The sequence below is a fragment of the Lacrimispora sp. YZC11 genome, assembly GCF_057543815.1.
In genome coordinates, this window is sequence record NZ_BAAJYQ010000016.1 from 346,030 (window position 1) to 576,715 (window position 230,686).

At 43.2% G+C, this 230,686-nt stretch carries 211 protein-coding genes, 1 tRNA gene and 3 pseudogenes (1 of these 215 cut by a window edge); 49 read left to right on the forward strand and 166 right to left on the reverse strand.

Annotation, left to right across the window (positions count from 1 at the left end; genetic code table 11):
- From AC27IJ_RS16910 to AC27IJ_RS16950, 9 genes are all read left to right on the forward strand, one after another.
- Positions 1–1,206: the 3' portion of a helix-turn-helix domain-containing protein gene (locus AC27IJ_RS16910; RefSeq protein ID WP_487149855.1), read on the forward strand. It extends 1,026 nt beyond the left edge of the window; the window shows 1,206 of its 2,232 coding nt (coding positions 1,027–2,232); its start codon lies beyond the left edge, outside the window; the stop codon is at positions 1,204–1,206.
- 172 nt (positions 1,207–1,378) lie between these two features.
- Entirely contained in the window at positions 1,379–3,043 is a 1,665-nt protein-coding gene (locus tag AC27IJ_RS16915; RefSeq protein ID WP_312443441.1) for an extracellular solute-binding protein, read from the forward strand.
- Positions 3,044–3,111: 68 nt separating this feature from the next.
- Positions 3,112–4,023, forward strand: coding sequence for an ABC transporter permease (locus AC27IJ_RS16920; RefSeq protein WP_312443440.1), 912 nt, complete (start codon positions 3,112–3,114; stop codon positions 4,021–4,023).
- A 16-nt stretch (positions 4,024–4,039) separates the two neighbouring features.
- Positions 4,040–4,921, forward strand: coding sequence for a carbohydrate ABC transporter permease (locus AC27IJ_RS16925; RefSeq protein ID WP_487149858.1), 882 nt, complete (start codon positions 4,040–4,042; stop codon positions 4,919–4,921).
- 20 nt (positions 4,922–4,941) lie between these two features.
- Positions 4,942–6,054 carry a glycoside hydrolase family 88 protein gene (locus AC27IJ_RS16930; protein WP_487149860.1) on the forward strand — a complete coding sequence of 371 codons (1,113 nt, stop codon included), beginning with the start codon at positions 4,942–4,944 and terminating at the stop codon, positions 6,052–6,054.
- 28 nt (positions 6,055–6,082) lie between these two features.
- Positions 6,083–8,371 carry a DUF4962 domain-containing protein gene (locus AC27IJ_RS16935; protein ID WP_487149862.1) on the forward strand — a complete coding sequence of 763 codons (2,289 nt, stop codon included), beginning with the start codon at positions 6,083–6,085 and terminating at the stop codon, positions 8,369–8,371.
- A gap of 29 nt (positions 8,372–8,400) precedes the next feature.
- Positions 8,401–10,200: a DUF2264 domain-containing protein gene (locus AC27IJ_RS16940; RefSeq protein ID WP_487149864.1), complete on the forward strand. Its 1,800-nt coding sequence runs from the start codon at positions 8,401–8,403 to the stop codon at positions 10,198–10,200.
- Positions 10,201–10,679: 479 nt separating this feature from the next.
- A complete protein-coding gene (gene fmt, locus AC27IJ_RS16945; RefSeq protein WP_313258964.1) occupies positions 10,680–11,564 on the forward strand; it encodes a methionyl-tRNA formyltransferase in 885 nt (294 codons plus the stop codon).
- A gap of 776 nt (positions 11,565–12,340) precedes the next feature.
- On the forward strand, positions 12,341–13,873 hold the full coding sequence (locus AC27IJ_RS16950; protein WP_313258962.1) for an ABC-F family ATP-binding cassette domain-containing protein: 1,533 nt from the start codon (positions 12,341–12,343) through the stop codon (positions 13,871–13,873).
- A gap of 342 nt (positions 13,874–14,215) precedes the next feature.
- Here AC27IJ_RS16950 and AC27IJ_RS16955 read toward each other — a convergent pair whose 3' ends face one another.
- A complete protein-coding gene (locus AC27IJ_RS16955) occupies positions 14,216–15,556 on the reverse strand; it encodes an MATE family efflux transporter (RefSeq protein ID WP_487149867.1) in 1,341 nt (446 codons plus the stop codon).
- Between the two features lie 1,093 nt (positions 15,557–16,649).
- Between AC27IJ_RS16955 and AC27IJ_RS16960 the strand changes: the two genes are divergently transcribed.
- The 18 genes and pseudogenes from AC27IJ_RS16960 (at position 16,650) to AC27IJ_RS17045 (ending at position 35,066) form a co-directional block, all read left to right on the forward strand.
- Entirely contained in the window at positions 16,650–17,321 is a 672-nt protein-coding gene (locus AC27IJ_RS16960; protein ID WP_312501684.1) for a response regulator transcription factor, read from the forward strand.
- A complete protein-coding gene (locus tag AC27IJ_RS16965) occupies positions 17,318–18,397 on the forward strand; it encodes a sensor histidine kinase (RefSeq protein ID WP_487149869.1) in 1,080 nt (359 codons plus the stop codon). The genes AC27IJ_RS16960 and AC27IJ_RS16965 overlap by 4 nt, the downstream gene beginning before the upstream one ends.
- A 52-nt stretch (positions 18,398–18,449) precedes the next feature.
- A complete protein-coding gene (locus AC27IJ_RS16970) occupies positions 18,450–18,983 on the forward strand; it encodes a hypothetical protein (protein ID WP_312501688.1) in 534 nt (177 codons plus the stop codon).
- Between the two features lie 14 nt (positions 18,984–18,997).
- A complete protein-coding gene (locus AC27IJ_RS16975; protein ID WP_487149871.1) occupies positions 18,998–19,918 on the forward strand; it encodes a hypothetical protein in 921 nt (306 codons plus the stop codon).
- Between the two features lie 208 nt (positions 19,919–20,126).
- Positions 20,127–20,303, forward strand: coding sequence for a hypothetical protein (locus AC27IJ_RS16980; protein ID WP_487149873.1), 177 nt, complete (start codon positions 20,127–20,129; stop codon positions 20,301–20,303).
- Positions 20,304–20,374: 71 nt separating this feature from the next.
- On the forward strand, positions 20,375–20,872 hold the full coding sequence (locus AC27IJ_RS16985; RefSeq protein WP_312443420.1) for a hypothetical protein: 498 nt from the start codon (positions 20,375–20,377) through the stop codon (positions 20,870–20,872).
- 112 nt (positions 20,873–20,984) lie between these two features.
- Entirely contained in the window at positions 20,985–21,353 is a 369-nt protein-coding gene (locus AC27IJ_RS16990) for a hypothetical protein (protein WP_312443418.1), read from the forward strand.
- 205 nt (positions 21,354–21,558) lie between these two features.
- Positions 21,559–21,825, forward strand: a complete 267-nt coding sequence (locus AC27IJ_RS16995; RefSeq protein ID WP_487149876.1) for a hypothetical protein — start codon at positions 21,559–21,561, stop codon at positions 21,823–21,825.
- Between the two features lie 323 nt (positions 21,826–22,148).
- Positions 22,149–23,165: an NAD-dependent epimerase/dehydratase family protein gene (locus AC27IJ_RS17000; protein ID WP_312443414.1), complete on the forward strand. Its 1,017-nt coding sequence runs from the start codon at positions 22,149–22,151 to the stop codon at positions 23,163–23,165.
- A gap of 14 nt (positions 23,166–23,179) precedes the next feature.
- On the forward strand, positions 23,180–24,004 hold the full coding sequence (locus tag AC27IJ_RS17005; RefSeq protein ID WP_487149878.1) for an SDR family oxidoreductase: 825 nt from the start codon (positions 23,180–23,182) through the stop codon (positions 24,002–24,004).
- 353 nt (positions 24,005–24,357) lie between these two features.
- A pseudogene (locus AC27IJ_RS17010) lies at positions 24,358–24,474 on the forward strand (ATP-binding cassette domain-containing protein); the annotation flags it as partial.
- An 88-nt stretch (positions 24,475–24,562) separates the two neighbouring features.
- The gene (locus tag AC27IJ_RS17015) at positions 24,563–25,642 is read left to right on the forward strand and encodes an efflux RND transporter periplasmic adaptor subunit (protein ID WP_312443412.1); all 1,080 of its coding nucleotides are present in this window, start codon (positions 24,563–24,565) and stop codon (positions 25,640–25,642) included.
- Positions 25,639–28,683, forward strand: a complete 3,045-nt coding sequence (locus AC27IJ_RS17020; protein WP_487149881.1) for an efflux RND transporter permease subunit — start codon at positions 25,639–25,641, stop codon at positions 28,681–28,683. Before AC27IJ_RS17015 ends, AC27IJ_RS17020 begins: the two co-directional genes overlap by 4 nt.
- Positions 28,684–28,715: 32 nt before the next feature.
- Complete coding sequence (locus AC27IJ_RS17025) at positions 28,716–29,864, forward strand: TolC family protein (protein WP_312501698.1); 1,149 nt, start codon at positions 28,716–28,718, stop codon at positions 29,862–29,864.
- A 4-nt stretch (positions 29,865–29,868) separates the two neighbouring features.
- The gene (locus tag AC27IJ_RS17030; RefSeq protein ID WP_312443409.1) at positions 29,869–31,074 is read left to right on the forward strand and encodes a TolC family protein; all 1,206 of its coding nucleotides are present in this window, start codon (positions 29,869–29,871) and stop codon (positions 31,072–31,074) included.
- Between the two features lie 81 nt (positions 31,075–31,155).
- The gene (locus AC27IJ_RS17035) at positions 31,156–32,373 is read left to right on the forward strand and encodes an AAA family ATPase (RefSeq protein WP_487149884.1); all 1,218 of its coding nucleotides are present in this window, start codon (positions 31,156–31,158) and stop codon (positions 32,371–32,373) included.
- A 439-nt stretch (positions 32,374–32,812) separates the two neighbouring features.
- The gene (locus tag AC27IJ_RS17040; protein WP_312443403.1) at positions 32,813–33,286 is read left to right on the forward strand and encodes a hypothetical protein; all 474 of its coding nucleotides are present in this window, start codon (positions 32,813–32,815) and stop codon (positions 33,284–33,286) included.
- Between the two features lie 721 nt (positions 33,287–34,007).
- A complete protein-coding gene (locus tag AC27IJ_RS17045; RefSeq protein WP_487149886.1) occupies positions 34,008–35,066 on the forward strand; it encodes a tyrosine-type recombinase/integrase in 1,059 nt (352 codons plus the stop codon).
- A gap of 940 nt (positions 35,067–36,006) precedes the next feature.
- On the opposite strand, the gene AC27IJ_RS17050 is transcribed toward AC27IJ_RS17045, so the two are convergent.
- The 3 genes from AC27IJ_RS17050 to AC27IJ_RS17060 all read right to left on the reverse strand — a co-directional run bounded on the left by AC27IJ_RS17050 (position 36,007) and on the right by AC27IJ_RS17060 (position 38,967).
- The gene (locus AC27IJ_RS17050) at positions 36,007–36,603 is read right to left on the reverse strand and encodes a 50S ribosomal protein L25 (RefSeq protein WP_312443400.1); all 597 of its coding nucleotides are present in this window, start codon (positions 36,601–36,603) and stop codon (positions 36,007–36,009) included.
- 735 nt (positions 36,604–37,338) lie between these two features.
- On the reverse strand, positions 37,339–37,530 hold the full coding sequence (locus tag AC27IJ_RS17055) for a YwbE family protein (protein WP_313152911.1): 192 nt from the start codon (positions 37,528–37,530) through the stop codon (positions 37,339–37,341).
- A gap of 141 nt (positions 37,531–37,671) precedes the next feature.
- The gene (locus tag AC27IJ_RS17060) at positions 37,672–38,967 is read right to left on the reverse strand and encodes a hypothetical protein (protein WP_487149889.1); all 1,296 of its coding nucleotides are present in this window, start codon (positions 38,965–38,967) and stop codon (positions 37,672–37,674) included.
- 191 nt (positions 38,968–39,158) lie between these two features.
- On the opposite strand from AC27IJ_RS17060, the gene AC27IJ_RS17065 reads away from it, so the two are divergent.
- Positions 39,159–40,115: an alpha/beta hydrolase family protein gene (locus AC27IJ_RS17065; RefSeq protein WP_487149891.1), complete on the forward strand. Its 957-nt coding sequence runs from the start codon at positions 39,159–39,161 to the stop codon at positions 40,113–40,115.
- Positions 40,116–40,300: 185 nt separating this feature from the next.
- Here the strand turns inward: AC27IJ_RS17065 and AC27IJ_RS17070 are convergent, their stop codons facing one another.
- Both AC27IJ_RS17070 and AC27IJ_RS17075 read right to left on the reverse strand, forming a co-directional pair.
- Positions 40,301–42,250: a GTP-binding protein gene (locus AC27IJ_RS17070; RefSeq protein ID WP_487149893.1), complete on the reverse strand. Its 1,950-nt coding sequence runs from the start codon at positions 42,248–42,250 to the stop codon at positions 40,301–40,303.
- Between the two features lie 136 nt (positions 42,251–42,386).
- Positions 42,387–42,701 carry a LysM peptidoglycan-binding domain-containing protein gene (locus AC27IJ_RS17075; protein ID WP_313154105.1) on the reverse strand — a complete coding sequence of 105 codons (315 nt, stop codon included), beginning with the start codon at positions 42,699–42,701 and terminating at the stop codon, positions 42,387–42,389.
- 177 nt (positions 42,702–42,878) lie between these two features.
- Between AC27IJ_RS17075 and lexA the strand changes: the two genes are divergently transcribed.
- On the forward strand, positions 42,879–43,499 hold the full coding sequence (gene lexA, locus AC27IJ_RS17080) for a transcriptional repressor LexA (protein ID WP_312443389.1): 621 nt from the start codon (positions 42,879–42,881) through the stop codon (positions 43,497–43,499).
- Between the two features lie 204 nt (positions 43,500–43,703).
- Here lexA and rsfS read toward each other — a convergent pair whose 3' ends face one another.
- The 8 genes from rsfS to rplU all read right to left on the reverse strand — a co-directional run bounded on the left by rsfS (position 43,704) and on the right by rplU (position 48,038).
- Positions 43,704–44,066 carry a ribosome silencing factor gene (gene rsfS / locus AC27IJ_RS17085; protein ID WP_312443387.1) on the reverse strand — a complete coding sequence of 121 codons (363 nt, stop codon included), beginning with the start codon at positions 44,064–44,066 and terminating at the stop codon, positions 43,704–43,706.
- Positions 44,063–44,659: a bis(5'-nucleosyl)-tetraphosphatase (symmetrical) YqeK gene (gene yqeK / locus AC27IJ_RS17090; protein WP_312443385.1), complete on the reverse strand. Its 597-nt coding sequence runs from the start codon at positions 44,657–44,659 to the stop codon at positions 44,063–44,065. Before yqeK ends, rsfS begins: the two co-directional genes overlap by 4 nt.
- Entirely contained in the window at positions 44,656–45,273 is a 618-nt protein-coding gene (nadD, locus tag AC27IJ_RS17095; protein ID WP_312501715.1) for a nicotinate-nucleotide adenylyltransferase, read from the reverse strand. The genes yqeK and nadD overlap by 4 nt, the downstream gene beginning before the upstream one ends.
- Before the next feature lie 36 nt (positions 45,274–45,309).
- Positions 45,310–45,606: a ribosome assembly RNA-binding protein YhbY gene (gene yhbY / locus AC27IJ_RS17100; RefSeq protein ID WP_312443382.1), complete on the reverse strand. Its 297-nt coding sequence runs from the start codon at positions 45,604–45,606 to the stop codon at positions 45,310–45,312.
- Between the two features lie 13 nt (positions 45,607–45,619).
- A complete protein-coding gene (gene obgE / locus AC27IJ_RS17105) occupies positions 45,620–46,903 on the reverse strand; it encodes a GTPase ObgE (protein ID WP_312501717.1) in 1,284 nt (427 codons plus the stop codon).
- Positions 46,904–47,094: 191 nt separating this feature from the next.
- The gene (rpmA, locus tag AC27IJ_RS17110) at positions 47,095–47,385 is read right to left on the reverse strand and encodes a 50S ribosomal protein L27 (RefSeq protein ID WP_013272669.1); all 291 of its coding nucleotides are present in this window, start codon (positions 47,383–47,385) and stop codon (positions 47,095–47,097) included.
- A gap of 3 nt (positions 47,386–47,388) precedes the next feature.
- The gene (locus tag AC27IJ_RS17115) at positions 47,389–47,727 is read right to left on the reverse strand and encodes a ribosomal-processing cysteine protease Prp (protein ID WP_487149898.1); all 339 of its coding nucleotides are present in this window, start codon (positions 47,725–47,727) and stop codon (positions 47,389–47,391) included.
- 2 nt (positions 47,728–47,729) lie between these two features.
- Positions 47,730–48,038 (reverse strand): 50S ribosomal protein L21, encoded by a 309-nt coding sequence (gene rplU / locus AC27IJ_RS17120; protein ID WP_025233053.1) that lies wholly within the window; start codon positions 48,036–48,038, stop codon positions 47,730–47,732.
- A gap of 439 nt (positions 48,039–48,477) precedes the next feature.
- Here rplU and AC27IJ_RS17125 point away from each other — a divergent pair, with 439 nt between their 5' ends.
- Positions 48,478–48,657: a hypothetical protein gene (locus AC27IJ_RS17125; protein WP_312443375.1), complete on the forward strand. Its 180-nt coding sequence runs from the start codon at positions 48,478–48,480 to the stop codon at positions 48,655–48,657.
- 64 nt (positions 48,658–48,721) lie between these two features.
- Here AC27IJ_RS17125 and AC27IJ_RS17130 read toward each other — a convergent pair whose 3' ends face one another.
- The 27 genes and pseudogenes from AC27IJ_RS17130 to AC27IJ_RS17260 all read right to left on the reverse strand — a co-directional run bounded on the left by AC27IJ_RS17130 (position 48,722) and on the right by AC27IJ_RS17260 (position 78,416).
- The gene (locus AC27IJ_RS17130; RefSeq protein WP_312443373.1) at positions 48,722–50,164 is read right to left on the reverse strand and encodes a TrkH family potassium uptake protein; all 1,443 of its coding nucleotides are present in this window, start codon (positions 50,162–50,164) and stop codon (positions 48,722–48,724) included.
- 17 nt (positions 50,165–50,181) lie between these two features.
- Positions 50,182–51,537, reverse strand: a complete 1,356-nt coding sequence (trkA, locus tag AC27IJ_RS17135) for a Trk system potassium transporter TrkA (protein ID WP_312443372.1) — start codon at positions 51,535–51,537, stop codon at positions 50,182–50,184.
- Positions 51,534–52,736, reverse strand: coding sequence for a ribonuclease E/G (locus tag AC27IJ_RS17140; protein WP_312443371.1), 1,203 nt, complete (start codon positions 52,734–52,736; stop codon positions 51,534–51,536). The genes trkA and AC27IJ_RS17140 overlap by 4 nt, the downstream gene beginning before the upstream one ends.
- Positions 52,729–53,439, reverse strand: a complete 711-nt coding sequence (locus AC27IJ_RS17145) for a TIGR03936 family radical SAM-associated protein (protein WP_312501721.1) — start codon at positions 53,437–53,439, stop codon at positions 52,729–52,731. The genes AC27IJ_RS17140 and AC27IJ_RS17145 overlap by 8 nt, the downstream gene beginning before the upstream one ends.
- Positions 53,429–55,288 (reverse strand): TIGR03960 family B12-binding radical SAM protein, encoded by a 1,860-nt coding sequence (locus tag AC27IJ_RS17150; RefSeq protein WP_313154096.1) that lies wholly within the window; start codon positions 55,286–55,288, stop codon positions 53,429–53,431. The genes AC27IJ_RS17145 and AC27IJ_RS17150 overlap by 11 nt, the downstream gene beginning before the upstream one ends.
- 387 nt (positions 55,289–55,675) lie before the next feature.
- A pseudogene (locus AC27IJ_RS17155) lies at positions 55,676–56,062 on the reverse strand (ATP-binding cassette domain-containing protein); the annotation flags it as partial.
- Between the two features lie 368 nt (positions 56,063–56,430).
- Positions 56,431–57,945, reverse strand: a complete 1,515-nt coding sequence (locus tag AC27IJ_RS17160; RefSeq protein ID WP_487149903.1) for a permease prefix domain 1-containing protein — start codon at positions 57,943–57,945, stop codon at positions 56,431–56,433.
- Positions 57,932–58,273: a PadR family transcriptional regulator gene (locus AC27IJ_RS17165; RefSeq protein ID WP_312443362.1), complete on the reverse strand. Its 342-nt coding sequence runs from the start codon at positions 58,271–58,273 to the stop codon at positions 57,932–57,934. Before AC27IJ_RS17165 ends, AC27IJ_RS17160 begins: the two co-directional genes overlap by 14 nt.
- Positions 58,274–58,426: 153 nt before the next feature.
- Entirely contained in the window at positions 58,427–59,125 is a 699-nt protein-coding gene (locus tag AC27IJ_RS17170; RefSeq protein ID WP_312443360.1) for a YoaK family protein, read from the reverse strand.
- Between the two features lie 163 nt (positions 59,126–59,288).
- Complete coding sequence (locus AC27IJ_RS17175; protein ID WP_487149906.1) at positions 59,289–59,912, reverse strand: dihydroxyacetone kinase subunit L; 624 nt, start codon at positions 59,910–59,912, stop codon at positions 59,289–59,291.
- A 12-nt stretch (positions 59,913–59,924) separates the two neighbouring features.
- Positions 59,925–60,932 carry a dihydroxyacetone kinase subunit DhaK gene (locus tag AC27IJ_RS17180; protein WP_312443356.1) on the reverse strand — a complete coding sequence of 336 codons (1,008 nt, stop codon included), beginning with the start codon at positions 60,930–60,932 and terminating at the stop codon, positions 59,925–59,927.
- A 39-nt stretch (positions 60,933–60,971) separates the two neighbouring features.
- Positions 60,972–61,157, reverse strand: a pseudogene (locus AC27IJ_RS17185) (histidine phosphatase family protein); the annotation flags it as partial.
- Between the two features lie 14 nt (positions 61,158–61,171).
- Positions 61,172–61,843 (reverse strand): class II aldolase/adducin family protein, encoded by a 672-nt coding sequence (locus tag AC27IJ_RS17190; protein WP_312443355.1) that lies wholly within the window; start codon positions 61,841–61,843, stop codon positions 61,172–61,174.
- A gap of 41 nt (positions 61,844–61,884) precedes the next feature.
- Entirely contained in the window at positions 61,885–63,927 is a 2,043-nt protein-coding gene (locus AC27IJ_RS17195; RefSeq protein WP_487149908.1) for a BglG family transcription antiterminator, read from the reverse strand.
- Positions 63,928–64,012: 85 nt separating this feature from the next.
- A complete protein-coding gene (locus AC27IJ_RS17200) occupies positions 64,013–65,374 on the reverse strand; it encodes a PTS galactitol transporter subunit IIC (RefSeq protein ID WP_312443353.1) in 1,362 nt (453 codons plus the stop codon).
- A gap of 35 nt (positions 65,375–65,409) precedes the next feature.
- A complete protein-coding gene (locus AC27IJ_RS17205; RefSeq protein ID WP_312443351.1) occupies positions 65,410–65,709 on the reverse strand; it encodes a PTS sugar transporter subunit IIB in 300 nt (99 codons plus the stop codon).
- Between the two features lie 34 nt (positions 65,710–65,743).
- Entirely contained in the window at positions 65,744–66,214 is a 471-nt protein-coding gene (locus AC27IJ_RS17210; RefSeq protein ID WP_312443350.1) for a PTS sugar transporter subunit IIA, read from the reverse strand.
- A 310-nt stretch (positions 66,215–66,524) separates the two neighbouring features.
- Positions 66,525–67,274, reverse strand: a complete 750-nt coding sequence (locus tag AC27IJ_RS17215; protein WP_487149911.1) for an ABC transporter ATP-binding protein — start codon at positions 67,272–67,274, stop codon at positions 66,525–66,527.
- A gap of 11 nt (positions 67,275–67,285) precedes the next feature.
- Positions 67,286–68,065, reverse strand: a complete 780-nt coding sequence (locus tag AC27IJ_RS17220; RefSeq protein WP_312443346.1) for an ABC transporter ATP-binding protein — start codon at positions 68,063–68,065, stop codon at positions 67,286–67,288.
- Positions 68,041–68,829: an ABC transporter permease gene (locus AC27IJ_RS17225; protein WP_312443344.1), complete on the reverse strand. Its 789-nt coding sequence runs from the start codon at positions 68,827–68,829 to the stop codon at positions 68,041–68,043. Before AC27IJ_RS17225 ends, AC27IJ_RS17220 begins: the two co-directional genes overlap by 25 nt.
- 2 nt (positions 68,830–68,831) lie before the next feature.
- Entirely contained in the window at positions 68,832–69,617 is a 786-nt protein-coding gene (locus AC27IJ_RS17230) for an ABC transporter permease (protein ID WP_312443342.1), read from the reverse strand.
- Between the two features lie 11 nt (positions 69,618–69,628).
- Entirely contained in the window at positions 69,629–70,711 is a 1,083-nt protein-coding gene (locus AC27IJ_RS17235; protein WP_312501733.1) for an ABC transporter substrate-binding protein, read from the reverse strand.
- 384 nt (positions 70,712–71,095) lie between these two features.
- Positions 71,096–72,589 (reverse strand): sulfatase, encoded by a 1,494-nt coding sequence (locus AC27IJ_RS17240; RefSeq protein WP_487149915.1) that lies wholly within the window; start codon positions 72,587–72,589, stop codon positions 71,096–71,098.
- 6 nt (positions 72,590–72,595) lie between these two features.
- Entirely contained in the window at positions 72,596–74,110 is a 1,515-nt protein-coding gene (locus AC27IJ_RS17245; RefSeq protein ID WP_487149917.1) for a response regulator transcription factor, read from the reverse strand.
- Positions 74,107–75,903, reverse strand: a complete 1,797-nt coding sequence (locus AC27IJ_RS17250; RefSeq protein ID WP_312443337.1) for a sensor histidine kinase — start codon at positions 75,901–75,903, stop codon at positions 74,107–74,109. The genes AC27IJ_RS17245 and AC27IJ_RS17250 overlap by 4 nt, the downstream gene beginning before the upstream one ends.
- 1 nt (position 75,904) lies before the next feature.
- Complete coding sequence (locus AC27IJ_RS17255; protein ID WP_487149920.1) at positions 75,905–77,359, reverse strand: sulfatase family protein; 1,455 nt, start codon at positions 77,357–77,359, stop codon at positions 75,905–75,907.
- Positions 77,360–77,660: 301 nt separating this feature from the next.
- On the reverse strand, positions 77,661–78,416 hold the full coding sequence (locus AC27IJ_RS17260; RefSeq protein ID WP_312443333.1) for a MerR family transcriptional regulator: 756 nt from the start codon (positions 78,414–78,416) through the stop codon (positions 77,661–77,663).
- Positions 78,417–78,571: 155 nt separating this feature from the next.
- Here AC27IJ_RS17260 and AC27IJ_RS17265 point away from each other — a divergent pair, with 155 nt between their 5' ends.
- Together AC27IJ_RS17265 and AC27IJ_RS17270 are read left to right on the forward strand one after the other, a co-directional pair.
- Positions 78,572–80,014, forward strand: coding sequence for an MDR family MFS transporter (locus tag AC27IJ_RS17265; protein WP_487149922.1), 1,443 nt, complete (start codon positions 78,572–78,574; stop codon positions 80,012–80,014).
- Complete coding sequence (locus tag AC27IJ_RS17270; RefSeq protein WP_487149924.1) at positions 80,001–80,444, forward strand: ATP-binding cassette domain-containing protein; 444 nt, start codon at positions 80,001–80,003, stop codon at positions 80,442–80,444. Before AC27IJ_RS17265 ends, AC27IJ_RS17270 begins: the two co-directional genes overlap by 14 nt.
- A 148-nt stretch (positions 80,445–80,592) precedes the next feature.
- On the opposite strand, the gene AC27IJ_RS17275 is transcribed toward AC27IJ_RS17270, so the two are convergent.
- From AC27IJ_RS17275 to AC27IJ_RS17285, 3 genes are read right to left on the reverse strand one after another with little or no spacing between them, the layout of a single operon-like run.
- Positions 80,593–81,390 carry a DUF5131 family protein gene (locus AC27IJ_RS17275; RefSeq protein WP_331655682.1) on the reverse strand — a complete coding sequence of 266 codons (798 nt, stop codon included), beginning with the start codon at positions 81,388–81,390 and terminating at the stop codon, positions 80,593–80,595.
- Positions 81,387–81,857 carry a VOC family protein gene (locus tag AC27IJ_RS17280; protein WP_312501744.1) on the reverse strand — a complete coding sequence of 157 codons (471 nt, stop codon included), beginning with the start codon at positions 81,855–81,857 and terminating at the stop codon, positions 81,387–81,389. The genes AC27IJ_RS17275 and AC27IJ_RS17280 overlap by 4 nt, the downstream gene beginning before the upstream one ends.
- 3 nt (positions 81,858–81,860) lie before the next feature.
- Entirely contained in the window at positions 81,861–82,682 is an 822-nt protein-coding gene (locus AC27IJ_RS17285) for a helix-turn-helix domain-containing protein (protein WP_487149927.1), read from the reverse strand.
- Positions 82,683–83,221: 539 nt separating this feature from the next.
- Between AC27IJ_RS17285 and AC27IJ_RS17290 the strand changes: the two genes are divergently transcribed.
- The 3 genes from AC27IJ_RS17290 (at position 83,222) to AC27IJ_RS17300 (ending at position 86,278) form a co-directional block, all read left to right on the forward strand.
- Positions 83,222–83,428 carry a helix-turn-helix transcriptional regulator gene (locus AC27IJ_RS17290; protein WP_312443323.1) on the forward strand — a complete coding sequence of 69 codons (207 nt, stop codon included), beginning with the start codon at positions 83,222–83,224 and terminating at the stop codon, positions 83,426–83,428.
- Entirely contained in the window at positions 83,428–83,892 is a 465-nt protein-coding gene (locus AC27IJ_RS17295) for a hypothetical protein (protein ID WP_487149929.1), read from the forward strand. Before AC27IJ_RS17290 ends, AC27IJ_RS17295 begins: the two co-directional genes overlap by 1 nt.
- 307 nt (positions 83,893–84,199) lie before the next feature.
- Complete coding sequence (locus AC27IJ_RS17300) at positions 84,200–86,278, forward strand: hypothetical protein (protein ID WP_487149931.1); 2,079 nt, start codon at positions 84,200–84,202, stop codon at positions 86,276–86,278.
- A 166-nt stretch (positions 86,279–86,444) separates the two neighbouring features.
- Here AC27IJ_RS17300 and pepT read toward each other — a convergent pair whose 3' ends face one another.
- From pepT to AC27IJ_RS17385, 17 genes are all read right to left on the reverse strand, one after another.
- Positions 86,445–87,674, reverse strand: a complete 1,230-nt coding sequence (pepT, locus tag AC27IJ_RS17305; RefSeq protein ID WP_312443320.1) for a peptidase T — start codon at positions 87,672–87,674, stop codon at positions 86,445–86,447.
- Between the two features lie 19 nt (positions 87,675–87,693).
- Entirely contained in the window at positions 87,694–89,202 is a 1,509-nt protein-coding gene (locus AC27IJ_RS17310; protein ID WP_487149933.1) for a hypothetical protein, read from the reverse strand.
- A 121-nt stretch (positions 89,203–89,323) separates the two neighbouring features.
- Positions 89,324–90,613, reverse strand: a complete 1,290-nt coding sequence (gene hisIE, locus AC27IJ_RS17315; RefSeq protein WP_312443317.1) for a bifunctional phosphoribosyl-AMP cyclohydrolase/phosphoribosyl-ATP diphosphatase HisIE — start codon at positions 90,611–90,613, stop codon at positions 89,324–89,326.
- Positions 90,600–91,352, reverse strand: a complete 753-nt coding sequence (hisA, locus tag AC27IJ_RS17320; protein WP_487149936.1) for a 1-(5-phosphoribosyl)-5-[(5-phosphoribosylamino)methylideneamino]imidazole-4-carboxamide isomerase — start codon at positions 91,350–91,352, stop codon at positions 90,600–90,602. Before hisA ends, hisIE begins: the two co-directional genes overlap by 14 nt.
- A gap of 12 nt (positions 91,353–91,364) precedes the next feature.
- The gene (hisB, locus tag AC27IJ_RS17325) at positions 91,365–91,952 is read right to left on the reverse strand and encodes an imidazoleglycerol-phosphate dehydratase HisB (RefSeq protein ID WP_312443312.1); all 588 of its coding nucleotides are present in this window, start codon (positions 91,950–91,952) and stop codon (positions 91,365–91,367) included.
- Between the two features lie 165 nt (positions 91,953–92,117).
- On the reverse strand, positions 92,118–93,416 hold the full coding sequence (gene hisD / locus AC27IJ_RS17330; RefSeq protein ID WP_487149938.1) for a histidinol dehydrogenase: 1,299 nt from the start codon (positions 93,414–93,416) through the stop codon (positions 92,118–92,120).
- Positions 93,413–94,063 (reverse strand): ATP phosphoribosyltransferase, encoded by a 651-nt coding sequence (gene hisG, locus AC27IJ_RS17335; protein WP_312501754.1) that lies wholly within the window; start codon positions 94,061–94,063, stop codon positions 93,413–93,415. Before hisG ends, hisD begins: the two co-directional genes overlap by 4 nt.
- Positions 94,064–94,075: 12 nt before the next feature.
- Positions 94,076–95,338: an ATP phosphoribosyltransferase regulatory subunit gene (gene hisZ, locus AC27IJ_RS17340; protein WP_487149940.1), complete on the reverse strand. Its 1,263-nt coding sequence runs from the start codon at positions 95,336–95,338 to the stop codon at positions 94,076–94,078.
- Between the two features lie 156 nt (positions 95,339–95,494).
- A complete protein-coding gene (locus tag AC27IJ_RS17345) occupies positions 95,495–96,028 on the reverse strand; it encodes a Holliday junction resolvase RecU (RefSeq protein WP_312443304.1) in 534 nt (177 codons plus the stop codon).
- 9 nt (positions 96,029–96,037) lie between these two features.
- Entirely contained in the window at positions 96,038–97,000 is a 963-nt protein-coding gene (locus tag AC27IJ_RS17350; protein WP_487149943.1) for an RluA family pseudouridine synthase, read from the reverse strand.
- A 73-nt stretch (positions 97,001–97,073) separates the two neighbouring features.
- On the reverse strand, positions 97,074–97,643 hold the full coding sequence (locus tag AC27IJ_RS17355) for an O-linked GlcNAc transferase-like protein (RefSeq protein WP_312501758.1): 570 nt from the start codon (positions 97,641–97,643) through the stop codon (positions 97,074–97,076).
- A 30-nt stretch (positions 97,644–97,673) separates the two neighbouring features.
- Positions 97,674–98,444 (reverse strand): SDR family NAD(P)-dependent oxidoreductase, encoded by a 771-nt coding sequence (locus AC27IJ_RS17360; RefSeq protein WP_312501759.1) that lies wholly within the window; start codon positions 98,442–98,444, stop codon positions 97,674–97,676.
- A gap of 46 nt (positions 98,445–98,490) precedes the next feature.
- The gene (locus AC27IJ_RS17365; protein ID WP_312501761.1) at positions 98,491–100,431 is read right to left on the reverse strand and encodes a YgiQ family radical SAM protein; all 1,941 of its coding nucleotides are present in this window, start codon (positions 100,429–100,431) and stop codon (positions 98,491–98,493) included.
- Positions 100,428–101,093, reverse strand: coding sequence for an HAD family hydrolase (locus AC27IJ_RS17370; RefSeq protein ID WP_312443296.1), 666 nt, complete (start codon positions 101,091–101,093; stop codon positions 100,428–100,430). Before AC27IJ_RS17370 ends, AC27IJ_RS17365 begins: the two co-directional genes overlap by 4 nt.
- A 48-nt stretch (positions 101,094–101,141) precedes the next feature.
- Complete coding sequence (locus AC27IJ_RS17375; protein ID WP_312443294.1) at positions 101,142–101,894, reverse strand: pseudouridine synthase; 753 nt, start codon at positions 101,892–101,894, stop codon at positions 101,142–101,144.
- Positions 101,891–103,255 (reverse strand): RsmB/NOP family class I SAM-dependent RNA methyltransferase, encoded by a 1,365-nt coding sequence (locus AC27IJ_RS17380; RefSeq protein ID WP_312443292.1) that lies wholly within the window; start codon positions 103,253–103,255, stop codon positions 101,891–101,893. The genes AC27IJ_RS17375 and AC27IJ_RS17380 overlap by 4 nt, the downstream gene beginning before the upstream one ends.
- A gap of 204 nt (positions 103,256–103,459) precedes the next feature.
- Complete coding sequence (locus AC27IJ_RS17385; RefSeq protein WP_312443642.1) at positions 103,460–104,269, reverse strand: M23 family metallopeptidase; 810 nt, start codon at positions 104,267–104,269, stop codon at positions 103,460–103,462.
- Between the two features lie 51 nt (positions 104,270–104,320).
- Between AC27IJ_RS17385 and AC27IJ_RS17390 the strand changes: the two genes are divergently transcribed.
- Positions 104,321–105,247: a nucleoside recognition protein gene (locus AC27IJ_RS17390; RefSeq protein ID WP_312501762.1), complete on the forward strand. Its 927-nt coding sequence runs from the start codon at positions 104,321–104,323 to the stop codon at positions 105,245–105,247.
- On the opposite strand, the gene AC27IJ_RS17395 is transcribed toward AC27IJ_RS17390, so the two are convergent.
- The 9 genes from AC27IJ_RS17395 to AC27IJ_RS17435 all read right to left on the reverse strand — a co-directional run bounded on the left by AC27IJ_RS17395 (position 105,204) and on the right by AC27IJ_RS17435 (position 113,199).
- The gene (locus AC27IJ_RS17395) at positions 105,204–105,785 is read right to left on the reverse strand and encodes a vacuolar family H+-ATPase subunit H (protein WP_312444006.1); all 582 of its coding nucleotides are present in this window, start codon (positions 105,783–105,785) and stop codon (positions 105,204–105,206) included. The two genes, AC27IJ_RS17390 and AC27IJ_RS17395, sit on opposite strands and share 44 nt — an antisense overlap.
- Positions 105,786–105,805: 20 nt before the next feature.
- Positions 105,806–106,294: a pantetheine-phosphate adenylyltransferase gene (coaD, locus tag AC27IJ_RS17400; protein WP_312444007.1), complete on the reverse strand. Its 489-nt coding sequence runs from the start codon at positions 106,292–106,294 to the stop codon at positions 105,806–105,808.
- 53 nt (positions 106,295–106,347) lie between these two features.
- Positions 106,348–106,902 (reverse strand): 16S rRNA (guanine(966)-N(2))-methyltransferase RsmD, encoded by a 555-nt coding sequence (gene rsmD / locus AC27IJ_RS17405; RefSeq protein ID WP_312444009.1) that lies wholly within the window; start codon positions 106,900–106,902, stop codon positions 106,348–106,350.
- A 197-nt stretch (positions 106,903–107,099) separates the two neighbouring features.
- Complete coding sequence (locus AC27IJ_RS17410; protein ID WP_013272630.1) at positions 107,100–107,303, reverse strand: alpha/beta-type small acid-soluble spore protein; 204 nt, start codon at positions 107,301–107,303, stop codon at positions 107,100–107,102.
- Between the two features lie 183 nt (positions 107,304–107,486).
- On the reverse strand, positions 107,487–108,110 hold the full coding sequence (gene udk / locus AC27IJ_RS17415) for a uridine kinase (RefSeq protein WP_312444011.1): 624 nt from the start codon (positions 108,108–108,110) through the stop codon (positions 107,487–107,489).
- A 96-nt stretch (positions 108,111–108,206) separates the two neighbouring features.
- Positions 108,207–108,902 carry a DUF975 family protein gene (locus tag AC27IJ_RS17420; protein WP_312444014.1) on the reverse strand — a complete coding sequence of 232 codons (696 nt, stop codon included), beginning with the start codon at positions 108,900–108,902 and terminating at the stop codon, positions 108,207–108,209.
- A 109-nt stretch (positions 108,903–109,011) separates the two neighbouring features.
- Positions 109,012–111,096, reverse strand: a complete 2,085-nt coding sequence (gene recG / locus AC27IJ_RS17425) for an ATP-dependent DNA helicase RecG (RefSeq protein ID WP_312501766.1) — start codon at positions 111,094–111,096, stop codon at positions 109,012–109,014.
- A gap of 58 nt (positions 111,097–111,154) precedes the next feature.
- Entirely contained in the window at positions 111,155–112,828 is a 1,674-nt protein-coding gene (locus tag AC27IJ_RS17430; protein WP_312444016.1) for a DAK2 domain-containing protein, read from the reverse strand.
- A 14-nt stretch (positions 112,829–112,842) separates the two neighbouring features.
- The gene (locus AC27IJ_RS17435; RefSeq protein ID WP_024295513.1) at positions 112,843–113,199 is read right to left on the reverse strand and encodes an Asp23/Gls24 family envelope stress response protein; all 357 of its coding nucleotides are present in this window, start codon (positions 113,197–113,199) and stop codon (positions 112,843–112,845) included.
- A 168-nt stretch (positions 113,200–113,367) separates the two neighbouring features.
- Between AC27IJ_RS17435 and rpmB the strand changes: the two genes are divergently transcribed.
- Positions 113,368–113,556 carry a 50S ribosomal protein L28 gene (gene rpmB, locus AC27IJ_RS17440; RefSeq protein ID WP_025233002.1) on the forward strand — a complete coding sequence of 63 codons (189 nt, stop codon included), beginning with the start codon at positions 113,368–113,370 and terminating at the stop codon, positions 113,554–113,556.
- Between the two features lie 108 nt (positions 113,557–113,664).
- On the opposite strand, the gene AC27IJ_RS17445 is transcribed toward rpmB, so the two are convergent.
- The 11 genes from AC27IJ_RS17445 to AC27IJ_RS17495 form a co-directional block, all read right to left on the reverse strand.
- On the reverse strand, positions 113,665–113,802 hold the full coding sequence (locus tag AC27IJ_RS17445) for a hypothetical protein (protein ID WP_013272624.1): 138 nt from the start codon (positions 113,800–113,802) through the stop codon (positions 113,665–113,667).
- 54 nt (positions 113,803–113,856) lie between these two features.
- Complete coding sequence (locus AC27IJ_RS17450; protein WP_312444018.1) at positions 113,857–114,267, reverse strand: GerW family sporulation protein; 411 nt, start codon at positions 114,265–114,267, stop codon at positions 113,857–113,859.
- Position 114,268: 1 nt separating this feature from the next.
- A complete protein-coding gene (locus AC27IJ_RS17455) occupies positions 114,269–115,207 on the reverse strand; it encodes a DUF2953 domain-containing protein (RefSeq protein WP_312444020.1) in 939 nt (312 codons plus the stop codon).
- 7 nt (positions 115,208–115,214) lie between these two features.
- Complete coding sequence (locus tag AC27IJ_RS17460) at positions 115,215–115,547, reverse strand: hypothetical protein (RefSeq protein WP_312444021.1); 333 nt, start codon at positions 115,545–115,547, stop codon at positions 115,215–115,217.
- Positions 115,525–116,865 carry a hypothetical protein gene (locus tag AC27IJ_RS17465; RefSeq protein ID WP_487149955.1) on the reverse strand — a complete coding sequence of 447 codons (1,341 nt, stop codon included), beginning with the start codon at positions 116,863–116,865 and terminating at the stop codon, positions 115,525–115,527. The genes AC27IJ_RS17460 and AC27IJ_RS17465 overlap by 23 nt, the downstream gene beginning before the upstream one ends.
- Positions 116,866–116,886: 21 nt before the next feature.
- Positions 116,887–118,134 (reverse strand): competence/damage-inducible protein A, encoded by a 1,248-nt coding sequence (locus AC27IJ_RS17470; protein ID WP_312444023.1) that lies wholly within the window; start codon positions 118,132–118,134, stop codon positions 116,887–116,889.
- A gap of 2 nt (positions 118,135–118,136) precedes the next feature.
- Positions 118,137–118,679, reverse strand: a complete 543-nt coding sequence (gene pgsA / locus AC27IJ_RS17475) for a CDP-diacylglycerol--glycerol-3-phosphate 3-phosphatidyltransferase (RefSeq protein WP_313153095.1) — start codon at positions 118,677–118,679, stop codon at positions 118,137–118,139.
- On the reverse strand, positions 118,663–120,003 hold the full coding sequence (rimO, locus tag AC27IJ_RS17480; RefSeq protein WP_312444026.1) for a 30S ribosomal protein S12 methylthiotransferase RimO: 1,341 nt from the start codon (positions 120,001–120,003) through the stop codon (positions 118,663–118,665). Before rimO ends, pgsA begins: the two co-directional genes overlap by 17 nt.
- Before the next feature lie 146 nt (positions 120,004–120,149).
- Positions 120,150–120,404: a DNA-directed RNA polymerase subunit omega gene (rpoZ, locus tag AC27IJ_RS17485; protein ID WP_312444028.1), complete on the reverse strand. Its 255-nt coding sequence runs from the start codon at positions 120,402–120,404 to the stop codon at positions 120,150–120,152.
- Between the two features lie 26 nt (positions 120,405–120,430).
- On the reverse strand, positions 120,431–121,051 hold the full coding sequence (gmk, locus tag AC27IJ_RS17490; protein ID WP_312444030.1) for a guanylate kinase: 621 nt from the start codon (positions 121,049–121,051) through the stop codon (positions 120,431–120,433).
- Between the two features lie 15 nt (positions 121,052–121,066).
- Complete coding sequence (locus AC27IJ_RS17495; protein ID WP_312444032.1) at positions 121,067–121,945, reverse strand: YicC/YloC family endoribonuclease; 879 nt, start codon at positions 121,943–121,945, stop codon at positions 121,067–121,069.
- A gap of 195 nt (positions 121,946–122,140) precedes the next feature.
- Here AC27IJ_RS17495 and AC27IJ_RS17500 point away from each other — a divergent pair, with 195 nt between their 5' ends.
- A complete protein-coding gene (locus AC27IJ_RS17500; RefSeq protein WP_312444034.1) occupies positions 122,141–123,883 on the forward strand; it encodes an Rqc2 family fibronectin-binding protein in 1,743 nt (580 codons plus the stop codon).
- Positions 123,884–123,946: 63 nt separating this feature from the next.
- Here AC27IJ_RS17500 and AC27IJ_RS17505 read toward each other — a convergent pair whose 3' ends face one another.
- The 6 genes from AC27IJ_RS17505 to AC27IJ_RS17530 form a co-directional block, all read right to left on the reverse strand.
- A complete protein-coding gene (locus tag AC27IJ_RS17505; protein ID WP_312444035.1) occupies positions 123,947–125,080 on the reverse strand; it encodes a toxic anion resistance protein in 1,134 nt (377 codons plus the stop codon).
- Positions 125,081–125,105: 25 nt separating this feature from the next.
- Positions 125,106–126,215: a hypothetical protein gene (locus AC27IJ_RS17510; RefSeq protein ID WP_312501769.1), complete on the reverse strand. Its 1,110-nt coding sequence runs from the start codon at positions 126,213–126,215 to the stop codon at positions 125,106–125,108.
- The gene (locus tag AC27IJ_RS17515) at positions 126,212–126,802 is read right to left on the reverse strand and encodes a hypothetical protein (protein ID WP_312444037.1); all 591 of its coding nucleotides are present in this window, start codon (positions 126,800–126,802) and stop codon (positions 126,212–126,214) included. Before AC27IJ_RS17515 ends, AC27IJ_RS17510 begins: the two co-directional genes overlap by 4 nt.
- Complete coding sequence (locus AC27IJ_RS17520) at positions 126,802–127,830, reverse strand: vWA domain-containing protein (RefSeq protein ID WP_331655703.1); 1,029 nt, start codon at positions 127,828–127,830, stop codon at positions 126,802–126,804. The genes AC27IJ_RS17515 and AC27IJ_RS17520 overlap by 1 nt, the downstream gene beginning before the upstream one ends.
- 796 nt (positions 127,831–128,626) lie before the next feature.
- Positions 128,627–128,812, reverse strand: a complete 186-nt coding sequence (locus tag AC27IJ_RS17525) for a hypothetical protein (protein ID WP_312444040.1) — start codon at positions 128,810–128,812, stop codon at positions 128,627–128,629.
- A gap of 511 nt (positions 128,813–129,323) precedes the next feature.
- Positions 129,324–129,947 carry an accessory gene regulator B family protein gene (locus tag AC27IJ_RS17530; protein ID WP_312444042.1) on the reverse strand — a complete coding sequence of 208 codons (624 nt, stop codon included), beginning with the start codon at positions 129,945–129,947 and terminating at the stop codon, positions 129,324–129,326.
- 176 nt (positions 129,948–130,123) lie between these two features.
- On the opposite strand from AC27IJ_RS17530, the gene AC27IJ_RS17535 reads away from it, so the two are divergent.
- Both AC27IJ_RS17535 and AC27IJ_RS17540 read left to right on the forward strand, forming a co-directional pair.
- A complete protein-coding gene (locus AC27IJ_RS17535) occupies positions 130,124–131,446 on the forward strand; it encodes a sensor histidine kinase (protein ID WP_487149962.1) in 1,323 nt (440 codons plus the stop codon).
- Between the two features lies 1 nt (position 131,447).
- Positions 131,448–132,206 carry a LytR/AlgR family response regulator transcription factor gene (locus AC27IJ_RS17540; RefSeq protein ID WP_312501773.1) on the forward strand — a complete coding sequence of 253 codons (759 nt, stop codon included), beginning with the start codon at positions 131,448–131,450 and terminating at the stop codon, positions 132,204–132,206.
- A 297-nt stretch (positions 132,207–132,503) separates the two neighbouring features.
- Here AC27IJ_RS17540 and AC27IJ_RS17545 read toward each other — a convergent pair whose 3' ends face one another.
- The 6 genes from AC27IJ_RS17545 to AC27IJ_RS17570 all read right to left on the reverse strand — a co-directional run bounded on the left by AC27IJ_RS17545 (position 132,504) and on the right by AC27IJ_RS17570 (position 138,884).
- Complete coding sequence (locus AC27IJ_RS17545; RefSeq protein ID WP_312444048.1) at positions 132,504–132,872, reverse strand: YkvA family protein; 369 nt, start codon at positions 132,870–132,872, stop codon at positions 132,504–132,506.
- A 184-nt stretch (positions 132,873–133,056) separates the two neighbouring features.
- Positions 133,057–134,445, reverse strand: coding sequence for a sulfatase family protein (locus AC27IJ_RS17550; RefSeq protein ID WP_312444050.1), 1,389 nt, complete (start codon positions 134,443–134,445; stop codon positions 133,057–133,059).
- 29 nt (positions 134,446–134,474) lie between these two features.
- A complete protein-coding gene (locus AC27IJ_RS17555; protein ID WP_487149965.1) occupies positions 134,475–135,653 on the reverse strand; it encodes a glycoside hydrolase family 88 protein in 1,179 nt (392 codons plus the stop codon).
- A gap of 23 nt (positions 135,654–135,676) precedes the next feature.
- The gene (locus tag AC27IJ_RS17560; RefSeq protein WP_312444053.1) at positions 135,677–136,504 is read right to left on the reverse strand and encodes a carbohydrate ABC transporter permease; all 828 of its coding nucleotides are present in this window, start codon (positions 136,502–136,504) and stop codon (positions 135,677–135,679) included.
- 12 nt (positions 136,505–136,516) lie between these two features.
- The gene (locus AC27IJ_RS17565) at positions 136,517–137,413 is read right to left on the reverse strand and encodes a carbohydrate ABC transporter permease (protein WP_442913632.1); all 897 of its coding nucleotides are present in this window, start codon (positions 137,411–137,413) and stop codon (positions 136,517–136,519) included.
- A gap of 115 nt (positions 137,414–137,528) precedes the next feature.
- The gene (locus AC27IJ_RS17570; RefSeq protein WP_312501777.1) at positions 137,529–138,884 is read right to left on the reverse strand and encodes an ABC transporter substrate-binding protein; all 1,356 of its coding nucleotides are present in this window, start codon (positions 138,882–138,884) and stop codon (positions 137,529–137,531) included.
- Between the two features lie 268 nt (positions 138,885–139,152).
- On the opposite strand from AC27IJ_RS17570, the gene AC27IJ_RS17575 reads away from it, so the two are divergent.
- From AC27IJ_RS17575 to AC27IJ_RS17585, 3 genes are read left to right on the forward strand one after another with little or no spacing between them, the layout of a single operon-like run.
- On the forward strand, positions 139,153–140,913 hold the full coding sequence (locus tag AC27IJ_RS17575) for a sensor histidine kinase (RefSeq protein ID WP_487149968.1): 1,761 nt from the start codon (positions 139,153–139,155) through the stop codon (positions 140,911–140,913).
- Between the two features lie 29 nt (positions 140,914–140,942).
- The gene (locus tag AC27IJ_RS17580; protein WP_487149970.1) at positions 140,943–142,565 is read left to right on the forward strand and encodes a response regulator transcription factor; all 1,623 of its coding nucleotides are present in this window, start codon (positions 140,943–140,945) and stop codon (positions 142,563–142,565) included.
- A 4-nt stretch (positions 142,566–142,569) separates the two neighbouring features.
- On the forward strand, positions 142,570–143,688 hold the full coding sequence (locus tag AC27IJ_RS17585; RefSeq protein ID WP_487149972.1) for an anaerobic sulfatase maturase: 1,119 nt from the start codon (positions 142,570–142,572) through the stop codon (positions 143,686–143,688).
- A 138-nt stretch (positions 143,689–143,826) separates the two neighbouring features.
- Here the strand turns inward: AC27IJ_RS17585 and AC27IJ_RS17590 are convergent, their stop codons facing one another.
- The 41 genes from AC27IJ_RS17590 to AC27IJ_RS17790 all read right to left on the reverse strand — a co-directional run bounded on the left by AC27IJ_RS17590 (position 143,827) and on the right by AC27IJ_RS17790 (position 189,772).
- Entirely contained in the window at positions 143,827–144,036 is a 210-nt protein-coding gene (locus AC27IJ_RS17590) for a (2Fe-2S)-binding protein (RefSeq protein WP_487149973.1), read from the reverse strand.
- A gap of 141 nt (positions 144,037–144,177) precedes the next feature.
- Positions 144,178–144,471 (reverse strand): N-acetyltransferase, encoded by a 294-nt coding sequence (locus AC27IJ_RS17595; protein WP_312444067.1) that lies wholly within the window; start codon positions 144,469–144,471, stop codon positions 144,178–144,180.
- A 5-nt stretch (positions 144,472–144,476) separates the two neighbouring features.
- Positions 144,477–145,700, reverse strand: coding sequence for a threonine ammonia-lyase (ilvA, locus tag AC27IJ_RS17600; RefSeq protein ID WP_312501783.1), 1,224 nt, complete (start codon positions 145,698–145,700; stop codon positions 144,477–144,479).
- A gap of 3 nt (positions 145,701–145,703) precedes the next feature.
- A complete protein-coding gene (gene ftsY, locus AC27IJ_RS17605) occupies positions 145,704–146,645 on the reverse strand; it encodes a signal recognition particle-docking protein FtsY (RefSeq protein ID WP_312444071.1) in 942 nt (313 codons plus the stop codon).
- Positions 146,646–146,656: 11 nt separating this feature from the next.
- Positions 146,657–150,217 (reverse strand): chromosome segregation protein SMC, encoded by a 3,561-nt coding sequence (smc, locus tag AC27IJ_RS17610; protein WP_312444073.1) that lies wholly within the window; start codon positions 150,215–150,217, stop codon positions 146,657–146,659.
- Positions 150,218–150,367: 150 nt separating this feature from the next.
- Positions 150,368–151,099 (reverse strand): ribonuclease III, encoded by a 732-nt coding sequence (gene rnc / locus AC27IJ_RS17615; RefSeq protein WP_312444075.1) that lies wholly within the window; start codon positions 151,097–151,099, stop codon positions 150,368–150,370.
- A gap of 72 nt (positions 151,100–151,171) precedes the next feature.
- Complete coding sequence (gene acpP, locus AC27IJ_RS17620) at positions 151,172–151,402, reverse strand: acyl carrier protein (protein ID WP_025232960.1); 231 nt, start codon at positions 151,400–151,402, stop codon at positions 151,172–151,174.
- Between the two features lie 19 nt (positions 151,403–151,421).
- A complete protein-coding gene (plsX, locus tag AC27IJ_RS17625; RefSeq protein ID WP_312444372.1) occupies positions 151,422–152,435 on the reverse strand; it encodes a phosphate acyltransferase PlsX in 1,014 nt (337 codons plus the stop codon).
- A gap of 89 nt (positions 152,436–152,524) precedes the next feature.
- Positions 152,525–153,880, reverse strand: a complete 1,356-nt coding sequence (locus tag AC27IJ_RS17630) for an MATE family efflux transporter (RefSeq protein WP_312501786.1) — start codon at positions 153,878–153,880, stop codon at positions 152,525–152,527.
- 120 nt (positions 153,881–154,000) lie between these two features.
- Positions 154,001–154,954 carry an ROK family protein gene (locus AC27IJ_RS17635; protein ID WP_487149978.1) on the reverse strand — a complete coding sequence of 318 codons (954 nt, stop codon included), beginning with the start codon at positions 154,952–154,954 and terminating at the stop codon, positions 154,001–154,003.
- Between the two features lie 166 nt (positions 154,955–155,120).
- Positions 155,121–156,128, reverse strand: a complete 1,008-nt coding sequence (locus AC27IJ_RS17640) for an ABC transporter substrate-binding protein (RefSeq protein ID WP_312444081.1) — start codon at positions 156,126–156,128, stop codon at positions 155,121–155,123.
- A 72-nt stretch (positions 156,129–156,200) separates the two neighbouring features.
- Positions 156,201–157,208: an ABC transporter permease gene (locus tag AC27IJ_RS17645; protein ID WP_312444083.1), complete on the reverse strand. Its 1,008-nt coding sequence runs from the start codon at positions 157,206–157,208 to the stop codon at positions 156,201–156,203.
- Positions 157,209–157,230: 22 nt separating this feature from the next.
- Positions 157,231–158,733 (reverse strand): sugar ABC transporter ATP-binding protein, encoded by a 1,503-nt coding sequence (locus AC27IJ_RS17650; protein ID WP_312444084.1) that lies wholly within the window; start codon positions 158,731–158,733, stop codon positions 157,231–157,233.
- 169 nt (positions 158,734–158,902) lie between these two features.
- Positions 158,903–160,348, reverse strand: a complete 1,446-nt coding sequence (locus AC27IJ_RS17655; protein ID WP_312444086.1) for an ATP-binding cassette domain-containing protein — start codon at positions 160,346–160,348, stop codon at positions 158,903–158,905.
- Between the two features lie 20 nt (positions 160,349–160,368).
- The gene (locus AC27IJ_RS17660; protein ID WP_312501789.1) at positions 160,369–161,388 is read right to left on the reverse strand and encodes a sensor histidine kinase; all 1,020 of its coding nucleotides are present in this window, start codon (positions 161,386–161,388) and stop codon (positions 160,369–160,371) included.
- A 13-nt stretch (positions 161,389–161,401) separates the two neighbouring features.
- Entirely contained in the window at positions 161,402–163,009 is a 1,608-nt protein-coding gene (locus AC27IJ_RS17665; RefSeq protein WP_312501790.1) for a response regulator transcription factor, read from the reverse strand.
- A gap of 135 nt (positions 163,010–163,144) precedes the next feature.
- Positions 163,145–163,888 carry an ABC transporter permease gene (locus tag AC27IJ_RS17670; RefSeq protein WP_487149982.1) on the reverse strand — a complete coding sequence of 248 codons (744 nt, stop codon included), beginning with the start codon at positions 163,886–163,888 and terminating at the stop codon, positions 163,145–163,147.
- Positions 163,875–164,606, reverse strand: coding sequence for an ABC transporter ATP-binding protein (locus AC27IJ_RS17675; protein ID WP_487149984.1), 732 nt, complete (start codon positions 164,604–164,606; stop codon positions 163,875–163,877). The genes AC27IJ_RS17670 and AC27IJ_RS17675 overlap by 14 nt, the downstream gene beginning before the upstream one ends.
- A 61-nt stretch (positions 164,607–164,667) precedes the next feature.
- A complete protein-coding gene (locus AC27IJ_RS17680; protein ID WP_487149986.1) occupies positions 164,668–165,435 on the reverse strand; it encodes a MerR family transcriptional regulator in 768 nt (255 codons plus the stop codon).
- Positions 165,436–165,651: 216 nt separating this feature from the next.
- On the reverse strand, positions 165,652–166,539 hold the full coding sequence (locus AC27IJ_RS17685; protein WP_487149988.1) for an RsiV family protein: 888 nt from the start codon (positions 166,537–166,539) through the stop codon (positions 165,652–165,654).
- A complete protein-coding gene (locus AC27IJ_RS17690) occupies positions 166,536–167,027 on the reverse strand; it encodes a sigma-70 family RNA polymerase sigma factor (RefSeq protein ID WP_312444096.1) in 492 nt (163 codons plus the stop codon). The genes AC27IJ_RS17685 and AC27IJ_RS17690 overlap by 4 nt, the downstream gene beginning before the upstream one ends.
- A 452-nt stretch (positions 167,028–167,479) precedes the next feature.
- Complete coding sequence (locus AC27IJ_RS17695) at positions 167,480–168,355, reverse strand: AraC family transcriptional regulator (protein WP_487149990.1); 876 nt, start codon at positions 168,353–168,355, stop codon at positions 167,480–167,482.
- 248 nt (positions 168,356–168,603) lie between these two features.
- A complete protein-coding gene (locus AC27IJ_RS17700) occupies positions 168,604–169,569 on the reverse strand; it encodes an ABC transporter permease (RefSeq protein WP_092249395.1) in 966 nt (321 codons plus the stop codon).
- Positions 169,566–171,086, reverse strand: coding sequence for a sugar ABC transporter ATP-binding protein (locus tag AC27IJ_RS17705; protein WP_487149993.1), 1,521 nt, complete (start codon positions 171,084–171,086; stop codon positions 169,566–169,568). The genes AC27IJ_RS17700 and AC27IJ_RS17705 overlap by 4 nt, the downstream gene beginning before the upstream one ends.
- A 30-nt stretch (positions 171,087–171,116) precedes the next feature.
- Positions 171,117–172,091 (reverse strand): substrate-binding domain-containing protein, encoded by a 975-nt coding sequence (locus AC27IJ_RS17710; RefSeq protein WP_487149995.1) that lies wholly within the window; start codon positions 172,089–172,091, stop codon positions 171,117–171,119.
- Positions 172,092–172,117: 26 nt separating this feature from the next.
- Entirely contained in the window at positions 172,118–172,768 is a 651-nt protein-coding gene (dhaL, locus tag AC27IJ_RS17715) for a dihydroxyacetone kinase subunit DhaL (protein WP_242883214.1), read from the reverse strand.
- Complete coding sequence (locus AC27IJ_RS17720) at positions 172,765–173,763, reverse strand: dihydroxyacetone kinase subunit DhaK (RefSeq protein ID WP_025232940.1); 999 nt, start codon at positions 173,761–173,763, stop codon at positions 172,765–172,767. The genes dhaL and AC27IJ_RS17720 overlap by 4 nt, the downstream gene beginning before the upstream one ends.
- The gene (locus AC27IJ_RS17725; protein ID WP_487149998.1) at positions 173,756–174,616 is read right to left on the reverse strand and encodes a class II fructose-bisphosphate aldolase; all 861 of its coding nucleotides are present in this window, start codon (positions 174,614–174,616) and stop codon (positions 173,756–173,758) included. The genes AC27IJ_RS17720 and AC27IJ_RS17725 overlap by 8 nt, the downstream gene beginning before the upstream one ends.
- Positions 174,617–174,661: 45 nt before the next feature.
- On the reverse strand, positions 174,662–175,582 hold the full coding sequence (locus AC27IJ_RS17730) for a 1-phosphofructokinase family hexose kinase (RefSeq protein ID WP_092249386.1): 921 nt from the start codon (positions 175,580–175,582) through the stop codon (positions 174,662–174,664).
- A gap of 139 nt (positions 175,583–175,721) precedes the next feature.
- Entirely contained in the window at positions 175,722–176,468 is a 747-nt protein-coding gene (locus AC27IJ_RS17735) for a MurR/RpiR family transcriptional regulator (RefSeq protein ID WP_025232937.1), read from the reverse strand.
- A 182-nt stretch (positions 176,469–176,650) separates the two neighbouring features.
- Positions 176,651–177,670, reverse strand: a complete 1,020-nt coding sequence (locus tag AC27IJ_RS17740; RefSeq protein WP_331655706.1) for a substrate-binding domain-containing protein — start codon at positions 177,668–177,670, stop codon at positions 176,651–176,653.
- A 41-nt stretch (positions 177,671–177,711) separates the two neighbouring features.
- Positions 177,712–178,674 (reverse strand): ABC transporter permease, encoded by a 963-nt coding sequence (locus tag AC27IJ_RS17745; protein ID WP_487150001.1) that lies wholly within the window; start codon positions 178,672–178,674, stop codon positions 177,712–177,714.
- On the reverse strand, positions 178,658–180,169 hold the full coding sequence (locus tag AC27IJ_RS17750) for a sugar ABC transporter ATP-binding protein (protein WP_487150003.1): 1,512 nt from the start codon (positions 180,167–180,169) through the stop codon (positions 178,658–178,660). The genes AC27IJ_RS17745 and AC27IJ_RS17750 overlap by 17 nt, the downstream gene beginning before the upstream one ends.
- A 30-nt stretch (positions 180,170–180,199) precedes the next feature.
- Positions 180,200–180,598 carry a D-ribose pyranase gene (gene rbsD, locus AC27IJ_RS17755; protein WP_312444109.1) on the reverse strand — a complete coding sequence of 133 codons (399 nt, stop codon included), beginning with the start codon at positions 180,596–180,598 and terminating at the stop codon, positions 180,200–180,202.
- Positions 180,592–181,536: a ribokinase gene (gene rbsK, locus AC27IJ_RS17760; RefSeq protein WP_487150006.1), complete on the reverse strand. Its 945-nt coding sequence runs from the start codon at positions 181,534–181,536 to the stop codon at positions 180,592–180,594. Before rbsK ends, rbsD begins: the two co-directional genes overlap by 7 nt.
- 17 nt (positions 181,537–181,553) lie before the next feature.
- The gene (deoC, locus tag AC27IJ_RS17765) at positions 181,554–182,189 is read right to left on the reverse strand and encodes a deoxyribose-phosphate aldolase (RefSeq protein WP_312444112.1); all 636 of its coding nucleotides are present in this window, start codon (positions 182,187–182,189) and stop codon (positions 181,554–181,556) included.
- Between the two features lie 88 nt (positions 182,190–182,277).
- Positions 182,278–183,291 carry a LacI family DNA-binding transcriptional regulator gene (locus AC27IJ_RS17770; protein ID WP_312444114.1) on the reverse strand — a complete coding sequence of 338 codons (1,014 nt, stop codon included), beginning with the start codon at positions 183,289–183,291 and terminating at the stop codon, positions 182,278–182,280.
- 284 nt (positions 183,292–183,575) lie between these two features.
- On the reverse strand, positions 183,576–184,010 hold the full coding sequence (locus AC27IJ_RS17775; RefSeq protein ID WP_312444116.1) for a VOC family protein: 435 nt from the start codon (positions 184,008–184,010) through the stop codon (positions 183,576–183,578).
- A 179-nt stretch (positions 184,011–184,189) separates the two neighbouring features.
- The gene (locus AC27IJ_RS17780) at positions 184,190–186,841 is read right to left on the reverse strand and encodes a pectinesterase (RefSeq protein ID WP_312501813.1); all 2,652 of its coding nucleotides are present in this window, start codon (positions 186,839–186,841) and stop codon (positions 184,190–184,192) included.
- Between the two features lie 741 nt (positions 186,842–187,582).
- Positions 187,583–188,983, reverse strand: coding sequence for a M24 family metallopeptidase (locus AC27IJ_RS17785; protein ID WP_487150009.1), 1,401 nt, complete (start codon positions 188,981–188,983; stop codon positions 187,583–187,585).
- Positions 188,984–189,013: 30 nt separating this feature from the next.
- Positions 189,014–189,772: a DeoR/GlpR family DNA-binding transcription regulator gene (locus tag AC27IJ_RS17790; RefSeq protein WP_312501818.1), complete on the reverse strand. Its 759-nt coding sequence runs from the start codon at positions 189,770–189,772 to the stop codon at positions 189,014–189,016.
- A gap of 36 nt (positions 189,773–189,808) precedes the next feature.
- Between AC27IJ_RS17790 and AC27IJ_RS17795 the strand changes: the two genes are divergently transcribed.
- Positions 189,809–191,578, forward strand: coding sequence for a PTS transporter subunit EIIC (locus AC27IJ_RS17795; RefSeq protein ID WP_487150012.1), 1,770 nt, complete (start codon positions 189,809–189,811; stop codon positions 191,576–191,578).
- Positions 191,568–192,269, forward strand: a complete 702-nt coding sequence (locus AC27IJ_RS17800) for an MBL fold metallo-hydrolase (protein WP_487150014.1) — start codon at positions 191,568–191,570, stop codon at positions 192,267–192,269. Before AC27IJ_RS17795 ends, AC27IJ_RS17800 begins: the two co-directional genes overlap by 11 nt.
- Positions 192,270–192,379: 110 nt before the next feature.
- On the opposite strand, the gene rpmF is transcribed toward AC27IJ_RS17800, so the two are convergent.
- From rpmF to pduL, 4 genes are all read right to left on the reverse strand, one after another.
- Positions 192,380–192,562, reverse strand: coding sequence for a 50S ribosomal protein L32 (gene rpmF, locus AC27IJ_RS17805; protein ID WP_038281809.1), 183 nt, complete (start codon positions 192,560–192,562; stop codon positions 192,380–192,382).
- Positions 192,563–192,564: 2 nt separating this feature from the next.
- Positions 192,565–193,092, reverse strand: coding sequence for a YceD family protein (locus tag AC27IJ_RS17810; RefSeq protein WP_312444125.1), 528 nt, complete (start codon positions 193,090–193,092; stop codon positions 192,565–192,567).
- A gap of 155 nt (positions 193,093–193,247) precedes the next feature.
- Positions 193,248–194,441, reverse strand: coding sequence for an acetate/propionate family kinase (locus AC27IJ_RS17815; protein ID WP_312501824.1), 1,194 nt, complete (start codon positions 194,439–194,441; stop codon positions 193,248–193,250).
- A 21-nt stretch (positions 194,442–194,462) separates the two neighbouring features.
- Positions 194,463–195,032, reverse strand: a complete 570-nt coding sequence (gene pduL / locus AC27IJ_RS17820) for a phosphate propanoyltransferase (RefSeq protein ID WP_312444129.1) — start codon at positions 195,030–195,032, stop codon at positions 194,463–194,465.
- 164 nt (positions 195,033–195,196) lie between these two features.
- On the opposite strand from pduL, the gene AC27IJ_RS17825 reads away from it, so the two are divergent.
- Positions 195,197–196,456: a nucleotidyltransferase gene (locus AC27IJ_RS17825; protein WP_487150017.1), complete on the forward strand. Its 1,260-nt coding sequence runs from the start codon at positions 195,197–195,199 to the stop codon at positions 196,454–196,456.
- Here the strand turns inward: AC27IJ_RS17825 and AC27IJ_RS17830 are convergent.
- From AC27IJ_RS17830 to AC27IJ_RS17875, 10 genes are all read right to left on the reverse strand, one after another.
- Positions 196,451–196,957, reverse strand: coding sequence for an NUDIX hydrolase (locus AC27IJ_RS17830; protein ID WP_312444132.1), 507 nt, complete (start codon positions 196,955–196,957; stop codon positions 196,451–196,453). The two genes, AC27IJ_RS17825 and AC27IJ_RS17830, sit on opposite strands and share 6 nt — an antisense overlap.
- A 36-nt stretch (positions 196,958–196,993) precedes the next feature.
- A complete protein-coding gene (locus AC27IJ_RS17835; RefSeq protein ID WP_312444133.1) occupies positions 196,994–197,338 on the reverse strand; it encodes a phenylpyruvate tautomerase MIF-related protein in 345 nt (114 codons plus the stop codon).
- Positions 197,339–197,404: 66 nt separating this feature from the next.
- Positions 197,405–198,577 carry a class I SAM-dependent methyltransferase gene (locus tag AC27IJ_RS17840; protein WP_487150020.1) on the reverse strand — a complete coding sequence of 391 codons (1,173 nt, stop codon included), beginning with the start codon at positions 198,575–198,577 and terminating at the stop codon, positions 197,405–197,407.
- Positions 198,578–198,610: 33 nt separating this feature from the next.
- Entirely contained in the window at positions 198,611–199,252 is a 642-nt protein-coding gene (locus AC27IJ_RS17845; RefSeq protein WP_312501826.1) for a histidine phosphatase family protein, read from the reverse strand.
- A gap of 25 nt (positions 199,253–199,277) precedes the next feature.
- Complete coding sequence (locus AC27IJ_RS17850) at positions 199,278–200,642, reverse strand: PFL family protein (RefSeq protein WP_312444138.1); 1,365 nt, start codon at positions 200,640–200,642, stop codon at positions 199,278–199,280.
- 39 nt (positions 200,643–200,681) lie between these two features.
- The gene (locus AC27IJ_RS17855) at positions 200,682–200,954 is read right to left on the reverse strand and encodes an ACT domain-containing protein (RefSeq protein ID WP_312444140.1); all 273 of its coding nucleotides are present in this window, start codon (positions 200,952–200,954) and stop codon (positions 200,682–200,684) included.
- A gap of 75 nt (positions 200,955–201,029) precedes the next feature.
- Entirely contained in the window at positions 201,030–201,827 is a 798-nt protein-coding gene (locus AC27IJ_RS17860; protein ID WP_312444141.1) for an MBL fold metallo-hydrolase, read from the reverse strand.
- A gap of 59 nt (positions 201,828–201,886) precedes the next feature.
- A complete protein-coding gene (coaE, locus tag AC27IJ_RS17865; RefSeq protein WP_487150022.1) occupies positions 201,887–202,462 on the reverse strand; it encodes a dephospho-CoA kinase in 576 nt (191 codons plus the stop codon).
- A 104-nt stretch (positions 202,463–202,566) separates the two neighbouring features.
- Entirely contained in the window at positions 202,567–205,116 is a 2,550-nt protein-coding gene (gene polA, locus AC27IJ_RS17870) for a DNA polymerase I (RefSeq protein WP_487150024.1), read from the reverse strand.
- 115 nt (positions 205,117–205,231) lie between these two features.
- Positions 205,232–205,579 carry an anti-sigma factor family protein gene (locus AC27IJ_RS17875; RefSeq protein WP_487150026.1) on the reverse strand — a complete coding sequence of 116 codons (348 nt, stop codon included), beginning with the start codon at positions 205,577–205,579 and terminating at the stop codon, positions 205,232–205,234.
- A 134-nt stretch (positions 205,580–205,713) separates the two neighbouring features.
- Here AC27IJ_RS17875 and AC27IJ_RS17880 point away from each other — a divergent pair.
- The 3 genes from AC27IJ_RS17880 to upp all read left to right on the forward strand — a co-directional run bounded on the left by AC27IJ_RS17880 (position 205,714) and on the right by upp (position 208,089).
- Positions 205,714–205,796 (forward strand) — tRNA-Leu (locus AC27IJ_RS17880).
- Between the two features lie 193 nt (positions 205,797–205,989).
- On the forward strand, positions 205,990–206,832 hold the full coding sequence (locus tag AC27IJ_RS17885) for a polysaccharide deacetylase family protein (RefSeq protein ID WP_487150028.1): 843 nt from the start codon (positions 205,990–205,992) through the stop codon (positions 206,830–206,832).
- Between the two features lie 627 nt (positions 206,833–207,459).
- Entirely contained in the window at positions 207,460–208,089 is a 630-nt protein-coding gene (gene upp / locus AC27IJ_RS17890; protein ID WP_312444375.1) for a uracil phosphoribosyltransferase, read from the forward strand.
- An 82-nt stretch (positions 208,090–208,171) separates the two neighbouring features.
- Here upp and AC27IJ_RS17895 read toward each other — a convergent pair whose 3' ends face one another.
- The 18 genes from AC27IJ_RS17895 to AC27IJ_RS17980 form a co-directional block, all read right to left on the reverse strand.
- Positions 208,172–209,500, reverse strand: coding sequence for a sodium-dependent transporter (locus AC27IJ_RS17895; RefSeq protein WP_487150030.1), 1,329 nt, complete (start codon positions 209,498–209,500; stop codon positions 208,172–208,174).
- An 11-nt stretch (positions 209,501–209,511) separates the two neighbouring features.
- Entirely contained in the window at positions 209,512–210,195 is a 684-nt protein-coding gene (locus AC27IJ_RS17900; RefSeq protein ID WP_312444152.1) for an LbetaH domain-containing protein, read from the reverse strand.
- A gap of 11 nt (positions 210,196–210,206) precedes the next feature.
- Positions 210,207–212,333 (reverse strand): DNA topoisomerase, encoded by a 2,127-nt coding sequence (locus AC27IJ_RS17905; RefSeq protein ID WP_487150032.1) that lies wholly within the window; start codon positions 212,331–212,333, stop codon positions 210,207–210,209.
- Positions 212,334–212,656: 323 nt separating this feature from the next.
- On the reverse strand, positions 212,657–213,613 hold the full coding sequence (locus tag AC27IJ_RS17910; RefSeq protein ID WP_312444159.1) for an NAD(P)-dependent oxidoreductase: 957 nt from the start codon (positions 213,611–213,613) through the stop codon (positions 212,657–212,659).
- Between the two features lie 38 nt (positions 213,614–213,651).
- A complete protein-coding gene (locus AC27IJ_RS17915; RefSeq protein ID WP_312444162.1) occupies positions 213,652–215,091 on the reverse strand; it encodes a cellulase family glycosylhydrolase in 1,440 nt (479 codons plus the stop codon).
- Positions 215,092–215,117: 26 nt separating this feature from the next.
- On the reverse strand, positions 215,118–216,026 hold the full coding sequence (locus AC27IJ_RS17920; RefSeq protein WP_312444165.1) for an aldose epimerase family protein: 909 nt from the start codon (positions 216,024–216,026) through the stop codon (positions 215,118–215,120).
- Positions 216,013–216,906 (reverse strand): SMP-30/gluconolactonase/LRE family protein, encoded by an 894-nt coding sequence (locus AC27IJ_RS17925; RefSeq protein ID WP_312444167.1) that lies wholly within the window; start codon positions 216,904–216,906, stop codon positions 216,013–216,015. The genes AC27IJ_RS17920 and AC27IJ_RS17925 overlap by 14 nt, the downstream gene beginning before the upstream one ends.
- A 5-nt stretch (positions 216,907–216,911) precedes the next feature.
- Positions 216,912–217,937, reverse strand: coding sequence for an aldo/keto reductase (locus AC27IJ_RS17930; RefSeq protein ID WP_312444170.1), 1,026 nt, complete (start codon positions 217,935–217,937; stop codon positions 216,912–216,914).
- 71 nt (positions 217,938–218,008) lie between these two features.
- Positions 218,009–218,695: a response regulator gene (locus tag AC27IJ_RS17935; protein ID WP_312444173.1), complete on the reverse strand. Its 687-nt coding sequence runs from the start codon at positions 218,693–218,695 to the stop codon at positions 218,009–218,011.
- A gap of 5 nt (positions 218,696–218,700) precedes the next feature.
- Entirely contained in the window at positions 218,701–220,224 is a 1,524-nt protein-coding gene (locus AC27IJ_RS17940; protein ID WP_487150036.1) for a sensor histidine kinase, read from the reverse strand.
- Between the two features lie 30 nt (positions 220,225–220,254).
- Positions 220,255–221,100, reverse strand: coding sequence for a carbohydrate ABC transporter permease (locus AC27IJ_RS17945; protein WP_312444178.1), 846 nt, complete (start codon positions 221,098–221,100; stop codon positions 220,255–220,257).
- A 13-nt stretch (positions 221,101–221,113) separates the two neighbouring features.
- Positions 221,114–222,028: a carbohydrate ABC transporter permease gene (locus tag AC27IJ_RS17950; RefSeq protein ID WP_312444180.1), complete on the reverse strand. Its 915-nt coding sequence runs from the start codon at positions 222,026–222,028 to the stop codon at positions 221,114–221,116.
- Positions 222,029–222,133: 105 nt separating this feature from the next.
- The gene (locus AC27IJ_RS17955; protein ID WP_312444181.1) at positions 222,134–223,486 is read right to left on the reverse strand and encodes an FAD-dependent oxidoreductase; all 1,353 of its coding nucleotides are present in this window, start codon (positions 223,484–223,486) and stop codon (positions 222,134–222,136) included.
- A gap of 24 nt (positions 223,487–223,510) precedes the next feature.
- Positions 223,511–224,914 (reverse strand): ABC transporter substrate-binding protein, encoded by a 1,404-nt coding sequence (locus AC27IJ_RS17960; protein ID WP_487150039.1) that lies wholly within the window; start codon positions 224,912–224,914, stop codon positions 223,511–223,513.
- 190 nt (positions 224,915–225,104) lie between these two features.
- On the reverse strand, positions 225,105–225,995 hold the full coding sequence (locus tag AC27IJ_RS17965) for a DMT family transporter (RefSeq protein ID WP_487150041.1): 891 nt from the start codon (positions 225,993–225,995) through the stop codon (positions 225,105–225,107).
- A 78-nt stretch (positions 225,996–226,073) separates the two neighbouring features.
- Positions 226,074–227,135 (reverse strand): aldose epimerase family protein, encoded by a 1,062-nt coding sequence (locus AC27IJ_RS17970; protein ID WP_312444186.1) that lies wholly within the window; start codon positions 227,133–227,135, stop codon positions 226,074–226,076.
- A 66-nt stretch (positions 227,136–227,201) separates the two neighbouring features.
- A complete protein-coding gene (asd, locus tag AC27IJ_RS17975) occupies positions 227,202–228,290 on the reverse strand; it encodes an aspartate-semialdehyde dehydrogenase (RefSeq protein ID WP_313257882.1) in 1,089 nt (362 codons plus the stop codon).
- 160 nt (positions 228,291–228,450) lie between these two features.
- Positions 228,451–230,685 (reverse strand): DNA gyrase/topoisomerase IV subunit A, encoded by a 2,235-nt coding sequence (locus tag AC27IJ_RS17980; protein ID WP_312501847.1) that lies wholly within the window; start codon positions 230,683–230,685, stop codon positions 228,451–228,453.
- Position 230,686: the final 1 nt, after the last annotated feature.

Here is a 230,686-nt window from a genome sequence, read left to right on the forward strand (position 1 = left end):
TGGCTGAACAGCCAGATCAATCTGTTTTTCCAGGAACAGGTGAATACGGAGCGTCTCTTATCCTTCAACAGGAAGAGCCTGAAGAATTATTATCTGATCCAGCTGCTTCAGGACTATTATGACGGCAGGCCCATGGAACCTTATGGAATTGAACTGAAATTGGATTATAATGTGGTAATCTTGTTTGAATCCGATGCAAAGAAGGAAGATATTGAGGAAAATGCCTTGCAGAAGTTCGTAATCACCAATGTGTTTAAAGAGATGTGCTTAAAATACTTCTACGTGGAAATGGTGGAAATCGGCGAACGGGTGGCGGCTGTTGTCAATCTTCCCACAGGAGAGAGCCAGTATATTCAGGTACTGAAAGAGCTGGCTGAAAACCTTCAGCAGCTGACAGAGGATTCCTTTGGATTTGTCAGCAAAGTCTTTATCGGCTCCATTTGCAGGGGACTGGATGGAATCCATTTGTCATACCAACAGGCTTATGATATGGAGGAGTATTTAAACCTGCTGGATACCAGTTTTGTCATCTACGATGAAGTGAAAAATATTCAGCCGGAATACGATTATCCTGTGGACCTGGAAGAAAAAATTATCAATGCCATGAGGGTAGGAGACAGCCGTCAGGCCGTACAGACCATGCGCCGGGTCTTCGACATGAATTTAGCCGGGCAGGTATCCACAAATATCTACCGCTGCCTGATTTATGATATGATCGGAACCCTTTTAAAGGGGGCAAACTCCGGCGGTTACCGGGAAGCGGCCAGGGAGCTGGATTTGCCGGACCAGAAAGCCCTTGGGCCGGTGGAAGAGGTCAAAAGACAGTTTGAGATTCTGCTGGTTCAGATTTGCACAAAGGTGACGGAGCTCCAGAAGGAGACCAGCCAGGACAAAACTTTAAGTAAAAACGTACAGAGCTTTATTCAGGAGAATTACATGGATCCGGATTTGAACATTTCGATTACCGGTCAGCATTTTGACATGACGCCGGCGTATCTTTCTTCTATATATAAAAAGCAGACCTGCGGCAGTCTGCTGGATTATATCAATACGGTGCGCATTGAGCATGCAGAACAATTTTTAGAAGAAGGAATGAGCGTGGTGGAAGCTGCGGAACGGACCGGTTTCCGGGACAGCGGTACCTTTATCCGGGCCTTTAAGAAGAAAAAAGGAATCACGCCGGGGCAGTTAAAAAAGAAAATTTAAAGAAAATACAATTGACTTTAAAAAATGCAAATGGAAATTGGTGATTTTGCTCATGAAGTTTGTTTTTTTTCTATATCTTTTTCGGCTGGATCGATGCTATCATGATGGCACATACGGCAAACGGCCAGAAACCGGGAGGCGGAAAAACAAAAACGAAAGGAAAGAACAAGTAATGAAAAAGAGAAGGTTATCATTACTGCTGACAGCTGCCATGTTGGCGGGAACCTTGGCCGGATGCAGCTCGGCAAAGGGAACAGCGGAAACATCGGCGGTGGCCTCAACGGCAGCAACAGAAACAGAGACAAAAGCGGCGGGGGCCGAGGAGACGGCAGCTCCGGTGGAATCTGTCTATCCATTAGGGTCAGGAGGACAGATGCAGTACTGGTGTGAACTGACGAGTACAGTTTCTTCCAATTATGCAAATTTAGGAGATACCCCATTCGGAAAGGGCTGGATGGAGCGAACCGGAGTGGATATCCAGTTCCTGCATCCGCCGTCAGGGCAGTTAAAGGAACAGTTCAGCCTGATTTTAGCAGACGGGAACCTGCCGGATTTGATGGAATATAATTGGGTGACGGATTATCCGGGCGGACCGGAGAAAGCCATCAAGGACGGGGTGATTCTGCCCTTAAATGACATCATCGACAAGTATTGCCCCAACTTAAAGGCATATTTAGATGCAAATCCGGACATTGACCGCATGATAAAGACCGATGATGGAAATTACTATTCATTTCCTTTCATCCGCGGCGATGACAGGCTGTTAAATACCATCGGCTTAATGCTTCGTGCTGACTGGCTGGTGGATTTGGGCCAGGAAGTTCCTGAGACAATGGATGACTGGCATACGGTTCTGACCGCATTTAAGGAGAAAAAGGGAGCGGCGGCCCCATATACCTTTGAGTATACCAATGGTCAGTATTTAACATCGGATCCATTTGCCTATGCCTATGGTACAAACCGTTCTTTCTATTTGGGAAGTGACGGAAAAGTACATTTTGGAGCGGCAGAAGAAGGCTATAAGCAGTTTCTGACAACCATGGCCCAGTGGTATTCCGAGGGTCTCCTTGATCCGGATATCGCAACCCTTAAGAGCGATCAGGTAAGTGCAAAGATGACCAATGGAATCTCCGGCGCATCCATGGGTCAGGCAGGAAGCCGTATGGGCACATGGACCGCAGCGGCTCAGACCTCCAATCCTTCCTATAAACTGGTTGCAGCACCGCCTCCAACCTTGAAAAAGGGAGAAAAGGCAGAATTCGGCCAGATTGAAAACCCCTATTCCGGCCGTGCCAGCGTAGCCATTACCACCTCCTGTAAGGATATTGAGCGGGCAGCCAGATTGATGGATTATGCTTATGGTGAAAAAGGACACATGTATTTTAACTTCGGAATTGAAGGAGAATCCTATACTATGGTGGAGGACTATCCAACCTATACGGATCTGATTATGAACAACCCGGACGGACTCCCGGTATCCCAGGCAATGTCTGCATACATTCGCGGCAACTACAATGGTCCCTTCGTACAGGATGCCCGTTATCTGGAACAGTACTACACCCTGTATGAGCAGAAGGAGACTCCGGAGGTATGGGGAGATTCCAACGGAAAAGCTCATCTGCTTCCTCCGATTACCCCCACATCGGAAGAAAGCAAGGAATTCTCTACGATCATGAATGAAATTAATACATACCGTGATGAAATGACACTTAAATTCATGTTCGGAACGGAGAGCTTAGACAAATTTGATGATTATGTAAAGAACATGGAAAATATGGGACTGGATCGCGCTCTGGAAATCCAGAATGCGGCCCTGGAACGCTATAATTCAAGATAAGAAAGAAATGGAAAGGACTGTTGAAAACAACAGTCCTTTCTAAAAATCCCAAAAAGGAGCCACATATTATGAAGCTGAGCTACCGGATAAAAAAGGACTGGAAACGGAATCGTTCCCTGTATTTCATGGTGATTCCCGTTTTGTTTTTTTATATCTTATTTCACTATAAGCCCATGTACGGCGCAATTATTGCTTTTAAGGAGTATACTCCTGCGCTGGGAGTCATGGACAGTCCCTGGGTGGGATTTGACAATTTCATCCGTTTTTTTAAAAGTGTCTATTTTATAAGGCTCATCAGGAATACCATATTGCTGAGCGTTTACAATCTGATTCTTGGATTTCCGGCGCCGATCATTCTTGCACTTCTCTTAAATGAGGTGAGGCACAAAAAATTTAAGAGCATAACCCAGACAGTTACCTACCTTCCCCACTTCATATCCTTAATCGTTGTGACGGGTATGCTGACCGATTTCAGCATGACAACAGGGCTTTTCAACGATCTGGTTGCCATGTTCGGGGGAAGCAGATCTCCGCTTTTGCAGGACCCGAAGTTGTACCGCTCCATCTATGTGCTGTCCAGCATCTGGCAGGAGGTAGGCTGGGGCTCTATCATCTATCTGTCCGCCCTTGCAGGCGTGGACAGCCAGCTTTATGAAGCCGCCCAGATTGACGGCGCAGGCAAATGGAAGCAGTTAATTCACATCACATTGCCGGCCATTGCTCCGACCATCGTGATCATGTTCATCTTAAAAATGGGTTCCCTGATGAATATGGGATATGAAAAGACGATTTTGCTATATAATCCATCGACCTATGAGACTGCCGATATCATCTCGTCTTATATTTACCGGATCGGCCTTTTAGAACAGGATTGGAGCTATTCCACTGCAATCGGTTTGTTCAATTCGGTCATTAACTTTGGATTGCTGCTGTTTACCAACAAAATGTCAAAACGTTACAGCGAAACCAGCTTGTGGTAGGGGAGGAGCGGAAATCATGAAAGTAAAAAGATCAAGAGGAGAACGTGTGTTCTCTGCATTCAATTATATATTTCTTTCGCTGATCATTATTCTGTGCTTATATCCTGTGTGGTATGTGGCAGCGGCCTCTTTCAGCAACAGCAATCTTCTGACGCAGCATACGGGACTTTTATTAAAGCCTGTGGGCTGGAGCATTGATGCTTATAAAAAGGTGTTTAAAAATCCCATGATAGGGCGGGGCTATTTAAATACTTTATTTATCCTTGTAGTGGGAGTATCTCTGGATTTGGTCATGACCTCTCTGGGAGCTTATTTCCTGTCCAGAAAGCGGGTGATGCTCAAGCGTCCTATCATGATGCTGATTGTATTCACCATGTTTTTTTCCGGCGGCATGATCCCCTTTTATTTGAATTTAAAGGATTTAAGGCTGACCAATTCCCTGTGGGGGCTCATTATGCCCTTTATGATCAGCACTTATAATCTGATCATTCTCCGCACTTCCTTTGAGAGCATTCCGGAGAGCTTAATTGAGGCGGCGCAGATTGACGGCGCAGGCCATATCACCATACTGACGCGGATTGTGATTCCGCTTTCCAAAGCGATTCTGGCGGTTATGGTGCTCTATTATGGAGTCAGCATCTGGAACTCCTGGTTCTGGGCCTCTTCCATCATCCGCACCAGAGAAATGTATCCCCTTCAGGTTATTTTACGGGAGATCCTGATGCAGAATGATGTCGCTTCCATGACCGCGGGATCCAGCGCCATGGATACGGAGGCTATCGGCATGACAATCAAGTATGCGACGATTATTGTGGCAACGGTGCCGATTCTGTGTGTGTACCCATTCCTGCAGAAGCACTTTACAAAGGGCACCATGGTCGGAGCGGTAAAAGAGTAAGAAAAAGGAGGAGCAGAAAAGTGAAAGAAACACTGCTGGAGATTTACGGGAAAATTGAGGAAAAGCTGAAAGCAGAATGCGAGAGGCTGGGGGAGAAAATTCCCTATATTTCGGAAAATGGGCGCTATCAAAAGGATATGCGGGAGGAAAATAATTCCTGGTGGACCAATGGCTTCTGGGCCGGAATGCTGTGGCAGATGTATCACGGAACAGGAGAGGAAATTTATAAACGAACGGCGGAGGATTCGGAAATTGCACTGGACCGGGCTCTGGCCGGCTTTGTCGGGCTTCACCACGACGTAGGCTTTCAGTTTCTGCACACGGCGGTGGCGGATTACCGGCTGACAGGGAGAGAAGAGTCAAGGGTACGGGGGCTTCACGCCGCCAGCTTGCTGACGGGAAGATTCAACCCGGTGGGCGGCTTTATCCGGGCCTGGAACCTGGATAAAACAGGATGGATGATTGTGGACTGCCTGATGAATCTTCCGTTGCTTTACTGGGCGGGAAAGGAGCTTGACGACCCCAGATTTTCCGCCATAGCCGATCTTCACGCCCACACCGCCCTTCAGGTGCTTTTGCGGAAGGATGGCTCCTGCAATCACATTGGGGTTCTTGATCCCTTAACGGGAGAACTGCTGGAATGTCCCGGGGGCCAGGGCTATGGAGCCGGCTCCTCCTGGTCCAGGGGCCAGGCCTGGGCAGTCTACGGCTTTGCCCTGGCATTTATGCACACGGGCCATCAGGAATATTTAGACGGAGCGAAACAGATCGCCCATTATTTTCTGGCAAACACCGCCCTTACAGGCTATGTTGCCCTGACGGATTTCAGAGCGCCCGAGGAGCCGGTCAGTTGGGACACCACTGCCTCCGCATGTGCGGCTTGCGGACTTTTACAGATCGCTGAAATGGTTCCTGATCTGGAAAAACGGTTGTACTATGAAAGCGCCCAAAAGATATTATTAACGCTGGCTGAGAGCCATTGTAACTGGAATCCGGAAGAGGATGGGATACTGCAGAACGGAACTGTTGCATATGGAAGAGAGCATGAGACACACGTACCGATTATTTATGGAGATTATTTCTTTGTAGAGGGCATCTCAAGGCTTCTCGGAAAAGAGTTTATGATCTGGTAAAACAATGGAAATGTAAGGAGTATGAGCTATGAGAGAATTACCAGAAACCAGGGAGTCTGTTCTAAGTATTAAATACCATCCGGACGGCCAGGTGCTGATGGAAAATCCGCCGCGTTTTACCTGGGTACCCTCCGGCAGCGAGGATCTTCAGTACCGCCTGCAGCTGTCTGCTTTTGAGGATTTCCCGGAGGGGAAGACAGAAGAACTGCGGCATCTGCCCTATAATTTCTGTACCCTGGACCATATTCTGGAGCCGGGAACCTATTATTGGAGGTACAGCCTGGAGGATGAGAACGAATATACCTTCAGCCGAATCCGCCGGTTTGAGATAAGCGAAAGCGCGGTAAAAACGCCGCTGCCATCCAGAGAGATGCGGTATTCTAATGGAGACAGCGGACATCCCCGCATCTGGTTAAATGGCCGGGAAATAGCAGAATTTCAAAAGGAGCTGGAACAGGACTGCAGCTACTGCAGATTTGAGACCTTTTACCGCCGTTCGGTGATGGATTATAAAGACCGGGAGTTTGTGAAAGAGCCTCTGCCCTATCCGGAAAATAAGCGGGTGATCCCGTTGTGGCGCCAGAACTACATGGACTGCCAGGAAGCCCTTTGCCATATCCGGTCCCTGGCCGTGGCCGGCGTTCTGCTTAAGGACCGGGAGCTGATTGAACAGGCGAAAGAAAGCCTTATGGAAATGGCGTCCTGGGACAGCGAAGGCCCCACCAAACGGGATTACAACGATGAATGTGCATTCCGCGTGGCCTACGGCCTGGCCTTTGGATATGACTGGCTGTATGGCTTTTTGACAGAGGAAGAACAGTCTCAGGTGAGTCGGCAGCTATTTGTGCGCACAAAGCAAGTGGCAGACCATATCATTGCCAGAACCAGAATCCATTATTCCCTGTACGACAGCCACGCTGTCCGTTCCTTGTCCTCCGTCATTATCCCCTGTTGCATTGCACTTCTGGGAGAATATGAGGAAGCCAGGCTTTGGCTGGATTATGCCATAGAATATTTAAGCGTAATTTATACTCCATGGGGAGGAGAGGACGGGGGTTGGGCGGAAGGGGCCGGTTACTGGACCACGGCTATGGCTTTTGTGATGGAGGCCATGAATACAGTAAAGAGCTATACGGGAATTGATCTGTATCAGAGGCCTTTTTTCCAGAAAACCGGCAATTTCCCACTGTACTGCAATCCGGTAGATACTTATCGGGCCAGCTTCTGTGACCAGTCCAATCTGGGAGATTATCCCGGCCATAAGGTGGCATTTAACATCCGTCAGCTGGCGGGAGTGACCGGCAGCGGGAATTACCAGTGGTTTTATGAAAAAGTCATGGAACGGGAGCCGGAAATCAGTCAGGAGTTTTATAACAAGGGCTGGTGGGATTTTTATTTTGATGATATGGTGTACCGCTATGATTACCGGGACAGCATAATTAAAGAGCAGGAGGAGCCGCCTCTTGTTTCCTGGTTCCGGGATGTGGGCTGGGTGGCTATTAATAAGGATTTAAAGAATTTCGATGATCACATATTTTTTCTTACAAAAAGCAGCCCTTATGGAAGCGTAAGCCACAGCCACGGAGATCAGAATACCTTTGTACTCTTTGCTTATGGGGAGCCCTTAATTATCCAGAGCGGCTATTATATTGGCTTTAATTCCTCCATGCACCGCCAATGGAGACGCCAGACCAAATCTCACAATACTATCCTGATTAACGGAAAAGGGCAGTATGGGGAAATGGATAAGGTCAGACAGCTAAAAGCCAGGGGCCGGGTGGAAGCGGTGGAAGAACGTGTGGATTTTGTATACATCCGTGAAAATGCCACCAATTCTTATGGGGAACAGCTTCCTGAATTAAAAAATTACACACGGGAGATTTACTTTGTGAATCAGTCCTATTTTGTGATGGTAGATTCGGTGGAAACTGAAAATCCCTCATCCATTGACTGGCTGCTGCACAGTCAGGTGCCATTTGAACTGGCGGGGGAGAAGTTTTTCATTCACAGAGAAAGGGCGGAGCTGGAAGGGCGTCTGGTCTATTGCTCTTCCGGCTTTGCAGGCATCAGCCAGAGCGATGTGTTTGAAGGCGTTGCAGAAGAGGAATTGAAAGGGCTTGATAACCAGTGGCATCTGGATGTAAAAAGCGGCAGGGCTTTAAAACAGGTTATGGTGACACTTCTGATTCCGAAGAAAGCGGGACAGCAAAAACAGGTCAATGTCATTAAAGACGATCAGGGTATGGATATCTTCTATTATTTTGACTGTGATGGGAAAACATTTTCCCTTAAGGTAGACGGAGGCTGCAGGCACTGAAAATGGGAAATGAACAGGGAGATAAAAGTATGGATAAGTGGAAACATCGGGAAATAAGGACAAGAAATGACGCAGCAGAGCTGCTCCTGGATATGATACGACCACTGAAAGATTTCTACAGTCCGGGGCACAGCTGGCTGAAAGCAGGACACACAGGAGCCCACTATGGAAACCGGGCGGCCTGGATGGAGGGTTTTGCCAGGGTCATGTGGGGGCTTGGTCCGCTGTGGTCACAGGATAACAGCAGACTGCCGGACCGCTTAAAAAAAGAAGCGGAGGAATGGCTTTCCTGGTATCTGGAGGGCATCATTCACGGAACAGATCCGATTCATGAGGAGTACTGGGGAGATCTGGTGGATTACGATCAGAAAATGGTGGAAATGGCAGCCCTCGTAACGGCTGTCAGCCTGTCGCCGGGAAAATTATGGGACCCGTTGACAAATACACAAAAAGAAAATCTGTATACCTGGCTGAATCAGATAAATCAAAAGCAGGTGCATCCCAACAACTGGAGATTTTTCCGGATTCTGGTAAACATGATGTTCCGGCTTTTAGAGCTTCCATGGTCTGAGGAGGCCATGAAGGACGATATAGAGGTGATTGAGAGCTGCTATACGGGCGATGGCTGGTATTATGATGGAAATCCCGGCCAGGTGGATTACTATATTCCCTTTGCAATGCATTTTTACGGGCTGGTATATGCCAGGCTGATGGAGAAAAAGGACCCGGCGCAAAGCCGTATATTTAAAGAGCGTTCGAGCCTGTTTTCCAGAGATTTTATTTACTGGTTTGCAGGAGACGGCCAGGAAGTTCCCTATGGGAGAAGCTTAACCTACCGGTTTGCACACAGCGCTTTCTTTGGAGCCATGGGCTTTGCCCAGGTGGAAGGGCCTGGATACGGTGTCATGAAACACCTGGCCCTTAAGAATCTGGAACAGTGGGTCCGCCGTCCGGTGTTTGATAATGCCGGTGTACTGACCATCGGATATTGGTACCCGAACCTGTTTATGAGTGAGCGCTACAATGCGCCTGGGTCTCCCTACTGGGCGCTGAAAGCGTTCTTTCTCCTGGCGATTCCGGAGGAACATCCTTTCTGGCTGGTACAGGAGACGGAATACCCTTACGAGGAAAAGAAACTGCTTTCCCATCCCCATATGCTGATTACTCATGACAGCCGTCATCATGTATTGGCTTATGTGGCCGGACAGCATTGCAGAAATCACGGAGGCTGTCCGGAAAAATATGAAAAGTTCGTTTATTCGAATAAATTTGGATTCAGCATATCCAGGGGATTCGGCTTGTCAGAGGGTGCCTTTGATAACACGCTGGCCGCATCCCTGGCCGGTGAGGAGCGGTACCAGATGCGTTATGGGGCCGAATCCTGTGAGATTACGGAGCAGGAAGTGAAGCTTTCGTACCGGCTGATGCCCGGTGTAAGAGTCACAAGCCGGATCATCCCCCAGGGAGCCTGGCATGTGAGAATCCATGAGATATGCACAGAACACGAAATTGATGTGGTGGACGGAGGTTTTTCCATTAGGGTGGAATCTGGAAAATATGAAGCACATCATGTTGAAATAAAAGAAGGGATGGCAGCCGCACATTTTCCATGGGGAATCAGCAAGGTTGTCAGCCTAAGCGGAGGAACCGGAATCATCGTCGATGCCTTTCCCAATACAAACTTATTTCATTCTCTGACAATCATACCAACGATCCGCCACTGCCTGAGGCCGGGAGTTCATAAAATCATCACCTGTGTGATGGCGGATGATTCGGAAGATGCAATGGAGTTAAGCGTGGGGATTCCGGATGTCAGCAATTTCATATAACGCTTTTTGACCCATTACAATTGAAAAACAAGACTTTGAACACGTTATACTTCACACATTAATGAAGTATAACGTGTTCTATTTTATTTCTATGAAGTATAAAGAATATATCTTTACCCAAGTTGTACAAATATCTACAGACACTCTAAAAACATACAAAACCTGAACCGCAAAAAATGACTTATTCCGAGGTGAAAGATATAATCGGAAAAAAGAACCAGATTTTTCGCGGACTGTTCTTATTGAAGGTATCAAAGATAGGTGTGAGAAAAGGGTATATAGCACAGTAACATTCGAAAGCTACAATCTTAAACGAAACAAAGTCAGAAAAAAATATTGTAAGCATTTCTTTTTTGTATTATTATTAAGTAGAGTGAAAATCTTATCTGAGTTGACTTTGTAAATTGCCAATGTAGAAGCTATTTTATATTATCACAGGAAGAAGTAGATGAAATAAATAAAGACGAGGACAAAAAAATATGAAAGTATTATTTATGGGAACCCCTGAGTTTGCAAAAATTTCGCTCGAATGTCTCGTGAAAAACGAATATAATATCGCAGGGGTTGTCACACAGCCAGATAAACCTGCGGGCAGAAAAATGACTTTGACCCCGTCGCCCGTGAAAGAATATGCCTCCGGCGAGAATATTCCCGTTTATCAGCCGCAAAGCTTAAAAAGCGAAGATTTTTTTGATTTGTTAAAATCAATTAATCCCGATATAATCGTTGTGGTTGCTTACGGGAAGCTCATACCCAAAAACGTCTTAGATTTTCCGAAGCATGGCTGCGTAAACGTTCACGGGTCGCTACTGCCGAAATACAGGGGAGCCTCACCGATAAACGCCGCGATTATAAACGGCGAAAAAATCACGGGGATTACTACTCAGTATATGGAAGAGGGCATAGACACGGGCGACATGTTACTTAAAGAATCAATTGAAATCGGCGAAAACGAAACTTATGGAGAGCTGCACGATAAATTGGCACAAATCGGCGGCAGATTATTAATTGATACGCTTGAGCAAATAAAGGGCGGGACTGTGAAACGGGAAAAACAGCCTGACGACGGCGCGTCTTACGTGGGAAAAATAGATAATACTATGTGCGAAATCGACTGGAATCTGACAGCGCAGGAAATACACGATAAAATCAGAGGGCTTTCACCTGTGCCGGCTGCGTTTACTTATATAAACGGCAGAAAATTAAAGATTTTTAAATCAAGGATCTCGGACGACGGTATTGTGGAGCTGCTGGAAGTGCAAATAGAAGGCGGAAAAAGAATGAACGCGAGGGATTTTGCAAATGGCAGAAAAAATACTGAAAGCGACGACCGTGAGGGAAGATTGTTTAAATTCTCTCGTTAATTTTGAAAAAGATAAAAAATATTCAAATATAGAATTGAGCGGAGCCGTAGACAGATATAATTTCAATAATAATGATTTGGATAAGCTGTATCGCTACGGTTATGTATTTTTATTCAATCAACCCGGTGTAGTCTTTAATAAAAAGTCATACTAAATAAATAGTATCTAATGAAATAACGACAAAACCTCCACGATTTTACTTTTTCAGTTTTCCAGGGAAAATATAGAAAAATGACAAAACTGCTCCATTCCAGATCCGCAGGTGATGTGCAGCCGCTGCAAGACCAGGTAAGCCATTTCCTAAGGAGCAGCGGCCTTTTGTCAAAAGTACCTGTGATATAGAAAAGATGTTAACAGATCGAAAATTGACAGCGCCAAAAACCTGTGTTATAATGATTGCGTTTCAGTAAAGGAGAGAATAATATGAACTTCTATTTGACCAATCAACTTGTAAAGAAACTCAACTCTGTACAATTCATACCGATGAAACATTGTACAGAGTATAGCGTATAGATGACGCATTAAGATTTCATCGGAAAGCAGGGCAATATTCATACTGATACAGTTGGTATGCTATTGCTTCTTTCCGTGTGTAAATTTAGCGTATAAAAGGCTATGGGCAATGTTTTGTCCGTAGCCTTTTGCTTTTAAAATATCGGTTTGTATAGAACTGAGAGGCAGAAGGCAAATACACTTGTGTGTATTGTCTTCTGCCTTTTTGCGTTTTTACACATGGTTGCTGGTTTAACAACAGAAATGAAAGGACTTTGATTAACATGAGCTTACTAGAAATTAACGGATTATCACATTCTTTTGGAGATAATCTACTTTACAAAAATGCGGAATTGACCCTCAACAAAGGCGAACATATTGGTATCGTTGGACAGAACGGAACTGGAAAAAGCACTTTGATTAAAATTTGCACCGAGCAGGTGATGCCGGACGCCGGACGGATTATCTGGCAGTCCAATATCTCTGTTGGTTATCTCGGCCAGTATGCGGAAATAGACCATAGCTTAACTATGAAAGAATTTTTGAAATCAGCATTTTCAAGACTATATGAAATTGAAAATGAAATGGGTGCATTATATGAGATGGCCGCAAACGGCGATATGAGATATCTGGAACGTGCAGCTAAACTTCAGGAAGAACTTGAAAGGCATGATTTTTATTCGATTGATACACATATCGAACAAGTGGCAAACGGATTGGGATTGCTTGCTATTGGTCTTGCCCGTCCGATTGAGCAAATGAGCGGAGGCCAGCGTGCAAAGGTAATTTTAGCAAAATTACTTCTGGAAAAGCCAGATGTACTTTTGCTTGATGAACCAACAAACTTTTTGGATAAAGAACACATTTCATGGCTTGCCGATTATTTATCAAGATTGGAAAATGCTTTTATGATAGTATCACATGACTTTGCCTTTTTAGATAAAATCACAAATCGTATTTGTGATATAGACAATGATACCATTACAAAATATTATGGCACCTATTCAGAGTTTTTGAAAAAGAAAACTCTGCTGCGAGAAGATTATATTAAGCAATATTCAACACAACAAAAGGAAATCAAAAAGACAGAGGAGTTTATAAGAAAAAATATTGCCGGACGAAAATCAAAAATGGCAAGAGGCCGCCAGAAGCAGCTTGATCGCATGGAAAAAATGGAAGCCTTATCGCAGAAGGAAATAAAGCCATATTTTTATTTTCCAGAATTACCTTTGACGAATGCAGAGCATTTAGCAGTTAAACACTTAGCAATTGGCTACCATTACCCTGTGTTGTCTGATATTGATTTTAGTATAAAAGGCGGACAAAAGGTAGTGATTACTGGGTTTAACGGAATTGGAAAGTCAACGCTGCTAAAAACTCTGGTTGGGCAAATTCCGTCCATGCAAGGTTTATATAAATACTCTGAGCAAGTAACTCTTGGATATTTTGAACAGGATTTGTCATGGCCTGATGAAACAAGAACACCCATTCAGATTATTTCAGATGCCTATCCGAATCTGGTAATAAAAGACGTTAGAAAAAAATTAGCCAGATGTGGTATTTCAAGCAAGCACGCTATGCAATCAATCGGGACATTAAGCGGCGGAGAACAGGCAAAAGTGAAATTGTGTCTATTGACATTAACGCCATGCAATTTTCTGATTATGGACGAACCGACAAATCATTTAGACGTTCATGCAAAAGACTCCTTAAAAACAGCCTTGTCGGAATATTCGGGGACTATTTTACTGGTTTCACATGAAGAAGCATTTTATCAGGATTGGGCACTAAGGGTCATTGACATAGAGAAACGGTAAAAATATTCTAAATATCCTAAACTGCCCGGCAGCAGAAAAGAAAAAAACGCTGCAGGGCAGGAGGTTTTTGGAATTATGTAAGTTTGTCGCTAAAGCTGTTTATTCTATAGTAAAAAGGGGTTCCGATGCAAGCGTGTTTTCCGGAAAAAATTATTTACAAATAGCGTCTGTTGTTGAACTACCCATATTTCTTATTGTAGAAAAAGCTGATAGGATAGAGGTTGTAGCGTGCGGTTATTCTCGGAAACAAGGTTGACATTAAACAAAAAAAGTGCTAAAAACCGAAAATCTAGCCTGTTAACTTTCCGGTAACCAAATGGCTGCTTTCAGCCCTACCGCTTATCATAGAATATCCGTTTTTACAGAAATTTCTTCACACACTCGTTTTAGACTTGCTTTAAATTTACAAATAAAAATGTATGCACTTACCAAATAACTCAATCCCATTAATATGAATAATGGATATAGATTTTTTACAAATAAAATTACAAATATCAATGTAATTGTATTTATAATTGAAGTTATCTTAAAGACAAATTTTGATTCACCTAAGGATTGACACGCAGAACGATATATCGTTTTTATATAATTAAATGACTGAATTAAAATTGCTATCCATAAGTATTTTATAGATGAATTAATCAAATTAGCATCAGGTGTGATAAGTATAATAAAATGCTCTTTAAATGATAAGATCACTATGAATAAAACCACAAAAATAACTAACAACATTTGTACTATTTTTTTACTGGTTCGTATGATTGAATTATATTCCTTTTTTCCATATTCTTCACTTATAATTGACATATTGGCTTGCTGATAAGCAAACATAGGCATAAGTAAAATATTAATAATCATTAAAAGTAAGTTATAAGTTGCTAATTGTAATTCACCTAATCTTGCTATAACTGCACTTATTCCTACTACAAATACCAATTCTTCAATACATTCCTGACCTATAAAAGGTAATGCCTTTCTAAAGACTTGCCTGGTATCTTTTAGTACACTCTTAAATTGAAATTTCATACGTATAAATTTTCGTACAATCAAAAAATATAAAAGTAAATTTATTATTAGAGCAATTATACTTGCAATAGCCGCTCCTTGACTTCCTAAGCTAGGAAATCCAAACTTTCCAAATATCAAAATATAATCTAAAACAACATTTAATATATTTACTATCAAAGTAATTAAAAATATATGATTTGTTTTCCTGAATATTTTGAATATCGCAGAAAATACAAATATCAACATATTTAGAATAATAGAAAGACTATAAATTTCCAGATACTTTTCGGCTTCTAATAATGTATCTCCTGTTAACGCAAATCCCTTAGATAGTATACTTTCCATAAATACATTTATTAAAAATACAATAATTATTGATATTATAAAATTTAAGATAAAGGTAGAAGAATAAACTACCCTCAAACCATTTAAATTATTTTCACCCTTTAGTTTTGAACCAAGAATATTAAATGAAATTGAAATGGCACCTAACACACCTACTAGAGAATTTATTATCATAGTTACAAAGCCTACTCCCGCATAAGCGGAAACTGATATATGAGCAACAAAGGCCTGATCTATAATGCCAATTAAGATACTGGACATTGATGTAAGGACTAATGGGATAGCCAAATTATTAATCTCTTTTAACCTTAAATCAAAAAAGTTCTTCATATATTAATTCCTAGTATGGTATTAAAATTAAGTTCACTTAACTTCTCTTGTATTAGCACATTACAAGAATAACCATCAAGAAATTGATTGATACTTTTTTTTACCATGTCAGACCCTATATAATATTTTTCTATAAAGTAATCTACCATTTTATCATAACTCATATTTAACGAAATGCAATATAATATTTCAGCTCCTATATAATTAAGCCTAATAAATTCAAGATTAATCGTGTCAAAGGTTATATAACAGTTTTCTTCTTGTCTAAAAATTAGAGACTTAACTCCATCTATATAAAAACAATTTGGCATATGCATTAAGTATTTACCTCCTTTTTATAAAAACAACTTTCATCTGATCCAAGTAAATCTCCACTCATATTATAAGCAGCAGAACTGGCTTCTGATAAGTCATAAACTCCCCCTCCTCTCCAGAAAAATTTACATTGCAAAATATGATTAAATTGTATATATTTTTACAATGATTGTCAAAAGTTTCTTGTCGCACTTTTTTACACGTTGCCGTTGAACATTTAGTTAAGATTTATATTCATGAGATTACTACTAATGAATTTCAAATTGCCTTTACGTTGTTGTTAAAACTACTGGCTGATAAATCTTTTGATCTCTCAATCAGGCTGGGACTATTTTCATTGTCTGTGGCAGGTTATTGAGACAAATGGTGATGCTCTTTAGGAGAACTGTTTACAACAGTCTGACAGAATGAATCGAAATCAACCGGGAAGACTGGAAATAATGTAAATAACATTGCTTCCAGTTTTTTAGATTGCTTGCTGGAGTTATACTACTAAGAAAGAGGCCGAGGAGGGCGTTATTGAAGACATTGCTGCAACAGATGGAAAATGCAAGTGCATTAACTGCTGCGGAGAAGGAACTTGTTGATTCTATATAAAATTTAAACTGATGATAAGAAGATAAAAACGTCAAAACCCAATAATAAAAATTTCCAAATTTAAAGCAAAAAATATGTAAAAACAAAAAAAGATTTATAAACTTTTCAAAAATCTTCAAACTTAAACAATTCTTAAACAATTGGGTATTATAATTAAGAAAAAGCCGTAAGGAGAATGGGTATGATTAATATTCTGGTGGTAGAAGATGATGTAAATTTGAATCGGATTGTCTGCTCTTATTTAAACAACAGTGGATTTCAGGCGAAAGGATGCCTGGGGGCACAGGAAGCTTATGATGCAATGTATAATAACATGTTTGAGCTGATCGTCTCGGACATTATGATGCCGGAGATTGATGGCTTTGAGTTTGCCAGAACGGTCCGTCAGGTGAATAAAACCATCCCGATCCTGTTTATGTCGGCCAAGGATGACTTGCCCTCAAAGCAGAAAGGCTTTCAGTTAGGCATTGATGACTATATGGTAAAACCGATTGAATTTGATGAACTGTTACTCCGAGTCCGGGCATTACTGCGGAGAGCCAATATTGAGACGGAACGAAAAATTGCCGTTGGAAATCTGGAGCTGGATGCAGATGCCATGTCGGCTGTCGTTGATGGTACAGAGGTTCCTACAACAACCAGGGAGTTCAATATCTTATACAAGCTGCTTTCTTATCCGAATAAGACTTTTTCCCGGGTACAGCTGATGGACGAATTCTGGGACGTTGACACAGAAACCAATTTAAGAGCCGTGGATGTGTATATTACCAAGCTGCGTGATAAATTTTCCGTGTGCGATGGGTTTAAGATTGTTACAATTCGTGGATTGGGTTATAAGGCGGTGCAGCAATGACACAGCAGACTGCAGGAAAAGAATATAAAGTCAGGCAATCCCTGTTTTCCATGCCTTTGTTCTGGAAGATCATGCTGACTGTTCTTCTTGTATCCGGAGTTCACAGCGGCCTTACCGTTTTAATGACCAGACTGGAAATGTATGGTGGTATTGCAACCGCAATTATCTTGGCTTACTGGTTCGTGATATCCATCAACTTTACCTTGTTTATCCGATATCAGATCCGGAAGATTTATGAGGCCCCTATGAAGGAACTGGCGAAAGCGGCAAATGCCGTTGCTCAAGGGGATTTCTCGGTCTATCTTCCGGCGAAACATACGGTGGAGCAGCTGGACTATCTTGATGTTATGTTCATGGACTTTAATAAAATGGTGGAAGAGCTGGGGAGCATCGAAACACTGAAGACGGATTTCTTCTCCAATGTTTCCCATGAGATCAAGACTCCACTGGCGGTTATTCAAAACTATGCCCAGAGCATGCAGGATCCGAACTTGCCGGAGGAACTTAGGCAGGAGTACATTAGAACAATTATCCAGTCTTCCCGGAAGCTGTCCAAGCTGATCACCAATATTTTAAAGCTGAATAAGCTTGAGAAGCAAAATATTCAGCCGGTGGCAGAGTCTTACGATCTATGCGAGCAGTTACAGGAATGTACCTTGCAGTTTATCAATTTGTGGGAAGAGAAAGGGATTGAATTGGAAGCTGATCTGGAAGACCGGTTAAGAATTGAAGCGGACCCAAGCCTGTTAGAACTAGTATGGAATAATTTGATATCCAATGCGATCAAGTTTACAGAACCGGGCGGGTCAGTGATGGTGGAACAAACATCGACCAAAGAGGAAGTGGTGGTATCGGTCCGTGATACCGGTTGTGGAATGACCAAAGAAACCATCAATCATATCTTTGACAAGTTTTATCAAGGGGATACGTCTCGCTCTATGGAAGGGAACGGACTTGGCCTGGCACTGACATTTCGAGTGGTTGAACTGGCGGGCGGAACACTTTCGGTTGAGAGTGAGTTTGGAAAGGGTTCTAAATTTACCGTTCGTTTACCGATCAGCAGAACCAGTAAATAAGGGAAATCCCTGGTAAAGACTCAGGGAAATTAAAGAAGTGGAGTAAGAGGATATGGAGAATATAAAACAGAAGGATTATATCGGATATGAATATAAAGAGGTGGTGGTGGATAGCAGCCGGATCTCTCAGTACCTGGATGGTTATGAGAACTTTGGCTGGGTACCGGATGAAAACCATCAAATAAAAGAAAAGGGCAGTACCATTTTGCGGCTCAAGCGTAACCGGAAGATTATCAACAAGGCAGAGCTGACGAGACTGCAGCAAAATTTTGAGGACTGCTTGAAGCAGATTGATGGTCTGGAGAAGTCAAAGCACCAGGCGGCAGTCATAGCAGCACTGACGATTGGGTTGATTGGAACTGCCTTTATGGCAGGTGCCACCTTTGCGGCTGTTCATCAGCCACCGATTGTGTGGCTGTGTATCCTGCTGGCAATTCCGGGATTTCTGGGTTGGATCATGCCGTATTTTGCCTATAACTTTATGTTGAAGAAACGGAATGAGACGGTGGCACCATTGATCGAAGCAAAATATGAGGAGATTCATACGGTTTGCGAGAAAGGAAACCACTTGTCAGGAAATAATTAAGTGTGGAGAGAGCGATGGAACGGAGAAACGGACGAAAAGCGGAAGAGGGAAGAATAAGAATAAAATTGCCGCATATGAAGTGGCCCCTGCGGATGCTGCTTTACTTTTTAACACTTTTGTCTGCCGGCCTTTCACTAGCCACAGTATTGTTTCATTCCTTTCACAAGATTGTTGAGATTGCTATTTTTGTTGCTGCCGGATGTGGCCTGGCTCTGTCCTGCTGTTATTTATATCAGGATTTGCGGTATGGGGTGAGGGAGAAGATAAAACCGGGGATTGAGACAAATTCGTTTACCCGCCGGGTGATTTCTGATTACCGGTACCGGACAGTGCTGTTTGCTCATTCATCTCTGGCTGTCAACCTGCTTTTTGCCTTGAGTAACGGAGTGTTTGGGATTGTATATCATTCGGCCTGGTTTGGGGCTTTATCCGGATACTATTTGGTCCTCAGTGTGATGCGTTTTATTGCTATCAGATATGAGAGAAAACATCGCAACACTGAACATAACCAAGTGGTGAAGCGAAAAGAACTGTATGCCTTCCGTAATAGTGGCATTCTGTTTATTGTTTTGACTTTGGCACTTTTTATATCGGTAATCCAGATGGTTTTTTATGGACAGGTTAAAAACTATCCGGGAACACTGATTTTTGCAGTTGCTGCCTATACGTTCTATAAGATTGGCATTGCCGTATTTCATCTGTTTAAGGTAGGAAGAATGAATTCGCTGTTGTTACGCATGATCCGCAATATCGGTTATGCCGACGCATTGGTATCGCTGGTTTCCCTGCAGACGGCGATGTTTGTTTCGTTTGGTGATGGAACGGATACCAGGACAATGAATCTGCTGACTGGGGGAGTCGTCTGCCTGATGATTTTACTCATGGGGATTTATATGATCCGTTTAGCGGGAAAACAATTGGCTCAAATGGAATAGAATCGATCTGCCGGCCCGGCAGTGATTGCTTACAGAGTTTTGGGAATGATCCCGGGGCTCTTTTTTTATGCGGCAAAATTAAATTAACATTTCTAAAACAAAATTCAGACAAAACAGCAATATTGGTATTGCATAATTAGGACATCAGACAGGGAACAAAAAAATGTCTCACCTGTAAATATGAAGAGAGTGCAAAGGAGGATTAGTAATGAAGAAAAAGGCAATAGCAGCAATTGCAGTGGCCGGAGCGGCGGCAGTCATTGGAGTCGTAATAAGAAATCAGAAAAAGTTGGATGAGGACAACAGAAAAAATGAAAGGAGATATCATCATGGGTTCTCAAGCGTTTCTCAAACAATACCGGATTATAATGCTGATATAAGATGAAGAAAAGAAACGCAGTTTTAAACTACAGGTATTTGAAAAGCAGCGTTTGATGAAAAATGGAGGAATGAAATATGAAGAAGGTATCAATTTTGCTGACAAAATATTTGGACCCGCTTTCCAGCCTGGTGTATTATGTTACCGGCCGTGGATATACCCATATTTCACTGGGGTTGGAAGAAGAGGAGGCGGACCGATATTACAGCTTTAACTTCAAAGGTTTTTGTGTGGAGACCATTGAAAAGCACCGCCGCCGGGGCGTGGATAAAAGCATCTGCTATCAGATTGAAATTACGGATGAGTCCTATCAGATTTTAAAGGAAACGATACAGCAGTTTGAAGAGAACCGGGAAGCGTATCGATATACAAAAGCCGGTGTCCTGTTTGCAATGCTGCATCTGCCATTTCAGAGAAACAATTACTACTTTTGTTCCCAGTTTGTGGCGGAGCTGCTGATTGTCTCCGGGGCGATGGCTCTTAGGAAGTCAGCGAATCTGTATCTGCCCAATCATCTGTCGGTAGAGCTGGAACGTTTTTGTGGGCTTCGGCAAGTGATACCCAATGTAGTATAGAAATTCAATTAACAAAATTCAAACAAAACAGAAGCAAATCTTAAATAAAGGAACTTTATAATAAGGACATAACAACTGAAACAAATAAAAATGAAAAATCAGGAGGTTCAGTATGAAAAAAAGTAGTTTTATCGCATTGGTGCTAGGAATCATCAGCAGTATGTTTTTAGGAATTGGAATGTGTATGGCTTTGCTGCCGGAATGGAATGCATTTAAACCAGGATGTGTCATTGGCTGTATCGGCCTTGTCCTGGCTCTGTGTACAGTAGGCACATGGCGGAAAATGGAAAACAAAGCCACAATCAAAATCAGCGGGAAGCTTATTGGTATTATTTTACTGGGCATTCTCAGTTCACTGACTCTTGGAGTCGGAATGTGTTTAGTAATGGTATGGAGTAACATCATGGTCGGTATCGTGGTTGGCCTGGTCGGAATTTTGATGCTCTTATGTTTAATCCCTCTTTGCATCGGTATTAAATAATTGCATACTGTTTTTACATCAAAATCCTGCCGGACAGCTCCGGCAGGATTTTTTTCTTAAGTGGATCGTATGAATCGAATTAACAATACTTAAATGAATTACAAGCAATTTAGCAACATTGGAATGATAAGATTGCTTTAACAGACAGGAGCAGCTGCAAAACCTTGATCTTGTGACAAATAAAACATGAACAGGAGATTGAAATATGAGTAAAAACTATCGGTTAAAAGTAGGAAAAGTGGGACACAAAGTAGTTGATGCATACAAGGATGTGGAAGAGAAGTTCTGTGATGCCTTCCTGGAGAAAGATGTAAACAGTGAGCAGGGCTATTCTCTGAAAACCGGTGCGACTGCAAAGAAAGCGGTCGGAGTCTACAAGAAGATTGAAGATAGTGTTGTTGGTGGATATAAGAAAATTGAAGAGAAGTTTGTTGATGCATTTCTTGAAGAAGTGGATTCTGAGGAAGAGTAAGAATCCTTTATAAATGCAGACAAAGGAGAACATTGAATGAAGAAAATTGCATTGGCAATATCAGCGATCATTATGATTGCCGGAATTGCGATTACAACCGTCTGGTTACCGGATGACAGATTTTGAAGAATAAAAATAATGACTGGCTGCTCTTTAACAATAGTGAAATAATTCATAAATCTTTCCTAAACATTGCTTCGCTATGATAGGAACATAGAAAACAGGAAGGAGACATAATTGGTTTTGAGCATTTACAGTATGGAATAAGCAAACAATCAAACAAATAATAAAACTATAACAAGCAAAAGGAAGGAAATGATATCATGAACAATACCATTTATTTAGTAACCGGAGCAGCCGGATTTTTAGGAAACAACATTTCACGCTTACTAATCGAGCAGGGGAAGAGTGTCAGAGCATTGGTCTTGAAGGGAGACCCGGCCGCTGAGAACATTCCTCAAGGAGTAGATATTGTAGAAGGTGATTTGACAGATTTTGATTCCTGTGAACGATTTTTTGAAGTCCCGGAAGGAAAAGAAGTGATTGTGATTCATGTGGCCAGTGTAGTTGCCATCTCTCCGGAGCCCAGTGAACTTGTTTATAAGGTAAACGTAGAGGGAACCAGAAATATTGTTGACCTGTGTGTCCATCATAAAGTGAAAAAACTGGTATACATCAGCTCGACCGGAGGCATCCCGGAGTTACCGGCCGGAACACTGATCTGTGAGCCTAAGACAAGTGAAGATTTTGATCCGGATGGAGTGATGGGATATTACAGCAAAACAAAAGCACTGGCAACCCAGTATGTATTGGATGCAGTGAGAAATACCGGTCTCAATGCATCCGTCGTGTACCCGACTGGTATCTGCGGTCCGGATGACTATGCGTTTGGCCCGGTAGCCAGTGTCATTATGAAGTATTGCCGTGGAGAGATGAAAGTCGGGATTGAAGGTTCCTTTAACTCTGTAGATGTCAGAGACCTAGCTGACGGTGTGATCTCCTGTGCGAAAAATGGGCGTGCCGGTGAAGGCTATATCATGGGGAATGAAACAGTAACCATGAAACAGATGTTTGAGCTGATCAGCCAGACCAGCGGTGCCCCGATGGTGGAAACTATCCTGTCCGTGGAAGCAATGCGGGCGGCAACAGAAAAGCAGTTACCAGATGGGCCAGAAAAAGAAAAAGCCATGGCAGCCATGGAATTCAGTATGTACAACTTAACAAGAAACAATAACTTCAGCAGTCAGAAAGCAATTAACGTATTGGGTTATAAAACCAGACCATTTGTTGAAACCATTACCGATGAAGTTCGTTGGCTGCAGTCACTGGGAAAAATTTGAGAGGAGAACAGACAGTGAAACATATTAGCGTAATTACAGGCGGAGGAAGTGGGATTGGCCTTGCAGCTGCAAAATATATTGGAACTACCAATCATGTAATCGTGGTCGGAAGAACCGTGAGTAAACTGGAGGCAGCGATTGAGGAATTAAAAGGACTGGGAATTTCGGCAGAAAGCTTCCCTTGTGATGCGAGCAATCGGGAGTCGGTCAGAAAACTGGCGAAGTATGCTGCCAGCTGCGGAACGGTGAAGAGCGTTGTCCATGCTGCCGGAATGTCCCCGCATATGGCCGGAGCAGAGATGTTATTCCGTGTCAATGCTATGAGCTGCATTTATATCAATGAAGAACTTGCTAAAGTGATGGATCCGGGCGGATGCATTATTGATATATCATCCATGTCAGCCTATATGATGCCGGAGGAGCATTTGCCGGTTGCTGATTATAATTTAAGCTTAACGGATGCCCAGGCGTTTGAAGAAACGATTCTGGCAAGACTTAAGCAAGTTCCTGAAAACATGGCCGCTAACTTTGCCTATGCAATATCGAAGAATTTTATTGTCTGGTATGCAAAACGCAGTTCTTACTTATGTGGTAAGAAAGGAATTCGGGTATTATCTGTATCCCCTGGAACCTTTGCTACTCCGATGGGGGATCTGGAAGGAGAGGAAGCAGCCGGAATTGCAAAACAGGGAAGCCTGGGCCGGGTTGGAGATCCAGAGGAGATCGCGGTACTTCTTAATTTCCTGGTCAGCAAAGCCGCAAGTTATCTGACCGGTACCGATATTTTGTGTGATGGTGGTGCCATTGCCGGTATGTTGTATGCTCAGGGTGGAAGATAAATAAGCTGCAGTAAGTAGGGATAAACGGAATCCTGTCTGATTATCGTTTATCTCTTTATTTTTGGAATTTTATAAGGACTGGTATGTGTGGAAATCATATGCCGGTCTTTTTTATACAGAAAAGGTAATTAATAATTCTCAAACAAAACTGAACCAATATAGAAATAATTGTATGGTATTTTATTTACAGAGTTAAAAATACGGGAGGAAATGTAGAATGAACGCAATCAAGACTATTGATTTATGCAAGCAATACGGGAATAAAAATGTTGTGAATCATCTGAATATCACAGTGCCCCAGGGAGCCATTTATGGCTTCATTGGCAGAAATGGAGCGGGAAATCGGCAACTCAACAATGAAGAAAAAAGCAAAAAACCTCTCTTTGGGTATGAGACAGCGGCTGGGGCTGGCAGTTGCCATGCTAGGAGAGCCGGAGCTGTTAGTGCTGGATGAGCCGATCAATGGACTGCAATGCTGAAAAAGGTTGTGTAAATGGACGCGGTTTCCCTGCTGATGAAGCAGTATCATATAAAAATGATTTTTATAAGGAGCAGAAAATGAAAAAGAAAGTTTTATTACTTGGAGTAATCGCAGTTATACTGATTGTGGTGGTCATAATTCGGGTTAATGAAAAAAAGGTTACAGAAAAGACAGATGTGCTGCCGGTTGTGGAAACCGAATATCCTGTGGTTGGTACAATTGAATTGTATACCAGCTTGATTGGTACCGTGGAACCAGAGACGGTAGTCAGGATTTTTCCGGAAGCTGCGGGAACCGTTACACAAGTTTCCGTAAAAGCTGGTGATACGGTAAATCAGGGACAGCTTCTCTGTGTGATTGACACAAATAAAGTACAGAACTCAAAGAATACCATGGATAATGCTGAAGTCACTTATAAAGAAGCTCATGATACTTTAGGACGTATGGCTGTACTTTATCAGAGCGGAGCTATCTCAGAGCAGGAATATCAGGGGTATGCAAATTCGGCAAAAAAGTCAGAGATTGCTTTTAGACAGGCGAAGGAAGAATATGAAAATCAGGTTTCCTATAGCAATGTCAGGTCTCCGATCAGCGGCAAAATTGAGAGCAGCAGCATAGAGGAGTTTGATAAGGTGTCAGTGAGTGACCAGATCTTTGTTATTTCCGGGGGGGAAAATAAAATTATTTCTTCAAGCCTGACAGAGAAATTAAAACGTCAGGTAAAGCTTGGAGATACGGCAGAGGTTGAAGAAGGCGGAGAAAATCTGGAGGGAACCATTTCAGAAATAAGTGGGATGGTAGATGAAAAGACCGGACTCTATAAGATTAAGATACAGCTGAACGGTGCAAACGATTTATCTACCGGGACGAGTGTCAAGCTATCGATATGTTCCGAACGGGCGGATCAGGTGATCACAGTTCCCGTGGATTCCGTTTACTACGAGAACAGCAAACCATATGTTTTTACTTATGATAATGGAACTGTACATAAAATTTTTATTGAAGCCGGTATTTATGATTTAAGCCGGTTGGAGGTGAAAGAAGGAATTCAGAAGGATATGGCAGTCATTATTACCTGGAGCCCGGAACTTTATGAAGGGGCAGAAGTCTTGGAAATGAGCACGGGAGAAGAAATAAAAGGAGAATCTAAGGCATGAATAATTTAACCAGAATCGTTTTAAAACGGCCTGTTACCATCATCATGTGTCTTATGTGCCTTATTGTATTTGGTATTTCTTCTGTTAAAAATTCCAGACAGGAGCTGACTCCGGAGATGAGCATGCCCATGCTTATGGTTGTGACGACGTATCCCGGAGCACAGCCAAAGGATGTGGATGACTTAATCGGTAAAGAAATTGAGAGTGCTGTTGGTTCCCTTAGCGGAATTAAAAAGGTGACTTCAAAATCCTCAGAAAATCGCTCCACAGTCATTTTACAGTATGAATATGGAACAGATCTGGATAAGGCCTACGATGATCTGAAAAAGAAAATTGACGGAATTTCCGCAAATTTACCGGAGGATTCCAACATACCGGTTGTGATGGAATTGGATACTGGATCCACTGCTGATATTGCTCTGGTTGTCAGTGGGGAAGAAACTGAAAATCAGTATGACTATATAAAAAAAGAGATCGTGCCGGAATTTGAAAAACTGTCCAATGTAGCCGAGGTATCAATTGCAGGAGGCAGTGAGGATTATATCAAGGTAGAGCTGAATACGGAAAAAATGCAGCAGTATAAGCTTTCCATGTCTTCCGTAGCAAATGATATTTCCGCGTCTGATGTAAAGTTGCCTGGGGGGACAGTAGAAGTAGGCAGAAAAAAGGCCGCAATATCTACACGGCTGAAGTTTGATACAGAGGATTCTCTGCAGGATATTCCGATTACGACACCCGGTAATAATATTGTTTATCTGGGGGATATTGCATCTATTTATACAACAAGTGAAAAAGAGGGGAGTATTGCCCACTATAATGGAAACAATACGGTTTCTCTTTCTATAAGCAAACAGCAAAGCTCTACTGCAGCAGCGCTTTCAAAAGAAGTAAAAAATGCAATTAAAGCACTGGAAGCGGCGAATCCGGGGTTAGATATACATATGGTCAATGACAGCTCCGAGGATATCATGGCATCCCTGTTGTCCATTGCAGAAACGGTTATTCTTGGCATCATTATTTCCATGATAGTTATCTGGCTCTTCTTTGGAGATTTGAAGGCTTCTTTAATTGTAGGGAGCTCTATACCGGTATCGATCCTGACGGCACTTATTCTGATGAAGTTCATGGATTATTCCCTGAATATGCTGACCCTTGCAGCGTTGTCTATGGGAGTGGGGATGATGGTGGATAATTCTATTGTCGTGATGGAAAGCTGTTTCCGGGTGTCAGCACAGGAAAAGAAAGAATTCATTGATTACTTTCAAGATGCGTTGAAAGGTACGGAGATTGTGGCAGCTTCGGTTCTTGGCTCTACCCTGACCACCTGTGTGGTATTCCTCCCGCTGGCTTTCTTAAATGGTATGGCAGGACAGATGTTTAAGCCCTTGGGATTTACCATCGTATTCTGTATGGGAGCTTCCCTGATATCGGCAATAACCATCGTACCTTTATGTTATTTAATGTATAAACCGGAGGAAGCCCGGGCACCTTTGTCCACGCCGGTCCAAAAGCTTCAGGATATTTACAGAAGGGTCATGCGTCATATTCTCCCTAAAAAGAAAACAGTCATGACAGTATCTGTCCTTCTGCTTTTAGTATCCTTTCTTATGGCGGGGCAGCTCAAAGTCAGCCTGATCACTGCGGATGATCAGGGGCAGATTGCCATTACGGTGGATATGGTTCCGGGGCTTAAGACAAGTGAAGCAGATGAGCTGTTGGAAAGAGTAGAAGCTGCCTTCTCCGATTACGGGGAAATGGATTCTTATGTAACCAGCTATGGAGGAAGCGGAGTCAGTGCAGGAAGTTCTGCCACCATACTTGTATATTTAAAAGACAACAGAAAGATACCGACAGATCAGGCGGTGGATATTTTTAAGGAGAAGTTAAGCCATGTATCGGATTGCAGCATTACAGTAGGAGAAAATTCTTATGCCAGCATGAATAGTTCCGGAGATTCTTACGAGCTGATCATGAAAAGCGCAAATTATGATCAGTTAAAAAGAACCTCTGAAGAGCTTGTATCAAAATTGATGGAAAGACCGGAGGTTACCCGGATACATTCTTCGATTGAGAACTCTGCGCCTGTTGTGGAAGTAACGGTGGATCCGGTTAAGGCAAAAGCAAAAGGCATAAGTCCTTCTTCTATCGGGCACAGCGTATATCAGGCGATTAATGGGGTGAACGCGAAATCTATAGAAGTAGATGGTGATGATGTGGATGTAAAAGTTCAATATGCGGAAGGCGAATTCAGGACAATGGATCAGATCCGGAATATGACCCTGCCCCTTTCTAACGGAGGCTTTACAGCCTTAAATGATGTTGTGGAATTAAGCTTTCAGGACAGCCCGGCCAGCATCACGAGAGAAGATAAGCAATATGTCGTAACGATTACCGGAGATTATACCTCAGCGGCAGAAAAGAATACGAATAGTATCATTAACAGTGAAGTTGTAGCACCGAATATGAATCCTCTTGTTAGTATAGGAACCAGCACAATAGATGAAACGACGACAGAGGAACTCATCTCTCTTCTTACCGCAATAATTCTGGCAATTTTTCTGGTATTTGTAGTAATGGCTGCCCAGTTTGAATCACCAAGGTTTTCCTTTATGGTTATGACTACTATTCCATTCAGCCTCATTGGTGCTTTTGGCTTATTGTTCTTTGCAGGCTGCGAGTTGAGCATGGTTGTAATGCTTGGATTTTTGATGCTGGTTGGAACGGTAGTAAACAGCGGGATTCTTTACGTGGATACGGTCAATCAGTACAAAGAGGAGATGCCTCTTGAGGAAGCAATGATTGAAGCAGGAGCTACCAGGCTGCGTCCTATCCTCATGACAACTCTCACAACGGTGCTGTCTATGATTCCAATGGCACTTGCATTGGGCCATTCAGGAGAAATGATGCAGGGTCTTGCTATTGTCAATATCGGAGGCCTGACCGCTTCCACAGTTTTAAGTCTTCTTATGCTTCCGGTATATTACAATATCATGAGCAAAAAAGGTAAAAAAAGAGTAAAAAAGAAAAAATCCAAAAAATGAATAGGTTTGAATAAAGTGAAAGGAATAAAAAGATGGGAAATTGGAAACTGATTGGCACATGTTGTCTTGTGACGGTACTCACCTTTTCCGGCCCGGCTATGAAAGCCCGGGCCGGCAGTCCGGAATTTGCAAGAACACCTGATGAATGGGAGAAGCTTAGGGACAATGTGATGGAGTATGATGAACTGGCTGGATTGATTCATGAATATAACGTAACAGTACAGAAGAATCAGCTTGATTTAAATGATAAGAAAAAAGATGATCTGGTAACAAGGGACCAGTATGCTCAATATTACCGGGATGCAGCAAGTGATGCCAGGAGCGCCATATCGGGAGATGATCCAGTTTCAGATGCTAAAAGTGCGGTGAGCGCGGCAAAAGCAGATAAGGAAGCGGATGTTAGCACAGAGGATCTGGAGATATACAGACTCACCTATGACCAGACGGAGGCGAATCTGGTTGCGGGAGCTCAGACCTCCATGATTTCCTATTTTCAGCAGAAGTATGAACTGGAACGTTCAATGATAAATTTAGAGCTTTCAGAGGCAGAATACCAGGCTGCACTGGCAAAACAGAGCGCAGGTATGACAACCCAGGTGGATGTATTTACGGCGCAGGAAAATATACAGAATTCCAGGGGAGCGATTGATAAACTGCGTGCATCGGTGGAAGAAACAAGGCAGAAGCTTTGCGTAATGCTGGGCTGGAAGTACAATGATATTCCAGAAATCATGGATATTCCGGTTGTTGACATGGAACGTACCGGTTTAATAAACCCGGAAACAGATAAGGAAAAGGCTATTCAAAATAATTACACCTTAAAGATCAATAAGAGGAAGATGGAAAACGCCAGCACCGATATTACGAAGGAGACCTTAAAAAGGACCATCTCAAGCAATGAACAGAATATCAACACTGTTCTTATAAAGGATTACCAGGCAGTCCTGCAGACTAAGGCCGCCTATGAGAAGGCGGTTGGTGAATATAATTTGGAGAGCAAAAACATGGATATAGCCCAACAGAAATATCAGCTTCTTATGCTGAGCCCCTTTGATTATCAAAGACAGAAAAATACGTACAATGTGAAGAGTATTGCTGTAAAGTCCGCAGAGCTTACCCTTTATCAGGCAGTCCAGACATATGATAATGCGGTAAACGGCCTGGCTTCGACGGGAGGCTGATGGGATGAAAAAGAAATTTCTTTTGTCTATCTTCATGGTGGCTGTACTCGCGGCTTCTTCTGTTATTCCTGCTTACGGAGCATCCGGACCCGGTCGGCCGGAGAACGCTGTCCCCAATGGAGTAACGCAAGAACAGTGGGATAGGCTGAATGATGTTACAATCGAGTTTGATGAGCTTTCGGATCTAGTACGGTATTTTAATCCCGGTATGCTAAATACAACGGACACTATTTATGACTCTTTAGATAATCAACGATACATTCATGAAGAGATGAATCGCTATATCATGGATTTAAAGGACAAGGCGGATGAGTTAAAGGATTCAGGCGCAACAGACACTGCAGAGGGAATGGATCAGTATATGATTCTCAGTATGACGGTAAAGGGCATGAAAACATCAGCGGAAAAAATGGGCAGATCGTTAGACTATTTAAACCGTTCCAATTCATCGGTTCAATCCAACATTTCCCGGGCTGCAAAAAACTATACATATTATGCCAATCAAGTCATGATCAGCTATAACAGTGCTCTTGCTAACCGGACTACTCTTCAGAAGGTGGCAGAATTAAGTAACGCGGCCCTAGAGGTTCAGAAACTAAGCGTAAAGCAGGGAGTGTCTACGGAAGCGGCTGTGCTTTCGGCCCAAAAGGAAGTGCTGTCTGCACAGTCTTCTCTTCTGAAGCTTGACAATACCATTGACAGCTTACGGCGTTCCCTTTGTCTTATGACCGGATATTCTGAAGAGGCAGTTCCTGCAATCGGTGGACTTCCTGAACTGGATCCCATTACTGTTTCTGCCATTGATTTAGAAGCGGACACTGCAAAAGCCATCGGAAATAATTACAATCTCATTTCGAAACGCCATACAACCTCCAATCATTCCACAACCGGAATGAAAGACAAGGAAGCCAGGGATTCAGAAGGAGAACAGAACGTTGCAATTACAATGCAGTCCTATTATCAGGCGATATTGCAGGCAAAAAGCACATATGAGGCTGCCTGTATTTCTTATGAAAAGGCTATATTGGAGAAAGAGAAGTCAGACTATTCTATTAAGATTGGCTTGCTAAGCAAAATCAGTTATATGCAGGCGCAGATGTCATATTTTGAGGCAGAAAGTGAAAAGCAGAATGCCTATGACTCTCTGTATCAGGCTTATGATACCTACCAGTGGGCGGTAAACGGAATCATTATGACTTCGGAACAGTAGTGATCCCAATATAGAGAATCCACAAAGAGAAATTTATAAATTAGTTACTTAATATCGGACGCACAAAGGAGGAATGATGCAATGATATTGTCTTTTCGTTTTAGAAATTTTCGTTCCTTTCTGTATGAAGTTTTTATTGATATGAGTGCATCAAATTATGAGGAACTCCCAAGTCATTTGATCCAAACTGACAGAAAAAAGCTAATAAAGACCCTGGCTGTTTATGGAGCCACCTCAAGTGGTAAAACCAATTTATTCCTTGCCCTTGCCAGTTTTCAATCGCTTATTTTCAGACAGCTTTTTTTACTGAATGATATTTCGGAAAAACATCACATGCCGCTTTCGGAATTAAGCTGCAGAAGTAAGATTGTTCCATGTCAAATGACAGACATGAATCAGCAGCCAACGGAAATGGAAATTTCTTTCATAAGCAACCAGCGTGTCTATGAATACGGATTCACTATTAAAAATCAGAATATTCTCGCAGAGCATCTGATTGTGGATCATCAAGTGGTATATACAAGGACCGCCGGAGTGCTCTCCGTCGGATGCAGGTTTGAAAAATTTTTGCATAAACGAACAGCTTTCCGTCCTAATGATAAGCAATTATTTTGTTCTGTTCTATCATGTTTGGACATTCCGGAAATTACGGACATAATGGAACCGTTTCAATGTTTTTTTTCTGAACATATTGTGTATTGTTTTGATTTCCTTGAACCGTTTCAATTTCTTGGAAATGCAGCAATAGAAGAGAGAATTTACAAAATACAGGAGAATCCCAATGCACTTAATTTTTGTTTCGAGCAACTTCAAAAGCTAGGAATTCCTGTGGCTGACCTGATTATTGAACATGGTATTCCTATGCTTGGATACCGCGTCAAATCTCGGATCACTGGGCAGTACCAGACACAATATATGGACTTTACAAACGTTTCCGACAGTACACTGAAATATCTATCCATATTTATTAAAATATACAATCTATGTCAAAAAGGAGGAATCTTAATCATAGACAACATTTCTGATAAACTTCAACCGTCTATCATGAAATTTATAGTAGATTTCTTTCAAAGGGATAGTAATAAGAATGTTCAGCTTATTTTTACAACCCATGATTATTCTATTTTAAATAATCAGCAATTTCGGAGGGATGAGGTGGCTTTTGTGGATATCAATGAATATCAGGAATCAAGTCTATACACTATGGTAGACATGGTGGTTCGGGCCGGTTCAAGTTTATCATTGGACCTTTTGGAAAAATATAGTGCTGTTCCCATTGTTAAGGATTATATTTTTTAATATGTAAAGCTTGTAAGATGGTTATAAATCCATTAAAGAACCCAAATTCAGCAGAAAGTATCCGTTGCGGAGAACGGTCAGCATGTGCAGCCAAGACAATTCATTTGGGGTTAAAGGTCTTGAAAAATGGCATTTGATTGGTAATTAGAAAAGACACAGGTTCAGTAATTCATAATTTATCTTTCTAATTTACGCCTTGTTCTATAAGGGTCTTTTCTCATTTAACGTGATAAAGAGAAGTGGGATAATGTTAAGTTTATTTCAGGAAGCAAGGCAGACGGTGGAAACCTTAGCAGGGGTAGCTTATTAAATTACAACGAAACAGAGGCGGAGAGTGTGGAAGCGTTCAAATCGTGGAAATTTCAATAAAATAGGATTGTATATTAATTGAAAATATGGATTTATTATGATATTATGTTAAAAAAAGGAGGTTTTATGTATGAAGGGGTTTTTTAGGGTTATATTTACAACAATATTACTTGCTGGTATGTTGATTATTCCTGCAAGCGCCGCTGAAGATCAGGCTGTTAACTGGGGAGATACAAATTATCAGATAATGGTGCCAGGTTTTATTGAGGGAAGAGATATTACAATTAACGGCCAAACCACACCTGCAATTGTTGTTCAAAAGCCAGAGAAAAATAGTGATAATAAGTATCTTATTTTTGATATCGTAACAACTGATACAAATGCAACATCCATTACTTCAACTGTTTATAATTCAAAAGAAGAATATGCAGGCGATTTAATGACAGATCTTGAAAATGGTCGTGTCAGCTACATTCCAGTTTTATCAGACGATTTTGAAAGTTTATCTAAAGAGCCTATGTATTTTGGATTCTCATATAGGGATAAAGATTGGAATGAAATTTATAAATTCCCAATTTGGATAGTATTTGAAGACAAAAAATAAGTTATCGTTGATTGCTTCAGTTTCTAAGATCAGTGAAGAATCATGAAAAAAGTATAAAATATTATAAGACGGGGCTATTGTTAAAGTAGATATATCTACGGTAACGAATAGTCCTGTTCTTTATGTGCCAAAGTAGTAATGGATAAAATAGTAGCGAAAGCTGGATAATCCCTTTAATAGTGAAAGATTTCGCCCTAACTGCGTCGCTATCAGTAGCATGTACAGCCTGGCTGTCAGTATCTAGATCCGCCAGAGAAGAAAACGAAAAAGAAAATAGCAAACAGAAAGAAAGCAGAAGTGACAAACAACAGTGTTTAAATTTCATGAGGACCCCCAAACTACAGGGAAAATTGGATTTGACATAGAACGGAAGAAATGATAAGATAAGTACATAGAGATCCAACTATTCGCGAAAGTCTAGTTTAACGAATAGTTAGTAGGGAAAACTATGGAACTATCAATTATGTAATTAATTTTATAACTTAAAGAATTTTATCTCTCATAGCCTTGATTACTGTTGCTCTGATATGCCCCGATCTTATGCTCTTTAATCTTACACTCTTTACACCAACGTACGTAAAGTTCTTTAAACACCACTGCCTAAGAATCTGACTATAAATACTAAGTCTTAAATAGCAAAACTAATTAATGAGGGAAATATAAATGACTAGTCTTTCATAATCATTTACAATCCAAATAATAAAAGAAATGAGGCCTAATTATGAGTTCTTCTCTCTCCTACAATCAACAAAAGGATATTGAAAACGTAAAGCACCTGCGCCAATTGGTAAAAGAACTTCCCAATTTCTGCGGAGATTTCTTCAGGGGGATTGAACCTCGCACTTCTTCCCGGACCAGGATTGCTTACGCTTATGATCTAAGGGTGTTTTTTGACTTTCTAATTAAAGAAAACCCCATTATCGGCAAACTTCAGGTTCAAGATATTACTTTGGACCACCTGGATTCACTTCGGGTTGTGGACATTGAAGAATATATGGAATATTTAAAATACCGTTTTAATGATAAAAATCAGGAAGTAACCAACAAAGAGCGGGGAATCATGCGAAAAATCTCTTCCCTGAAAAGCTTCTATAATTATTATTACCGGAATGAGCGGCTTCAAACAAATCCTGCTTCTCTTGTGCAGCTTCCAAAGTTGCATGAAAAGGATATTATCCGGTTGGATATTGATGAGGTGGCTCTCTTACTTGATGAAGTAGAAAGCGGGGAAGCTTTAACAGAGAAACAAAAAGCCTATCATGCAAAAACCAAGATCCGTGACCTGGCCCTACTGACTCTCATGCTGGGAACTGGGATCCGGGTGTCGGAATGTGTTGGACTGGATATAGATGATATTGACTTAAAAAATGGCGGAATCCGAATTCATAGAAAGGGCGGAAAGGAAGTTACAGTGTACTTTGGTACCGAAGTGGAGGATGCCCTTCTTGATTATCTGGAGGAACGCAGTTTAGTCATTCCAGAGGAAGGCCATGAAAAGGCTCTCTTCCTATCTCTTCAAAAGAAACGGATTGGAGTCCGCAGCGTTGAAAATCTGGTAAAGAAATATTCTAAACTCGTGGCACCGCTGAAAAAAATTACACCCCATAAACTGCGAAGTACTTATGGAACAAGCCTGTATAAAGAAACCGGGGACATCTATCTGGTTGCAGATGTTTTAGGACATTCGGATGTTAATACCACGAAAAAACACTATGCTGCTTTAGAGGATGAACGCCGGCGCAGCGCCAGAAATAAGGTGAAATTGCGGGAAACCAATTAAACATAAAAAAGTAAATAAGTAAAAAAAAATTTTAAGGAGTTTTGTTCAAAAATGGTTTTTTAACCGTTATAAGTAAAAAACTAAAAAAGGTTGTTTTGTTCAAAAAACCGCGCCGCTGAAAAGCGGCGTTAACATTTCATTTAAAATACTTGCTATTAGAGTATAAGCTTCTTAGTGTCATTGTCATAAATCTTCTATCTTCTATCAATTTTTAGCTAGGGTAAGCACCAAATCTTAACCCTGCTCAACACCCTTTTGAATCTCCTCTGCAATCTGCTTTACATCACTAAGGATAACTGTTCCATAATTTCATCAAACTCTTGGACTATAATCATTTCGTCTACCCCATAAAATAAATCCTTTGCTTCAGCAATAGACTTTTCCTTTATAGAATCTTTGTTTTCAATAATAAGATAAGAAAATAAATTTAGTATTCATTGACTGATAAATTGCTTCACCATTATTATAATTATCATGTAAAAGCATATTGCATAATTGTATAAAAGTTTTACAAAGAGAAATAAGCTCTCCTCTTCTATATTCCCATTCCCCACCAAGTCCATCTCATTTAATGTTATGCCCCCTCCAAGATGAAAACGCAAAACCGGAAAATAGAATCTTTAAAAAGGTGTAAAATTATCTGATGCGAAATTATTCATATATCATAAGCAACTGTATCCCTGGCGGATTCCTTTTTGTCTTTTGGGGAACTTTGAAAGCTTTGGCGAATAGTCTGCGAGCATGTGTCTTATGTAAGAGGACATGACACATGCACGTAAGGACCTGATATAAATATAATGTAAAGTTGCTATCTATCTTTTTAATTTTTTTGTTATAAAAAAAGAAAGCATCTAATACCTAAATTAGAGCTTTCTTTTTTCACCTTTATCATCAGGCTCTTATAATATTTTCATACGAAAAGTGAATGCCGTTATTCCTCTTAGCTTTCGGACTCTTCTTCACCTTCAACTGCTTCACGTATCTTAGAGCCAACAACTGTTATCATTTTTTGTTCCGGATCAATAGTTGAGGTAAGTCCTTCCGGAAGTTTAATATCACTAAATTGAATACTTTCACCAGCCTCTATATTAGAAACATCAATTACTATTTCATCGGGAATATTCTGAGGTAAGCCCTCCAGTAAAATTGAATCTATGGTACTGTTAATCAACAATCTTTTTGACTCAAGAAGTTCTGCTCCGGTAATTTTTATAGCCACTTCTTGTTTGATTTTTTCCGAAAAAGATACCATTTGAAAATCCAAATGAGAGATTTCGTTCTTAACAGGTTCAATGTGTATTTCTTTTGCCATTACGGTATAACTCTGGCCATCAGGAACAACCAGTTTAAAAATGCCATTCCGGCCAAACTCTTTCATTGATCTTCTAAATACATCTTTCTTAACAGCTATTGAGATTGAATCAACACCTTTACCAGCTATGTTTCCCAGTAAATATCCTTCTCTTTTTAACTGATTATTGTCACCCTTTCTGGTACTTTTTCTTAACTCAACGTTCATAACTCCAGTATTTTCCATAGTTATAAGCCTCCTTGATTTATAATTATATTATGGCAATCATCTAAAATCTTATGATTCAATGATGAAAACCTGTTACCTAAATTTCAATGTGATTTAACATAATAAAATATAAATTGTCAAAAGAAAATATACTTCTCAAAGAAAATGTATTTCAAATAAGTTATCCTAGAATTAAATTTGAATTTATTTCTTTAATACGAACTTATTTTATTTATTATTTTAAAAATCACATAGAGTTTTAAATAACATATAATTAATAGTATAGTATAAATCTGACAATTGTCAAGTTTTGGATTTGTATAACAGAAATTTTTCCTGATGAAAAGATTAAAAGAATATAAAAGTGCAGTTCGAGAAACTATCGACCCTCACTCCTCCTTCATTAGGATCAATTTTTGAACCTTATTCTGTATGAATTATTTTATCCATTTATAAATAAAGTCCATTTTTAGCAAAGTGGATAAACCCTGCAGACTACGTATTTACAATAAAATTTCAGGAAATTAATAAATTCTATTTTTTTTTACTTATTTTTTAAATAAATTTAATAAGTAAAAAAATCAAAAACGTGCTTTTAACCATTATAAGTAAAAAACCAGAAATGGTTGTTTTATTCAGAAAAACCGCGCCGCTGAAAAGCGGCGTTTTCAAATAGCCTGGCGGATGTATTCCTATTTATCTTTGTCTTCTGTTTTTTACATTAACAAAACAATAAACATAATGTGCCTTAAATCATAATACTTCCTGGACCCTCCCCACTTGTCCATCTGTTAACATTACTTTGATACCATGAGGGTGAAAGCTACTGTTTGTTAGTATTTTTCCAACGATTCCCTCTGTTAGTTTTCCGGTTCTTTGGTCAGATTTCAATACAATTTTTACTGTTGCACCAATTTTAACATTAATTCTATTTTGTCCGTTCATTTTTTCTCCTTGTTTTAACATCACTTAGCTTAAAATATGCATAGCTTTATATTTCATTATTTCCAAACTTTGGCAGCTGTTGTATGTCTATTACTTTACACAGTTAATTGTTCTCTTAATATTTATAAATAACCTAAATACCTAATCTAATGGATTTTCAATGTTATCAATTATTTCTTCTTTATTACAATGTTTTAAAAAGAAATAAAAGGTCGAATCAGTTATATTAATAGTGCGTTGTGAAATATCATAATCAAATAATGGTGGTTGTATTTTCTTTGCTGTTTGCAATTTTGCTAAACTACTCAATAGATACCCAATATCGCTTGGCCTTATATCGGCACTTCTGTGATGATGGCTTTTAATTATTTCTTCTATCTTTTTACGTGGCACACCCATTAAAATAGTTGAAAAATCCATACTTAATATTGCAATAACAAAGTAGTATGGCAAGAAAAGAGGCTTTTTCTCCTTATCTTTAATATCTCTCTGCCCCTTTGCAATATCTTCCAGTGCACGAACATGTCTTGAGGCATAATCATCACATTTCACTGTGATAGCGTGATCAAGAGTTATCTGGTCAACAATATGTTTTCTAATCCCCTGTCTTTGTAATATACCATTTTCCAAACATAATAATTTTAATAGCTCCTGAACAACTCCAATGCTTCCCATGGATTCATCACAAAGCCTTAGCAATATTTCATTTGAAATCTCAATATTAAGCTCTTCCGCCCCCTTTTTAGCAACGCTTATAAATTCAGTGTCATCCCATGGCTCAACCGGTATTTCTGCAATCCTATCTTGTAAATCACCATTAAATTGAATAAGCCTGTTTTTCTCTTTCCATACACCTAAAATTATAAATCTCAATCCTAACTCTTGAAAAGTTCGCAAATCAAATGCCAATTGCTTTTGAACATCACTAGATAGATAATGGAAATTTTCAAGTATGACAAATTTATCGGAATTAGCCTGTTTATACAAATCAAAAATGTCTTGCGGCAGTTCTAAGTTAAACTCTATTGATCGATAAGTAAGCTGCTGTTCTGCTGATGCATTAGCTTTTAAAGATCCTTCGACCTCCGCAGCGGCTAAAAATGGTAATTTAGATTTAATTTTTGCTACGGCTCCAATTTCAACATCTCCACTCTTACTCTTCTGCTTATCAGTTAAAATTTCAATACCAAGCTTTCTAAGAATCGATTTATAAATATCTGAAACTTGACTTTTGGGACTGCAGCTGACAGCTAAGCAATCATTATATGGCAAATATTTACTAACCAAAGCAGTTTTGCCTTGTTTTGATGCACCATAAACTATTATTTGTTTATCCGATCTTAATGCGTTCTCAAATGCACCATCGACTTCCTGGCGTTCAATATAGCTTAGCACAGGTTTTCTACTGACCCCATATACTTCTTCTAATTTGACCATATGTACTCTTCCCCCGTCACAATTGTCATAATAATAAACTTATTATACAACGCATTTCCTGATTTAACAAACAGAACATAACCGTAACTATATATACATCTAAAATATTTAATCCTTTCATTGAATAATGTATATTTAAAGGAATGATCAAATATAATAAGCGAATTAAGATTATAATTAGGAGGCATACAATGCTTGAGGAGAAAATTGTTATCGGTGCTGTAACAAAGTATCCACTTAATGGAATATTAAGCATTCCTAAAGAGACCGATGGATTATTTCCTGCGGTTGTACTGGTACATGGTTCTGGACCGATAAACATGGATGAAAAAATTGGTAATAATTATCCTTTCAAAGACCTTGCGGAAGGTTTAACTAAAAATGGAATCGCAGTTTTGCGCTATGATAAGAGAACGTTTATATATGGCAAAGAAATGAGAAATTATCCTGGACTATCAGTTAGGGAAGAAACCATAGAAGATGCTATCCTCGCCTCCGAACTCTTACGTAAAGACTCACGCATTGATTCTGGAAAGATATTTATAATTGGTCATAGTATGGGAGGAATGCTGTCTCCACGAATTGACTCGGAAGGAGGAAATTTTGCCGGTCTTATAATTATGGGAGGTTCTACAAGGAAACTCGAAGATGTCATTATAGAGCAAAATAACGAGGTTATAAAATCACTGAATCGTTTTATAAAAGTGATCGCCAGAAAACAAATAGCAAAATTATCAGCAAAATTTGATAACATATATAACATGAGTGATGAAGAAGCAAAATCAACGTTGGTTTTAGGTAAATACGGAAGGGCCTACTACTTAAAGGAAATGGGTGAGCATCCATTGATCAGCTATCTTGGGCCATTAAATAAGCCGATGCTAATTCTGCAAGGAGATAAAGATTTTCATGTTTCCATAGAAAAGGACTTTAATCAATACAAAGAATTATTAAAAGAAAAACAAAATGTGACTTTCAAACTGTATCCTAATCTAAATCATTTGTTTATGCCTTCTATTTATGGAAAGATACGAAAGGCGAAAAAAGAATATAAGGTTGCACAGCATATTGATGCGCAGGTTATAAATGATATTTCTGACTGGATTCTTTCCGTACAGGAAATGCCGGCAAAGATAAATGGGAATTAAGAGAACTTATTGCTGTAAGAATATATAAGCGGCAAACAAGCTCCAGCCCCATTGCCGCTTTACTTTTTGCCGCTTATTTATTACCTATAAAATCCCTTTAACTCCTATAATAAAGGATTCCAGGCTTCAGAATCTTTATCAATTATACTTTAACTGAAGCTAAGATTAATAATAATAATTAACAATTATCTAAGTGTGTGCATATATTCTTCCGCATGATCCCAATTAACTACAAATGAAGTCCCCTTTTGGCAGAATACGGAGCAGGAAGGATTATCAGTATCTTCATTTGGATTATATTGATAATGGTTAAGAACTTCATCTTGATTATGACATAGATCATAATGAGAAAATACCATGGATATACTTCCCTTGCCTCCGGTCTTTATCATCAGCTCTTCTCCGTAGTTCATAAAAGAAGCAACGGGCCCCAGACCTCTTATTACGGTTCTCCCGCTTCCGTCCGGAACCGGTGCCTCAAATCGACCGGAATATCTTGTAATGTCATTTAATACCCTGCCTGTTAAGTGATCAGGAATTGATATCGTATAGCTGTAATAAGGCTCCAGAAGGACGCTTCTTGCCTTCATAAGACCCTGACGGATGGCCCGGTATACTGCCTCCCGGAAATCACCGCCCTCAGTATGCTTGATATGAGAAATTCCATCAACCAGTACAATCTTAACATCCGTTAGCTCAGATCCGGTTAAAACTCCTTTATGAATGGTTTCAAACACATGGGTACGTACCAGATTCTGATAATTGATTCCAAGCCTGTCCACATGACATTGACTCTCAAATAAAATCCCCTTCCCTCTCTCATTGGGTTCTATCCTCAATGCTACTTCCGCATAATGGCGGAGCGGCTCAAAATGTCCATATCCTGTAACCGGTTCAGCTATTGTCTCCGTATATATGATCTCAGGCTGTCCAAACGCTACCTTTATCTGAAATCTGTCTAAAATAACCTGTTCCAAAACCTCAAGCTGGATTTTCCCCATGATATTCACTTTTAACTGCCGCAACGATTCTTCCCACACCACGCTTAACGCAGGTTCTTCCTCTTCCAGAATGTAAAACATCTGTAAGATTGCCCGGTCAGGAACCTCTGGCGGGTACAGAACCTTTGCCTGAAGGGTCGGTTGAAGTACTGGAACCGCCGCATCACAGCATTCCCCAAGTCCCTGGCCTGCTCTGGTGGTACGAAGCCCGGTGACGGCTACCACATCTCCTGCAGAAGCCTTCTGAAGGGCAGTAAAACGTTCCCCTAGAAAAACCCTTATCTGATGTACCTTCTCATCTGTTGATAAGGAATCCCGAACGTTGAGAAAGCCGCTTAATATCTTCAAATACGTCATTCGCTCCCCATGTCCGTCATAACGAATCTTAAACACTCTCCCGCTAAAAGGAGCTGATACCGGATAGGAAGCTTCTGTGAAACAATAAAAGGTTTCAAGAAATGCCTGTATTCCCTCACCATTCAAAGCACAGCCTCCAAAGCAAGGGAATAACCGCCGGTTTTTAATCTGAGAAACCACAGCAGGTCTTAGGTCTTCAAAAGTAATAGTTCCATTCAACCATTCATCCAGTAATGATTCATCCCATTCAGATACATTCTCAATGAAATCGTCTGGCAATGCACCTTCACATCCTTTCCGAAGGCTTATATCTTGAAAATCCATGATATTGCAGGAAAAATGTTCACGAACCTCAGACAAGGCCCTTTCATAAGATGCTGAAATCACATCAAGTTTATTGATAAATAGAAAAACAGGAATATTATAACGCTCCAAAAGGCTCCAGATGGCCTCTGTATGGCCCTGAATACCATCCGATCCGTTAATCATCAGGACTGCATAGTCCATTATCTCCAAAACTCGTTCCATCTCGGCCGAAAAATCCGTATGACCGGGCGTATCAATCAGATAATAGGTATCATCGCCATGGGTAAAACCGGCCATATCTGAAAATATGGTTATTCCCCTTGCCCTCTCAATGTCATCATGATCCATACATGCGTTTTTAGTATCTACGCGGCCAAGAGCCCTGATCACTCCTTCTCTGTATAATATCTGCTCCGAAAAAGTGGTTTTTCCGGCATCCACATGGGCCAGAATTCCGAAAGTTATCTTCATAATTATATTAAATCCTTTGACTATAAGAATTATTCTGAACTTAAATACACCGATTTAGCAGATGGTGCTTCTATTATTCTAAAGTATAATTAATATAAAATCAATGGAATTAAAAATAACGGCCCGGTGATCTCATTTACCTCACTCCTGAATCAGAATCTGTTGCAAAGTACATAACAGTCAGATACTGACCGCTGTGAATGGTATCTTCCTTTAAACCGTTTATATTCTTTAATTCTTTCACGTATTGGGCAGTGGTCATACCGCTGTTTTCCAAGTACGTTCCGGCAATGCTCCATAAGCTGTCCCCCTTTTGGATCTCAATGCTGGTATAATACTTATCGACCGCCGGCCCTTCCGTCTCCCCGGCAAGGGCATTCATTATGGAATTGCCAAAAAAATGGGAACCAAGCAAAACGACCAGTGACAGTGCAATCAATTGCTTCATCATATGCATACCTCCTCTAAAACAGTCCCAAACAGAACGTAGGTTCTTTTCTTGTCCTCATCATATCACCACGAACATATGTTTGTCAAATGATTTTGTACTTTTTCGAACAAAGGTTTGCATTTCTATCGAACATATGTTACTATAGTCTTAATGAATAAGGATTGAGGAGGCCGTAACATGGCACAAGAGAGAATTACCCCAAAGCAGCAGGAAATTTTAGAATATATAAAGGAAACGATTCTAAAGAAGGGCTATCCGCCGGCAGTCAGGGAGATCTGCGAAGCCGTCTGTTTAAAATCAACATCATCTGTCCACTCCCATCTGGAGACGCTTGAGGAAAAGGGATACATAAGAAGGGACCCTACCAAGCCCAGGACCATTGAGATCATAGACGATTGTTTCCAGCTGACACGCCGGGAGGTTGTGAATGTCCCGCTTCTGGGAACCGTAGCAGCCGGACAACCTCTTTATGCAGAGGAAAACATTGAAAACTATTATCCCATACCAGCCGACCTTCTTCCAAACGCCGAGACCTTTATGTTAAAAGTCAAGGGAAACAGCATGATCAATGCAGGCATTCTCGAGGGTGATCAGATTATTGTTGAACACTGCCCAACAGCTCTTAACGGAGAAATCGTAGTGGCATTGGTTGATGATTCTGCAACCGTGAAGCGTTTTTTTAAAGAAAAAGGACATTACCGCCTCCAGCCGGAGAATGATACCATGGACCCGATTATTGTAGAAAATGTGGAAATCCTGGGTAAGGTAATCGGTTTGTTCCGCTTGGGAATTCATTGAGATTTTAAATGTGAAATATGATACCGGCCCATGGTTTACATAATATAATTATGTAAACCATGGGCCGGTATCATCATTTTAAGACTTTAAATACACGATGATGATTCTGCAGGAAGATAATAATTTTCCTGCTTCTATAAAAACTGCAACTAAAAAACGGCTCACAAGTTCTGTTAAGCCGTTTTACCCTAGCAAATTCCGTTTTTATAATAAAGCTTCCAATTCCTCAGCCTCAATTGTCTTTCCATCTCTCCAGATTCTTTCCAGATCATAGAACAAACGATTATCACGGTCAAATACATGGACGATGATATCGCCGTAGTCCATGAGTATCCAGTTGGCAGACTGATAGCCTTCCACCTGTTTGCAGACAAATCCCTTTTTTCCAAGTTCTTCCTCTACATTGTCGACCATGGCCTGAACCTGATTTGTATTGGTACCGCTGGCAATAATAAAATAATCTGCTATTACGGATACTTTGCAGATATCAATGATTCTGATATCTTCCCCTTTCTTATCCGCTAAAGCTGCATAAGCGGTTTTTACCATCTCAACTGACTGATTCATCCTTGCTCTCCCTTCTTTTCTTCGTGAACCTGCTTATAATAAGCATATGCCTGCTTTGACATAGAGTCCACAAAACTGCCTTTTCCTTCCAGATAATCCAAGGTTTCCTTAAGTATCTGATAAACACACTCATCTAAGTCTGCAAACGCCACAGACCGCACAAGGGCCAGATTCATCGCCCTGTCACGTCGGGGTTCAATATAATCCGCCGTAAAAACGATTTTCTCCAATGTTGACATCTCCGGTCTTCCGGTAGTATGCCAACGTATGGCATTTATAATCTCACTGTCATTTATACGGTATTTATGCTCTGCCAGCCATGCCCCATATTTCGCATGGAGCACTACCGGAGCCTTAAGTTCATCGTCAGTTAATGGAAGATTCTGTTTCCTGCATTTTCTGATAATTTCGTCATCTCCATAAGGCTTGGCGCAATCATGAAGCAGGCCGGCCAGCTCCGCTTTATTTAAGTCACATCCATAGCACATCGCCAATGCGGTGCAAATAAATGATACGCTGACCGTATGCTCAAACCTGGAAGGAGTTAATCTTCCCTTTAAATCATTTCTCAACTCTAAGATCAGATCTTTCATGGTTCCAACTCCTGATATAAACTGTGGGCCCTGATATACTCGATAACCTCCCGCGGTACATAGTCTGCTATGGACTGGCCACTGGCAATCATGCGGCGTAACTCCGCAGAAGAAATGTCCATTTCTCCACAGTGAAGCGTGCGGATATCCGCGCCGTATTTGGAGGCAAGATAAGCAATCTGCTTATCCATAGAACGGTCTGCTTCCTCATATTCCCGCCGGGCGGCCAATATGACTGCCTGGGACAACACCTGATCCGGCTCATACCAATTCTCAATTTCATATAAAGAATCAGCTCCAATGATAAAATAAAAGGAATGCTCCGGATATTCTTCATGCAGTAATCTTAATGTCTGCGCTGTATACGTATACCCATTCCGGCTCACCTCAAAATCCGAACAGACAAAGCCTTCATGATCTTTCACGGCAAGTTCCGTCATAGCAAGACGCATGGCCGGCTCTGTCACATTACGGCTCTTTTTATGCGGCGGATGCCCGGAGGGCATATACCAGATTTCTTTTAAGCCGTATTCCTTATATGCCTGCCCGCCAATCAACAGATGCCCATTGTGGATTGGGTCAAACGTACCGCCCATAATGCCAATTTTACCCATAATCATCGACTCCCTGACCCGAAAATGAAACAGGATTTATTTAGGAAGCACGATCTTCCTCTTATTTTCCTCTTTCGCCTGCTTATAAAGGACTATCTTCCTTCCGATCACCTGAACGACTTCGGAATGGGTCCTCTCTGATAACACTGCGGCAATGCTGTTTCCATCATCCAGACAATTCTTGAGCACAGTAATCTTTACTAACTCTCTGGCTTCCAGCGCCTCTGTAACCGCATTGGTGATCTCCGGTGTCAGGCTGGATTTTCCAATCTGGAAGATAGGATCTATATTCATCGCCAATCCCTTTAAATAGGATCTCTGCTTACTTGTCATATTATTCTCCTCGTTATTTGTAATAGTCAAATTCAAGACCATACATGCGGACCGTATCTCCTTCTTTAATTCCCGCCTGTTCCAGCTCTTCTAAAATTCCGTTTTCTTTTAAGAATTTCTGGAAGAAGCTGAAGCCTTTTTCTGACTCCAGATTCGTATAGCCTAACATTTTTTCAATGCGTGGACCTTCTACCACGTAAACTCCATCTTCTGTAACTTCCACAGTATAAGGAAGCAGTGCATAAGCCAGGCTATTAATATCGAATTCCTTTTCAAATATGATCGGACTTAGATTCACAGTCTGAAGCAGCTCATAAATGGCGTATAACAGTTCTTTAACGCCCTTTCCGCTTACCGCGGATATAGGATACACCTTAACACCCTGAGGTTCAAATTCCGCCTTAAGCCTTTCAATCGGATCTTCACCGTCATCATATATTGCATCTGTCTTATTGGCCGCAATAATCTGAGGACGCTCTATCAGCTCCGGATTATAAGCCTCCAGTTCCTTGTTGATGGCATGGATATCCGCAATGGGATCTCTTCCTTCCGTAGATGCGGCATCCACCACATGAACCAGGACTCTTGTCCGCTCAATATGACGGAGAAAATCATGTCCTAATCCAACACCCTCGGAAGCGCCCTCAATAAGACCTGGAATGTCAGCCATCACAAAGCCTTTTCCTCCATCCACATCCACAACTCCCAAATGGGGGTTTAAGGTTGTAAAATGATAATTGGCTATTTTAGGTTTTGCATTGCTGACTCTGGAGAGGAGTGTGGATTTTCCAACGTTTGGAAAACCAACCAGTCCCACATCCGCAATAACCTTTAATTCCAGCTGTACCCAAAGTTCCTGACAAGCCTGTCCAGGCTGGGCATATTTGGGGGCCTGCATGGTAGGGGTTGCATAATGCATATTTCCCTGACCGCCTCTACCTCCCTTTAAAATAACCTCCCGGCAGTTCTCACCGGACATATCTGCTATGACTTTTCCAGATTCAAATTCCTTGAGTACCGTACCTTCCGGGACCTTGATTACCAAATCCCCGCCGTCCTTACCATGGCAGCGGCGTTTTCCGCCTGATTCCCCATCTTGTGCGGCATATTTGTGAATATGCCGGAAATCAGTTAATGTGTTAAGGCCTTCATCTACCTCAAATATAATATTACCGCCGCGGCCTCCGTCACCTCCGTCAGGACCGCCGCACGGAACATAAAGTTCCCTCCGGAAGCTGACATGGCCATCGCCGCCTTTTCCGGATCTTATAAATATTTTTGCTCTATCGGCAAACATTCATTCACCTGTTACCTTTCTTTTCGATTAAAATTAGGGTTGAACCCCTTTCCTTTAAAGGGTTAAGCCCCTTTCTTAAAGGGTTCAACCCTAAATTGAGCATGAGCAGCGAATTTTTGAATACAGGCAGCCGGGCAGTTCCTGTATCGTAAAAAACGGCTCCATACGTTTAAGGTATGAAGCCGGTCCAATTATTCGTTAATTGCTTTAGGATAAACAGAAACCTGCTTTTTGTCTCTGCCTTTTCTCTCGAATCTTACAACGCCATCCACTAAAGCGAATAATGTATCATCACCGCCACGGCCTACGTTGATGCCTGGATGAATGTGAGTTCCGCGCTGTCTGTACAGAATATTGCCAGCTAATACGAACTGACCGTCAGCTCTTTTAGCGCCTAATCTCTTAGACTCGGAATCTCTACCGTTCTTGGTAGAACCAACACCCTTTTTATGAGCGAAAAATTGAAGGTTCATTCTTAACATTACTTACACCTCCTTAAATCGGATTTTAATATATGGTTCTCCATATTCTTCTTCAATATCCTGTAATCCCAATACCAAAGAATTCATAAGGAGTTGTGATCCTGAACTTATATTTGAAGTAAAACGAAATTGAAAAGCACCTGTCTTTTCCTCCTGATTCACTTCAAAGGAATCTTCTGTAAACTGTTCCACGCTGTTGGTCATGTTAAATGTAAGCGCTGACGCTGCAGCACAAACAAGTTCCTGCCCTTCCTGATGATCATCAGCTAAACCGGCATGTCCCAACATCTGAATTCCTGCATAATGCTGTTCCGAATCAACCAATACGGTTACTCTTATCATAATTAAGCATTGATCTTTTCGATCTTAACCTGAGTATAAGACTGTCTGTGACCATTTTTCTTATGGTATCCGGATTTTCTCTTATACTTGTAAACAATAACCTTCTTAGCTTTGCCTTCCTTCACAACTGTACCTGTTACGGTAGCACCTGCTACGGTTGGGCAGCCAACAGCTAATTCACCATTGTTTACAACAAGTACCTGGTCAAATGTGACAGCCTCGCCAGCGTCAACACCAAGCTTTTCCACTTTAATGATATCGCCTTCCGCTACTTTGTACTGCTTTCCACCTGTTGCAATAATCGCGTACATATGGCACCTCCTATTATCATTACTCGCCAACTATGGTGTTCCTAAAAACATGGAAACTTTCAAACCTCATTGTGCGGCATACTGTACTAATATATCATTCCCATACTGTTCTGTCAATATCTTTTAAATAAAAAATACTCGGCTTTTCCGCTTTCAGCCCGGCTTTTTCTTGTATTTCTTTCTGACACCTAGTATAATAGAAGCCGCAGGATAAAACAAGGGGATATGAATAAAGACGATTGGGCATTAATAATTATATATTTACCAGCTTCTGTTATGGACATGATGTCACTAAAAGGGTCGTTTGGGATTGCAGTGATGCCGTCCTGCCGGTGCCGGAACGATTATGATTCCATGGATTATCAGAACGATCCTTGTTATTATAAGAACAATTATGAACCTTATAAATTTTCATAAGCAAATGAAAGGAGATCAGACTATGAGAATCTTTTTTAACAGAGAATGGAGTTTAGCTGAAAAACGATTATCCATCGTGTCGGCACTTCTGTTGGGCTGCGTCCTGGGCTTTTTATTAGCGCCAATTAAAAAAGGAGTCTACTGCGGCAACCATAACGGAAACACCAGTCTTCCGGAAAGATGTACAAAGGAAATCCAGTAACATTTCACTCTTCTATCCATGAAACAAGGCCGCAGAGCTTCAAAATCTGCGGCCTTTTCATTAATTAATTATTTTTCCATGTAGAAGGTGCAAATATCAATAACATTGGGAATACCTCCAAACGTCCCGCCAGCATGTCAAACATCATAACATATTTGGACAAAGCAGAAAAATTGGAGAAGTTCTGGAGAGGGCCGGCCCCTGCCAGTCCCGGCCCGATGTTATTAAAGGTTGCTGCTACGGCGGTGAAATTGGTGGTAAAATCAAAGTTATCCAAACTGACGATCAGGACAGAAACCGTAAAAATCACGATGTAAGCACCTAAAAATGTATTGATGGACCGGAGCACATTATGTTCAACGGGTTTCCCCTCCAGCTTTATAATCTTCACGCTTCTGGGATGGATCATGGAGGCCAGCTCCTTTTTAACAGCCTTTAAAAGGATAACGACTCGTGATACCTTAAAGCCTCCGCCCGTACTTCCTGCACAAGCACCGATAAACATAAGAGCGACCAGGATCCCTTTTGAAAATTCCGGCCATAAGTCAAAGTCAACGGTGGAATAACCCGTAGTGGTGATAATTGAAGCTACCTGGAATGCCGCATGATGAAAAGCGGAAAACAGGCTGCCAAAGCTGCCTCGGATATTAAAGGTAATAAATAAAACCGACGCCGCAATGATTCCCAGATATGCCCTGGCTTCCTCACAACGGAAGGCCTCCTTTGGATGACGGGTTAAAAGCAGGTGATACACGTTAAAGTTAATACCGAATAAAATCATAAACACGGTAACAACACCCTGCAGATAATAACTGTCATAAAAAGCCATGCTGCTATTCTTGATCCCAAATCCGCCTGTACCGGCTGTTCCAAAGCTGATTGCAAGTGAGTCAAAAAGCGGCATACCTCCTAACAGCAAAAGGATGACTTGCAGCAACGTCATAAATAAATAGATTTTATAAAGAATTTTAGCGGTCGTCCGCACCTTGGGCACCAGTTTTCCAACAGAGGGGCCAGGGCTTTCCGCCTTCATAATGTACATATTATAACCGCCGGCAAGAGGGAGTATGGATAAAATAAATACCAGAACGCCCATACCGCCAATCCAGTGGGTAAAGCTCCTCCACATGATCATGCATTGGGAAAGAGATTCCACATCCGGCAAAATACTGGAGCCGGTTGTGGTAAAACCGGAAATAACTTCAAACATGGCATCTTCAAATCTGGGGATCTCCCCGCTTAAATAAAAGGGCATTGCCCCAAAAAAGCTTAAGACAATCCAGCTTAGTGCAACGGTAACAAAACCTTCTTTTGCAAAGAAAACCATGTTTTCAGGCTTTCTGCGGGTAAAAATAAGCCCGATGCCTCCACAGACCGCCATAACTGCCAGAAACCAGTAACCGCTGGATTCCTGATAAATTAATGCAGTGATAAACGGCAGCAACATAAAAACTGCCTCAATATTTAAAATCCAGCCCATCAGATAGATGATAACTTTTTTATTCATAGCTTTTTCGCCTTTTCCTACCTTAGTATGTCCTTTAAATCATTGAGCCCGGTCACCGTGGTGACTACGATTACCCGGTCGCCTTCTTCCAGAGTGTCTTTTCCGCGGGGACTGATAAAATGTCCATTCCGGTTGATAAAGGCCACAAGAAGGTTATTTTTAAGCTCAAGCTTTTCAAGTGGAATCCCTACGATACTTGGCTCATTTGCCACCCGGAATTCCAAGGCTTCCGCCCTGTCCGCCACGATTTTATAGAGGGTTTCCACATTGCTCCCCATGGAATTCTGCATGGCACGGACGTATTGGAGAATCGTCTCAGAGGTGATGAGCTTGGGATAGATAACACTGCCTAAATTCATGGAATCAATGACATTTTCAAAAGCGATCCGATTCACCTTTGTAATCAGCTTTGCCCTGGACTGGCTTGCTGCATAAAGGGAAAGCATAATGTTTTCTTCGTCAAAGCCGGTAAGAGAAGCAAAGGCATCAATCTGTCCGATTCCTTCCTGAAGAAGCAGCTCCTGATTGGAGGCATCTCCATGAATGACCATGGCCTTGGGAAGAAGCTCGCTCAGTTCATTACAGCGTTCCATATTCTGCTCCAGAATCTTGACGCTTATCTTTGTGTTTTCCAACAATTTTGCAACGTAGTATGTAATCTTTCCGCCGCCTACCAGCATTGCTGTCCTAATTGTATTGTTATCAATCCCAGCCTGCTTGAAGAATTCATTAGCTTCCGCAGGCGATGCGATAAAGGATATCTTATCTCCGGCCATCATAACGGATTCACCGCTTGGAATGATGACTTCATTGCCATGCTCAATGGCACAGATCAGCACATTGCAGTGAAGCATGGTAAGGACCTCACGCACCTTCATGTTATGAAGGATGGAATGATCCGGCACGAGGAATTTTAATATCTCAATCCTGCCCTTGGCAAAGGTATCAATTTTGATTGCAGACGGAAAACGAAGCAGCCTGGAGATTTCCATGGCCGCAGCCATCTCGGGGTTAATGGCCAGGGAAAGCCCCAGTTCCTCTCTGATATAGTTGATTTCAGAGTGATATTCCGGATTGCGGATCCTGGCTATGGTATGGCAGTTTCCGGCCTTCTTCGCAATCAGGCAGCAAAGCATGTTCAGCTCGTCGGAATTAGTTGTGGCAATTAAAAGATCTGTCTCCTGAATTCCTGCCTCCATCTGTACTTTATAAACTGCACCATTTCCCACGACGCCCATGACGTCTATTCTTTCTGTAATAGAGTTAATGACATCGGCATTTTTATCAATGAGCATTATATCATGATGCTCGTTATTCAGCTGCTCTGCCAGGGTTGCTCCCACCTTACCGCAACCCACAATAATGATTTTCATAATGAAACCTTCTCCTTCATCTGCAATGCCTGCTCATAAAGAGGCTTTCGTATTTTTTTTCTGGTCACTTCCACCAGATTTAATTTCGTCATTTCAACAACGGTCGTCTTGACCGGATCTTTGGACAGAATCCCCTCCAGACGTTCCATAAGGAGACACCTGTCTTCTTCTGCTTCCATATCAATAAAATCTATAATAATAATGCCGGATAAATTCCTGAGACGCAGCTGATGCCCGATTTCCTCGGCAGCCTCTAAGTTGACCTTTTTGATGGTTTCCCTGAGTTCTTTTTTCCCGGAATATTTTCCTGTATTAACGTCAATGACTACCAGGGCTTCCGTAGGTTCGATGACCAGGTAACCTCCTGATTTTAACCAGACTCTTTTCCCCAAAGCCTCTTCCATGGTCTTTTCTATCCGGTAAAGCTTTCTTAAGGGAAGCAGGCTGTCCTCGTACCATGTAAGAAGTCCTAAGTCTTCCGGCTGGAACTGGATGAGATATTCCTTTATAGCCTCGTAAATATCCGGTTCATCGGTAATAACCGCTTCCAGGGAAGACTTAAGGCTGTCCCTTAAGCCGGTTAAGTAGGAAGGAGCCGAGCTGTAAAGAAGGCTGTAGCAGGTTCTGTGCTTTGCATTGTCCAGCATCTTCTTAAAAGAATCCTTTAATTGGATCAATTCCGATTCCAGTTCCTCTTTCGGAGCCTTATAGGCATTGGTGCGGACAATCATGCCAAAGTCTTCTTCTTTTCTGGATTCCAGAAATGGCTTCATCTCCTGTTTCCATGCCTGATCCGTGATCTTTGACGAAAAGCCAATCTGTTTCTTTCCTGAGGTCAGCACGAAATAGCGGCCGGTAAAATTTAGGTTTCCGGTGAGAACCGGAGCCTTTGTCTTCACCGCGTCCCGTTCTATCTGGACGATGATTTCATCGCCCTGGCACAGCCTTCCGTCATAGGGTCTCTGGTCCGCAAAGTGGATACTGGCGTCAGACAGGCTTAAATATCCCATCTGCCCCCCTCCCATATCTACAAAAGCAGCATTGATATTTTTAACGATATGATTGACTTTTCCTATATAGATGTTGCCCAAAACGGACTGGTTCTCTTCCGGCTCAATATCGACCTGGACCGTATTTTTTCCTGACTGGAAAAGGGTGATGACCGCGCCGTTCCATCTGGTTATGATTAACTTATTCAAGGCATTCTCCTATAAGCCCCAAAGGCACAAGTATTCTATGTTCTAAATCTCCGGTGTTGCCGTAAACCTCTTCTCTCTGGATCTGGAAGGCAAACTCCGGGCAGGTCTGTCCCAGCCACTGATAATAAGCCTCCATCACTAACTCAGGCTTTAAGTTATCAGCGCTCCCGGCTGATAACTTCATAAAGATAGTCTCTCCCTGAACCGAAAGTTCATAGATAAAATCCTTTAAGTCCACTTCTCTTTCGCCCTTTTTTGTTTTTTTGGTGATAAGGATATGATCCTGTTCCATAAATTCCGAAAGGCCGTTAAAAAATGAATCAAGATCTTCTGGCTGCTTTCCTTCCCGGAACGTCAGCGTATAGTCCGCCGAAGCAACCAGTGACATGGCATTTTTTGCCCGTTCGTCAAGTATATGACATTCCGTGATCTGGATTCCATCTGCCATTGCTTCATTTAACTGGCTCATCATTGTTTTGCAATCTTCCATGGAATTTACTTCAATGTCCATGTATTCTCCATTGCTGGTAAGTCCCACTCCTAAAGGCGCTGCAAAAGACATGATCTGATGAGGGCTGAAGCCTTCGCTGTATTTGATATCGATGCCAGCCCTTCTCACAGCCTTCTGGAAATAACGCATCACATCCAGATGCCCCACGAATTTGACCGGGCCTTGCTTGGAAAATTTAATTCTAAGCTTCATAGCAGACTCCTCCCTTGAAATCCATAGCCCCGCAGCCGGAACATCTCTCCCTGCAGTTGGGGGTAACTTTTTCATTGATGGCATTCTGCCATTCCCTCTTTAAAAATTCCTTTGTAACGCCAGCATCTATAAAGTCCCATGGGAACACTTCCTCTAAGTCCCTTTCCCTGACCGTGTAGAAATCCGCATCCAGGCCGCAGGTCTCAAAAGCCTTTATCCAGATATCATTTTTAAAATGTTCGGACCAGGAATCATAAATGGCACCGTTTTTATAGACTTCTTCAATCAGGGCGGAGATTTTTCTGTCCCCGCGGGCCAAAACGCCTTCCAGGACCGTCAAATCAGCTTCGTGATAATTGTATTTTAAGCTTTTCTTATTCAGCATCTTTTTAAATTTGTCTTTAACAATATAGGCTCTTTCCAAGAATTCTTCTTTTGTACACATCTTCGCCCACTGGAACGGGGTAAAGGGCTTTGGAACAAAGAAGGAAGAGCTTGCTACTACCTGGACCTTTCCGTTTCTCTGGTCCTTTGGAATCTCATAGTAGACTTCCGCCACCTTTTCCGAGAGCTCTGCAATCCCTTCCATATCCTCTACGGTTTCTGTGGGAAGTCCCAGCATAAAGTAAAGCTTTACCCGGTTCCAGCCGCCTTGGAAGGCTTCTCCCGCTCCTTTTAAGATGATCTCTTCTGACAGCCCTTTGTTAATTACATCACGAAGTCTTTGGGAACCGGCCTCTGGGGCAAAGGTCAGGCTGCTCTTTCTGATATCCTGGACCTTGCTCATGACATCAAGAGAAAAGGCGTCAATACGAAGGGAAGGCAATGAAATATTAACTCCCTTGTCCTTAAATTCATCAATCAGGAAATTCACAATCCCCTCTAAATGGCTGTAATCACTGGAGCTTAAAGAACTTAGGGAGATTTCCTCATACCCGGTACTCTTTAGCAGCTTGCTGGCATAATCTTTTAAATATTCCAGGCTGTGTTCCCTTAAAGGACGGTAAACATTACCGGCCTGACAGAAACGGCAGCCCCTGATACAGCCTCTCATGACTTCCAGGACCACCCGGTCCTGGGTCACTTTGATAAAAGGAACCACCGGCTTTTCAATATAATAAGCCTCATCCATGGTAACAACCAGCTGCTTTGTCACTTTTTCCTTTGCATGGGGATTGTTAGGCTCCATGCTCTTTATGGTGCCATCCTCTTTATAGGCCACATCGTAAAAGGCGGGTACATAGATGCCCTCAATCTCCGAAGCCAGTTCCAGAAATTCCCGGCGGCTTCCTCCGTTTTTCTTATTTTCCTTATAACGGTCCATAAGATCAAAATAAACGGTTTCCCCTTCGCCGATGTAGAACATGTCAAAGAACTCTGCCAAAGGCTCAGGATTGTAGGCACACGGACCGCCGCCTATGATAATGGGATCTTCCTCTGTCCGGTCCGCCCAGTGAAGGGGGATTTGTCCCAAATCAAGAACCTGCAGGATGTTTGTATAACACATTTCATATTGAAGGGTGATACCAATGAAATCAAATTTCTTTATAGGATCCTGGGATTCCAAAGCAAAGAGAGGAATATTCTGCTCCCTCATGATCTGGTCTAAATCCGTCCAGGGGGAAAAAATGCGCTCACAGTATATATCCTCTCTGCGGTTAAACATATCATATAAAATCTGCATTCCCAAGTGGGACATTCCGATCTCATAAACATCCGGGAAGCACATGGCAAAGCGGATGTCTACCTTTTGAGGATCTTTTACCACTGCGTTTACTTCGTTGCCGATATACCTGGCAGGTTTTTCAAGCCTTAATAATATTTCATCACTTAATGCTAATTTTCTCATACTTAATTCCTTTTTATTAGTTTGGTTGTTACAAGAGATACAATTTTTCTTCATCACTATAACTTCTTAAAGTTTAGTAATTTTCGGGCACAAATATAAAGAAGTTGTCTTTCAGAAGCTTTTTAAGCTTCGTCTCCTGATAAAAAAAACCCTTTACTTCCATACTGAATTATGCCGCTATGAAGAGTTTTGGTATTATGATGCCAAGTTTAATTTTCATAAAAAACACTTGTATAATCCATCAGAATTCTTCCCTATAAAGGAGTATCCGAAACATAAACAAAGTTAGTATAACATACTTCTTGTGGATACTCCATATCTAATTTGCAATCAATAGCCACTTAATCAATTCATCAAATGAGGATTTATGTATTCGATATAAATAAACTCTATCCTCATCTGCCCGAGGAGTTTTGCGTCCAGATTAGACAATGGCTCATCCATAAGAAAAACCTTTGGCTGCTTTACCATTGCCCTGGCATGGGCAACCCTCTGCCGCTGTCCGCCCGAAAGTGTGGAAGGAATTCTGGAATACCATGGCAATATCCCGCTTACCCGGAGTTAAATCATTGATTTTGTAATGGTCATGAAAATTTCTCCTGAAGTAGGTTCCTCCAGACCTGTTATCATACGCAGAATCGTAGATTTGCCGCAGCCTGACGGACTTACCAAGACAGTAAAGGAACCATCTTCAATCTCCGGATTAAGGTTATCGATTACAATATTATATCCAAACTTTTTTATCACATCTTTCAATCGGATTCCCCTCCATATCTCTTTCTTCCTTTCCTTTGTTTCAAGCAGTACTGGTGACTCCTGATACTAATATAGCATTTATTTATTCAGCGTTTTTTGCTCTTTTTCATACAACTATGAATATATTTACAATACAAAAGAGCATGATTTAAGGCTCATGCTCCGTTGTCCGTTTAGTATTATATGGATATTATGCATTTCAACTTCAAGAGAGAATTGTTACACATGATTAAAATATGGCGTTTTATTAATCGTTTATAAATTAATAGCATAGCCATTATCAAAAGCAACTGTTTATCCTTCAGAACAATGCAGTTTGTTGTCATTTATTCAAATCCAGAAATTTCTCCTCTTAAATATACCGGGAAACTGATTATCATAATGACTCAAATCCTTTCTGTTCTCCAGGACATAGCATCATTTTCTTCAGGTTCTTTTATCACTTTATCATAGCGGTATGCTGAGATAAGTATACCTGTCAATAGTATGTTGGTAATATGATTTACTTTACCTTCAGATAAATAAGGCAAAACGCAAAAGTAACCAAATTGGTATCCCAAATTGCCCATTATATAGAAAACCACCTGCAGTGTAATACATAATGCTGCGGACAAAGCCGTCAACTGCCCCATCGGATTACGTATTTGCAATGCAATAGAAATTAGCCAAAAACAAATTCCAGTCAGGAGTAAAATCAGAAATATTCCCGGGAGCCAGCCATACGATAAAATAAAATATGCAATCATATAATTATTGTGGTAATGCTGTGGCAGAATATCTTCCAGTCCGGAAAGCTCAATCGGCTCCCTTCTCCATTCACGATTATCAACCTTTATGATCCCATCATAATACCAGCTATAATCAAAGTATGAAATCATTTCTTGCTCTGATAACTCTACTTCCCCAATTAAATTGGCTCTGCTCAGTAAATCTTTTATCAAAAGACTGTTATATGCATCAGAAAGATGATCATTCGCTACAGTATCAGGATAAAAACACTGTTTAAAATAGTATTCCAGAGACCCCCTTTTATAATATCCCCAGATTGATAAAACGGTTACGCAAAGCAATGCAACCGCAATCATGCTCCTCCTCCTGTTCTTTGAGAAAAATCGTTTATATGCCATAAGCAGGAACATGAAAAAGGAGGCAATTAAAAATATCACTTCGTAAGTGTAACCTACAAACCCTCCGGATCGAAGAGCACCAAAGAAAGCAATCACCGCGTATATGGCAATTGGAGTCAGAAAAGAATAACGCCACTTATTTCTGATTTTATATGAAAATATCATTAGTATTGGCACCGAGAGCATCAATATGGGTAGTTCAAGCATATATATATTCCACAAATAAAACCGTAAATTGTCCGGAGTAAAACCAACCATATTTGACAAGTTTAACAAAAATACAATTACACTATAAACCACAAAACCTTTCAGGAGACTACGGCTGTGCTTAATCAGCCATGGATATCCCAGATAAATAACAGCAAACAACAGCGGGATACCCATCATAATATGTATATTTTCTTTAATCAGATATAACAATTGAGTAGCCGCAGAGTCTTCCGCATACCAATAAGATTGGATGTGATAAGTAATCTGGTAAATACCACCCACCACCACCAGTGCCAGAATACCAAAAAGTAAAAACCTGGGGTTTTCCACCCGGTGAATCTGATTTAGTAGAACCCCAATTTCAGATGGATCGCCCAAATCCTGTAAGGCTGCTCTGGCAGCTTTCTGCTGATCCATTCCCTGATCCATATACTCATCCTGCCGTTCCTCCATATGTTGATACAATTCATTACAAAGCTCTGTTACGATTGGTTTATACTGAATCTGGTCTTGTACATCCTGCATGAACTGCCTTACATCATCATTGTTCTTATAATCCGGCATAAAGAATCTCACCTCCAAGTATCTGACTCACTACACTGCTATACTTCTTCCATTCAAGTTCCTTTTTCTTTAGTAACCGATGGCCATCGTCTGTCAAGATGTAATACTTTCTCATTCTGCCATTGGGACCTTCTTTTTCAGTGCTAATAATCGCCCCCTGCTGTTCCAGACTATGCAATATGGGATACAGGGTACCTTCCTTCAGCACAAATAAATCCTGGCTCTGCTTTTCTAATTCTTTAATTATCTGGTAACCATACATCTCTTCTGTTTCCAAAAGCTTTAAGATCAGCAGCGATGTTCCAAATGCCATCATTTTCTTATCCATTATTTCACCTCTTATCTATAAAATAATACCTAGAAATTCTAGGTATATTATACATAGAATTTCTAGGTATGTCAAGAAACATCTGTTTATCACTCTAACCATCATCTAATGATACTTTATATAAAGACAGGATTCTTTCAGTGAACCCACTGTTTATGAAGGCAGAAGCAACGTTTTTTGGCCTTTCTTTTCCATGTCAACTGTTTTCCATGATACCAGCAGCAACATACATACCATCCAGATCGCCTTTTCCCCAATCCAGACGGACAGACCGCCTCCTATAAGTGCTCCGGAGAAAAAAGCTGTCAGGATTCCGGTGTAATGGTATGCCCTTTTCCGGCACACCTCGTTCTTTCTCACAAAGCCTTCATAATACATTTCCGCACAGGAACGCATATTTCCCGTACAAAAGACCGGTGCATAGGCGAAATTTCCTCCGAAGTTGCGAAAGGTACAAAATTGTACTGCCGCAGTAAATGATACCGCCGTATTGGCAAACAGATGCGGCACCGTATGGGGGATAAAGCCGACCAAAAACAATATCACAATTTCCAGAAATAAAATACCGGATATCCAATTGGTATGTTCCCCTTTATAAATTTCATAATAAAAATGTCTTGCAAGGAAAACACCGGCAAAGAACGCCGCAATGGGCACAAAGGCTTGACCCATGCCTCTGAAATCCTTTGATAGGAACCGGATCGCGGCCAGGACGAAATTCCCGGTCTGTCCTGTGGCAAAAACATTGCCTCTGTCAACGTATGAATAAGCATCCATAAATCCGCCCGTTGCTGCCAAAAGCATGTGAAATCCAATGTGATCAGTTAATTTTGTTTTAGATCTATTTTCCATATAGCAATATCTCCTTACTGTTTCAGACCATAACTTTTATCATTATAATATAATCCAACAGCAAGTACAAGACTCCTCAAAGCATTCTGCCCTGGCCCATCTGTTTTAACAGAAAGTCCAAGGCAGAAAATATGGTGATTTACGCTCCCCTGACAGCTATATGTTATTCCTTTGCCCCATAATACTCGGCAATCCCCTTAAAAATAAATTTTCCAACCACAGAGCCACCATCTAAAACACCGATACTCCTCTCTGCCGAATATGCGGCGCGTCCATGAACTGCCCGCATCTGCTTTGTGGCTTCCGAGCCTTCTGCTGCTGCTTTTACCGCTTCCATTACTGCTTTTTGGGGATCAGAAGCATGTTTTACCATGGCAAGGACTCCCGGATACAGGGAATCCAGAATGGTTTTTTCACCCATCTTTGATTCCGCCTTTTCCATGATGTTTTCCACTCCGGCAAGCATCGCTCCTGCTGCTGCTTCAAAGCTCACCTCTTCTTTTCCCTTCAGTGCTTTTGCCATGCCCATAAAGCCAAAGGAAGTAATCGTACCCAGAGAAGATGGGGCCGAAGCATTGAATACCTTGCCGCATGCCATCATCAGCCTTCCAAGATCCTTTTCCCCGGCAGTTTTTAAATATTCCGCCACTGCCCGGTAGCCATCATCCATGGAAATCCCCAGGTCCCCATCCCCGTTTACCTGGTCCAGCTCCACCAAATAATCCCTTTTTGCAGACATTTCTGCACTGATCGCCTCAATGACTCCCTTTATTGATTTTCGATCCATACAATAGTCCCCCTATTTATTTGAATTGGTATAGAATGGAGATTCTGCCGGAGCCTGCAGCAATTCCTTTAGTTCCTGATCCAGCTTAAAAATCGTTACAGAAAGGCCGGCCATTTCCATGGAAGTGGCATATTCCCCAATGTGTGGCATTACAATGCTGACTCCTGTATTGGACAGGATCTGATGTACTTTTCTGTATACAATCAACTGTTCCTCTAAGGGGGTTCCCCCTAGACCATTGACCATTACGGACACTTCATCCCCGTCTTTCAAAGGCATATCCTTAACGATGGTGTTTACCAGGGTTTCTCCTATCTCGTCAGCGGTCATCATTTTCCTTACCTCAATTCCTGCTTCTCCATGAATCCCCATTCCAATCTCAATCTCGTCTTCTGCAATGGCAAAGGTCGGCTTTCCTGCCTTGGGAACAATGCAGGGAGACAGGGCAACGCCCATGGAGCGGATGTTGCCCAGGGCTTTGGTTGTCACAGCCGCCACTTCCTCCAGGCTCATCATTTTATCAGCGGCCGCTCCCGCTATTTTAAAGGCATATACCATGCCCGCAACACCCCGGCGCTTCTGTGCATTCTCTGTCGGAGAGCTGGCAACGTCATCCTTTACCAGCACCGCTTTTGTCCGGATATCGTCAAACTCGGCTTCCTCACACGCCATGGTGAAATTAAAGCGGTCGCCGTTATAGTTTCCGTATAAACACAGTACTCCGCTCCCCCTGTCACAGGCGCGGATCATGTCAGCCATCTTAGCTGCTGCCGGAGAGGCGAAGACTTCCCCTACCGCACAACCGTCCAGCAGCCCTTTCCCGACATATCCCAGAAATACCGGAAGGTGGCCGCTCCCCCCGGCCGTTACCACGCTGACCTTTCCTTCCTTAGCCGGGTAATTGGATACCAGTACCTGATAATCGTTATGTAACAGCTTTACCTTATCACCGTACGCACAGATTATACCTTCCATAGTATCCTGAACAAATGTATCCGCACTGTTGATAATCTTTTTCATACCATCCCTCTCTTTCTATGGCTCAGACAGAAATTCATCTAAGTTTGCAAAGTATGCAGTTTCCTTTGCCCGCAGCATGTCACTGGAATATACCATCTCAATTCCCCAATCTTTCATCCGCATTCCGGCCAGCCTGGCCTGGCGGATCCCTTCTTCCGAAAGGGAAACATCCACATTGCATCGTTTATCACATTGCCGTCCGTGCCGGATCAGATACAGATTCAAAAATGATTTCCTCCTTATATTTCATTGGAAAACGAAATCTCTTTTGGATATTCCCACTTTTGCAGTTCCTCCGGGCCAAAGCCATCCGGCTCTTTTCCCCCGGCTGCTGTCAATGCCAGGTAGTATAATTCTGCCAATTCCTCAATATAAGCCGCTTTTAAAAATGCTTCATAGATATCACGTTCATCCACCGCAACGGCTCCATGCTTTTCCAGCAAAAAGCAGTCTGCTTCCAGACAGCTTTCAATGACACTGTCTGCCAGTCCGGTGGTTCCCGGACGTCCATAGGGGGCGACAGGGACACGGGCTTTTGATAAGCCTAAATTAGCCACCTCATACACAACTGCCGGAAGGGGCTTATTCAATAAGGCAAATGCAGTGGCATAGGCAGAGTGTGTATGGGCGATTGCCGCTGCTTTTGGTCTCTGGCGGTAGATCATCAGATGCATCAGGGATTCGCTGGTCGGCCTTAAGCCGGACAGATTTTCAATAACCCTTGCATCTAAATCCATGACCACCATATCCCTTGGAGTCAGCAAATCCCGGTCTACACTGGTTGGAGTAATGACCACATAACCGGTCTCTGGATCCCGTGCGCTGAAATTCCCGGATTTATGCTTGCATAAACCATCTCTCTGGGCACGTTTTGCAATTTCACACACATCTTTTTTTAATGTTTCAAGCATTATGATCTCCTCTTTTCTATTTCGTCTTTTTACCGCTCCTGCTACAGTAACTCCAAAATATCATCTGCTGTTTTGGCTTTTTTCACTGCCGCAAGCTTCTTTTCATCCTCTAACATATTGATTAACTGGTTTAACGCTGCCAAATGACTCTCATAATCCGGAGTAGCCAGCACAAAAATCACCTTTACCTCCATATAATCATTTACCATTATGGTCTGGGGAAGCAAAAGCATGGAAAATCCCACATCATATACCCCTGCATCAATTCCCGCATGGGCAATCATAACATGCTCCGCAATCAGCATGATCTGCCGGTGCTCGATAATATTAGAGATAATCGTTTCAACATATTGGTACTTGATAATATTTTTATACAGCAGGGGCACTGCCGCAAATTCTATGGCTTCCTTCCAGCCCATGCTTTCCTTAATGATCCGGATATTGGATCTTGTCAGCAATTCCTTTAGTTCCGGTTTCTTTTTCTCTATGTTTCCTCCTGCTCTCCGGTCAGACTGTACCATGAATGAGTCTATTTCCATTCTTAATTTCTGAAACACACTTTCATTTGTATGCTTTTTGATGATCTGAAGGATGGTCTCTACCTGGGGAAAGATTTCTCCAGAATTTTTCAGGCTGTCGAACACATTTTTACGAAGTTTCCTTCTTCTTTCCTTGTCCAGCAAAGGTTCGATCACAAACTGTTTTTTTGGTGTCCTTAAGGGCACCGTCGTAAATACCAGGTCAAAGTCTTCCTTGTACTGACAGAATTGGCGCGCCGACATATAGTTTAAAAAGTCGATTTCCGGAAAGGTGTGCTTTAATGAAGTCAGGAGAAAGTGGGATACGGTAATGCCGTTCTGGCATACCACCACCGCTCTTGGGCGTCTGTCTGTTTTCTCTTCCTCATCCTCCCTGCTGGTCTGGGCAATAAAAATCAGGGTGATATAAACCAGTTCACTTTCCGGAAAAGACATTCCGATTATTTTTTCCAGCGGCGCCACAGATTTTTTTACCATGTCATGTACTTCCTGGTAAGCAGGAAGTACATATTCAGAAATATCGGGGCCTATATGAAAATTATATCTGATGCGGTATAGTGCAGGCAGGCTGTGGTTCATGAGCAAATGAAGGGTATTCTCTTTGTTATCAAAGCAAATACAGGCGATCCGCTCAAAATTGCTGATGGTTTCCTCCACTGCCTGATAAACTTCTTCCTGCCCTGCAACAGCCTCCAAATGGGTGTTAATCTTCATGCTCTGGATATGGGCAGTAAAATACGTCGTTTCATGAATGCTGTTTACGCCCTCGGAAGCCAGACAGGATTTGATCACCATATATTCCTTTGTTCCTGCCACATGACGGAAGGTTTCCGGAACCGTGTCTAATACCAGACCATCCCGGATCCGCCTTAAAACCAGGGCAAAAAAGCACCTGTTCACTTCGATCATTTCGTCTGTAAACCGGGTTTTCAATTCCCCCTCAATGGTTTCCGTCATATTCCGCATGTGTTCCATCTGCTTTTGAGTGATCTTTCCAATCCGAAAAACCATTGCCTGCTGCCCCCGACCTGACAGAATATTACGCAATACAAGGAACAGTCGCTGCCTTAAATCGTATTCCCGGCCTTCCAGCCGGTAGCCCTTTTCCCTGCTGTAAGTCAGCTGAATGTTTGAATCAGGCATTTCATCCTTTAAACGCTTTAAATCTGAGAGCACCGTATTTTTACTGGCCTTTAACTCAGCAATAAAATGCTGCAGCGACAGTTCCTGCTGCTTTGTAAGCAGCATCAGCTGAATGATATCCCCCCGCTCTTCCTTAGTCAGCCAGACGTCCTGATTTTCCTGTTCCAGCCGTGTGAAATCCAGCTGTTCTATGACCTCATTGGGGATGAGAATCCTTCCATTGTTTACCCGTTCCAGAATCGGCAGCTGCTGTTCCTCCAGATATTCATTAATTCTAGCAATCCCATACTCCAGCTGTTTTCTGGACAGATGCAATTTCGTCTCCAGAGCCTTTCCCGTAACAGATGCACTATGATTAATAATTTCCTTCAAAATCAAGCAATTCCGTTGGCCGATCTTCATGTTTTGCCTCCTAATGAATCAAGCGGATATATCTGCATATCCAGTTGGTTCATAAACTCAAAGTTGAAAGACTTTTTCTTTCGCCTTACGCTCTTTCTTTTGCCAGATCTTCCTTCTTCTCCTGAATCAGACTTCTTGAATAGAGTACAAAACACACGACCCACAGTATCAGAATAATTAATGGAAGGAAATCACCCTGCAGCGCCTTTACTGCGTGGGAAAATGCATAAGTAAATATAGGACCGTCAATGCTTGAGTTTGAAATCATCTGCCCGGGCGCAAGCTCCACAGCCTTTGTGGTATTTGCCAGCTCTGTCATAAAGGGGGCAAAGGCAGTTCCCACCCACAAAAATACCGGTGTAAAAATAGTGCACTGAATCAGCATACGAAGGATATTCCCCCTGCTCACCAGGTATGCAGGCACTGCGATGGCAATATTAATGATGCCGGCAAAGGGCAATATCTTATTGCCTGGAAGCACAAAGGACATAAGTAGGGTCACAGGTACCGTCCAGATAACAGCCAGCCATATTTCATTGGCTCCGCCTAAAAACGGCCAGTCTAAACCTACAAACATCTCTCTGTCTGCAAATTTGCTCTGCATAAATTCCGAAACCGCGTTGGAGATCGGCTCCAAAGCCTGCATGAAATATTTTGAGATCACCGGGAACAAGGTCAGGGCAGTGGCACACTGCACACCAAGGGTTAATATCCCCGCTAAATTGTATCTTGCCAAAGCTCCGAAAATAATTCCCAAAAGAAATCCTAAAATATGATTTTCCGCAAAAATCCCAAGCTTATCTTTTAAATCCTCCGCATTGAATGATTTATTCAGCACGGGTACCTTCCGTAGGATACAGTCCACAATATACATAGGCGCTGCAAGAAAAACCATCTTATGGGTACAGGTAACTCCCGGAATACCGGAAAGCTTTCCGATGCGGTGCTGATGGAAATCAGCGGATTTCAGTTCAAAAACCACCTGGACTGCCGCAACGATAAATGCCGCGATCACATTACCGGTTATGTAGTATACTGCAACTGCCGTAAAGATCTTCCCCCATACATTCCATAAATCCGCATTAAAAGTATCCGTCTTATTCATGGCCAGCATGATAATGTTGATCACGATTACAAGGGGAAACATCAAAAATGCATACGGCCATGACCAGGAAATCGTGGACATTGTGGTCCAGCCCCCATCAGTAATGGGAAGATCAATGCCGGAGAATTCTAACATGGCAGTTGCTGCAGGCGTGATTACTCCGGTCATATAGTTGATCAGCATGCTCATTCCCGAAAAAGCCACGCCAAGGGTAATGCCTGATGAAACAGCGTCTTTTACTTTCATCTTAACAATTAATCCGGCGATGATAATGATAACCGGTACAAATACAGCCGCCCCAAGCCCCAGAAAGAAATTAACAGTATTCGCTAACATCTGCATTCTCATTTACCTCCTTATTTTTTCAGATTCTTAATTTAAAGATTCTTCTTTTTGTAGTCTTCAATTGCTTTCAGCAGTTTATCAAATTCCTGGTCTTTCCCCATGCCTGTGAGAAAAGCGATCCCATTGATCACTGGGATCGGATATTCCTTGGCATTTTTTACAATGGTGATATAGGCAGCACTGCCGTCCATATAACGGTCAACAGACTTTAAATCCACTGCCTCCACCAAAGCATCCACCTTTTTTTCTTTTAACATGCGGTTTACCTTGCTTGCTACTGTCTGTGAAGTAGCCACACCGCTTCCGCACGCTACAATAACTCTGATTCCCATGATTAAAACCCTCCTCTGATTTTCATACAGTTCCTTACGAATCCATACCATTGATGCCGCAGACCAGTTCAAAGTATTCCTCTGCTGTCCTGGCATTGTTCAAACGCTCCATCAATTCCTCATTCTGAAAATTCTCCACCAATATCTGAAGCAGGTCTATGTGCTCATCTGATTTTAAAAATCCCAGCATAAAAATAAACCTGACCGGATGGACTTCATCATTGTTTGCCATTTCCCTCCACTCAACAGCTTCTTTCAGACGTATAGGAGCAATAAACGGCCGGTTGATCTGGCTGATATCCGTATGAGGGATGGCAACCGGATAGGGCTTAATGGGAAGTGCTGTGGGATAGCTTTCCTCCCTTGCCTTTAGTGACTCCAGATAAGTATCTTTTACAAATCCTTTTTTAAACAGAATGTCTGCCATTCGTTCAAACACTTCGGTCTGATCCGCCGCTTCCCAGTCCAGCTGGACCAAATCCCGAAATAACATATCCTTTTTCAAAGGTAACCTCCTTTTATGCTTATCTTCTACCGGTAATAATCAAAGCAATTTATTATGTGCAAATTATACCATTGGGCTATTCCCATATCCACAACCGTTGTGTACAATTATCAATTTCCTCATTGTGCAAAATTGGGCTCATGTAATCTTGCTTGCATAGTAATGGATAAATATATAAAAACCGTCGAAGATGATTCGGCGGTTTTACATATTAATACTTGCAGCAAGGTTAAAAGCAGCAGTCCTGGCATTCCCTTAGAGAACGCTTATGGAGCTGCTGCTTTTAATGTGTGTGATCGCTAAATAAAGCCTACCACCATTTAATTAAATCCGTTACTTTATTTCGTAATTCTACAAAGTCCTTAGAAGCAATATCCCTTGGCCTTGGCAGATCATTTTTGATCTCTGTTTTTATCGTTGTAGGCTTATTTGTAAGAACAAGAATTCTTTCCCCTAAATAGACTGCCTCTTCGATATTGTGGGTAATGAAAATAACAGTTGTTCCGTTTCGTTTCCACAGACTTAACAGCTCATCCTCCAGCTTAAACCGCAGTTCAATATCCAGCTGCCCATAGGGTTCATCCATTAACAATAGCTCAGGCTCAGTAGCAAATGCTCTGGCGATGACTACCCGCTGGAGCATACTTGCGGAAAGCTGATCAGGATAGTATTTACGGTATTTCGTCAGTCCTACCACCTCTAAATACTCCTCCACCTTCTGATCCGCCGATTCTTTTGGAGTATGCTTAATGTCCAGGCCAAACCGGATATTTTCCTCTACCGTCAGCCATGGCATCGTAGAATATTCCTGAAAAATATATGCAATGCTGTGCTTTTTTAAATCTACAGGCTCATTGTTAATTAATATCTCCCCTTTTGTGGGCTGATAAAGCTTGGTAAGGCTGTTTAAAAATGTAGTCTTGCCACAGCCTGTAGGCCCTACAATACAAAGAAATTCTCCTTTTTTCACGTCAAAGGATATATCATCCAGAACAAGAAGCTGATCGAACTGTTTTGTCAGATTCATTACCTTTACTTTTGTTTCTCTTTTATCTTCCATAAACTCCTCCTTTACAGCGATTTGTCCATATTTTCAGTTATCTCCTGCCGTAAACGTAGGAATTCAGAGTCAACATAACTTCTGGGATGGGGCAGATCAATCTTATATTCTTTCTTAATGGCAGAAGGACAGTTGGTCATCAGTATGATCCGGTCTGCCAGAAACAACGCTTCCTCAATGTTATTGGTAACGAAGACTACTGTTCTCTTTTCTTTCTGCCAGATTCTCTGAAGCTCTTCCTCCATCATATATCTGGTCTGGGCATCTAAATGGCCGAAAGGTTCATCCATCAGCATAATATCAGGATTATTGCTGTAAGCTCTGGCAATTCCGACTCTTTGTCTCATTCCGCCTGACAACTGGGATGGATAACTTTTTTCAAACCCTTTTAAACCTACCAGTTCAATATAATGATCTGCAATCTTTTTTGTCTCCTCTTTCTTAAATCCACGGACCTTCGGCCCAAATTCCACATTTCCCATAACTGTAAGCCATGGAAATAATGCTGTTTTCTGATAAACAACTCCTCGTTTTGGAGCAGGGGCAGTCACTCTTTTTCCATGATCCAACACATCTCCGGAAGTGGCCGGCTCTAAACCTGCCAAAATGTTAAGCAAAGTGGTTTTTCCGCACTGTCCCGGTCCAAACAACACCAGAAATTCATTTTCCTTAACAGAAAAGTCAATGTCCTTTAATACCAGGTTCTTGCCTGTGCCGTCAAAGCTGTCAAACTCCTTGGAGACGTGACTGCACTGAAGCACTCCTGTTAAAGTCCCTGCTGTTGATTCCATATGCATAACCTCCCTTCCAGCTTTGCCATGGCTGTAGCCAGAATATATCCAACAAGGCCGATTGCCAGCATTCCGACCATAATCTGAACGGTATTTCCATTGGTCATTCCCATAACGATTAACCAGCCGACACCTTCATCGGAACGTACCATTTCAGCTCCTACCACAGCAGACCAGCCTGCTGTAATCGCAATCTGAAGACCTGCGAAAATATAAGGAACCGAGGAAGGAAGAACAACACGAAAGAACACCTGACGCTCTGATGCGCCTAACATTCTGGCTGCTCCCAGTAAAACAGGATCTACATTTTTCGTACCATCGTATGTATTCACTGTAATAAAACAAAAACACCCCAGAAAAATAATAAAGAACTTACTCTGATCTCCAAGCCCAAACCACAGTATTGACATAGGAATCCAGGCCAAAGGCGGTATCGGACGGATAAATTCAAATATGGGCTTTACAATTGCTTCTACAGACTTGGAATACCCCATTGAAACTCCCAAAGTAATCCCGGTCAGCGTTGCGAAAAAGAAGGCAACACCCACTCTGTACAGACTGACACCAATGTGTACCATCATGGTGTGCCTGCCAATGGGGACAGTAAAGCTTTCGAAGAATTTAATGATTATCTCTGAGGCAGGAGGGAGAAACATCCTGGCATTTGTAAACCTGGCTACCAGTTCCCACAAAAGCAGCAGAGATCCAAAGGCAATCACAGTCATAAAAACTTCAATGTTTTTTCTGAACAATCTGGCTGCCATGGCTATTTCCCTCCCTTTACGAACTTATTCTGCAATTTTTCCAGTATATAGGATAACAAAAAACCAATCACTCCTATTGTGATCATTCCTACTAAAATCACATCTGGCCGTCCCAGCATTCTTGCTACCTGAATCATATAACCCAGACCTCTTGTTGCTGCCAGAAGCTCTGCCGCTACCAGAGCAACCCAGGAGGACCCCAGTGCAAGTCTTAATCCTGTAAAAATCATTGGAAGTGCAGTAGGAATAGCCACTTTAAATAACATCTGCTTATTAGAAGCACCAAAGGTACTTGCAACCCATAGGTGAACCCGGCTGGTTCTCTTGATTCCTGCATAGGCGTTGATGGTAGCACTGATAAAAGCAGCAAAAAATATAATTCCAACCTTTGACCAGTAACCAATTCCCAGCCACAGAATCATCAAAGGAATCCAGGCAAGCGCGGGAATCGGTCGTATTACATCAAACAATGGCTTGGCAAACAGCTCAAATTTCCTGCTCCATGCCATGGCAATCCCCAGAGGCACACCAATGACTACTCCAACGGTATAACCTCCCAGTGCAATTTTCATACTGGCTCCTATATGCTGGAGAAGGGTCGCTCCATCCGGATTGACCCCTCCTGTTAATTTATATAGAAATGTATTCAGTACCTTTGCCGGACTGGGAAGCATCATGGGAGAGATCAGGTGCAAAATATCGGTTACCAGCTCCCAGATAAAGAGCACAGTAAGAACAGAGCATACTGACATCAGCCAGTATTTATATTTTGCTTTCTCCTTCTTCATTTCCATTCCTCCTAATTGTTTTTAACGAATTCCGGATCAATATTTTTGTCAAACTTATCTATGAGCTCAGGCTCCAGCTGACCAAGGCTTATATAAAATTCTCCAAGCTCTCTGGCAAAGCTGCCCAGTTCACGATTGCTCCAGTCTTCTGCAGTAATAAACTGAACTCTGCCTAAATCACTGACACAGCTTTCTCTTGTAGTCTCTGCACCTGCTTCTTTTAAAAATTCTACCATCAGATCTGCTGCCATATCAGTATCTTCATTCAGCGCCTTACAGGCCTCCATAATACAGTTCATGTATTTCTGAACCAGTTCCGGTTTTCCTTCCACTGCTTTTCTGTTAGCAACTACCATATCTACATATCTGGTTCCAAGATCAGCCAGATTGCCTACCTGAACCATACCGTCATCCACTGCTTCAAAAAATGTGGGAACGTTAAGGGCTACCGCATCACACTGATTTGCCTGTAGAGCCTGATAAGCCTGGGCGGTATCCATATTAACAATATTTACATCTGTAATTCCAAGCCCCAGCTTCTCCAGCCATTTTAATGTGGTAAAATGCTGTGCTGTTCCTATAGGCAGGAGAATTGTGGCTCCCTTTACAGTCTCAGGACTGCCAAGTACATTGGGGTAAGAAGGATTGTAGCCCTTAGCACTTGCAATAGCAGAATCAGGCTTTACAAATACCCCCAGACCATCGGTAGACTCCAGAACTTCTCCTATAATCATCATGTCATAATTGGCGACACCTGTCACTGCTGCTGCACCCATTGCCCCAACATCCCATAAATCTGCTGCCAATGCTTCATTCATCGGTGCGCCCGTAGCAAACATAACTGTTTCCATTTTAAAACCAGCTTTTTCATCCAGCTTATTCTTCTTAATATACTCTGTGGGCAGACTGGTGATAAAAGGCATCATAGCAACTCTTAACACAGGTAAATCTCCTGCTGCCTCTGTACTTGAATTCCCTCCGCTTCCTTCTGATTGAACAGAAGCATTTCCGCCTCCCTTTCCACAAGCTGTCAGTGCCATGGTAAGTGCCATAACCGCTGCTGCAATCTTCATTACTCTTTTGCTTTTTCTCATATTATATCCTCCTCGTATAATAAGTTTGTAGCATTCTCACCTATCCTGTTTACAAATGGAAATACGAATTCATTCGACTTGCCGCAACCAACTCTTTTTTTCTTTCGTATTTTCCTCTTGTATTATGATTATATAATAGCCATTGTTCCTCTGTTTTTTTATTATTTTATTTTTCTTTTGTTTTTCGGATGGATTTTGCTGAAATGAAATTGTTGTCTTTTCTAATTCTGACATTTGTTTTGTTATTATGACAGAATTCTGTTGTTGTGGAATTCTCCTCCTGCGGCGGTTGCACCTTTCCATTCATTTGTGAGGAATTTCTATTACACAAAAAGATGACCGCTCAGTTAACGGCTGGCGGTCATACAATATCATCCCCTCTTCTTAGAATCCGTATCGTTCCAGCATCTCCGAAGGACACTGGTTTTCCTTCATACGTTTTCTCATTAAATGGATCATTCTTTTTTCTGCTGCTTCATCCTCAATGGGCGATTCCTGATTCGGATCTTTTTCTAAATCAAACAACATCGTAGGATATGTATTTTGCCCGGCTTCTCTTCCATAGGGAATCTGCATAACAGGCAGTTCCTTTGTAAATGAAAATCCATCTGACAAAGTCATCTGCTTTAATTCTTCCTCTTTTATAAAAGCTCTGCGTCCTCCATGGCGAGTGGGCATCAAAGTATACTGATAAATCTTTGTCTCATAATTTACAGGACTTCTCATATAAACATAGCATCCGTCTGTACAGTTTATCTGGCCTCCATAGATCCCGAAGAGAGCAGCTTCCCGTATGGCTTTATCTTCCTGAATTACAGACTGAAGGGGAACGCCCTCCATATCTTTTGGAAGTTCCAGCCCAAATTGTTTCAATATGGTTGCAGGCAGATCAATGGTCTGCACCAGACTTTTTACCCTTTTCCCCCTTATTCCAGTGACCGGGTCCCATATGAATAAAGGAATCCTGGCCACTTCATTATAAAACGGACAGTGACATTTGGCCCATTGCCCATGTTCAGACAGAAGGAACCCATGGTCTGTATTAACAATGAGCATTGTATCCTTCCACATATCGTACTCATCCATCAGATTCAGGATCTCGCCCAGCTTTTCATCACACATAGACAACAGAGCTCCATATTCTGACCTCAAATGAAGAATTTCCTCTGGTGTATCACTCTCATTAAGTTTTCTGTAATCCGGCCAGTCATAAACAGCTCCATTGTAAGTATGGGGAAACAGTTTTTTAAACTTATCATGAGTAAAAAACGGCTCATGGGGATCAAAGGTTTCTATCTGCAAAAACCACTGGTCTGCATTGTGGTTGGTACTGATAAATTCTTTTCCAGCTTCAAACGTTTTACTCTGGGGCTGCTTCTCTTCTGTATCTAAATAGGATCTGTTAACAAAATCCTGGGGAACCCAGTTGTGCTCCCAGCTGTCAGCAATTCCATCACACCGGTTTTTATATTCCTTTGGAGATTTCTTCTCTCCTGCAACACCTTTCCATGCATCTCCCTCCTGTCCCCGGAATCCTTCCCATGTTCTGTATCTGGTATGGTAGGTTGCTCCGCCATCTTCAAAATAATGGTAATGATCTGTAGCAATATGGGTATGAATGCCATTGTGATTTAACAGCTCAGGCATAGAATCATCAAAAGGCTCTAATGGTCCCCAGCTTCGATGGAGAAAATTATATCTCCCAGTGTGCAGTTCCCGCCGCGCAGGCATACAGGGAAGACTGCCGGCATAACAATTATCAAAAGTAACCGAATGTTCTGCCAGTCTGTTAAAATTAGGAGTTTTTACAAATCTTCCTCCATAGGATTCCAGTATATTTCTATTTAAAGAATCAAACATAACCATCAATACTCTCATAATTTTTTACTCCCCTCTTCTGTATTCATAGGGATTGACCCCATAACGTTTTTTAAAGGTTGTGGAAAAATAACTTACATTAGGATATCCTACTGATTCTCCAATCTTCTGAACACGTTCTGTTGTGTGAGACAGCAGATAGGCGGCTTTCTTAAGCCTTATCTCCGAGATAAAGGCACTATAAGTACAGCCCACCTCTTCCTTAAAGATTCTGGATAAATACTCAGGATTTAGATGGACCTTCTGGGAAACCATTTCCAGGCTGATGGCTTCACTGTAATGCTTTCTCACATAATCAACGGCTACGGCTACCCCTTTGGACAATCTTCTTTCGTCTACATCCTGATATGCTAACACATTTTTGATAAACTCTAAAACTCTGCACCGGGATTCTGCATAGTCTGTGGCTCTATAGACCCGGCTTTTTTCTTCTAAAAGCATATGATGCATCAGCTGTGCATCCTCTTCTGCAAACCGCATATATGCCATTTCCATTGCATCACAGCAAAAGGCAGTAAAACCACTGATAGGAACCCCTGTATCTTTCCTGGCTTCTTCCATGGTTTCTTCCGTTTTTCCATAAAATTTGTCGCTTTGCACATCATACAATTCCCGTCTTTTCTTTCGGAAAACAGACTCCCACTTTGATTCCTTTTTCCTGATTTCACTTCCGTTGGTCTTAGCCTGCCAAACCTTTATTTTCCCTTCATAATATCCCTGTCCCAAACCATAAACTGCCTGAACAATGGCATCGGATACACTGCTTAAATGTTCCGTTATGGTGCTGACTCCTGCCATACAGCTGTTATTTGAAACAATTGCAGAAGCATACTCATACAAAATCAGATTCTTCTTAAGCTCTGTTAAATCCCTTGCCAGATTACCAATAATCACATAGGTATATCTGTCATACTCAAAGCTAGCCACATGGCGGACATAGGCGTTCTGAGGCAGAACAAAATCTTTCATTAAATCCTGTTTCCAGACAGCTATGGAAAACAGTCCTCCATCTCTCCATCTGATATTACACTCTCTCAGCTGCCTGATATCATCCTCTTCCAATGGGCCGTCTTTTCTTAAAATATCACTGATTATGGAGTGCTGCTGCCCTGTACTCTCCGTTTCTCCGCGAACTTCTTTTGAACCCGTTCTTTTTATTTGCAGTTCCAGCTTAGAAAGCATCTCCTGAAAAGACTGTTGATTCATCTCTGTTTTCAGCAAATAATCGTCACCACCCTGGCGAATGGCTTCCCGCACCAGATCGAAATCTGCAAAAGCAGTCAGCAATATGACGATCGTTCTGGGATTCAGCTTTTTAATCTCCTTTAAAAGCTCTAAACCTCCCATGAGAGGCATTTTTATATCTGTGAATACGATATCAGCCCCTTTTTCTATAAAAATTGACAGAGCCTGCTCTCCGTTATGCGCACAGCCTGCCAGCTCACAGCCCGGATAGCTCTGAATACAAAACTGCAGCCACTCACAAATCATTCTTTCATCATCTACAATCAGTATTTTCATGCTAAATCCTCTTCACTAAAATGCTCTCTCCTTATAACAGGAAGCTTTAAAGTAACCGTTGTCCCGATTCCTGATTCGCTTTCCACAATAAGCCCATAAGAATCTCCAAAATTGATTCTGATTCGATTTAACACATTTAAGATGCCAATGGAGCCCCCGGTATGGTACTCTCTGTCCTCCAGCTGATTTCTCAGCTGCATAAGTTCCTCTTTACTCTGACCAACTCCATCGTCGGAAATGGTAATCAGAAGGCAGTCACTGGATATTGCAGACTCGACCACAATCAGCCCCGGCTCTTCCTTTGCATTAAGTCCATGAAATATAGCATTTTCCACTATTGGCTGAATAATAAGAGAAGGCACAAGGCATCCCTTTGTCTTTTCCTCTATTTCACATTCAAAATGCACTTTATCGCCATAGCGGATCTGCTGAAGCACCAGGTATTTATTTGTATTCTCAAACTCCTCTTCCAACAGAATGAAATCCGTATCTACTGACAAGGTCCTCTTTAGTAAGTCTATAAAAGCTGACATCATTAAAACCGCCTGCTTGTTATTCCCCAGTTCAATCATGCACTGAATAGAAAACAGGGTATTATAAAGAAAATGGGGATTAATCTGGGCTCTGAGAAAATCCAGCTCTGATTTCCGCTTTTTTATTTCTTTTTGCTTTACACTTTCCATCAGTTTTTTAATCTCTTTTGCCATCTCATTAAAGCTATCTTTCAATTGATTGACTTCTTCATAGCCTTTAATGTCACTGATCACATCAAAATCACCCTGCCGCACCTGATCCATCAGACTGCACAGCTTCTGGATAGGCTTTGATATCCTGCCAGATAAGTAATAAGCAGCTCCTGCTCCCGCAAAAATACAGAAGCTTAAAAGCAGGAGTAGAATGGCAATGGCCTGATGAAGAGGCTTAAAAATCACAGAACAAGGCATCTCTTCTACAATTGTCCAACCTGTCTCAGGATCATAGTAATTGGACAGCAGATAATCCTGCCCCAGTTTCCTGATCATATTGTACTGATTTATCCCATAAAACTGTCTGAAGTTTTTAACTCCAATAAAGTTTTTGCCAAGCAAAGCCTTGTCCCTGCTGGATACAATATTTCCTTTTTTATCAAAAATATAAAAATTGCTGTTTTCTTCTACAGAACTATATAAACCCTCCAGATACTTTTCATCTATATTAACCAGAATCGTACCGAGTATATTGCCCTCCAGATCCATGACCTGACGAAATGCACCGAATACATAAGGATTTTCAGTTCCTGAGCTATCAAACTTTTCCTGAAAACTGCTGATAAATACCATATCATCCTCAGAATCATAGCTTTGCCTGTACCATAACTGGCTTTCTAATCCCTGAAAGTCATAATTCCCATTTCCCCTTGATGAGTACTGAAAACCATTATTGCCCAGAATGATCACATCATAGTTTAGACCTATATCATGAAAAACCTGGTCATAGGTCTTTTTTAACTCATTAAGATAATGAATGGTATTCTGTCTATTTTCCAATAACTGATCATTTTCTTCAGATAGGTAGCTTCTCATATGCTCATCATAACGATAGAGATTGGATATGGTAATTGTATTGCTTTTTATGGTATTGGATCGTTCTGAGATCTGTTTTAATACATCGAGTCTGCTCTGTCCGATCTGATCCACCATAAGGCTTTTGATCCCTAAGAATAAAAACACAACAAAAAGAAGGGAAATCAAGGCAAAGGTAAGCCCATATCCCAGACGCAGCTGTGCCTTAAGGGTTCTAAATCCCTTTTTCATTTTATTCCTTTCCTTTTCCGTCTTTAAAATGGGTTTTCTGCATTTTTTCTTTAATATAATCATCACAGCTATGAGACGTTTTCCCCTCACTCCAGACTCCTGCCAGATTGATCTGCCCGGAACCGTATACAGCTTCTTTCGCACCATCAATCTCCGGATCTACATATTTTAAAAACCACTGTTCCAATTCATAATTCAGTTTATTTCTTATTACTGCCGCTTCCCTGTCTTCAGATAAAAGAAGATTGTGCCTCTCTCCCGGATCTTTCTCTAAATCATAAAGTTCATTAGGTCCGTAAGGGTAACGTTTAATAAATTTATATCTGGTTCCCCGTATCATTCGGTTCGGGCCATATTCATCCAATACAACAATGGATTCTGACTGAATAAACGGCTCTCCCATCATTGCAGGAAGAAAGCTTCTGCCTGGAAGATGATCTGTAAATCTGTCCTCTGCTCCGGCATATTCCAGCAGTGTAGGCATAAAATCATAAGCGGAAACCAGAGAAGAGTCTACCTTTCCCTGAGGGATGATGCCTGGCTGACTGGCTATAAAAGGAACCTTAACTGAGGATTCATACATATTGATAGGAAAGGTACCATTCCCTTTTCCCCAGAAACCATGATGACCGCAGCTGAATCCATTATCACTGGAAAACAGCACCAGAGTCTCTTCCCTGATACCCAGACGATCAAGTTCATCAAGAATACGGCCAATATTCTGATCCATAGCGGTGACTGCCGCATAATATCCCGTCTGATTGGCCTTTAAATCCTTTATAACTTCTTCTGTTAAATAAATACTATCAGGATGCTTTTCCTCCATAGGGCATGATAAAAAGGAACAGTCCTCGTAAATTTTTGTGTATTCTTTTGGATGGTTGTTTATCCATGGGGAATGAGGTGCTGTATAGCCCACATGAAGATAAAAAGATTGCTTGCCTGCATACTCTTTCATAAAAGATATGGCATCATCGGTTATCACATCAGTGACATAACCGGATTCATAGATAAGTTGTCCTTCTTTATAAAAAGGAGAATTATAATATGGGCCTCCGCCAGATTTGTGCGCAAACCAGTGTGTAAAACTCTTTTGAGAAACAGAACTCCTGCCAACGTGCCATTTTCCGGACAGGCCACATACATAACCTTCCCGTGCCAACACATCGGTATAAGCGGTCTGGCCTGACAGATATTCTATATCCTCCTGTTCTTTATTATCATCCCGAAGCCAGTCATGTATCCCATGCTGTGATGGAATTCTTCCGGTTAAAAGAGAAGCTCTGGCTGGGGAACAAACAGGGGAAGCACAGAAGAAGTTGTCAAAACGGACTCCCTCTGCTGCCAGCCTGTCCAGGTTGGGCGTAAGAATCTCCTGATTCCCGGCACAGCCCATAGCCCAGGCGCCCTGATCATCCGATAATATAAAAATGATATTGGGTTTATTTTTACTCATTTTTGTTCTCCTTACTATTAGGTTATAATAGCTGCGGCAAGTCGAACATTTACCCTAAGTATATAGAATATGGAATCAATTGTAAAGATACATTTTATGACAAGATATTTCCAACCATAAAAGACAACCGGGAGATTTATCCGGTGCTTTCACAAAGACCTTACAAATCATGTCATTCAAGATTGTTGGGGGCAGTTCAGTCAAGTCTGTGTACAGCTTACTTTGCATGTTGGTCTGTTCTGCTTCATAATCAGCGGACAATTCCTCAAAGCGAATAGAATAGATTGGACTTGCCGATTGGTTAGTGATATATATACAAAATAGCTTCATATACGAACTCTGCAAGTCCCGGTGACTTTTTGTCCAATTCTTCTTTATGAAGCAAATACGCCTGTCCGATTTTACGAATAGCCTTATCATCACAGGGAATCAATTTATTTATAAATTCCATATAAGCATTGACTGCCTCTTTTGCCACCAAGCTGTCCGGGCCATCCTTCATGGCGTTACGAAATTTCTCAAAAACTTCTCCGCAAAGAGAAATGAGCTCACCAAAATCCACGTTCATTATATTCGAGGCGCTTTTTACAAGGGATGCACGACCCGGGAATATGCCGCTTTTCACTGCCGGTAGAAAAAAATTGCTTTCCATTAACACCCGAATTTCGTCTGCATATGTCTTTTTCATTGTTTCAATTCTAATTTTATCAAAATCTCTTAGCATTGAAACATCAAAATCGTCATTCAATATTCGGTCAACTGACACCAACATTTTTTGTAATTGAGATTGTTTTTCTAAAAGAGCTTGTTTATGCTGCCGCATTATCTCTTTTTCTATTTCATTTGGATTGTCAAGCAGCAACTGAATTTCGTCAAGGGAAATTCCAAGCTCTTTATAAAATAGAATGCTCCATAAGCGGCGTAAGTTCTCGTCATCATATTGGCGGTAGCCTGATTCTTTCACCGCGCTGGGCGGTAGCAATCCGATTTCATCATAATATTGCAAGGTGCGGCGGCTTACGCCGGAGAGCTTACTCACTTCATTTACACTTTTCATTGACGTTTCCTCCTTATAAAAAACTTTCAGTTTTTTAAAACACTTGACTCGAACGTAGCGTGATAGTTTATACATTATAATAAATAAAGAATGGCGTTTTGTAAAGTAAAAATATTATGAACAAAAACGCCGCACGTAATGAGGAGGATTTATTTATGATGAGTAAGAGTGAAAAAGCTGCGAAACTTGAGCCGATTCCAAAGAACATCATGAACATTGCTTGGATTTTAGTGCTTGGAGCAGTTATGCCGCTACTTGATTCAACAATGGTTAACATTGCCATCAAGCATTTGAGTAATGATTTCAGTATCGGACTTGATTTAATTCAATGGGTAATTACAGGTTATGTGTTAGCTATGGCAATTTCAGTGCCGCTTGTTGGTTGGATGGTTCAACGTTTCAATGGTAAATGGTTAATGATTGGCGCAAATATATTATTCTTAGCTGCTTCAATTGCTTCGGGACTTAGTTGGAATATCCATTCATTGATTGTTTTTCGGGTTATTCAAGGTTTCAGCTCCGGTTTTATTGTGACATTGGTGACTACTTTGTGTGTTGAAGTCGCCGGAAGGGATAGAATGGGACGTCTGATGTCAACCATTGGTATCCCGACGGTCTTGGGTCCAATCCTCGGCCCGGTTATTGGTGCTGTGATTGTCCAATTCTTATCATGGCGTTACATTTTCTTTGTCAACATTCCAATTGGTATTCTTGCCATCACTTTGATGATTTTGAAACTGCCTGATTTCACGCCGGCTAACATGAAAGCCAAATTCGACTTCATTGGTATCATTTTATTGGGCGCCGCTTCATCTTCCTTGATTTATGGGATTACGAAAGCGGCGAAAAGTGCCACATTTAACAACAGCACGACGATTGGTTTTGTTGTTGCCGGGGTTGCAATTTTAGTCATATACATGATTTACGCAGCTATTAAAAAGGAACAAGCAATTCTCCCATTGCGCTTGTTTAAGTCGAAAAATTTCAGTGCCGTCATGGTTGGCTTGTTCCTTGCAGGGATTGCCACCAACGGTCCAATGTTATTATTACCTTTGTTTTTCCAAAACATTAAGGGCTTCTCGGTTTTGAGTGCCGGATTATTATTGATTCCGCAAGGTGTCGGTATGCTGGTTGCCCGCCCATTGATTGGCAGGCTAACTGATAAATTGGGTGCGCGTAATGTAGTTTTGGTAAGTCTGGCACTCGCCGCCGTCGGTACGATTCCATTTGTTTTCTTCAATGAGGCATCTTCACTCATTGTTGTGAGTGTTGTCTTATTTGTTCGCGGTATGGGTATCGGCGGCGTCACCATTCCGATGATGACTGATGCATACACCGGTATGGTCAAACAAGAAATCGCGCAAGCCAGTGTCGGAACCAGGCTCATGCAAAATATTGGCGGTGCGTTTGGTTCAGCAGTGCTTGCAACGGTTGTTAGCATTTCAATCCAAGGTAGCGCACCAACGATTCCTCTTATGACCACTGCTTACCACAATGGTTTCAAGTTAGCCTTAGTCCTTTGCCTGGTATTGCTCATTCCAACTTTGTTCTTAACTAACAAAAAATCAAAAAGGAGTATGTTTAATGGAAAAAAGTAACCGCAATGGTGCTGTGATACAACTGGATGACCTCACAAAGACATTTGACGAGTATCATGCCGTCAACAATGTTTCATTGGAGGTAAACAAAGGTGAAATATTCGGATTTGTTGGCCTGAATGGAGCCGGGAAATCCACTACAATCCATATGATGCTGTCGCTGTTAAAACCCACCTCCGGCAGCGTTTATTTACTGGGGAGTAAGGTTGACTTCGGAAGTTACGGATTGTGGGGAAATGTTGGTTTTTTGGAGGAAGCGAGCTATTATCCGGGGCTTACCGTTGAAGAAAACCTGGACATTGCCCGCCGTATGCAGATGCTTCCCGACAGACAATGTATCACTCGTATTATACGAAAACTTGGTCTGGAGACAGGAATAACAGGGTTTGTCGGAACAGTTGCATGGTGGAGATTTACGGAACAACAATAGATTATAAGGAGAAAGTTTTATGCGTTCAATGATCACAGTAGATGAGCTTGTCCACGCTTTCCAAAACCTACTCGCGAAAGGGTTTACGTAGATATCTTCATATGTTTTACTATGCCATCACCTCGAGCTAAATTGGCCCAAAGTTCTATCAAAACAATCTTTTTCCATCTAAAATATTTATATCAAGCTCTTTCGCCATACTGGTTTGCTTAAATGGATTTATTTTTTCCACTATGCCATTATGTTTAAAAAGTGAGCCTGTATTTTTGAACCAAAATGTTACATTTGCTTTTACGCATTGTTCGCGGATATTAAGTACCCAATCATAATCACATTCACGAGCTTCTCGTCCCGTTTCACCGCCAACTGTAACATGGTCTACTCCATGAAGATACGGTGTTAAATCTATTGCTTCTAAAAGTGGGGAGCAGGCTATAAAACGCCGCTTTATCGGATAGGATAAGAATAATGGAAGTCTATAATCTGTTAATTCTTGATTTTCGACAGTACATCCAATATTCACATTGTCATATCCTGCGCCCCAATCTGATGGAAGTGATACAAGGAAACGGTCAATTCGCTTTGTCAAAATCAAAAATTCTATGTCTGTTCTTTTCTTGATGATAGCCCAAACTTCTTTGCGCCATTCATCCGCTTCGGGAAGAAAAAAGTCAGTAGCAAAACAGGTCGCAAGAATTTTATTTCCTTTAATGTTGTATTCGCCTTTTGCAGTTTTCCTTATAGGCCAATCAAATTTATCTGTTTTTTGTATTGTATTTTGACCGTAGCGTTTCGCATGTGGCCCGTAAAAATAACAATTTGTGCAGCCATCACTTATTTTGTAACAACCTGTCCAGGGCTCCCAGTTCATAGGCACTCTCCTTATTGTTCTGGTTTTTTTGGCACAAACATGCGGCTTTGATTTACCAAAGCCGCCATGTGTCATATATCAAAGCACGACGCATACTGTTTCACGACTTCGACGGGGAACATAGTGCGCTTAGCAACTTCTTCTGACGTCATGCTCTGACTAAAAAAGCGTTTGATAACCGTATTCATATCCTCTGCAATCTCCACAATATGTTTGTCCGGGTCATATACTCGAAGGTCACGCTGCCCCCATGGATATTCCTTGATTTCATGTACCCATTGCAAGCTGGATATGCTTTTCATTTCGGCGTACACTTTGTCTAAATCTTCCACTTCAAAATAGACTTGAAAGTTGTGTGACTGTTCTTTCACACTCTTAATTGCTACCCCAATGAGTTCGGCATATCCTTGTTGCAGAGAAAAACCCTCAAAGGTTACATGTACGCCAATATCCATTACAACGTTTTGATGAAGCACTTTTTCATAAAAGTCCTTAGAAGCGGATATATCCCTAACCGCTAAAAGACAACCTTGATATTTCATTTTTCATTCCTCCTCTGAGGATATTGTATTGTATATTTCCGTTCCGTCATAGTAAAAATCCGACATAGTTTTCAAATATTTTTGAGGGGTAACACCACTAATAGCCTTGAAATCTTTATCAAAATGGGCTTGGTCGAAATATCCGGCTTGTTGCGACAATGCTGCAAAAAAGCAAGGCGATTTTTGAATGTGCTTTAACACATAGTTAAAACGAGTTAAGCGTGCATAGTTCTTAATATTCATTCCGATTTGTGTAAGAAACAAGCGGTTTAGTTGTCGCTCGCTATAACTAGATTGCCGGGCGACTTCATTCACTTGTACTTGTCCATGGCTATCAGAAATCACTGTGGTGGCTAATAACAAAGCGTCCGAAATAAGGGGCTTTTCCATGCGCCTATATAATATTTTTTCACAAGTATTTACCAACTCTATTGCGGTTTTTGACATTAAAAAGGCTTGATACAACGAATTAAAAATCTCGTTGTCGATGTCTGCAAGCGAAAGGCGCTTGCCCGCAAGCTCCGCTTGGCTTTGACGTGTGATTTGATACAAACCATAGGGCGAAAGTTGGATAAGCAATAGGACATGGTAACTATTTGGTTCCATCCCTAGCAAAACAGGTGTTAGGGATGCTCCCCATAGTTCAGCAATTACAGCGGTTCCATCGAAGGCAAGCGACAATGTTCCGCAAGCATTAGGCATAAGCGTATAGTGTGCCATGAACGTATCACTCGCTGGAAATACGATGTTGTAATATAGAATATATTTTCTCAGCCCCACATGCGAGGGAAACAAATTGAATTGCTTGTCATTTTTGATAATCAAATTGTTTCCCCCTTGCTTTTCAAAGTAAAATTTCACAGGTAACAGCTTTTTTATTATATCATATATTTCTTTTTCACTCTACTGTTTTCAATATTGGAACATCTTAAAAGCGTCCTTGCAATCAGCCGTTTTCAGGCTTTCCTCCAAACGGCAAGCAGGGCAAGTGTATAGACACTTGCACATTTACGAGATTTTCCACTACGGGAAAACTCGAAAATTGCTTGTTAGGATAGCCACCCCAACCCCGGCTAATGTTGCGTCATTCGCTGTCACTCATTCCTTGTTCAACTTCGGGCCAACTTGGCCCTGAGTCCTGTATGTACCCCATCTTCTAATTTCTCTACAAAGTAAAACAAGGTATCGTTTCAATCAAACGATACCTTGTTTTCAGACATTTTACTTGGCACCACCAATAAACAGTTTAAGTTTTTTTACTGTCATATGAATGGCTGCCTAAAGGTACCTCTTTTTATAATTTACATATGTATAGTTGACTTTACATGTAAAATCAACTATACTATAACTGAAAGGAGGCAACTATGGAAACACTATCTAATACCGTAAAAGAACTACGAGTACAAAAAGATATATCGCAGGGAAAACTGGCTGAACTTGTTGGCGTTACTAGACAAACAATCATTTCTTTGGAAAAAGGCAGTTATGTGCCTTCTCTGCTTTTGGCTATGCGGATATCTGAGGTACTAGAAACACCTATTGAACAAATATTTAAGAAGGAGGACATCTAATGAAAAAAACTATATTTATAAGTGTTGGTAACACAATATTATTTCTACTGTTTGGCCTGGCTTTTTTATTTCCTTTTTCAGAAATTTACCAGGTTGAAAACACCGGATTTAGCGGGACTATTTCAATCTATCCCATACTATTGATTATTTACCTTATTATATATCCAGTTGTTTATTATACCATTGGAAAAATACTTAAATGGAACAAAAAAGATAATTCCGAATTGTCATATGCAGACGAACGAGAAAAAGTAATTGTATCCGAAGCGGCGAAAACATCATATAAAATATTGGTTGGTGGTTTGATTATCATCATAGCAATAATTGGGGGAGTTCGATTTTTCTCACTGTTTACGCATGAAAATATCAGTATATATTTTGTTAGCGTATTACTACTGACAATATTACTTGTTATATCCACAGTTTTGTATTGTATTAAATGGTGTATGGAATATCGCAGGTAGCATTGCACTGAAATTTATACTACTATGCAAAATTAAGGTGGTGCTTTTTAAGGGTCTTCGTCAATACCTCGAACTTGGTCCGGAGTCCCGGAGCACCGCTTGATCGAAATGTAATTATTGAGCTTGTTAGAATACAATCCTGTTAACGGTCTGCAGGTGGCCAGCAAGCTGTATTTATGAAAGTAAACAGGATCTTTACATGCATAGCATAATGGAAATTGGTTTTGATAATCATATTATTTCTTGTGATAAGATAACAAATTGAGTATAATAAAAAATAGATAACAGGAAAAATGGAGGGATTACAATGGCACTTCAGCCTACCAATGCTGGAATCAATTATCAACAGCGGATAGCTGCTCAATTTTTAGCTCTTATGCTAACAGATTCCTACTTGGATTCTTGGTTACCAGGGAGTAATGGAAATATCGAGTCAATACGTTTTGAAAGCAACGATGAAATAGACGACTTAGTGTTGGAAAACAATTTGGGCGACATCTATTACATTCAGGCTAAACGTTCGTTATCACTTAGTGATAGGCCGGATAGCCAATTTTATAAAGTCGCCTTTCAGTTTGTGGGAGAGTATCTAACCGGCATTAACAAAGGAAAGTATTATTTAGCCGTATCGTCAGATAGTTCCGGGACTATTAATAATAGGCTTCGCAGGCTTCTCAACAACGTTCGGAGAAATCGGAAAATTGAAAACCTATGTCTCAACAAATCTGATAATGATATTTTAAATACTTTTTTTTCTTCAATTCGTTTGGCATATAAAAATCATATAGACGCTGAAATTGATTTACCCACGCTATTGTGTCTTTGCGAGCGTATCTATATCGTTGTATTTGATATAGAGGATGGGCTAAGCGGAGAAATGGCCTGCAAAATGTTGTTAGCTTCTTTTAATTCGAAACAATACGACTTTTTGTGGCGCTCACTAATTGTAGATTCACTTGACTTCGCTACTAACCGGAGTATAGCAACACGGTCTTATATTCAGGACAAATATAGTTGCTCTGCAATGCTAAAAAAGAAAGAAAAATTCTTCACTCCCGCCTTAGATGGTGAAGCCCAAATTGGATACGACGTTGTGCTAGGGCGGTCCCATCAATTACTTGAATTTATAAAAAAAGATTCTGATAATTTACAGCAATTCAGCGAAGACTCGTTGATGCTTCTTCAACTATACAGATTCGATGAAACCGGAAAAAAACAGATATCACAATTTTATCCGGACAATCGCTTAATAATGCCTGGCGAAATAGAAGTTGAAGTCATTCATCGATGTTCTTCAATTACTGGTATGGAACGATATTTAGAAACCTGTAGGCCAGAGGGTACATCTATCATCAGCATGTTAGGACATGGCGACGGCCAGGAAGATCATTTTCCAGAAGCACAGTTACATAAGAAATGGGTTACGGAGCAGTTGACCAAAGAAACAAATTTATATTGTATTCATTGTGAAGAACCAATTGCCGGGAAAGAAAGCTACATGTTAGAAATCGACAATGTTGCAGAGTCTTTAAAAATAGGCTGCGCACATGTTGAATGTACCCGGCCTGTTGATAGAGTCTTGGGACTAGTTAAGGGACCAGTTTTTGATGGATACTCCTATCTAAAATCTTTTGATTATGCATTCTGGTCAAAGGCAAAGGGTCAGCGGCTATTAGAGCAACTCAAAGCTATGGGAATTCATAACAGTCACATTCTATGGAATAATGATATACAACCGGCAATGAAGGGCCGATACTGTATAAAAGCCAACTTGGAAAATGGTGATAATACCTATGTGACTCAACGCGGCTATGTCGTAAGAGGTGCTCATGCGTATATAGAATCACAGGTCGACTTACATAACTTATTATTAAATCAATTGACGGAAGATCCATTTGGATATACAAGCTTTTCAAACGCATATGGTAATTATTCTAGTTTGGTAGATAAACTAGAGGTTGGTGAAGAATTTAGGCAATGCCTCTCCTTTGAATGTGTTCCTTTCACTTCCACCATACATGAATTGTTTGATGTAGAGGGAGATTACTATACTCCATTAGTTTATTTGACGGTCAAAGATTCTATTGCTGTATTGGACGGCTACATTTTTATGCTATCAAGTCCATTAGACTTGCAAAAGTATCTTAATAATTGGAAAGAAAAAATGGGATACGATCTAGGCGGCGATTATTGTGTAGTCACTGTGAAGAATGATGCAGAATTTGATAGGTTTATGCAAGAAGCCACGGATGTTTCTATTAAAATAGTGGTAGATCCTTGGTTCGGGAATCATGCAGACTTAGTTAGAGGATATTTTATTGATTCCTATGATATGGAAATCCAGCAAGGATTAGATAAGCGGTTGGTAGAAGGACCGTTAGAATAGATGTTTACAAAAACTCGCGGCCTCTGCATGCCTAACGAAACAGTTCTCCATGTTCATAACATCAAAAATGGCAGGAGCCGGGTAAACTTGGCTCCCACCATTGATTTTTCCTTCATATTCCACTTGTGTTTCTCAGATTGTCGCCATCAGGATGCCATTTGCCTCTTTATTCTCTTTCCGTAAATTTCTCCACGATTTTTAGAAGAAGCTCTACCACTTTTTCCATGGACTGAATCGGGATAAATTCGAACTTACCGTGGAAGTTATAGCCTCCTGTGCACAGGTTCGGACAGGGAAGGCCCTCATAGGACAAACGGGCACCATCCGTACCTCCGCGGATAGGCGTTACCATAGGCTCTATTCCGATATCCTCCATAGAAGCCTTTGCTACGTCGATCAGGTACATATGGGGCTGGATTTTTTCCTTCATGTTATAGTAACTGTCTTTTAGTGTAAGCTCTATGGTCCCTGCCAGATAGCGTTTGTTGAGATATTCCGCCACCCGCTCCATAAATGCCTTTTTCTCTTCAAATCTCTCTTTGCTGTGATCCCGGATAATATAATCCAAACGGGCTTCCTCCACCGTTCCGAACATGGAATCCAAATGGTAAAATCCCTCATATCCTTCTGTGTACATAGGATTCTCAGCGGATGGAAGCATGTTGTGAAACTCCATAGCCATCAGCAGGGCGTTCCTCATTCTTCCTTTGGAAGACCCCGGGTGTATGCTGGAGCCATGGACAATGATTCTTGCAGAAGCCGCATTGAAATTCTCATACTCCAATTCCCCTAATCCGCCGCCGTCAACGGTATAAGCCACATCTGCTCCAAAGCCTTTTACATCAAAGAAATCTGCTCCTCTTCCAACCTCTTCATCCGGTGTAAAGCCAATGCGGATTGTTCCATGAGGTATCTCCGGGTGTGATAATAGATACTCTGCCATAGCCATGATTTCAGCAACTCCGGCCTTGTCATCCGCCCCAAGCAGGGTTGTGCCGTCTGTTGTAATGATATCCTGTCCCTTGTATTTTAAAAGATCCGGAAAATCACTGGTTTTCATGACCAGACCGGTTTCCTTATTCATCTGAATATCGCCGCCGTCATAATTTTTTACGATCTGCGGCTTTACTCCTGCCCCGGAATATGCAGGAGCTGTGTCCATGTGGGCAATAAAGCCAAGTACCGGGACAGCCTTATCTGTAGTAGCAGGTATGGTGGCATACACGTAGCTGTGCTCATCCACCATCACATTCTCCGCTTTCATAGCCTTAAGCTGGGATGCCAGTTCCATAGCCAATACCCGCTGCTTTTCCGTACTGGGAACTGCCTCCATATCCTCCTTAGACTGGGTGTCAAAGGATATATACTTTAAAAAATTATCTAATACTTGTGACATAATAAAATCGCCTCTTTTTCTAAAATTTATTTTTCATAGTTAAAATGGCTTTAATAGCGCTTGCCGCGGACCATACGGACAAGCCGTATCCTATGGCAAGGTCAATGAAAAATCCTCTCCACATATCCGTATCAGACATCAGTTTTCCAAAATTTGAGAAAACATAAGCCAAAGTTTCAAAACTGGCTTCATATTGGAAGTATGCCCTTGTCATGGATACTGCATAATCCAAAAGATTGGCCCCGGCAATCATTCCGGCTGTTATGATGAGGCAGATGACGGCTCCCTTTTTGTCCAATGAGCCTCCAAGCTTCTGGTAGCCGCTTAAGGCTAGTTTCAACATAACAAATCCGGCAATTCCGGCAACAAATCCCACCTGACCGATGAGGACCCACAGCCCAACTCCCAAAAGAGAGGCAAACAGCGCACCGATCACACCCAAAAGCGGATTGGACGGCTTCTCCTCCAGAGCGGCGGATACTTGAAGGACTGCTTCAGGATCCGTATTTTCAAGACTCATGTGATATTTACCAATCAGATAATCTTCCGGCAATTCCTCTTTTTTATCTGCAATTTTCCTCTTTACCTGGCTGGTGAGTTCCTGGAACGCTTCCTTGTTCTTTTGTCTTCCTCCCTTTTCCATAGCAAGGGTATGGTGTTGTTGATCCTTTGTTTCAACCATAAGCCTTTTTCCTGTTACAGGAGAAGTATCGTAAATCCGCTCAATATCCACATATGAGATGATATCAAATCCCTCTGCATTGGTGATGATATAATCATTTGTCAAATAAAGCTGTTCCTTTTCATAGGAAGAGGTAAGGGGATCATTAAGCTGTCTGTCTAATACAAGCAGCTTTTCTCCCGGCCATGCCTTTAACGTAGACCGGCTTCTCTTAAATTTCCGGCTGTTTAAATTCCCTGCCAAAATCAGGGTTCCTGCCAGGGCAGCCATAAATCCATACGAAAAAAAGAGCGAAACCGTTCCAGAAGCATTGGAGACCGGTTTTCTGGTGGTATCTAAATAGTATTCTCCGAAATAATCCGAAAAATTATCCTCCGTTACAAGTTCCTCTCCCCACATGTCATTGTAGCTTTCGATGGCATATTCCCGGATATCATCCTCAATGGGCGATGATATGCCGTAAAATGTCACCGGCTCCGGCGCTTCCTCTGATTCATCGTACAAATAGGATTGGATCTTTAAATATTCCTCAGCCAGGTCTCCATGGAGCTCTACAATATATGGTAAAAGGTTTTCATCATAAGCAAAGTAATAATGATTAGTTTCTTTAAAATCCGATGCAAATTCCTGGGTCATCATCTGGGCATTTAAACTGCTGTAAATATCTGCTCCGTCATAGACATGAAACTCCGTCGGTTCCGCAGCAGGTTTCGTATTTCCCAAAAGCTTCATTCCCATTCCTGCCCCCAAAAAAGAAACGGCAGTGATATACAGGAAAACAACCGGTATCACCCAGTGGTAAATCCGTGTCATCCGTTTCATCCTACTTGTCATCTGTTCTTTCATACCATAGCCTCCCATAATTTCCATTTTTTTATTATATCATGGAACAACCAGGCTGTCCATGGCTCTATGTACACAAAAAACGCTGGAAAAGTGAGCATCCTTTCCAGCGTTTTTATTAAGTTCAGCGGTTGGACAGTTCCCTGGTAATATCTTCCCAGGATATGCCTTTATAAGCCATCAGCACCATCATATGATAAAGAAAATCTGATATTTCGTATTTTACTTCCTCCGGATTTGGATTTTTGGCCGCTATGACAATTTCCGTTGACTCTTCTCCCAGCTTTTTTAATATCTTATCAAGGCCTTTGTCAAACAGGTAATTAGTATAGGAACCTTCCTTTGGATTCGTCTTTCTGTCAAGAATTACTTTAAATACCTCTTCAAACACTTTTAAAGGATTGCTCTCCTGATACTCCTTTTTTACCAGACTCTGATAAAAACAGCTTCTAGCTCCTGTATGGCAGGCAGCTCCGATCTGGTTCACTTTCGCTAACAGCGTATCATTGTCACAATCCAGGGCCAGAGACTTCACATACTGATAGTGGCCGGAGGTTTCCCCCTTCCGCCAAAGGCTTCTGCGGCTTCTGCTGTAATAGGTCATGCAGCCGGTTTTAAGGGTTTCCTTAAAGGCCTCTTCGTTCATATAGGCCAGCATGAGCACTTCTCCTGTCCTGTAATCCTGGGCGATCACAGGAATCAGCCCATCATTATTCAGTTTAAACTGGTCAAAGCTTATCTGGCTTTCAAACGTATCTACTCCGATTCCCAGGGCTTTAAGATCCTGCTTCAAATCCATACAGCTTACTTCCACATCAAAGCTTCCCACAAGACCTTCCACGTTCTCCACTCCAAGAGCATAGGCAAAGAGCTCCGCATCTTCCCCACAGCCGGTGATCAAAAAGGACTCCTCACAGGCCGAAACGGCCTGAAGCTTTTCCTCAGTGACCTCGGCATCACCCAGGATCATGACGGAGGCTCCCAGCTGGGCATATTCCTTGGTCCGTTCCAAATACGAACAGTCCGGAAGATAAGCATAAATCTTATCATCTCCGAACCGGTCCACCGCCTCCTTCATCAAATCCACATTTTCATCCAGGCTTACATCTAGAAACGCTGCCTTTGCGCCTGCGTATAGGTATTTCTTCACATCCTCCAGCCGCCTGACTCTTCCCCCTAAAATCACTGGAATATCAGACAGCCTTGCAATCTCCTTCATAAGGCCGATTGTCCCTTCATGATCTTCCTCTGTCTCAGACAGATCATACAGAAAAAGCTCATCAGCCCCGCTGTCTCCATAAAAACAGGCCAGTGTCAAAAGATTATTCCCATAGCACGTCTTTTGGTCATCAAGCCTGACTGCCTTCCCCTCCCGGATTCCAAAACCTGCAATTAGTTTTTTATACTCCATCATCATATCCTCCCTGATGATCCTGCTTTTCAAAGGCTTCAATGGCTTCTTTTAAATCGATCCGTTTTTCATACAACGCTTTTCCGATGATCGCACCACGGACACCTGCATGGAAAAGCTGCCTTAAATCTTCCATGGAAGACATTCCGCCGGAGGCAATGATATCCATTCCGGTTTCTTCCGTCAGCTTTTTCGTATACTCCACATTTGGGCCCGTCAGCATCCCGTCCCTGGATATGTCGGTGTAAACGATATGGCGGACGCCGTATTCCTTCATCCTGCCGCAAAGCTCTGATGTAGAAATTCCGCTGATCTTTTCCCAGCCTTCCACCGCCACCATTCCATCCTTTGCATCAACGCCTGCCACGATCCGATCCTGCCCGAACTTTTTCACCATGTCCCGGATAAATTCCGGATTCTCGACGGCTTTTGTCCCGATGATCACCCTGGCTACTCCCAGGGAAAGCATGGATTCAATTGCCTCTTCGCTTCGGATGCCGCCGCCAATCTCGATTGGTATGGAAACGGTATCCGCTATTTTTTTGATCACCTTATCATTCACAGAACGGCCGGCCAAAGCCCCGTCTAAATCCACAAGATGAAGAAACGTGGCTCCCTGGGACTGCCAGAGTGCAGCTACCTCCTCCGGCTTGTGGGAATAAACGGTGATCTCCTTAAATTCTCCCTGTTTTAAACGGACGCATTGCCCGTCTTTTAAGTCAATTGCTGGATAAAGCTGCATATGGATTCTCCTTTATAATGTTCCCTTTGTAGACAGTACCCCTGTGATTCTTGGATCAGGGGATGTTGCCTCATCCAAGGCCTTTGCAAATGCTTTGAAGGTTCCCTCGATCACATGGTGGTTATTCTCTCCTGCCAGTTTTCTGATATGCAGGTTCATTTCAGAAGCATAAGAAACAGCGTAGAAAAATTCCTTCAGCATTTCTGTTTCAAAATCCCCCACCCGTTCCCCGGTAAGCAAAACATCGTAGCCTAAATATGGTCTGCCGGATAGGTCAACAGCACAAAGAATCAGAGTTTCATCCATGGGGAGGATTATGCTGCCGTAGCGCTTGATGGACTTTTTATCACCAAGAGACTGCTTGATGGCAGTTCCCAGGACAATGCCTGTGTCTTCAACCGTATGGTGGGTATCCACCTCAAGATCTCCTTTTACCGACAGGGTTAAGTCAAAAAAACCATGACGGGCAAAGCTGTTTAACATGTGATCAAAAAATCCAATCCCCGTATGGATGTCAGCCTTTCCGCTGCCGTCTAAATCAAGGTTCAGCCGGATATCTGTCTCACGGGTTATCCGGGAAATCTCTGCACTTCGTCCCATCTTTTAGCCTTCTTTCTTTGCTTTATTGTTGGTTAGTCCGCAGTGGCGCTCGTAAAACCGGAGGTTTTACGAGCTCACGGGCTTTCGCCCTATGAAATGGGTCATGGAAAGTTTTTCTTATGTGCAAGCACAACGAAAAACTTTCCCTGTCCCATTTCGCACTGCTCATTGCTTTCGTGGAAATCTCACTTTCACAGAATTGGCATGGGCGGTTAAATGCTCTGCCTCGGCAAAAGCTTCAATATCTTTATGGATCTCTTCCAAAGCTTCCTTTGAGTAATATATAATGCTTGATTTCTTTATAAAATCATCCACACTTAAGGCTGAGAAAAATTTAGCCGTGCCATTGGTAGGAAGTACATGGTTGGGTCCGGCAAAATAATCTCCCAAGGGCTCAGAGCTGTATTCTCCAATAAAGATTGCGCCTGCATTGTGAATTCTGGTCATATCTTCAAATGGATTTTTGGTAATAATCTCCAAATGCTCCGGAGCAATCTCATTGACTGTCTGGATGGCTTCCTTCATGGTCTCTGCCACAAGAATGTAGCCGTAATTATCCAGGGATTTTTCAATGATCTCCCTGCGTGGCAGTTCTCTGGTAAAGGTTTCTATTTCCTCTGACACCCGCTCAGCAACCTCCATGCTGGTGGTTACTAAAATAGCGGAAGCCAGCTCATCGTGTTCTGCCTGGGACAGCAAATCCGCCGCCACAAAACGGGGATTGGCGCTCTCATCTGCAAGCACCAGGATCTCGCTTGGTCCTGCAATGCTGTCAATGCTCACATGTCCGTAAACCGCCTTTTTTGCCAAAGCCACAAAAATATTCCCGGGCCCTACAATCTTGTTGACCTTTGGGATGGATTCCGTTCCAAAGGCAAGAGCCGCTACGGCCTGTGCTCCGCCCACCTTATAAACCTCTGTAACTCCCGCCAAATGGGCTGCTGTCAGGGTGACTGGATTGATCTTTCCATCCTTTCCCGGCGGAGTCACCATGGCAATGCGTTTCACACCCGCCACTTCTGCCGGAATGATGTTCATCAGGACCGAAGACGGATAAGCAGCCTTTCCGCCCGGAACATAAACGCCCACGCTTTCTAAGGATGTGATCTTCTGGCCAAGGATGGTGCCATCCGCTTTGCTGTCAAACCAGCTGTACTGCCTTTGCTTTTCGTGAAACTGCCGGATATTTTTCATGGATTTTTGAAGGATCTCCATAAGCTCCGGATCCACTTCCTTCATGGCTTCTTCAATCTCCTGCCCAGTCACCTTAAAGTTTTCGGCCTTTATTTCCGCCTTATCAAATTCCCTTGTATAGGCAAATACCGCCTTATCTCCATCCCGTTTAACCGTATCCACGATTTCCTGAACCGTGTCGGCATATGCGTCATAATTATTAGGATCTCTTTTTAACAGATCAGAAAGAATATTTTGTCTGGAAGTTTCGTTAAGCTTTACTATTCTCATCGGTTTTCCTCCTGCAGCAAGGTACGCAGATCACGGATCAGCTTTGTGATCCTGTCATTCTCACGTTTCATACTTACCTGATTGACCACCATACGGGCGGATAAGGGACAAATTTCCTCCAATACCGTAAGCCCGTTTTCCTTAAGGGTGGCACCCGTTTCCACTATGTCCACTATGACCTCGGAGAGCCCTACAATCGGCGCCAGCTCAATGGAGCCGTTAAGCTTTATGATTTCAACTGTCTGGTGCTTTTTATTGTAAAAATAGTCCTTGGCAATGGCCGGATATTTGGTGGCTACACGGATCCTTTCATGATGTTTTAAAAGCTCACCCGCCGATGGAGGGCCGCAAACACACATCCTGCAATTTCCTATCCCCAGGTTCATGACCTCATAGAGCTTTCTTCCTTCTTCCAGAATGGTGTCCTTTCCCACTATGCCAAGATCAGCCGCTCCATACTCCACATAGGTAGGCACATCACTGGCCTTTGCAAGAAAGAAACGCACGCCCAGTTCCTCATTGGTGAAGATCAGCTTCCGGGAATCCTTGTCCTTCATCTCTTCGCAGGTGATCCCGATTTTTTCAAACATTTCAAGTGACTGTTTCGCAAGCCGCCCCTTTGCCAGGGCAAAAGTCAGATATCTCATAAGTTCCCCCATTTATTTTAAATATTCCGACAGCGGTATCTCATCTGAGCGGTCCAGAATAAGGTTCATGACCTTTACGGAAAACCCGCTGTGGTCTAAATACAGCAGATTATTTAGATCCCTGCGCCTTGCGTAAGCCTGATAGTCCTCAAGGGAACGGGCCGGGTCTTTCAGTTGGAGCTGGACCGCCATACCGGAACCTCGGAAATGACCGGAAAGGCGGATGGCATTTTCCCTGGCATCTTTCTCATAAAGGATCATGGTATTCACCAGATCAACCTTCATCTCGATGTTCTGCCTGGAAAGAGCCAGTAAAAGCTCATCCACCGATATTCCGAACCCCACGGCAGGAGCATCCTTTCCAAATTGTTCCAAGAGCCTATCATATCTGCCGCCATTGACCACGTAATCTCCGGTTCCATACGTGTAAGCCTTAAAAATAATGCCGGTATAATACTGGTACTGGCTCAGCATGCCAAGATCATAAGAAACGTAATCAGAAAGCCCGTAATATTCAAGAATCCGGTGTACCTCTTCCAGGCGCTCAATCGCCTTCAGCGCTCTTAGATTGGAAGTCAGTTCCCGGGCCGCCTGGATCTGATCCAGGGAGCCGAACAGTTCCGGAAGCTTTAAAAACACCTGCTTTAACTCCTTTGAAATGGGCTGGGCCATCACCAGTTCTTCTACACCAAAATAATTTTTATTTTCAATAAGCTCCCTTAGAGCCTCCTCCATTTCCTCGTCCATGCCGGCCTCTTCTATCAGCCCTTTGAAAAAATCCACTTCACCTAATTCCACCTGGAATTCCGTCAATCCTGACGCCTTCAAGGCCCTGATCACCATGGAAAGGATCTCTGCATCCGCATCCGCAGAATCATCTCCAATAAACTCCACTCCGGTCTGGCTGGCTTCCTTAAGTCTGCCCTGATAGCTGGAGTTATTGATAAAGGTCCTTTCAATATAGCAAAGACGGATGGGCATGTCTTCATCCAGAAAATATTTGGCCGCACATCTGGCTATGGCAGGCGTCTCATCCGGGCGCAGCACTAAGGTGTGGTTATCCCTGTCAAAAAACTTAAACATCTCCTTTGCCTTGACACTTCCCCGGGATTCATTAAAAATATCAAAAAATTCAAAGGTGGGAGTTTCAATGTCCTGATATCCGCTTAAATGGAAAACTTTTAACATCTTCTCCTGCACCGCGGCCTTTCTCGTACACTCCACTCCATAAATATCCCGGACTCCATCCGGCGTATGTAACAGTTTATTTGCCATAATAACCTCCGTCTTCTGCTTCGCATTTCCATGATAAGCCGCCATAAATGCAGTGAAGAAAATTATTTTCACGGTTTATCATTTTATGTCACTTTCTTATGGTAAAGTGATAATTCGATAACGTGTAGTCAATTATAGGGGAAAAAGTGGTTCTTGTCAATCTCTTCTATCCAAATCTTTCTGGATCAATTCCAGGTAGTGAACGAAAATATCCCGGTAGCTCGTGATCCGCCAGGTTTTATCCACTTCCTCGTAGGTAAAGCTTTTCCGCCCACCATCCTCCATCCGTTTCCAGAACCATTTCAGCTGGTCAAATGGGAGATAATAAATCTCATCCTTCTGGGTATAAGATAAAATGATGAATGCAATGCCTCCCTGGCTTTCAAATTCTTCCATAAAAGCGACCTGATGAGGGTGAATGTTCTGAAGGGGAAATGTGCCCGCCGAACATTCCTTTGCATCAAAGCATACCGGTATTCCCTGTACAGCTCCAATATAATCCACCGTGCTTTTCTGGTCAAAATAAGCCAGAGTGATGTGGCGGCTTTCCTTATCAATGGAAATGGGAGTGATCGGCGTAGGTATCTTCTGGATCAAGGCCAATCCTTTTTCCCGATAGCTTTCATTGCTGCGGTTAATCAGTTCTTCAAGGGCAGAGCCTCTTAACCCTCTGGTATTCCAGGTTCCCATCTCCGCCTCCTATCTCCATTCCCTGCATATTTTTGAAAAGGTCTTTGGCAAAGGCGCATAAAAGGTCCGGCCTGATAAGTAGGAAAGAGGCTCCGGCAGCTCAGGGAATGTTACCTGATAAGAATGGAGAAGCTGGGAATTGATATGGTAAAGTCTTTTTGCTTCCTCATTGACCCTGCTGTCACCATATTTATAATCTCCTACGATTGGGTGCCCGATAGAGGATAAATGGGCACGGATCTGATGGGTGCGTCCTGTGATCAGGGTAACCTTAAGGAGGGTGTAACCTTCCTGCCGCTGAACCGGCTCATATTCCGTCACAATGGGAGCGCTCCCCGGGACCTCCTGCTTATGGACCGTCACCTGATTGGAAGCTTCCGACTTTGTCAAATAGCCAGTGATTACCTGTCTGTCTGAAATCTGTCCCTTTACCACGCACTGGTAATACTTGTGAATGCTCCTGTCCTTAAAGGAGGCGGACATGATCTGAAGGCCTGCCAGCGACTTTCCTCCTACCACCAGACCACTGGTGTTCCGGTCCAGACGGTTGCACACGGAAGGCCGGAAGCTCCTTAACTGGTCTGTGGATAACTGGCCGTTTGAAACCAGATAATCGATCATGTATTCCACCAGGGATTCATCTGATTCCCTGGCTTTCTGAGAGAGCATACCTGCCGGCTTGTTTACCAAAAGGATGTGCTCATCCTCATATATAATGTTTAAAGATACTTTCTTTACCTGCTGAAGTTTCACCTGGGAAAATTTTCCGATGGTTTCATCAGAAAGAAAAAGCTTGACCTCGTCTCCTTCTACAAGCTTTTCCGAACCCTCGCACTTCCTGCCGTTTAAGATGATGTTCTTCTTTCTCATCATCTTATAAAGAAAGCTTTTTTCTGCAAGATTCAAATATTTAGAAAGCAGCTTATCCAAACGCTGCCCTGCTTCATTTTTCGATACAATCAAAGACTGCATGTTCTGTCCTTTCTTAACCTTGCCACGAACTTTGGCATAGAGGTATACCCAAAGGGTATTTCTGTCCTGCCGATTACATGGACAGGCTTTTTAACAGCTTGATCCCACGCTCCACGCTGCCGTCATCCTTATACTCTGCTTCCGGTTTCAAGCTGGAAAGGCAATTGATAAATTCCTTTTCATCCAGAATGAGCCTTACATCCAGTTTTAGCTGATTGCCGAGGAACATGTCCTTAAAAAAACATTCTGCTTTTCCTGTATTGAACTTTTTGGCGGTACAGTAAGCATAGACACCGGTAGGATGAACCGCAGCCACATCCACCGGTAGGATTGCATCCCTGGAGGTGATAATCAGATCGTAAAGCATACTGCATTTTCCTTCATGGGATGAAGCTTTTTTATATAGTTCCTCCGGCAGCGTTTTGTACTTCCATGAGGCCAGAAGGGGCGAAGCCCAATTGGCCACCGGCAGTACGGAAAGAATGGCTGTGACCGTCAGTATGTTTTTCCAGGATGAGCTGTCTGCCATAGCCCGGCCCAATAGCTGTATGAGTATCAGAGCCGCCCCGGCAAGGACCTTCCCAAGTTCTGTTCTTCTGTGATAATTACGGTAACCGTACTGTCCCTTCCTGCATCGTTTCACTTTTGTATTCCTCTTCCTTTGCCTGCTCTTTTATATAGCCTTCATTAACCCCTTCATAAGACGAAAGATGGCGGTGTGAGGCACTGTTTTGCACAAAAGCCGGAAGGTCTTCATGGTGGTTCCATATACGGAAACCGGACGCCCCATCATGCTGTCCCGCAAAGCCAGACTTACCACCTTCTTAGGATCTGCCATGACCACCCGCTTGTAAAGAGGAATCTTTCCCGTGGTTTCCGCAATATCAAAAAATTCGGTTTTCACAGGTCCCGGGCATACTGCCGTCACATAGATTCCCTTTTTCTTCAGTTCTTCATTCAGCGCCCTGCTGTAGCTTAACACAAAGGATTTTGTAGCCGCATAAATGGCAAATCCAGGTTGAGGCAAAAAGGAGGCAGCAGAGGAAAACTGTATGATACGGCTGTTCTCCGACATATAGGGAAGAACCATATGGGTCACAGCGCAAAGGGCTTTGCAGTTTAATTCCACCATGCCCATTTCATCCCCTATGTTTACGGTACCCACGTCGCCGATTTTCCCATAGCCTGCCGCATTAATTAACCACTTTACATCCGGCTTTTCTTTCGCCAGGATATCCTGTAAGCTCATCAGTCTGCTATCATCCGTTAAATCAATGGCAAAGGACCGGACCTTAACCGGAACAAGAGGGGACAACTCCTCCAGCCGTTCCTCTCTCCTTGCAATAGCCCATATTTCTCCAATTCCATTAAAACGGTCAGCAATCTGCATGATAAATTCTCTTCCCATGCCGGAAGATGCACCTGTTACAATGGCAATCTTCATAATTGATTCCTTCTTTTCTTTTATTTTTACCCACGCATTTTGGGATTTATTTTTTACCTGCTTTTTTATGGACGTTTCTTATGGTCTTTTTCTTTTGTTCCCGGCGGTCTCTAGTCTCTGAAGCTGTTCTTCTATTCCCGCTGCCAAGATTCTTCCCTGTTTTATTGTCTGAGAAACCTCCAGGAGTGCCTGCTTTCGGACGGATCAGGCATTTTTTATCATAACCGATCAAATCGGTACGGCCTGCAAGTCTCAATGCCTCAGAAACCAATTCATAATTTTTCGGATTCCGGTACTGGATCAGTGCCCTTTGCATGGCCTTTTCATGAGGATTCACCGGCACATACACCTTTTCCATGGTCCGGGGATCATATCCCGTGTAATACATACAGGTGGATATGGTAGAAGGAGTTGGATAAAAGTCCTGGACCTGCTCAGGCATATATCCTAAATCCCGTAAATATTCCGCAAGCTCCACGGCCTCCGAAAGACCTGAGCCTGGATGGGAGGACATTAAATAGGGGACTAAATACTGTTTCATGCCAAGCCGCCCATTCATTTCGTTATATTCCTTTACGAACTGGCGGTATACCTGGTTCCGGGGTTTTCCCATTTTTGAAAGCACCTTATCCGACACATGCTCCGGGGCCACCTTTAACTGTCCGCTGACATGGTACTGGCAAAGCTCCTTTAGAAACTTTTTGCCAGAGTCCGCCAGCACATAATCGAACCGGATGCCGGAACGGATGAATACCTTTTTCACCTTTGGCAGGTTTCTTAACTTTCTCAGCAATTCAATATAGTCCGTATGATCCGCTTTTAAATTCCTGCAAGGATCCGGGAACAGGCACTGCCGGTTGGGGCAGGCTCCCTTTGTCATCTGTTTTTCACAGGCCGGGGACCTAAAATCCGCCGTGGGTCCTCCTACGTCATGGATATATCCCTTAAAGTCCGGCTCTTCTGTCAAAAGCTTTGCCTCATCCAGAAGGGAATTATGGCTTCTGGCCTGTATGATCCTGCCCTGATGGAAGGTAAGGGCGCAAAAGCTGCATGCACCAAAGCAGCCACGGTTGCTGATCAGGCTGAATTTAATTTCCCTGATGGCAGGAACTCCCCCAAGCTCCTCATAAGAAGGATGGTAATTCCTCAAATAAGGTAGAGCATAGACCTCATCCATCTCCTCCATGGAAAGAGGCTTGGCCGGAGGATTCTGGACCACAAATAAATTGTCCTTATATGGCTCCACCAGACGTTTTCCGGTAAATGGGTCCGTATTATTATACTGAATGTAATAGCTTTTTGCATATTCCAGTTTATCAGCCTTCATTTTGTCGTAAGAAGGAAGAATCTGGGCATCATATACGGATTCTAAGCTGTCCGTCTTATAGACTGTCCCATCGATAAAGGTGATATCCTTGATGTCAATCCCGCTGTTTAATGCATCTGCAATTTCCACAATGGACTTTTCCCCCATCCCATAGGAAATAAGATCCGCCTGGGAATCGATCAGGATGGAATGCTTTAACCGGTCTGACCAGTAATCGTAATGAGCCAGACGCCTTAAGCTGGCCTCAATGCCGCCGATAATGACAGGCGTTTTCTTATAGGCGGACCGGATTAAGTTGCAGTAAACAGCAACCGCATAGTCCGGGCGCTTTCCCATGACTCCACCCGGTGTATAGGCATCCTGCTGCCTGCGCTTTTTCGAAACAGAATAATGATTTACCATGGAATCCATGTTGCCGCCTGAAACCAAAAATCCAAGGCGGGGCTCCCCTAAAACCTGGATGCTGGCCCGATCCCTCCAGTCCGGCTGGGATATGATCCCCACCTTATAGCCATGGGCCTCCAAAAGGCGGCTGATAATGGCATGGCCAAAGGATGGATGGTCCACATAGGCATCTCCGGTGACATAGATAAAGTCACATTGCTTCCACCCTCTGATATTCATATCAGACCGGTTCATGGGAAGATAATCGTGCATCATGATTTTTCGACCTTTCTTTTCAGTATCTGGTGATAATCGTATATAAAGTAGTCAGCCATCTGCCGTTTTTCTTCTTCCATATCTCTGGAAAATTCATCATCAATGGCGCATACCGTCATTCCTGCCCGCTTTCCTGCCAGAATCCCGGCAGGGACATCCTCAAAAACCAGGCAATGGGCCGGAGTTACGGAAAGCTCCCCGGCAACCTTTAAATAAATATCCGGCGCAGGCTTTCCATAAGTTACTTCACAGGAGGTAGCAACTACCTGAAAATATTGCCCGATATTTAAGGAATCAATCACCGCATCCACCATCTGCCGTCCGTTGCTGGTGGCGATTCCTGCCTTTAATCCCATTTCGGCAATGTATTTAAGAAACTCGCCTGCTCCCGGTTTTAACAAAACCTCGTTCCTGTATTTTTCAATGGACATTTCCGTCCATACAGCCTTGATCTCCCCAAGGGATTCCTTCAGATTGAAACGCTCTTTAAAATAAAAAGCGGTTTCCGAAAAGCTCATCCCTTCAATCTCCTTTTGCAGATCTTCCGGGCATGCAAGCCCTCTGCTGCCAAGAAATTCTATATCAATGGATTTCCACATCCACATGGAATCAACCAGTGTTCCATCCAGGTCAAAAATCACTGCTTTCTTTTGCTCTAACATTCTCTGCTTTTGTCTCCCTTTCCTTGTTATTGCCCATGTGCTTTGGGCCTAAAGGTATGCCCGAAGAGTATTTCCATGACTTTTTAATTCCCGGATCTCTTCTTCTGAAAGCGGGCGGTATTCGCCCGGCATTAACGCTTCATCTAATACCAGGATTCCCATAGACATCCTCTTTAAGTATATCACACGGCACCCAAGAGTTTCAAACATCCGCTTCACCTGATGAAATTTTCCTTCCCGGATTGTCAAACGGATCTCAGAAGGCATTTCTTCTTTTCCCTGCCTTAATACTTCCAAATGAGCCGGAAGCGTGGGAGTTCCATCGGAAAGCACAAGTCCTTCCTCTATGCGTTCTTTTGCATCAGGCGGAAGCTCTCCTAAAACCTGGGCGAAATAAACCTTATCCACATGCTTTTTCGGTGACAGAAGCTGATGAGCCAGGTCTCCGTCATTGGTGATGAGAAGAAGCCCCTCCGTATCTATATCCAGCCGTCCCACCGGGAAAAGGTCATCCCGCTTCCGTGACCGGATAAGGCTTACCACAGTTTCGTAACGGGAATCTTCAGTGGCTGATACCACGCCCTGAGGCTTGTTCAGCATATAGTATTCATACCGGACATAGGAAACCGGACGACCATCCACGGATACCTGATGCTGCTCCGGATCGATTTTGCGCTCCGCCCTTTTCTCCGTTATGCCGTCTACCAGAATCCTGCCTTTTCTAGCCATTTCCTTGATCTGGCTTCGCGTTCCTTCTCCCATCTCCGTTAAATATTTATCAAGTCTTAATTCCTTCATCATTGCCACCGCCATCCCGGATAGTATTTGTTTTTCAATGTCGATCCGCCTCCCTTGGCAAAGCCAAGAGGGAAGCCTTCCACACAGACCAGGCACCAGCCTTTTATTGGTTCCTCCCCTTCCTTTAAGAAAATGGTTTCCCCTTTTAAATAGCGAATCACCCTCTCATCCTGCTTTTCCCATGAGATAGCTTGTCTGAACTCTTCCGGCTTTAAGGTCATGGCAAAAGCCTGTCCCGGATCAAAACGTCCCTTCTTCATCTCACCCAGCAAAAGTCCGGTCCTTAAGTAGCGCAGACCACTGGTATTCTCCGGAAAAAGTTCGGGCAAATAGTAAACCGCATCATTCTTTATCCGGATACGGGAGCGCTCCATAGGCTTTGATACCATGGAAAGGAAATCAGAAAGTTCATCAGGCAGAGGTGGCTGTTTGCTGCCGGTTTTCCCGAAAATTCCATCTCCTGCCGTGCAGTCCTTCTTTTTCAGCAATGCCATAAAATGCCCTTCTCCCCTGATCTTATGGGGAAAAAGGCGGAGACAGCCGGGGAGGCCGATCCCGCTGCTGGCCCCTTCAAAAAGAGGAAGCTTGATCAACTCCATCTCCTCATGGCAATCCAGGGTCCGGCTGATAATATCTTCATTTTCACAGGCAGAAAACGTACAGGTGGAGTATAAAAGAAGCCCGCCGGGAGCAAGCATGTCTACTGCCTGATCCATGATTTCCCTTTGAATCCCGGCATAATACTCCGGACCGTGTTCCTCATAGCTTTTTACCATATCTGCATCCTTGCGGAACATCCCTTCTCCCGAGCAGGGAGCATCTACCAGTATTTTATCAAAAAATTCACCGAAGGTTTCCTTTAATTTCTTTGGTTCCTCACTGGTGACACAAATATTTTCGATTCCCCACAATTCTAAGTTCTTGAGCAAGGCCTTTGCCCTGGAATTGCTGATGTCATTGGATACCAAAAGGCCTTTGCCTTTCAGCTTTGCCCCCAGCTCCGTGCTTTTCCCTCCAGGCGCTGCGCACAGATCTAAGACTTTGTCTCCCGGTACCACGGAAAGCAGACTTGCCGGCGTCATGGCACTGGGTTCCTGGAGATAGTAAAGCCCGGCGTAATAATAAGGATCTTTGGCCGGACGTTCTTCTCCCTCATAGTAAAAACCGTTAAGGATCCAGGGAACGGGTTCAAGCTTAAGGGTTGTCATTTCAGTAAATTTTTCCGGGGTTATTTTAAGGGTATTGACGCGCAGCCCATAGAGCCGTTCCTCATCAAAGCTTCTTAAATATGCCTCATACTCCTCTTCCCCTAATAAATTTTTCATTCTGTTTAAAAATTCTTCCGAGATTTTTCGTTCTTTCACGTTGTCGCTCCTATATGTTTAGGATGTTCAATTCGCCTTTGGCTCATCGAATGTCTATGTAAGCAATCTTAATATAGCTTTTCGAAATTTGCAAGGCAAGTTTCGATAAAAGGCCGGCTTTATCGGTCATCCTTCCGATTATCCAAACTGCTTTCTAGCCCGCCCATCCGATTATCGGAAGCGATTTTTGCTTCCGATAATATGCTAATACGAATATTTCAACCGGTATTTCTCCAGATATTTTAAGACCCAGTATGGATTGACGCTCATCTCCTCATAATGGTCGGTCCGTAAATAAATCCCCAGATGCAAATGGACTGGAAAATTGCCGGTAGTCCCCTCTACCTGGCTGTAGCCGGTGTCTCCCATAAACCCTAACAGCTCCCCTGCCGATACTTCGTCCCCTTCCTTCCACTGTCTGCTGTAGCCGTAAAGATGGGCATAATAAAGATAGGCTCCCTTTGGAGTCCGTATCCCGATCCGCCAGCCTCCCTTTTCCAGCCACCCCACTTTTTCTATCACTCCGTCGCTCATGCTGACCACCGGATAATGCCCTCTGGGCTGTTCCGTTCCCATGATGTCGCAGCCTTCATGTCCACGTTCTCCCCCATAGGTCCTTGTATCCATCCAGCCGTTTTGATAGCTTATATCCGGAGAACCGGATTGGACGTTTGTTGGGATCGGAAAAAACTTTAAATCAGTTAAAATGGTTTCGTAGGCCTGGCGAAGCTTTCTATACTCCGCCGGCTTTACCTTTAAAAGTCGGTCCGTATGGGTATCACGGTCTGTTACCCCAGTCAGATCATACTGATGCTCCACCATTAAGGAAGTCAAAGTATCATAATCAAGAGAATCCCATTCCGCCACCATTTTTCCAAGCTGTAAGCTCCTGAAATCATCGCTTTCCCAGGTATAAGCATCAAGCTGGTAAAAGGTAGGATTATTATACAGGTAATCGATCATAGTTACCTGGAAAACGGAAAGGATCAGGATGAAAAGAAGAATCACCATCATATCAGTCATGCCATTTCATATAATTGTATAAAACAATCTATTCAGGTGTACATGAAAAAATCCTTTTTCCGTCTGCTTTCCGTTGCTGCCTTAATTCTGCTGCTCCGTTATCCAGCCATTGCCTTTGAAGGAGCAAGAAACGGACTTGTTTTATGGGGCTCTGTGGTTGTGCCCACCCTTCTGCCCTTTATGATATGCTCTAATGTCATTGTGGCCTTAAATGCAATCCGAATCCTTATTTTCCCAGTCAGAAGGATCCTCTATCGGTTCTTCTGCCTTTCGGATGCAGGAAGCTATACCCTTATTTCCGGCCTTCTCTGCGGCTATCCCATGGGAGCAAGAACCTGCAGTGATTTCATGGATAATAAACGTATCTCGGAAAAAGAAGGAAGATACCTTTTAGCCATCTGCAATCATCCAAGCCCCATGTTTTTATTAGGCTATGCTGCCGGGGGCCTTCCCCCAACAGTACCGGTCTGGCTCCTACTTGCCTGTGTCTACCTGCCAATAATTCCTATTTCCATTGCAGCCCGGAGCTGTTATGGCATAAATGGGCCTGCCCTGTCCTTCCCCGTAACCAGAGAATCTTCCAAGTCCTTTGACGACAGCCTGATGGATTCCTGCGAAGTCATGGTGAAAATCGGGGGATATATCATGCTCTTTTCCATCCTGGCCCTCTACATAACAAAGCTTCCCATTGAACTCCCCCAGTATAAGGCTGTTATCCTGGGATTTGTTGAAATCACCACAGGAATCAAGGCCGTTTCCCAGGCCTTTACAGGAATCTCCGGCGGCTTGTGGATCGGAACCGTAACCGCATTCGGAGGATTATCCGGTATTTTCCAGACAAAGAGTGTTATAAAAAATGCCGGATTATCCATCCGGCACTATGTAGCTTGGAAAGTACTTCACAGCTTCCTTACCATCATACTATTTATTCTGTTGTCTCGTTTTCTTCTGTTTCTGCCATGGGCATAACAGCTCCTGTCAGCTCCTGGCGGTTAGAAGAGACGATATCATAGCTTGACTGCATGGAAGTCATAAAAGCGTCAAAACGGCCCTGGGCCCCTTCCATGGAATGACTGATAATGGTCTGAAGGCTCTTTAACATATCATCCGTATACTGAACGGAACTTTGCCTGATGCCGTTGGCGTCAGATACTGCCTGTTCCACGATCTGCTGGGCCTGGCTGTTGGCCTGTTCAATGATATCATTGGCCTGGGTGTATGCTTTCTGCATGATCTCGTGCTCATTGACCAGCTCATTTGTCTGAGCATTGGCCTGGACCAGAATAGAATCCGCCTGCTGGCGGGCTTCATTCATAATGGCATCGCGGTTGCTGATAATCTTCTGATACTGCTTGATTTCATCCGGAATGCGCAGACGGAGTTCTACCAGTAGCTCTTCAAGCTCATCCCGGTTGACCACGATCTTGCTGTTGGAGAGCGGCTGGTACTTGCAGCTGTCAATATATTCTTCAATTTCACCGATTAACTGTTCAATTCTGCTCATCATAATACGAACACTCCTTACCCTTATTTCATTCTATCTTCCATCTTCTTCATTACACGCTCCGCAACACATGCAGGTACAAACGTGTTTATCTCCCCGCCGTAGGCGGCAATCTCCTTCACAATGCTGGAACTCAAGTAAGAATATTTTAAATTCGTCGTCAAAAACACAGTATCAATTTCCGGGGCCATAACCCTGTTTGTCTGTGCGATCTGCAATTCATATTCAAAATCCGTTACAGCCCGAAGCCCGCGAATAACTGCATCCGCCTGATTAGCTCGTACAAAATCAACTAATAACCCTCCAAACGATTTCACCTCCACATTGGGAAGATCTTTGGTAAGGCTCTTTAACATATTAACACGTTCTTCTACAGAAAACAACGGCGTTTTTGAATTATTATTTAAAACTCCTATGATCAGATGATCCGACATCCTGGCAGAACGCTCAATAATATCCAAATGGCCAAATGTCACCGGATCAAAGCTTCCCGGATAAACTGCTTTTCTCATACGATTACTTCCTTTTCCATTTATTTCCCATGCTTTCCGGGAAATTTCCTATATTAATTCTTTGCAACAAACACATGTTTATTCGTCTTATAATCCTTTTCCCTTACAATCCTGTATCCCAGATTCTCCAGATAATCAAAAGAGGTTTCTAAAGAGGCTTCCACAATAATGGTCGTTTCCTCATCAATCAGGCTGGAAGCGGCCAGATACTGCAAGACCTTTTTTTCCCAATCATTATTATAGGGAGGGTCCATAAAAACAAAATCAAACACATACCCTTTCCCTTCCAGTCTTCTAAGTCCTGTAGTGACGTCACAGTTCAACACAGCGGCGCCATCTTCCAGCTTTGTGGTCTTTAAATTCTCACGAATGCATTCCGCTGCTCCCGGACTCTGCTCCACCATGACTGCAAGTCTGGCTCCCCGGCTCAGCGCCTCGATTCCAATAGCTCCGCTTCCGGAGAATAGATCCAGAAAACAGCAATCAGGCATGTCCCCCTGAATCATATTAAAAAGCGTTTCTTTAATTCTATCTGTGGTGGGCCGTGTATCCTGCCCCTCTATGGTCTTTAAAACAAGCCTTCTGGCTTTCCCGGCAATCACTCTCATGATAATTCCTCACTTTATTTTTCCAAATCATTATAATATGAATCCGGAAGATATACAACTAATTCCTCAAAAAATAGGAGCCGCAGCTCCTATAACTGAATATCAGTTACGAAACTGCAGCTCCCGGTTTCCCTTCTATTATCCAAGTTTACTGGTTATAATGTTTATTCGAAGGGTGTTTTTTTGTTTTTTACAGGTTATTTACCTGCCATCTGTCTTTCCTGGGCTTCGATCATCTTCTTAACCATATAACCGCCTACGGAACCATTCTGAGCGGAAGTTAAGTTTCCGTTATAACCGTTTGTTAACGGAACACCAATCTCGTTGGCAACTTCCATTTTAAAACGATCCATTGCTTCTTTTGCTTCTGGTACATTTGTAGTATTAGATCTACCTGACATAATGATATGCCTCCTTCTCATCTATTCACCATGATTTGTTTTTTTTAATAATTCATGGTGTGTTTTGTGCTACACTCCTATTATGGCTGGAATAGAATGAAATACACTAGAAGGTTTTTCGTAAAATGTAATTTTTTAGGAAAAAAATCGAGCCTTCATAAACATTCTCATGAAAATACGGTTTTAATCCTCTTGACCAGTCTCCAATATCTTTTCAATATTCGTTTTGACCAACTGGAATGCAACCTCATTCATGCCGCTGTTTATAATAACATCCGCCATGGGCTTCGTAGGCTCCACAAACAAATAATGCATAGGCTTAACTGTGGTTAAGTACTGTTCCACAACACCCTCGATATCCCGTCCTCTTTCTTTCACATCCCGGATCACACGGCGAAGGATCCGTTCATCGGCATCAGCTTCCACAAAGATTTTTATATCAAACATGCTCCTCAAGCGATCATCCGCAAAAACCAGGATCCCCTCGACTAAAATAACCTTTTTAGGCTCTACCTTCACCACATCTTGAGAACGGTTATGCATGGAATAATCATAAACAGGGCCATCAACCGCTTCTCCTGCCCGCAGTTTCCGAAGCTGCTCCAGTAAAAGCTCCGTTTCAAAAGCTTCGGGATGGTCATAATTCATTTTCTTTCTCTCTTCAAAAGAGATCCCATCCTGCTTTTTATAATAATTATCATGATAAATAACCGCAATATCGTCGCAAAATGCTTCCTTTAACCGGTTGGTAAAGGTTGACTTCCCTGAACCGGTTCCTCCGGCAATTCCAATTAACACACACTTCATCTTCCGTGCTCCTCCACTTATTTGCCGTATAAGCAGCAAATCTTTATAAATAATTAGGGTCCAACCTCTTAAAAAAGAATTGAACCCTTTAATCGTTTACTCAAATACAGTTGCTTCCTCATATACAACAGTTTTTGGCTTTACTGCATTATAATAATTAGCAAAAGTAACCTTCATATAGGGATATACATAAATGAAAGCCAGACCACAGGTGACAAGGCCCAAAAGCTGCCATAAAATAAAGGACAGTTCCAGAACAAAGAATTCCCACTTATGTCCTACCATCATTTCCTTACTTTCACGGATGCACTGCATGATACCTTTACTTGGATCCTCAACCAGAACAAAAATAGCCTGTGAATAGCGGTAAGCAGCTATAATTCCCGGAATGATAAAAAGTAAAGCCCACAAAAATGTAAGCAGGGACACCATGAGAAGCAGTCCCAGGGCTTTAAAGAAATACCTTACAGATCCGAATAAATCACCGTATGACATAGTATTATCCCTGTTAGCAACCTTTAAACAGTACGACTGATATCCGAATTGGATAATAGTGCTGATAATAATATTAATAATTACAAAAATAACGCTGCTGGCCGCAAACGCTCCAGTCTGGCCTATATCCCCATAAGCGCCTGCATTATCTATCATGCCCTGCCATATATCCAGAAATCCCTGCACAGCAGATAATACAATCGTAATGACACCTAAAATTATTGTAACCATATAAGGGCTTACCAGTGCCTCCCTCATGGCATCTTTGGCATCCATTTTTAAAGCTAATCTACTCATTACATTCCTCCTGTTTCCTGACTTGATAATTTTACGTAAATAAGTTTATCATTTGCCGTCGATTATTGCAAATATTTTCTGCAAAAATCATAAATCCAGATAATTTTAACTACAAATTAAGCTTATCATAGCTTTTCTCAAGATACTCTTTCAGCTTGCCATTAAGCTCCTGGTGCTCCTCTTTCATAAGCTCCGGATCCTCCTCAAAAAGCCGTTTCACTTCATCTGAAACGGTCTTTAACAGGTTTGCATCCGTAAATATATCCCCCAGCTTAAATTCCAGATCTCCGCTCTGCCTGATACCGAAAACATCACCTGGTCCCCGAAGCTTTAAATCCTCTGAAGCAATAAAAAAGCCGTCATTGGACTGGGTCAAGATATCCAGCCGTTCTTTCGTCCCCTCCTGGTCCGAGGTTCCTACCATAATACAGTAAGACTGGTATTTCCCCCGCCCCACGCGGCCTCTCAGCTGGTGAAGCTGAGCCAGGCCGAAGCGCTCTGCATTTTCAATCATCATAACCGTTGCATTGGGAACGTTTACTCCTACCTCGATTACAGTGGTGGATACCAGAACCTTGATTTCCCCGCAGGCAAATCTTTCCATGATCCCGTTTTTTTCTTTCGGCTTCATTTTCCCGTGAAGGTATTCCACTGAAATTCCCGGAAGCGCCTCCCTTAAGATTTTCGTATAATCCACTACATTTTCCGCTTCAATCATTTCGCTTGCTTCTACCATAGGGCAGATCACATAGGCCTGGCGGCCGCTTGCTGCCTCTTTCCGGATAAATTCATAAGCCTTCTCCCGGTAACCGGTATCCACAACACAGTTTTTAATGGGTAATCGGTTTGCGGGCAGCTCATCAATGACAGAAATGTCCAGATCTCCGTAAATGATAATGGCCAGGGTCCGCGGGATGGGTGTGGCGCTCATTACCAGAACATGAGGCTCTTCCCCCTTTTTCCCCAGCATTTCCCGTTGGCTTACCCCGAACCGGTGCTGTTCATCGGTAATCACCAGTGCCAGATTATCGTATACCACCTTCTCCTGAATAAGGGCATGAGTGCCGATAATGATATCCGCCTCATGGGAAGCAATCTTTTCGTAAGCAATTCTTTTTTCCTTTGCTGTCATGGAGCCCGTAACAAGTATGGGTTTTTTATCGATCTGATGCATGGCAAACAGCTCTGTCATGGATTCAAGATGCTGCTTTGCCAGTACCTCCGTAGGCGCCATAAGGGCCCCCTGGTATCCGTTATACGCCGCTTGAAGAAGGGAAAGTATAGCGATGATCGTCTTACCGGAGCCCACGTCTCCCTGAATAAGGCGGTTCATGACCTGCCCACCTGACAAATCGCCGTATACCTCATATAAAACCTTTTCCTGGGCATTGGTCAGGGAATAGGGAAGACTTTTCTTTAAAGCCTCCACCTGGGGGGATAGATTTAAAATATAAGCGCTCTTTTTATCCTCTCTCTTGTCTCTTAGACGCCGGACCGCCATTAGAAAAAGAAAAAACTCATCAAACACCAGCCTTTTTCTGGCAAACAGCAGTTCATTCCGGTCCGTCGGAAAATGAATATGTTCAATAGCAAAATTATATTCCGCCAGTTCGTGCTTTTTGCGCAAATCCCCAGGCATATAATCCCGCACCATGCCACGGAGGCTTAAGGCCTGCTTTTGAGCCCTGACAATGGTTTTATTGCTCAGTCCCTTGGTCTGTCCGTATACAGGCTGCATGGAATGGACCACCTGCTCATAAGCCTCCGCCGTAAATATCTCGGGCTGTTCCATGGTCAGACGGCCGTTTTTCTTCACCACCCGGCCACGGAAAACAGCGCGCATTCCCGCTTTTAAAGTGGAATGAAGGTAGGGCATATTGTACCAGGTGAGCAAAAGAGTTCCCGTCATATCCTTTAAAGTCGTTGTGATGACCTGGATGTGGCTGTACCGTTTTACATCCGGAGTCTTAAAAAGCATCCCGGCAACTGTCATCACCTGATCCGGCTTAAGCTCCCCAATAGAACAAGGCTCCTCATAGGTGTCATAAGCTCTCGGATAATATTCCAGAAGATCTCCAACGGTTATCACTCCAACCTTTTGAAACAATTTTCCTGTTTTTTCTCCGATCCCCTTTAAGGAATCAATAGACTCATAATTCAAAGCCGGGTTCCCCTCCTCTCTTTTTTCCTGCATAGCAAAACCGGGCAGACAGGCCTCGTCTGCCCGGTATAAAAATGCCGCTGGCTCTTTTTTATTCTACGGATATAAGATAATAATAAATCGGCTGTCCGCCTGCATGAAGCTCTACCTCGCAGTGGGAAAACAATACTTCCGCTTTTTCCTTAAGCTCTTTTGCATCCTCTTCCCTGACATCCTTGCCGTAATAGACAGTTACTAATTCAGATTCTTCTTCTACCATGGACTCAAGGGCTTCCAGCACCGTGGATTCGATTTCCTTTCCAACAGCCAGAATTCCATTGTCGCCGAGTGCCATGATATCCCCTTCACGGATCTCAATATCATCGATCATGGTATTGCGGACCGCATAGGTAATCTGTCCGGTTTTTACACGGGACATCTCTTCCGTCATGATCCTCTCATTATCCTCAGGTGATAAATCCGGGGCAAAGTTGATGATTGCAGTAATGCCCTGGGGTATGGTTTTTGAAGGGATAACAATGACCTTTTTGTCCTCTACCAGGCTTTTAGCCTGCTCTGCAGCCAATATGATGTTTTTATTGTTTGGCAGAATGTAGATGGTGCCGGCATTCACCTTATCAATGGCATTTAACATATCCTCTGTACTTGGGTTCATGGTCTGACCGCCCTGGATCAGATAATCTGCACCGATCCCCCTGAATATTTCATCAAGACCTTCACCGGCAGATACGGATATAAAGCCATAGGGCTTTCTCTGTTCCGCCCTTTTTTCGACCTCAGCTTTTTGCTGTGCCGCCAGCTTTTCCGATTCTTTGATCAGTTTTTCCTGGTGTTCTTCCCTCATATTATCAATCTTCATGCGGGATAAAGAGCCATAAGTAAGGGCCTTTTGAATCGCAAGTCCCGGATCATTGGTGTGGACATGGACTTTTACCATATCATCGTCTGAAACAACCACAATGGAATCGCCGATGGATTCCAAGTATCCCTTGAATTCGTGCTCCTTCTTATCATCATAGCGGTTTTCCAGATTGATGATAAATTCGGTACAGTAACCGAACCGGATATCAATGTCAGCAGTTTCCGCTCCTGAGGCTCCAGCAGTAACAACCGGCCGCCTTTCAACCTCTACAGATAAGTCCACCTCCTTGCCTGACAGGCAGTCAAAGGCTCCCTTCATTACCTGCATAAGGCCCTGGCCGCCGGAATCCACAACTCCAGCCTGCTTTAAAACCGGAAGCATCTCCGGTGTCTGGCTCAATACGTAATCACCGTGATCAATCACCTTCTGGCAAAACTCAAGAATATCCTCTGTCTCTGTAACCAGCTCCGCCGCCTTTTCTGCCATGCCTCTGGCTACGGTAAGAATGGTTCCTTCTTTGGGCTTCATTACTGCTTTATAAGCAGTTTCAGTTGCCCGAACAAAGGAATTGGCTAAAACTGTGGCAGTCACCTGATTGACGGAATCGATCTCTTTTGTGAAACCCCGGAACAGCTGGGACAGGATCACACCGGAATTTCCTCTCGCTCCTCTTAAAGAACCGGAGGAAATTGCTTTTGCTAACGCTTCCATAGTAGGATTCTCAATGGCAGCTACTTCTTTTGCCGCCGCCATGATGGTCATGGTCATGTTGGTTCCGGTATCTCCATCCGGCACTGGAAACACATTCAGTTCATTAATCCATTCTTTCTTTGCTTCCAGTCCCTTTGCTCCTGCCAGAAATGCCTTCTGCAGCATTTCGGCGTCTATATACTTCATACCCACGGGTAGTTTCCTCCTTAATCAATCACTCTTACGCCTTCGACAAAGATGTTAATCTTATCTACTGTCATACCTGTGAATTCTTCTACTTTGTATTTTACATTTTCAATCAAGTTATCCGCCACCGCAGAAATGCTGACCCCATAGGCTACAATTACATGGAAATCGATGGTGATATGGTTGTCCTGGATGTTCACATTGATTCCGTGAGTCAGGCCTTCCCGTTTTAAAAGCTTAACAAGTCCGTCTTTCATACTGACAGCCGCCATACCGACGATACCGAAGCATTCCACTGCGGTCGTTCCGGCATACATAGCGATAACATCAGGGCTTACCTGGATTTCGCCCAGTTTATTATTAATATAACCCTTCATAGTCTCTACCTCCGTTCTTTCTGTCTGTTTTGATTATACATGATTTTTCCAAAAAAAGAAACAAATTTTTAATTTTCACTTGCAAATCCATGTGTTTTCTGTTATCATACATTTGTTGTGGATTTTTCAACCATAAAAAGTCCAAGTCGCTTTTAAGGAGGTGCAATCATGGCTAAATGTGCAATTTGTGAAAAAGCTGCTCACTTTGGCAACGCAGTGAGCCATTCCCATAGAAGATCTAATAAGATGTGGAAAGCAAATGTGAAGTCCGTTAAAGTAAAAGTTAATGGCGGCGCTAATAAGAAGATGTACGTATGTACTTCCTGCTTAAGATCCGGATTAGTTGAAAGAGCTTAATCGAAGGAAACTCCTGGCTGGTATCAGTCAGGAGTATTTTTTTGTCTTTTTCATGAGGCCGGCCCTTTTTAAAGGCTGGCCCCATTTATTTTTAACAGCATTACTTGCTCAGCAGCAGAACAGGTTATATCCCAGTACCAGACATCCGATGATAAACAGGATCGTTACGATAGTCGCCGGGATAAAAAGCAGAATTGCCATGCCCGCTCCAAAGCAGAACAGCATAAGTCCGCATACTCTTCTCATATCATCCCTCAATCCATTCAGGCTATATGACATCCTATGCGGCTTATCCCTTTCTTATTCTTCCGTTTTTTTCTTATCTTCCGCGGCGGCCATCTCCTCCGCCACTTTTAAGGCTTCCGGAGAAACCTCTTTTGTTCCGCCAGCAAATTTGTTGACAAAATCCGGCACCATATCCAAAATTTTCGTTACAGCATCCTGCTGCTTGATATTTACCAGCTTTGTTATTCCATTCTGGATGATCAGCACCGCACTGGGACTCATCTTTGCATGCATGCCTCCTGCCCCATTCTGCTTTGCATCTCCTGCAAAGGATCCGGCAGCCATGCCGCAGGTCACATCCACCAAAGGCAGGATGATCGTATCATCTACCTTTACCGCATCTCCTACTACAGTTTTTGTCGCTACAAAAGAATCCATTCCCTTAAACAGCGACTCTACTGTAGATGTAAAATTATTCTCTGCCACGTTAAGCAATTCCTCCTTTATGAAGCCATCCCTTTAATAAACGCCTGAAATTCCTATCCAACAGCATACGCGATCCAATGAAAAGAATCGTTCCCGTACGGATCCTGCCCTGAAACGTTCCTTCCGCAGTAAACACAGACCGGTCAAAAACAGGATACAGGTTTAAATGCTTATGACAGAGCGGATAAATAACGCTTGCATAGGTAAGCACCTGTCCGGTTAAATACGGGTCGTCAAAGCCAAAGGTTATTTTTCCCTTCCCTCGGCGGGGAAGGATATGGCGGATCAGTTTTTTTCCCTGCCTAAAAAGCAGCTTTACGGTTTTCTGGTTTTCCTTATTGGAAATCCAGGCATGAATCTCATCTTTTTTGTCTTTTATTGTTGTCAGTGTATCACAGATCCGCATGAAAAAAAACTTAAGTTTTGTAAAAGTCATAAGAACCTTATTCTTGACTCTTGCAAACAGCTCCATAACCCCGAATCTTTTTTTCTTTTTTGGATCTTCCTTTGGAGGCGTAAATTTCCTTAATTCCTCCTTTGGAGGCGGCAGGTTCCCGGGTTTTTCCTGGATCCTGTCATGGATCTCATCTTTTACTTCCAGTGCTTCTCTTATGGGTTCCGGCTCCATTACTTCCATGGCCTGAACCATGATCTCTCCAGCTTCCTTAAGCTCTGAATCCATCTTCTTGGGCTTTCCTATGCGGAAGCCAAAAAACCGGACCCTCACAATTAAGTCCTCCTCGTACTGGGCTGTCACGGAAAGGATATGTAGAAGCCAGGTAATCCTGGCCTTTCCCTTCACCTTTCCGTCATAAGAACCCTCTGCCCGATACCGGACCGGGACCAGAAGGACCAGCAGAACCACAGTGAGGATAAGCCCTAAAACGATAAGCACCAGCAGCCCTAAGATTTTAAGTATAAACAAAATTATATGAAGCATGAACACCTCACACCTTACCGGCTCCTTCCCCTATAAAAGCAGGCAGATCAAAGCCTCCTGTTTTCCGGTACATATCACCAATGATATTTCCGGCCACCTCTAACGCTTCCCAATAATCGGACGCTATGCCTAAAATGAGAAATTCTTCCTCCCGGTAAATGGGCCATAAAAGCGACATTGCCGGATAGATATCAAGTATATTATTCCCATTTGCAGCAGGCGTAATCACATAAGTCCCAGGTCCGGGCTTTAACCTGCGGATTCCCTGAATGATCCGGTAACGTTTCTTCTTCGCTTTCTCGCCTACGTACAAACGGTCAAACCAGCTTATTTTCATCATCCATCAGCTCTTCCAATAATTCCTTGCAAGTTTCCTTTTCCGTTTCATCCAGGCAGCTTTTTAAGCTTCCTTCAATATATGCCTGTATTTCCTCAATTGAATTAAAAAAGACAGGAAGGTCTGACAGAACCTTAGCCATAATGGCGCGGACCACCGGCCTGGAAACGCCAGAGAATACCTCTTCAAGCTCCTCAAAGTACTCCTTTGCCGTTTTCTCCAGATAGGAACGGTCAACAACCGCCGTTTCCTCCGCCTTACCTGTCTCTTTCTCCGTATTCCGTCCTTTTAGTTCCACAAAAGAACTTCCGGATAAAAGCTTGTCTACATTTACAGCTTTCACATAATCCGGGTCTTTATTCCGTTCATCGCTCTCTTCCGGCAGTTCCGTCCTTAAATAACGCTCATAGTAAGTTTCCTGCCTTCCCTCCAGCTGGGTTAGCCTGTCAAAAAAATCTTCGTTTGCAGGGGAATAATCTTCGTTTGTGAATTTTTCCAGAATCTCTGCTGCCATGGAGCAGTAAAGCTCCTCTTCCTTCACATCAATGACCGTTTCCGGCTTAGCAAACACCATGACACAAAAATCATTGATAATGTCCTGGAGCATGATGTAAAGGCCGGATTCATCCATAAGACCCTCGCAGGCAAGAGCAAGCTTTGAAGAAGCTTCTTCATAGCCTTCGGCAGTCATATTCCCGTAATCCTCGCGGCGGAACTGTTCCAAAAGCTCAAAAAGGCCCTTATGCCCCTCTTCCATTCCCGAGGGAAGCTTTGCCATGGATTCCGTGCGGAGGGTATACATCATATCATTAAGATTTTCCAAGGGAGAACCAATATAAACGGACAGCCCTTCCATGACAAGGCTGAAAAACTTCTGTTTCGTTAAACGGGCCGGAAGCTGCCCGATGATCTGCCTGATCCTTCCGTTTATAACAGCTGTTTCCCTGGTATCTGTTACGAACCCGGTGAGACGCTTTGCAAAGCTCTCATCATCATGTCCGGTTTCCGGCAAAGTAATAAACTTCCGTTCCAAGCGGTTTAAAACATATTCATAAATCTGAAAGCAGTCGGTATAGGAAGTCAGGACTTCTACTTCATGAGTGATATCCTCACGAAGCTTCAGCAGCCCCTCTTCCACATCTTTCCCGGAGCAATGCTCCTTAAGCAGCCCGTTAAGCTGCTGACAGTAAGCAATAATCCTCTCCGGAATCACCGGCGCTTCCCCTATGGTTTCAAATAAAGTATAATAATTCAGCACCAGCCTTACATAGGAGTACTGGTACGCTGCAGTCATCTGTTTTTTCAGCAAACGGGTCTCCAAATTTATCTCCTCCCGGAAGGTTTATGAATGGTAATTCTTAAGGATAGAACGGCGCAGCAGGTCTAAAGCCTTTACCACGGACTGTTCCCTGATCTTTTCCCGGTTTCCCTTAAAATGATATTCTTCCACTGAAACCTTGTCCTTCATATAGCAGGCCATGTAAACCAGTCCTACCGGTTTTTCTCCATCAGAATCCGGTCCTGCAATCCCTGTCACTGCGATACACACATCAGAATCGGCCGCAAAAACACCTCCGATAGCCATTTCTTTAGCAGTCTGTTCGCTGACCGCACCGTATTTCTTCAAGGTACTTTTGCTAACATCAAGATGCTTTCTCTTAGCCTTGTTGGAATAGGTGATAAAGCCTTCCCGGAACACCTGGGAAGCTCCCGGCACATTCACCAGACGCCCTGCGATCAGCCCTCCGGTGCAGGATTCCGCCGTAGTCACTGTCAGCTCATATTTTTTAAGGAGGCGGACAACTGCCATTTCAATGGTCTCTTCCTCCTTTGTGGTATACACATCGTCCCCAAAACGGCTTTTGATCTCTTTTACCACCGGCTTTAAAAGGCTTTTGGCTTCCTCTTCACTTGATGCCTTTGCCGTGACCCTTAAATGCACCTCAGCGGTTTTCGCATAGGTGGCAATCGTTGGATTGGACTGGCCGTCAATGAGGTCAAGAAGCTTATTCTCTACCTGGCTCTCCCCATGTCCGCAGATCTTGACCATTTGGGAACGGATCACTTCAGGCTGGAGCTTTTGAAGATATGGGAATACCTGGTCGTGAAACAGAGGGGTTAATTCACCCGGAGGTCCTGGCAGCAGGATTGCCACCTTTCCATCCTTTTCCATAATCAGACCGGGAGCAGTACCGTTGTTATTGTCAAGTACAACCGCTCCCTGGGGAACAAGAGCCTGCTTCCAGTTATTATCTGGAATCTCTTTATAAATGCTGTTTTTAAAATACTCCTTGATTCTTTCCTTTGTATGGACATCTTCCACCAGAGAAAGTCCCATAACCTCCGCACAGACCTCTTTTGTCAGATCATCCTCCGTAGGCCCCAGGCCCCCGGTCAGGATGACAACATCCGAGCGCTTTAAGGCCGTCTCAAAACTTTCCGAAAGCCGCTCCCGGTTATCGCCCACCGTAACCTGATGGTACATGGAAAGACCTAAAAGAGCACATTTCTCCGCCAGATACTGAGTGTTGGTATTTACAATATTTCCAAGAAGAAGTTCCGTTCCAACTGAAATCAGTTCAACAACCATGATTACATACTCCCTTCCATAAGAACGCGATAATTTTTTGCTATATAATCAACCAGTGAAACCACAGTAAGTATGGTGGCAATCCAGATAAACACCGTTGTGACAAAGGATAATGCCGGAATATTCAGGATAAGAAGAACCGACATGATCATCTGGAACACCGTCTTAAACTTTCCCCAATAGCTTGCTGCAATCACCACGCCATTATCGGAAGCCACCAGACGGAAACCGCTGATAATAAATTCACGGCTTATGATCACGATAACGATCCAGGCCGAAAGCTGGCCCAGGGCTGTAAAGCAGATAAGTCCGGCACAAACCAGCAGCTTATCCGCCAGAGGATCCATAAACTTGCCGAAATTAGTCACCAGACCATACTTTCTTGCAATCTTTCCATCCAGTAAGTCCGTAAAGCTGGCTACAATGAATATGGCAGCCGCAATGTAACGGTATGATGCATTTGCACCCCCGTCAAGCAGCAGAAACAGAACAAAAAACGGAATCATAATAACTCTTAAAATCGTAAGCTTATTCGGTAAATTCATCCTCCAACTCTCCTATCAAATCATATTCCATAGCCCCTGTCACGCGGACCCTGGCAAAATCACCTGACATCAGTTCTTCACCGGTCTGGACAAAAATCATTCCATCAACGCCTGGTCCATCCATATAGGTTCGGCCTACATAAGCGTTTTCATCCGCCACCTTGCCTTCTATCATAACCTCCAGGGGTTTCCCGATCATTGATCTGGAAAATTCAAAGGAAATCTCCTGCTGAAGTTCCATAATGGCATCACGGCGTTCCTCTTTTACCTCCTGCAAAACCTGATCCGGGAATTCCGCGGCAGGTGTATCTTCTTCTGCGGAATATGCAAACACTCCCAAACGCTGGAATTCCATCTCATCCACGAACTCCATCAGTTCTTCGTGATCTTCCTGGGTTTCCCCTGGGAATCCGGAGATCAGGGTGGTCCTAAGAGCCATATCCGGGATTTCTTTCCGAAGCTTTTCCACGATTTCCCGAAGCTGGACCTTAGTGGTCCTGCGGCCCATGAGTTTTAAAATCCGGTCGCTGGCATGCTGTATGGGCAGATCAAGGTATTTACATATCTTCTCTTCTTCCTTTATGGTCTGGATCAGCTCATCCGTGATTTCTTCCGGATAACAGTACTGGATCCGGATCCACTGAATCCCGGGTATGCGGCATAAGCTTTTAAGAAGCTTTGGAAGTGATTTCTCACCATATAGATCCATTCCATAAAGGGTGGTTTCCTGAGCGACTAAAATAAGCTCTTTCACACCCTTTTCAGCCAGCTTTTCTGCTTCTTTTATCAGGCGTTCCGTGGGAACACTGCGGTAATTTCCCCGCAGAGAAGGAATGATACAATAAGTACAATGCTTGTCACAGCCTTCCGCAATCTTTAAAAAGGCATAATGGCCTCCTGTTGTAAGAATCCGCTCTGTCTCAAGTTCCGGGAGCCCGTCTAAATCGTGAAAGCACTGAACATGTTCTTTTCCACCCAGGGCTTCTGCCAGAACGTGAGAAATCTCGTCATAGGTGGAAGTTCCTAAAATACCATCCACTTCAGGGATCTCGTCTATGATCTCCTGTTTATACCGCTGGGCCAGGCAGCCGGTTACAATCAATGCCTTGCATTTGCCGTCTACCTTTCTCTGGGCCATTTCCAGTATGGTATTTACGCTTTCCTCTTTTGCGTCACCGATGAAGCAGCAGGTATTGATCACAATCACATCCGCCTCGTATTCATCATCCGTAAACGTATATCCGTCTTTATTCAGAAGGCCCAGCATCATCTCCGTATCTACGAGATTCTTGTCGCAGCCCAGTGAAACACATAATAACTTCATGTTTAAACTCCTGTCTTTCATTATAAAAGGTTAGTAGATCAGCCGTTCGGTGAGCAGAGCGAATCAAATAGCAGCCTCACAGCCTTCGTTAAGTAGATTATCTCATGAGAAAGGCCATCTCATCCAAAAGGGAGACGGCCTTCTTCCTAATTATCGTCTTCTTCTGTTGCATCCGCTTCGCTTAAAATCTTCACTTTGCCCTCATACAATTCCTCTACGGCAATAGAAAGCGGTTTCTTGCCAGCATCCAAAATCTCTGACTCTGAGCCGCCGATGATCTGCCTTGCTCTTTTTGCTGCGGCAATCACAATAGAATAACGGCTCTGCACAACAGGAGCCTCTCCTGGCTCTACCTCGCTGTTTACTACATTAATTAAATCTGAATAAGATGGATGTAACATCTTTTATTCCCCTTTCTCAATCGGCTTTATATATTCTTTAATTCTTCCCGAATATGGGATAAAAACGCCATATTATTGGAAGCCCGGTTATGTTGGACCTGGATCATGCGGTGCATCTCTTCCACACAAGTGTCTATCTTATCATTAATCAGGATATAATCATAGGCCTCCATGCCTTCCGCTTCCTCAGCCGCCCGGCGGAGCCTGGCATTGATCACATCCATGTTTTCCGTACCGCGGCCGATGAGACGGCGTTTTAATTCTTCTGCATTGGGAGGCATAACAAAAACCAAAATCGCTTCAGGGAAACGTTTCTTTACCTTTAGTGCCCCCTGAATTTCAATTTCCAGGATAACATCCTTCCCCATTCTCATCTGGTTTAAAACATATTCATTGGGCGTGCCATAGTAATGGTTGACGTACTGGGCATATTCGATCAATTCTTCTTTTTCTATCATATCCTTAAAACGTTCTTCTGCCACAAAGAAATATTCCCTGCCGTCTGCTTCTCCCTCTCTGGGATTTCTGGTAGTGGCGGAAATGGACAGCGCGTAATTATCATACCGTTTCAGAAGCTCCTTCATCAAGGTTCCCTTGCCCGCTCCTGAAAATCCGGATACGACTACCAATATGCCATTTTCATTCATGTTTCTGATACTCTCCTACTCAATATTCTGGATCTGTTCCCTTACCTTTTCAATCTCGGTCTTCAGTGCGATGGCCTTATCGGAAATTTCCAGGTCATTGGCTTTAGAAAGAATGGTATTCGCCTCCCGGTTCATCTCCTGAGCGATGAAATCCAGTTTTCTACCCACACTTCCGCCTGCATTAAGCTCTGCAGAGGTATTTTCAATGTGGCTTCTGAGCCGTACGGTTTCTTCATCCACACAGATTTTATCAGCAAAAATCGTAACTTCCGCGGCAATTCTTCCTTCATCAACAGAAGCGTTTGCCAGCAGTTCCTTCACCTTGTCCTCCAGCTTTGCCCTGTATTCTAAAAGAATCCTGGGGGACCGTTCTTCAATAAATTCCACAAGCTCAGTCATAAACTTAAGCTTTCCAAGGAGATCGTTCTTTAAGTTTTCTCCTTCTGTCACTCTGGTTTCCACAAAACGTTTTGCCGCTTCCTCGATGGTTTCTGAAAGAAGCTTCCACATTTGTTCCTCATCCTCCGGCACCTCTTCCATGATAAGGACCTCCGGGCATCTGGCCAGAGTCGATACCCTGATGTCGTTCTGAATTCCGAATTGTGTTTCCATCTTTGCGAAATAATCCATATATTCGGCAGCCAGCGCGCTGTTATACTTCAAGCACAGTTTATTCTCTGTGTAATCCTCATAGGAGATGAATACATCAACCTTACCGCGCTGGATATAATTCTTTAACAGATTCCTGATTCCTGCTTCAAAGAAATTAAACTTTTTTGGCATCTTTATGCTTAAATCCAGATATCTGTGATTTACAGCTTTCATCTCTACGGAAATCTTATACTCATCCGTGACGGTTTCGCACCTGCCAAAACCTGTCATGCTCTTGATCATTCCATATGCCTCTCTTTCGCCATAGATATCATCCATTATAATTCATAATAAAATACAAGTCAATTGGTTTTAAATTTTACAGAAAGTTGATTCTGTGCTATACTATCCTTATTATATAGACCATTTACCGGAGGAAACCCCTTCCAGGGATACCATTATGCCCAAATAGCGTGGGCAGGAAAGAGGAAACAAACAATGGCATTAGACGGAATTGTTATGGCAAATCTCGCAGCAGAGATGAAAGACCGGCTGGAAGGCGGAAAAATCGCAAAAATTGCCCAGCCCGAGAAGGATGAACTGCTGTTTACTGTTAAAAACCAAAAAAATACATGGAGGCTCCTGATTTCGGCCAGCGCCAGTCTCCCCCTCCTCTATTTTACGGAAACAAACAAGCAAAGCCCCATGACGGCTCCAAATTTTTGTATGCTTTTAAGAAAGCACATTGGAAATGGGCGCATCATCCGGGTGAGCCAGCCAGGACTGGAGAGGATCCTATGCATAGAAGTAGAGCATTTCGACGATTTAGGTGACAAAAGAACAAAAAAACTAATCATCGAAATCATGGGAAAACACAGCAACATCATTTTTTGCAATGAAGAAGACTTGATTTTAGACAGCATCAAGCACATTTCCGCCCAGGTCAGCTCCGTACGTGAGGTTTTGCCGGGAAGAACCTATTTCATCCCACAGACCATAGAGAAAAAGGACCCGCTGACCATCACCCAAGAGGAATTCATTGATGTAATCGGACATACGGCTGCCCCTGTACAAAAAGCATTGTATATGAAACTGACCGGTTTAAGCCCTATTATGGGTCATGAGCTATGCAAACTGGCCTCCATTGACGGGGATCGATCTGCCAATGGATTGACGGAACTGGAGCTGGTTCATTTGTATCACATGTTTTCCTTTATCAGGGAAGATGTAAAGCAGGGGCATTTCACTCCAAATATCATATATAAAAAGGAAGAACCTGTGGAATTCGCCGCCCTTCCCTTAACCTGTTATCAAGGGGAAGGCTATGTTTCCCAATGCTTTGATTCCATCAGTTCTCTTTTAGAAACCTATTATGCCTCAAAAAATACCATCACCAGAATCCGCCAGAAATCCGTGGACTTACGGAAAATCGTACAGAATGCTTTGGAGCGTAATTATAAAAAATACGACCTGCAGTCCAAACAGCTGAAGGATACGGACAAACGGGACAAGTATAAGGTTTATGGCGAGCTTATCAACACCTATGGTTATGAATTGACCGGAGGGGATAAGCAGTTAGTCTGCCTTAATTATTACACCAATGAGGAAATCGCCATTCCTCTGGATGATCAGTTATCTGCAAAGGAAAATGCACAGAAATATTTTGATAAGTACAACAAACTAAAACGTACTTTTGAAGCTGTAACAGGACAGATCAGGGAAACCAAACAGGAAATCGATCATTTAGAATCTGTAAGTGCCGCCCTGGACATCGCCCTAATGGAAGAGGATCTTGTACAGATCAAAGAAGAATTGATGGAGTACGGTTATATTAAGCACCGCAGGGCCGGTGACAAGAAGCCTAAGATCACAAGCAAGCCCTTCCACTACCTTTCTACTGACGGATTCCATATTTATGTAGGGAAAAATAATTATCAGAATGAAGAACTGACCTTTAAAGTGGCCGGTAACAATGACTGGTGGTTCCATGCAAAAGGAATCCCCGGGTCCCATGTAATCGTAAAGTCCGAAGGAAAAGAGCTCCCCGACCGGGTATTTGAAGAAGCCGGAGCTTTAGCCGCCTACTATTCCAAGGGCCGTGAAAACGATAAAGTAGAAGTGGATTATGTGCAGAAAAAGCAGATTAAAAAGGTGGCCGGAGCGGCACCTGGCTTTGTTATCTACCATACCAATTATTCCATGGTTGCAGATCCAAAGATACCTTTGGAAGAATGTAAGTAAATTTCACCTCCAAACTGAGTAATTCTATTTTATATCAGTTTGGAGGTTTTTAATTTTTAACAGCTATTTAATCACCAGCACATTCTTTAATTCTGTCTCATAAGACAGCAGACGTTTTTCTTTATCCGCCCTTTCTTGCTGTGCTCTCTTCGATATTTCGTATACACCGGAAATTGTATCTACAAGGTTTCTATTGATACTCTGAATGGTTGATTCATCTATCACAGAACGCTCTGCCGCTGCCGCCACCTTAAGAGAAGTATCCTTTAGCATCTCCGCTGTCTGAGTCATGGATTTATTGATGCTGTTGGCAATCAGCTCGGAAGATTTATCTGCATCCGCTGCTTCGTTTACCGCTATTGCAACGACCATTTGAGTTTTCCACATAGGAATCGCCAGCATCAACTGATCACTGATATTCTCTAATATCTGTGTATCAACCTTTTGTATCATCCGGATCTCCGCTGCCATTTGAATGGAAAGCATCCTGGATACAAGAAGATTATGTATTTTCTTATCAAATTTATATATCACTTCCCTGAAATCACTGACCTGTTGTATCTGCTGGGGATCTCCGCTTGTATTGGCACGCTGTTCCAATTCCGGCAGTCTCTTTGCCTGAAGCTCTTCCAGCTTTACTTTTCCAGCTATAATATAATGCTTAAGCTGTGTTATATATTTATCATTACTCTCAAATAATTTCTCCATAGTAGCCAGGGATTGTCTCAATTCAATCATATGGTTTTCCAAAACATTGACAACCCTGTCAATATTGGCTGCTACCGATGAGTATTCTGTTTGAATCTTTAAGGTTCTGGATTTAAAACCACTGAGGAGCTTCTCAAAAATATTGTCTTTCTCTTGCTGCAATTCCTTTACTTTTACATCATAATTATTCAAAACAAGAATAAGCTCCGTAATATCCTTACTGATAGGGCCTGTATCTCTTGTTCTCGTACTTTTTAAGATGGAATCAGATATCACAGACAATTCCCTTTGTGTGTTGACTCCAAAATTCTGGACATCCATTGGAGTCTTAATCTCCAGTTTTTCAACAAACTCCTGAAGCTGTTTCCGGGTATCCTCTTCCAAGGCTTCCATAGACAGATAGTGATATTGCTCTTCATATTCCTTTTCATTAAGCACTTGAGACGCCGCTACTGCTTGTGAGGGTAATTCCAATCCTATATCCGACATAACCGTACCTCCCAATATTTAAAATTTATTCTTTCAATGCATTTATCATGAGATCATATATTTCCTTTTTTAAACCTGGTACCACGGAAGTCAGTTCTTCGGCCACCCCGTCAACTGGGAGTTCATCCAGATTGTCGCCTCCCATAAGTCCCGTTCTGAATCCATACCTCTCCCAGGCAATTTTTTTGATATCAGGATCATTCAGAGCCTCAAGATAACGATTTCCTTTTTCTGTCAGAGTAAGAAGGCAGTGGCTGTTCCAGATCGTAGGCTCCGGATACAGAATCCTTACTCTGCCTCTTACCTGCTCATATCCCTCCAGATTATTGACAGCAAACTCCAGCATAGACTTTTCATAATCAACGATCAATGGTTTGGCTCCCATTCCTGTTCTTAAATATAAATCAAACAGATCTGCAGGTGTATTGTTCATAAATCCGCTGAATTCATAAAATTTCTTAATATCCGGGAGAACTGATTTCACCGTGTTATCTGTAACGGTTCCGCCATTCATGATAGAGAGTAAAAGTCCATAGTAGGTTGCCCCGGGAGACGAGGTAACCGGATCGGTTGATGCAATATTGATTGTTCCGAATACATTGGCCAACCCGATATCTGACCATTTCTGACCTTCCTGAATCCTGGTCATCAGACTGCTCATATCCTTGATAAAATAAGTTTCCCCCCGCACTTCTACAATTCCCTCGTTTATCAGTGCTTCGGTGATCTGGTCCCATGAATAGATAACTACCGGAGTATTTAACGCTATGGAACCTTCCAGACTTTTTGCCAGATTCTTCGCTTTGAAATAATCATAAAATCTCTGGTCAGAAAAGAATACTGCGTCATAAGGCGTACCATCCTCTCTTACCAGTTTCACATCATCGGCAACAAGTTTATTATTGCTCCAGGAATCAGAAATTATCTCTATGTTATATTTCTCTGCCATAATTGACTTTACTTCTTCATCTTTTATGAATCCTTCTTTTCCACCGCCCATAGCAACATATACTTTTTTCGCTTTTTCAGAATACTGAACGCTTACTCTTTGTTTTCCGGAGTAAATGACACCAATAACAACCAAGGCAAGCGCTGCGATTCCTATAATCAGATATGTTTTGTATTTACTGTTCATGATAAATTTCCCCCGTCGTCTTTACTTGAAAATCCATGCTGCCGATAAGTCTCTTCAAGAGCCTGCATCAATGATTCCGCTTCTTTTACATCCTGGCTTCCAGATGCTGTCAGCAGCTTGGTAAATACATCGGATGTCCGTACCATAAATTCCTGTGACTGACTTTTAAATACCGTATCCGCACTCTTTAAAAGGTATGTATCCAATATCTTGTTAATTCTGGGTATATAGAGTCCTACCTGCTGGACAAACTTCAAGTCAATGCTGTTATCATGGAGTATGTGATTGGAAGTATCATAAATGTTATCAACTGCACTGGACATAACACCTTGATGCTGACGATCAATCTGCTCCTTATAGTCTTTCAGTTTATTGAAACTCTCCAGAATCCTTTTTCTGTTTTCTACATCCGCATCCTTGACTCTGTCCTTTGCTTCGTCCAGCCGCCATTTTTTATCCAAATAAAACGCAAGAGCTAATCCAACAGCCAAAACCAGCAGGGATAAGATTATGTTGTCTGTAAAAAAATATACAATTCCAACTGCCACAACTGTGCATAAAGAAAGTATCACGGCCAGACTTCCCATTAATTATACCCCCTCAATGTTTTAAATGCAGAAACCAGGTCCGTTTTCCCATTAAATATTTTACCTCCTGATAATTCTGCTAATTTCTCCAATTGTTCCTCATCTGCGCTTCCCATCGTAATAGAATAAATTGGATACTTTTCTTTCAGTACATTGTAATTTTTAATAAATGTATCTCTAAAATCCTCCTCACTCTGCCCATCTGTGAGCAGAACGACATAATTGCTATACCCTGAAGATGTGGAGATCACATGTTTTGATGCTTCAATTAATGCCTTATAAATATTGGTTCCACCTTCAGGCTTTATGGATTTAAGTGTTTTTGGAATTTCTCCAAAATCCTCATAAGAAATTTTAACTCCTTCATTTGCATAATTGCTAAACAAAATAAGGGTAACCTTATCCGTTTCTTTCATTTGAATAAAGTATTTTGAAGCAATTTCATCATTAAAAAGTGTAGTCATTGCTTCTACCATATCTTTATGGCCCTCTCCCCGCATGCTGCCCGAAAAATCCAGGCAGAAAATATAATTTGCAGGCTTACTTACTCCATATGTATAGAAATTCAATAATTCCGTGGTTACTTCCTTGGAAGGATAATTCATTGGTGCAAGATACTTTTGTGTATCAATTCCCCAATCCGAATTAAAAACTTCCTTTTTTGCATATGGGACCTGACCACCATAGCCGGTCCTGATCCCATCCCGGCACATTTCCTTTTGTGTGGAATTCTTTAATAAATGATTTTGTATTCCTAAAAAGATTTCTTTTTTGCGGCTGTCTTTATTATCAACATATGCAAATGGTTTATCTGCCAGCGGCACACCATCTTCAAGATATAACAACTTTAAAGTAGTGCCATATTCCATGTTTAATCTGATAAATTCAGATTCGTATCCATAATAATAATCATTCTTCCCGGCTTTTACAAGTTGGACTAAATCTTCATATGTACTATATATTTCACTGTTTTCCTTCATATAAGAGTATATCTGATCTCTTATTTCCTGGTCTTTCGCCTGATCCATTGTCAGCATTCTGGGTGAGCCGCATAAGGAATAATAAATTCCCAAATAGGAACTGGCCCCTGCATCGGAACGAGTGATAGAAGGTATTCCAAATCCGCCTTCCAGTTGCATCAGATCTCCCATTGTTTTAATAGATTCGCTGTATAATTCAGGCTTTATTCCCACTACAATCGGTACAATCCCTGTTGATTTTGAATCCGTTACGGATACCGACTGGTCCAGACGATACAGCCACATAGAATTGGATAGCCATACTGCATCATATTGATCACTTTTTACACTCAGCTCATTAATTGCATCAATATCACCCATGTAGGTAACACTTAAATCAACATTCGTTTGGCGGCAATAATCCTCAACGTACTTGATCAACAACTCATTTTCTGGTGTTGTCAGCAGCTTAAACCCCTTATTTGGAGCAGCTATCGCTGTACTTGGAAACAGCATCATTATCGCCAATAGCATTGCTAGCAGTCTTTTCACTCCGATTACCCCCATTTATTTACTCTGTACGGAATCAATTTTATAATAAATATAGCATTTACACAATAGTATTCGTAGAAATATATTATTATCAGATATATTATATTAGCACAATTTCAATAGCATTTATATTTCATCGAAATAAGATTTATCTCCATAAGTAATTTATTGCCATAAAAATACCTCCAAACAGAGTAATTCTATCTTACATCCGTTTGGAGGTATACACAATTTTTAGGATATTCCCGGAAAGAATGCCACACCCCTTCGTTGATACCCGTTTTTATTAACATTCCTTCGTTACCTGCTCCGGCTAAATATCAATACTCTCAAACTTAGCCACAGCTTTCCTTTCCGGTATGATTGTTATCACATCTATAAAATATTCATCTGGAATGATCTTTCTCTTTCTGTGCTTCGACATGATATTCTTTTGCACAGAAGCATCTGCTAAATTCTTTTCCAGCCCAAGAATTTTACGAAATAAGTTTTCTCTCATCTGCTTTTCTCCTATCTTTGTCAGCCCTTTGTACAGGAAAGGTCTATGCAATAAACCAGTCTAAAACAATTCCTATCCAATTTCATATAATTGACTAACTGCCCTTTGAATTTAATTCAAAGGGCAGCATTTTTTACCTTATTCTACTGAGTATCCATAAAACTTCTGAACGAACACAAATTCCATATGTTTTTATTTAAACTGTTTATAGGAATCATAATTAATCCAGACAAAAGTTTCCCCCTTGTTACTACAGTAATATTCCAACTAGTTGGATTTGAAAATTTTACAATAATTTATATGTATTATTTTCATTGCATAACAGCGCTTTTTCTATTTATAATGAAAATATTATCATTATATACTCATACCGGACTATCTGCACTTAAATTTAAGGACAGAATTCTTTTCCTTATTAATTTCCTATTTTGTATTCTCATTGCGCATCTTTAACACTGCTTCCGGAATTTTTCTTTCATAAACTCCAATCGGAATGCTCCTGCCTATTGAATTAAGCGAAATCTTTGTTAATGTCTTCTGAAATTTCATAATGGTTTCTTTTTTCATTTTCATCTTTCTCCTTTTCGTTAGTTTTATTTCTAGGAAGTAATGTTATTACTTCAATAAAAACCGGATACACAATTAATCCCCGTAATTCCGAATTTAACGTCGCAACGACTAATAACAACGTTAAAAAAACAAGAGAGAACACTTTCTTTTTCCATATGTCTTTTAAAGAAAAATGTTGAATATTAATAGTTCTGGGAGCACAAATAATTATTAATAAAGTGCAAAATACATAGATATAAGGCATCATTGATATTTTAATTTCAATAAACATGTTACATATGATAGATGCAGCCCAAATAGCAATCATACTTAAGGTGCAGCCTATACCTGTTTTGGCGTGTTTTCCTCCTGCCTGCAATCTCAAACCACAAAAAGAAAACAAAACCACAGCTGTCTCCTTACCCATTCCAATAATAATTCCAATCAATTGAATAAGGATAAATTTTAAAACATTATCTAATAACAATTCTAATCCGTACTGTATGATCTCGTTTTCTTCTGGATTTTTATGACTTGTCTTATCCATCCAATTACAAACTTCAACAGCTATTTTTGAAATACTCATGTTTTTCACCACCATTTGTTTCCAATCTTATCATGATTTTGGACAAAAATATATTTTTGCTATTTTCGTTGCTTTTTTCTTCCCAAACGTAAGTTACTTCTAATTTTAATACAATATTCTTTACTTTCCCTTCATAACAAGGTAAAATATTTATATTCATTAAAGTGGGGTGAATCATGAATAATTTAATTTGTACCCTGGCCGGAAGTTTATGCATTTATTTTTCTTATGTCAACTTACTGCCACATAAATATTCAATTTTTAAAAGAGCATTAATATTTTTATATATTTTCAATATCTTTTTCTTTTTTGAAGGGACCCTTGGACAAACAAGTACATTTTTGACTAGTATAGGAATTATAATTTTTACTCTGTTATTTGCAAAAAATCGAATTTTTAATTTATGCTGCTACCTGTTTGGCTATATCTATATAGTAGCTTTTAATTACTTGTTTATGTGGATAGCGGGTGCCTTATTAAAAATGGATATGGAGGCTTTACTTACCCATGAAAAACTAACAGTTATCTTTTCTGTTACCTATTGTATATTTAGTGGAATAACAACAAAATTAATAGGTTGGTATTTTCATGAGAATTTAAAAATTTCGAACTTTTATATTAACAAGCATCTACTAACGGCCGTTTTTATAGATTTATTATTCCTTGTTTTTCTCTATATTTTTAATTTTTCTTATGGTGAACATCTAGGTTATAATTACGGTGTTATTGCCCTAAACGGAATTATATTTTTAATATTATTTGCAATCACAGCTTTTCTAATGTATTATATTTATAAGATTACATTAGCAGAACAAGCCTATAAACACCGAATGGCTCAATTTGAAAACCTGAGAACTTACACTGACAGGCTAGAAGAATCCTATGGAGTTATGCGTAAATTCAAACATGATTACATGAATATCCTAAGCACGTTATCAGGTTTTCTAAAAGAAAATGATATGGAAAGTTTGAAGGAATATTACGGCGAAAGAATTCTTCCAATTAGTCGTGCATTCACTGAATCGGATACCAAACTAGGGACTCTTTCCAATATTAAAAGTACTGCCCTAAAAAGTCTGCTTTCCTCAAAATTCGTCTATATGATGGAGATAGGCATCAAAGCTGAAATAGAACTGACTGAGCCTATTAATGATCTGAACATGGATTGCTTGGACCTTTCCCGGATCATTGGTATATTTTTAGACAATTCTATAGAAGCTACTATGGAAACAGTAGAAAAAGAAGTGCGTTTCTGTATGTTTTATAAGGAGGAAGATCTTTATCTCATCATTCAAAACACTGCAATTCCTCCGATTTATGCCATATCAGAGCTTCGAAGCCATGAAATTTCATCAAAAGGCGAAAACAGAGGAGTCGGTCTTTTTAATGTAGATACGATCTTAAATAATTATGAAAATACCATCTGGAATACTACATATGAAGAGCCTTATTTCACACAAGAACTAATCCTAATGCATAAGATTAATAAGGAGTACTAAAATGATCCACATATACCTTTGTGAAGATGATAAAAGGCAATTAAACCGCTGGGAAAGTATCATAGAAAAATATTTAGTAATGAACGCAACAGAGTCCAGACTTTATTGTTCAACCTCAAAACCGGAAGAACTGCTTTCCATACGAAAGCGCTCCAGCACTATCGGACTTTATTTTCTAGATATTGATTTGCATTCAAATAAAAATGGAATTGAGCTGGCACAGGAAATACGTAAATATGATCCAAGGGGCTATGTTGTTTTTGTAACTACTCACAGCGAAATGGCTGTTCTTACCTTTCGCTATAAAGTGGAGGCAATGGACTTTATTACAAAAGATGAAACGGAAACCTTACCAGAGCAAATCTGCTCCTGCATTCAAAATGCAGAAAGAAATTATAAAGCTCAGCTGGATTCATCCAACCGCCTTTTGTCCATAAAGGTCGATAAAGATTCTCTGGTTCTGGATCAAAATGATATTGTAGCTATTACAACCAGTGATGATTCCCACAAGATCACCGTTCATACCAGAACCGGAATCCGGCAGATCGCTGGCTCATTGAAGGAATTCCAAGCGACCTTGAATTCTGGATTCTGTCAATGCAACCGCTCCACTATTGTAAATCTAAAGCACGTATTAAAATATACCAGGGAAAACGCTTTGCTTTACATGGATAATAGGGAAACCTACTCCGTATCCATACGTATGATGGGAAAAGTTCAGAAAGCTTTAAACAGCATTCACTCATCCATAATTGAGTAGTAGTAAGCTGATTATTCAGCTCTCAGTCGATTAAGTTAGAGTGCTTACACCTCTAATTTATAGCAGAATTGTGCGTGAACTTTATTTATATTAATAGGAGGCAGCCGGATATCTCGGCTGCCTCCTATTAAATTGCTTCGGCTTGAGTACAAAAATGGGTAATATATAGATCTAAATGATTTAATGGTTGGAAGGAGAGCGCTTGCAGGACAAAGGCTCTGTACTCTGATTATGTTAAATAACAGCGCCAAAAATACTTTGCTATCGTTAACTGTCAATTAAATTTTAAAAGTTAATTCAAAAGAATATCGCTTTAATGATTAGCCAGAGAATCAGCATCCAAATTACCAAAACAGGAATTGCATAATACCATTTTTTCATTTTTCCGTTTTCCCACATACCTTCTGCTTCTCTTTTAAAGCGACTGAAAGTCTTCTCGGGTATGAGCTTCACGGTCAGTGCAATGAGCACGGGCAATATGATAATATCGTCCAAATACCCCAGTACCGGAATGAAATCAGGGATCAAATCAACAGGGGAAAGCGCATAGGCAACCGTTACTCCAGCCATAATTTTAGCTGCCAGCGGTGCTTCTTTGCTTTTCAGGCATAATAACAAAGCGGGAATTTCTGTTTTTAATTGGCTTGCTCTTTCTTTTAGATTCATATCATCCACCTCGTCAAATTCCTGATTTTTAGATAAAACCTATTATAGCAAACCCAACAATAAAAATATAGCACTTAATATTTAGAGAATAAATATAAAGTGCTATAAGATAAATTTTGACTTTGTCTGCAATCTGAGGGAACTGATAAAATAATCGGCTGCCTCCTATTTCATTAAACTTATCTTACCGGTTCCATAAAAACGGATCGTCCGTCTGATACAGGTAATTTTTAAGCGTTTCCCTGTATGCCAGTATTTCAGCTCTTTGGCAGTCCGGCTCCAGCAGCTCCGGATTCTTCTGATAAGGATCTTCTATATTATCATAAAGATATTCCTTTTGCTCCTCTCCCGGAGCATAACCGTTAAAAATGACATAGGTATAACGCTTATCTTTGATTCCTCTCCAGCCATAAGCCTTATGGCTGAGGCCTTTGTCGGAAAATGCCTTTACCATCTCCGCTCCGCCTGGATAAGAACAGATCAGCATATCCTGGGGCTCGTTCTCGTCCTCACCGAACATTCCTTTTACATGGCTGTAGCCCTCGCATGTCTCCGGTATCGGAAGTTCCAAAAGCTCCAGCACGGTAGGCATATGGTCCGGACTTGCAAAGATTCCATCATTGTCCACTGCCTTAATTTTCTCCTTCTGACGGATCATAAGGGGAATATGGATGGATTCCTCATACCAGATATTTTTACTCATCAGCCCGTGGGAACCAAGCATTTCCCCATGGTCCGCAGACAGGATGACAATGGTGTTTTCCTCCATATTATGATCCTTTAAATATTGAAGGATTCTTCCGAATTGCTCGTCAATCCCATGGATTGCAGCATAATATTGCCTTGTCTGGGTTTCTAAAAGCCCACCTTTTTCCCGCATCTCCTCCGGTACGTTATCCCGGTAATGGACTTCCAAATCCTTAAACTTCTCGTAATGCCGGTCCGGCACCAGTTCATAGGGAAGATGGGGCGGGTTATAGGATAAGAACAGCGCAAAAGGCTGCTCCTCCTCTTTTCTGGCTTCCATATATTCGATGGCCTTATCTGTTTCAAATTCCGCAGACCATTTCCCTGGTTTTATTTGTTTTTCATCATCCTGCCAGTAATGGGGATCCAGATGGTCATCCCAGGCTCCATAGGACAGCCAGTAATCAAACCCATGCCTTCTTTCCCCAGGCGGCGTATAAGCATCCCAGTCTTTAGCACCTGATTTTGGATCAGAGGTAAAGTTAAGCTCCGAGGCATCCAGATGCCATTTGCCAATATAGCCCGTACGATATCCTTCCGTCTTCAGCACATCTCCGATACAGAACTCCTGGGGCCTTAGCATGACCTTTTCTTCCAGTCCTATCTTGCAATTGGTCCACATCCCCACGCGGAAGGGGTATTTCCCTGTCATCAGCGAAGCTCTGTGAGGAGAACATAAGGGGTACGTACTGTAAGCATTGGTAAACCTCATGCTCTCCTGGGCAAAGGAGTCAATGTTTGGAGTCACCACCTGGTCCATGTTCATAAATCCCATGGCGTGAGCCCGCCACTGGTCGGCAAAGACATACAGCAGATTAGTTTTCATTCTTTTTTCTCCTTATTCTTCCACAGTTCCTACCAGTACAGCTCCCAGTCCTTTGAAAGCCTGGTAAGAGCCTCCATGTAAAAATAATCACCCCAGGTGTTGCACTCATCAACGCCCCGGTTCGTACAGGTATTCTCCTTGGAATCCCTGGCGTAGGTGCCATGAAGCAGCAGTCCGTTGGATTTTTTATAATCCTTGTTGGCGCATTGATCTGTCAGTGCCCTTAGCATCCGGTCAGCCGCATCTAAATATACCATGGCTTTATCTTTATCCAGATATTTTGCCATTTCCAGGATTCCGCAGACAGCAATGGCAGAAGCTGAGGAATCTCTCGGCTCTGTGCTTCCCGTATCAAAATCAAAATCCCAGTAAGGAACTAGATCATCCGGCAGGTGCTCGATAAAATAATCGGTTACACTGCAGAATAAATCCATGTATTCTGTATTTTTTAAATACCGGTAACTTAAGGCGATTCCGTATATGCCCCATGCCTGACCTCTGGCCCATGCAGAACCATTGCGGTTTCCCTGGTGGGTCACGCCATAAGTCGGTTCCCCTGTTTCCACATCAAAGAAATGAGTATGGTAAGTGGAATCATCGGGACGCAGAATGCATTTCATAGCAGTTCTAATGTGGTTCTCCGCCTTTTCTTCATAAGAAGGATCTCCCGTCACTTCCGTTGCCCAGTAAAGCAGAGGAAGATTTAACAGGCAGTCAATGATCAGCCTGTATTCCTTCGGCTCTCCCGGATTACCCCAGGCCTGAAGGAATTTTCCTTTCTCCCGGTAACGTTCTGCCAAATGATCCGCTGCCAACAGAGCCGCCTTTTTGGCGTGCTCATTGCCGGTCAGCTTGTAGGCTGCCACACAGGACAAGCTGAATAAAAACCCCATATCATGATGGTTTACGTCAATCTTGTTCTCGATTCTGTTAAGGAAGCTTTCTACCTGTACTTCCGCCGCTTTCCTGAATGCCTCATCAACCGTATGTTCATAAGACAGCCAGATCACTCCTGTCCAGAATCCTGTTGTCCATTCAACATTTTCTGTTGCTTCATAAAATCCGTTAAAACTGTTGGAAGACTGGAATTTATCCGTAAATACCGAAAGGTTTTCTTTGACGATCTTTACAGCATCATCAAGAGCCTTTTGAACCATGCCCTCTTCCATTCCAGGATAAGTTTTTATTTGTTCCAATGTCTGTGCCATTTGCTTCTCCCTTCCGTTTCCAGTTAGCCCTTGATTCCGCTGGCTGCAACGCCCTCTACAAAGAACTTCTGGCAGCTTAAGAATACAATGATAACCGGGATCAAAGAGCATACAGAGGCTGCCATGATCCATGCATAATCCGCTCCAAACTGGGATATAAACATCCGAATACCCAGCTGAATGGTCTTTAATTCCTTTGTCTTTAAATAAATCAACGGTCCCATGAAATCATTCCATACATTCGTAAACGTAAAGATGGTCAGGGTTGCCATTGCCGGCTTGCCAAGAGGAAATACGATCCTTCCGAATATGCCGTACTCGTTTAACCCGTCGATCCTGGCTGCTTCGCATAATTCGTCAGGAATACTGATATAAAACTGGCGGATTAAAAATACACCGAATGCGGAAAAGGCCTGCATCAGGATCAATCCTAAGTGGGTATCGTTAAGACCAAGCTTGGAAACCAGAATAAACTGGGGAACCATGTAAACCTGCCATGGAACGGCTATAGTGGTAACATACATAAGGAAGATTAAATCCCTGCCTTTAAAACGTGTCTTCGTAAAACCGTAAGCAGCAAAGCAGCTGGTGAACAGCTGGATTATGGTCGTGATGACCGTCAGCTTGGCGGTATTGATAAAGAAGGTCACAAGGGGCAGTTTCTTCCAGATAATTTTATAGTTCTCCCAATGCATTGAATCGGGCCACCATTTCATTGGTATGGAAAATACGTCTTTATTAAGCTTTAAAGAAGAAATTACCATCCAGTAAAACGGTACCAGCATGAAGAGGGATAAAGCAATCAATCCCAGATACAGAAGTATCCTTAAGTCCTTTGTTTTTGTTTTCATCGCTTTCCCTCCTTACATCAAATCCTTAGACCACTTTTTTTCACCTGCAAACTGAATCAGGGTGATAATAAGCACTACTGCAAACAGAACAATGGCTCCCGCACTTGCCGGTCCAAACTGCCAGCTGGTAAATGCCTTTTCATATATATAATTAACCAGGGTCTTGGTGGCGTTGCCGGGACCTCCGCCTGTCATAACATATACAAGGTCAAATACCTTAAAGCACTGGATCGTAAGCATGATCAGCACAAAAAATGTGGTGGGAGTCAACATGGGAATGGTAATATACCGAAGCTTCTGAAAGCCATTGGCACCGTCTATTCCGGCCGCTTCATAAAGAGATCCTGAGATTCCCTGAAGGGCTGCCAGATACACGATCATATAGTATCCCATATACTTCCATACACTGACCACGGAAATGGCCACCATAGCCCACTTCACATCCACAACCCACCTGGGCGGCTTTGAAATGCCGATGAATTTCAAGAATTCATTGATCGGCCCAAAATCCGGCTGAAACAGCATATTCCACACTGCTCCTACTGCCACGATAGAGGCAATATAAGGGAAATACAGCGCAGTACGGAAAATAGCGATTCCTTTTAACTTATTGTTCAAAAGAACTGCAAGTAAAAGCGACAGCACTAAGGTTGGGAATACCGTAAGCAATGCATATTGAATGGTGTGAACAAAGGATTGAACAAATATTCTGTCACTAAAAATCTGAGCAAAATTCTTTAAACCTACAAACTCCATGGGAGCCTGAGAGCCATCCCATTTCATTACACTTAAGACAAAAGAAAAAATTACAGGAATGAATACAAAAATAGCGTATCCGATTAAATTAGGCAGAATAAATGAATAACCAATCAGGTTACTTCGGATTGCCTTCATTTGATGAGACTTCATTGTCTTTTTTACTTCTTTCATACAGGGTTAACCTCCTTTTCACCTGCTTTTTGCCACAAAAAGAGCGCCTTGCTGTAATTTTAGAAAAGGCGCTCTCCGGGCAATTAATTATATTTTACCAGCCTTTGATCTCTGCAACACGTTTGTTCAGTTCTTCAATTCCCTGATCAACGGTATACTGCTTGATCATGATCATTTCATGAACTTCATCAAGTACCTTACGGATTTCTTCGATCTGTGGGTCTAAAGGACGGTCAAATGTATAGTGGGTATAAGACAGTGCTTCAATATTTGACTCTCCCTCTGGGAAGAACTGTGCGGAAGCGATGGTCTTTAAGGATTCCTCTGTCTGGATACCGGTAAATACGCCCTGTTCAGCCAGGATATTTGCTGCTTCTTTGCTTGTTGCAAACTTCACGAAATCCCAGGATAAGTCAGGCTCGTCAGTGTAAGCACTGATTCCAAGAGGAGTAAGAGCTCCTACCGTATAGCCAGCTTCTGCATCTGCAGGATGTGGGATCCTTGCGATACCCCAGTTAAAGGAAGTTTCATCTGCTGCACGGGACTGGATCATGGTTGCGATAAACCATGTTCCCATTGGCATCATAGCGCACTGCTGATTCTTAAATACAGAAGAGTAATGGATATTTGCTGTCTTTAAAGTTGAATAATCCTGAATATTGCCTTTATCCTGTAAGGAAAGAGCTGCCTCATACCATGGCTTTAAATAGGAATAATCCTTTTCAACAACAGTGTGCTTGCCATCCTGAACGGCCCAGTTTGTTACAAGTGCCTGCCAGGTGTGGTTATGTCCACCATAAACCTTTGAGCTGCCTTCTCCAGAAGTCATCTTTGATGCAAGATCATAATATTCATCCCAAGTCATATCATTGGAAGGATAAGCAACGCCTGCTGCGTCAAAAAGATCCTTATTGTAATATAACACATACCAGTCGGAACGATATGGAAGTCCGTAGGTAACTCCGTTGTACTGAAGCTGCTCAGCAGCGCCATTGTAAACAGATGTGTCAAAGTTATCTTTCTTCATAAAATCATCCAGAGGAAGAAGCTGCTTCTTATCTGCCATCTGAAGCATGGAGCCCATATCCTTTACCCAGATGATATCCGGATCCGGCTGTGCTGCGGATAAGCTGATTCCTAAGGAATTGTTGTATTCGTCAGCTGATGTATCAATGACTTTGATCTCTACATTAGGATTTTCTTTCATGTAGGCATCAACTACTGCCTGGAACTGTGGTGATGAATCGTAATCCCAAGTAGTAACGGAAAGAACTTTCTTCTCACCTGTTCCCTGTGCTTTGTCATCTGCTTTTGTTTCTTCTGCCTTCTCAGTTGTTCCTGCTGCTGTATCTGCCGCACTGCTCTCGGCTGTTTTGCTGCCGCAAGCAGTCAAAGATGCGCATACCATTCCGGCTGCTAACATCATAGTTAAAACCCGTTTTAATTTCATTAGATTGAAACCTCCCTTTTTTTAGAACTACGCGCGTGTGTTCTTTATGCTATAACGATACCAGATTTGAGTTCATATCGGAATAAACGATTTGCATAATTCTATTATTTTTTTAACCCCTACCAGGTTTTCGCAGATTCAAACATATATTTTATTCAGATTTTTATACTATTTTAAGATTAATTTCTATTTCATTGAATTTCTACGGAATAAAGGATATGATATTATTAATTAATTAAGAGACAGTGGCTCAGAAAGGATCCTTGCCATGCCCCGCACATTCCAGTACAAATTTCTTCTATATAATCTTCTGGTAGTTATAAGCATTGCCTGCGCCGTAAGCTTTTATAACTATCGCTCTTATTATAAGGATGCAATTCAGAACGAAACGGAAAATTCTGTCAACCGCATCCAGATTCTGTCCGACCGGATGGAAGTGGCCTATGAGGAAATGGTCAACATTGTTGTGACCTGTTCCGAAAGAAAGTCTTTATTTTCTGCTCCCTCCTTAAAACGGTCAGACAACGGTGAATCTGCTTATATTAAGCTGTACGCCTCCAATGTGTTGAAGGATTTCTGTGCAATTTCAGGATACAGCAAATATATTTATAAAATCGCACTTTATAACGATGGGGAGGTCCTGCAGGCAGGAAACGCCTATGGCTCCACTCACGATGTCTATGACATCCAAAGTGCTCCCTGGTTCCATGATTTGCTTTCCCGGGAAAATACACAGTATCTCCTTTCCCTTGAGGACAACCCTTTTTCTCCAACGAATTACACCCCAAAGCTTCTCCCTCTTTTAAGGCCTTTAAAATATGCCTACGGCAGCCAGCCGGAAGATGCGTGGATATTTCTGGCGATTTCTCCCCGCCTGTTTTCTGATACCTTAAATAGCATGGGGGATGGACAGATTCTCTATGCAGCCACTTTAGATGGAAGCATCATTTCTTCTGTAAATGGAAATGCTTATGATGTCTCCGATTTGCTGGTCACTTTTAAAAACCTTAAAGACCCTCAGGGCAATTTCCGCACCTTGCTAAACGGAAAGGACTGCATTATTTCCTATCAGAGACAAGCCGTCAGCGGGCTGATTTTCTTTCAGATCCTTCCAATTTCAGACCTTAACTTAGATCATGGCGTGATTGGGGGTACCATTGCCCTCATATTCTTTTTCTGCTGTGGCATCGGCCTTACTTTGTCCTGGTTTATATCCCGCCAGTTGAGCGCTCCAATCAGCCGTCTGAAAAAACGCCTGGAATTCATCTCTCAGGGAAACTTCAACCCGGACCGCTCCATTGAAACAGATGATGAAATCGGCAGTATAGGAAAACAGATTAACCAGATGTCCAACCGGATCTCCGACCTTTTGGAAACCAGACTTCAAAGCGAAAAAGAAAAAAGGGATTTAGAAATCAAAATGCTTCAGGCCCAGATCAATCCCCATTTCCTCTACAATACTCTGGATTCAATCAAATGGATCGCAACCATGCAGAAAAACAGCGGGATTGTCCAGGTGGTCACTGCCCTCTCCTCTCTGCTAAAGAACATGGCAAAGGGATTCAATGAAAAAGTAACCCTCCGTCAGGAATTGGATTTTTTGCAGAATTATGTTATTATAGAGAAGATCCGGTATATTGAACTTTTTGATGTGACCACCCAGGTTGACCAGGAAGTTTTATACGATGCCAAAATTGTGAAACTGACCCTTCAGCCTCTTGTGGAAAACGCCATCTTTAACGGGATCGAACCAAGCGGAAGAAACGGGCTGATACAGATACATGCTTTTGCTGGAAACGGCGTTCTCTATATTACAATAAGGGACAACGGCATCGGCATTTCCCCGGAGGGCATTGATACACTGCTGACAGATACTTCCCGCATCACGAGAAGCAACATGAGCGGAATCGGCCTTCCAAACGTAGACAGGAGATTAAAGCTTGTTTACGGAGAAGAATACGGATTAAAACTGGAAAGCGAATTAGACCAATACACATTGATTACCATTGCCCTTCCTCTGGAATTTTAGAAGGGCTGACAAAGGGGTATAAAGACAGCATGTACCGAATTATTATTATAGACGACGAGCCGCTCATACTAGCTGGCATCGCTTCCCTGATCATATGGGAAAACTATGAATGCACTATTATTGGAAAGGCAACCAACGGCCCTTCTGCCTATGACATGATCATGGATCTTCATCCGGATATCGTCATAACGGATATCCGGATGCCCGTGCTGAACGGTTTGGATCTGGTGGAAAAATGCAAGGAAAACGGCTGTGACTTTGCTTTTATTGTATTAACGAACCTGGAGGAATTCCATCTGGTGAAAAAGGCCCTCTCACTGGGCGCTTCCGATTATCTGGTGAAAATCGATCTCAATGAAGAGGCTCTTGTGGCCGCTCTGGAACGGGCCAAGGAGGCCTTTGACCTGCTGGCAAATAAGCAGCACCGGCTTTTGGACAGCCAGCTTAAGAATAACCAGGAGGATCTGGCAAAGACAGCGTTCCGCCGTCTTTTTCTTTCCCAGGAGAAAGTTTCTGATATCCCTGAAGAACTGGAGGCGCAGTATCCGGCTCCTTTTGTCATCCTGTTTTCCTTAAACCCTATCCACATTGACTTTGAAACAGGCGGTGGAAGCTATGACCTGCATTCCGTCAGCAGGCAGCTTATCGATATACTGGGCGGAATTGCGGCAAGATTTTTCTTTCATTTTACCGTCCTGGAATACCGGCAGGATACCTTTCTCATTACAGCTTCCTTAAAAAAGGAAGCCTTTTCCCAAAGCGTTATAAGGGAATTCTGCCAGAAGTTCAGCGTTGCTTTAAAGACTTATTTTGAACTTTCCGCCGTTTACGGCGTCAGCAGGGCAAAAGAAAAGATTTCAGAGCTTCCGCAGGCATTCTCAGAAGCCTTGACGGCACTGGACTATTACTACTTTGACTCTTCATCCCCGGTGGTATTTTACGAAGGACAGACCTCTCACTTCAGCCAGGCAAAGAAATTCAATATCAATGTATTTAAAAAGGAACTGGCTGCTTATATCAGCCAGAATGATAGTGAAAAGCTGGCCACCATCTTTGAGGAAATCATCACCCTGTTCCGGGATAACAGGCCTCGTAAGGAACAGGCCACCAGCGCCTGCATCAACATTTACACCTATCTCTATTCATTTTTTGAAACAGGGGATGACAGCTATCAGGAGATCTTCCCTTACACCATCAACATTGCTGAACAGCTGAATCATTTTAACAGCCTGGAAGACATCTTAGAATGGCTGAGAAGCTTCTGCCACAAGCTGTGCCGACTTTTGGAGGACCGGAAATCCACCCGTTCCGACAAGCTGGTGGAACTGGCCAGAAGCTATATTAAGGAGCATTACATGGAAAAGCTGACCCTGGCCGATGTCGCGGAAGCTTTAAACATAAGCTCCGGGCATTTAAGTAACACCTTTAAAAAACTGACAGGGACCACCTTATCCGATTATATTGCCCAGGTCAAGATACAGCATGCCATGGAACTTATTGATACCCACCAGTACTTAATGTATGAAATCTCTGATAAACTGGGGTTTGATAATCCCTATTACTTCAGCAAGGTATTTAAAAAGGTTACTGGCATATCACCAAGAGAACACGAAAACCGGATCACCTATCCGTTTACTGATGAAGGGAGTTAAATCCATGCCTCCAGTCAATCTTTTGATCAAACCGGCTTCCGGTATGTGCAACATGAGATGCCATTATTGCTTTTATCACGACATCACGGAAAAACGAGAACAAGGCTCTTATGGCTTTATGTCGGATGAAACTTTAAAAAATGTCATAAAAAAATCCCTGGACTACGCGGACACTTCCTGCACCATCGCCTTCCAGGGAGGGGAACCAACACTTGCCGGTCTTCCTTTTTTTGAGGAGGCTGTAAGACTTTCAAAGGAATATAATAATAAAAATCTGGAAATACATTTCGCCCTTCAGACCAACGGCTATGGCCTGGGCCCGGAATGGGCGGAATTTTTTGCAAGAGAACATTTTCTGGTGGGGATCTCCGTAGACGGGACCATACATACCCATGATGCCTACCGGAAAAACGGAAACGGCAGCGGCACATTTTTAAATATCATGAAAACAGTGGACTGGTTCAACAGGTATGGAGTGGAATATAACATCCTTACAGTGGTGAACCGGAGAACCGCTTCCTCCATTGGAAAGATTTACCGGTATTATAAGAAAATGGGCTTTTCTTACCTACAGTTCATCCCCTGTCTGGATCCTCTGGATGCCGCTCCGGGAACCATGGAATATTCCCTTACACCGGAGTTATACGGGCAATTCCTGTGTGATTTGTTTGACCTATGGTATGAGGACTTTAGCGCCGGAAGGGAAATCTACATCCGCCAGTTCTATAATTATCTCTCTCTTTTATTGACAGGGAAAGCAGAAGCCTGTGACATGAACGGTTTTTGCAGCATTCAAAACGTTATCGAAGCCGACGGTGAGGTATATCCCTGCGACTTCTTTGTTCTGGATGAATACAAGCTGGGCAATTTAAACAATGCCGGTTTTGATGAGATACACAAAAAACGGATGGAAATCGGTTTTCTTTCTCCCCAGAAAGCGCCTGACAGCCAGTGCCAGGCCTGTACTTACTCTCCACTGTGCAGGGGCGGCTGTTACCGCCACCGCGTCATGTCCCTGGAAGAAACCAGCCGCAATTACTTCTGCAAATCCTATCAGATGTTTTTTGACCATTGCCTTCCAAGGCTTATGCAGATTGCAGAAAAAATCAATCATTCATCATAACATGGAATTGAATAGTTAAAACTTTACCAATATGAGAAATAAAGCAGTACCGGATAGTAATTTTCCGGTACTGCTTCTTAATGTAATTAAAACAATTTTTCTCTCCCTATGCTTACCATTCTTTATTTAATTCTTTATTTAATTCTCTACTTTATATTGTTCTATAATCTCTATAATTGTTGGAGAACAACACATTCCCCTTGGACTTAGTTCTTTGCATTTTCCTAAAGTGCAGGCACCTGTCATTTTCCTGATATCATCTAACGTTTTTGCACCATTAACTAATGCATTTATAATTTCCCTCTTTGTAACCTTCGAACAATAGCATATAATTTTTTCGTGATCCATTGTTTTGCTCCTTTTCTCTTGTTTGATAACCGGAAATCCGAAATATCTCAAAGATAAAAATTACTTTATATAAGCTTGTAGTTTTCTTTGTATGTTCATTTTATTGACTTCAAATTATGCTCCTATTGGCTATCTTATTTTTTAGCTGAAATATAGATTTAAGTTATCATCGTTACAATAAGTTTCATACGGTTCTGCTATTCTATCTTTATACCAGACACCTTTGCCGTCAGGCATATAGCCACGCTTATGATACATTCTTTGAGCACTGCCATATCCGCTGTGTAAACCTACTCCAAGATAAACTATATCCGCATATTTTGAAGCAATTTCCTCTGCAGCATCCATTAGTTTAGAACCTAAAACGGATAAAAGCACGGTAAAATCCCGTGCTTTTATTGTGTATACGGATTCCCATTTTGTATTATGGATCATGATTCTCAATCCCCGTAAGTCCCTTTTGATTTAACCAGCTTCGGCCGATAACCCGCTGCCGTAAGCGATGCCATAATGGTATTCTTATGTTCTGTTCCAAATGCCTCCAGGGTAATGCGAAGTTCCACTGCCGCATTCCGGTTGATGCTGATAAACTGGTTGTGCTCCAGACGGATGACATTTCCCTGTTCTTTTGCAAGGAGTGCGGACACCTTTGCAAGCTCTCCTGGTTTATCCGGAAGAAGAATGGATACCGTAAAGATGCGGTCTCTCTGCATCAGGCCCAACTGGACAATGGAAGCCATAGTGATTACATCCATGTTTCCTCCGCTTAAGATGGAAACTATTTTTTTATTATCTACGTTCATATGCTTTAATGCGGCAACCGTTAAAAGTCCTGAATTCTCCACGATCATCTTATGGTTCTCAACCATGTCAAGGAATGCCACGATCAGCTCAGAATCTTCTATCGTGATGATTTCATCCACATTTTCCTGGATGTAGGGGAAAAGCTTTCCTCCCGGACATTTCACGGCAGTTCCGTCTGCAATTGTATTGACGCCCGGAAGGGAAACCACCTTTCCCTGACGTAAGGATTCCTGCATACAGTTGGCACCTGCCGGCTCCACGCCGATGATCTTGATCTTGGGGTTTAACATCTTGGCCAGAGTGGAAACTCCGGTACAAAGACCGCCTCCTCCAATGGGAACCAGGATATAATCAACGGTAGGAAGTTCCTTGATGATCTCCATGGCAATAGTTCCCTGTCCGGCCGCCACGTCTAAGTCATCAAAGGCATGGACAAAGGTAAGTCCCCGTTCTTCTGCAAGCTGGTAGGCGTAATTGCATGCCTCATCAAAGACGTCGCCTTCCAGAATGACCTCCGCACCATAGCCCTTGGTACGGTTCACTTTCATCAGGGGTGCAGTGGTGGGCATAACGATGGTCGCCGGAATGCCGGCCAGCTTAGCCGCATAGGCTACTCCCTGGGCGTGATTACCTGCAGAGGCAGCAATAAGACCTTTGGATTTTTCTTCTTCCGACAGGGTGCTGATCTTATAATAAGCCCCTCTCACCTTGTAAGCGCCGGTATACTGCATATTTTCCGGCTTGAAATATACCTTGTTGCCGGTTTGGGTGGAGAAATACTCGCTGTATACCAGTTTCGTTTCCAGAATTATTTTGCTAACGGCTTCTGATGCTTCTTCAAACTTTTCCAATGTCAACATACTTTACGCCTCTTCTTTCTCTTCTACGTGAAACAATGCGCTTACAAATTCTTTTGCATTGAATTTCTGCAGGTCATCAAGTTTCTCTCCTACCCCAATATATTTTACAGGAATTCCCAGCTCCGACTGGATAGCGACCGCAATTCCCCCTTTCGCGGTTCCGTCAAGCTTTGTAAGGATAATCCCGGTAATATCAGCAACCTCCATAAATTGCTTTGCCTGGACAAGAGCATTCTGTCCTGTGGTCCCATCCAGCACTACCAGAGTTTCCCGGTACGCCTCAGGGTATTCCTTGTCAATGATCCGGTTGATCTTTTTCAGCTCTTCCATCAGGTTTTTCTTGTTATGCAGGCGGCCTGCGGTATCACAGATTAAAATATCCGCATGCCTGGATTTTGCCGCAGCAACTGCATCATAGACAACTGCCGCCGGATCAGAGCCTTCCTGCTGGGCAATGATGTCCACGCCTGCCCTTTTGGCCCACTCGCTTAGCTGCTCAATGGCTGCCGCACGGAACGTATCCGCCGCAGCTACGATCACCTTTTTTCCGTCATCCTTCATCTGCCCGGCCAGCTTGCCCACTGATGTTGTCTTTCCCACTCCATTTACACCGATGATCAAAAGAACGGACCGCTGTTTTTCAAATTCATAGGCATTTTCCCCCAAATCCATCTGTTCCATGATGCTGTCCATAAGAAGCTGTTTGCATTCCAGCGGATCCTTGATATTTTGTTCTTTTATCTTTCTTCTCAAATCCTCCATGATTGACATGGTGGTCTGGATTCCTAAATCTCCCATGATCAGGATCTCTTCAATTTCCTCATAAAATTCATCATCAATGGCTGAAAAACCGCTGAATATGGAATCCACGCCTGCAATGATGTTATCTCTTGTCTTCTGCAGCCCAGCAACCAGCTTCCCAAAGAATCCCATTTTCTCACTCATAGTCGGCCTCCTTAACTTTCTAAATCTTCTTCAATCAGGTTTACAGATACAAGCGTTGAAACGCCCTTCTCCTGCATGGTAATACCATACAGACGATCTGCAGATACCATGGTACCACGTCTGTGTGTAATAACAATAAACTGCGTATATTTTGTCAGCTTATGCAGGTATTTTGCAAAACGGTCCACATTGGAATCATCAAGGGCTGCTTCGATCTCGTCCAGAAGGCAGAATGGAGAGGGTTTTAAGTTCTGGATTGCAAACAGCAGCGCAATGGCCGTCAATGCCTTTTCCCCGCCGGAAAGCTGCATCATATTTTGAAGCTTCTTGCCGGGAGGCTGGGAGATGATCTGAATTCCCGCTTCCAGGATATCCTCATCTTCCACCAGCTCCAAAGCGCCCCGTCCTCCTCCGAAAAGTTCCTTGAACACCTTGTCAAACTCCATCCGTATTTCACGGAATTTTTCCTCGAATTGTTTTCTCATTCCCGTATCCAGTTCATCGATGATCTTTAACAGAGTGCCCTCTGCAGTTACCAGATCATCGTGCTGGGTCTTCATGAATTCATAACGCTCTGATACCTCTTTGTAATCCTCAATGGCATTGACATTGACATTGCCCAGCTTCCTGATCTCCTCTTTCAGAGACTGGATCATGCGCTTGATCTCAGGCAGTGACGTCCATTCCTGGTTCCTCAAATCCTTTGCAGTGGAAAAAGTCAGTTCATATTCATTCCACATGTAATTGATATGGCCCTCCAGCCACTCATCCAGCTTTTCTTTCTGGCTTTGCAGGCGGAAGAGTTCTTTATCCAAAAGGCTGATCCTTCCCGTAAGTTCCTCCCTTTTTCGGAACAATTCCTTCTGCTCCCTGGAACTGGCCTCTTTTTGTGTGGACTTCTCGTTTATGATTCCTTCCAGCTCATCTGAGTATCTCTTTTCCTCCTGGATTTTGCCCTTTAATGCTTCAATTTCCTTTTCTTTCTCTTCGATAATGGAATTGGAGCCATGGGTCCCGTTTGAAAGACCGGATAGCTCTTCCTCCAGACGATGGATTTCTTCCTTTACACGCCGGATATTTTCCAGTTCAAAATCATCTTTTTGCTTTAAACTTGAAGTTTTCAGCTGGACTGACGATAAGTCCTTGGAATGCTGTTCCCGGTCTGCTCTGGCAGTTTCAAGCCGGCCGTTTAAACGTTCCAGCTCTCCGACTGTTTCCTGATTCTGCATTTCCAGTTTATTAATAGATGAAAGAAGCTCCTGCTGGCTGGCACTGATTTCACGTATCTGTACTTCAAGCTGGCCGTTTTCCCGCTCTAAGTCTCCGTAAGATTCCTTGATTTCTTCTTTTTTATCTTCAATCCGGCGTATATTTATTTTAACCGTATTTTGTTTTAAATAAAGCTGCTGTTTTTCCGTCCGGATCTTTTCCAGTTCTTCCCTGCTTTCCCCAAGGAGTCCCTCGTTCAACACCAGTTCTTTTTCCAGCCGCTCCACATCTGTAAGAGCCTTGGAGCAGATCCCTTCCAGTTCCTCCATCTCACGCTTACGCCCTAAAAGGTTGCTGGCATTTTTAAAGGCGCCGCCCGTCATTGATCCGCCTACGCTGAGGAGCTCTCCTTCCAGCGTTACGATCCTGAAAGAATACTGGTACTTTTTTGCAAGTGCGATGGCGTGTTCAATGGTATCCACCACAACCACACGGCCCAGAAGATAATTTAAAAGGCCTTGATACCGGCCATCCGCTTCCACCAGGGTATTGGCAAGCCCCAAAACTCCCGGTTCCGTAAGAGCCCTGTCCTGGCGGAAGGAATCTCTGTTGCCGACGCTGGTTAAGGGAAGGAAGGTGGCTCTTCCATACCGGTTTTTCTTTAGATATTCAATAAGCTGCTTGGCAGTTTCTTCTGAATCAGTAACAATATTCTGAATGCTTCCGCCAAGAGCGGTCTCAACGGCAATTTCATATTTTTTCGGCACTTTGATTAAATCCGCTACAACCCCGTGAATGCCGTGGATCCGGTCCCTTACCTCCATGATACGGCGGATGCTGCCGCCATAGCCTTCATACCGTTCAGCTAAGTTTCTTAAAGATTCCAGCTTTGTATAACTGGTATGATACTCCTGCTGTTTGTCATTTAAGTTTTTGTTAAGCCGTTTGACCTCGCCTTCCAGCTCCTCTGCCCGGTTCTCACTGAACGCCTGGGCTTCCTGGCTTTCCGAGATTCTGGTTTCTATCTCATCTGCTTCCTTTTGAAGAGCTTCCAGCCGTTCATCCTGCTCCGACTCATCACTTTTAAATTTTAACAGCTTCTGGCAAACCTCAGAACGGCGCACATCTACCTGTTCCAGCATGGTTTCATACCGCTGCTGTTTTGCGGTCAGAGAAGCTTTTTCATTGAGGATGTCAATGATGCCGCTCTTTCCTTCCTCAATCTGCTGTTCAAAAAGGTGGATTTTCTCATCTTCTGAACACAGGACTTCTTCCGCTTCTTTAAGTTCATTTACTGCGGATTTCACCTGGCCGGCAATCAGGGAACGTTCCTCCTCATAAGTGGCAGCCTGAGCCATTTTCATCTGGATTTCAGCATGGATAGCCCTCATGCGTCCGGCAATGTGCTCCGCATTCATCTGCTCCGTATTGATCTGTTCCTTTAATACATTGATCCGGCCTTCCAGGCTTCCCATTTCCATGTTGGATTTATTTTTCTCATTCCCGGCTTTGCTGATAGCCTCCTCCAGCTCCGCTAAATATGTATCCAGAACATCATATTCTTCCCGGATCCCTTCCGATGTCTGCTTTGCCTCCTCCAGATCATGGGATACAATGGTATCCTTTTCCTGGTTTTCCTTCAACTGTACCTGGATGCCCTCAGTCTCCATCAGGAACTGGTTGACATCGTATTTTTTTAAATCTTCCTTTAAACGGAGATATTCCTTTGCCGCCTCAGATTGCCTTCCCAGAGGGCCTACCTGCTTTTCAAGCTCTGTGAGAATGTCATTGACACGGATAAGGTTTTGTTTTTCATTTTCAAGCTTCTTCTGGGCGATGAGCTTTCGCCGTTTAAATTTAACAATGCCGGCGGCCTCATCAAATAATTCTCTGCGCTCCTCCGGTTTTCCGCTTAAAATTTTATCAATCTGTCCCTGTCCGATGATGGAGTAGCCTTCCTTTCCGATACCGGTATCATAGAACAATTCATAAATATCCTTTAAACGGCAGGCACTGCCATTGATCATGTACTCACTTTCACCGGAACGGTATACTCTCCGGGAAACTGTTACCTGGTCGTAATCAATAGCCAGATGGTGATCGGAATTATCAAGGGTAATGGCAACATAGGCAAAGCCCTGGGGTTTTCTCAGTTCTGTTCCGGAGAAAATCACATCCTGCATGTTGGAGCTTCGAAGCTGCTTTACCTTTTGTTCACCAAGCACCCAGCGCACGGCATCGGCGACATTGCTCTTGCCGCTGCCGTTAGGGCCTACGATGCCGGTGATCCCATTATGAAATTCAAAGACGATCTTATTGGCAAAAGATTTAAAACCCTGGATTTCAATACTTTTTAAATACATAGTTCACGCCGACAGGCTCTACTGGGCCTGCCCTTTCTTTTCCTATTTACTGTCCATGCTTTCTGGACATAGAGGGATACCCGCAGGGTGTTTCCTATTTACTGTCCATGCTTTCTGGACATAGAGGGATACCTGCAGGGTGTTTCCTATTTATTGTCCATGCTCTCTGGACATAGAGGGATGCCCGCAGGGTGTTTCCATATTCTTAAGGCTGAGAATCCCATGATAGGCAGCCACCTGCTCCGCTGCCTTTTTGGTCCGTCCGGTTCCCTGGCCGATTATCTCCTGGCCAATAAGGACCTGAGCCTCAAATACCTTGTTATGATCCGGTCCCTCTTCCCGCAAAAGCTCATAGCTCAAGGGCTCTTCTGTCTTACTCTGTACGATCTCCTGCAAGATAGTCTTGCTATCATAAAAGAGCTGCTTATGTTCCAGATCATTCATAATGAAACGAAGGATAAACTCTTTTGCATTAGCAAAACCACCGTCCAGATAAATGGCCCCAATCAGCGCTTCCATAGCATCCGATACAATCGACGCACGCCCCCTGCCTCCGGTGGCCTCTTCTCCCCTGCCCAAAAGAAGATATTCTCCAAGCCTTATATCCTCTGCACAATAGGCAAGGGTCGGCTCGCAGACAATGCTGGCGCGTATCTTTGTCAAATCCCCCTCCGGTCTTTCCGGATACTTGTGATACAGGCAGTCACTGGAAACCACTTCCAGCACAGAGTCACCTAAAAACTCCAGGCGTTCGTTGCATTCCAGCTTATTTAACCGGTGTTCATTGGCATAGGAGCTATGAGTCATTGCCTGTGTCATGAGACGCCTGTCCGAAAAACGGTAGTCGATCCGCTCCTCCAGTTCTTTTAAATTCTTGCTCATCATACACCTCTTCTTATTATGAAAGAGGGTGCTGCGGACAGACCTAAAAGTCCCCGGCAGCACCCACATCTATTAATTTAAAGCATTCTTGATCTGTTCTACTGCGTCATTGACACTTACGATGTTTTCTGCCACTTCCGTTGGAATCTCAATATCAAATTCCTCCTCAATGCCCATAATAATCTGGAACACATCAAGGGAGTCAGCACCAAGGTCATCCACAAATGTGGAGTTCATGGACACCTCATCCGGCTCAATATTTAATACCTCTGCAATTATGTTTTGTAACTTCTCAAATTCCATCTCTTTTCCTTCCTCTCTCCTATTCTTGATTTTCATCATTCTTTTTAAGACTTTCTCTTATCTTATCATTAATTCCCTGTTCTTTGAAGGTTACGCACTGAAGTATGGAGTTCTTCACTTCTGTTGCCTTTGAATTCCCATGGGTTTTTACAACCAAGCCATTCAGTCCCAGAAGCGGTGCTCCGCCGTGCTGAGATGCATCAAATGATTTTAGGCTTTCCTTCAAAGCAGGTTTTACTAGCAAAGCTCCGATTTTGCTCCTTAAACTTCCCATCATACCGCGTTTTACCTTATCGATTAAGGTTGCTCCTACTCCTTCGTAAAGCTTCAGGATTACATTGCCTACAAATGCCTCACAAACAATGACATCTGCACCGCCATGCGGAATCTCCCTGGCTTCAATGCTTCCGGTAAAATGGATATCCTTGCACTCCTTTAACAGTGGAAAGGTTTCTTTTACAAGCGCATTTCCCTTTTCCTCTTCTGCGCCAATATTGACGATAGCCACTCTTGGATTCTTAACTCCCACTACATGCTCCATGTAAAGGGATCCCATTCTGGCAAACTGTACCAAATGAGATGGTCTGGCATCCACATTGGCTCCGCAGTCAATCAGCAGGGAAACTCCTTTTTCCGTTGGAATAAGCGGAGCCAGCGGTGGTCGTTCCACCCCTCTTATCCGTCCGACAATCACCTGTCCACCAACCAGTATGGCACCAGAGCTGCCAGCCGATACAAAAGCATCCGCCTCCTTCTGTTTTACCAGATTCATCCCCACAACGATGGAAGAATCTTTCTTCTTTCGTATGGCATTAACCGGAGGTTCATCCGTCTCGATTACCTCTGACGCATTCACAATCTGTATCTGATCCTTTTGATACGTATGTTTCTTCAGTTCTTCTGATACAATATGCTCCTGCCCTACTAAGAGAACCTGGATTTCTTTATTCGCGTTTACCGCCTCTACGGCTCCGGCAACCATCTCTGCCGGTGCATAGTCGCCGCCCATGGCGTCAACAGCTACTTTTATCATCATGATTCTCCTTTCAGATATCGCCTAAGATAATCTATTACATAATATACTAAATATTATACTATAAATCAATAATAATATTGAGAAATTTAAAGGCTTCGGGAAACCAACCTTTTTTCCACCTTTTTCATGACGAACAAATAGGAAATTCCTGTAAACAGCGCCGCACTGACCCAGGCCGCCGGGTCACAGGCGCAGGACAGAGGAAAGCTGAGCAGCCGCATGGCCAAAGCAGCTGTTGCTAACCTTGCTACCAACTCCACCACTCCGCCCATCATGGGCAGAAAGCCATGGCCGCAGCCCTGCATGGTATTTCTGAATATGAAAATCGTTCCCAAGGGAATATAAAAGGCGGCGCACAGATAGATATAGGTTTTCGCCCAGGGCAGCATGGCCGAAATGTCCACATTGCCGGAAAAAAACAGACTTAAGGCAAAGGGAATCGTCAGGCAAATGACTGCCGAACAAAGCACGGAATAGGCGCCCCCTATCCCCAGCGCAACCTTGACGCCATAACGGATCCTTTTAATATCTCCCTTACCATAGTTCTGTCCGGAATAGGTAGCCATAGTCTGTCCCGTGGCGATCATTCCCTGGACTACAAGATTCTGAAACTTGTTGGCTGCCGTATATGCCGCAACAGCCGTTGAGCCAAATAAGTTAATGGCCGACTGCATGATTATGGTTCCAGAGGCAGTGATCCCAAACTGGAGAGCCATAGGAATTCCCACGGAAAGCTGATGCCTTGTATCCGCACTGGTAAGCTTCCACTGGTTCTTATCAGGAGCCAAAGCCGGGACCTTCTTATAAATGTATAAAATACAAAGAACTGCAGATATACCCTGTGATACATTGGTAGCCCATGCCGCCCCTGCCACTCCCATTTGAAAGACGATAACAAAAAGAAGGTCCAATATTAAATTCAAGCCTGAGGAAAACGCCAAAAACAAAAGAGGGACCCGGCTGTTTCCCACTGCTCTTAAAAAGGAAGAAAACAGGTTGTAAATTATGTTGGTAACGATCCCTATGCATATGATTGAAATATAGGTATATGCATCTTCGAAAATGTTATCAGGCGTATTCATCAGCCGTAGCAGAGGTTTCATGAAGAAAAGGCTTATGGCCGTCATGAGTATTATGACAAAGGCTGACAGGATGGTGCCATTGGCTACGGAGTGCCTTGCTCCCTTTTCATCGCCCGCCCCAAACCGTTGACTGGTGAGGACTGTAAATCCCGTACTCATTCCCTGAGAAAATCCAATGACTAAAAACATGATGGTTCCCGTAGAGCCAACCGCCGCCAATGCGTCAGGTCCGACAAAACGGCCTACGACAATCGTATCGACCATGTTATAGAGCTGCTGGAAGATATTACCAATGAAAAGGGGGAGCGTAAATTTTAAAATGACGGAAAGAGGATTTCCTTTTGTCATATCAGTTTCCATAATCTTCATCCTTTGTCCATGTATTATGCCAGCTCTTTCCAGGTGGCGCAAACGTTATTTTACCATGTTCCCTGTCTGTTGTCACCGTTCTTTTGAAAAAATATGGAAATGATTCTTTGCTCATTCATAAACCGCAGCCATAACGGCTCCATAATCCCCTATCCTCTCTCCTAACTGGGCAGGTACGATCCTGCACGCGGCGGCCGAAGATGCAAGAGCCTCCCTTCGTATTTCCTCCCACATGGCTGTTTCCATGTATTCATGTGCTCTTGCATATATGCTGCCGGCCACTATTACCTCCGGGTTCAGGATATCAATAAGCATGGACAGTCCTAATCCAAAATACCTACCCGACTCACTCAGTAATTCTGTGGCATCCTTATGGCCTGCTCTGGCGGCTTCCGCCACATCCTTTGCCTTGATCTCCTCCTTTTCTCCTGTCAGGAAGGAAGCCTTTTTTCCCTCCTTTTCCATCTTCTCCGCTTTATCTATTGCCATTTGACGGATTCCGCCGCCGCTGCAAAATCCTTCCAGGCTCCCTGCCTTTCCGTATCCCACCGGCCCATCCTCCTTAAGGCGTACATGGCCCACTTCTCCTGCCATACCGCATACTCCTGTATATAAACGCCCATTCAAAATCAATCCTGCACCAAGGCCGGTTCCGAAAGTGAGGAATACCATATGAAGAGATCCCTTTCCAGCCCCATATTTCCATTCTGCAAGGGCGCAGGCATCGGCATCGTTTAACATCCTGGCTGGCATCCGGAGCTTTTCTGACAGATAGGAAACAACAGGAACTTCGACCCATCCCGACAGGTTAGGCGGAGAGCAAATGATCCTGCGGTCAGGACTCAAAGGCCCACCGCAGGATATCCCGATACGGCAGTCAGACCGGGAGACTCCATGGGTTTCCAGCATCTTTTCCCCATAAACGCATAAGGTGTCCAGCACTGTTCTCCAGTCTGATGTTGTCTGTATTTCCTTCCGATCATTCCATATAATAGCATCGCCCTCCAGGCGGCAAAGAAACACCGCACACTTTGTTCCTCCTATATCAAATCCCATTATATGCATCGTAATACCTCAGTCCTTCTATTATTATAAGTAAATTCGAATCACCTGACGGCTCGTCGTACGGCTCTCTTGCCTTCGTTAAGAAAAATATGCCAACAGAGCAGGAACCGAAGTACCGTCCCTGCTCTTTCACTGTTATGAAATGTATCTGCGCTTATGCCGCATTTTATTTTATTGTTTCTTTTGTGAGAACGGAAACTCCTGTATCTACGTTCTTGTCTCCTGTATCCTTGCCTTCCAGGGCATTAACTGCTGTCTTTATACCTTCATATCCCATAACATCAGGATTCTGAGCCATGGTTGCCAGGAGATAGCCCTCCTTAATCAGCTGAAGGATCATGTCGGATTTGTCAAAGCCTACGCCGATTACAGTCTCGCCTGCTTCCTGAATGGCATTGCCGGCTCCTACGGTAGAACCTTCATTGGCTCCGAAAATACCTACACAGCCCTGGGTGATATAGTTTGCAGCAATATCTTTGGATTTTGCCGCGTCGCCTTCTCCGTACTGTGTTTCCAGAATCTCAAACTTTGTTCCCTCAAACGCAGAGCGGAAGCCTTCTTCTCTGGCTACTGTGGATGCGGTTGCAGCATTCACATTTACGATGCCGATCTTGCCTGATTCGATTCCATTGGCCTTTAAGGCTTTGATCATTTCGTCACCTGCAGTTTTTCCTGCAGCTTTGTTATCTGTTGCAAGGGTCTGGATTGCCGGCAGGGATGCTGCGGAGTCTACATATACTACTTTCACTCCTGCGTCCATTGCTTCCTGTAACGATGCAGTTACTGCATCAGGACCGTTAGCCGCCAGTAAAATGGCCTGTGCGCCTCCTGCTACGGCATTGTTAATACATTCGATCTGTTTTGCGTCATCCTTTACATCCGGAGCCAGCCACTTATAATCTACATTTCCAAGCTCCTTTACAGCCTTCTGGGCACCTGCATCCACGTTTACCCAGTGCTGGTCCATTTGATCCATAGTGATCAGATAAACCTTGTGTGAGCCTCCGCCGGAAGCTGCCTCTTTCGCAGTTTCTGCTGCTGTGGTTGCAGCTTCAGTTGCAGCCGCTGTTGTTGCCCCAGTTGTAGCTGCTGCCTCTTTCTGCCCGCTGCTGCATCCTGCCATAGAGGCAATCACTCCCATAGAAAGAATAGCCGCCAATACTTTCCGCTTCATAAACCTTTTCCTCCTTAAATTTGGATATTTTAAAATCTGCCTATATCAAAGCCTCAGGCTCCAATACCTTGTTTATGGTTCTAACTTATTCTTCTTACCAAGCTTACCGCTTCTTACAATTACATCGATCAATACGGAGATCACTACAATGGCGCCGATGACAATGTTGCGGATCGCAACCGGAGCACCTGCAAACTGAAGGCCATTCTGCAGTACGCCCCAGATTGAAGCACCGATCACCGTACCGATGAGAATTCCCTGGCCGCCTAATGTTGACACTCCTCCGATTACGGAAGCCGCCACAGCATACATTTCATAGGCATTGCCGGCATCCATGGTGCCCATGCCGCTTGTCGCACAGATCACCAGTCCTACGATGCAGGAACAAAAGGAGCTGACCAGATAAGCCTTTGTGGTGGTGGCGACGATATTTACCCCGGATAGCTTGGAGGCCTCTATATTGCTTCCGATTGCATAAATATGCCGCCCGGTTCTAGTTTTACTTAACAGGAAATTAAATACCAGCCATAAAACAATGGCTATAATCACCGTATTATACACTCCTGCGGCCTTTCCATAATAAAAGAAATCCCGAAACCCCTTTGCCCCGTCTCCGATGGCATCAGTATTGTAGTTATTATTTACGATCTGTGCAACGCCTCTGGCAATCGTCATGGTGCCTAAGGTTGCGATAAAGGGTGGAAGCTTGCACTTAGCTACCAGCAGGCCGTTGACCACTCCTACGATCAGACAGCACATCAGGGTTAGAAGTACCGCTACCCACGGATTTATGCCCTTTGTCATCATGGTCGCAGATATCATGCAGCTCATGCCGACAACGGAACCAATGGACAAATCAATGTTACCGGTGATCAATACATAGGACTGGCCGATGCCGATTAACAGGATCGGCGCAATCTGGCGTAATAGATTCGCAACATTTTTCCCGGAAAAGAATGTAGGGTTTATGATGCCAAAAACAACACACATGACAATGAGTCCCACACTTACGGTGACTACCTGCCCCATCCCGCGAACGGCAAACAGCCTTTTATACCAACTCTGTCTTTTACTATTCATGTTACCTCTCCTTGCTCTTCTCTTAACTGATCTTACTTTCAAACTGAGTCGCAAATTTGAGGATCTGATCCTGTGTCGCCTCAGTTGTCATTATTTCCCCTGTAATCTTTCCGTCGCACATGACAATGATCCGGTCGCTGATGCCCAGGACTTCCGGCATTTCCGACGAAACGAACAAAACGCCGATCCCTTTTTGCTTTAATTCGTTCATCAGGTTATAGATCTCTACCTTAGCCGCCACGTCGATTCCTCTGGTAGGTTCATCAAAAATCACCACCCGGGAATTCCTTGCCAGCCATTTGCCCACCACCACCTTTTGCTGGTTACCGCCGGATAAGCTTCCGGCATTCACCTCTGCATTGGGCAGCTTGATTTGTAAGGAAACCACTGTTTTATCCGTCATTTCCCTCTCTTTTTTCCTGTTAACGATCCCCAGCCTTCCGCACAGCATATCCAGATTGGGAAGAGAGATGTTGTCACGTATGCTGAGCTTCGTGCAAAGGCCATCCTTTTTCCTGTCCTCAGGAGCCAGTACAATGCCTGCTTTTATGGAATCCTCCACGTTATGTATGGTGACCTCTTTCCCATCCAGTAAAATCTGCCCTGTTTCCTTAGGATCCGCTCCGAATATGGCCCTGGTGGTTTCCGTTCTTCCTGCCCCCATTAACCCTGCAATGCCCACGATCTCGCCTTCGTACAGTTCCAGATTGATGTCACGGACCATCCGCCCGGCATTTAAGTTACGGACCTCCAGGATTCTTTTCCCTTTTGGACATGAAACACGGGGGAACTTCTGTTTTATTTCACGGCCGACCATGTGGGAAATGATCTCTTCCATCCGATTCTGATCAAAATCCATGGATGTGATAAATTTTCCGTCTCTCATGATGGTGACCCGGTCCACGATATGCTTCAGCTCTTCCAGACGGTGGGATATGTATACGATTCCGCAGCCTTCCTTTTTCAGCTTTTTAATGATTGTAAATAAGTCATTGATCTCCTTAGATGTCAGGGCTGACGTAGGCTCATCCATAATCAGGACCCTGGCATTCATGGAAAGCGCCTTGGCAATCTCAACCATCTGCTGCTTGGATACCGCAAGGCTTCCTACCAGCTCCTCCGGATCTAATTCAATATTCATACGGCCCAGAATCTCGGCCGCCGCCTTATTCATCTCTTTTTCAGAAAGGACCATTCCCTTTGTCCGCTCCCGTCCCAGGAAAATGTTTTCCGCTACCGTCAAATGCTGACACATGTTCAGCTCCTGGTGGATGATCGCTATTCCCAGTTCCTTTGCCTTCTGTGTGGTCATTTCCCGGATATCAGAACCGAATACCTCAATGGTCCCTCCATCCCTTTCATAGACACCGCTCAATATTTTAACAAGTGTTGATTTTCCTGCACCATTTTCACCCAACAATGCCATAACTTCGCCTGACTTTAAGTAAAACGAAACATCGTCAAGCGCTTTTACACCGGGGAATGTTTTTGTAATATTCTGCATCCGCACAATATCTTCCTGCATACCTATCACCCTCATATTTCTCTCAAATTCTAGCTTCTGTAAACAGTATATCATCGGAAACCCATGGATAGTAGGGGAGATTCTTCCGTTTAAGGGGGGTATTCTTTGGCAATCAAATCCCTTGCAGAAATGAAAAACAGGCAGCCAGACCGCCTGTTAATCCTTTTCATTACCAGCCTACTTTATAAAATTCCTCTTTCGCGTATTCTGCCGCCACCTTTCCATCCTGCAGAATTATCATACGGTCTGATACATCCATGTTGTCGGCAAGGTTGCTGGTGAGAATGAGTACCGAGATCCCGCTGTTTTTCAGCTCCTGGATCAGATCCAGCACATAACGCCTTAAGTACATGTCCCCTTTTGCCAGCGGCTGTACACACACGGCGACCTTAGGGTGAAGAAGATGGATCCGGTAATAGGCAAGGCCGTATCTTTCCCGCAGGCTTAAACGGTCAATCTTTCCCGCATCAATACAGGATCCCACCTTTTTCATATATTCCTTACGCACACTGCGAAGATGGCTGCGCTTTAAATTCCCAAACCACACCTTTCGGTCCAGAAGAAAAGTCAGGTTTTCCATATAGCTCATATCCCTAAACAGAAAGGTTTCTGCCGGATCATCTGGAATGACGGCTACACCCTTCTTAAAAAAGTCCGTAGGCTCCTCCCCTGCAAAAACCCTTTCTCCCAGGTAAATTCTGCCGGCCCGGATTCCCCTGCTGCCGGAGAGAACCTCCACCAGAGGCTCCCATGTCTGATTATCCGTATCCAGTATCATCAGGCATTCCCCTTTTCGCAGAGAAAACCCTACCGGCTCTTTCCCATTCAAATGCACTCCATCCAACTTAAGAACAGCCTCCTCCTTAGGTTCCCGGATCTGGCTGCCGGATAAGTCAAAAGATATGGTATAAGGCTGAAGGGCCGTTTCCACCATTTCTTCTTTTTCAAACACCTTCCATATGATTCCCTGATGAAAAAGAGCCGCCCGGTCCGCAATCTGGAACACCTCCTGATGATGGTTACCCATATAAAGAAATGCGGTCCCCCGCTTTGCCTGCTCCCTAATAATATCCTGAAACTGTTTTAGTTCCATCTGGCTTAAAAAATTGCTGATCCTGTCCAGAATAATGAAACGGCACCCAGCCAGAATGGCTTTTAAAAGCTCAGTCACACAGCGCTCAAAGGCGCTTAAGGTTGAAACCCGGCGTTTGGGATCAATGGACAGCCCCAGCTCTGCCATCAAAAGCTCCACCTGATGATCCAGCACCCTGCTGTTAATGATATACTTTTTAAATCCCTTCCGCATAACAAACAGGTTATCAGATATGGTCAGGCTGTCTATGAGCCGTCCCCTCTCCTCAATGACATAAACCCGGTTGTCGGAAAAGTCCGCATGGGAATAATGATTTACCCGGTCTCCTTCATAATATACTCCGCCAAAGCTTATGGGAATATTATGGCAGATGAGGCGGGTCAACTGGGAACAGCCCTTTGCATCGGATATGATGAGCCCCATAATCTCTCCCTGGAGAATATAAAAATCCAGATTATCCAGATAACGCTCTCCGTTTTCTTCCAGGGTAACATGATTCAGCCGGAGAATTTCCTTTCTCATCTCATCACCTCTTTGTCCTGTTAATCCTTTACCAGCGGAAGGGATATCTCCACATCCGTTCCTGCCTCCACCTGGCTGTAGACATGGATGCCATATTCCTCTCCAAAAAGCAGCTTGATTCTGTTATTGACATTCTGGATTGCAATGCCGCCTTTCCGGTCTATATCAGGGTTCACGTCGTCTAAGGATAGGCTTTTAAGCTTTTCATTTAACATCTTCACCCTGTCGGCCTCCATCCCAAGTCCGTCATCAGATACCTTGATGATCAACCTGGAATCCGTCACCGAAATTTTAATGATCAGATGCCCTTCCCCTATTTTCCGTTCGATCCCATGATAAATAGAATTTTCAACAACAGGCTGCAAAGTCAGCTTTGGCAGACGGTATTGCAGAATCTCCATTTCATCCAGCTCTTCTGAACATGTATACTGAATATTCAACTGTAATTTTTTGCCAAAGCGGAACTGTTGGATATAATAGTAGTTCTCAATATTTGCAAGCTCATCCTCTAAGTTTACCAGATGGTCTACATTGGAAATGGTATAACGGAAAAAGGTAGCAAGAGCCTCTGTCATCTCCGCTATGCTGTCCACGCCAAGGCTCAGCGCCTCACTCCGTATTCCTTCCAGAGTATTGTACAAAAAATGAGGGTTGATCTGATTTTGCAGGGCAAGATATTCCGCCTGTTTTTTTGATACATTGATCAGTTCCCTGGTTCCCAGCATTTCCAGAAATCTCTGATTTACTTTCTCGGATTCCGGGCAATAAGGATAGCGTATTTTAAATAAGTCATTTAAAACACTGCCAGAGGCAAACTGCCGTTCCACTCGTTTGGTTTCCTGCATGGGCTTATAAATTCCATAATATCCGTTGTAAAAAAACAAGACCAGGAGAACGGAAGCCGCCATTATAAGCCAAATTTGCTCCGGCTGACCCATGGTTAAGTACAGGGCATAGCAAAGCAAAAGCATGAACCCGGTCAAAATACCTGCCAAAAGAAGAATTACTCTGATAGACAGAAACCGAAACCTTTCCTTCATAATACGCCTCCCATCAGGAATAAAGCTTCCGATACTCGTTTGGCTTTAAACCGGAATATTTGGTAAAATTCTTTGTAAAATACTTTACATCACTGTAGCCCACTTCCTCACATATGGATGCAACACTTAAATTTGTTTCCTTTAGAAGGCCTTTCGCCTGTTCCATACGCACCTCGGATAGAAACTCCAAAAAGTTCTTTCCTGTCTCTTTCTTAAACAGGGAACTGAAATATGTAGGATTGAATCCGGCGACTTCACTGACTGTTTCTAAGGTAATTGCTTCCCGATAATGGTCCCTGATGTATTTTTTGGCTATGCGGATGGGGCGGTTATTCTCCTGCATCTTTCCGGCCACGGCCTTATCGTAGGAAGCGGAAATCTCTTTTATGAGATAGCGCAGGACCTCTCTTGCAGAAGAACAAAATTCCACTCCCTGATTAAACCGTTCCATAAAATTCTGTTCAATGGGGATTTTATGATTTTTCATGAAAAACAGATACAGATTGCAGACCTCTCTGCACATCTGCAGAATTTCATGCCCGGTCATATCCGGCTGCTCCAGAAGCCCGTCTTTCAGTTTCATCAGGCAATCCCCCACCTGCTGCCTGTCCAGACTTTCCAAAGCCGTGTTCATGTTCTGGTTAAACTGAGTGAACCACTGGCTTGATGCCAGATGAAAGGAGCTGCGCAGCTCCCCCTCCAGGAGCTTACCGTTTCCGGCTACCAGACGCTGCTCCACCAGATACCTGGCGGATTTAAGAGAACTTCTTAGCTGGGCGATATTCCATACGGTTGTTCCAAACCCAATGGTCACTCGAAGCCCTTCCAGAATGGATTCCAGCACAGCAAGCTCATTTAATATATTTTTACATTGCCGGCGGATGAACTTCCTGTTTTCCTCTCCATAATTCAGGAACAGATAAATATGGCTGTTTTCCACATACAATTCCCAGTCGAATACATGACCTTTCAGCATCTGCTCTGCAATCTGAGTTGTCTTTTCTGTCAGAAATTCCAGGTTTTTCTCGTCAGGCATGGAAATTCCATCAAATTTGACACAAACGATCTGAAAGCATCCCTGTTTTAACTGATAATAATACTGCTTATTGATTTCTTCCAGGCTGGAGCAATCCTGCTCGCTCCGGTCCCGGTACAGGACATTGGAAAACCAGGTGGTCCGCAGTCTCTCTGCGTCGCTTTTCCTCGCCAACCTGACCCGCTCCTCGTAGGTCAGCTGCTCGCTTTTTTCATTATACCTTACTCTTATTTTTTCCAGAGTTTCCGTTAATTCCTGTTTTTTGATTGGCTTTAACAAATAATCGCTGACCCCATATTTGATCGCTGTCTGGGCATATTCAAAATGGCGGTATCCGCTGATAATCACAAACTCCACGCCTAAATTCAGTTCCCGGGTCTTTTTCACTAAGTCCAGGCCGTCATATCCCGGCATCCTGATATCCGTAATCACTACATCAGGAGAAAGGGCTTCTATCTTTTCAAGCGCCTCTATCCCATTATTTGCCACACCGCTGAGCATCATATCCAGTGCTTGCCAATCGATCAGCTTCTCGATCAGCTGGCAGATCTTTTCTTCATCATCTGCTATCAATACTTTTAACATGTTTAACCCCCTGCTATCCCCCGATTCTTTTGACATTATAACATGTTCGCCCGGGTGAAGGAAGTAGTGTAAAAAAGAAAAGCAGCCGTAATACATGAACATTGTAAATTTTGAAAAGCCGATCAGTCCAATCTCTCATTCCCACTTAAAAAAGCGGAGGGAAATATTGATACATATCGCTGCAATCGCGATCATCACCATAACCGGAATGAAAACCCTGTCCATTGGAAGACCCAGTGAAGCAGCCTTTAGAAGTTTAATTCCCTGTGTCAATGGAAGGATATCCGCCGCTTTTTGAAACGCAGCAGGCATTACCTCATAAGGCAGAGTGGCGCCTGAAAAAATAAGCATTGGAAAGTACAGCAGACTGGCGGCGGCACCAGCTATTTTCGTGTTCGGTGCAATTCCTCCCACTAACAGCCCAATGCTGAACATGGACAGCATAACCAGCAAGTATGCCCCCAGGAACGAAAGCCATGAGCCTTTTAATTGAAATCCGAACAATAACGCCCCTGTTGCGTAAACAAGGATAAGGGAGGCAATCGAATAAAGCGCATAAATTGCAACCTGCACCACCAAGATAAGGGCGGGATCAGCGGGCGTTACCTTAAGCCGCTTTAAAATCTTTCTGCTTCGATAATCAGATACAACCAGGGGAAGCCCCATCACACCTCCGGCACAAATGGCAATGGCTGATACCGCACCAAAGGATTGTTCCAGGAACGTATAATCTGCACCATCAAAAGCGGGTTTGTCTCCAAAAACTGCTCCTAAGATTACAACTACAATAACTGGCATGCAAATAGCAAAAATAAACATGTCCAGCCCGCGAAGGGACAATTTTCCTTCTGTTTTTAGCAACGTTTTAAATGTTTTCATATTCACCCTCCCCGTCAGTATACCAAAGATATGCATCCTCAAGCTTTTCATAAGGACTTGCCGCGACCGAATCTTTTATGGAACCGCAAAATATACTCTTTCCGTTCTTCAAAATCATGATCCTGTCACAAAGAGCTTCCACCTCATCCATAAAATGGGAGGTCAGCAAAATGGTGATTCCTCTTTCTTTTAACTGAGAAAGACTCCTCCACACTTCCCTCCGTGCCCTGGCATCCAATCCTGTTGTCAGCTCGTCTAAAAACACTACTTCGGGATCCGGGATCAGCGCAAGCACGATAAAAAGCCGTTGCTTCTGACCTCCTGAAAGTTCACTGACCAGGCTTTTTGACTTTTCCGAAAGTCCGAACTGTTCCAGAAGAACACCATAATCCAGGGTGTTTTTGTAAAGCGAAGCAGTAACTTCACAAAGCTCATCTACCTTGATTTTGTCCTGATAATTGGCCTCCTGAAATTGAACACCGACCCTCTCAAAAAGTTTTTTCCGGTCTTTTTGCGGATTCATTCCCAAAATGGATACCGTTCCACTATCCTGCTTTTTCGTTCCCAGGATACATTCGATTGCCGTACTTTTACCCGCTCCGTTTGCTCCCAGCAAGCCAAACACTTCCCCGCGGCAAATTGAGATATTAATATTCTCTATTGCTTTCACTTGGGCGTAAGACTTGCACAGCCCGTTTACTTCAATGGTTGTTTCCATGCGATAAAATCCCTCCTTTTTTCTTTTCACAAAAAGAATAACACCAGAGCAAAGTCTGGTGTTAAAGTGTAGGGTTTGATTCAAATTGTTTTTTCATCTTCCCAAGGTGCGCCAGCATAACTTTCGCGTTTTCCTCCGCATAATGCAAAGAAGTGAGAAGCTTATCACATAGAGATATAATATCGTCGCTTTCGTCTGGTGTATCAATCACCTGCCGGATATCTGCTTTGGGATTTTGGGATAATGTATTCAGCATTCGCAAAATTGCAGAAAGGGAGTAATTTGCACAGCGCAGGGAACGTATGATTTTAAGCCGCCGAATATCTTCATCCGTATAAACCCGGTAGCCATTTTGTTTTCGTTTTATAGTGAGCAGACCGTTCATTTCCCAATTTCTTAAAGCATCCATTGAAATTTGTAAATAATCGGCCGTTTCTTTTCTGGTTAAAACCATAGTCTCGGATTCTTGTCCCTGGTTGCTGCCTGATAACAGCTTTTGGGTAATCTCTATGGCCTCTTCCGCATTACTCTGCTCATTTTTTATCTGCTGCAAATAATGTTCCGTTAAGGCAATCGCCTTGTCAAAATTTCCGGAAGCTGAGGTCTTAATAATCGTAATTGCCTGTTTTCTCAATCCATTTTGCAAAACCTCGACCTTTAGCGCAATTCTTACGAATTTAATTTGTTCCATATGAAAATCTGTAAAAATGCGATAACCGTTTTCCTTCCGCTCTGGTTTGGGAATAAGCCCAAGTTCTTCATAAAGCCGTACTGTATTGGAATGGATTCCTATACTACACGCAATTTCAGATGTCATGTAAGTTTTCATTTAATCTATCACCACCATTCTATTCCACCATAATAGCATCATTAAAAAGTCTGGTGTTATAGTGGAGAGTTCAATTGTAACGAATAAGAATAAAAAGTGCAAGGCGGAGATGATATCGGCCTGCCTGCAAAAGAAAACAAGCATATGGTCCATCGGGAACGATACGCTTGTTTTCCAGTCAGCCTTCCTTACAGAGCCATAAACATGATTTGCTCTTTACCTTACTATTTCAAATTCGACAGACCCGGCAGCTCCAGGCGCTATCTCATATTTGTCAAAAACTATAACCGGATTCCCATTATCCTTCATATAAAATTTTGTCTCATCAGTAATGCTTTCGAAACCGCCCTCCTCAGGAGTAAAAAATGGAATACCAATTTCCTTTGATTTTTCCTCCATCTGGCTATTAATGCTCTCGTTTGCTTTATTGATGTAATCCTCTCCAAGAACATCTCCTAGTGATAATAGCTTTCCTGATTTTAGATCTATGTTATAGTACTTTTCCTGACTGTAGGCAGAGGTCCAGCTCTCTGTTCCCCTTACCACAAAAGAAAGATAGTCTTCGCTTTGGGCCTTGATCTCATACCACACCTTGATCTCGATCTTATGTTCCGCCCATTCTGCCTCTGTTCCTCCTGTATCCAAAAATGCCTGTTTGTAATCCTGTGCACGCTCCAATGATTCATCCGCATATTTGCTGCAGATTTCCTGGATTTCTTCATTTATTTGCTTGGAAAGTCCATGGGTGTCCTTTTGGATAAATTCAACTCCCGGCACTTCTACCGAAATTTTTTCATCCCCAACAGTCTTTTTATAGGAGCTTACAGTCAGGATCCTTGCGATGGCACCTACAACCGGAAGCTGATGCACCTCCTCAGCAAATGCTGTGTTTATATTTAGTGCTGCAGTAAATGTAATAAGGAAAACTGCCGCTGTTCCCAATCCCCATTTATAGTACCTTCTCTTTCCATTCCCATTATTATTCCTGGTGCTTGTTGCTTTTCTTCCTTCAAACTGCTCGATGGCACCCTGTATGCGTCCGCTTAATTCCTCGGGAATGGGAGTCTCATCGTATCTCTTTTTTGCATCATCCAACTGGTTCATAAGTTTACCTCCTGAATATTCTGCTTTAACAATTTTAAGCCACGGTACAGTCTTGCCTTTACCGTGTTTAAATTGGCACCGGTGATCTTAGCAATCTCTTTCAGCGACATTTCTTCAAAAAAACGAAGCTTAATGATGTTTTGTATTTCTATATCCAACCGGTTGATCTCGTTATAAAGGTCATCCGATGGTTCAAAGCCCTGTTCATAATAGGGTATCTCCAGACCCAGGTCTTCTCCTGAGGCGATCTCTTTTTTATTTTTCTTTAAAAAATAAATGCTTTCGTTTACAAGTATTCTGTAAAACCACGTTTTAATAGCGTCGTAATTTTTCAAGGATTCATAATGATCCAGGGCTTTTAATACAGCATTCTGAACAATATCCAGGGCATCCTCCTGGTTTTGGGTGTAGCTGAATGCCAGCCGGTAAAATTTTTTCTGATTTTCAATGATGTAGCCTGTCATCTTATCATAGTTCTCTTGTCTCATTTGTTACCCTTTCTGTCTTTTAACAGACATTTTTGCCGTTCTGTTATATAGATGATTTCAGATGCAAAAAAGTTGCAGAAAATGAAAAACAAGGCTCTGAAAATTCAGAAGCCCCGTTTTTATATGCTTTACGCCCTTACTATTTAATCCATTATTATTATTTCACCTTTGGGCTTGAATTTATTCTACAGTAATTGTCACAAAACAGCATGTGACATAATTCCGTATGATATGTTTTTTATAATTACCATACCACTATCATTGCATAACTGAGCCAAAATATCAAGCAGGTCATCGATTCCCCACTTTATACTCTAAGCAAAGCGACGGCCTTGAATCTTTTCGATTACAAAACCGCCGCTTGATCATGCATTTTTCATTGGACATAACGTATTGCCTGCCAGATGACGGCTTTTTATATGCCGGCTGGCAGTTTAAATGCTTTCGTGCATTTAACCGCCAATTTTGCGAACAGGGATCCATATCTCACTTTTATAATCTGGCCTGCTCGTATCAGGGGTTTCATTCCACAATAACTCCGGTCCCCCGGTCAATTCATATCCCGATGCCGGGAACCATTCTCCATAAATCTTAGCCCATGTGTCCTGAATCGCATCCGGAAACGTACCAACCACTTTAAATACCGCCCAAGTGGATGCCGCAACATGAAGGATATCATAGCCGTCAGAAGCCATTTTGGAAGTGGCAACTCCGATATACTGGTCAAGTTGTGAGCCTTCCGTGGTACGCTCATGAAAATTCGCAGAAACACTGAGCATTCCTTTTGGTTCCACGTCGCATAATCCTTTTAGCTCATCAATAATTTGAGGAGTTAGTTTTTGTACCAATGAGTCCATCTGCGGATTGACCCCTTTAAATTGCACTGTAATTCTTTTTTTAAATCCAACAACATAAAATTCGTCTTTTTCGACAACCCGATAATTCATTTCCATTCCTCCTTTGATTGTTAATTGAAAGGTCATTGGAGGCAGGACTTTAAGTTCAGTGTTTGCTTTTTTAGCTTGTGAAGGGGTTACTCCATGCATCACTTGAAATGCTTTACTAAAAGCTTCAGGTGATTCATAGCCAAGCTGCAGTGCTAAATCAATGACTTTTACCGATTCAGTCTGTAACATCAGTCCTGCTGCCGATAGCCGCCTGCGGCGAATATATTCACCTAATGGCATTCCTGCTAGAAAAGAAAACATTCTGCGAAAATGGTATTCTGAACAGCCGGATATGCGTGCGATCTGACTCGGTTCAATATCAAACATCAAATTTCTTTCAATATATGCCATTGCATCATTAAATTGAGCCAGCGTATTCATTGCCTGATTCCTCCTTTCAAATCAATCATACCTGAGTTTTAGATGTAAATCCTGATATTTTTGATGCGGATAAACACAGATTTAATTATCAACAAAGGACTCCTTGCTTTAATGTTCAATAAATATCAAAAATCAAATATTTATATTTGCTTTTATTGATGTTATTCTTCCTTTTCCGGCTTCATTATATCATGCAATGCCTCTGGTTAAAAGAAGTAACCTTTGCCGGAAACTAATCAATACCAGCATCACTCATTGCTCTGTAACCGGTCAATCACTACTGCAATGAGAATAATAACTCCCATGGCAATGGTCTGCCAATAAGAGGATATGCCTAACAGACTCAATGCATTATTTATGATTCCGATGACAAAGAGTCCAAAGATCGTCTGCACCATACCGCCCCGTCCTCCGGACATACTGGTGCCTCCCATAGCTACAGCAGCAATGGCATTCAGCTCATATCCGGCTGCGGCAGTTGCCTGACCGTTCTGCAGTTTAGAAGCCAATACCGCACCTGCAAGGGCCGCTAAGATTCCGCAGATAATATAAACAGACATTTTGATCTTCCTTACCTGGATTCCGCTGAGCTTTGCAACCTCCGTATTGCTTCCTACCGCATAAATGTATCTGCCGTAACAGGTTCTTCCAAGAATAAAAATGGCAGTACCAATCACCAAAAACATGAGTATGACAGATACCGGCACCGGACCAACCGAGCGAAGTCCTACCCAGCCAAAAGAAGCCGGAAGTCCGAATATCGGTTTTGCATCTGTAAAAACATATCCCAGACCTCTTGCGGCATTCATCATCGCCAGCGTGGCGATAAAGGGCGGAACATTTAAAACAGATACAAATAATCCGTTGATGCTGCCGCAAATTCCTCCGACCACAACAGATGCTGCCACAATCACACACAAGCTCAGCCCTATGCCGGCATCCGGAAACAGCTTGATGCAGGCTGCTGCTGCAATACCGGCAAGTGCCGCAACAGAGCCAACGGATAAATCAATTCCATCAGAAAGAATCACAAAAGTCATGCCGGTTGCAATCAATGCATTAATTGCAATTTGAATCAATACATTCTTAAAGTTACCGATGGTTGCAAACCTGGGAACAAACATCAGGCAAAGTGCAAACAAAAGGATCAGGAAAATCAGCATGGTATTGTCTTTTGCAAATGTCAGATATTTATTTGGTTTTTGTTTATTCATTCTTTTGCCCTCCCGGAACTTTCTGTGCTGATACTTGCCAATCCCATGATTTTTTCTTCCGAAGCCTCTTTGGTATCTATAAATCCTGAAACAGTCCCTTCCCTCATGATCATAATCCGGTCTGCAACTCCAAGAATTTCTGGCAGATCAGAGGAAACCATGATAATGCTGCCTCCTGCCTCTACAAACTCCTTCATCAAGTTGTAGATTTCAGCTTTTGCATTGACATCAATCCCCCTGGTAGGCTCGTCCATGATCAAAATACGGGAGCCTGCAAGAAGCCACCTTGCAATGACCACCTTCTGCTGGTTACCTCCTGAGAGATTTTTGATCCTGGTCTTGATCCCGGGAGTTTTCGTCCCCATCTTTTTCACATATTCCTCTGACGCCGCCTTTTCCCAGGCGAAGTCGATCAATCCCTTTTTAGACCTTTGAAACAAGCTGGATAACGTCGTATTGATGGCTACATTATTTTCAAGAAGCAGCCCCTGGCCCCTTCTGTCCTCCGGAACAAGGCCAATCCCGGAGGCAACCCCATCCTTTACAGATTTCGGCCGGTATGGTCTGCCATGGACAAACATAGAACCAGAGTCCGGGGCATCCGCTCCGAAAACAGTTCTCATCACTTCTGTCCGTCCAGCACCGATCAATCCTGCAACACCCAGGATTTCTCCCCTTCTCAGCTGAAATGAGACATTGTGGAACATGCCGCCTCGTCCCAGGTTTTCTACGGATAACACAATTTCATCCTTCACTGCATTTTCTGACCGGAAATAGAACTGCTTCATTTCTCTTCCGACCATCTTGTTGATCATTTCTTCTTCTGAAATTTGAGATAAAGGCAGAGTTACTACAACTTTTCCATCTCTTAAAATCGTAATATCATCCCCTATTTCACGTATTTCCTTCAAACGGTGGGATATGTAAATAACCGCTACATTTTCTTCCTTTAAAGACTTTATGACTTTAAACAATGCCCCCACTTCCTTTTCCGACAAGGAGGAGGTAGGCTCATCCATGATGACCATTGAACTGTTTTGGGATACCGCCCTGGCGATTTCGACCATCTGCTTATCCCCATTGGCCAGCTTTCTGATAAATGTCCTGGGGTTTATTTGCATTCCCAATGATTCCAGCAGCTTACCGGCTTCCTGATTCATCTTCTGCTTATCAATCAGCCCTAAGGGGGTTTTTGGTTCCCTTCCAAGGAAGATGTTCTCAGCAATCGTCAGATCCGGTATCACACTGAGCTCCTGATGGATCACACTGATTCCTTTCCCTAAGGATTCTCTGGTGTTTTCAAATCTTTCTTTATTTCCTCTGACAATCAGATTCCCTTCATCCGATTGATATACCCCTGAGATAATTTTAATAATTGTAGATTTCCCTGCACCATTTTCCCCCAGCAGAACATGGACTCTGCCAGGGGAAAAATTGATGGAAACGTCATTCAGTGCTTTTACGCCAGGGAAGGATTTACTAATGTGTTCTAAAGCAACGAAAGCCTGTTCTTTCATTGCATCTCACTCCTTCCGTTATAGGTTGTATTATTTTAAGTTGCTTGCGTCAACCACTCTGGGTGGAATCGGAATTAATTTTTCAACAGACTCACCTGCCAGATGCTTCTTAATGCATTCCAATGTTGTTATTCCAATGGCTGACGGATCCTGAGCAATATCAGCGATCCAGTTTCCGCCGCTTAAAATCGCTTCAACACCTTCCGGGTTTCCGTCAAAACCAATCACTTTTACATTACTTCCCACCGCATCAATGGAGGACATGGCGCCTACGGCCGCGGGATCGCCGACGCAAAATACCACATCAAGGTTTTCATGCTTTAACAGCATATTCTGCATAACCTCTGCCGCTTTTCCCTGGTCTCCTGAATAGTTCTGTACATCCACAACCGATACAACGGGAGCATTTTTACTAAGCCATTCTGTGAACCCTTTTTCACGCTGTACGCAGCCTTCAATCTCTGCATATGTAATAACTGCCGCCTGACCGGCTTTTTGTTTCAGGATATGTTCTACCGCATATTCTGCAGCCAGTTCTCCGCCTCTGTAATTATCGGTTGAAATATGGCTGATTACCTCTCCATCCGACGCAACATCCATGGTAAATACCGGTATACCGGCTGCATCAGCCAGTTCCACCATGGATTTACTTCCAGCGGAGTTGGTTGGACAAATGACGATGGCATCTACCTTTTGTGTAATAAAATCCTGTACCTGATTCAGCTGTTTGTTGCCGTCTCCGGCCGCATCCTGGATGATCAGCTGATATCCCATTTCTTTTGCCTTTTCATTCATAGCTGCCTCTATGTTATTATAGAAAACATGCGCATTGTTTAACAGGCTGACACCCACTGTGATGCTTTTGTCATTGGTTTCCTTAGGCTTTGAAGCCTCCTCGCTTCCCGCATTTGTTGCCACTGCCGGTTCCTGTGCGGCTTTCTGGCATCCCGCCAGACTCAAAACTACTGCTCCTGCGACTAAAAATCTCTTTAATGCTTTCTTCATGTTGCGTAACCTCCCATAATTTTTATTTATATCAAGTTATTTGATACCCAATCCGACATAGCCTGGAAAATCAGCCATACGGATGTAGCACCCGCATCCTGCAGTCCAATCGCCTTGTCCCCGTAATATTTAGCCCTTCCAAATCTGGCTTTTATTTCTTTTGTATATTCAACACCCTTTTTTGCTGCTGTTGCAGCCATGGAGAATCCCTCATGGATGGTCAGCCCCTGGGAAGCGGCGTGTTCTAACGCAGCAACGGCTGGCTCCAATGCATCCACCATAGTCTTATCTCCGACCCTGGCCTTCCCTCTTTGCATAATGGCATCCAGGGATACCCGGAAGCTTTCCGCAAAATCCGAAAGCCCAAAACAACAGGATGGTTCTCGACGGATAACACCGCTGATAAACATGGTACCAAACAAAACGCCTGAGGCTCCGCCCATGGTATCAAGCAGAATCCGCCCCAATTCCTGAAATACGGATTCCACGGATTCTGCTTCCAGGGAAGGAAGCTGTTCCAGGACCGCTTTAAATCCCAGTTCCATTCCCGTGCCATGATCTCCATCACCTATTTTCATATCAATTTCTGTCAGATACGGCTCATTTATAACAATCCGGTCGGCAACACACAGAAAAAGCTGCTTTACCTGATCCGCATTTAGTTGATCCACATTCATCTGCTGCCTCCTTGAAACCGGAATAATGGGGATTTACAGGGTTTTTGATATAATTCTTTCAACTCATCATCAAGGATCAGTATTGATACGGAAAAGCCACCGGTTCCCTGAGGTGAAAAAAGGGTATCAATAAATGAATGAACATTGACAATTCCGTTTGCCTCTGCAATTTCACTCACTTTCCGGCTTACGATGCAAAGTTCCAGCATGCTGGTAAATCCGTAACCATTCACCATAAATGCAGCCTCACAGCCTGCCGGGACCTCATTTAACAACTGTTCCATGAGCGCTTCTGTTATCGCATCTGCTGACGAGAGCTCTTCCCGTTTCGTTCCGGGCTCTCCATTAAATCCCATTCCAAACTCCACAAAGCCATCCGGAAGCTCGCACATCGCCTCTCCTGACCCGGGCATATATCCCGGGGAGGTTGTTACACCAAAGGTTCTGGTGTTTTTGACTGCTTTCTCAACCACCCGTTTCATTTCTTCCAGACCATAGCCTTCTTTTGATGCTGCCCCCGCAATTTTAACCACAAAGGAAATTCCTGATATCCCCCTGCGCTCCTCCTTTTTTTCCAGGGGAGCCGACGAAATATCATCGGATACATAAATGCAATGGGACTTAATTCCTTCCAATTCGGCCAGCTCCCGCACCAGTTCAAAATTCAGCACATCTCCGGCATGGTTTGCCGCGATAAAAATGACGCCCTTATCATGAGGCACTGACCTTGTCACTTCCAATACGGTACGGGAAGGCGGCGCCGTATAAACATTTCCCAGGGCAGCTCCGTCAGCCAGGCCATCTCCTACAAATCCCAGAACCCACGGTTCATTCCCAGATCCTCCGGCAATGACCACCGACACCTTATCTTCTTCCCTTTTATTTTTAATACCCATAACGCCAGGTACCTTGCAGTACAGGTCCGGATTTAATGATAGATAGCCTTCCAGCATCTCCGGTACCATCCGCTCCTGGCTATTGATCAGCTTATTCATAATTTCCTGCTTTCCCCCCGCTGCCACAAACTGAAATTTTGTTCCATACATACTGCTTTACAGACTCTCGGCCTCTTTTGCCATAAGTTTTTGGATCAATAACGGATTGGTTTTCTTTTAGAACCGCTTTCACCCCTTCGCTAAATGCGATTCGTAAATCCGTCGCATAATTGACTTTACAAATGCCTTCCCGGATGCATTCCTGCACCGTTTCATCTGCAAGCCCGGAGGTTCCATGGAGAACAAGGGGTATGGAAACCTTCTTCCTGATTTCCTTTAGTATATCAATGCGGATATTGGGAACTCCGGAATATACGCCATGTGCTGTTCCGATGGATACCGCAAGATAATCGATTCCTGTCTTTTCCACAAAATAAGCGGCTTCATCCGGTGATGTGAATCCTCCGTCACCGCCCTCCAGATCATCTTCCTTTCCTCCCACACGCCCCAGCTCCCCTTCGACCGGTATGTAAGACGGATGGCATGCATCCACAACGGATTTTGATATAGCCGCATTCTCTTCCAGGGACAAATGGGAACCGTCTATCATAATGGAGGTATATCCCTCACGAAGGGCCTGCATCGCCAGTTCAAAGCTGCTGCCATGATCCAGGTGAAGCGCCACAGGGACAGAAGCGCGTTCGGCTGCTGCTTTTACATTCGCATAGTACAGGTTTAAGCCTCCGTATTTTACTGTAGACGGCGTCGTCTGCAGAATCACCGGCGCCTGAAGCTCCTCCGCCGCATCAATGACAGCCATAACCATTTCCATGTTTTCCACATTAAAGGCACCGACTGCATAGTTTCCTTTTTGGGCATCAAGTAACATTTTTTTAGAAGTAACTAACGGCATTTTTCTCTCTCCTATTCTTGTGACAATCATGAAACAGCCACATGTTTATTCCACCCTTCTTACATCAATTTCCTTCTCATAATCATCTACCTTATCCATGGGTCCCAATCCGTTGCTCTCAGCCACGTTTGCCCCTACTGCCGCAGAACGCTTTAATGCTTGTTCTACCTCCCCCGGCTGATCAAGCCATACGCTTAAAAATCCGGCAAGGCATGCATCTCCCGCGCAGGCAGAGCTGACCAGCTCAACGTTCTTTGTACCTGCAAAAAATACAGATTTCCCATTATAAAAATAGGATCCCCGATCCCCCAGTGTAATAAGGATATTTTGTGCCCCCTTCTCGTGCAGATAGTGGAGGGCATCGACCATATCAGCTTCATCCCGCATAATGATTCCAAAGATATCTTTTACTTCCTCATCATTGGGCTTAATTAAGTATGGCCGATAATGCATTAAGTCCTTTAAGTAATCGGAACTGATATCTAAAATTACCTTTACCTGTTTTTTTCTGCATATTTCCATTACCTCATCATAAAACTGGTTTCCGATCCCCTTTGGCAGGCTTCCGCTGATTACCAGCGTATCTAAATCAGCAAGTCCGTTCATAATCCGGAGCATATCCTCCTGCTTCCGGTCAGATACATAGGACCCTTCATTTACAAACTTGAACTCCTCTTTCCCATCGTTTATAAAAATATTAATCCGTGTGATATCTTCCACCCAGACCGGAAAGGTTTCAATGGATTTCTTCTGAGTCTCTTCAACGATATACTTTCCTGAAAAATCTCCAAAAAAGCCAAGAACTTTTGATTGGATATGGAACCGTTTCAAACAATAGCTTACATTCAGCCCCTTACCATTGGGAGTATAAACAGCACCATACGTCCGGTTTACTACTTTTGCCTGTATCCCATTGGTTGAAATATTCATATCAATCGCAGGATTTGTAGTCAAAGTATAGATCATCTTCTATTGCACCTCACCTTTTTTCAGAACTTCTGCTCATTTGCCATTATATAAAGAAATCCCATGAAAATCTTTTCAGAAATTGAAAACCCGGCAAAGCCAAGATACAAAAAAAGGGCCGGATTTTTCATCCGCCCTGTTATTTCTTTCGATAGGTTGATATGTAATCAATGATAATTCTGCAAATCATATGCAATGCAATTCTTGATGAGACTTCAAATTCCTTGATTGCCTGATGGGAATGCTTATATCCGATAAGGGAATAATTGCTGTATAACAACAGTTTGGACTTCTCATTACAGCAGCAGGTAATCACTCGGTTTCCACGGTGAAAGGCTGTAAATGCAGAGGCGATCAGCTCTGGAGTTTCTCCGTTTAAGGATAAGAGAAACAAAACATCGTCTGCCTTTAGTTTTGAAGCTTTTACCTGCATGATGTTGGGATCGTCTGTGTAAAAGACATCATAGTCCAGAAGCTGAAGCTTTAAGGAAAACTCCTGCCCAACATAAGTTGTGGGCCCTCTTGCAAAAACCGATATCTGCCGGGCGGAATCCAGGCATTTAATAATCTCCAGGACATCGGTAAGGGAAATACGTTCATGAACTTTCTGTGCCTCAATAAGGGTTTTATTGAGTATTTCATTTATGCCTTGTATTTCCTCGCTTTTTGCCTTATTAACGGAGCGGTACCGGAGCTCATTGAATCCGTTTAATCCGCACTTCCGGATTGCTCTGGAAACGGTAGAGGGAGAAGAATATGTCTCAAATGCAATATCTACAATTGACATCTCAGGAAGGGTATCTTCATGTGTATTAATAAAATTTACGATTTCAAGCTCAGTTTTTGTTAATTTATCTACGGTCTTTGGATCAAGTGATATAATCATGACAACACCTCCTGTCTCATATTTTTGAATGCGGCTCATCATTATTAAAAACTGTAGAAATTATATCACAAACAAAAACGAAAATCTTTTCAGAATTTACAAATATTGTCACGTCCCATATAAAGAGCTGCGGCATCAGACCGATCAATCCAGTCTGATGCCGCAGCCAATATAAATATCGATTATTCTTTTGTGACTAATTCATTTACGTTATCAGCGGTTACCAGTTCATTGTCCAGAATTACATACTTGTCTACGTCTTTGCCCTGCAGATAATTGTATGCAGAGTTCAAAATTGCTTTTCCAAGGAAGAAAGGAGGTTCTGCAATCGTTGCTTCAACCTTTCCTGCCTTAATTGCTTCAATGGTGTCATCAATGGCATCACAGCCGATCATGGTAATCTCATCCAGACGTCCGGCAGCTTCGATCGCTTCCAAAGCACCGAGAAGCATTTCATCGTTGGCTGCATATAATCCGTCGATGTGGTCGTTGGCCTGAAGAATGTTCTCCATTACGCTCATGCCCTTGGAACGGTCAAAATCTGCAACCTGGCAGGCAACGATCTTCATGTCAGGATTCTGGCTTATAACTTCGTTAAAGCCCTTGGAGCGGCTCTGAGCCACATTGGTTCCCATAATACCCTGGATTTCTACGATATTACCTTTGCCTCCCAGTGTGTCTACCAGATACTGGCCAGCCAGTTTACCGGATTTGATGGCATCGTAACCGATATGGGAAACCACTTCCCCGCCGCTGGCTTCACGGTCCATGGTAAGCACCGGGATACCGGCTTCGTTGCATGCTTCAATGGAAGAAACAATTGCATCGGAATCGCAGGTATCAATGATGATACAGTCTGGTTTTTTAGTGATCAGGTTTTCTACATCCTTCATCTGAATTGCAGGGTCATCCTGAGCATCTGTGATATAAAGCTCCACTCCTAATTCATCTGCGGCTTTCTGTACTCCGTCTTTGACATCCACGAAAAATGGGTTTGTCTGAGTATTCATCGCAAGTCCTATCACGTATTTCTTTTCCCCTGACCCAGCCTCTGCATCAGCTTTCGCTGTAGTCGTAGCTGCTTCTGTCTGTGCGGTCTCCTGTTTGGTTTCAGGCGCCTTCTCTCCGCTGCTGCATCCTGCCAGTGATGCAAGAACAAGTCCTGCAGCTGCTACTGCTGCCATGTGTTTTCTTTTGATCATAATCTTTTACCTTCCCTTCTTTTTTACATTAATAGTTTTATTTATTCTGCTTTCGCAGATAAATCCTTAACCTTTTTGTCCACCAGAACTGCGATGAGTACAACTGCGCCCTTTACAATATTGGTGGCATGGGGATTTACGTTCATAAGCGTAAGAATATTATCGATAATACCCATGATCATGGCACCTACCACAGTTGGCAGAACAAATCCTGTTCCACCGCTTAAGCTGGTACCTCCAAGTATGACTGCTGCAATGGCATCCATCTCGATCCCCTGTCCGCTGGTGGATTGTGCAGACCCCAGTCTGGCTGTTAAAACCACTGCCGCAATGCCACTTAAAAAGCCATTAATGATGTAAGCCATCCACTCCGTCTTTTTTACGGAAATTCCAGATAAGCGGGCTGCTTCCCTGTTTCCGCCAAAGGCATAAATGCTGCGTCCAAAGCTGGTCTGCGTCAATATGTAATGTGCCAGCAGAAAAAGCCCTATCAGTATAATAACAGGCACCGGAATCCCCAGAACCGTACCTTTTCCAATAAATTTATAGGAATCTATCTTGACCGGAATAGGAGAACCTTTGGTATAAACCAAAACACAGCCCCGAAGCAGGGTCATCATGCCAAGGGTAGCGATAAACGGGGGAATCCCGCACTGAGAAATAAAAAATCCATTTACGATTCCGCAGGTAATTCCGATTGCGACTGCTGTAAGTACGGCCAGAAAGGTATTGCCAGTGGACGCCAGCACACCGGAGGCTACAACTCCGGCAAACCCCAGAATGGAACCTACGGACAAATCGATTCCGCCGGTAAGGATCACAAAGGTCATGCCGCATCCGATGATGCCGGCAACTGTCACCTGCTTAAAAACATTAAACAGGTTGGAAACACTTAAAAAGCTTTCTGACAAAAAGGCGGCAAAGATACAGATTACCAGTAAGATCAAAACTGATCGATATATATTAATTTGGTTTATTAACCGTTTCTTAGTTTCCTGATTCATTTTCACTTACCCCTCCAGACGCATGTGCTAATATTTTTTCCTGATTCATTTCCTGTTTGGAGATTTCTAGCACCGTTCGTCCTTCCCGCATGACAATGACGCGGTCACTGACTCCAATCAATTCCGGAAGATCCGTAGAAATTACAAGGATACTCTTGCCCGCTTCCGTCAGCTTGTTCATAATGGCATAGATCTCCGCCTTGGCCCCCACATCGACTCCTCGTGTGGGCTCGTCTAAAATCAGAATATCAGAATCCGCTAAAAGCACCTTTGCAAACACTACTTTCTGCTGGTTTCCGCCGCTTAACTTTCCGGCAAGCTGCTGTGCAGAACTGACTTTAATATTAAGCGCTTTCACCTGTTCCTTTACACGGTCCATTTCCAGCCTGTTATCCAGCCGGAATCCTTTGGTCAGCTTTTTTAGAGAAGACATGGAGATATTTTCTTTGATGCTTCTTAATAAAACAAGCCCCTCCTGCTTCCTGTCATCCGAGACAAACCCGATTCCAGCTTCTAATGCTTTTCTGGGAGAAGAACAATCCTTCTTTTTACCATGTACGTAAATTTCACCGTTGTCCATTGGAATGGCACCGTAAATCAACTTGGAAAGTTCTATGGTACCGGCACCCAAAAGACCTGTAATCCCTAATATTTCCCCTTTGTGAAGCTTTAAGCTGACATCGTGTACCCCACGGCTGTTTACTTTCCTGGCTTCAAATACCACTTCCTGGGTTTTGTAATCTCTAACCGGATACAGATTGGATACATTGCGTCCGACCATCATGGATACCACATCATCATAATCCGTCTCTCCAATGGTTTTTGATGCAACGAATTTTCCGTCGCGGAAAACGGTAAGACGGTCTGAAATCCGAAAAATTTCATCCATGCGGTGAGATATGTAAATGATTGCAATTCCCTTTTTCTTCAGTTCCTCAATTGTCCTAAAGAGAATCTGGATTTCCTCTTCTGCCAGTGCTGCGGTGGGCTCATCCATAATGATGATCTTTGCCCCGATGGTCAGGCACTTGGCAATCTCCGTCATCTGAGCCTCTGCTACTGACAGATTTCTGACCTTTGTCTTTGCACTGAACTTTAAGCCCAGATGATCCAGATTTTCCTGTGCCTCCTGGTACAGCCTGTTCCAATCCACTTTCCCCAATGGACTTACAGGAAGTCTTCCAAGATACATGTTTTCTGCCACAGACAGCTCCGGAACCATATTAAACTCCTGATAGATCATGGCGATCCCATGTTTTTCCGCATCTTTGGCGGAATGAAACACCACTTCTTTCCCATCCAGATACATGGCACCGGAAGTATAAGGCTGTGCTCCCGCGATTATTTTCATCAAGGTAGATTTTCCTGCCCCGTTTTCTCCGCACAGGGCATGGACTTCTCCCTCAAAAATCTCCAGATGAACCCCGTCAAGAGCCTTGACACCGGGAAACGTCTTTACGATTGATTCCAGTTTTAAAACTAACCTTCCTCCCATATGTTTTCACCACTTCCCCTTTGCTTCCGGTCAATATGCGCATCCTGAGACCAGTACTACGTTGGTATATCCTGTAAATTCGCCTGTCAGGATGATTGCCTTGGCCCCCTCAGTCATCTTTTTTAACTCCGTATGGGGCACATACTCCACCGGAATTCCTTCCGGCAGGAGAGCCAGTGCCTTTTTATGTAGTTCTGGGCTTACTGCAAGTGCCTCCTCTGCAAATATAGCCCTTTCCGTTACCATATACTTTTCTATTTCTTCCAGTACCTCCAGATAAGCAGGACTTCCCGGCTTCCAGCCCAAGTCCACCCGTTCCACTCCCTTGGGAATAGGAAGTCCGGCATCTCCGATTACCAGCATATCCATATGCCTGAGTTCTGCCATGACTCTTGCTAATTGAGGGTGTAAAATTCCTGTTTTTAACATGACCGTATCTCCTTCTTCTGCTCTCTGATAAATGAGTCAATTTCTTCCCGGTCAGGCATGGCCGGTGTGGTTCCAATCCTCTGTACAGAAATAGCAGCTAATGCATTGGCAAAGGCTGCCGCCTCCCATAGATCCTTTCCTTCTGCTAAGGCTGCCACCAGGCCGCCATTAAATGCATCCCCAGCACCGGTTGTATCAACTGCGCTGACCCGGTAAGCTGGCAGGATGCCCCTCTTCTCAGGAGTTGCCAAATAAACTCCTTTTCCCCCTAACGTAATAAGTACATTTTTAACTCCTTTTTCAAAAAAGAAGTCTGCAGCTCTTCCTGCATTCTCTTCCCCATCCACCGGTATCCCGGTTAATATCTCAGCTTCTACCTCATTAGGCGTGATTAAATCCACCTTACTTAATATACTGTCACTGACCGGCTGTACAGGAGCCGTATTTAAAATGATTTTTACGCCTTTCTCATATGCAAGATCAATTACTTTTTCCACGGAAGAAATATTGGTTTCCAACTGAGTCAGCAGAAATTCTGACTGATCCAGCAGGTCTGAAATAGATTCTACTTCCTCATCTGTAATCGTGTCGCAGGCGCCTAAAATGACGACGATTTCATTCTGGCTGGTGTTTTCATCCACCATGATCAGCGCACAGCCGGTTTCTGTCTGTCCGGTACGGAATATCCGCTTGGTATCCATTCCCAGGTTTTTCATGGTATTTAAAGCCACATCTGAGAATGCATCCTCCCCAAGCTTCGTTACCATGGTCACATCAGCTCCCGCCTTATGGGCAGCTACCCCCTGGTTGAATCCCTTGCCGCCCGGACCCATTTTAAAAATACTTCCTTTAACGGTTTCTCCCGGGACCGGAAGATGGGGGCTTCTTCCCATCAGATCCACTACAAAGCTTCCGAAAACTGTTACTTTATTCCCCATAATCCTTCTCCTTTTTCTTATAGCAAGGCGATTCCGTTGCCTGCCCCAATCCGGTCCGCTCCGGCTTCTGTCATGGCCCTGGCCTCTTCCGGTGTACGGATTCCTCCGCTTGCCTTTACCTTTGCCCGGTTCCCTACCGTCTGCTTCATAAGTGCCACATCTTCTGGCACAGCACCACCTGTACTAAAACCTGTGGATGTCTTTACAAAATCTGCTCCGGCTTCTATAGAAAGCTCACAGGCCTTTACAATTTCCTCTTTCGTTAAGAGGCAGTTTTCTAGAATAACTTTAACAATTTTCCCCTGGGAGGCTTCCACAACTGCTTTTATATCATCACGCACCAGATCATAATTTTTATCCTTCATGGCGCCGATATTCATTACCGTATCTACTTCATCTGCCCCAGCCTTCACAGCCTCGGCAGCTTCAAACGCTTTTGCGGAAGCTAACATCGCTCCCAGAGGGAAACCTACCACACAGCAAACAGCGACACCGCTGCCTTTTAATTCCTGTGCAGCGAGAGGTACTTGACAAGTATTCACGCACACTGATGCAAATCCATATTCTTTTGCTTCTGAACAGTATCTCTTAATTGTTTCTGATGTGGCATCTGCCTTTAGCATCGTGTGATCCACTAATTTTGCAATTTCCATTTTCTTCTCCTCTTTTCTTTTATTATCTATTACCCCTAATATGTAACCGGTTACATATTAGGGGTAAAAATAAACTGCTCACCGCAGCCTATTTTATTAATTCTGACCCGCGAAGCACCACCTGATACGGTACAAAGATTTTTCTTCCGGAGCTTTTGCTCTCCTTATGGGACAGCTTGTCAATCAGCATTCCCATTGCCTCATATCCCTGCCTCTTTGCATCACGTTCAATGGTTGACAGCCTGTAATCAATTATTTTAAGGGATTCGATCTGGTCAAAGCCTACGATTGATATATCCCTGCCTATTTTAAGTTTCTGCTCGGTAAGATACTTGAGCACACCAAGACTGGTCTGGTTATTGGAGGCAAAAATCGCAGTCGGCGGATCCGGAAGCCGCAGCAATTCTTTTGTCCGTTCATATGCCTTGATGATCTTGAAATCTCCGGATACAATATAATCTTCCTTAAGTTCAATCTTATAATCACTTAAGGCCGCCTTGTATCCCTTTAACCGGTCCTTCCCTGGCATAGAAGTACTGGGACCTGTAATAATTGCGATCTTACGGTGACCTGCCTGGATCAACGCTTCCACTCCTTTATAAGCAGCAGCGTCATTTTCTACAAAAACCCCATCCAGACTGGAATTTTTAATATTACGGTCAACTAAAACCACCGGAATTCCCTTATTTTCAAATTGTATCAGCTTATCCCGAGTCATCATATCAAGCTCGGAAACCGGGGTGATAATCAATCCGGAAAGTCTCTGGCCTTCTGCCATCTGAAGGTACTGGTGCTCTCTTTCCTGCATTTCACCTGTATCAAACAAAACAATGTTATACTGTTTATTGGCCGCCAGCTCTCCCATTCCGCTTATGACGCTGGAGAAAAATTCATTGGCAATATCCGGAACAATAACACCAATACTGGAAGAATCGCGGGTGCTTAAACTTCTTGCTATGGCATTCGGTACGAAATCCGCTTCTTCAATTGCTGCTAAAACTTTCTGCTTCGTTTCGTCCTTTACATATCCGGACTGATTAATCACTCTGGACACGGTCGCAGAAGAAACACCCACCTTTTTGGCAATATCCCGTATATTCATTTTTAAAATCTCCTTTATGTAACCGGTTACATATGCATATTAACATATTTATCAACGAATGTAAAGAGTTTTTTATCGTTTTTTACAATTGGTTCAGGACTTTTTTCATATAAGCAGAAAATAGTACCAGATATAAGGGAAATCCATGGCAGACAGTTATTATGACTGGAAGAAGGGCAAAAAGATAGCGCGGCGGCAATCTCTCGTTTGCCGCCGTGCTCCTATTAGATGGGCGTACTTTTTTAAACCTTCTGAAAAAATGATGAACAGCGGCTTTTTTATATTTATAGAATTAGCATATCTTTCTCATCAAAATTAAATTCAGGACCGTATGCAACCTCCCAAAAATAACCATCTGGGTCCGAAAAATAAGCATGGTAACCGCCCCAAAAGACATCCTGCGGTTCTTTTTCAATTTGTGCACCGGCCTTTCTTGCTAATTCAATCACTTGATGCACTTCTTCTTTGCTTTTCGCATTATAGGCCAATGTTATACCGCTGAAACCAGAGTGAATATGAGGAGGATTGCTATTGTTAATATCTTTCGCTAATAAATCGAGTGGATATAGTTCCAGTTTTAATCCACCAGAGGTATTAAAAAAGATGACTGGAGGGTTATAGTCTGTTTCGTTTGTCTGAAAACCTAATCCATCTTTATAAAATCGAATCGAATCTTCCATACTCCTTACACCTAAACATATTACATTTAATCTATTCATTTAACTTTCTCCTTGCTTTATACTTTTTATTTTACTTCCTGCAAATAGTATAATACAAGTAACACGACAACAGTATGTCTTATTCCTTAAATCTTTTTACAGTATCATATCATAAAAAGTACCCTGATAGTCAGGCACAACCACTTTTTTGTGTCTTACCGTCAGGGTACCATTTCAGCCTATGGATTCTGAGGATTCTCCCCCAGCCACTCCACATCCAGTTCATGCAGCATGGTCGTATTCTGCCACCCGCCTGAGCCTGTGGTCCCGGTATGCAATAGGCTCACGCCGCCAAAACCGTTCTCTGTTATCTCTCCGCTCAAATCCACCGAATGCATATAACCATCCTTTGCCTGATCTGCCAACTGTGGAGTCTGCGTTTCCACATGGGCGGTCAGCTTCGTCCCCTCTGCCTTCATAGTAATTTCACAGCCGGTTAAATAGCAGGACGAAAGGACTTCATCGGATATGTAACTTACCTGTCCATTTTCATACCGGACAAGAACAAAGGTGCAGGCATTGGAGGCTGCCTCGGTGCGGATAATCCGCAGACCATAGCCGGTCAGTGTTTCCGTGTCAAACTTTAAGCATAAGTCCATATACTGGCCTGCGCTCCCGAAGCCCTGGCCCGCTATTTTTGCCGGATCTGCCAGAAGCTTGAAGCTCATGCTGCCATACGTTCCTGCTACAGGTGTATACATAAGCCGTACGCCCTGGGTTCCCTGATAAATACCCATTCCTACACTGCCGTCTCCCGTCTCACCATAAATCCAGGGCTGATCGGTGTCCTCCCCCTTCCAGCCGCTGTAATCCTTCATGTCAGCCGGTTGGAACGCATCCACGGTCCAGTATCCAGGCTTAATTTCCGTCTGCCGGACCACCGGAAAATCAGAAAAATCGGTGTGGAAATTGCGGGCCGTCACATCTGCTGCCGTGATTTTGTCTGAGAACATGGCTGACATGGCTGATCCCGGATAGCTTCGGATGTGCTTTGGCTCCACCTTGGCGGTCAGATAGCTGCCTATATCACCCGCCGTAAGCCGGTATTCGTATTTCGGCTGATCCTGCGTTGAAACAGCCACCAGAATCGGGTTGCTCCCTGCTGCATCCTGGCTGCGGTACCAGGAAATCACCGACTGGTCTGCCCTGTCTCCCAGCTCCAGGCCGTATTCAGCCGTCAGATAGCCCTCCTTCTCTTTTTGAACCGTCAATTTCTTTGTGAAGGATGGCGACTCCAGAACACTTGGCTTAACGGTCAGCTCCAAGGATGCCTCCAGTCCCTCCGGTGTCTTTGCGTGAACCATAACCTGCTTTGTCTCGTCCTCCTCATTGATACCCTGAATGGTGCAGGTCCCGTTTCCATGATCGGCAAGCTTTACATAAGCCCCATCTTTATCGGAAATTGAATAGGTTACGGCGCTGCCTGTCTCTTCCGTCTGATAGAAATACTGCACTTTGCTGGAAATTACAGCCTCATTGCTGCCAGAGACAATGGTATCTTCCGTTGTCTCCAGGGAAAGCATGGTCGGTATCTTGTCTGCTCCTGCCGCAGTAACGGCAGCTTTTACATCCAGCGGGTCCCACTGGTCGTTCCCCCTTAAGAGATTGTAGGTATTATAGTAACTCTTTCCATCCGTTTCTATCCGGTAAGCTTTCAAAACCTCCGCTCCGGTCATATCCACTGTTTCCTGTGCGCCCTCGCCTGCAATTGTAATGGGTTTCCCATTGTGCAGGATGTTGTATTGATAGCATTTTAAAGAAGCTGCCGGATATTTAGTCCAGGCAATTTCAAACGGAATGTCAAAATTGCTCTGATACGTACAGTCCACTGCCGTTATCGCACCCCCGCGCTTGGTAAAATACTGCACCGGCTCTGTTTCCACAGTCAAGGTCACACACCGAAACGTACAGTCTAAAAAAACGGAACCGGTTTTTGTTGCCTCGGCCAGCGGTCTGTTTCCGTAAAAATCAAAATCGCAGCCCACGAAAACTGCATTTCCGTTGATGGCATCATCAGTGCTCTCAAAATGGCAGTTATTGTACAAGCTTCTTTCTCCGCCATTGATGGGACGAAGATTTAAGCGGCTGATAAAATTACAGTTTTCCGCAAACATCCTATCCCCGGACAAATCTGCCAACTGGGCCTGTGTAATGGTGGAGGTCCGCTTCTCTTGATTTAACTCCGGCTTCAACGCATAATTTAAGTCCACGCTGCAGTAATTGCCAATCGTTAAGTTCTGAACCTGCAGTCCGGTTCCATTGTTATTGAACCGGAATATCGTATAGTTTCCGTCGGCGCCGTGGGACTGGCCCCGGTTGCCTGCCAAAACCACATGGTCCGGGTCTTGGGTAAGGCCCTTTAGCGAAAGCCACTCACAGTCCACCACCATACCGTATGGGACCTCATAGCCTTCAGTTTTTTCCAGGGTATCAGACGCTTCCGGATCGTCAATCCAGTACACATATGGCGCAATATAAACCGTCATAGGTTCCTGTTCCGTACCATTTGCCAACGCCTGGGCACTTAAAGCCTCTGTTATGTCATTGTACACATAGTCATAGCGGTCTGCCGTCTCATCGGCCAGGGAACCATCCAGATAGATTGCCTTTGGACCGAGAGGAATCGTTTTTCCCTGATACGTGATATTAGTTCCGGCAAATTCAATGGGGTCCTCCCCGTTTAACGGAACATACTCTCCTGCCGCCGCAGAAGCCGTCTCCGCCGCCACAGGCGCTGTCTCATTTGCGCTTTTGCTTCCGCCGCAGGCACTTAAGGACAATGCCATAGCAGCCGCCACCCCTGCCGCTGCCCACTGTTTAACCTTTTCCATGGTTTTCTCTCCTTTTCTTTTTTTATAAATTAATGAGGTCTAAAAGCCTGTGTAAGTGTTTTCACTTTTTCTATATTTTTTACTCTTATGTAAGCGCTTACATATTTCTTTAATTAATTATAGCACCTAACTCTTCATAATTCATTTCAAATATGGTACAAAACATTGCAAATACTGACATCCTAATGCATGATTTTGATATTATAAATGAAGGATTTTAAATCTATGAAAGCACTTACCATTCTGTTGTTCTGTAACTGGATAAATGTGAAATCTCCCGGATAGATTGGATTTAACCGCTATCCATCGTCACCAGCGAAAAGCAACTGTCCGATCATATTTATAAAGGGTTGTAGGAAATCGAAAAAGCCCTTGCAGTTCCACACCGCAAGGGCAAATCCTATTATATTCGTTGAAACCGGTCTGGCACATTATGAGAAATGCGGATCGGATTGCCCGTTATATTGCCAGGCTGATGGAAAATCCCAGGTCCAGCCGTACCAGGCTCCTTTTTAATATAAAGTCCCAGACCCGTACCGCTGTTAATCTTATCACAATTGCGACTGCGGGTATAAGACGGTTCAAACAGCTTCGCAAGCTCTGTCTCCGGGATTGCTTCACACTCATTCTCAATGGTCAGTCTGCCTGCCCCTAACTACTTTTAAACCTGTTTTATGAATGGCGGCTAACAGCCGTCTTTCTTTCATTAAATAAGATTTACAAAACAGTCCTAATACCCGTTCAAGACTTATTACAACAAATTGCGGCCGATTTGTTAAGCAGGAAAGGTCTTAAATAGCCAACCGTATTTGATAACGGAAGGATTTCATCCGGTAAGGAGATATTTAATGTCTGAACTATATATACTCTTCTGTGAAGAATCCGTTTCCATAAATCAGGATATTCTTCCTGGATCCTGGTTCGCAGAGCTTCATCCGCAATGGCAATGCAGTCTTCAGCGCTTACACCCGTATATCCTGGTATGGATGGAATGATATCAATCTGAAAAATCATACCGCTTTGAATTCTATTTTCTGAGCCTGGATAAATAGGTGACGACATCCATTCCTCATCTGCGGTTAAATGTCCTGGATTTAAAGACCAGCCATATTGTTCTTTCGGCAAGACTGTTTCTATAACCTGATAGATTTCCTTTCCCGATTTATTTATCCTTAAATTTTCCAGCCATGCAACGACTGCATTGTAATAAGGATAAACCACTCTTTCCAGATAATCCTTCTGGCTCCGGGGAAGTTCCGCCTCATTACTGACCACAAGACCTGTCCTGCTTGAAAGTCCTCCTTTGAAGCCTGTTGTAACAGAAAATGCATCTCCGCGTTGAATCTTTTTTGCAGTGGGATAGAGATTCGCCTGCTGAAACCTCTCGCCGGTTGCGGCAATCGGCACCACCGTATTGACCTGACCGTCTGCCGTTAAGTATTTGCCTATTTCAATTTCTTCCTTGCCCACCTCGATTGCATTTAATGCATTTAAAATGCAGTTGGAGGAAAGATTGGCTCCATATTCATAATGAGCAATTTCATTTGCATTATTGGTAATGCGGGCACCTTTATCGGGTCCGATAAATAAATCATTTGAATTCACTAAATCTGCGGACGGACGGACGCTTTTCTTTAATGCTTCAACTATATAGTAAGGAATATCAAAGGGACCGCCCTCACTTTCAATACCCGAAAATAGCTTCCAGCCCACAAGCCCTACCCTGTTTGCCTGGTTCAACCCCTGCCGTTCAAAAACAGAGACCAAAGTAATATCACTTTCCATGGGCTGGTTTGGCAGTGAAAAGAAAGGGACATGGATAACATCGCCAGGGAGCCTGGTATACTGGCTCATCTTTAAGTTTTCATTTCCCAAGAGGTAATATACTATGTGATCCTGTTTTAAGATCAGCAAAGCTTCTTCAAAGCGCGGAATAAAGCCGGTTAAGTATTCAAAATTCCCACTATGCTCCTTGTCTGCATAAATTACCAGATAATCGAGTTTTCTTTCCTTCATTCCAGCTATTATCTTCTGATACCGCTCCTCCATCGTTTGATCCGACAACAAAACAGGACGTACTTCATCGTAGGTCTTTGGCTCCGGCAAATTTGTATCTAAATAAATGCGATCAAAATTTATCATCATATCTCCTTTTATGAATAAATTGCAGTTTTATCCGGCGATAATTAAATCAACACCATGCTCCTGCAGATCACGTTGGAAATCCGGGGAGGGTTCTACATCCGTTATTAAAACATCAATATCCTCTAAAGCACAGACTTTAAAGAAACCTGTTGTATCCATTTTCGTAGAATCAGCAACTGCGATGACCTTTTTGGCGCAATTGACCATAGCTCTTTTGACCAGGCCTTCCTCTTCCGTGTGGATATAAAGCCCGGAGCCAGTTATTGCGAATACTCCCAGCAGTGTATAGTCAACTCTGTACTGGGATAATTCCAGCACCGTATCGCTGCCGTATAAAAATAGCTGTATCTGGTGCAGTTTCCCTCCCACCACTTTAATATCCTTATTTCCGTGTTTTGCCAGCTCAACCGCATGCGTTAAAGAATTGGTAATGGCGGTCAGGCTTTTGGAAGCCAGCAAAGGGATCACCGCTTCCACCGTGGTTGAAGAGTCGAAGATAACAGAGGAAAATTCTGAAATAAGTGGTTCTGCAGCTTTTGCAATTTTTTTCTTTGGGGTGGAATAAATCTTCGACCTTTCTTCGTAACCCATAATCAGGGCTTCTTTTTTCCCTGAAATTGCACCTCCATAAGTTCTCTTTAATACACCTTTCTTCTCAAGCTTAATTAAATCACGTCGAACGGTGTCCTTAGAAACATTTAATTGATCCACCAATTCTTCAATTGTTACATTCTTCTTTTTTTCAACGATTTCCTGAATCTTTGCTAAGCGTTCTTCCACAAGCATGTTTATCATCTCCTTACGCATTAAGTATACAACATTGTGCATTACTTTGCAATAGTTAAAATTATTTCAAAAAATATATTGCAAAATAATGCATATGGTTGTAATATTCAATTATCACCATTGATCTACTCATTCGTCGCATCCATTTTTCATTTCTATTTACGCCGCCAGCGACAGCGGCAGAAAGGGGAATACATTATGAAACATCAAGTCTTTGGTACATTACAAAAAATCGGAAAATCATTCATGCTACCCGTTGCTGTCCTCCCCATTGCTGGTCTTCTTTTAGGTATCGGTTCTACATTTACCAGTTCGGCTTATGGATCAATCGTAAAAGAAGGAGGCTGGTTATATAAGTCTCTAAGGGTTATAGCAGATAGCGGGAATATCGTTTTCGGGCTTCTTCCTCTCTTATTTGCCGTAGCAATTGCGATTGGCCTGGCTCAAAAAAGTAAAGAGATTGCTGCTTTATCCGCCGTTATTGCCTATTTTGTCATGAATATGGTCATCATGAGCATTATAAAGAATTTTATGGATTTAGAAAAGCTGAATCAAACTCCCGGATTAATAAGCAGTTTTTTAGGATTTGAAAATACGATGAATACAAGTGTTTTAGGCGGAGTAATCATCGGCTTAGCAGTTGCCAGGCTTCATAACAGATATTATAAAATAAAATTACCTGACATGCTATCCTTCTTTGGAGGAACCCACTTTATCCCGATCATTTCTGCCTGCGCAGCTATCGTTATGGGTATTGTATTTGCCATCCTCTGGCCGCTACTGGGACAAGGGATCGCCTTGCTTGGTATAGGGATTGCTAAATTAGGTTATTTCGGTAGTTTCCTTTATGGTTTTATTCTGCGGGCACTGATACCAACAGGACTGCACCACGTCTTTTATATGCCTTTCTGGCAAACTGCCTTAGGCGGAACCGCTGAGGTCAATGGAACGGTTTTAGAGGGAGCTCAGAACATCTTATTTGCCCAGCTTGCAAATGGAGACGTTATCAGTCCATCTGTTGCAAAATTCTACTCCGGCAATTATCCCATTATGATGTTCGGCTTTCCGGCTGCTGCCCTGGCTATGTATCATACGGCTTATAAACAGAAAAAAGCTGAAATTAAGGGCCTCCTCTTCTCCTCCGCCCTCGCCTCATTCTTGACAGGCATTACAGAACCGCTTGAGTTTTCATTCTTATTTGTATCACCGCTTCTATACTTTGGTATCCATTGTGTTTTAGGCGGCATTTCCTTTGCGGTTGTAAACATACTGAATGCAGGCGTGGGTTATACCTTCTCAGGCGGCGCCCTTGATTTTGCCTTATATGGTATTTTACCCGGGAACGCACGAACAAACTGGATTGCAGTATTACTCGTAGGTTTCGCTTATGCAATCATTTATTATGTGGTTTTCCGGTTTGCAATCACGAAATTAAATATAAAAACACCTGGCCGGGAAGACGACGGGGAATCTAAATTATATACGAAATCGGATTACCTAGAAAAGAAGAAAGCTGAGACAAAAGGAACATCCGGCACAGCCACAGATATGTATGTACAAATCGTTGAGGGGCTGGGTGGACTGGATAATATTGTGGATTTAGATAATTGTGCCACTCGTTTAAGAGTGGTTGTGAAAGACGCAGCAAAAGCCGATGAAGCACTCCTTAAATCTACAGGTGCTGCAGGAGTTGTTCAAAAAGGAAATAATCTGCAGGTGATCTATGGTACGAAGGTCAGTACCATTAAAACAGAATTGGAAGAATATATTGAACACTATAACAGGAGGAATCACAATGAAAATTAGAGATAAACTTTATCTGATTTCTGGAGGCAGTTATGGCGAATTAGGAAATGCCTATCTGATTAAAACAAAGAATGGTTATCTCATGGTTGACAGCAGTAAACCGGACGCGCTGACGACTATCCGGAACAATTTAGCTTATTGGAAGATTAATGAGGAAGAAATATTAGCTGTTCTCCTGACCCACGGTCATGATGACCATGCTGGTTGTGCAGCCTATTTTCAATCCCGAGGTGCAAAACTTTATGTTGGTGCAGACAATGAAATGCTCCAAAAAGGTGACTTCGGGCCATGTAGTCCCTTTACAAATCACGTGGCTCCTCCCTGTGTTGCTGATATTATACTTAAGGAGGATCAAAATATAAGGATTAATGACTTGCAGATTAGCGTTTACCCTATGCCCGGACACACAGATGGAACTATCCTTTATTATGCCAAGGTTGATGATGACAGGATCTTATTTACAGGAGACATGTTCTTCGTAGAAGGAGAAACTGGGACAGATATTAGAACCGGCTGGAAAGGGGACCTAAGTTATAACGCTGAAAAATTGGGGATGAGCTTTCAAAAATTATGGAATCTCAATTTAGATCCAAACATTATTTTAGGAGGTCACGGGATTCCTCTCATCAATAACAACGCAAAAGAAGCGATACGGGCCGCCTATAAGTACTTTTTATTAAATAATCGATAAAACTTAAAAAAGCTGCTACTCAATAATTGAGTAACAGCTTTTTTTAAAGTAATTTTCTAATTAAGGTCTGATACGGTATTGAATCTTATTTCCACAGAATCCGTAGAAATTTAGGCCTCAACGTTGATAATTTCTTTCTTGTTGTAAGAACCGCAAGCCTTGCATACTCTGTGAGGCATCATAAGTGCACCGCACTTGCTGCACTTCACTAAGTTTGGAGCGCTCATCTTCCAGTTTGCTCTACGTTTGTCTCTTCTTCCTTTAGAAGATTTGTTCTTTGGACAGATAGACATGGTTACACCTCCTTAAACTGTTTAAAAATATCCTGGATGACTGCCATTCTAGGGTCTGTAGGCCTAATATCGCAGTCACAAGTCTCGTGATTGAGATTTGTTCCACATCTATTACAAATCCCCTTGCAGTCTTCGCTGCAGAGAACTTTCATAGGCAGGTTCAGTATGAGTTCATCACAAACCAACTGGTCTACATCCAGATTATAACCATTAACAAATGGTTGTTCTTCGAAATCTTCTACAATTCCCGTATCCGTATCACCTAAATCAAGAGCACGGATTACATCAAAATCCAGGTCAACACGCACCGGCTCCAAGCAACGGTCACATGGAATGAGCAAAGCTAATTTCGCCTTACCTTCCACTACCAGCTTTTTGTCTCCCAGATTCATAATCCGCAGCAGCACAGGTTCTGCATCCACCACTTCATAATCACCATTGGGCCCGTGATAGACCTTCATTTCAAGATCGGGTGTGTAAGTTTTCTCTTTCCCTTCCAGGGTGAACAACTCAGTTAAATTAATAAGCATACTAGTCTCCTAATACGCACCTATGTTATTATACATATGGGTGCAACATTTGTCAACAAATATTTCCATATTTGCAGTAACAGTTCAGCCATGCTTATGAATGGTATGGCTGAACTATAGCCCATACACAACATCATGTACTGTTTTACCCTGGATTATACCAGAGCCTTTGTCTCTCTTGCAATAGCCAGCTCTTCATTGGTAGGAATTACGCATACCTTTACCTTAGAATCTGGTGTGGAGATCATGACACGTTTTCCTCTAGCCTTATTGGCTTCCGCATCAATGGAAATACCAAGATAGCTTAAATATTCGCAAACCGCACCTCTGATAGGCTTATCGTTCTCACCCACGCCTGCAGTAAACACAATGGCGTCAACACCGTTCATTGCCGCTACATAAGAACCGATGTATTTTGCCACGCGGTAAATAAATGCCTGGATTGCAATATCAGCCAGATGGTTTCCTTCTCCCTGTGCCTTCTGAACATCACGGAAATCACTGGAAATACCGCCGGACATACCTAGGATACCGGATTTTTTATTTAAAATATCCAGTACCTCATTGACGCTCTTGCCTTCCTTATTGCAGATAAACTGTACAACAGCAGGATCGATATCACCGCTTCTGGTACCCATGATCAGTCCTTCTAAAGGAGTCAGACCCATGCTGGTATCCACGCACTTGCCGCCGATGGAGGCAGAAATGCTGGCTCCGTTTCCTAAATGGCAAACGATCACCTTGCCGTTCTCATGATCCAGATCACAATATGTTAAAGCTTCATTGGATACAAATTTGTGGCTAGTCCCATGGAAGCCGTAACGGCGAATGCTGTATTTCTCATAATATTCATTCGGAATTGCATACATGGAAGCTTTATCAGGCATACCCATACCGAAAGAAGTATCAAATACCGCTACATTAGGAACTCCCGGTACTGCTTCCTCACATGCTTCAATTCCCATCAGGTTTGCAGGATTATGCAAAGGTCCTAAATCAAAACAGTCACGGATAACTTTTTTTACGTCTTCATTTACTACGATGGAATCGCTGTAAATCGTTCCTGCATGGAGAACCCTGTGTCCTACTGCAGAGATTTCACTGGTATCCTTGATTACACCGTATGTCGGGTCAACCAATGCATCCAAAACCAGCTTAATAGCAACGGTATGGTTCGGCATCTCTTGTTCTACTTCCATTTTCTCTTTTCCTTCTGCCTTATGAGACAGCTTGGAACCACTAATGCCGATTCTCTCGCATAAGCCTATTGCCAAGACTCCCTCGTTTTCCATATCGATCAGCTGGTACTTTAAGGAAGAGCTTCCGCAGTTAATAACTAAAATTTTCATATTTCTTTGATTCTCCTTCATTTATTTAATAATTTCGCCGTACTGTTCTCTGCCGCAGCTTGCTGCGTTGGATTCATCTGTATCAATGTGCATTGCCAAAGCATAATTTTCATTTACACGCACAACCACATCTCCGAAAATAAGGCTTCTACCATCTGTGTCAATTTTCACAGAAACAACTTCACCATCTTTAACACCAAGCGTTTCTGCTTCTGCAGGAGTTGCATGGATATGACGCTTTGCAACGATCACGCCCTCTGTTATCTCAATTTCACCAGCAGGTCCAATAATCTTGCATGCACCGCTGCCGGCAACGTCGCCGGATTCTCTTAAAGGCGCAGCAATTCCAATGGAACGGGCATCGGTTGCGGAAAGCTCTATCTGAGTCGCTTTTCTAACCGGGCCTAAAATGGAAATACCTTTAAACTCGCCCTTGGAACCAACAACAGTTACTCTCTCCTCACAGGCATACTGGCCTGGCTGGGATAAAGATTTTTTCTTTGTTAACTCATAGCCGTTTCCAAATAAAATCTCAAGATGTTCCTGAGTTAGATGTACATGTCGAGCTGATGTTTCAACGATAAAATTCATACCTATCTGTTCTCCTGTTCTTCTAATCGATGTTTTTCACCGATTCTCACTCTATTCTATGAGTATTCGCTAAATATTTCAAGTGTTGTGCTAAAATAATTTGCATTTTTTGCGAAACAATCGCATAATAGAGGATAAGAAAAAGAAAAAGGATATTTTTTAAGATGAAAAATAAAAATTCTCTTGCCGTTGGCATTATCGCTGAATACAATCCTTTCCACGATGGACATGCCTACCATATCAGGATGGCCAAGGAACTAACGCAGGCGGAATACTGCATCGTTGTCATGAGCGGGGACTTTGTCCAAAGAGGAGCTCCTGCTATCTATGATAAATATACAAGAACAGCCATGGCATTGTCCTGCGGTGCCGACCTTGTGATCGAGCTTCCGTCAGTCTTTGCCTCCAGCAGCGCAGAGGATTTTGCTGCCTGTGGAGTCGCCCTCCTTAATAATCTTGGAGTGGTTGGCGATCTCTGCTTTGGAAGCGAATGCGGAAACGTGGAAAAACTTTCCGGTATTGCTTCTATTTTAGCCACAGAACCCCCTGTTTATACGGAGGAACTGCGAAGGGAACTGAAAAAGGGAGCTACCTTTCCCCAAGCCAGAAACCGGGCCCTCATCTCCTGCGGGATCCTGGACGGGGAGGAGGCCTCCATTCTGGCATCCCCAAATAACATCCTGGGGATCGAATATTGTAAGGCCCTTTACCGGCAGAAAAGCCCAATGACCCCTGTCACCATTTCCAGAAAAGGGTATGGATATCACGATACCAGCCTGACCCCGGAAGGTTTCAGTTCTGCCACCGGAATCCGGAAAGCCCTTCTTGAAAACCCGGATATTCTGATGTTGGAGGAGTCTTCCCAGATACAGGTGCCGGATCCTGTAAAACAGATGATGGCCCAAGGCTTTCCAGTGTTTCCTGATGATTTCAGTGCTTTGTTAAACACTACCCTGCTTAAACTGGATTACGAGGGGATTCCCTTTGAGAAGTATGCCGATGTTTCAGAGGAATTGGCGGCCAGGCTTCTAAGGCAGCTTACGGATTTCCTTCCTTTTGAGGAAAAAATCAACCACCTAAAAACAAGGCAGTATACTTATACGCGGATCAGCCGGGCTCTCCTCCATATTGCCCTTGGGATCACTTCCCATCAAGTCACTCTGGGCCGGAACGCCGGTTACGCCCCATATGCCCGTGTTTTAGGCTTTAAAAAAACTTCCGCAGACCTTATGGGAGAAATAAAAAAGAGAGGGAGCATCCCTCTCATCACAAAAACTGCCGATGCCAGGCTCATTCTTTCCGGAGCAGCCTGGTCCATGCTCCGGCAGGATTTTTACTGCTCCCACATTTATCAGACCATTGTACAGGACAAATATCGCATAAGAATGAAAAATGAGTTCACTCATTCCGTCGTCATCCTATGACGGCGGATAAAGGAATTCACTGATCCTATCTTTATATAGAAGAAACCGGGATTTAGGAACTACGATTCCCTGTTTCCACATTTCAAGAAGCTGTTCAAACGTGACAAATTTCGCATCCACCACTTCTTCCTGCTGAATGGTTATGTCTTTCATGGTAACCTTTTGTCTGGTGATATAGGTGTTCACAAACCGCTCCTTCAGACGAATGGCATGAATCAAGAGGAGCTGTTCTTTTTCTGCCCGGATCCCAACCTCTTCGAAAAGCTCCCGAAGGGCTCCTTCCACGCTTGTTTCTCCAGCAAGAACAGAGCCCCCGGTGCATTCCCACATAAGGCCATAGGGCTTATCCGGATGCCTTCTGGTCAGAAGAATCTCCTGATTCTCGTTAACCAGCCATACATCCGATACAAGGTGGTATTCTCCTGTGCCCAGCGGAACTCCGCGGACATGGGTTTTTCCAGTGGCCACCCGGTTTTCATCATAAACATCCCAAAGCTCCATAAGCCATTCCTCCTGACCTAAGAATCAGCTGTGCAGTTAAAAGTTTCCCCCGTTCCAACCCCAGTGATCCACTTCCTCATATTTTACATAAATTTTATCCTGGGCAATGGAAAGCACATCCTTATAGATTTTGCAGATCTCAGCAGTCAGACGGTCATAATCCCTCTCTGATGCGTGTCCGAAAATCTTCACTTCCACAAAAGCCAGCTTTGTATTATTTTTCCCTTTAAAGTAAAGGGAACAGTTATCTTCAAAGCCAACCATGAGCCAGTTTTCCGTCTTACCGGGAATAAGGCTGATGGCCTGTCCAAGCTTAGTTTTTAGTTCTGTTTTTTCTTCTTCCGATAATGTGACGTTTACTTTAGAGTTAATGAAAGGCACTGATCGTTCCTCCTTAAACTATTTTTTATATCATATCACAGATGACCAGAAATTACCATCTGCTTTCTAGTTTATATCCTCTTTTAGCAGCAGGTCAGCAAGGGTCAGCTTCCCATGGAAAAATTCCATAATTTCCTGGATCTCCCTGCGGTTATCCTTCTTTCCTCCCTGCTTTACTCCCCGGATCAGAATATTCTTCGGCGTATGCTCCATATCGATGAATTCCAGGATCTGGGTACGGTATCCCTGGTTTTCCAGAATTTCAGCTCTGAGGGCATCGGTATAGAGGGCTGCCATTCGTTCCCTGATCAATCCATATTGAAATACGGGAGCCATGAGTTCCTGATGCATGGTTTTGTTCAGCTCATGCTGGCAGCATGGAACCGACAAAATGACAGAAGCTCCCCAACGAACCGCCTTTGCCAGGGCATAATCCGTAGCGGTATCGCAGGCATGAAGAGTTACCACCATATCCACATGGTCCACGCCTTCGTAGGAAGCGATATCTCCATGATAAAATTTTAACTTATCATATCCATACCGTTCTCCCAGGCGGTTACAGTCATCAATGACCGTCTGCTTCAAGTCCAGCCCGATGACGCGGATCAAATACCCTTTCAGCTCATGAAGATAATAATACATAGCAAAGGTCAGATAGGATTTTCCGCAGCCAAAATCAATGATCACATTCTCTCTGTTCTTGTCAAGCCTGGGGAGAATATCCTCAATAAATTCCAAAAAACGGTTGATCTGGCGAAACTTATCATACCTGGAAGCAATGATTTTACCTTCCGTCGTCATGACTCCTAAATCCACCAGAAAGGGGACCGGCGTGCCTTCTTTTAAAATATAGCTCTTCTGTCTGTTATGTTGGGGAACCGGGGAAGGTGCCTCAATTTTTTGCTGCCGTTTCACCTTGATGCTAGGGCTTCCCTTTTTGCTCACCAGAACTCTTACCTGTCCCTTACTGGAATCCAGTTCCATCTGGCGCAGCTTTCCATCCAACAGATCCGCAATATAGGTGACGCATTCCCCTGCAGAATAATTCTTATGAAAAGCCTGGGGTCCCACCAGCTCTTCCGCCTGAAAAACCAGATTTTCCTTTAGCAAAAGCGGGCGTACCTTTACCTTGGAAACGCCCTGCTTATCCGATGGATTGCTGATTACGATCCGAAGCAGATTCTCATCAAGAAACTCTCTGACTATCTGAATTAAATGTTCTTTTTCCTTTTGTTCCATGAAATCAGGCAATTCCTTCCTTCCTTTCTGCTTTCAGTTTTCTGCATCCACCCAGCTTGCCCGCAAAAGCTCCGGGTAAGGCTCCAGATGTGCAAAATCGTTAAAACGTTCCATTAAAAAATGCCCTGTTTTTTCATTCCAGCGCACTTCCGTGATGCTGCAGTTCTCAAGGGAATTTCCAAGGAGACGGTAATATTTGGGTTCCATATGAAGCAGTGCTGTGGTCACGGTGCGTATCACTCCCCCATGTGTCACAACCGCTGCATTCTGATAACCGCTTTCAGCAATTTCTTCAAGGACAGGGATGGCCCGCATTATTACATCCCCGGCGCACTCGCCTCCGGGATAGGGCAAATCGTGTTCCATCCGTTCCTGTTCTTTCTTAAAATCCTTAAACCTTGCTGCTATCTCCTCATCCGCCATGCCTTCCATTTCTCCAAAGGAAATCTCCCTAAGCTCCTGCCTGATAATGTGTTTTGCATTCCAGTACCGATTTGCCTCCCTGGCGGTTTCCACCGCCCGGATCAAATGACTGGAATATACCGCCTCAATGCCTATGGAGGCCAGCCGTTCCCCGACTAAGGCCGACTGGCGGCGGCCTGCCTCGGATAGATCCACATCAATATTACAGAGCTTGCTGCTTTGCCGTCCATGGCGAATCAAATAAATATTCATCTCCTGTATCCTTCCTGCACAGCAATTAATTTTTAAAGCTGTGAATGGGCGCCGGAATACGTCCGCCTCTGTTTATAAATTTTTCACAGGAGTACCGGCTGACCGGCATAACAGGAGCATATCCTAATAAACCGCCGAATTCCACTGTCTCCCCCACGGATTTTCCTATAACCGGAATAATGCGGACTGCGGTGGTCTTCTGATTTACCATGCCGATGGCGGATTCGTCTGCAATAATGCCTGCAATCGTTGTGGCAGGTGTATCTCCCGGAATCGCAATCATATCAAGACCAACCGAGCAAACACATGTCATTGCCTCCAGCTTCTCTATATTCAAGGCTCCCATGGCTACTGCATCGATCATTCCCTGATCCTCGCTGACCGGAATAAACGCGCCGCTTAAACCGCCTACATAGGAGGAGGCCATGACGCCGCCTTTTTTTACCTGGTCATTTAACAGGGCAAGGGCCGCCGTGGTACCTGGTGCGCCTACCCGTTCCAAACCGATCTCTTCCAGGATTTCAGCCACACTGTCGCCAACGGCAGGAGTCGGTGCAAGAGATAAATCAATAATTCCAAAAGGAACATTCAGCCTTTTTGACGCCTCCTGGGCAACCAGCTGGCCTACACGGGTTATCTTAAAGGCAGTTTTCTTAATCGTCTCGCAAAGAACCCCAAAATCCTTTCCTCTGGCTGCTTCTATGGCGGTCTTAACAACCCCCGGACCGCTGACACCCACATTAATGATGACATCTGCTTCCGTCACCCCGTGGAACGCTCCTGCCATAAAAGGATTATCATCCGGCGCATTGCAGAATACCACCAGTTTGGCGCAGCCGAGGGAATCAATGTCCTTGGTGGCTTTTGCCGTTTCCACTACAGTCTCTCCCATAAGGGCCACTGCATCCATGTTAATGCCTGTTTTTGTGGAACCTACATTGACAGAACTGCATACACGGTCCGTACAGGCGAGGGCCTTTGGTATGGAGCGGATCAGGTTCTTATCCGCTGCGGTCATTCCCTTGCTCACCAGGGCAGAATAGCCGCCGATGAAATTCACGCCCACTTCCTTGGCCGCACGGTCCAGGGTCTGTGCAATGGTCACAAAATCTTCCGGACTCTTGCAGGCAGCGCCGCCGACTATGGCAATGGGAGTTACAGAAATTCTTTTATTCACAATGGGAATTCCAAAATCCTTTTCAATCTCCTTACCTACTGCCACAAGATCTTTTGCAACGGTTGTGATTTTATTATAAATTTTTTCATTCACCGCTTTTAAGTCACTGTCACTGCAGTCAAGAAGGCTGATACCCATGGTAATGGTACGTACATCAAGCAGCTCCTGTTCGATCATTTTATTGGTTTCATTAACTTCAAACATATTTAACATATCGGGAACCCATCCTTTTCTTATGCCTTGAACTTGTCATCAGATACGGTGCATGCTGGTAAAAATTTCCTCACGCTGGCATTTTACCTTTACTCCGATTTCATCGCCAATCCCTTCCAGCTCGTCAGCCAACTCACCGAAAGGCTTTGCTGCATCATTGATATCCACGATCATCATCATATTAAAGAAGCCCTGGACAATGGTCTGGGAAATATCCAATATGTTCACACGGTTGCTTGCTAAATAAGTACAAATCTTTGCTATGATCCCTACGGTGTCTTTTCCAACTACTGTAATAATCGTTTTGTTCATAATATCTCTCCTCATTCATTAGATCATAAGTCCACAGTTCAGCTCACAAAACCTCCGGTTTTGCTTTCGCGGACGTTATATAGTGATAATTTCTGACATCTGATCCCTTTTTGCAACCGCTATGGAAAAATCCGATGCCTTAAATGGATTATCTCCTTCTGTGATTTCAAGCCTTACAGTCTCATAAGCAAGCTCTTCATAATTGTTCTCCTTGCTTAAATGACCCAACAGAATCTTCTTTAAGTTTTCATGGAGAATACAGCACAAAAGCCGCCCCGCATTCTCATTGGAAAGGTGTCCGTGGTCTCCCAGGATCCGGCGTTTCAGATAATAGGGATAAGGCCCTGCCTGCAGCATATTTACATCGTGATTGGACTCTATAAGCACCGCATCAAGTCCCTGAAGATGCTCAATAATATACTGGTCATAATGTCCCATATCCGTGGCAACCGCAACGGACTTGCAGCCATGCTGGATCCTGTAAGCCACCGGGTTCGACGCATCGTGGTCAATAGAAAAGGGCTTTACTTCCAGATCTCCCAAATTAAAATCCACGTCAGGCCTGATGGCACAAAATAACTCTCTGGGATATTCCCCCAGATACTTCTGCTTTGAAATCTCTTCCAGGGTCTCTCTTGTCCCATAAATGGGAACCCCATATTTCCTGGCCAGGACTCCCAGTCCCTTTGTATGGTCGGAATGCTCATGGGTAATGACGATTCCTGTCAGCTCACTACCTTTTATTCCTATCTCATTTAATCCCTGTTGAATCCGTTTGTTGCTTATCCCGGCATCCACCAGGATATGCGTGGAATCGGAGCCCACATAAATGCAGTTTCCGCTGCTTCCGCTTGCAATACTTACCAATCTCATGCTTTCCTCTTTCCAGCCCTGCTCTTTGGGGATAAAGGTATACCCGCAGGGTGTTTCCCTCAGCTTTTCAATATTTCAGCCAGCTGGTCCTTCACATCTTCCATGGAGCCGTTGTTTTCAATCACCCGCGTACAGCGGTTTAAATACTCCGATTCAGGGGCCTGGCTCGCTATGATGCGTTCCGAATGCTCTCTCGTATAGCCCCTGTTTTCCGCCAAACGGCGGATCCGGTTTTCCTTTGATGCACGGACGTACCACATCTCCTCCCAGCTGTCATCTGTTTTTTCATTCATAATTGCAAATTCTACCACAATAAGCCCTGCTTGGGAAGCAGAAATTTTATTCCTTATGGTTTTCCATACCAAGGGGTGAATGATGCCATCCACGGTTTTCCTAGCGTTATCATCCTGAAAGATACGTGCGGCCAAAGCCTTACGGTCAATGGTTCCATTGGGTTTTAGAAGGCCCTCACCCAAGGCTTCTGTTACAGCCAGATACCCTTCCTCTTCCGGCTCCATCAGCTCATGGGCCACTTCATCCGCTTTGATCACTTCCGCACCGTATTCCTCCTTTAAAATAGAAAGAACCAGGCTTTTTCCTGCTCCGACCCCTCCGGTCAATCCAATCACTCTCATCCTAACACCAACCCTTTATTCTCGTGAAAGCAGCGAGCCAGCCATGCCTGCATGTTCATCTGGCGACAGCCCATAAAATACCTTGTAGCCTGCTGCAAGGTATTTTACTTCGCATCGAACCAGGAATCCCCTACATTGGCCTCCACCTCAAGGGATACCGCAAGATCCGCTGCATGCTTCATTTCTTCCGCCAGAAGCTCTTTTACCTTATCAACCTCGTCCTGATATGCTTCAATGAGAAGCTCATCATGGACCTGAAGGACGATCCGGGATCTTAATCCCTGTTTTCTCAAAGCAGTGTCCACCCGGATCATAGCTATCTTGATAATATCTGCCGCAGTACCCTGAATGGGGGAATTCATGGCGACCCGTTCTCCAAAGGAGCGCTGCATGAAGTTGGAGGATTTCAGCTCGGGAACAGGACGGCGTCTGCCAAACATGCTGACTGCATAGCCCTGCTCTTTTGCCTCAGCCACAAGACCGTCTAAAAATGACTTCACTCCCGGATAGGTTTCAAAATATTTGCTGATGTATTCCGAGGCCTCTTTTCTGGTGATGCTTAAGCCCTCGCTCAGCCCAAAGGAACTGATTCCATATACAATGCCAAAGTTTACGGCCTTTGCATTCCTTCTCTGAAGAGGAGTCACCTCATCAAGCGGAACGTGAAATACCTGGGAAGCCGTGATGGCATGGATATCCTCCGCCTGCCGGTAGGCTCCGATAAGGCGCTGGTCTCCTGACATATGGGCCAGCACTCTCAGTTCGATCTGAGAATAGTCCGCATCAACAAACAGGCAGCCAGCCTGAGGCACGAAAACCTTCCTGATTTCCCTTCCCAGTTCCATGCGGACCGGAATGTTCTGTAAATTGGGTTCCGTGCTGCTGATTCTTCCCGTAGCTGTGATCGTCTGGTTAAAGGTACCGTGAATCCGCTCATCCGGCCCAATATAAGCTGCCAGCCCGTCTGCGTAGGTGGAATTTAATTTCGTCAGTTGTCTGTAATCCAGGATTAAGTTGACCGCAGGCCAGTCAGGTGCCAGCTTTTCCAATACATCCGCCGCCGTTGAATAACCGGTTTTTGTCTTCTTCCCTCCAGGAATCTTCATACGATCAAAGAGCACCTCTCCCAGCTGCTTGGGAGAATTGATGTTAAAGGTTTCTCCAGTTTCTTCATATATCTTCTGCTCCAGCTCCGCGATGCGTACCTTTAAACGGTCACCATATTCCTTCAGGCGATCCTTCTCCACGCGGATTCCGGCTTCTTCCATATGAAACAGGCTGTAGGTCAAAGGCATTTCGATCTCATAAAACAGCTTATCCATGCCTGCCTTTTCCAGTGACTCCCGAAGCAGGTCATGACATTTTAAGGCGACATAGGACATATAGCAGATGCAGGAAACCGCTTTCTCCCTGTTTTCCTCCAATGCACGCTTAAAGGAGCTTTTTCCTATAAGCTCTGTTTTGGATGGGACGGAAAGGTCCAGGTAATCTTCCGCCAGATCATTGTATTCATAGGAATCCTTTAGCGGGTTCAGAAGATATCCGGCAACGCCTGCATCAATCACCGGACTTTCCGGTGTGAGCTTTAAAAACGCCAGCTGGCTCTTTAAATGAATGACGGCTGCCTGCCCCGCTCTTTTACAGATCTCCTCTGCTTTCTCTGCCAGGTATTCCGGCTTAAGAGCCGCCTGAGGAATAAAGCAGTAACACTCTGTCTCACTGAGGCAAAGTGACAGGGCTGATACGGCCTTGTCCTCAACCACCAGCTGCAATCCCAGACGGCAGCCCTCTCCGCACTTTAAGAATATGGCTTCAGCCTCTGAAAGGTCTGTAACTGCACGAAAGCTTGATTCCAGAGAGGGTTCTTCTTCTCCCGGGAAAGCGGCTGGAACAAAATCCATATCGATAATTTTCTGAATCTCTGCCTGTTCAAGAGTTTTCGTGTAATCCAGGTGGACATCGCAATCCCTGTGAAGGGCAGCAAGCTCTTCCTTCCGTCTTATTGCTTCCTGATTCCCGGTAAGTGCTTCCCGGATTCTCTGAGACTCTATTGATTCCATATGATTATAAATATTTTCAACGCTGTGATGTTCCCTTATCAGCTGACAGGCAGTTTTCTCCCCAATTCCCCATGGCCCGGCCAGTGCAAAAACTCCTTTTAAATCCTCCGGCTCCAGGCCGAATTCTTCCCGTATAAGCTCTGTGGTATAGGGCTGAAACTCAAGTCCCTCTTCCCTGACAACCGGAATCTTAAGGGTCACATGTTCTTCCACTGTCTGTAAAAGCTTTCGCTCCTCAGACAGGATCACGATTTCCCCATCCTCCTCCTGACATCTTTTTGCCAAGGAAGCCAGAATATCGGAAGATGCATATCCTTCCTTTTTAACAACAGGAATATCCAGAGTAAGCAGCGCTTCCCTTAAACGCTCTTCCTCTTTTATAAGCCCGTCGTACACCGCCGTGTTTTTATACATTTCCTTACGGATGCCTTCTGTTTCGGAATCAAAGGCCACAGCCAGGTAATCCGCTCCTTTTTCCTCCAAAAGCTTCATGATCAGGCTTTGAATCCCTTTCGCTCCATTGGAAGGAAGGCCATAAAAGGCGTTCCTTAGCATACTGCTTCCATCTACTAATACTATTTTTTTTCTGCTCATGTTTCCTCTTTCCTGCCCATGCTTTTTGGGCATAAAGGTATACCCGTAGGGTGTTTCCTCTTTCCTGCCCACGTTTTTTAGGCATAAAGGTATACCCACAGGGTAGTTTTTCCCATTATAGTAAGCCCCACTGCAGCCAGATCCGGCATTGCAGGAGGACCGTAAAAACCAATGCTATTATACTTACTGTAGCCACCGCATATCTGGCGATTTTAATACACCGTATGACCTGAAGCCTTTGTCTGGACTGTTCTATGGTTGATTCCAGCGCTCCTTTAATATTATAATTCCCCGTTTCGGAATCCAGCTGCCTGATTCCCACGTCCACAGTAAAGTATATTTCCAGTTCCTCCCGGCAATCCGGACAGGACTCCATATGCTCCAGAAATTCCCCCAGCTCTTCGTCCGTCAGTTCATCATTGATATATGGCATGACCAGACGTTCCACTTCCTTACATGTCATGGCCCAGACACCTCCTTAAATACATCTATTGTCTATCATACAATATATTTTACTCATTTTCAATTTAATAATCGCAAAAAAACACTTGCCAAATGGAAAATCCTATGATAGAATAATGAGCGTTGCAAGCATAGGCCGGCATGTCGGAATGGCAGACGAGGCGGACTCAAAATCCGTTGATGGCAACATCGTGTGGGTTCAAGTCCCACTGCCGGCACTACACCCTTGGCAGGGAACAAGGCCCTGGAAACCTGAATCTCTTCAGATTTCCAGGGCCTTTTCTCTATTCTGCAGCGTTTTATTTCCAGTAATTTCCTATATTTTTCTTAATTCGGGGAAAATCACGGGCACATCTGCAATATTTGTGATATACTGTAAAAAAATCCGTAAAAATGAAGGGAGGTAATCCTATGAAACGAAACACTGTTATCCCAGCCCTTTTCATCGGCTGCACCCTGATTTTAAGCGGCTGCGGTCAAAGGAATTATGTTAAAACCGATTTGCCAGCCACCTCTGCCGCTGCATCCGGAGAATCCATGTCCGCTGCCACAGAAGCACCAGAACCTGTAAAAATCGAAAACCCGGATAACCAGGCTCAGCAAAAGGAAACAGGCAAGAACACCTCTGCCCCTGGTATCACCGCTGCCCTCCACACCTATAAGGAGGGGAATGTTTCCATTCAGTATCCGGCAGTCTCCGGAATGGAGGATGGGGCAATGGAAGAAAAAATCAACACTCTGTTAAAAAGCAATGCCCTGGAGATATTAAAAGCCTATTCCGTCAACTCGGAAAAGGACAGCCTTTCTCTTACAGCAAAAGTAAACTCCGTAGACAGGAAGCGCGTCACAGTTGTATACACCGGACTTTTTTCCGGGGCTGGAGCAGCGCATCCGATCAATGTATTTTTTACCAACACGGTTGATATGTCTCTGGCAAAGGATATAAGACTCACGGATTATGCCGATCCAAATCTGCTGGCTGAATACATCCGTTCCGATGGCTGCCAGCTCTATGATGCCTCTCCTGAACTTACGGAAGCCTTAATTCCTTATTTTGATCAAACCCGCCTGGAAACATATGCCAAAATGTTCCAAAAAGCGGATTTTCCCATGGAAGCAGCATCCTCAGGCCACACTCCTGCCTTTCCGGAATCCTTTAGCTATGAAGATCACGGCACCATTATTGTTTCCATTCCTGTACCTCATAGCCTGGGTGATTTTGCGCTGATAAAATATACTCCTGAGACAAAATAGGAAAAATAGTTGCCTTTTACCTCTTTCTCTGATAAAATAGGACGGAAAATAAAAAGAAATGGGGTAGAAAAATGAGTAACAACGCAAAACTGACAACCCAAGATTATCTGCTCAGCACCAAACATCAGTTCACCACCTTCGGTGCAACCGTGCATACCCTTACTGACAGGTCACAATCCATCGCTGGCATTATTTTCCGCAGGTGCCGGCAACTTAATATTCCACTGCTGTACTAAATTTAAGGTTCCTGTATTTCCTGGTTCCTCCTTCGTTTTTCTGGCCGCTGCCACCGCAGTTATCCGGCCGGAAGGAACCGTGATCCCAGGAAACTCACTTTTAGCACAGGGTGGAATTATTTTCGCCCTGATTGCTTACAGCATTTAAATGGAGTGACATTTACGTTAGTTCCTAAGTTGGGCCTGGGGGCCATCGTTGATCTGATTCTGATATTCGAACTTGGATTCGCACAGCTTGGGGAACTTAATGTTGAAGCAGACTCTATTGCAAGAAACATCTTAGGTCCGTTTCTTGCAGTCATAATCGTTGTTCTCATGAACCTCACATTACCGGAAACCCTGATACTCTAAGAGAATAAAGAAAGGATTTAAAACAATTATGGACTTTTCAATGGAAAATGTAACCGTTTTTACTCACCCGCTTATTCAGCACAAGATCTCTATTTTAAGAGATAAGAGGACAGGCACCAATGAGTTCCGTGCTCTCATCGAAGAAATCGCAATGCTGATGGGATTTGAGGCCTTAAGAGATCTCCCCTTACAGGATGTAGAGGTGGAAACTCCCATTGAGACCTGCATGACTCCTATGATTGCCGGTAAAAAAATGGCTGTCGTTCCTATCCTTCGTGCAGGACTGGGCATGGTCAACGGAATCCTGGCTTTGGTTCCCTCCGCAAAAGTAGGTCATATCGGCCTGTACCGGGATGAAGTTACCCATGAGCCTCACGAATACTACTGTAAGCTGCCAAGCCCGATCGAGCAGAGAACCATTGTTGTGACTGATCCCATGCTGGCAACCGGCGGTTCCGCAGCAGCCGCTGTGGATTTCATCAAACAGCATGGCGGAAGAAACATCAAATTCATGGCTATTATCGCTGCTCCGGAAGGCTTAAAGAGACTCCGCGAGGCACATCCGGACATACAGATCTACATCGGACATCTGGACCGCCAGTTAAATGATAACGCCTATATCTGCCCTGGCCTGGGAGATGCAGGAGATAGAATCTTCGGTACAAAATAGCAGACAGCAAAGGACCACATAAAGACGCGCCTTGATCCGGCATATAATGCCGCTTCAAAGCGCGTTTCTTTTTGATTATATTTTATCCGATGCCTTTATATAGAATGCTGAGCGCGAACACTAACGCCGCAAGAAAAACATAGATGTATTTTGCAGTAAAAAGATAAGCTGCCCCTAAAGGCTTCTTCCGTCCCCTGTTTAATTCTTCCATGATCTTTCCATCCTTTAAAACCCAGTAAATCATGATTGAGCATAAAACAGCGCCAAAAGGAACTACGTATATTGTAATCAGATCCATAAAGAATCCCATATACGGCTCATATTCTATGAAAAGCCCGGGGATAAATACTGCGGCCCCCACCAAAAAAATAGCCTTTTTGCGGGGTAAATGCAAGTGGGTCTGGACAGCCTCTGAGCACACCTCAAGCATGTTTACCAGAGAAGTTACGCCGGCAAATAATACGGAAAGGAAAAACAGCACTGCCACCCATCTTCCTGCCGGAATCATGGAAAAGACCTTTGGTACTGTGATGAACATGAGAGGCGGACCGCTTGCAGGGTCCATCTGGAAAGCAAATACCGCCGGAATGATGGCAAAACCAGCCAACAGTGCCGCAACTGTATCAAGTAATGCGGTGGTGATGGCTGCTTTGGGAATATCCTCCTTTTTATCTAAGTAGCTTCCGTAAATGACCATCCCGGAACCTGTAATGGATAAGGAAAAGAATGCCTGGCCCATGGCCATCACCCAGGTTTCCGGCTTCAATAAGTACTCCCATCTGGGAACCAGCAGGTATTCATAGCCTGCCAGAGCACCTGGAAGAAAAAAGACCCGGACCGCAATGATCGCAAACAGGATAAAAAAAGTTGGCATCATGATTGCATTCACTTTTTCAATGCCCTTTAAAACTCCTCCTGCCAACACTGCCACAGTAAGGACCACCACAAGGAAATGCCATGGCACGCTGCCGAATTTTCCTGTCATGCCGGAAAAGTACTCCGTTGTATCCGAGGTCATCATCACGCCGGTCAGGGAACCGAACAGATACTTAAGAACCCAGCCTACAATGATGGCATAGCCAATGGCAATGCCAAAAGAGCCAATCAAGGGAATTGCTCCAATAAAAGCGCCTCCCTTTTTCCCCCTGGTCTTCATGGCATAGTCATAGGAACCAATTGGGCCTGTCCCAGTCAGCCTTCCAAAGGCAAACTCGCCGGAAAGACCGACCATACCAAACAAAAACACAAAGCCAAAATATACCAGTAAAAAAGCGGCTCCTCCATACTGCCCCAGGCGGTAGGGAAACATCCAGATGTTTCCCATACCTACCGCAGAGCCGACAGAGGCGAGAATAAACCCGATCCGCGAACCAAAGGTTCCGTTCTTCGCCGCAGTGTGTTGTTTATCCATTGTACTGTTCCTTATTCCTCAATCATTTTTCTTTCTACGATTTCTCCCTGGTTCTTATAGATGGAGTTAGCGTCTACACAGCCTCTGACGCATGAAAGAGGATAAATATTGGATTTCGGTCCGATCACGGTTCCTGGATTCAAGACTGCACCGCAGCCAACTTCAGTGAAATCGCCTATGACCGCACCGAATTTCTTAAGCCCGGTCTCAATATCCCCGTCTTCTGCATGAACCGTAACTAAAGACTTATCTGATTTTACGTTGGAAGCCAGAGAAGAAGCGCCCATATGAGACTTATAGCCTAAGATGGAATCTCCTACATAGTTATAGTGGGGAACCTGTACGCCGTCAAAAAGAATGGAATTCTTAATTTCAGATGAGTTTCCTATCACAGCGCCTTCTCCTATGATGACATTGCCTCTGAGAAATGCACAATGACGGATCTGTGCGCCCTTGCAGATGATTACGTGCTCACCCATACAGGCTGTTGGCGGAAGGTTTATGGATTTATGGATCCATACTGCTTTTCCCACGTGAACATACTCATCCTTTGGAAGGCGCTCTCCCAGAGAAACAATGAATTCACTGATTTTCGGGATAATTTCCCATGGATAAGTGGTCTGCTCAAATAATAATTTTGCTATCGTATGGGAAGTATCAAATAAGTCCTGGTTTGTCATATCTTCTTTTTTCATTTTATAATCTCCTATTTTTGTTTATTATAATTAGCTGCCGCGGCATCAAATACACCATGCAGATCGTAATGATTATTGAGTCTTAAAACTCCTGCGGTCCGCCCGGCAACAAAATTCTCCAGTTTCTGCATATATTCATCCGGGGTTATGGACCCCTCGGCCACATAAGTCAGCCCTTTTTCCCAGCTTGCCGTTAATTCCGGATTAAGAAGCTGTCTGATGGAAGCATTGACTACATCGAAAATCATCTCTCCCAAAAGAGTGGGAACAATTACCTGGGTCTTGCTGTTCAAGGAAAGATACTTGATATTGCACAGCTTTTTTAAAATTTCGGCCCGGGTAGCACTGGTTCCTATTCCGCTTCCCTTTATCTGGGCGCGGAGCTCTTCATCTTCTATAAGCTGTCCCGCGTTTTCCATGGCTAAGATCATAGAACCGGATGTATAGCGCTTGGGAGGGGAAGTTTCTCCTTCTTTAATCATCAGCTTTTTAAGAGGAAGCTTCATTCCCTTTTTCAGGGTGCCAAGCATGGCAACGAATGCGGGATTATCCATTTGATTCTGAGAGGACTCCTGGTTGTTCTCCTCTTGTCCGTTGTCCTCAGAAGACGCTTCACCGTTTCCTTGATCCTGCTGCTTCTTTTTTCCCCAGGATACCTCTGCAACTTTTAAATAACCCGCTTCCAGCATGACCCGGAAATTGGCATAAAAATGTTCCTTTCCCGGCACATGATCCAGGGCAGAATCTGCAGCGGGGTTCCCTGTATCCGCCACAAGCTCCAGGGCATATTTCTGATAAACAGCCGGGGGATAAAAGACACTTATAAATCTTCTTGCTATGACTTCATAAACCTTCAATCCCAGGGGAGACAGTCCCCTCAACGCGGCAAGTCCCTGACCGGTGGGTATGATGGCATAGTGGTCCGTTATCTGTTTATCATTGACGTACCTGGTTTTTTCAATGGTCTTAAAAGAGCCCTTCTCCATAACCTCTGCCGCTGCTTCTGCCAAAGGTTCAAAGCCCTTAAGCCCGGCTATGTTCTTATGGATTTCCTTTGCAACCGCCGTAGATAAAACTCTGGCATCAGTTCTTGGGTAAGTGACCAGTTTCTTCTCATAAAGCTCCTGAACCTGCTTTAAGGTCTCATCAGGACTGATCTTAAACATTCTGGAACAGTCATTCTGAAGCTCAGCCAGATTGTAAAGCAAGGGAGGATTCTTTGTTTCCTTTTTCTTTTCTATGGAAGCAACGGTTCCTTCCATGGGATCCATGAGAGACAGGGTGTTTATCAGCTCTTCTGCATATTTTCGTTCCTTAAAGCCGTTTTCCTTATATAGGAACGGGGATTCGAAATATTTGGATCCAGGAGCGCTTCTCCACTCCCCGTCAAAATCCATACCCGACAATTCGGGGTTCGCTGCATCTTCTCTGGAAAAGGTTCCGATTACACGGTAAAACGGAGTTTTAACAAAGTCCCTAACCTCCCGTTCTCTCCGCACCACCATCCCCATGACACAGGTCATGACCCGGCCGACGGATATTACCGTATTCTTCCCACTTTTTAAGTAATTGGAAATATGCTGCCCATATCTTAGTGTAAGCAATCGGGAAAAATTAATTCCCATGAGATAATCTTCTTTCGCCCTTAAATAGGCTGAGGCGGAAAGATTATCGTATTCGGATTCATCCTTGGCTTCCCGGATGCCTCTTAAAATCTCATCCTCTGTCTGGGAATCAATCCATACACGTTTCTGTTTCTTGTCCCTCACTCCTGCCATTTGCGCCACCAGGCGGTATATGTACTCTCCTTCCCGCCCGGAGTCCGTGCATACATAAATGGTATCCACATCAGGACGGTTCAGCAGACTGCTTACAATCTTAAATTGTTTTTCAGCGTTTGGAATCACCTCGTACATAAATTCCTTGGGAAGAAAAGGAAGCGTGGATAAGCTCCACCGCTTGAATTTGGGATCATAGCTTTCCGGATAGCTCATCGTTACCAGATGCCCTACGCACCAGGTTATGATCACCTGATCCGATTCTATATATCCATCCCTGCGCCTTCCATTCGCCTTTAAAGCATTGGCAAACTCCTGGGCCACACTTGGTTTTTCTGCAATGTATAACGATTTCGACATATATCTACCTACCGCCTTATGATAGTAACCTGTTCATTATAACACTAAAATTCATGAATGGCAAATCTTTCTGATAACTATGCCTTTGCGGAACCGTTCGGGGTGTTTGACAGTTGAATAAAGTACAGAAACCCTTCAAGCCTTGAAAACAGGGCTTTTTTTATTGTTTTTTTGTCAAATTTCTCACATTTATAGAGAGTAGGTGGTGTTTCCATGCGATTGAAAATATTTTCCTAATTGTATTTCTCACTTCTGCAAACAAAAAACGAGGTACTTTGCAGTTGTAAAATTTTCCAACTCCGAAATACCTCGTTTTTTACATTTTAATCACCAAGTTTTACGTTAATTGGCTCCCCATCCAGCCAAGCCTGTACATTTTCAAAAGCGATATCTGCCCGGCGAATCATTGATTCTTTCGATGCAAAACCTATGTGAGGTGTCAGCACCGTGTTTTTAGCGTGCAAGAGCGGCTGTGAGTCAGGGATCGGCGGTTCCTGGTCAAATACATCAATAACAGCTGCTGCTATCTGTCCAGTATTTAGTGCAGTCGCAAGTGCCTCGGAGTCGATGACCGGCCCCCGGGCCTGATTGATGAGTACAGTAGACTTTTTAAGCAGTGCCAGACGCTCTTTATTGATCAAATGATGAGTTTCCTCTGTAAGCGGAAGGTGTAAGGAGATAATATCACTGGTTTTTAAAAGTTCTTCCAGTTCAACAGCCGGAACCCCATCATAAACCTCTCCCACTTTTAAAAACGGATCATATGCCTGTACACTGCACCCAAATGCTAGCGCGATTTTTCCAACGGAACGCCCAATGGCTCCAAAACCCACAATACCAAATGTCTTGCCAAACAGCTCCGTTCCCACCAAGCCTTCCTTGGTTCTTCCTTCACGGGTTGCTGCATCACAAGGAATAATGTTGCGCAGTGCAGCGATGGCGGATCCAAATACTAATTCTGTAACCGATACCGTTGCATACCCTTGGGCATTGGAAACCAAAATATTTTTGGCCTTTACATTTGCAGCCGGCACATGGTCAACACCTGTAAATGCCACAGAAATCATTTTTAGGTTCTTAGCAGCATCTACCAGTTCCGGGGAAAGGGGACTATTGGCGATAATGATCGCATTGGCATCCTTTGCCAATTCCAGCTGCTCCTCTTGGGTCAGGGATTTTGTCGTAAGTGAAACGCTGTGGCCTGCTTCAATGAATGGCTTTGCCAATTTTTCCAGATAAGCTGCTTCTACTGCCAGTGGTTCTAACATTGCTATCTTCATGCATTGTTCCTCCTATAATTCCTTTTTTATCTCTTTATTTATTTGGCAAGTGCAGATTTAAGAATCTCATGATAAGCATGATTCACCTCACAGTTTTCAAACAGAAAGGCACTCATAATCCGCTCTATGTCTTTATATGTAACATTTGCAAAACGCTTCGCATACGACGGTTGAAGCATCGCAGCTGCAAATCCGGTCAAGGCCGCATAATTAAAGGTATATGCCGTATCGTTTAAATTCAGCTCTGTGTTTTGTGAAGTGGTAAGAATCAAATCCGCAAGCGCGAGAGACTGGTTTCTGCCAGGGCAATCCCAGTATTGGGCAACAAAATTTTCAGCCCCCAGTTTTCTCTTCATTTCCTGTACCGGCTCCACAATACACATATATTCTGACTTGGGGCTAAGAGTAACAAGTCCCATAATACCGGCATCCTTATAGGTCCAGGCTGTCCAGTTCAGTCCGGCTTCATTATAAATATCCAATTGATCCTTCATGGAATCGAGGCGGTATACCACATCTTCACTAGTTCCGTGATACTGGGAGCCAAATTCTCCTATGAGCAATGGGACATTATATTTTTCAGCATAAATCGTGCCTTCTTGAATTTGCAGCTCCAGTTTATGATGATTTTTGTCCCAATAGATGCCATTATAGTATCCAGGATATTTACCGGGACCAAACCCAGGGTTGGTATAATTGTGGCTGCTGTAAACCAGATTCGAATCAAATGGTTCGTCAAACCCGGAAAACAGCCTTGCGTAATTATCCCCTTCCAAAAAGATCATATGCTTAGGGTCGATTTCACGGATTGCCGCACTGGTGCGTTTATAAAGATCATTGATACGAAACCAGTCCGGATGAAAGTTCTGATAAAAATCAAAGGGATGCTCCCCACTTGGATTGCCAGAGCTTGGCTCGTTTAACAGTTCATATCCGGCAACAACTGCCCGGTTTGCATAATGCCTTGCGGTCTCCTGCCAAAAGCCAATCAGCCGATCCTGGAAATGGGAATGCCTCCATAATAATGAAACACCCCGTTCATTGTCAGAATGCCAGTGACAGTTTTGCCATCCGGGTGCAGCGTGCATATCTAAAATGGCGTATACGCCGTATTTTTCACATAAATCCAAAATTGCATCCAGTTTTTTATAAGCATTCTGATTGTAGACAAATGGCTTATCATCCGATTCAAAATGCCTGATATTTAAAGGCAGGCGGACGCAGGTTGCTCCTGTTTGAGCGATAAATTGAATGTCTTTTTCTGCAAAAAAATTATCACTCATCAATTCAAAAAACTGCTCACCTTTCCTCTTTCCCAAAATCTGCGAAATATGATCTCGAATTCCACTTTCCGTTCCCGGATAGGCATTGATAAAATCTTCCAGATTCATCCACCCGCCAATACAAATCCCGCGCAGGTATATGACAGAACCATGCTCATCGATGATATCTCTGCCCCTTGTTTGAAGAAAATCCATGGTATATCCTCCCTCATTAATTGAAGCTATCGTTGGTTGAAGCTTAATACAAACGATGTTTCTATTTTTTCCTTTACTTTTAAAACGGTATAGGTATGATATTGAAGAGAATGTTCAAAACCTGAGAACAAATCATTTCCCGGTTCCAAACCGATTAAGCCATCCTGATAAAGCGAGCGCAGATAGGGAAACTGGTTAATATCCCAATTCAAACGCACTTCCAATTGATTCTCTTGGTTAGTCAATGATGCTTCCCCTTTTTTCAGATGATTGTAAACGACAAACTCTGAGTTAGACAACACTGCCTTTTTCATGTCTGCTTCATAGGCTTCAAGTGGCTGTCCGGGACTTGCCATATGATCCCATGCTTTAAATGCCAGATCCGAATCAATTTCCAAAACAGCATCTTCCGGGTAATCAAAAATCGCATGCTGAGTCCAAGTAAAACTCATTTCTGTCTCTCCACGGTTTGTAACCGATTCCTCAATGAAAAGAGAGCTGGAATCCTCATACAATGTAAATGTCTTTTCTACATGCATTGGAAACACAGGTAAATCAACCCACAGCCGGACACGGATCACTTCTTTTTCGTTTTTCTCCGTTTCGCAGTGCCAAGGAAGCGTTGCCGCAATGCCGCCATTATCCTGACTAAGTTCTATATTTTGATAGATTCCACGATGGGGAAGGGCATCTACCCATCCGCCAAGTAAATGGTCACTGTGATGAAGCAGCCGCTTCTCATGAAGATTCAAATGTTCAAAGTCATCCATTGACACATCAGAGCGGTACAGGCAGTTATATTTAAGTGGCTTCCAGGTGAATTCCAGTAAATCACCACCTTTTCCGGCAAGAATAACGGCTTTGACAAAATCATTACTTAAAATGACCGTCTCAATACCATGACGATTTTCATAAGTCAGATTAACCATGATCATTCCCTTTCTGCTTTGGGATAATGCCGGAAATCGCAACTGGATAGGCATAAAGTGACGAACATGCCGCAATAAAAAGCACACGGTTATCCGGCCCACCAAAACAGAAATTTCCTGCAAATTCCGGAGTTCTTAGCACTGCAGCCGGTATTCCATCCGGTGTGATCACCCATAATCCACCTGGACCAGTGACCCAAACATTCCCTGCAACATCTACCTTCATGCCATCCGGAGCACCATCTCCATAAGAGGGATCCAGAGTTACAAACAATTTCAACTCACCAAAAGAACCATCCTCAAACAGATCAATTTTGAATATTTGCTGTAAATTTGTATCATTCACATATAAACTGCTTTCATCCGGTGTAAAAGCAAGGCCATTAGGCCTTCCAAGTTCCCCGGTTACCAGCGTCACCTCTCCTGTTTGTGATATCCGGTAAACCCCATCCATGTCCAGCTCTTTTTTCGCTCCCATCGCAGTGGAATAGGGATCGGTAAACCAAATGCTTCCATCGCTCTTTGCCACAACATCATTGGGGCTGTTAAACCATTTCCCTTGATAAAAACCGGCAATCCGTTCACTTTTCTTCTCATCGGCGTAAGCAATGCGGTGAGCGCTGCTTTCCGTAGAGATAATGCGTCCGTCATAACTAAGGCTTAATCCTATGGGCCGGTTGGCAGCTGTCCGGTATGGTACGCTGCCTTCCTTTTTTGTCCACTTATAAATGATATCATTGGCGAAGTCCGTAAAATATAAGCAGTTCTTTGCGATGTCCCAAACAGGTCCCTCAGAAAAGGAAAAACCTGTGGACAGTTTTTCAAACGAAGCATCCTTAAGAAACAGTTCCTCATACTTAGGAACAAAAAATATCAAATGATCCATTTATTTTACCTTCTATTGATGGTACGTGGTACATACGGATTCAATTCCTCCAAAGGCGGGAAGATTTCATCCATACGCCGCAGCACACTTTCATCCAGTGTAATTTCCAACGAACGGAACAGTTCCTCCAAATCCTCTACAGAATTTGGTGCGATGATAATCGAATTGACTGCCGGATGACGCAATTCCCAAGCCAAGGTTACATTCGCCGGAGACTCACCAATTTCCACGCACAAGTCCGTAAATTCGGAAAGCTGTTTTTGGAGGTATTGAAAATGAAATTCTGCTTCCGCAGTGCGCTGATGTTTGTCAGGGTTTCTCATATCAATACCCAAAATCCCTCGAAATAACGGACTGAAAATCGTGATACCAATCCCCTGGTCCAAGGCCATTGGCAGCATTTCATGTTCTGCCAGGCGGTTTAAGGGCGTGTACAAATGCTGCTCGCTGACAATTCCCATAAAGCCTCGTGATTTCGCAATGGACTGTGCCTTTACAATCTCCCATGCATCGTGGTTGCTTGCACCGATATAATCCACCTTGCCTCTTCGTACCACCCCTTCAAAACCTTCCCAAATCTCATCCCAGCTGGTGCCCGGGTCGTGCTTATGCATATTGTAAAGCTCAACCTTGTCCGTCTGTAAACGTTTTAAGGATGCCTCTAAATGCCGTCTGATCTTATAAATGGAAAGTCCTTCACAGTTATTTGGCCCATCGGTTTGATCCTGTTCAAAAATGCGGCCAACCTTCGTAGCCAGCACCGTTTTCTCTCTGCGTAAACCACCAGTTTTAAACCATTTTCCGATGATTTCTTCGGAAAGGCCTCTCGTGTCAAGACCTCCATAGACATTGGCAGTATCAAAGAAGTTAATACCATGCTCCATGGCATAATCCATAATTTCAAACGCAGTTTTCTGGTCAACAACACCCCAATCGTGAAATCCTCTGCTGTCACCCAACCCAAAATTCGCGGTTCCAAGGCATAATTTGCTAACCCAAAGCCCGGTCGTTCCCAATCTGTTATATTGCATAGCATTACCCCCTTCTGCTAACATAAATTTCATCATATATCACCGTAATAACCTTTTGCCCGAATGGTTCCCTACAGTGAATGCTCATTCATAAAATCATCAAATTTCATTTTCTTTAGAAGATGAACAACCTCTTTCATATTTCTCATTTTAAACTTGTGAAGAATGCTGTTTATCTGGCTCTTTATGGTCGTTGATGTTACAAAACGGGACTTTGCAATATCACGGCTGTTGCTGCCATTAAAGAAAAGGCATAGGATTTCAAATTCACTATTTGTCAGACTGGACATTATGTTAAAAACATATAAAAGGCTCTTTTGCTGCTCCTTCAGCCTGGTAAGCTCGCCGACGATCTTCTGTGCCACATGGGGCCGAAGCAAAAACTGATTTTGGTAGACATTTCGTATCGAATCGGTGATATAGGAGACCGAATCTGTTTTTAAAATATAATCCATAACGCCTACACAGTATGCCTGAAACAGAAGGTTGTCATCTTCCTGAATGGTCAGAATGATGATTTTGATATCCGGATTATCTTCCAGGATTTGCTCTGCCGCTTCCAAACCTGCAGTAGGTGATTCCATCAAAATATCCATCAAAATCACATGAGGTTTCAGCTCTTTGGCAAGTGCAATGGATTCAGCTCCACTCCCGGCTTTTGCAACAAGCTCCATGTCCAGTTCTTTTTCCAAAATTGACCCAAAATATTCGCGGATATCTTCGATGTCATCTACCATCATAACTTTAATTTTCTCCACTGTAATCACCGCGCTCCTTTCGTCAATAGAATTTCAAATATGGTATATTCATTTTGCCGGCTTCGAATCCGCATGTGGCCAAAATGTGATTTTACTACCCGAAAGGCAAAGGACAACCCTACACCCCAATTGCTTTGCTTCGATTTCGTAGAAAAGTACGGTTTTTTGATTTTACTGATCTTATCACGAGGAATCCCGCATCCATTGTCAGTCATAGAAAAATATACCCAGTCGCGGCTTTCATCCACCGTAAGCGTGATACTTGGCGACCTAGTATCAGCCAGTGCATCCGCTGCATTTTCAAGCAAATTTGTTATGACCTGGCTCATATGGTAAAGATCATAGTTGCAATCAGCCTGTTTACAAAGGTAATTTTTTTCAATCCGTATCCTGGATGAAATCGAAGAATTTTGAAGGGACATATCAATAGCATCAAAAAAACTGCGGTTAATCGTTTTTAGATTCAAATCTTTTGTATTACTGATTGTCTGTGTCAAAGATTCGATGTGGCTTTCACTTAATTCTAAGATTCTTTTCAGTTTTGTAAGGCCCTCTTCCGTACCATAAGAATTCAATGCTTCCTGTGCCAAAATCTTCAGATTAAAAATAACATTTTTTTCCGAATGCATGACATCTCTCATGTTTTCATGCAATTCCTGAAGATTTTTTTTGATATAATATTCCTTCATATATGACAGCAGGTTCGTAGTTTGAAAACGTATTAAAAGATAGGAAATCACTAACAATACGAAAAAAGAAACCGCAGGTAAAATAACCACGTAATACTGAGGAACGGAACCAGCTTTTAAACTCCTCCAAAAACCGGTCTGCAAAACATTTTGTATATCAAATACCATATTGTCTGAAAAAAAGAAAAATCCAAACATGAAATTCAGTACACATATCGTTACCAGAAGACTGACTAACTGTTCAAAAAACAGTGTAAAGTACCCTTTTCTATAATTGACGATCAAAAACAGAATAGGATATCCAAGATACAGATAAGCAAGACTTCTTAAATAAACATGTACGGCAGTTATAAATAAAGGAAAGATCTTATTCATTTCCCGCTGCGCATGAAACTGTGCAAGATAAATGTGATACCCTACTTCAGGATGATAAAATACAAAATAAGCAACACAATATGAAATTAAAAACACCTCTAAAACAACAGTTCTCTTGTGCCTGACCGGTGAACTCATTCTGATACACTTTGCAAACGAACGGACAAACAATAAGTTCATCAAGAAAAATATAAAGATGCCAACATTCCGGACCATCATAAGCGTTGTCATGGGAAAGTGCATGGCACGGCTTATTCCCATAAATATCAGAGTATCCAACCGTCCAAGCAAGTCACCGGAACTGACATTGTAATTGCCTACACGCTGAATCTCCACGAGCAGTGTAATCATGGACAAACTGATGCTGGAAGCCATTCCGGCAAACAAAAAGCTATACTGATTTTTGTGATCAAAAATCACGAGGAGTATTGAAAATAGTAACATTAATGCAATTGTCAACGCCATATATACCCCTCCTGATCACACGAAATTTCATTATCCTTTTACGGAACCAGCCGTAAGTCCGGATATAAAGTTTTTATTAAAGAGAAGGAACACGATAATCATTGGAATAATAGATATCGCGGTACCCGCAAGCATAACATTCCAGTTGGAGGCTGCCTCGCCTGTGCTTTTTAAATTAACAACACCTACAACTAGTGGCATACGTTTGGGACTTGCCATTGTAAATACTAAAGGCATCATATAATCATTCCAGGCATTTCGAAACTCCAGAATACCAACCGTAGCAATCAGTGGTTTTAACAGCGGAAACATGATGTGCCGGTAAATACCAAAGAAACTGCATCCATCTATTTTTGCGGCTTCATCCACTTCTTTTGGAATCGTTGCAATATAACCTCTGGCTATAAAAAGATTGCTGACATTTAAGCCCAGCACTCTGATGATGATAACCCCCCATAAAGACTTGTTCATATGAAAGAATTTCGCAATCATTAATGTGGGGTAAAGCGTAAGGCTGCCAAGTGAAACGAACATACTGGAAAGTACAAATGCAAAAATCATATCTTTTCCTCTGAATTTTCCACGTTCAAAAACATATCCTGCAATGGTACTGGTAATGATGGTTCCCACAACGATGAAGAATGCCATATGAACACTGTTAAGTGTATATTGTTTAAAGTTTGCCAGCTGCCAGGCCTGAACATAATTATCAAAAATAAATTTTTCCGGGAAAATGGCACTTGGATTGGCAAGCAGCTCTTGATTACTTTTTACGGAGGCCATCAGTGTATAGAAAATAGGAAAAATCGCAACAACCAATGCAACAATCAAGAACGCATATATAAAAATTTTTGACAATAGTCTTTTATTTTTCATTGTCTTTCCCCTCCTATTCTGCGGTCATTTTGTTGCTTGATTTTAAGTAAATAAGCGTGATAATTCCCAAGAAAACTCCCGTGACTACCGCCATCGCTGACGCATAGCCGACCTCCACTCTCCGTCCGGAATAACCAAAGAAGTATTTAAAGACATAGGTCATAACTACCTCTGTTCTGCCTCCGGGCTGGCCATTGGTGGATGCCAAAACCAAATCATTTACTTTTAAGCTTCCAATAATAGCATTGAGCAGCACAATCCGGAAAATGGGACCAATCATAGGTATCGTAATACTGAAAAACGTGCGTGAGGCACTTGCTCCGTCCAGTTTTGCACATTCATACAGTTCCGCCGGAACGCTTTGGAGCGCCATCAAAAAGAAAATAATATTGATTCCCAGATAACACCATATGGATGCCATACCTAACACTGCCATAGCTGACCACTTGGAACCAAACCAATCAATAGGAGCAGCAATCAACCCGATATCCGTCAGCATCGTATTGATTACTCCTCGATATGCGGAAAACATCAGGGAAAAAATCAAACCAATGATTGCGGTACTAATTATAGTAGGTAAAAAAAGCATTACTCTGAAAAATCCGGATCCCTTTAGTCCTTTGTTTAACAGTACTGCAAAAAGCAGTGCCAGAGGAATTTCGATGATTAGTTTTCCCGCTGAAAGAACGACAGTGTTAAGCAGGGATTCCCAATATGCCGGGTCTCTCATAAAAATACGTACAAAATTATCCAATCCAATAAAAGTTAAATTATTATAACCATCATAATTGTACACACAATATCTTATAATGTACAGTATTGGCAGATAAGTAAAAACAATAAATCCTACGAGCATTGGCGATATCATCATAACCGCTTGTGCGGTATCTGACTTAAAAAAAATTTTCTTTTTTTTAGGTTGAACCATACGATCACCTCTCTATACACAAAGTAAGGGAAACCCCCTATAAACCCGCATCTATAAGTAGTAAGGCAGCGTTTGTAGGGGGATTTAAGTATAAATAACATTCAATTATGGTAATATAACGCCTTGCGTGCGTAGTACATTTTGTAATTCAGCTATATTTACGTCAACTGGTGCAACACCAGATTTTAGGGCTATCCCTGCTGCTGCTCCTGCTGCCTCACCTGTCTGCATACAAGCAGATATGGCACGGATACCACTTTGTGCCACATGGTCACAGCTGATACTGCGTCCACTCAGCAAAAGATTATCAATCTTTTCTGGTACAAGGCTAAAGTACGGAATTTGGAATGACCGGTTTCCTTCAATAGGTTCATAGATATGTCCCTTGTAGCCTTTGCCCTCCACACTTCCGTCGCCATCCATTTCTGCATCCGGAGCCAGCATATCATAAAAACGCGGATATACTGCAATCACATCGTCAAACCAGCGGTCCGACTCCATATCCTCTATGGTCAATTTATACCGTCCCACAAAGCGCCTGCTGTCACGGAAACAAATTTCTGTGGCAATGGAAGAAAGCTCCACGTGCTCCATCCCAACGAAATTTTTGCTCATATATTCTACCATTTCCAAAATATATTGCCGGCATTCTTCTTCTCCGCGTGATAAGTCTGCGATATCGGTGGGGTCGATGCCATAAGCACAAGGATAGTTTACATAGCTGATCTGGCCTCCTGCAGTCATTCTTCCAAACGGAAGATCCTGACGTTTACAGGTAAGTCCTGTTTTTCCTGCACGGTAATCCTGTTTGTATTTCCTGCCGATCTCCGCTAACTTGTCTTCGCCGTTTTCCATAAGTAAAGCCGCATTCACTCCAGCCACACGGAAACTTAGTGTTCCGGGCTGGCACAAATGATCCGTGTCTCTGCCCTGTTCAAAAGGAACTCCGGCGGAATAAGCAACATCTCCGTCACCGGTTGAGTCGATTACAATACCGGCTTTGACAGCCACCGGCCCCTGCTTTGTCTGGATAATCACCGCTTCAATCCGATTATTTTTTAATACAACATCATTCACAAATGAATGAAATAATATTTCAACACCAGCACTATGTACAAAAGTATCCAGATAAATTTTTAAGTTTTCACTGTTAAACCGGTGGGGAGCATTGGGTCTGATATCCTGGGAACGCCCAAACTTCTCCCTATATCCTGCTTCCATCCTGGAATACACGCCACAGCTATGAAAAGGAGTATTCTTCATAAAGTAATTACAGGTCTCTACATAACTTGCTGTGATATTGCCACCTAGAAATCCGTTTTTCTCTAAAAGTAATACCTTAAGTCCTGCCTGTCCGGCTGAAACAGCAGCTCCAATACCTGCAGGCCCGCCTCCAACAACCAACACGTCTGCTTCTCTGATTATATCAGCGCTCTTAGCAGCAATATCTATTTTCACAATCCTACCTCCAAATTGAAATGATTACCTCTTGATATCTCTGTCTGCCGGTGTGCGGAATGTTTCCAGTACTGCAGGATCTACCTGTGACGCAAGTGCATCATTGTATCTCTTCTCAACATCCGTAATCACGGCTACCGGGTCTGCATTGGTATCTGACAGCAGGGAAAGGAACGCGTCACGGTAAGCAGTACCTTCAACGGTAATAAAAGTATCTGGCATAGGAAGCATTAAAACTTTATCAGGAACATTTGCAAACTCTTTAAAGCCTTTTCTCTCTGGTTCTTTTGCAGCAAGCGCAATGGCTTCTGAACGGAACGGAATGTAAAGTGACGCTTCATACATTTGTGCTGCACATTCATCAGAATAGAAGAATTTCAAAACTTCAAGCACTTTTTCCGGATGTTTCAAAGCAGCTTTCCCAACACCTAACAAAGAGGTAGCATCAGAAAATTCTTTATAAGGTGAACCACTGTCTTCAAAAGCCGGTACATCAACAACTTCCCAATTACATTTTGCCGGGAACTGATCATTATAAACACCAACATCAAAGCTGACACCAGGAATCATACCGATACGGCCTTCTGCAAACTGTGCTCTCATCTGGTCTGCGTCTAGTCCTGCTGATCCCGGTAAAACACTTCCGTCTTTTACCATTCCGATAATCGGTTCTATCTGAGGAAGCAATGCTAAGAAGTCAAATTTAAGAGTATCATTATCAAATCCGATATGGCCTACATTCTGGCCTGCCGGACGAATAATATAAGAGGTTGCAATCCAGTTGGATTTGAGGCCTAAAACATAACCAAACTCTTCACCACCACCGTTCTCAGTGATGATTTTTGCATATTCGCGAACTTCATTCCAGGTTTTCGGTGCATCCTTGATACCATTTTTGTCAAACAAGTCACGATTAATAATGAATTTGGTAGTCGTTAAGTTGTAAGGAAGTGTATAAACCTTGTCGTTAAAAATGTGCTGGTTTACTGCAAGTACCCCATCATAGCGGGCCAGGAAATCTTCGCTGCCTGGCAAATCACTGATTGGGACTAAAAAACCGGAATCCACAAATTCTTTCAAAAACGTACCGTTTGGTCTGAAAAGATCCGGAGCCTCATCCGCTTGTGCAGCTACCTTTATGGTGTCTTCCCAGTTTGCTCCATAAACTGTATACTCAATTGTAATACCCTTTTCCTTGCCAATAGTGTTATTGAATTCAGCAATCTGTTCCATACGAAGCTCTTTTTCATGTGCATTGTCAGACCATACACGAATGACCTCGTTCTGGGCAGCGGCAGAACCATCTGCCTGTGCTGTGTCAGATGCATCTGGTGTGTTAATCTTCGCTTTGCTTCCGCAGCCGGACAAAAGTGATACACTTACTGCTGCTGCCATCATTGCGCTGATCCATTTCTTACATTTCATCATTTTAATCCCCCTCAATCTCAACCTTGAAAATCATTTGTTTTCTGTTGTTATATTCAGATTATATTGGTCATTTTTGAAATGCACAAGGTTGAAATTTTATACACCCAGCGAAAAAGGTATAAAATGAACGACTGTTTTGCGCATTGAGTCGTGCGCTTTCACGGTAATCTCTGGCAAATCTTTCTGATAACTATGCCTTTGCGGAACCTTTCCTTTTATATTCAGATAAGATGACGGAGGTGAACATCAGCACACATCCTGCAGCCAGTTTTATCGTCACCTGCTCCCCCAAAAACAGAACGGAAAACATCAGGCCGAATACAGCTTCAAAGGATAAAATAATGGAGGAAGTATTGGGAGTCAGATGCTTTTGTCCCATATTCTGGAGAAGAAAACAGATCATCGTGCAGAAGATTCCCAGATACAGCAAACTGGTCATCATGGAAATGTCAATCACGGTTACATCTAAGGAACCTTCCAAAAGAGGAGCAATTGCCCAGCTTAAGATTGCGGCCATGACCATCTGGATCACAGTCAGGATAATTGGATCATGGTCTTCGGTATAACGATCAATAAAAACAATATGAAACGCAAAGAAAAAGCCGCATACCAAAGTCATCAAATCCCCAATATTCACGGAAAGGTCTCCCTCCAGGGACAACAGTGCAAGTCCCAGCACTGCGATTCCTGCTGCTGCCACATTGTTTCTGGAAGGCTTTTTTCTGTTATAAAACCAATGAAGAAATGGCACCAGGATCACGTACAATGTGGTGATAAAAGCATTTTTACTGGCAGTGGTATATTTAAGCCCATAGGTCTGGAAAAAATAACTGACAAACAAAAATACGCCTAAAAGTCCCCCGCACATCACATCCGATTTACTGATTTTTTTCACCCGCTTCCAGAATACAGCTACCAGCGCAACAGAAGCAATGGTAAAACGTAAAGCCAGCAAGTAAGCCGGAGTAACCACTTCCACCGAATTTTTCATCACAACAAAGCCGCTGCCCCATATGATGGTTGTTATAATCAGACCCAAGGCAGATAATGCCTTGATCCCTTTTCTGTCCTGTTTATTCATATGTACACCTAGATGTCCTTTCATAAAAGAGCAGGGGCGCAGTATCCTGCGTCCCTGGTTTATTTTATCTGTTCATTTCTATTTTATATTAGAAAACTTGTAAATGGTTGTTGTCTTATATTCTTCTCCGGCTTTTAAGACTGGAGACTGGAATTCCGGTTTATTCACGGAATCAGGATAATACTGGGTTTCAAAGCAATAGCAGCAACGCTTTTCGTATACCGCTCCGCCTTTGCCCGTCATTCCATTTTTTAAAAAGTTCGCAGTGTAGAACTGTATTCCAGGAAGGTCTGTATAAACCTCCATCCGGATGCCTGTCTTATCTGATTCCGATGCGGCACACTGGGAAACCTCACCTTGCGGGTGGTTTAAGACCCAGTTATGGTCATAACCTCCGCCGAATATCAGCGCCTCATATTCTTCATTGATATCCTGTTCAATGGGTTTCATCACTGTGAAGTCCATAGGAGTTCCCTTAACAGGGGTGAACTCCCCGGTGGGAATCGAACCTTCATCCGCCCTTGTATATGTATCTGCGTCAATCCAGACACGCTGCTTCATAGCATCTGCGCCGTCATGTCCATCTAAGTTGAAATAACTGTGATTGGTAAAGTTTGCTACGGTATCTGCATCGCAGATCATATGGTAGGAAATTTCAAGGCTGTTATCCGGAGTAAGTGTATAGGTTACGGTAATGTTTGCATTCCCCGGAAAGCCCTGGTCTCCATCCGGTGAAAAAAGAGAAAAGCTGACACTGGTTCCCAGATCATTTTCCTCTGCCTCACTGTCCCAAAGACGGCTATGGTAAAGGTCCGGACCGCTGTGGAGATTGTTAGGTCCATTATTGGCCTCCAGCTTGTAATCTTTTCCATTTATGCTGAATTTTGCACCTGCAATACGGTTGGCGTTCCTTCCAATGGGAGCTCCAAAATGGGGCGGATTTAAAAGATACTCATCCGCACTGTCAAATCCCAGGACAACATCAACCATTGATCCAGCCCTGTCAGGCACATTCATGCTGACCCAAACAGCACCCAGATTTGTAAAAGAAGCAGAAACTCCGTTTCTATTTACCAGTGTATACAAATGCACTTCTCTTCCATCGGGCATGTTTCCCCAAAGCTCTTTCTTGTATGCCATTTTCCTTCCTCCATATACCTTTTATTGAAAGCTCCCTCCCTGCAGGCCGGGAGCTTTATGATCCAATCATTCCTTGGCTTTGATATATCCCTTCGCGGTTAAAAGCTCTGCTGAGAGAACTGCACCGCCGGCCGCTCCGCGGACCGTGTTGTGGGACAGGCCCACAAACTTATAATCATAAACCGAATCTTCTCTTAAACGTCCTACGGAAATTCCCATACCTTTTTCAAAATCCACATCAAGGGTTACCTGAGGACGGTTATCCTCTTCTAAATACTGTATAAACTGCTTGGGGGCGCTGGGAAGCTCCAGTTCCTGAGGAATACCCTTAAAATTCACGATGCGGTCAATCAATTCCTCTTTGGTCGGTTTTTTACGGAATTTTACGAATACAGCCGCCGTATGTCCATTTAATACGGGTACCCGGATGCACTGGCAGGTGATAACCGGTTCACTGGCTTTCACGATCTCTCCGTTTTCAACCTTTCCCCAGAGGCGAAGTGGCTCCTGTTCGCTCTTTTCTTCTTCCCCGCCTATATAAGGAATGATATTTTCTACCATCTCCGGCCAGTCCTTAAAATTCTTTCCGGCTCCTGAGATTGCCTGATAAGTCGTAGCCACCACTTCATAGGGTTCAAATTCTTTCCAGGCCGTCAGGACAGGGGCATAGCTTTGAATGGAACAGTTGGGCTTTACCACAATAAATCCCCGATCCGTGCCCAGACGCTTTTTCTGGTCTTTAATGACTTCAAAATGCTCAGGATTGATCTCCGGCACCACCATAGGAACATCCGGCGTCCAACGATGAGCGCTGTTATTGGATACTACCGGTGTACCGGTCTTTGCATAAGCTTCCTCAATGGCCTTAATTTCTTCCTTGGTCATATCCACAGCGCTGAAAACAAAATCAACACTGGCAGCAACCGATTCCACTTCATTTACATTCATGACAGTTAATTTTTTTACGGACTCAGGCATTGGAGTGGTCATTTTCCAACGGTCACCCACTGCTTCCTCATAAGTTTTGCCAGCAGAACGAGGACTTGCTGCCACAGTCACCACCTCATACCATGGATGTTTCTCCAGAAGAGAAATAAATCTCTGTCCCACCATACCGGTTGCTCCTAAAACGCCAACTCGTAATTTTTTTTCCATCGCTTTCTCCTCTTTTCTTTTCATTTTGTATTCTTATCATATGCTAAATTCTTAACTATCCTATAACAAAGTGAAAAAAAAATCAATATTTATTCGCCAGAAAAATACATTTGTACGCCCCACAAATACATTTCTTTAAAATGTATGCTGTAGTAAAGCATTATAGGCGCACCTTGCTGCCCTTACCGTCACGTTTTCCAATTTTCAGCCGGTTTAAGTGGACCTCTTTTTCCTTGTAATGAATGACAGGATCCTCTCCTAAAAGATACACGGTCTCCAACTCCTCGCCGGGCGCCAGTTTGATCCCCCGTACGCCTCTGGCATTCTTCTTCATCTCAGGAATCTCATCCGTCTGGAAACGTAAAAATACGCCTGCCGACGTCTGAAGCACCACATCCGTCTGTCCTTCCACAAGCTGAACGCTGATGACACCATCCTCGTCCTGTAGCTTGGTAGCCGCAACGGCCCTGTTATTTGTTTCAAATTCCTCTCCCGGCACCAGCTTTACAAGAGCCTGTCTGGTGGAGAACAATAATTTACGGCCCTTAAGGCCCTGTGCATGGCATAAGTATACGATTTCTTCCCTGGTACCATCAAACTTGCTTAAATTGTCAATTGGCGTTCCTTTATCCCGCAGCTTGCCGCCGGGGATATCCAGAAGCTTCACTTGATACAAGTTTCCCGTATTGGTAAAGATACATATTTTATCCGTATTGAAACAGTTTACCACATAAGGATTCTCTGTTTCAATGGTTTCTTTATTTCTTTCATAAGTATTCTTATCAAGCACCTTACAGTACCCAAACCGGTCCATAACAAAGGCGACCTCTGATATGGCAACTGCGTCTTCCACAAAAACAGCTTCCCTACCATCCTCAATAAGAGTCCTTCTTGGAGTTGAATATTCAGCTTTGATATTGTCCAGATCTTTTTTAATGACCGCATCCATGTTTTTGCGGCTGGACAGGATTTTTTCATATTCAGCGATTTTAGCCAGCGTTTCCTTATACTCCTTTTCCAGTTGGAGGATCTCTAAGCCGATCAGCTTATAAAGGCGCATTTCCAGAATAGCTCCTGCCTGTTTTTCCGTAAAGCACAGCTTTTTCGCATCCTCTTCAAATCCCTTAACCCGGAAGTTTATATTGGAAATATCTCCGGTGATCAGACAGTTCTTGGCATCTTTTAAGTTTTTGGAACCTCTTAAAACTGCGATGATCAGATCAATGATATCACAGGCTTTTATAAGACCTTCCCTGATCTCTTTCTTTTCCAGTTCTTTTTCCAAAAGGGTCTGATATTTTCTGGTGGCATTTTCATACTGGAAATCCAGGTAATTTTTTAAGATTCCCTTTAAATCCAGGGTTTCCGGGCGCCCATTAGCAATGGCCAGCATGTTGACTCCAAAGGTATCTTCCAGCTTTGTTTTCTTATAAAGGATGTTGCGGATTCTCTCCACATCCGCATCCTTTCTCAGCTCCAGGACGATTCTGATCCCGTCTTTGTTGGACTGGTTGGAGATGTCCACTACATCCGTAAGCTTTTTGCCCTCCACCAGATCTGCCACATCCATCAGGAATTTATTGATCCCGGCGCCCACCATGGTATAAGGGATCTCAGAGATCACCAGCTTATCCTTATCTGCCTTGCGCTTTCCAAGCTCCACTTCTATTTTGCCTCTGAGCTTGATTTTTCCTACGCCGGTTTCGTAGATGGCAGACAGATCGCTTTTATTTGCTATGATGCCGCCAGTGGGAAAATCCGGTCCAGGCAAATATTCCATTAATTCCTTTATGGTAATATCCTGATTATCAATATATGCCCGGACCGCATCTATGACTTCACCCAGGTTATGGGGTGGGATGCTGGTGCTCATACCTACCGCAATCCCCTCCGCCCCGTTGATCAGCAGGTTTGGAACACGCACAGGAAGTACTTCCGGTTCCTTTTCCGTTTCATCGTAATTGGGTATAAAATCAACCGTCTTATCCAAGTCCTTTAAATAGACTTCCTCTGCAAACTTCTCCAGTCTGGCTTCTGTGTAACGCATGGCTGCCGCTCCGTCTCCCTCAATGGAACCGAAGTTTCCGTGGCCGTTGACCAAAGGCATCCCCTTTTTAAATATCTGGGACATGACTACCAGAGTTTCATATATGGAGCTGTCTCCATGGGGATGGTATTTACCCATGGTATCACCCACGATACGCGCCGACTTCCGGTGGGGCTTATCATGGTTTAAACGAAGCTCGCTCATGTCATATAATACTCGCCGCTGTACCGGCTTTAATCCGTCTCTTGCATCCGGGATCGCTCTGGCAGTGATGACGCTCATGGAATAATTCATGTAGCTCTTCTGCATTTCCTCGGAATATTCTGTTTTAATGATTTTTTCTGCCATT

Coding starts and splice junctions, on each gene's coding strand:
- AC27IJ_RS16915 (WP_312443441.1), top strand. CDS start 1,379: ATGAAAAAGAGAAGGTTATCATTACTGCTGACAGCTGCCATGTTGGCG.
- AC27IJ_RS16920 (WP_312443440.1), top strand. CDS start 3,112: ATGAAGCTGAGCTACCGGATAAAAAAGGACTGGAAACGGAATCGTTCC.
- AC27IJ_RS16925 (WP_487149858.1), top strand. CDS start 4,040: ATGAAAGTAAAAAGATCAAGAGGAGAACGTGTGTTCTCTGCATTCAAT.
- AC27IJ_RS16935 (WP_487149862.1), top strand. CDS start 6,083: ATGAGAGAATTACCAGAAACCAGGGAGTCTGTTCTAAGTATTAAATAC.
- AC27IJ_RS16940 (WP_487149864.1), top strand. CDS start 8,401: ATGGATAAGTGGAAACATCGGGAAATAAGGACAAGAAATGACGCAGCA.
- fmt (WP_313258964.1), top strand. CDS start 10,680: ATGAAAGTATTATTTATGGGAACCCCTGAGTTTGCAAAAATTTCGCTC.
- AC27IJ_RS16950 (WP_313258962.1), top strand. CDS start 12,341: ATGAGCTTACTAGAAATTAACGGATTATCACATTCTTTTGGAGATAAT.
- AC27IJ_RS16955 (WP_487149867.1), bottom strand. CDS start 15,556: ATGAAGAACTTTTTTGATTTAAGGTTAAAAGAGATTAATAATTTGGCT.
- AC27IJ_RS16960 (WP_312501684.1), top strand. CDS start 16,650: ATGATTAATATTCTGGTGGTAGAAGATGATGTAAATTTGAATCGGATT.
- AC27IJ_RS16965 (WP_487149869.1), top strand. CDS start 17,318: ATGACACAGCAGACTGCAGGAAAAGAATATAAAGTCAGGCAATCCCTG.
- AC27IJ_RS16970 (WP_312501688.1), top strand. CDS start 18,450: ATGGAGAATATAAAACAGAAGGATTATATCGGATATGAATATAAAGAG.
- AC27IJ_RS16975 (WP_487149871.1), top strand. CDS start 18,998: ATGGAACGGAGAAACGGACGAAAAGCGGAAGAGGGAAGAATAAGAATA.
- AC27IJ_RS16980 (WP_487149873.1), top strand. CDS start 20,127: ATGAAGAAAAAGGCAATAGCAGCAATTGCAGTGGCCGGAGCGGCGGCA.
- AC27IJ_RS16985 (WP_312443420.1), top strand. CDS start 20,375: ATGAAGAAGGTATCAATTTTGCTGACAAAATATTTGGACCCGCTTTCC.
- AC27IJ_RS16990 (WP_312443418.1), top strand. CDS start 20,985: ATGAAAAAAAGTAGTTTTATCGCATTGGTGCTAGGAATCATCAGCAGT.
- AC27IJ_RS16995 (WP_487149876.1), top strand. CDS start 21,559: ATGAGTAAAAACTATCGGTTAAAAGTAGGAAAAGTGGGACACAAAGTA.
- AC27IJ_RS17000 (WP_312443414.1), top strand. CDS start 22,149: ATGAACAATACCATTTATTTAGTAACCGGAGCAGCCGGATTTTTAGGA.
- AC27IJ_RS17015 (WP_312443412.1), top strand. CDS start 24,563: ATGAAAAAGAAAGTTTTATTACTTGGAGTAATCGCAGTTATACTGATT.
- AC27IJ_RS17020 (WP_487149881.1), top strand. CDS start 25,639: ATGAATAATTTAACCAGAATCGTTTTAAAACGGCCTGTTACCATCATC.
- AC27IJ_RS17025 (WP_312501698.1), top strand. CDS start 28,716: ATGGGAAATTGGAAACTGATTGGCACATGTTGTCTTGTGACGGTACTC.
- AC27IJ_RS17030 (WP_312443409.1), top strand. CDS start 29,869: ATGAAAAAGAAATTTCTTTTGTCTATCTTCATGGTGGCTGTACTCGCG.
- AC27IJ_RS17035 (WP_487149884.1), top strand. CDS start 31,156: ATGATATTGTCTTTTCGTTTTAGAAATTTTCGTTCCTTTCTGTATGAA.
- AC27IJ_RS17040 (WP_312443403.1), top strand. CDS start 32,813: ATGAAGGGGTTTTTTAGGGTTATATTTACAACAATATTACTTGCTGGT.
- AC27IJ_RS17045 (WP_487149886.1), top strand. CDS start 34,008: ATGAGTTCTTCTCTCTCCTACAATCAACAAAAGGATATTGAAAACGTA.
- AC27IJ_RS17050 (WP_312443400.1), bottom strand. CDS start 36,603: ATGGAAAATACTGGAGTTATGAACGTTGAGTTAAGAAAAAGTACCAGA.
- AC27IJ_RS17055 (WP_313152911.1), bottom strand. CDS start 37,530: ATGAACGGACAAAATAGAATTAATGTTAAAATTGGTGCAACAGTAAAA.
- AC27IJ_RS17060 (WP_487149889.1), bottom strand. CDS start 38,967: ATGGTCAAATTAGAAGAAGTATATGGGGTCAGTAGAAAACCTGTGCTA.
- AC27IJ_RS17065 (WP_487149891.1), top strand. CDS start 39,159: ATGCTTGAGGAGAAAATTGTTATCGGTGCTGTAACAAAGTATCCACTT.
- AC27IJ_RS17070 (WP_487149893.1), bottom strand. CDS start 42,250: ATGAAGATAACTTTCGGAATTCTGGCCCATGTGGATGCCGGAAAAACC.
- AC27IJ_RS17075 (WP_313154105.1), bottom strand. CDS start 42,701: ATGATGAAGCAATTGATTGCACTGTCACTGGTCGTTTTGCTTGGTTCC.
- lexA (WP_312443389.1), top strand. CDS start 42,879: ATGGCACAAGAGAGAATTACCCCAAAGCAGCAGGAAATTTTAGAATAT.
- rsfS (WP_312443387.1), bottom strand. CDS start 44,066: ATGAATCAGTCAGTTGAGATGGTAAAAACCGCTTATGCAGCTTTAGCG.
- yqeK (WP_312443385.1), bottom strand. CDS start 44,659: ATGAAAGATCTGATCTTAGAGTTGAGAAATGATTTAAAGGGAAGATTA.
- nadD (WP_312501715.1), bottom strand. CDS start 45,273: ATGGGTAAAATTGGCATTATGGGCGGTACGTTTGACCCAATCCACAAT.
- yhbY (WP_312443382.1), bottom strand. CDS start 45,606: ATGACAAGTAAGCAGAGATCCTATTTAAAGGGATTGGCGATGAATATA.
- obgE (WP_312501717.1), bottom strand. CDS start 46,903: ATGTTTGCCGATAGAGCAAAAATATTTATAAGATCCGGAAAAGGCGGC.
- rpmA (WP_013272669.1), bottom strand. CDS start 47,385: ATGTTAAGAATGAACCTTCAATTTTTCGCTCATAAAAAGGGTGTTGGT.
- AC27IJ_RS17115 (WP_487149898.1), bottom strand. CDS start 47,727: ATGATAAGAGTAACCGTATTGGTTGATTCGGAACAGCATTATGCAGGA.
- rplU (WP_025233053.1), bottom strand. CDS start 48,038: ATGTACGCGATTATTGCAACAGGTGGAAAGCAGTACAAAGTAGCGGAA.
- AC27IJ_RS17125 (WP_312443375.1), top strand. CDS start 48,478: ATGAGAATCTTTTTTAACAGAGAATGGAGTTTAGCTGAAAAACGATTA.
- AC27IJ_RS17130 (WP_312443373.1), bottom strand. CDS start 50,164: ATGAATAAAAAAGTTATCATCTATCTGATGGGCTGGATTTTAAATATT.
- trkA (WP_312443372.1), bottom strand. CDS start 51,537: ATGAAAATCATTATTGTGGGTTGCGGTAAGGTGGGAGCAACCCTGGCA.
- AC27IJ_RS17145 (WP_312501721.1), bottom strand. CDS start 53,439: ATGAAGCTTAGAATTAAATTTTCCAAGCAAGGCCCGGTCAAATTCGTG.
- AC27IJ_RS17150 (WP_313154096.1), bottom strand. CDS start 55,288: ATGAGAAAATTAGCATTAAGTGATGAAATATTATTAAGGCTTGAAAAA.
- AC27IJ_RS17160 (WP_487149903.1), bottom strand. CDS start 57,945: ATGCCGGATTATAAGAACAATGATGATGTAAGGCAGTTCATGCAGGAT.
- AC27IJ_RS17165 (WP_312443362.1), bottom strand. CDS start 58,273: ATGGATAAGAAAATGATGGCATTTGGAACATCGCTGCTGATCTTAAAG.
- AC27IJ_RS17170 (WP_312443360.1), bottom strand. CDS start 59,125: ATGGAAAATAGATCTAAAACAAAATTAACTGATCACATTGGATTTCAC.
- AC27IJ_RS17175 (WP_487149906.1), bottom strand. CDS start 59,912: ATGGATCGAAAATCAATAAAGGGAGTCATTGAGGCGATCAGTGCAGAA.
- AC27IJ_RS17180 (WP_312443356.1), bottom strand. CDS start 60,932: ATGAAAAAGATTATCAACAGTGCGGATACATTTGTTCAGGATACTATG.
- AC27IJ_RS17190 (WP_312443355.1), bottom strand. CDS start 61,843: ATGCTTGAAACATTAAAAAAAGATGTGTGTGAAATTGCAAAACGTGCC.
- AC27IJ_RS17195 (WP_487149908.1), bottom strand. CDS start 63,927: ATGAAGATCGGCCAACGGAATTGCTTGATTTTGAAGGAAATTATTAAT.
- AC27IJ_RS17200 (WP_312443353.1), bottom strand. CDS start 65,374: ATGCAGATGTTAGCGAATACTGTTAATTTCTTTCTGGGGCTTGGGGCG.
- AC27IJ_RS17205 (WP_312443351.1), bottom strand. CDS start 65,709: ATGGGAATCAGAGTTATTGTAGCGTGCGGAAGCGGTGTGGCTACTTCA.
- AC27IJ_RS17215 (WP_487149911.1), bottom strand. CDS start 67,274: ATGGAAGATAAAAGAGAAACAAAAGTAAAGGTAATGAATCTGACAAAA.
- AC27IJ_RS17220 (WP_312443346.1), bottom strand. CDS start 68,065: ATGGAATCAACAGCAGGGACTTTAACAGGAGTGCTTCAGTGCAGTCAC.
- AC27IJ_RS17225 (WP_312443344.1), bottom strand. CDS start 68,829: ATGGCAGCCAGATTGTTCAGAAAAAACATTGAAGTTTTTATGACTGTG.
- AC27IJ_RS17230 (WP_312443342.1), bottom strand. CDS start 69,617: ATGAAGAAGGAGAAAGCAAAATATAAATACTGGCTGATGTCAGTATGC.
- AC27IJ_RS17235 (WP_312501733.1), bottom strand. CDS start 70,711: ATGAGAAAAAGCAAAAGAGTAATGAAGATTGCAGCAGCGGTTATGGCA.
- AC27IJ_RS17240 (WP_487149915.1), bottom strand. CDS start 72,589: ATGAGAGTATTGATGGTTATGTTTGATTCTTTAAATAGAAATATACTG.
- AC27IJ_RS17245 (WP_487149917.1), bottom strand. CDS start 74,110: ATGAAAATACTGATTGTAGATGATGAAAGAATGATTTGTGAGTGGCTG.
- AC27IJ_RS17250 (WP_312443337.1), bottom strand. CDS start 75,903: ATGAAAAAGGGATTTAGAACCCTTAAGGCACAGCTGCGTCTGGGATAT.
- AC27IJ_RS17255 (WP_487149920.1), bottom strand. CDS start 77,359: ATGAGTAAAAATAAACCCAATATCATTTTTATATTATCGGATGATCAG.
- AC27IJ_RS17260 (WP_312443333.1), bottom strand. CDS start 78,416: ATGAAAAGTGTAAATGAAGTGAGTAAGCTCTCCGGCGTAAGCCGCCGC.
- AC27IJ_RS17265 (WP_487149922.1), top strand. CDS start 78,572: ATGATGAGTAAGAGTGAAAAAGCTGCGAAACTTGAGCCGATTCCAAAG.
- AC27IJ_RS17270 (WP_487149924.1), top strand. CDS start 80,001: ATGGAAAAAAGTAACCGCAATGGTGCTGTGATACAACTGGATGACCTC.
- AC27IJ_RS17275 (WP_331655682.1), bottom strand. CDS start 81,390: ATGACACATGGCGGCTTTGGTAAATCAAAGCCGCATGTTTGTGCCAAA.
- AC27IJ_RS17280 (WP_312501744.1), bottom strand. CDS start 81,857: ATGAAATATCAAGGTTGTCTTTTAGCGGTTAGGGATATATCCGCTTCT.
- AC27IJ_RS17290 (WP_312443323.1), top strand. CDS start 83,222: ATGGAAACACTATCTAATACCGTAAAAGAACTACGAGTACAAAAAGAT.
- AC27IJ_RS17295 (WP_487149929.1), top strand. CDS start 83,428: ATGAAAAAAACTATATTTATAAGTGTTGGTAACACAATATTATTTCTA.
- AC27IJ_RS17300 (WP_487149931.1), top strand. CDS start 84,200: ATGGCACTTCAGCCTACCAATGCTGGAATCAATTATCAACAGCGGATA.
- pepT (WP_312443320.1), bottom strand. CDS start 87,674: ATGTCACAAGTATTAGATAATTTTTTAAAGTATATATCCTTTGACACC.
- AC27IJ_RS17310 (WP_487149933.1), bottom strand. CDS start 89,202: ATGAAAGAACAGATGACAAGTAGGATGAAACGGATGACACGGATTTAC.
- hisIE (WP_312443317.1), bottom strand. CDS start 90,613: ATGATGGAGTATAAAAAACTAATTGCAGGTTTTGGAATCCGGGAGGGG.
- hisA (WP_487149936.1), bottom strand. CDS start 91,352: ATGCAGCTTTATCCAGCAATTGACTTAAAAGACGGGCAATGCGTCCGT.
- hisB (WP_312443312.1), bottom strand. CDS start 91,952: ATGGGACGAAGTGCAGAGATTTCCCGGATAACCCGTGAGACAGATATC.
- hisD (WP_487149938.1), bottom strand. CDS start 93,416: ATGAGAATAGTAAAGCTTAACGAAACTTCCAGACAAAATATTCTTTCT.
- hisG (WP_312501754.1), bottom strand. CDS start 94,063: ATGAGATATCTGACTTTTGCCCTGGCAAAGGGGCGGCTTGCGAAACAG.
- hisZ (WP_487149940.1), bottom strand. CDS start 95,338: ATGGCAAATAAACTGTTACATACGCCGGATGGAGTCCGGGATATTTAT.
- AC27IJ_RS17345 (WP_312443304.1), bottom strand. CDS start 96,028: ATGGGAACCTGGAATACCAGAGGGTTAAGAGGCTCTGCCCTTGAAGAA.
- AC27IJ_RS17350 (WP_487149943.1), bottom strand. CDS start 97,000: ATGCAGTCTTTGATTGTATCGAAAAATGAAGCAGGGCAGCGTTTGGAT.
- AC27IJ_RS17360 (WP_312501759.1), bottom strand. CDS start 98,444: ATGAAGATTGCCATTGTAACAGGTGCATCTTCCGGCATGGGAAGAGAA.
- AC27IJ_RS17365 (WP_312501761.1), bottom strand. CDS start 100,431: ATGATGCACGATTATCTTCCCATGAACCGGTCTGATATGAATATCAGA.
- AC27IJ_RS17370 (WP_312443296.1), bottom strand. CDS start 101,093: ATGTTAGAGCAAAAGAAAGCAGTGATTTTTGACCTGGATGGAACACTG.
- AC27IJ_RS17375 (WP_312443294.1), bottom strand. CDS start 101,894: ATGATGAAGGAATTAAGACTTGATAAATATTTAACGGAGATGGGAGAA.
- AC27IJ_RS17385 (WP_312443642.1), bottom strand. CDS start 104,269: ATGATGGTGATTCTTCTTTTCATCCTGATCCTTTCCGTTTTCCAGGTA.
- AC27IJ_RS17390 (WP_312501762.1), top strand. CDS start 104,321: ATGAAAAAATCCTTTTTCCGTCTGCTTTCCGTTGCTGCCTTAATTCTG.
- AC27IJ_RS17395 (WP_312444006.1), bottom strand. CDS start 105,785: ATGATGAGCAGAATTGAACAGTTAATCGGTGAAATTGAAGAATATATT.
- coaD (WP_312444007.1), bottom strand. CDS start 106,294: ATGAGAAAAGCAGTTTATCCGGGAAGCTTTGATCCGGTGACATTTGGC.
- rsmD (WP_312444009.1), bottom strand. CDS start 106,902: ATGAGAGTGATTGCCGGGAAAGCCAGAAGGCTTGTTTTAAAGACCATA.
- AC27IJ_RS17410 (WP_013272630.1), bottom strand. CDS start 107,303: ATGTCAGGTAGATCTAATACTACAAATGTACCAGAAGCAAAAGAAGCA.
- udk (WP_312444011.1), bottom strand. CDS start 108,110: ATGAAGTGTGTGTTAATTGGAATTGCCGGAGGAACCGGTTCAGGGAAG.
- AC27IJ_RS17420 (WP_312444014.1), bottom strand. CDS start 108,902: ATGAGTAGATTAGCTTTAAAAATGGATGCCAAAGATGCCATGAGGGAG.
- recG (WP_312501766.1), bottom strand. CDS start 111,096: ATGCAGGAAAAAAGAGAGGAGGGGAACCCGGCTTTGAATTATGAGTCT.
- AC27IJ_RS17435 (WP_024295513.1), bottom strand. CDS start 113,199: ATGAAGGGTTATATTAATAATAAACTGGGCGAAATCCAGGTAAGCCCT.
- rpmB (WP_025233002.1), top strand. CDS start 113,368: ATGGCTAAATGTGCAATTTGTGAAAAAGCTGCTCACTTTGGCAACGCA.
- AC27IJ_RS17445 (WP_013272624.1), bottom strand. CDS start 113,802: ATGAGAAGAGTATGCGGACTTATGCTGTTCTGCTTTGGAGCGGGCATG.
- AC27IJ_RS17455 (WP_312444020.1), bottom strand. CDS start 115,207: ATGCTTCATATAATTTTGTTTATACTTAAAATCTTAGGGCTGCTGGTG.
- AC27IJ_RS17460 (WP_312444021.1), bottom strand. CDS start 115,547: ATGATGAAAATAAGCTGGTTTGACCGTTTGTACGTAGGCGAGAAAGCG.
- AC27IJ_RS17470 (WP_312444023.1), bottom strand. CDS start 118,134: ATGGTTGTTGAACTGATTTCAGTTGGAACGGAACTTCTTCTTGGAAAT.
- pgsA (WP_313153095.1), bottom strand. CDS start 118,679: ATGAATTTACCGAATAAGCTTACGATTTTAAGAGTTATTATGATTCCG.
- rimO (WP_312444026.1), bottom strand. CDS start 120,003: ATGAAGTTATTATGTGTTTCACTGGGCTGCGACAAGAATCTCGTAGAT.
- rpoZ (WP_312444028.1), bottom strand. CDS start 120,404: ATGTTACATCCATCTTATTCAGATTTAATTAATGTAGTAAACAGCGAG.
- gmk (WP_312444030.1), bottom strand. CDS start 121,051: ATGAATGAAAATGGCATATTGGTAGTCGTATCCGGATTTTCAGGAGCG.
- AC27IJ_RS17495 (WP_312444032.1), bottom strand. CDS start 121,945: ATGATCAAGAGCATGACAGGTTTTGGCAGGTGCGAAACCGTCACGGAT.
- AC27IJ_RS17500 (WP_312444034.1), top strand. CDS start 122,141: ATGGCATTAGACGGAATTGTTATGGCAAATCTCGCAGCAGAGATGAAA.
- AC27IJ_RS17505 (WP_312444035.1), bottom strand. CDS start 125,080: ATGTCGGATATAGGATTGGAATTACCCTCACAAGCAGTAGCGGCGTCT.
- AC27IJ_RS17510 (WP_312501769.1), bottom strand. CDS start 126,215: ATGAACAGTAAATACAAAACATATCTGATTATAGGAATCGCAGCGCTT.
- AC27IJ_RS17515 (WP_312444037.1), bottom strand. CDS start 126,802: ATGGGAAGTCTGGCCGTGATACTTTCTTTATGCACAGTTGTGGCAGTT.
- AC27IJ_RS17520 (WP_331655703.1), bottom strand. CDS start 127,830: ATGGATCAGGCGAAAGACCAGGAAATAAGAGATCAGATATACTCTTAT.
- AC27IJ_RS17525 (WP_312444040.1), bottom strand. CDS start 128,812: ATGAGAGAAAACTTATTTCGTAAAATTCTTGGGCTGGAAAAGAATTTA.
- AC27IJ_RS17530 (WP_312444042.1), bottom strand. CDS start 129,947: ATGAGTATTTCAAAAATAGCTGTTGAAGTTTGTAATTGGATGGATAAG.
- AC27IJ_RS17535 (WP_487149962.1), top strand. CDS start 130,124: ATGAATAATTTAATTTGTACCCTGGCCGGAAGTTTATGCATTTATTTT.
- AC27IJ_RS17540 (WP_312501773.1), top strand. CDS start 131,448: ATGATCCACATATACCTTTGTGAAGATGATAAAAGGCAATTAAACCGC.
- AC27IJ_RS17545 (WP_312444048.1), bottom strand. CDS start 132,872: ATGAATCTAAAAGAAAGAGCAAGCCAATTAAAAACAGAAATTCCCGCT.
- AC27IJ_RS17550 (WP_312444050.1), bottom strand. CDS start 134,445: ATGAAAACTAATCTGCTGTATGTCTTTGCCGACCAGTGGCGGGCTCAC.
- AC27IJ_RS17555 (WP_487149965.1), bottom strand. CDS start 135,653: ATGGCACAGACATTGGAACAAATAAAAACTTATCCTGGAATGGAAGAG.
- AC27IJ_RS17560 (WP_312444053.1), bottom strand. CDS start 136,504: ATGAAAACAAAAACAAAGGACTTAAGGATACTTCTGTATCTGGGATTG.
- AC27IJ_RS17565 (WP_442913632.1), bottom strand. CDS start 137,413: ATGAAGTCTCATCAAATGAAGGCAATCCGAAGTAACCTGATTGGTTAT.
- AC27IJ_RS17570 (WP_312501777.1), bottom strand. CDS start 138,884: ATGAAATTAAAACGGGTTTTAACTATGATGTTAGCAGCCGGAATGGTA.
- AC27IJ_RS17575 (WP_487149968.1), top strand. CDS start 139,153: ATGCCCCGCACATTCCAGTACAAATTTCTTCTATATAATCTTCTGGTA.
- AC27IJ_RS17580 (WP_487149970.1), top strand. CDS start 140,943: ATGTACCGAATTATTATTATAGACGACGAGCCGCTCATACTAGCTGGC.
- AC27IJ_RS17585 (WP_487149972.1), top strand. CDS start 142,570: ATGCCTCCAGTCAATCTTTTGATCAAACCGGCTTCCGGTATGTGCAAC.
- AC27IJ_RS17590 (WP_487149973.1), bottom strand. CDS start 144,036: ATGGATCACGAAAAAATTATATGCTATTGTTCGAAGGTTACAAAGAGG.
- AC27IJ_RS17595 (WP_312444067.1), bottom strand. CDS start 144,471: ATGATCCATAATACAAAATGGGAATCCGTATACACAATAAAAGCACGG.
- ilvA (WP_312501783.1), bottom strand. CDS start 145,700: ATGTTGACATTGGAAAAGTTTGAAGAAGCATCAGAAGCCGTTAGCAAA.
- ftsY (WP_312444071.1), bottom strand. CDS start 146,645: ATGAGTGAGAAAATGGGATTCTTTGGGAAGCTGGTTGCTGGGCTGCAG.
- smc (WP_312444073.1), bottom strand. CDS start 150,217: ATGTATTTAAAAAGTATTGAAATCCAGGGTTTTAAATCTTTTGCCAAT.
- rnc (WP_312444075.1), bottom strand. CDS start 151,099: ATGAGCAAGAATTTAAAAGAACTGGAGGAGCGGATCGACTACCGTTTT.
- acpP (WP_025232960.1), bottom strand. CDS start 151,402: ATGGAATTTGAGAAGTTACAAAACATAATTGCAGAGGTATTAAATATT.
- plsX (WP_312444372.1), bottom strand. CDS start 152,435: ATGATAAAAGTAGCTGTTGACGCCATGGGCGGCGACTATGCACCGGCA.
- AC27IJ_RS17630 (WP_312501786.1), bottom strand. CDS start 153,880: ATGGAAACTGATATGACAAAAGGAAATCCTCTTTCCGTCATTTTAAAA.
- AC27IJ_RS17635 (WP_487149978.1), bottom strand. CDS start 154,954: ATGCATATAATGGGATTTGATATAGGAGGAACAAAGTGTGCGGTGTTT.
- AC27IJ_RS17640 (WP_312444081.1), bottom strand. CDS start 156,128: ATGAAGCGGAAAGTATTGGCGGCTATTCTTTCTATGGGAGTGATTGCC.
- AC27IJ_RS17645 (WP_312444083.1), bottom strand. CDS start 157,208: ATGAATAGTAAAAGACAGAGTTGGTATAAAAGGCTGTTTGCCGTTCGC.
- AC27IJ_RS17650 (WP_312444084.1), bottom strand. CDS start 158,733: ATGCAGGAAGATATTGTGCGGATGCAGAATATTACAAAAACATTCCCC.
- AC27IJ_RS17655 (WP_312444086.1), bottom strand. CDS start 160,348: ATGAGAAAGGAAATTCTCCGGCTGAATCATGTTACCCTGGAAGAAAAC.
- AC27IJ_RS17660 (WP_312501789.1), bottom strand. CDS start 161,388: ATGAAGGAAAGGTTTCGGTTTCTGTCTATCAGAGTAATTCTTCTTTTG.
- AC27IJ_RS17665 (WP_312501790.1), bottom strand. CDS start 163,009: ATGTTAAAAGTATTGATAGCAGATGATGAAGAAAAGATCTGCCAGCTG.
- AC27IJ_RS17670 (WP_487149982.1), bottom strand. CDS start 163,888: ATGAAAACATTTAAAACGTTGCTAAAAACAGAAGGAAAATTGTCCCTT.
- AC27IJ_RS17675 (WP_487149984.1), bottom strand. CDS start 164,606: ATGGAAACAACCATTGAAGTAAACGGGCTGTGCAAGTCTTACGCCCAA.
- AC27IJ_RS17680 (WP_487149986.1), bottom strand. CDS start 165,435: ATGAAAACTTACATGACATCTGAAATTGCGTGTAGTATAGGAATCCAT.
- AC27IJ_RS17685 (WP_487149988.1), bottom strand. CDS start 166,539: ATGAACCAGTTGGATGATGCAAAAAAGAGATACGATGAGACTCCCATT.
- AC27IJ_RS17690 (WP_312444096.1), bottom strand. CDS start 167,027: ATGAGACAAGAGAACTATGATAAGATGACAGGCTACATCATTGAAAAT.
- AC27IJ_RS17695 (WP_487149990.1), bottom strand. CDS start 168,355: ATGAATACGCTGGCTCAATTTAATGATGCAATGGCATATATTGAAAGA.
- AC27IJ_RS17700 (WP_092249395.1), bottom strand. CDS start 169,569: ATGAATAAACAAAAACCAAATAAATATCTGACATTTGCAAAAGACAAT.
- AC27IJ_RS17705 (WP_487149993.1), bottom strand. CDS start 171,086: ATGAAAGAACAGGCTTTCGTTGCTTTAGAACACATTAGTAAATCCTTC.
- AC27IJ_RS17710 (WP_487149995.1), bottom strand. CDS start 172,091: ATGAAGAAAGCATTAAAGAGATTTTTAGTCGCAGGAGCAGTAGTTTTG.
- dhaL (WP_242883214.1), bottom strand. CDS start 172,768: ATGAATGTGGATCAACTAAATGCGGATCAGGTAAAGCAGCTTTTTCTG.
- AC27IJ_RS17720 (WP_025232940.1), bottom strand. CDS start 173,763: ATGAATAAGCTGATCAATAGCCAGGAGCGGATGGTACCGGAGATGCTG.
- AC27IJ_RS17725 (WP_487149998.1), bottom strand. CDS start 174,616: ATGCCGTTAGTTACTTCTAAAAAAATGTTACTTGATGCCCAAAAAGGA.
- AC27IJ_RS17730 (WP_092249386.1), bottom strand. CDS start 175,582: ATGATCTATACTTTGACTACAAATCCTGCGATTGATATGAATATTTCA.
- AC27IJ_RS17735 (WP_025232937.1), bottom strand. CDS start 176,468: ATGATTATATCACTTGATCCAAAGACCGTAGATAAATTAACAAAAACT.
- AC27IJ_RS17740 (WP_331655706.1), bottom strand. CDS start 177,670: ATGATCAAAAGAAAACACATGGCAGCAGTAGCAGCTGCAGGACTTGTT.
- AC27IJ_RS17745 (WP_487150001.1), bottom strand. CDS start 178,674: ATGAATCAGGAAACTAAGAAACGGTTAATAAACCAAATTAATATATAT.
- AC27IJ_RS17750 (WP_487150003.1), bottom strand. CDS start 180,169: ATGGGAGGAAGGTTAGTTTTAAAACTGGAATCAATCGTAAAGACGTTT.
- rbsD (WP_312444109.1), bottom strand. CDS start 180,598: ATGTTAAAAACAGGAATTTTACACCCTCAATTAGCAAGAGTCATGGCA.
- rbsK (WP_487150006.1), bottom strand. CDS start 181,536: ATGGGGAATAAAGTAACAGTTTTCGGAAGCTTTGTAGTGGATCTGATG.
- deoC (WP_312444112.1), bottom strand. CDS start 182,189: ATGGAAATTGCAAAATTAGTGGATCACACGATGCTAAAGGCAGATGCC.
- AC27IJ_RS17770 (WP_312444114.1), bottom strand. CDS start 183,291: ATGAATATACGGGATATTGCCAAAAAGGTGGGTGTTTCTTCTGCGACC.
- AC27IJ_RS17775 (WP_312444116.1), bottom strand. CDS start 184,010: ATGAATAGATTAAATGTAATATGTTTAGGTGTAAGGAGTATGGAAGAT.
- AC27IJ_RS17780 (WP_312501813.1), bottom strand. CDS start 186,841: ATGGAAAAGGTTAAACAGTGGGCAGCGGCAGGGGTGGCGGCTGCTATG.
- AC27IJ_RS17785 (WP_487150009.1), bottom strand. CDS start 188,983: ATGATAAATTTTGATCGCATTTATTTAGATACAAATTTGCCGGAGCCA.
- AC27IJ_RS17790 (WP_312501818.1), bottom strand. CDS start 189,772: ATGCTTGTGGAAGAACGCTTAGCAAAGATTCAGGAAATCGTTGAAAAA.
- AC27IJ_RS17800 (WP_487150014.1), top strand. CDS start 191,568: ATGAAAATTAGAGATAAACTTTATCTGATTTCTGGAGGCAGTTATGGC.
- rpmF (WP_038281809.1), bottom strand. CDS start 192,562: ATGTCTATCTGTCCAAAGAACAAATCTTCTAAAGGAAGAAGAGACAAA.
- AC27IJ_RS17810 (WP_312444125.1), bottom strand. CDS start 193,092: ATGCTTATTAATTTAACTGAGTTGTTCACCCTGGAAGGGAAAGAGAAA.
- AC27IJ_RS17815 (WP_312501824.1), bottom strand. CDS start 194,441: ATGAAAATTTTAGTTATTAACTGCGGAAGCTCTTCCTTAAAGTACCAG.
- pduL (WP_312444129.1), bottom strand. CDS start 195,032: ATGAATTTTATCGTTGAAACATCAGCTCGACATGTACATCTAACTCAG.
- AC27IJ_RS17825 (WP_487150017.1), top strand. CDS start 195,197: ATGAAAAATAAAAATTCTCTTGCCGTTGGCATTATCGCTGAATACAAT.
- AC27IJ_RS17830 (WP_312444132.1), bottom strand. CDS start 196,957: ATGGAGCTTTGGGATGTTTATGATGAAAACCGGGTGGCCACTGGAAAA.
- AC27IJ_RS17840 (WP_487150020.1), bottom strand. CDS start 198,577: ATGGAACAAAAGGAAAAAGAACATTTAATTCAGATAGTCAGAGAGTTT.
- AC27IJ_RS17845 (WP_312501826.1), bottom strand. CDS start 199,252: ATGAATATTTATTTGATTCGCCATGGACGGCAAAGCAGCAAGCTCTGT.
- AC27IJ_RS17850 (WP_312444138.1), bottom strand. CDS start 200,642: ATGTTAAATATGTTTGAAGTTAATGAAACCAATAAAATGATCGAACAG.
- AC27IJ_RS17855 (WP_312444140.1), bottom strand. CDS start 200,954: ATGAACAAAACGATTATTACAGTAGTTGGAAAAGACACCGTAGGGATC.
- AC27IJ_RS17860 (WP_312444141.1), bottom strand. CDS start 201,827: ATGAGATTGGTAAGTATTGCAAGCGGAAGCAGCGGAAACTGCATTTAT.
- coaE (WP_487150022.1), bottom strand. CDS start 202,462: ATGAGAGTGATTGGATTGACCGGAGGGGTCGGAGCAGGAAAAAGCCTG.
- polA (WP_487150024.1), bottom strand. CDS start 205,116: ATGAGCAGAAAAAAAATAGTATTAGTAGATGGAAGCAGTATGCTAAGG.
- AC27IJ_RS17875 (WP_487150026.1), bottom strand. CDS start 205,579: ATGACATGTAAGGAAGTGGAACGTCTGGTCATGCCATATATCAATGAT.
- AC27IJ_RS17885 (WP_487150028.1), top strand. CDS start 205,990: ATGAAACGAAACACTGTTATCCCAGCCCTTTTCATCGGCTGCACCCTG.
- upp (WP_312444375.1), top strand. CDS start 207,460: ATGGAAAATGTAACCGTTTTTACTCACCCGCTTATTCAGCACAAGATC.
- AC27IJ_RS17895 (WP_487150030.1), bottom strand. CDS start 209,500: ATGGATAAACAACACACTGCGGCGAAGAACGGAACCTTTGGTTCGCGG.
- AC27IJ_RS17900 (WP_312444152.1), bottom strand. CDS start 210,195: ATGAAAAAAGAAGATATGACAAACCAGGACTTATTTGATACTTCCCAT.
- AC27IJ_RS17905 (WP_487150032.1), bottom strand. CDS start 212,333: ATGTCGAAATCGTTATACATTGCAGAAAAACCAAGTGTGGCCCAGGAG.
- AC27IJ_RS17910 (WP_312444159.1), bottom strand. CDS start 213,613: ATGAAGATAGCAATGTTAGAACCACTGGCAGTAGAAGCAGCTTATCTG.
- AC27IJ_RS17915 (WP_312444162.1), bottom strand. CDS start 215,091: ATGGATTTTCTTCAAACAAGGGGCAGAGATATCATCGATGAGCATGGT.
- AC27IJ_RS17920 (WP_312444165.1), bottom strand. CDS start 216,026: ATGATCATGGTTAATCTGACTTATGAAAATCGTCATGGTATTGAGACG.
- AC27IJ_RS17925 (WP_312444167.1), bottom strand. CDS start 216,906: ATGGATCATTTGATATTTTTTGTTCCTAAGTATGAGGAACTGTTTCTT.
- AC27IJ_RS17930 (WP_312444170.1), bottom strand. CDS start 217,937: ATGCAATATAACAGATTGGGAACGACCGGGCTTTGGGTTAGCAAATTA.
- AC27IJ_RS17940 (WP_487150036.1), bottom strand. CDS start 220,224: ATGGCGTTGACAATTGCATTAATGTTACTATTTTCAATACTCCTCGTG.
- AC27IJ_RS17945 (WP_312444178.1), bottom strand. CDS start 221,100: ATGAAAAATAAAAGACTATTGTCAAAAATTTTTATATATGCGTTCTTG.
- AC27IJ_RS17950 (WP_312444180.1), bottom strand. CDS start 222,028: ATGGTTCAACCTAAAAAAAAGAAAATTTTTTTTAAGTCAGATACCGCA.
- AC27IJ_RS17960 (WP_487150039.1), bottom strand. CDS start 224,914: ATGATGAAATGTAAGAAATGGATCAGCGCAATGATGGCAGCAGCAGTA.
- AC27IJ_RS17965 (WP_487150041.1), bottom strand. CDS start 225,995: ATGAATAAACAGGACAGAAAAGGGATCAAGGCATTATCTGCCTTGGGT.
- AC27IJ_RS17970 (WP_312444186.1), bottom strand. CDS start 227,135: ATGGCATACAAGAAAGAGCTTTGGGGAAACATGCCCGATGGAAGAGAA.
- asd (WP_313257882.1), bottom strand. CDS start 228,290: ATGGAAAAAAAATTACGAGTTGGCGTTTTAGGAGCAACCGGTATGGTG.
- AC27IJ_RS17980 (WP_312501847.1), bottom strand. CDS start 230,685: ATGGCAGAAAAAATCATTAAAACAGAATATTCCGAGGAAATGCAGAAG.